The sequence below is a fragment of the Vibrio sp. SCSIO 43140 genome, from assembly GCF_023716585.1.
Lineage (GTDB): Bacteria > Pseudomonadota > Gammaproteobacteria > Enterobacterales > Vibrionaceae > Vibrio > Vibrio maritimus_B.
This window is the reverse complement of sequence record NZ_CP071850.1, coordinates 1-230686: the sequence shown is the minus strand read 5'-3', so window position 1 is coordinate 230686 and position 230686 is coordinate 1. Positions and strand designations below refer to the sequence as shown.

Here is a 230686-nt window from a genome sequence, read left to right as displayed (position 1 = left end):
ATCTCGAAAGACATAATGTCTTGTCATTCCGCTAGCCGCGCGCCTGTGCACACAGGAATCTACGTGAGGTTTGGTGCGCGCTTTGAGTAGATCCCCGCCTGCGCGGGGATGACGATAATTTTAGGTACGACGTACTCGAGAACGTCGTCATTCCGCTAGCCGCGCGCCTGCGCACACAGGAATCTACTTGAGGCTTGGTGCACGCTTTAGGTAGATCCCCGCCTCCGCGGGATGACGATAGCTTTTGAGGTCACGATAATTTTGAGGACGACGGCAGCCTTAAGGTGCACGATAGTCTTAGGGATGACGTTCTTTTTGCTCTTCGGGTATACTCATTCCATTATTTAGTATGAGTCGACACCCACTATGTTTGATATCGCCCTCTACGAGCCAGAAATTGCTCCTAATACCGGAAACATCATCCGACTTTGTGCCAACTGTGGTGCAAACCTACACCTTATCGAACCGCTTGGTTTTGATTTAGAAGAGAAAAAGGTCCGTCGTGCCGGTCTCGACTATCATGACCTTGCTCGTGTAAAGCGCCATAAAGACTACGCAGCGTTTCTTGCTTATCTTGAAGAGAACAATCCGAGCTACCGCTTATTTGCTTGTACAACAAAAACCACTGGCCATCACACGGATGCGAAGTACCAGCAAGGTGATGTATTGCTATTTGGACCAGAAACCCGCGGTCTGCCCGCAGAAGTGATTGAAAGCCTGCCAATGGAACAGCGTATTCGTATTCCTATGATGCCAGATGCGCGCAGCCTAAACCTATCCAATGCGGTAGCGATTATTGCCTATGAAGCGTGGCGACAGTTTGGTTTTGAAGGGGCGGTTTAAGCCCTTTTTAGCGACAGCGTTAACCGAGCCTGATTTTCAGGCAATAAAAAACCCAGCCGAGGCTGGGTTTTCAATACTTACAAGCAGATGCTTATCAATTACTTGATTTTAGCTTCTTTGTACATAACGTGTTGGCGAACAACTGGATCAAACTTTTTGATCTCAAATTTGCCTGGCATGTTACGCTTGTTCTTGTCAGTTGTGTAGAAGTGACCAGTACCTGCAGAAGATACTAGACGAATTTTCTCACGAATGCCTTTAGCCATTGCTTAATTCCTCTTATACGTTCTCGCCACGAGCGCGGATATCAACAAGAACAGCATCGATGCCTTTCTTATCAATAATACGCATACCCTTAGCGGTTAGACGTAGTTTAACAAAGCGTTTTTCGCTTTCTACCCAGAAACGATGAGTTTGTAGGTTCGGCAGAAAACGACGCTTGGTAGCATTTCGTGCGTGTGAACGGTTGTTACCCGTTACAGGACGCTTACCAGTTACTTGGCATACTCGGGACATGAATGTCTTCTCCAAATCGTTTCAGCTCGATATCAACCTTGGTGGCCGAACCTCAATTATAAGAGGCCATAACCATTATGGAGTACCCATACAAGGCTATCAAAGGTCGCGCATTATACTAACTTGACATGCATTGCTCAAGACCCGAACAGATCCTTTTTTAAGGATTTGCTGATCTTTTTCACTTTGAGCTGATGTTGGTTGATAATTTAGTGCGCGAATCATAGCAGAAAATCACCAAAACAAAAGCTCTGTCTCACAGTTATTACAATAAAAAACGCTTTCTACTGTTTCAAAAGCTAAATCCAGCCTCTTTCAGCGAAAGAGGTCACCTCTCCATCGCCAATAACAAAGTGGTCTAAGATACGAATATCGACCAATCCCAGTGCATCGCTGAGCCGTCTTGTGATCCTTCGGTCTGCTTGGCTAGGCTCTGAGATACCCGACGGATGATTATGAGCCAGTATCAATGCCGCTGCATTATGCTGCAGAGCGCGCTTAACCACCTCACGCGGATAGACCGATGCGGCATCAATGGTTCCCTCAAACATCACTTCATCTGAAATCACCCGATTTTGATTATCGAGAAACAGAACATAGAAGGCTTCTCGCTGACGGTCACGTAATATAGACATCAGATAAAGCTTGGTCTGTTCCGGACTGTTGAGGCTATCACCACGTTTAAGCGTTTCTGACAAATAGCGCTGACTCATCTCTAACACCGCTTGAAGCTGCACGAACTTCGCAAGCCCTAGCCCCTTGTGATGACAAAACTCCTCTTTCGATGCCGAGAATAGGGCTCGTAGTGAACCAAACTCCGTCAAAAGCCTGTCTGCGAGCTGAATGACGTTCAACCCCTTGGTTCCGGTTCGTAGAAATATCGCCAACAACTCGGCATCAGAAAGCGCCTGGCTGCCACGCATCAAAAGCTTCTCTCGTGGCATAGAGTCATTGGGAAGCTGTTTAATAGTCATATATAGAAGAAAACAGAAATAGGTGCCGTGTTATTGCCTAATACAGAAAGAGCGAAAAGTACCTAAAAGACAAGCTGGGAGTCTTCCCTCTTTATTATGTAATTGTGTTGTCTGATAGCGTTCGAGAAATCACGGCATGAATGGCAGCAGTAGCGAGGGAGCATGGCTTTTGCTATCTTAGCCGCAGAAAAATGTAAGGAGCAAGCTATGCAAACGTTAGCGGGTAAGAAAATACTACTTGGCATCAGTGGTGGCATCGCCGCCTACAAATGTGCGGAACTCACCAGGCGTCTCATCGAGCGCGGTGCTGAGGTACAAGTGGTGATGACCAAAGCTGCAAAGGAGTTTATCACGCCACTCACCATGCAGGCGGTGTCGGGCAGACCCGTCTCAGATAGCTTGCTCGATCCTGCCGCAGAAGCCTCCATGGGACACATTGAGCTGGCGAAATGGGCCGATCTTGTCTTGCTTGCTCCAGCGACCGCTGACCTTATTGGACGCATGAGCGCTGGCATGGGTAACGATTTGCTATCAACACTTGTCCTAGCCACCGACGCTCCGATTGCCGTCTCTCCGGCCATGAACCAACAGATGTACCGCAATGTCGCGACACAAGAAAACATCGCAACCCTTGCCCGTCGAGGCATGATGGTGTGGGGGCCAGCGGCAGGCGAACAGGCTTGTGGCGACGTCGGTCCTGGCCGAATGCTGGAGCCAATGCAACTTGTCGAGCGCTGTGAGCAGTTCTTTGGACCAAAACCATTGACGGGTATATCCGTTGTGATTACAGCAGGCCCAACTCGTGAAGCCATTGACCCAGTGCGCTACATCTCTAACCATAGCTCAGGAAAAATGGGCTTCGCACTTGCCGAGGCTGCGAGCCAACTTGGCGCAGAGGTCACGCTGATTGCAGGTCCGGTTTCACTATCCACACCTTCTAATGTGAAACGTATTGATGTCGTCAGTGCTGAGCAGATGCATAAAGCCGCACTTGAAGCGGCAACCAAGCACGACATCTTTATTGGCTGTGCGGCTGTTGCCGACTATCGCCCTGTCGATGTGGCTACTCAAAAAATCAAGAAAACGGCCGACAACAATGATATGCAGATCGTGATGGTGAAAAATCCAGATATCATTGCTGATGTGGCGTCCCTTACTCAGCATCGCCCTTTCACCGTCGGTTTTGCCGCAGAAACGCAAGATGTCGAGACTTACGCCTTAGGTAAGCTAACACGTAAGAATCTGGATATGATTTGCGCAAATGATGTCTCAGTGGAAGGTCAAGGCTTTAACAGTGACTCAAATGCGATTACCGTGTACTGGCAAGGCGGTCAGCAAGTCCTTGGTAGCGCGAAGAAAACCGATCTAGGTCGCGCTATTCTAGAGTGCATTTCAGCTAAGCTAGCCAGCGCTTAATCCCTATGGGTCCCGCGCGATGTCAAACGGACATCGTGCAAACCCCACCCTATGCTCGCCAGCCCTGCGAGATAGATTGTTACACACTTCAACCATTTAGCATGTTGAACTGTGTAGATAAAACGCGCTTGGGTACACTAACAGATTCACTAATGGGCGTTATCGTGCTGATTTAGGCATGCAGTAATCAAAAGGAATAGGATTTATGTCCGCTACGAGAAAGTCGAACCGAAAAGAGGAGATCCTTCAGGCTCTTGCTCAGATGCTAGAGTCCAACGAAGGCACATCTCGCATCACGACCGCAAAGCTTGCAAAGCAAGTGGGTGTGTCTGAAGCGGCACTCTATCGTCATTTTCCAAGCAAAGCACGAATGTTTGAAGGGCTCATCGAGTTTATCGAAGAATCGCTCATGTCTCGCATCAATCGTATCTTAGATGAAGAAAAAGACACCCTGACCCGCATTCGTATGGTGTTGCAACTAATTTTGGCGTTTTCTGAGCGTAATCCAGGTTTGAGTCGCATTCTCTCTGGCCATGCTCTAATGTTTGAGAATGAACGATTACGTGACCGAATTAATCAGCTTTATGAAAGAATTGAGACATCTTTGCGTCAAATCTTGCGCGAGCGCAAAATTCGTGAAGGCAAAAGTTTCCCTGTCGATGAAAAGATCCTTGCCGCACAATTACTGGGGCAGGTCGAAGGCAGTTTAAATCGCTTCGTACGTTCTGATTTTAAATACACTCCAACGTCCACCTTTGACGAGTACTGGTCGTTGCTAAAACTACAATTGCAATAACGCTAATGAAAATAGATAAAAAACCTGACTTCACACTCTCACTGCTGCATCCAAAGCACTGGGGAGTATGGATAGGCTTTGGTTTGCTGGCGCTTATCGTCAACCTTCTACCTTATGCTGTGCTTTACAAAATGGGGCGCGGCCTAGGTAAGTTCGGTATGCGCTTTGGTGGCAAACGCGCGCAAATCGCTCGCCGCAACTTAGAGCTGGCGTTTCCCGAGAAGACTGAGCAAGAGATTGACGCCTTCGTCGAAGAGAACTTCAAAAACTCTGGTATGGCCCTGATTGAAACGGGCATTACTTGGTTTTGGCCTACATGGCGCTTTAAGCGTATTCTTATTGCCAAAGACATCAGTGCCATAGAGCAACACGAAGCGAACGGTAAAGGCGTACTGCTTTGTTGTGTCCATGCGCTCAACCTAGAGATCACTGCGCGTGCGTTTGCTGTGCTTGGCCTTCCGGGTTACGGTGCTTATCGTCCTCACAGCAACCCCGCTTACGAGTTCATCCAGTATCGCGGTCGTACCCGTAATGGCAACAAGCTTATCTATCGCACCGATCTAAAATCTATGATCCGTGTCATGCGCCAGGGTCACCGACTCTTCTACTTACCCGATCAAGACTACGGTCATAACAAGTCAGTCTTCGTACCGTTTTTTGCTGTAGAAGAAGCTTGTACTACGACAGGGACCAGTATTTTGGCTTACACCAGTAAATGTGCCATTGTGCCTGGCTCTGGCTTTAGAAATGCCGACGGTAAATATGAGATCATGGCTGATATCTCTATCGAAGATGAATACCCAAAGAAAGATGAAGTAGCGGCTGCGGCGCTGATGAACTCATACGTAGAGAAAATCATTCTGCGCGCGCCAGAGCAATGGTTATGGATGCACAAGCGATTCAAATCTCTGCCTGATCACACCAAAACTAACTCTCGCTACCTGTAACGAGTAGGCATTATGAGCAACCAAGAACACATCGATAAGAACCTCTATGACCCTCGTTTCCAGTGGGCGTTTTTACACCCTAAGCATTGGGGAACCTGGCTAGGTATTCTCCTTGCGGTCTTTCTAGCTTTTGTTCCCGCTAAACCTAGAGACCGCTTTGCACGCTATATTTCTGGCATCATAGTCAACAAGAATGGTCGCGTGGTAAGGCGCACTCGACTTAACTTAGTTAAGTGCTTTCCAGAAAAGAGCGAGCAAGAGATTCAACACATTGTCGAAGAGACATTTGCCAAAGCGGGTCAATACCTGTTTGGCTATTCAGAGTTTTTGGTGCGCTCGACCAAGCACAACCAAAAGCGCGGTGTGATGATTGGCGAAGAAAACCTAATGCCACTGCTTGAGGCAGGTGAGAATGTCATCATCCTAGCGCCGCATGCTTGGGCCGTCGACTATCCGGCGGTTATGCTCGCTGCGCAAGGGCACAAAGTCGCGACTATCATGAAGCCGCAGAACAACCCTATCGGTGACTGGCTGATGCACGTCCAGCGTATGCAATATGGCGGTCGAATCTTTGCTCGCAGTGCTGGAGTCAAACCTTTTGTGCGCTCGATTAAAGATGGCTACATCGGCTACTGGCTTCCAGATGAAGACCACGGTCCACAAAACTCGGTATTTGTTCCCTTTTTTGCCGCCGAAAAGGCAACCTTAAAGGGGTTCGGTAAGATGTCGCGATTGTCGCGCGCTAAAGTGGTACCAGTGCTGCCCGCTTACAACGACCAAACCAGCAAATACGAGGTGCATATTCTTCCTGCCATCGACAATTTCCCAACCGGCGATGAAGAGCAAGATGCACGCGCAATGAACAAAGCGATTGAAGATTTGCTACGTGACAAACCAGAGCAGTACATGTGGAACTTGTATCTGTTTGAAACTCAAAGAGATGGTAAACGTATCTACGATAACCACTAGAGAGTTTAGCTTTCAGGTACTAAAAAAGCGCTTGCCGATACGACAAGCGCTTTTTTATCGTCATCACCCACCATTAACTCTGGCAAGCATCGCAGAAGAAAGTATTTCTCTGGCCAATCTTCATCTCTTTGATTTCATTACCACAAAGGCGACAAGGCTCGCCAGAGCGACCGTATACTTGAAGCTCCTGGGCGAAGTATCCTGGTTTTCCATCCGTCTGAGAGAAATCTTTCAGCGTCGTTCCGCCTTGCGCTATGGCCTGTTCAAGCACTAACTTAATTTCAGACACCAGTCGCTCCCATTGTTCAAGGCTAATCTTGTAGCTTGGTGTGGTTGGAAGAATTCCGGCGCTAAACAAGGACTCGCATGCGTAAATATTCCCGACGCCGACAACATTGGCATTATTCATAATGAAGGTTTTGATCGCAACACGCTTATTCTTAGCGCGCTCGCTCATCCACTCGGCATTAAATTCATCCGTCAAAGGTTCCGGGCCACAGTTGTCCAAAAGCTCATGAGACTCTCCTGGTGCACACCATAACCAAGCCCCAAAGCGACGCGGATCGTTATAGCGCATCACTTTGCCGTTGCTGAGCACCAGATCGACATGGTCATGCTTCTCCGGGGTTGGCGGGTTATCAAGCACGCGTAAACTCCCTGACATACCTAGATGAACAATGGCCGTCCCCTTCGGAGTATCAATGAGCAAGTATTTCGCGCGTCGGCGTATCGATATGATGGGCTGACCATGCAGTTCATGGATAGCCTCGGGGATCCACCAGCGAAGCTGACGCTGACGGACCACAATTTCTTTGATGGTCTCTTCGAGAAGATGGGGGCTGATGCCCAGACGAGAGACTTCTACTTCTGGTAACTCTGGCATAATTCACACGCTGTGTTGCCGATTCACTCTATGGATTACTGAGTGCGCTCAGGCAAAAGTTGATTATTGTCGAAGCTGACTGCCACCCATTGGCTATCAAAGGTGCTAAGTAGCCAAAATTTGTTGAGCGGGTAGGCGGTGACTCGCTGCGGCTCTTCAATATCTTGATACCATACTTCAATCGTCATCGACGCCTCAAACGCTGGTCGCAGCTTTTGGTAGGTCTCTGCATCCACCGGAGTACCTCGGATTCCACGCCAACGCTCTATAACATTCGAGGCCTGCGCATCCCACTTTTCAGGAATCGCTCGCCATACACCGTTTTGCAGATAAAACTGGATCCCTGCGTAATTAATTTCTATGGGATCCGCGGTAGGGTCTAATACATACCCTTGTCCCATATGAGCGCTAGGTTCCAGTAGGTACTGCTTAATCAAGGTCGGCGCCGACACCAACAACATAAAAAAGGTGATGGCGACGATAAGTACCGTGTTCCAGCGACGACGAGTTAGCCTGAGACGATTGAAAAACATTAGTTCAGCTTATTACGGTCGTCATCATCTTTGCGTTCAAACTCACCCTCAAAGGTATTGCCACCCTGCTGGTCACCACGGCGAGAATCAAAGGGGTCTTGCTGAAATGGGTCTTGATGAAAACCGCCTTGTTGGTGGAAACCACCCGACATGGTTTTCACCACCATTTTGCTCATTAGATATTTGGCAATCGCGGCTCTTGGAGCAGGAAGCAGCACCAGCATCCCCATTGCGTCAGTCATAAAGCCAGGAGTAAGCAAGAGCACGCCAGAGACGGCAAGCATCACGCCTTCAACAATCTGCTGCGCAGGCATTTCACCTTGCTGCAGACGGCTTTGCACTGACATCAGGGTTTGCAAGCCCTGACTGCGAACCAAAGACGCACCCACCACGGCAGTGAGCAACACTAGACCGATGGTCGTCCAAAGCCCTAAAAAGCCACCCACCTGAATAAACAGTCCGATTTCAATGATCGGTACAAAAATAAATAGTAATAACAGTATCGGAAACACGCTGTCCTCCTTGGTTTGCTGTCAGTTTACGCCTACCCTTATCTAAACCACAAATAAATTACTCAGATTCAACCGTTAATCGCACAAAATTAGTTTTTCAAACTATAAATAACCTCAGTAATTCCATTAATTTTTTTGAGGGAAATCGCATCTCACGATGACTTTGATAACTTGTGCAATAATTCGGTGAAAAAGGTGATCTGGCTACTATTTTTATGTGCCACTTTGAGTAATATGTACCCCATAAGTCAGGACGTAATAACTAGCCAATTATTCTGGCGAATGGATTCTTAAAACAGATTTGGCAAATAAACTGTAAATAACGCAGAACTATTCTCTAAGGATCCAAAATATGGCGACAACTACCCTTGAGCACAATGTTGCTTCTCAAGCCACTCGTATTGAAGAAGATCTATTAGGTCAACGTCATGTCCCGGCCGATGCTTACTACGGCATCCACACGCTTCGCGCTATCGAAAACTTTAATATCTCAAATGTGACCATTTCTGATGTGCCCGACTTTGTTCGTGGTATGGTCATGACCAAGAAAGCCGCGGCGTTAGCAAACAAAGAGTTAGGTGTAATCCCTAAAGATGTCGCACAATTTATCATCCAAGCCTGTGACGTTATTTTGGAAACGGGCAAGTGCATGGATCAATTCCCTTCAGATGTGTTCCAAGGCGGCGCGGGTACGTCGGTTAACATGAACACCAATGAAGTCATCGCCAACGTGGCACTAGAACTGATGGGCAAAGAGAAAGGCCAGTATGAGTTCATCAACCCAAATGACCACGTTAACAAGAGCCAATCAACAAACTGTGCTTACCCGACGGGTTTCCGTATCGCGGTTTACAACAGCGTACAAAAGCTTATCGATGCCATTGAATATCTAAAAGGCGCGTTCGAAGCGAAGAGCCAAGAGTTCTCTACTGTTCTAAAAATGGGTCGTACTCAGCTGCAAGATGCGGTACCTATGACCGTTGGCCAAGAGTTCCATGCTTGGGCAGTGACGCTAAACGAAGAAATTCGTGCACTCGAATACACATCAAAACTATTGCTAGAAGTGAACATCGGTGCGACAGCCATCGGCACGGGTCTAAACGCAGCTCACGGCTACCAAGAACTTGCGGTTAAACACCTATCTGAAGTGACGGGTCTTGAGTGCGTGCCAGCCGAAGACCTTATCGAAGCGACGTCTGACTGTGGCGCGTATGTAATGACTCACGGTGCACTTAAGCGCCTTGCGGTGAAACTGTCTAAGATCTGTAACGACCTGCGTCTGCTTTCTTCTGGTCCACGTGCGGGTCTTAACGAGCTTAACCTGCCTGAGCTGCAAGCGGGCTCGTCAATCATGCCAGCGAAAGTGAATCCAGTGGTTCCTGAGGTCGTCAACCAGGTGTGCTTTAAGGTGCTAGGTAACGACAATACGGTCTCGTTTGCCGCAGAAGGTGGTCAGCTTCAGCTCAACGTTATGGAGCCAGTGATTGCGCAAAGCATGTTCGAGTCGCTGGATATTCTTAAAAACGCCTGTATCAACCTAAGAGACAAGTGCATCGATGGCATCACCGTCAACAAAGAGGTGTGTGAAAGCTACGTGTACAACTCTATCGGTATCGTGACTTACCTAAACCCATACATCGGTCACCACGAGGGTGATATTGTTGGTAAGATCTGTGCTGAAACAGGTAAGAGCGTCAAAGAAGTGGTACTTGAGCGTGGGCTTCTATCAGAAGAAGAATTAGATGACATTTTCTCTGTAGACAATCTGATGAAACCTCAGTATAAAGCCAAGCGCTACGAGTAATGACATTCAAAGGCTTCCCTTTTAAGGGAAGCCTTTTTAGTAACTTATTCTCATTTATCGAAATTATACCCCTTATACATTTTACTAAGTCCCCCTGTGACACTCAGGACAGGGACAAACGCAAAAAGGATTGATTATGGTTGCTATAGAGCTTGCCGTCGTACTGCTGTTTATTTATTTAGGCGCACGTATTGGCGGTATCGGAATTGGTTTAGCCGGCGGTGCTGGTGTAATTGCCCTATCATTGGTACTCGGCGTACCGACCAGTCAAGCCTACATCCCTGTTGATGTAATCTTGATCATCATGTCAGTGATTACCGCGATTGCGGCAATGCAAGTTGCTGGCGGTATGGACTGGTTAGTACAAATTGCTGAAGACTTCCTTCGTAAACATCCAGAAAGAATTACCTTTTACGCACCCATCGTGACTTTCTTGATGACCCTGATGGCAGGTACCGGTCATACCGCGTTCTCTACCCTACCCGTCATTGCCGAAGTTGCGAAAGGTCAAGGCGTGCGCCCTTCTCGCCCGCTTTCTATCGCCGTTGTTGCCTCGCAAATCGCGATCACTGCATCACCTATATCAGCAGCCGTCGTGGCGTTTGCTGCGATGCTAGCACCAATGGGCGTTGACTACCTAACACTGCTCGCGGTGTGCATTCCAACCACATTCATTGCCTGTATGGTCGGTGCATTTGTTGCCAACTTTATGGGTAGCGAACTAAAAGACGACCCAGTCTATCAAGAACGTCTAGCGCAAGGTCTGATTAAGCTAAGCGACGCAAAAGAGCGTAACATCCTGCCGACAGCGAAAACGGCGACGTACATTTTCCTCGCGGCTATCGGTTTTGTTGTGTGCTACGCCGCGGCTATCTCTGGCTCAATCGGCCTTATCGAAGATCCTGCTCTGGGTCGAAACGAAGCCATTATGACCGTCATGCTTGCTGCAGCTGCGGCGATTACCCTGGTCACTAAGATTGATGCATCGAAAATCCCGTCAGCGGCGACATTCCGCTCTGGTATGACAGCGTGTGTTTGTGTGCTTGGTGTGGCATGGCTAGGCTCGACGTTTGTTAACGCTCACGTAGACGGTATTAAAGAGCTTGCTGGTGCGCTGCTTGAAGATTACCCATGGATGCTTGCTATGGTGCTATTCTTCGCGTCAATGCTGCTTTACTCGCAAGGTGCAACGACGGTTGCTCTTATGCCAGCGGCTCTAGCTATTGGTGTTGCGCCGCTAACCGCAGTGGCCTCTTTTGCTGCAGTAAGTGCCTTGTTTGTATTGCCAACCTACCCAACTCTGCTGGCTGCGGTTGAAATGGATGACACAGGTTCGACGCGAATCGGTAACTACGTGTTTAACCACCCATTCTTCATTCCGGGTGTAACGACTATTGCTACCGCAGTGGCGCTTGGATTCGCGTTTGGCGGTCTATTGATCGGCTAAACTCAGTTGCAACTCGCAATATCATTAAAGAGCAGCTTTTACGCTGCTCTTTTTTTATCTCAGATGAAACATTTGACGCTATCTTCCTGTCTTAACTTCATATAACCTCAATATATTGTTTTGGCTTGGTTGCGTTTTATGACTCGGATATTCACTCATCTATTACTGCTCTCTCTATTTACCTTCTCCCTACCAAGCTGGGCGTTATTTGGTAACAGTAGTTCAAGCTCCGCTTTTGCACCGAGCTCACCGAACACGTTCGTACCGGTAGATGAAGCCTTTCCGATGAACGCCTACCAACAAGGCGATCGTGTATTCATTGATTGGCAAGTAAAACAAGACTACTACCTCTATCAAGAGCGCCTGTCGTTCAGTGGCGAAAACGTCACATTGGGTGATATCACGATGGAGGATGGCGAGCCCTATAATGATGAGTTTTTCGGCGACGTAAACATCTATACTCAACCACTGTTCGTGGAAGTACCGCTAACGGCATATCAAGATGGCGCGAGATTGATTGTCCAATACCAAGGCTGTGCGAAAGCGGGGTTTTGCTATCCGCCTGAGACTCGCATCATCGATATCACACCATTTAGCTTTGATGCCGCTCAAGAGGTGCAAACGACATCACAATCTATTGCGCCTGCACCTCAAAACTCCAACGCTCAGTCAAAACAAAGTACCCCTGAATCTGGTTCAGCCGCCCCATCCAATGGTGACCTAACCGATAAACTGGCACAGAACTGGTGGACACCTGCGTTATTCTTGTTGCTTGGTATCGGACTGGCGTTTACACCTTGTGTGCTCCCTATGTACCCGATTTTGACCAGCATTGTGCTTGGCGGTGGTAAACGCAGTCACAAACAAGCGCTTATTCTTTCACTGGTGTACGTGCAAGGTATGGCGCTCACATATACCTTACTAGGTCTGGTGGTTGCGTCTGCGGGTATGCAGTTTCAAGCGGCAATGCAGCACCCTTATGTGTTGATCGGGTTGAGTGCACTCTTTGTTGCGCTGTCGCTCTCTATGTTTGGCCTATATACGCTTCAGCTACCAAGCGGGGTGCAGACTTGGCTCAATAATCTCAGCAACAAGCAACAGGGCGGTAACTTGCTCGGTGTCTTCGCCATGGGCGCAATATCGGGATTAGTGTGTTCACCTTGCACCACAGCGCCGCTATCGGGAGCACTGCTTTACGTCGCGCAAAGTGGTGATTTGTTGACGGGCGGTATTGCTCTGTATGCGCTTGCGTTGGGTATGGGCATTCCGCTTATCGCAGCGGCGGTGTTTGGTAATAAATTGCTACCGAAAGCGGGTAACTGGATGGAGCGTGTCAAAGTGTTGTTTGGCTTTGTTCTGCTCGCTGCCCCGATTTTCCTGCTTGAGCGCTTACTACCCGAATTTTGGAGCAGTGTACTGTGGTCTGGGCTAGGGATTGCTGCCTTTAGCTGGCTCTACCATCAAAAGAACGCATTGCCTTTTGGAGGCTGGAAACAGAGCTGCGTGGGAATTATTGCCATATTAGGCCTGTTTGCCTCAGCGCAGCCACTGCTCAATCACTGGCTTGGTAATCCTAGCGGTGCTGAAGCTTCAAAGGTCACGATTAGTTTTGTTCAAATCAACAACACGACCGAGCTACAAGCGGAGTTGGACAAAGCGAAGTTGGCGGGTAAGCCAGTGATGTTAGATTTCTATGCGGATTGGTGTGTAGCCTGCAAAGAGTTTGAGAAATACACCTTCCACGCTCCTAATGTTGAGCCTGTGTTGAGTGATTTTGTCCTGCTGCAAGCAGATGTGACTCGTAATCAGCCACAGGATATAGAGCTACTTAAGTCAATGGACGTGTTAGGTCTACCCACTATTGAGTTTTGGGATGCACAAGGTAATCCCATTCCTCATGCTCGCTTAACCGGTTTTGTTGGTGCCGATGATTTTCTGCAGCACTTAACTCAACATGCGCTCATCCAATAGTGAGCAGCTCGATTTGTAAAGCGGTTGTTTACAGAGTCATAGCTAAAAAGTCGATTCTGCTCAGAGTTTTGTATTGATTTAATTGTCCAAACATCAGACTGAATCAATAATAGCATTAACACTTTCGCAAAATAATTGAGACACTATGGAACCGAGCTATACCATCATTATCGCCGATGACCATCCACTGTTTAGAAATGCACTATTTCAGTCTGTCCATATGGCGATAAGTGGCGCGAACTTGCTGGAAGCTGACTCGCTGGAGTCGTTACTCAGCTTGCTCGAGAAAAGCGAAGAGCCCGATCTTATTTTGTTGGACCTCAAGATGCCGGGGGCCAACGGCATGTCTGGACTGATTCACCTACGTGCCGACTATCCTGATATTCCTATCGTCGTCATTTCTGCCAGCGAAGAGACCAGCATTGTCTCACAGGTCAAAATGCACGGTGCCTTTGGGTTTATCCCAAAATCAAGCGATATGCGCGCGTTGATCAGTGCACTAAACCAAGTGCTCGAAGGCGAACCCTACTTCCCTGCAGAACTTCTTGTCGACAGCAACGAAAGTAATGATCTTGCAGAGAAAATTGCCACCCTCACTCCGCAGCAATACAAAGTACTGGGCATGCTGTCGGACGGTCTCCTCAACAAGCAGATTGCTTACGATCTCAATGTCTCAGAGGCGACTATCAAAGCGCACATGACGGCGATTTTCCGCAAGCTAGGGGTTAAAAACCGCACTCAAGCGGTGATCTTGTTGCAGCAAACAGAGTCCGACAGTTGATCGAGCTGCTATTATGTAACTGAGTGTGAATGCATTCACAATTACGTTGATACCATCCACAATACGATAAATAATAGTGGCGCCTATTTCTGAGTCATTTCTTATGTTAATCAGATAGCTAGGCGTTTTATCCCTCTGTTTCATCAAACTCTGGGAGGTACCCTTGCTCAGTATTCTTGTTACGCAATTCGTCGTCCTTTGGGCTGTCATCGACCCGATTGGCTCTGTACCCGTTTACCTATCTCAAACTCAACACCTCGATACCAAACATCGTCGCATCGTCGCTTTAAAAGCGGTCGCCATTGCAACTGGTGTGTTGCTGTTCTTTTTAATCGCGGGGCAATTATTGCTAGAGGCGATGCAGATTCCCCTACCGGCTTTTCAAGCCGCCGGTGGTCTCGTATTACTGCTGTTTGCGTTAACCATGATTTTTGGAGAGAGCAAGCCAGAAGAAGAAACCAAACTGGGACAAGAGGTAAGTCGATCGCAGCTCTCTGATCTCGCCGTGTACCCACTCGCGATACCCTCCATCGCCTCACCAGGCGCGATGATGGCTATCGTATTACTCACTGACAACCATAGACATTCTTTTATGGATCAAGGTATTACCGCCTTAGTAATGCTTGCGGTATTGCTCATCACCCTGATGCTACTGCTCGGCGCTACTACGATTCAAAAGTGGATAGGCAATGTGGGCGCCGCTATCATCAGCCGAGTCATGGGGTTGATCCTTGCGGCTGTCGCAGTAAGTAACTTATTGCAGGGAATCAAAGACTTTTATATCTAGATTTATCGATAGATGTTAGACCTTTGGCTAATTTAACATCAGATTAACATCACACTTTTCCACCCAAACCACTTTAAGCGCCTGTATCTATGGCGCTTTCTTGTTTTCTACAGTCGACTAAAGTTGCACTGAGTTCTTGCCTTCACCCTGCTACCTTATAAAACGTAACAATACGTTAACACACACGATAAAGGAGAAGGCCATGGCGTTCGAATCATCAGAACAAGCTCAAGCCTATTGGAAGGAAAATCTAGGAATCATGGGTTCGCTACTCGCAATCTGGTTCCTTGTGTCTTACGGTGCAGGCATCCTATTTGTTGACGCACTTAATGCAATCCAGTTTGGTGGTTTCAAACTCGGCTTCTGGTTTGCACAGCAAGGGTCAATCTACACCTTTGTTGCTCTGATCTTTGTTTATGTTGCTCGCATGAATGCGCTCGACAAGAAATACAACGTACAGGAAGACTAAGAGGCATTTAAAATGGATATTCAAACTTGGACGTTTATTCTTGTCGGTATTACCTTTGCGCTCTACATCGGCATCGCGATCTGGGCTCGTGCTGGCTCAACCAGTGAGTTCTATGTTGCCGGTGGTGGTGTTCACCCTGTGGCAAACGGCATGGCAACAGCGGCTGACTGGATGTCGGCAGCATCTTTCATTTCAATGGCAGGTATCATCTCATTCATCGGTTACGATGGTGCGGTATACCTTATGGGTTGGACTGGCGGTTACGTACTTCTTGCACTTTGCTTAGCCCCTTATCTACGTAAGTTCGGTAAGTTCACCGTGCCAGATTTCATTGGCGATCGTTACTACTCAAAAACAGCGCGTATGGTAGCGGTATTCTGTGCCATCTTCGTTTCCTTTACCTATGTAGCAGGTCAAATGCGTGGTGTAGGTGTTGTATTCTCACGCTTCCTAGAGGTAGACATCAACCTTGGTATCGTTATCGGTATGGCCATCGTATTCTTCTACGCAGTAATGGGTGGAATGAAAGGGATTACCTATACTCAGGTTGCTCAATATTGCGTACTGATCTTCGCTTTCTTGGTACCAGCGGTATTTACATCACTAATGATGACAGACTCGGTACTGCCACAGGTTGGTTTTGGTTCGACGCTGACAGGGTCAGAAACCTACTTGCTCGATAAACTCGATGGACTGACCGAGGAGCTCGGCTTTACCGCCTATACCGACGGCTCTAAGAGTATGGTTGACGTCTTCTTCATCTGTGCGGCGCTAATGGTGGGTACAGCAGGTCTACCACACGTTATTATTCGCTTTTTCACTGTACCTCGCGTAAAAGATGCACGTATTTCAGCAGGTTGGGCACTCGTCTTTATCTCGCTTCTTTACACAACAGCACCAGCAGTCGCAGCGTTCGCGCGCGTTAACATGATCGACACCATCAATGGTCCAGACATGAAAGGCGTACAAGCAGAAGAGGCACCAAGCTGGTATAAGAACTGGGAAAGCACAGGCCTTGTTGGTTGGGAAGATAAGAACGGCGATGGTCGTATGTTCTACTCAGGCGATGAGCGCAACGAGATGAAGATCAACCGCGATATCATCGTATTGGCCTCTCCAGAGCTTGCTCAACTCCCTAACTGGGTTGTTGCACTGCTCGCAGCAGGTGGCTTAGCCGCAGCACTATCAACAGCAGCGGGTCTACTATTGGTTATCTCGACGGCGGTCTCTCATGATCTGCTCAAGAAAGGCTTTAAACCCGATATGACCGATAAGCAGGAGCTCATGTACGCTCGGATAGGTGCCGCCGCCGCGGTTATCGGTGCCGGTTACCTGGGCATCAACCCACCAGGCTTCGTGGCTCAGGTTGTTGCATTCGCCTTCGGCCTGGCAGCCGCATCCTTCTTCCCTGCTATTATTTTGGGTATCTTCTATAAGAAGATGAACAAAGAGGGTGCTATCGCAGGTATGCTTTCAGGTATCTTGTTTACTGCGGCTTACATCATCTACTTCAAGTTCATCAACCCTGCGGCAAGCACACCAGACAATTGGTTGTTTGGTATCAGCCCAGAGGGTATTGGTACGCTTGGTATGTGTCTAAACTTCACTGTATCCATTGTGGTTAACAAGTTTACGGCAGAAGTACCGAAAGATGTGCAAGATATGGTGGAATCGATTCGCTATCCGAAAGGCGCTGGCGCGGCTCACGACCACTAATCTACAAGCAATAACCTTATCCACACGTAATAACAAAGGCCGCTGCATATGCAGCGACCTTGCTTCGTGCTAGCGAAATCAAATATTAGTTATAACGTGAGAAACGATACTCCACGTCAACAACACCTTGGTACATGGTTGCGCCATCTGAACCAGGTGCCATATTTACAGATACGTCTTTTTCAACAATCTCTAAGCTGTTGCGGTCAAGATTGTTAATTGGCGTACGAAGTACAAATGCCAGTTCGTGTGACGGCTTGGCTGACAGCTGTTCAGAAATACGATTCGCTTCTGCCATCGCTTCCGCTTTAGTTTCGAAGAACTCAGTATGCACCCCGCCGTTTCCGTATAGATTATCCGAACTTGCAATAGCCAAAGCCGGAGCCATCGCAAAGATTGCTGCAATTGATAGTAGTTTTTTCATAATGACACCTCATAAAGTAGCACCGTTAAGTGCTCAACATTCGGTGAACGCACAACGACCTAACGCTCAACCAACTCCCCCTTTACTACGGAGGGATACCTAAAAAGTATTAAAATAAAATCAAATTTAAATGATACTAGTAACAATTAGCATTTTGTTTTGGTATCGCTTTTTGTTTTCATTTGATACTCATCTCTTACCCAATACGACCTAACACAGGTCACATTAATTTCAAAAAACTGCACTTTTTTTCAGCATTTTTCGAAAGAGTATTGATTCATAACGAATTAATTTCAGCGATGCGTTGACAGAAATCCCGCCAAGGCTGTGAGTGTTGCTATTCGTTAGTTGATGTCACAAAGAATAACTGGAACGACGTAAAGGGTCTGTCAAGCGAGGTAAAGGTCAGGTGATATTGAGTAAAGACATGGAAAGAACACTAACATCGAAATGACAAATGCTTTTCCATGCCTTATTGATCGCTAGGATTGATTGAGTATTGAACGCAGTTTAAGTGGTTTAACGGGTTTAGCTATAAAGGCAAAACCATTGGATTTAATGCCCTCAAGCATGGACTCTGTTCTATCGGCACTAATGATGACGCCTTTAAACGAGTCACCCACGCGTAAACGAAATTGCTGCAGTACTTCTAATCCCGTTCGCCCATTGTCGAGTCGATAGTCAGATAAGATGACGTCAGGCTCCCAGCCTTGATCCAGATGTTTAAGACTGCCCACTAGATCCAATGCTGTGCGTACGTCACACCCCCAACGCTCTAACAAGGTCTCCATTCCAACCAAAATATCAGGCTCATTATCAACGCAAAGTACTTTAAGATGCTTAAGTCCAGCATCACTCGATGCTGCGACTTTTTCTGCAACAGGCGCTATCTCGCTCGCCAAATCAAGCGTTATGGAGAACACGCTGCCGCGATCGGGCCACGAGCGCATAGAGATTTGATGGTTGAGCACTCTCGCAATACCTCGAGAAATGGCGAGCCCCAACCCTAGCCCCCTATCCGCTCGAGCTTGGTCTACACGGGTAAACTCATTGAAAATCTCTTTCTGCTTATCTTCTGGAATCCCGATCCCATCATCCCAAACATCAATTCGTACTCGACCATTGATCCTTCTCGCCCCGAGAAGCACCTTGCCTTCTGGGTTGTAGCGAAACGCGTTAGTGAGAAAGTTCTGTAGCACGCGACGCAGCAACTTGGGGTCAGACTTGACGATAAGTGAGCTTGAAACGACTGAAAAATCAATACTCTGCCCTTTTGATATGGCACTGAACTCGGCTTTTAAGTTGTTGAATACTTCTGATAGCTGAAAGCCACGTACGTTGGTCTGTAGCTTGCCAGACTCCAGTCTCGATATATCGAGCAAATCGCCGATCAACTCTTCTGCCGCGCCCAATGCACTCTCAATATGACCGGAGAGTTTACGGGTTTCATCATCCTTACTCTCCTCAGAAAGGGAGGATGCGAACAGTCGCGCTGCATTGAGTGGCTGCATGAGGTCGTGACTCACCGCAGCCAAAAAACGCATTTTAGACTGAGATTCAGATTCTGACTTTCGGGTAGCCAAGACTAAGCGCTGGTTAAGCTGTTCAAGCTCATGGGTTCGCTCAATGACTCGTTCTTCTAGACGTTCATTCGCATCTCGTAGCGCAGATTCGGCTTCTCTGAACACCGTAATATCGGTAAAGCTCATCACAAACCCTCCACCTGGCATGGGGTTGCCTTGCACCTCAATGACACTGCCATCCGATCTCACTCGCGACGAGGTATGTGGTGAGCCTTGTTCGAGATAATAGATACGCTTGCGTACATGCTCATTAGGATCGCCCGGGCCGCATAGCCCTTGCTCAGCATTGTGACGAATCACATCCGCAATGGGCCTACCAACTTGAATCAGCCCCGGAGGAAAGGTAAACAGCTCTAGATATCTCCTATTCCATGCGACCAAACGCAGTTGCTTATCGACAACCGCGATACCCTGCCCTATGTGCTCGATGGCGCCTTGCAATAACCCTCGGCTAAAGTGGTACAGCTCGGATGCTTCATCAACTATCGTCGCGACTTCCTCGAGCTGCATGTTACGCCCTTGCAGCGCGGAGGTAAGAACCAGTTTCGCCGACGATGCACCAAAAACCCCGGCCAACACACGCTCGGTATGTCGAATCAGCTCTGCGGTCGCTTGTTGGTTCGGCAGGGGCTGGCTTTCTTGCTGTTTCCAGTACTGACGAAATGCACTGCGAACCCGCGTTCGCCCGACAAATCGCGAGGCCAACATCTCAAGTTCCGCTACTGTGACTCGACTTTGGTAGAGACTCAGGTTCTCACTTTCAGGAAGAGGTGTACCGACAAAAGAGGCTGACTGTAAACGCTCAGTAAGACTCGAACGCGTCGCAAGAGAGATGACGACAAAGCAGATGGCGTTTAACACCACACTCATCAACATTCCCCAATCCGAGCTAGCAATGCCCCAGGAAGAAAGAAGATCTGGTGGCGTAATCATCCATATCAAAAGGTTACTGCTCGCATCACCAGCCAAAAGGCCGGTTTCACTCATCAGTGTGATAAGCCAAATGGCAAAACCAACAAACAGTCCGACATAAACCCCTTTACGGTTGCCAAGACGCCAGTACATTCCGCCTATCAGAGCGGGTGCAAACTGGGTAATTGCCGAAAATGACAAGAAGCCAATTGCTGAGAGTGAGTGGATCGTATCGAGCGCCTGATAAAATAGCCAAGCACCAAACAACAGCAAACAGATCAAGGCTCTACGGATAACCAATAACAAGCCCGAAAGATGGCGGTGCGAGCGATGTGCTAGCTTAATACGACGCAAAAGCAGTGGCATCACAAGATCATTCGACATCATAATGGCCAGCGCGATCGTAGATACAATTACCATACCGCTCGCAGCCGACGTGCCACCTAAAAATGCCAGCAAAGCAATGTTATTAGCCTCGGCAAACTTAGGGATACTGATAACAAACGTATCTGGCGATGTCCCCATTAACAGCCCTTGCCCGACCCAAGCAATAGGAAGCACAAATAGCCCCATCAGCACCAAGTAAACTGGGAACAACCATCGAGCTGTATGCAAATCTTGAGCACGTTCATTTTCAACCACCATGGTATGGAACTGCCTTGGCAGGCAGACGATCGCCATCATGGTGAGTCCTGTGTGTATCAACAAGGTTGGAACATTGGGGGATTGGTAGGTGCTTGACGCCAGCTCAGCCAGATGAATATCTGGTCGGTCCCACGCGAGGTAAAGTATAAACACACCGACGACCAAGAAGGCCACCAGCTTGACGATGGACTCAAACGCGACCGCCATCATCATACCGCGGTGATGCTCGGTATTATCGATGTGTCGAGTGCCAAACAGCATGGTAAAGATTGCCAAAGCACCAACGACAAACCATGAGATGTGTTTATCTTGATACCCAAGCTCGCTGGCAAGATCAGGGGCGACAACCTCGAGCCCCATGGTAATGCCGCGCAGCTGCAAGGCGATGTAAGGCAAGATCCCAGCCACGGCAATCAAGGTCACAACGACGGCGAGCCCTTGAGACTTGCCGTATCGCGCGGCTATAAAGTCAGCGATGGAGGTAATGTGCTCGCGCTTGGCGATAAGAATAAGGCGGGCAATGACGCGCCAGCCTAATGTAAAGACGATGATTGGGGCTAAGTAGATGGGCAAGAATGCCCAAGGGTTTGCGCTCGCTTGTCCGACCGTTCCGTAGAAAGTCCAGGATGTACAGTAAACAGCAATCGAAAGGCTGTAGACCCAAGGTCGCCAGTTGGAGAGCCATTTTTTCTGCCTATCGCCGTACCATGCTATTAAAAATAGTATGCCCAAATAGGCCAGTGACACGGGGACGACGATCCATCCTTGCATATGTGATATCCCTTTAAATTTGTTAACTATTATTTAAAGGGTTATCAGCATTTTTCTCAAATGTCGCCAATCAATTCTGTGGCTCAGGCTGAGGTTTTTCCGTGATATCTTGCGCGCCTTTTCGACTCGGCTCAACTTTGATAAACAGCGCCAGTAGCCCCATGACAGCCATACCCCAGAATACGTTGGCTCCCCAATTCTCGTAGCCCCAGCCGCTGACTGCCATCATCAGCGCAATAAACGCCCCCAACGGAATCGCATTGTAGAGCGCTTGCAGCGCCACCATCTTGTTCGACTCAGACTTCTGGATATATTGGATCGCGGCAATATGAGCGATAGCAAAGGTCACGCCATGCAGTAATTGAATCACAACCAGCGCTGCAACCGCGGTTGTCGATGCCGTCAGCCCCCAACGAACCATGACGCCCACAGAAGAAATGACAAACAAGGTGCGCAGTGACCAGCCAGCAAACCACTTCTTACTAAAGGCAAACAGCATGACTTCTGATACGACACCAAGACTCCAAAGATAACCGATTAAACTCTCTGGATGCCCCGCCTCTTTCCAATAGATAGAACTAAAGCTGTAGTACGCAGCATGGCTACCTTGGATAAGGGCTATCAATGCCAGAAAGCGAATCACTTCGGTATCTTTTAGCAGCGCACTCAACTTAGGTCTCACGGTATCTTCTTCGCTCTGCGAAACCGGCATAGTGGCTGGGTTTCTCATCACCAGGAGCATAGAAATCACGAAGCCAGCGATTGCCGTATAGACGATCATATTGGCACCAAACTGAGACGCTAAGTAGCCAACGGCTGACGAGCCCGCAATAAAGGCGACCGAGCCCCATAGCCTAGTGCGACCGTAATCAAGCATATTGCGGTTCGCATAGTGGTTCGCGGCGGCGTCCGATAGGGGAACAACAGGACCAAAGCTGAGGTTAAACAGCACAGTCACCAATGCCAGCATGGCAAAACTCGGACCCGCAGCTAGGTGCGCAGCAAGGAAAATTGTACAGGCTAACGTCGCCCAACGAAGCGCAGGCAGTAGGCTCTCTGCTTTGTGGATCCTAGGCGTGATGATCAGGTTGGCAACGCAGCGCGTAGCAAAGCCTAACCCCATCAAAAGGCCCACATCCGCTGCCGACACCCCCTGGTCTTCAAACCAAAGCGCCCAAAACGGTAAATAGACACCGTAAGAAAAGAAGAAACCAAATAAGTACTGGGAGACCCAAGCAAAAGGGGTTGGCGTTATCATGCAAATTAACCTAACTACAGCAGAACGGACAGAACAGAGGAAACGGCGCCATTATGCTACGAGTCTGCGCTCATAAAAAGGGAATTAATGAGTGAACGAATTTTCCCTTATTTGCTTGGCACCCGAATCTCGGTTGCTCTACGACTAAAGTCGTCTGGAGCTTAGCCACGAATTTGCCAGACTATTGCCATGATGTGGGAAAATGGAGCTTACTGGTATGCCTGATAAATTTAATATGTCGTCCCCCCCTTTCGACCGACTCAGTGAGCCTCAACAAAATCAGCTCCGCTCCGCTTTAGATGTGGCTTACTATCGAGATAAAGACACCATTGTTAAAGCGGGAGCCGAAGCTGACCAGCTCTACATCATCATCAAGGGCTCAGTTGAAGAGCGCGATACTGAGCGCAAAGAGGTCTACGCCCACTACACCTACGATGACATGTTTGATGTACGTGCGCTTCTGAGTGGCGCAGTAAAACATGACTATGTGGCGCTCGAAGACACCCTAGTGTATCTGCTCCCCAAAGATGTCTTTGTCACCCTTTACCACAGCAATGGGCAGTTTGCGGCCTACTTTGATACCAGCTTGGCAACACGCCAACAACTTATCGAAGAAGCGCAGAAGCAGCAAAATCTTGGTGAATTTATTCTGACTAAAGTCGATGAAGAGATCTACCATCCACCCTTAATCCTGCCAGCAAGCATGCCCATTACGGAGGTCACTCAAGCCTTATTAAATCAGGGTGTCGACGCTGCTTTGATTGAGCTCGATGAGAACGACCCGAGACTTGCCGCGCACACATCCCGTTATGGTATTGTCACTCGAACCAATATGCTGCATGCCGTGGTACTCGAACAGCTCGCTGCCAATACCGCTATTGGCGACATCGCCACTTACCCGGTTCACCAAGTCGAAAAGCATGAATTCCTCTTTAACGCCATGGTCACCATGACGCGTCAAAGAGTAAAACGTCTAATGGTCTGCGAGGGAAAAGAAGCAGTTGGGATGCTGGACATGACCCAGATATTGAGCGCGTTTTCTACCCACTCTCATGTGCTATCTCTTAGCATCGCGCGGGCAAATAGCATTGATGAGCTCGCCCTAGCCTCCAATCGCCAGCAGCAATTGGTCGACAGTCTCGTGACCAACGGCATCCGAACTCGCTTCATGATGGAACTGGTTTCCGCAGTGAATGAACAGATCATCGAGCGCGCCTTTGAGCTTGTTGTCCCGCCAGCCATGCATAATCACTGCTGTTTAATCGTGATGGGGTCTGAAGGTCGAGGCGAGCAGATCCTGAAAACCGACCAAGATAATGCGCTGATATTAGAGCAAGGATTAGAGTGGCCGAATCAGCAACGTGTCCTTGATGAACTCAACCATACTCTTGCCCGGCTCGGCTACCCACTTTGCCCCGGCAACGTCATGGTCAGCAACCCTCACTGGGTCCGAACAACAACTGAATGGCAGCAACATATCGAAAAGCTTGTCGCCAGTGCAAACAGTGAAAGTGTCATGGAAATCGCCATCCTTGCCGATGCTCGGGCTGTTGCAGGGAACCTCGAACTACTTGCACCTGTAAAACAGCACTTGCAGCAACAAATGGAAGGACAAGAGCTCATATTGACCGAGTTCACTCGCCCAGCGCTGAACTTTGCGGTACCCCTGACCCTGTTTGGTAATGTAAAAAGCTCCAAGCAAGGGGTAGATCTAAAACAAGGGGGGATCTTCCCTATTGTTCATGGTGTTCGAGCGCTAAGCATGGAATACGCCATCGATGCCACTAACACCTTTGATCGCATCGACCAATTGGTGACTAAACGAGTATTAGAGCAAGAAACCGCAGAGAACCTAGCGGAGGCACTGAAGCATTTTTTCAAGCTCAGATTACAACAACAGCTGTCGCATCACGATATTAGTAATGCCATTCAATTAGACGCGCTTGAACGGCCTGAACGCGACCTGTTACGTCATGGGCTGCACGTGGTGAAAAAGTTTAAGCAGTGGCTTGGCTACCACTACCAGATTCGTCATTGATAGTGATCTTGCTATGAATATTCTGACCAAAGCCTACTGGCGCTATCAAACCAAAGGGAGTGATTACCAAAGCCTCTTCACTCGCCCAGTGCCAAATGAGTTTGTTTCACTCGATTGTGAAACCACCAGCCTCGATCCGAATGTGGCGGACATTGTGACCATTGCCGCCACAAAGATTATTGATAACCGCATTATCACCAGCGCTCCGTTTGAGGTCAGACTCTCTGCGCCAAAGTCTTTGGATGAAGACTCTATCAAGATCCACCATATCAGACACGACGACCTCAAGCATGGCATCAGTGAAAAGCAAGCCATTCAAGCGCTGATAAAATTCATCGGTAACCGGCCACTGGTGGGCTACCACATTCGTTATGACAAAAAGATCCTCGACCGTGCCTGCAAAAAGCACCTCGGCTTTCCCCTACCTAATGCCTTGATTGAAGTGAGCCAAATCTATAACGACCAGCTGCTTAAGATGCTGCCCAATGGCTATTTTGATCTTAGTCTTGAAGCCATCTGTCGCCATTTACAAATACCTAATTACCACAAGCACGATGCGCTCGAAGATGCCAAAGCGGCAGCGATGGTTTACCTAAAGCTGACTCGCGGTTCACTGCCACCGTTTCGACCTCAGAGCTAATTTCACCTGAACTGCGACCCACATCTAATTACCAACCTTCGTTAACCCACTAATTTAGCTCAACTTTTCACCAGTACGCCTAAAGTCTAATTGCTCATTGCCTCGAACTAGCCGAGAGTTAATACACGATCTAGTTCAGCCCTAGCCCGCTAAGCTCAATTCAAAGGAGAGAAGCAATGAGTGAAGTTCATGTTTATCCGGTAAAAGAAAACATTAAAACCAACACACATGCGGATAACGACACTTATCTATCTATGTATCAACAGTCCGTCTCGGACCCTGAAGGATTCTGGGGAGAGCACGGCAAAATCGTTGATTGGATAAAGCCATTCACCAAAGTCAAACACACCTCTTTTGACACTGGCCATGTCGACATTCGCTGGTTTGAAGATGGTACACTGAACGTCTCAGCAAACTGTATTGACCGCCATCTCGCAGAGCGTGGTGATGACGTCGCAATCATTTGGGAAGGCGACGATCCTGCTGACGATAAAACCCTCACCTTCAATGAACTGTACAAAGAAGTGTGTAAGTTCTCTAACGCACTAAAAGCACAAGGCGTCAACAAGGGTGATGTGGTCTGTCTATACATGCCGATGGTTCCAGAAGCGGCAGTCGCAATGCTCGCTTGTACACGTATCGGTGCTGTCCATACCGTTGTCTTCGGTGGCTTCTCTCCTGAAGCACTGTCAGGTCGTATTATCGATTCAGACGCAAAAGTGGTGATTACTGCAGATGAAGGTGTACGTGGTGGCCGCGCAGTACCTTTGAAAAAGAACGTTGATGAGGCACTGACGAACCCAGAAGTGAAAACCATTTCCAAGGTTATGGTACTTAAGCGCACGGGTGGTGATGTGGCTTGGCATGAGCATCGTGATGTGTGGTGGCATGAAGCAACCGAAAATGCCTCTGAGGTATGCCCACCAGAAGAAATGAGCGCAGAAGACCCGCTATTCATCCTCTATACTTCTGGCTCAACAGGTAAACCAAAAGGCGTTCTGCACACCACGGGTGGATACCTCGTTTACGCAACCATGACCTTTAAATATGTCTTCGACTATCAGCCAGGCGAAACCTTCTGGTGTACCGCTGATGTAGGCTGGATTACCGGTCACACCTACCTAATCTATGGTCCACTCGCCAATGGTGCCAAAACTATTTTGTTTGAAGGCGTACCTAACTACCCAGATACCAGCCGTATGAGTGAAGTTGTCGACAAGCACCAAGTCAACATCCTCTATACTGCACCGACTGCGATTCGTGCACTAATGGCGAAGGGCGATGAAGCGGTCAAGGGCACCACTCGCGACAGCCTACGCATCATGGGCTCAGTTGGCGAACCAATTAACCCAGAAGCTTGGGAATGGTATTACAAAACTATCGGTAACGAGCAATCACCTATCGTCGACACCTGGTGGCAGACAGAAACAGGCGGTATCTTGATTACTCCACTACCGGGAGCCACAGAGCTCAAACCAGGTTCGGCAACTCGCCCATTCTTCGGCGTGCAACCTGCGCTAGTCGACAACATGGGGAATATTGTCGATGGCGCGACCGAAGGCAACTTAGTCATTCTGGACTCTTGGCCGGGCCAAATGCGTACCGTGTATGGAGACCACGACCGCTTTGAGCAAACCTACTTCTCGACCTTTAAAGGCATGTACTTTACGGGTGACGGTGCTCGCCGTGATGAAGATGGTTACTACTGGATTACAGGCCGTGTTGATGACGTACTTAACGTCTCCGGCCACCGCATGGGTACCGCAGAGATTGAATCGGCGTTGGTTGCTTTCGATAAAATTGCTGAAGCCGCAATCGTTGGTATTCCACACGACATTAAAGGTCAGGCTATCTACGCCTACATCACGCTAAATGATGGCGAATTCCCATCAGCTGAGCTGCATAAAGAGGTGAAAGATTGGGTTCGTAAAGAGATCGGTCCAATCGCCACGCCAGATGTCCTGCACTGGACGGACTCACTACCTAAGACTCGCTCTGGTAAAATCATGCGTCGAATTCTACGTAAGATCGCCACCGGCGACACCAGTAATTTAGGTGATACGTCAACGCTTGCCGATCCGAGCGTCGTCGATAAGTTGATTGCAGAGAAAGCCGAGCTGGTTTAGTGCATCTCTGTGACAATCTGATAACAAGCCGCCCCTTCTGGGGCGGCTTTTTTGTTTCAGCTTTTTTCAGCTGGCTGTCAAAATGTGCTCTGTGTTGCAATTTTTCTGACAGAGCACAGGAGATTAGACCAGTAAATTGCTGCTAAATGTTGTGAATTAGCTATAATCTTGGTCAATTTTTAAAAATATGAGCTCGGCGAGCTTCTCAGCCGCTCCTATTTTTATGTAAACTTGGGATAAACCCCGTTTATTTCACGTTAACCGAAGATGGCGACAATATGACAGCAAAGTCTCGAATTCTAGTTTTAAATGGCCCAAATCTTAATCTGTTAGGAGTAAGAGAGCCGGGACATTACGGCAGTGAAACACTCTCACAAATTGTTGATAACCTAGAAAAGCAGGCTGCTCAGGCAGATATCGAGTTGTCCCACCTTCAATCTAACCGTGAATATGAGCTCATTGAGGCGATACACGCAGCATTTGGGAATACCGATTTTATTATCATTAACCCTGCGGCGTTCACCCATACCAGTGTTGCACTGCGTGATGCATTACTAGGGGTCTCAATTCCGTTTATCGAAGTGCACTTATCAAACGTTCATGCCCGAGAACCATTCCGTCATCACTCTTATCTGTCCGATGTGGCACAAGGTGTGATTTGCGGATTGGGTTCACAAGGCTATGAATTTGCGCTTTCAGCCGCCATTAAGGCGCTAAAAGCAAAATAACCAAATACTCTACGGCTTAATGTAAAGCCGTCTTACTCACAAGACAAAGAGAAAGAAACATGGATATTCGTAAAATCAAAAAGCTAATTGAACTGGTTGAAGAGTCTGGCATCGCTGAGCTAGAGATCTCAGAAGGTGAAGAGTCAGTACGCATCAGCCGCAACGGCCCAGCAGCTGCACCAGCACCTGTTCATTACGCAGCAGCACCTGCTCCACTAGCAGCGCCGGCAGCAGCTCCAGCCGCGGCACCAGTTGCAGCTGAAGAAGCAGCACCTGCAGCACCAGCTGGTCACCAGGTTCTTTCTCCAATGGTTGGTAGCTTCTACCGTGCGCCAAGCCCAGATGCAAAACCATTTGTTGAAGTTGGTCAATCTGTTAGCGCTGGCGATACTATCTGTATCGTTGAAGCAATGAAGATGATGAACCAGATTGAAGCAGACAAGTCAGGCGTTATCACTGCAATCCTAGTAGAAGATGGTCAAGCTGTAGAATTCGATCAACCGCTAGTTATCATCGAATAAGCGGGGCTTTGACTATGTTAGATAAAGTCGTTATCGCAAACCGAGGTGAGATTGCACTTCGTATTTTGCGCGCTTGTAAAGAGCTAGGTATCAAGACGGTGGCTGTTCACTCAACAGCGGACCGCGACCTAAAGCACGTACTACTTGCTGATGAAGCCATTTGTATTGGTCCAGCACGTGGTATCGACAGCTACCTAAATATCCCACGTATCATTTCAGCCGCTGAAGTAACAGGCGCTGTGGCGATCCACCCGGGTTACGGTTTCTTGTCCGAGAATGCCGATTTTGCAGAGCAAGTTGAACGCTCTGGATTCATCTTCATCGGTCCTAAAGCAGACACGATTCGCATGATGGGTGATAAAGTATCAGCTATCACAGCAATGAAAAAAGCGGGCGTACCATGTGTACCTGGCTCTGATGGTCCACTGGACGATGACGAAGCGAAAAACAAGGCGCACGCGAAGCGCATTGGCTACCCAGTGATCATCAAAGCCTCTGGTGGCGGTGGCGGTCGCGGTATGCGTGTGGTTCGCAGTGAAGCTGAGTTGGTTGAATCCATTGCCATGACACGTGCAGAAGCAAAAGCTGCCTTCAACAACGACATCGTTTACATGGAGAAATTCCTAGAAAACCCTCGTCACGTTGAAGTTCAGGTTATCGCAGACGGTCAAGGCGGCGCTATCCACCTTGGCGAACGTGACTGTTCAATGCAGCGTCGTCACCAAAAGGTCGTTGAAGAAGCACCAGCACCAGGCATCACTGAAGAGATGCGTAAGTACATCGGTGAACGCTGTACACGTGCATGTATCGAAATAGGTTACCGCGGCGCAGGTACGTTTGAGTTCCTATACGAAAACGGTGAGTTCTACTTCATCGAAATGAACACGCGTATTCAGGTAGAGCATCCAGTAACAGAGATGGTGACTGGCGTTGACCTAATCAAAGAGCAGCTTCGCGTTGCAGCAGGTCAACCACTGTCATTCACTCAGGATGACATCAAGCTGCGTGGCCATGCGATTGAATGTCGTATCAACGCGGAAGACCCTGAGCGCTTCCTTCCATGTCCAGGTACCATCGAACGCTTCCACGCGCCGGGCGGTATGGGCGTTCGTTGGGAATCGCACATCTACACGGGTTACACAGTACCACCTCATTACGATTCAATGATCGGTAAGCTGATCACGTTCGGTGAGAACCGCGATGTAGCGATTGCTCGCATGAAGAATGCACTGGGCGAGATGTTCATTGAAGGCATCAAGACCAACATTCCTCTACAAGAATCAATCATGAATGATGAAAACTTCCAACACGGCGGTGCCAACATTCATTACCTAGAGAAGAAGCTTGGCATGAGCTAGTCACTTCTCTATTGATAAAAACCCGCCACGGCGGGTTTTTTTATGCCGAGCGTCAGTGAATCTGCTACACTCTGCGCAAAATTCATCTTGCTAGGACCCAACTTATGCCTTGGATTCAAATTAAACTCAACGCGACCAATGAAAATGCAGAGCAAATCGGCGATATGCTGATGGAAGAAACGGGCGCATTGTCTGTCACTTTCCTCGATGCGCATGATACGCCTGTATTTGAACCATTGCCTGGTGAGACGCGTTTGTGGGGCGATACTGATATCGTTGCGCTATACGACGCCGAAGCAGACACTCAGTGGGTGGTTGAGACAATCAAAGGCAGCAATATGCTACCGGAAGGCTTTGCCCACAAGGTCGAGCAGCTAGAAGACAAGGACTGGGAACGTGAGTGGATGGAAAACTTCCACCCAATGAAATTTGGTGAGCGCCTATGGATCTGCCCTAGCTGGCGTGATGTTCCAGAGCCCGATGCGGTGAATGTGATGCTTGATCCTGGTCTTGCATTCGGTACCGGAACACACCCAACCACGGCACTGTGTCTTGAGTGGCTAGAGTCATTAGATCTCGCTGGCAAGACAGTTATCGACTTTGGTTGTGGTTCAGGGATCCTAGCGATTGCCGCAATCAAACTTGGCGCAGCGAAAGTGATCGGGATCGACATTGATCCTCAAGCACTGATTGCGTCGAAAGACAACGCACAGCGCAATGGCGTTGCCGATCAACTAGAGCTTTTCCTACCTCAAGACCAACCAGAAGGTCTGATTGCCGACGTCGTGGTGGCGAACATCCTTGCCGGTCCTTTACGTGACCTTTCCGGCATCATTAAAGGTCTAGTAAAACCAGGTGGTGAGCTCGCTATGTCTGGCGTTTTGGATACTCAAGCTGAAGATGTCGCCAACTACTATCGCGATGAGATGAGCATTGACCCTATCGTTGAGCTCAACGAGTGGTGTCGTATCTCGGGCAAAAAATAACCATTCTCGTTTAAATCGCGGTGTTTTAGGGGGCTAAAATACCGCGATTTTTGCTCTAAAAAGAATAGTTTTAAGACTAAGCGCCTGAAAATGCGACAATTTGCAGAAACAAATTGTAAATGCTCAAATATTAGTCTTTTCACGCACCGAAAAAATGCGTAAAATGCGCGCCCTTGCTTGTGTAAACCTGTGGCGCTGTTTTGAAAATCGGACAATACCAACTTAAGAACAACCTGATTGTCGCACCTATGGCGGGTGTTACTGATAGGCCGTTCCGTGAGTTGTGCCTTCGTTACGGTGCGGGTATGGCCGTCAGTGAAATGATGTCGTCTAACCCAAAACTGTGGAAAACAGCCAAGTCACAGCAGCGCATGGTGCACGAGGGCGAATCCGGTATTCGTTCGGTGCAAATTGCAGGAGCCGATCCAACGCTTATGGCGGAAGCGGCACAGTTCAGTGTTGAAAACGGTGCGCAAATCATCGACATCAACATGGGCTGCCCTGCTAAGAAAGTGAATAAAAAGCTGGCGGGTTCAGCACTGCTTAAGTACCCAGATATCATCGAAGATATCCTGCGTACTGTAGTCAATGCCGTCGATGTCCCTGTGACATTAAAAACCCGTACAGGTTGGGATACAGACAATAAAAACTGTGTCCAAATTGCAAAACTAGCCGAAGACTGCGGCATACAGGCGCTCGCCCTTCATGGTCGAACGCGTACCTGCATGTACAAAGGCGAGGCAGAATACGACAGCATCAAAGCGGTAAAAGAAGCTGTCTCTATACCGGTTATCGCTAACGGTGATATCGATAGCCCAGAGAAAGCGAAATATGTACTGGATTACACCGGTGCAGACGCTTTGATGATTGGACGTCCGGCCCAAGGACGGCCATGGATTTTCGAGGAAATCCAACACTATTTGGAAAACGGCACACTGATGCCTGAGCGCCCGACTTCGGACGTGCAGGGTATCTTGCTTGGTCATGTTCAAGCGCTCCACCAATTTTATGGTGAGTTCTTAGGTCCACGCATCGCGCGTAAGCATGTTGGCTGGTACCTAAAAGAACATGAGCAGGCGGGTGAGTTCCGCCGTACCTTCAACGCGATTGATGCTGCTAATGAACAGCTCGACGCATTGCAAGGTTATTTTGACAACGTTGCATCATAATTACGAGAAGAGCTAAACCGATTATGTTCGAACAAAATTTGACTTCAGAACCATTGACAGTTACTACAGTAACATCTTCAGACCAAATCACTCAGAAGCCACTACGTGACTCTGTAAAAGCGTCTCTAAAGAACTACCTTGCTCAATTAAATGGTCAAGACGTCACTGAATTGTATGAACTAGTTCTAGCGGAAGTTGAACAGCCGCTACTAGACACCATCATGCAGTACACTCGCGGTAACCAAACTCGCGCAGCAACTATGATGGGTATCAACCGCGGTACTCTTCGTAAGAAGCTTAAGAAATACGGCATGAACTAATTCGCCTTTAGCGAACGTATTTGACATTAAAGGGCCTGAAGTACGCTTCAGGCCCTTTTCTTATTCTCTGTCCCAGCATTCAACCACTTTCCACCACCCAACTGACTTCATATTGCGCCTAGCAACTTTGTGATCTGACGTAAAATTAGACGATAGTGGAATAGAGTCCGTGATCAGCATGGCGTAAGGTATTGTTATAACAACAATATAAAACCTTTAATAAACGCTAGGTAATATCTGCCCTTTTAAGAAAAGGAGTTCTTAAGATGACTACCCCGTTGCTGCGCAATACCTCTATTCAACACCGCTTGTTTGTGCTTATCGCACTGGTTTCTGCTGCCCTGTTTGTGCCACTGGTGTTGGCACTGTTGGATTATCAGAACTCGCTGATGGAAAACAAGCAAAGTAAGACCCAACATCTGGTTCAAACTGCCTACACCCTCGTGGAGCACTACCACCAACAATATAGCTCTGGCCAACTGACGCTAGAGCAAGCTCAGTCTGAAGCTTCAAAGGCGGTTCAAAGCCTTCGCTATGATGCTAACGACTATTTTTGGATCAACGATCTAAAGCCTGCGATGGTTATGCACCCCATGAAACCCGCGCTCAATGGGCAAGATCTCAGCCAAGTTGCCGATCCAAATGGCAAAAGACTGTTTGTTGATATGGTGAATCTCGCGAAACAGCAACAGTCAGGGCTTGTGAACTACATGTGGCCTAAGCCAGGCTCAGACGCGCCGGTAGAGAAAGTGTCTTATATTAAGCTGTTTAAGCCATGGGGCTGGGTTATCGGCTCAGGTGTCTATGTCGATGACGTCGAGGCATTGACCTGGCAAGCCACCAAGAAAGTACTGATGAGTGTGGTCGCAGCACTCGCTGTGATGCTTGTGCTTGCTTACCTGATTGGTCGCAGCATCGTTCAACCTTGCCGTGACACACGCGACGCATTGAACGACATTGCCAACGGTGATGGCGATCTCTCCAGAACCCTTCCAGAAACAGGGACCGACGAGCTCAGCCAAATCGCATCCGCGTTTAACCGCTTTACTCATAAGCTAGAGAACACGATTAAAGAGATTAAGCCAGTCACCGAGAACATCACTCAAGCCGCCGTGTCATTGAATCAAGTCGCCCAAAATGGCGCTGCCCAGTCTGAGCAGCAGCAACAAGCCGTCGATACTGTCGCCTCGGCCATGAACCAGTTGCACGCCAGTAACCAAGAGATCGCTCATTCAGCGCAGCAAGCTGCGAGTGCCGCTAAGATGGCGAGTGAACAAGGCCAGCAAGGCAGTCGCGTGATTGAACTCGCGACGCAGCACATGCAATCGCTATCTGAGCTACTAACCACCACGGATAGCAGCATTCAGATCCTCGCCAACGACACGCAAGAAGTCAGCTCAGTGCTAGAGGTTATTCGTGGAGTGGCAGAGCAAACCAATCTACTTGCGCTGAACGCCGCAATCGAAGCCGCTCGCGCCGGTGAACAAGGACGTGGATTTGCTGTGGTAGCAGACGAGGTCAGAACCTTAGCCACCCGCACTCAAAGTAGCACCGATGAAATTGAACAGATCATTCAGAAGCTTCAAAGCCAAGCAGCGGAAGTCAGCCAATCGATGATTCACACTCAGCAGCAATCAGTTGAAACCTTATCTGAGGTAGCGAATGCCAAACTCGCATTGGATGAGATTGATGCCCAGGTCAATGAGATTGTGTCACTCAATGAGCAAATCGCAGAGGCAAGCGCTCAGCAGACTCAGGCGACCGATGAGATCAGTCAGAACGTGACGCAAATTGCCGACCACGGCAGTCAATCAGCGAAAGAAGCTCAGAATCTGGCGAAAGCCAGCGAGCAGTTGATGGAAAATGGTCACACGCTTAGCCAAGGCATTGGCGCATTCAAAGTATCTTAAACAGCGGGAATAAAATTGAGAGGAGTCGCTCAGGCTCCTCTTAGTCTTTGCTGGACTCCAAGGCTGCTAGTATCGAGCAGTGGCTCGCATCGTGTTCATGCCCGCAGCAGGCATCATTGATTTTTTTCAGCGCTTCGCGAATCCGTGTCAGCTCGGCAATTTTGTCATCAATCGTTGCCAGCTTAGCGCTAGTGATAGACTTAACCTCCGCACAGCTATGCTCAGTGGCTTCAAGCTTGATGCCAAGCAGCTCTTTAATCTCATCTAAGCTCAGCCCTAAGGATTTCGCCTTGAGGATAAAGCTCACCTGTTGCTGACTCTGCTCATTGTAGAGACGATACCCCGATTCGCTGCGCCCTGCTGGCTCAATAAGTTGGTTTTTCTCGTAAAAACGCAACGTATCCGCAGTGACTTTGCAGCGTTTTGCTAACTCACCTATTTGAAACATAACCGTTTAAATTAACCTCTTTGTTACAAAAGTGTTCTTTAATAGGCTTTTTTGCACTTTTTTTGCCTATGCCAAACGATTGCGCGAGCTTTTTTGTAATAGATTGGTTAGAATACGCGCCATCGCCACCCCGGTGGAAAAATTCCAAGGGTATTTACCCAACAGACGACTGGGTCGCCTCAATCATGAAAGACCTCGTCCTGTTTGGCAACTATCTTTAAATCCGCAGGCCAAACCAATCGTTTGCCCTGTACACAGCAACACAATCTGTGACTTTGAGGAAACAGAAGCATGAGTAACGCTCGTCCAATTCGCCGCGCTTTAATCAGCGTATCTGACAAAACTGGTATCGTTGAATTCGCACAAGCACTAGCACAACGCGGTGTTGATATCCTTTCTACTGGTGGTACTGCTCGCCTACTTGCTGAGCAAGGTATCGCGGTAACTGAAGTATCTGACTACACTGGCTTCCCAGAGATGATGGATGGTCGTGTTAAGACGCTACATCCGAAAGTACACGGTGGTGTGCTAGGTCGTCGCGGTCAAGACGACGAAGTGATGGCAACTCACGGCATCAACCCAATCGATATGGTTGTGGTTAACCTATACCCATTTGCTGCAACGGTAGCAAAAGAAGGCTGCACACTAGAAGACGCAGTAGAAAACATCGATATCGGTGGTCCAACTATGGTTCGCTCTGCAGCGAAAAACCACAAAGACGTGACTATCGTTGTAAACGCACACGACTACGACCGCGTTATTGCTGAAATGGACGCAAACGACAAATCTCTTACACTAGAGACGCGTTTCGACCTAGCTATTGCAGCGTTTGAACACACTGCATCTTACGACGGCATGATCGCAAATTACTTCGGCACTATGGTTCCATCTTACGGTGAGAACAAAGAAGGTGACGAGGAGTCTAAATTCCCACGCACGTTTAACCAGCAGTTCGTGAAGAAACAAGACATGCGCTACGGTGAGAACAGCCACCAAGACGCGGCATTCTACGTAGAAGCGAACCCAGAAGAAGCGTCAGTATCGACTGCTCGCCAGATCCAGGGTAAAGCTCTGTCTTACAACAACATCGCTGACACTGATGCAGCACTTGAGTGTGTGAAAGAGTTTGCCGAACCTGCTTGCGTTATCGTTAAGCACGCCAATCCATGTGGTGTTGCACTAGGTAAAGACATCCTTGAAGCGTATGACCGCGCTTACAAAACTGACCCAACGTCAGCGTTTGGCGGCATCATCGCATTCAACCAAGAGCTAGATGCAGAAACAGCGAAAGCGATTGTTGAGCGTCAGTTCGTTGAAGTGATTATCGCACCTTCTGTTTCTGCGGAAGCAGTAGAAGTGGTTGCGGCTAAGAAAAACGTTCGCCTACTAGAGTGTGGCGAGTGGACAACTAAGACGACTGGTTTTGACGTTAAGCGCGTTAACGGTGGCCTTCTGGTTCAAGACCGTGACCAAGGTATGGTATCGCTAGATGACCTTAAAGTGGTTTCTAAGCGTCAGCCTACAGAAGAAGAGCTGAAAGACGCACTATTCTGCTGGAAAGTGGCTAAGTATGTGAAATCAAACGCGATCGTTTACTCGAAAGGCGACATGACTATCGGTGTGGGCGCTGGTCAAATGAGCCGCGTGTACTCAGCGAAAATTGCTGGCATCAAGGCTGCTGACGAAGGTCTACAGGTTGAAGGCTGTGTAATGGCATCTGATGCGTTCTTCCCGTTCCGCGATGGCATTGACGCTGCAGCAGAAGCTGGCATCAAGTGCGTTATCCAACCAGGCGGCTCTATGCGCGATGACGAAGTTATCGCTGCGGCTGACGAGCATGGCATGGCGATGATCTTTACAGGCATGCGCCACTTCCGTCACTAATTCGTTTTTGGTTCTCCCCCTTAATAAGGGGGAGTTAGAGGGGGTCTGTTTGCGAGATCGCGATTTACCCCTCCCAGCCTCCCCTTATTAAGGGGAGGAGCAAAATCAAAGGATATATTATGAACGTTCTAATTATTGGTGCTGGTGGTCGTGAGCACGCTCTGGGTTGGAAAGTGGCTCAGAATCCAAATGTTGAAACGGTTTTCGTCGCACCTGGTAACGCAGGTTCTGCGCTTGAGCCTAAGCTAGAAAACGTTGCGATTGACGTTGAAGACATTCAAGGTCTGGTTGCGTTTGCAAAAGAGAAGAACATCGAGCTAACGATTGTGGGCCCTGAAGCACCGCTTGTGATTGGTGTGGTTGATGCATTCCAAGAAGCCGGTCTAGCTATCTTTGGTCCGACTCAAGCTGCCGCTCAGCTAGAAGGCTCAAAAGCATTCACCAAAGACTTCCTAGCTCGTCACGCTATCCCGACTGGCGCTTACGCGAACTTCACTGAAATCGAGCCAGCACTGGCTTACGTTCGCGAGCAAGGCGCTCCGATCGTGGTTAAGGCTGACGGTCTTGCGGCTGGTAAAGGTGTGATCGTTGCGATGACGCTAGAAGAAGCAGAAGACGCAATCAAAGACATGCTGGCTGGCAACGCATTTGGCGACGCGGGCAGCCGTGTAGTTATCGAAGAGTTCCTAGACGGCGAAGAAGCAAGCTTCATCGTGATGGTTGATGGCGAAAACGTATTGCCAATGGCAACCAGCCAAGACCATAAACGTGTTGGTGATAAGGACACAGGTCCTAACACTGGCGGCATGGGCGCTTACTCTCCTGCTCCAGTCGTGACGCAAGAAATCCATAACCGCATCATGGAAGAAGTTATCTATCCAACGGTTCGCGGCATGGCTTCTGAAGGTAACCCATACACAGGTTTCCTATATGCAGGTCTGATGATCGACAAAGACGGCACGCCTAAAGTTATCGAATACAACTGCCGTTTCGGTGACCCAGAAACACAACCTATCATGATGCGTATGCAATCAGACATGGTTGAGCTTTGCCAAGCTGCGATCGACAGGAAGCTAGACCAAGTTGAGTCTAAGTGGGACCCACGTGCGTCTATCGGTATCGTTCTAGCGGCTGGCGGTTACCCAGCGTCTTACAACAAGGGTGACGTTATCTCTGGTCTACCGACTACAGAAGTGGAAGGCGAGAAGGTATTCCACGCTGGTACGGCTGACAAAGACGGCAATGTTGTGACTAACGGTGGTCGTGTACTCTGTGCGACTGCACTGGGCAACACCGTATCTGAAGCTCAAGCGCGCGCGTATGAGCTGACTAAGAAGATCAGCTGGGACGGCATGTTCCACCGCAACGACATCGGTTACCGTGCAATTGCTCGCGAGCAAAAGTAACCGAGCCTAGTTCATATTGAAAAGGGTGCCGCTTGGCACCCTTTTTTTGTTCAACACTCGTTAGGTTAACTCTGGCTTCGGAATACAGTCTTTTGAGCCCTCGGCGAGCATCAGCAGTTGCTCGACTCTAGCGCCTGTTAGTCGTGTACTTCCCAGAAAAGCCACATAGCTTTCAACCTCAGCTAAGCGCTTGACCACAAAATTCGGTAAGCTCTCCTCAAACTTGATATCGCTAAACTCGATGCCATTGCAGGTTTCTAGAGTTTCACCGTCCCAATGCCCTTGAACGAGCTCTAGACCATCACTGTCTTGCTCTTTCACACGCTCAACGAGCAGTGAGGCTTCTCTTTGATAGTTCTCAAGCTGAGCTTTCTTGACCGGTAAAACCTTACCGTTGCGGCGATACTGCTGATAGATAGCTTCGCCATCTTTATTGAAACGCACATGAATGCGGTACGTCACCTCACCTGTCTCTATCTCGTTCTGCACCCCTTCGCGCACGAACTCACGCAATGTATCGCCTTCCCAGCGATAGTTGGATTGATACCAACCATAGTCGTTCATATTGACGTAATCAGCAGCACTGTATGGACGCGTCAGCTTTTCGGTGTACCAATAGAAACTCGTCGCATCACCAAGGGTTTGCCCGCCCGTATAGTTCGAGAATTGATTGAGACTAGGCGATGGCGTTGAGGAACAGCCAATCAAGGTGGCCGCGAGAAGTGAAACCAACAGTGTTTTTTTCATAATTTGTTAGACACCTCGTGTGAACGCAAGATATGGAAAATGACTCTCCTACAGAAGTAAGACAGTAAATAGCGAATCGCGTTCAGTCAATTGTAGCTCTTTAGTGAGGAGACAGATGGGTAATCGCGCTGGCGCTCAACACGCTTAACAATCCATCACAGGTAGGGAGTAGAGAGAACAGCACCGACGCAGGGCGTCGGTGCTGTAGAAATTATTTAACTGCGTCTTTTAGCGCTTTACCAGCTACGAATGCTGGAACGTTCGCTGCAGCGATTTGGATCTCATCACCAGTCTTTGGGTTACGACCAGTACGAGCTGCACGGTGGTTTACTTTGAACGTACCAAAACCAATTAGTTGAACTTGGTCACCTTCAGTTAGCGCTTCAGATACGCCTGAAAGCGTCGCTTCTAGCGCTGCTTTAGCTTGTGCTTTTGATAGGTCAGCTTTTTCAGCGATAAAGTCGATTAATTGGGTCTTGTTCATTAGGTTTCCCTTCTTCATGTTATCGAGTTAAAGCCCACTCTAAATCATAAAGCCCCCATCTGGCAAAGGTTTGTAGCCGTTCTTTGTCGCTTATGACGTAGATTTAACCGTTTTATGAGCATTAACTCACAATTTGTTACCCAAAGATTGAGTTTGAAACCTTGTAAATTATTGCATAAAGTCCCATAAATGCTCTGCGACTCAACCGATAAGCCTGATAAATCGGTCTGTCGCTACTGTTTTTAAGCACTCACCAACAATGCACAGGCTCATTTGCAGCAAAGTTAGGTTGATGTGTGCACTTACTAGGAAATGAATGTTTCTCTTATCGGTTTATATCGCTGTCGCCATTGGTGTGTCGTTTATCTGTTCGGTATTGGAGGCGGTACTGCTGAGTATTACTCCAAGCTATCTTGCTCAGCTAAGACAACAGGGCCACCCTGCGGCAGAAAAACTGTCCAAGCTAAAAGCAGAGCTTGATCGTCCGCTGGCGTCAATCCTGACCCTAAACACCATCGCCCATACTATTGGTGCAGCGAGTGCTGGTGCTCAAGCAGCGAAGGTTTTCGGTAGCCAATGGCTAGGTGTGTTCTCTGCCGTGCTTACCTTGGGTATCTTGGTGTTGTCAGAAATTGTCCCTAAAACCATTGGTGCGACCTACTGGCGCCAATTAGCGCCAGTGTCAGCAACTGTGCTGCGTTGGATGGTATGGGCATTGACGCCATTCGTATGGTTCTCGGAGCAAATCACTAAACGCCTAGCGCGTGGTCATGAAACGCCGAAGATGCGTGATGAGCTATCAGCGATGGCCATGCTAGCAAAAGAGAGTGGTGAGTTTGCTGAGGGTGAGTCGAACATCTTGAATAACATCCTCAACATTCAAGACATTCCAGTTACTCAGGTAATGACGCCTCGTCCGGTAGTTTTCCGCGTACCCGCTGAGATGACCATCAATGAGTTTTTGACTGAGCACAAAGATACGCCGTTCTCACGCCCATTGGTGTATAGCCAGCAGAAAGACAACATTCTCGGCTTTGTACACCGCTTAGAGCTGTTTAAGCTTCAACAGCAAGGCAGCGGTGAGAAGCAACTAGGATCGGTGATGCGCCCAATCCAGGTGTTGTTTAACACCATCATGTTGCCGAAAGCGTTTGAACAGATGATGGCGGCACGTCTTCAGATTGCCATGATTGTCGACGAGTACGGTACCATTCAAGGCATCATCACTCTGGAAGACATCTTCGAGCACTTATTAGGGCAAGAGATTGTCGATGAGGCGGACAAAACCACCGACATGCAAGAGTTGGCTTATCAGCGCTGGGAAAACTGGAAAGAAAAGCACAGCATCGTAGATAACTCTGACGATGATGACGAAGAAGCACCAGTAGAGAAGCCAGAGTCAACAATCGCCTCGGACGAGTCTGAAGAAGCAAAACAAGAGCAAGACACGAAAGACAAAAAAGAGTCTTAAACCCGCTTAATCAAATAATGCTCAAACAAAAATGGCTGCGAACTTCGCAGCCATTTTTTTATCAGTGACACTTTTTTCATCAGTGAGAGTTAGTGACTACCAATCTCATTGCCGAGCAAAAAGTTCTCATCACTGCTTACTACGACGCCATACTTAAGGAAATTCTTACCTAAGATCATGCTGTAGTGAAAGCGAGAGCGGTCTTGCAGATTGACACGAATGGTTTTCTCAACATCACCTAGCTTCACACGCATATTCACCACAGGGCGAACATTCGCTTTCTCACCCGCTTTCGCGCGGATGCGCATGACATCGACCACCTCACGGGTAAACTCTTGCTTCATGTCCATATCGTTGGTGTAGGTAAAGGTAACCATCTTCTTGCCGTCTTTTTCGAATTGCTTAATATTCGTCGCGTTCATTGAGCTGACATCCGCACCGGTATCAAGTTTAACTGGAAAGGTTAACCCCTCAACAGTGGCGTTCTCGATGTGACCCGCAGTAAACACCGGGTAGGCATCAAGCAGGTTTTCACTGCGTGAATTGACTAAAACGCCACCTTTGGTCGCTTTTTTACCAATGATGAAATATGGCTCGTCACCCTCATCACTGTCGAGCGCCTCCAAAGCAAACTCGACGGTCACATCGCGATCGCCGACGATAAACTCACCATCAACCACAGGTCTTACCGTATCGCCTACCTTGATACGACGTAGAATAGTTTTACGGATCTTTTCTTCATTACCCAGGTCACTCGACAGGTAATACTCCACTTTGTCTCGCCCTTTAGCTTCAATGATCTCAAAGCTGCTGACTTTGAGTAGTGGTGTACTGACCGCAAACGACGGCTCCGCATTAAGCTGGTAACCATCTAGAATCAAACTCTCAGTTGGAGAGACCACCAGCGGCTTATCTTTCATACGTTGAGCGAAGCTTTGCTTTTTCTTCTCAAGTTTGCCTTTAGCGCCGGTATCAACCACAAAATTCTTGTTGAGGGTATTCAAGCCCAAACGCAGCTGCGTACTCTGCTTAGAGCGATCTTTCAAATAGACCTGAATCGTACCCTCAAAATCTTCGCCACCCTTGAATGGTACAAAGATCATCGGATATTCATTGCCCGAGACTGACAACATCTTCACCAGTGGATAGGTCACACGCTTTTGCGCCGCTTCTTTGCCGACGAGATCGAAGCTGACTGTGTTGGCTTTCTTGTCTATCTCAATATTCTGCGCATTGAGGATACTGTAGTTATTTTTCAGCGAGATACTGACGTCAACTGGCACATCATCAATAGAGCCAGACTCGCGGCGACCAATCACTTGCGCGTCTTTTTGCTCTTGTAAGTAGTCATAACCCGCCATTACCCAAGCGTTGTTGGCCAAGAAGGTTTTACCAATCAGAATTGGCGCACTGAATCCGCTACGGTCAGTCAGATTGACCTCAGTTTCGACGGTTTTGCCAGCGATGGTCATTGGCAGGGTGATAACCGGACGATAGATAGGAGTTGAGCTCGTGCGGCTACGAATCACACTTGTGCGCGTTAAAGGGCGCTCCATTTCAATCTTCTCACCGGTGTAAGGGTGTCTAAGCGTGAACGTCACAACACCTTGGAAGTTACGCTCATCGTTATCAAACTCTTCAAGCCACCAGTCACTCGCTGAGCCACCGTACTCATCCACGATAGTCTGCATCAGCTTTTCACCACTTAGCCCTTGGTATTTAGGGTTATTACTGATGACTTTGATGTTTTCAGCGTGCATCGATGTGGTATCTGCACCCGTGTCGATTTTACCGACAAATGGAATGCCTTTTAGCGCTTCAATATCTTGGTAGTAAACACTTTCAACGCGCCCGAGGACGATTTTATCTTCAATAGATAAAACTGGCGCCTGTGTAGTAGAGAGATCTGGTGCAGCCATAGCCCACCCGCTTGTCATTGTGGCAAGAATTAACGCCAACTTAGTTGCTGTAGTTTTCATTTTAATACATCCATTCATCGACTGACTCTGAATAAGCATGAGTCCCTAAGACAACGGTCGACTCACATCGTTTACCGACTCCTTTAAACTTTACAGAAAACCAACGGAATATCCACGTGATTATCAATAAATTAGCAAACCCTCGCTAAATTTCACCTTCTAGTGAAACATAAAAATAACCCAGTAATTGCAAATCGGCGCTCACGCCCCTATATCCTATGGATATCAAGGAGTACAAAAGCACTCCCCAACACAACCACAAGAGAATACACGGATGAGCCAAGCTATCTGTCAACTGATTGCTAAAGAGCTGAATGTCAGCCATAAGCAAGTTGAAGCCGCTGTTACCCTGATTGATGACGGCAACACCGTCCCATTTATCGCTCGCTATCGAAAAGAGGTCACGGGAGGTCTTGATGATACCCAGTTGCGTACCCTCGACTCTCGCCTAAGCTATCTACGTGAACTTGACGATCGCCGTCAGACGATTCTTAAATCCATCGACGATCAAGGCAAACTGACCGACGAATTGCGTGCGGATATTGAAAGCGCTGACAACAAAACTCGCCTAGAAGATCTCTATCTACCCTACAAACCAAAGCGCCGCACCAAAGGCCAGATTGCGATTGAAGCAGGTCTCGAGCCGCTCGCTGATCTGCTTTGGACTGAACCAAGCAATGAGCCAGAGAGCGCTGCGTCTAACTATATCGATGCAGACAAAGGAGTTGCGGATAGTAAAGCTGCGCTAGATGGCGCTCGTGCCATCGTCATGGAGCGCATTGCTGAGGACGCCGACCTACTAGAGAAGGTCCGTCAGTACCTCAACCGACATGCAGAGCTGCGCGCTCGCGTGGTATCTGGAAAAGAAAACGAAGGCGAGAAGTTCAAAGACTACTTTGAACATGATGAGCCAATGAGCAAGGTTCCCTCACACCGAGCACTCGCCATGCTGCGTGGCCGTAACGAGGGCTATTTACAGCTTTCTGTCAACGCTGATCCTGCTAACGAAGAGGGAGCTCGCGAATCATATTGCGAAACCCTGATCGCTGAGCATTATAGCATTCATCTAAGTCAGGCGCCTGCCGATGCATGGCGCAAGCAAGTGATTAGCTGGGCATGGCGCATCAAGGTATCGATGCACATGGAAACCGAACTGATGGGCGCACTAAAAGAGCGTGCTGAAGTCGATGCCATCACGGTATTCGCCACTAACCTGAAAGATCTGTTGATGGCAGCACCAGCAGGTCCAAAAGCCACCTTAGGTCTCGACCCAGGTTTGCGCACTGGCTGTAAAGTGGCCGTTGTGGATGCCACAGGTAAAGTTCTCGCAACCGATACCATCTACCCGCACGCCCCGCAAAAACAGTACGACAAAGCGGCACACGTCGTGGAGCAGCTAGCACGTCGCTTCAACGTGGACTTGATCGCCATCGGTAACGGCACGGCTTCTCGCGAGACTGACAGCTTTGCCGCTGACGTCATCAAGCGCGGTAACCTCAGCGTGCAAAAGATCATTGTTAGCGAAGCGGGTGCCTCGGTGTATTCAGCGTCAGAACTCGCAGCAAAAGAGTTCCCGAATATGGATGTGTCGCTGCGCGGTGCCGTGTCTATCGCAAGACGCCTACAAGACCCACTGGCAGAGCTTGTGAAGATTGATCCTAAATCGATTGGTGTCGGTCAATACCAGCACGACGTCAGCCAAACTATGCTGGCGAAACGCCTTGATGCGGTCGTCGAAGACTGTGTAAATGCCGTTGGTGTGGATGTGAATACCGCGTCGGCTGCCCTGCTAACGCGCGTGGCGGGTTTGTCTTCAACGCTTGCTCAGAACATTGTCGACTACCGTGATGAGAACGGTCGCTTCGAAGCACGTACAACTCTTAAGAAGGTCGCACGTCTTGGCCCAAAAGCCTTCGAGCAGTGTGCTGGTTTCCTACGCATTATGGATGGCAAGAACCCGCTTGATGCTTCATCGGTGCACCCGGAAGCGTACCCTGTGGTTAAAACGATGGCAGAGAAGACAGGTCGCGCGCTCAAGTCGATCATTGGTGATACAGCATTTCTTCGAACCGTTAATGCGGTCGATTACACCGACGATACATTCGGTTTGCCAACGGTCACAGACATCATCCGCGAGCTTGATAAGCCTGGCCGTGACCCGCGCCCAGAGTTCAAAACGGCAACCTTCGCGGAAGGTGTCAATACGATCAATGATCTCGAACCTGGCATGGTACTGGAAGGGGTGGTTTCTAACGTCGCGAACTTCGGTGCCTTTGTCGATATTGGTGTTCACCAAGATGGTCTGGTCCACATTTCAGCGCTTACCGATAAGTTTGTTGCCGATCCACGCGAAGTGGTGAAAGCGGGCGATATCGTTAAGGTGAAAGTGATGGAAGTAGACGCCAATCGTAAGCGCATCGGTCTATCCATGCGCTTGTCCGATGAACCTGGTGCGGACAACCGTCCCGCTCGCGGAGGTAAAACCGCTCGCGACAACCATGGGTCTCAGCGTCAGCGCGCACCAAGACAAGAGTCGGGCAACAGTGCGATGGGTGGTGCATTTGCAGCAGCCTTCGCCAAAGCCAAGAAATAACGCTCTAGCTAATAACACAGACTGAAAACGCAAAAGAGCACCTATCTAGGTTGCTCTTTTGGTATTCATCAAAAGCTATCTCACTCACTGCTAAACACTACCCAACGGCAATGATGTCCGACGGCGTATTTGGGGCAACCGAGTGGCCATAATGATATCGGATCACGGTACGACGCTTCGCCATTCTCCCTTCCATCAACGCTGCCTGCATGATTTTAGGAGGTAAGCGAAATCGCATCGCATAGCCTTTTCCCTGCGACTCGCTATAGGTATTTAGTGATAGCAGATGAAACAAGCGCTCTATGGGGTCTTCGTTGTCAGACACGTCTTCTTCGGTGTCATACTCGGGATGCTCTGCGGGATCCCAAGCTGTGCGCTTGCGCCGTTTTTCCTCTTCGTTGATGCGACGCTCGGCATTGGTGCGCGCCAATTCCACGGTAGGGACTATCGGCTCTCGCACCTTGTTGTCACGCGCTGCTTGCTCCGTCTGGGGATTCACAGATGGAGCGATAACTGGAGCACTAACACTGTTGGGCGACACTATCATCGGTCACTCTCCTCTGCTGTGAGTGATTAACGCCAAAACCTCAACAACTAAACGGGATTGATTTTCAATCTTCTGATTACTTTATCGGAAAAACGGCTCCAAGCTTTACCGATTTGTGTAAAAAACATGCAAATTTAGACGCGTAACCCAATGACTCTTGTGACAAACTCATCTGTCTCAGTGATAAACGGTGCGTGAGAAGACTGGGCAAAAATATGACTCTGATGAGTCGACATTTGCGCATCTAACTGCTTTACAATTCGCACCGGAACCAGCCCATCCAAACGTCCATACCAACGATGGACTGGCATCGACAGTTGCGACAACTGCGGGCGATAGTCTAAGTTATCTAACCACTCTAGCCCCAACATAAGGGCGCTTGGGCAAGGCATAGGTCTGGAGAGTACCGCTTGCTTGAGCAACTTAATATCTTGACGCGCGCTCGGACTACCCATGGCTTGAAGCGCCATAAAGCGCTCGATCGTGAGCTCAAAGTCATTACTGAGCTGTGCCATGAACGCACTGAGCACGTCTTTCTTAATACCCCGCCACTGCTCTCCCTCCGAGAACTTAGGCGAGCTTGCCAGTGTCACCAACTGACTGACTCTCGATGGGTAAAAATGGGCGATATGGGTAGCAATCAAACCACCTAGCGACCAACCCAACCAGATAGCGTGCTCGGGCGCCTCTGCTAGTAACATGTCAGCAAGTTCTTGCATCGACTGATAGGACACTTGATGGCTGAGTCCATAACCAGGCAGGTCGACGGTATGCACCGTAAAGTGTTTGGCTAGTTCACGGCTGCAAGCTGACCAAACCGCACCGTTCATCCCCCAGCCATGCACTAGCACGAGATCCGGTCCTTGTCCTTCAGTCTGCCAATGGACTTTTGCTACTTCACTCACACGCTCTCCTACTCATTTAGCTCTTTTCCTGTTTCGATTTGCTCCATGCTAAAGGGAATCCCCTTCACGTCAACTCAGACCAATGCAATTTACCAATCAACTACCCAAATTGTGTCATCTATGCGGCCTCTCTATCGAGCGCTCTCTCGGTCATAACCTATGGTGTCACCACTGCCTGCCTTTGTTTAACTTTCATCAGCATCGATGCCAACAATGCGGACTCACATTTGAGGGCAGTGCAAGCATCTGTGGTGAATGTCTAAAGACACCGCCGCCATGGAACAAAATGGTATGCCTTGGTGACTACCAGCACCCTCTGTCGCACTTTATAAAGCGCATCAAAAACAACAAGCAGCCCAGCATGGTTAAGCCGCTGACCCAAATGCTGAGTAAAAAAATAGACCACCCTTCCCCGATACTGATATCTGTGCCCATGCTGTTTCACCATGAATTTTTACGAGGTTTTAATCTGAGTGAAATGATGGCAAACGACATCGCTAACCAGTTCTCTGGCTCAAAGTGTGCGCATCACATCTTTCGCAAGCACCGCCATACGCGAGTTCAAAAGGATCTCAATCGAGAGGAAAGGCTCCACAATGTGCGCCGAGCATTTTCGCTTAAGCGATCACCCAGTTTGAAACATGTGGCAATAATTGATGATGTGGTCACAACGGGTGCAACGGTTCGTCATTTAAGTGAATTATTACTTGAAGTAGGCGTAGAAAAAATTGATATTTACTGTTTATGCCGTACCCCAAAGTCATCCCACTGATGATTCGTTAGCCAGATTGCGCATAGGATATGCAAATTATTTTTTGGCATCTACTCGTGACAGGAGTAGAATGGGGGTAATAACCTACAAACTTACTCAGGTATTCGTCGTGTCAAATCCAATTACTATTACAGAAAGTGCGCAAAGTCACTTCGCCAAACTGCTGGCTCAACAGCCAGAGGGTACGAACATCCGTGTTTTTGTCGTTAACCCAGGCACTCAAAACGCAGAGTGTGGCGTGTCATACTGCCCACCTGAAGCGGTTGAGTCTAACGACACCGAATTCAAGTACGAAGCGCTATCTGCTTATGTTGACGAACTCTCTCTACCGTTTCTAGAAGACGCAGAGATCGACTTCGTGACGGATAAAATGGGCTCACAACTCACTCTCAAAGCACCAAACGCGAAGATGCGTAAAGTCTCTGATGATGCGCCACTCATGGAGCGTGTTGAGTACGCTATTCAAACACAGGTTAACCCACAACTTGCTGGTCACGGTGGTCACGTAAGCTTGATGGAAATTACCGATGAGGGCATCGCAATTGTCCAGTTCGGTGGTGGTTGTAACGGCTGTTCAATGGTGGATGTCACGCTAAAAGAAGGCATCGAGAAACAATTGCTTCAGGAGTTCTCTGGCGAGCTTACCGCTGTACGAGACATGACTGAGCACGATCGTGGCGAACATTCCTATTACTGATCGCTGCAACCGCTAATTGCAAACCAGTATTTGAATCAGAGCGCCGAGGTAATCCTTTGCGCTCTTTTTTTTAAGCGTTCCATTTGGCGCGCGACTATTTCCTATATATATTAATGACAAACAGACTATTCGTACCATAGGCTCACACGACTTCGTTATGGTACTAGCCAAGGAGAAAGCCCATGCCGTCCAAAAAAGGACCTGAGATCTTAGCCCAAAAGACCGTTGCCGAATCTAGGCTATTCAAAATTGAGGCATTAGACTTAGCGTTTTCCAATGGCACCAAGCGTACCTACGAGCGCATGAAACCGAGTGGTCGTAACGCCGTGATGATGGTGCCTATTACCGAGCATGGTGACATCTTATTGGTTCGTGAATATGCAGCGGGTACTGAGCGCTACGAGCTTGGCTTCCCGAAAGGGCTTATCGACCTTGGCGAAAGTCCAGAGCAAGCCGCAGTTCGTGAGCTGAAAGAAGAAATTGGCTTTGGTGCCAACACACTCACCCCTCTCAAAGAGGTCATTTTGGCTCCTTCTTATTTTTCGAGCCGCATGACGCTATTCGTTGCTCAAGATCTTTTCCCTGAGCAGCTCGAGGGTGATGAACCCGAACCTCTAGAAATCGTGAAATGGCCGTTAGCCCAAGCCGATGAGCTACTCACCCATCTCGACTTCTCTGAGGCTCGCAGTATAACCGCATTGTTATTGATGCTAAGAATGAAGTCAGAATTGGGGTTGTAACGTGACAACAAGACACTTAGATCTATCGCACCATCTTCCTGATGTCATCGACATCGCGCGTCAAGCCGGGCAGCTTATTCTCGATATCTATGAGAATAAAGAGTACGAGGCTTACACCAAAAACGATGACACTCCGGTAACCAGTGCGGACTTAGCGGCGCACAAGCTGATTGTCGAAAAGCTCTCGAACCTGACACCAGACATCCCAGTCCTTTCCGAAGAGGCCGCGGATATCAGCCTCGAGCAGCGTTCTCAATGGGATACGTATTGGCTCGTGGACCCACTTGATGGCACACAAGAGTTCATCGCACGTAGTGGCGATTTCGCCACCATTATCGCTCTGGTCAGCAACAATAAGCCGATAATGGGCGTGGTATACGCACCGGTATCAGGCGTGACCTATCACGCTTATGAAGGCAAAGGTGCGTGGAAAATACCAAGCCTGGGTGAGAGTTTGCGTATTAAGGTGCTCAAGCATGAACTGCCCAACCAATCTATCGCTATAGCAATAAGCCGTCGCCAGAATATCAACCGCATCACTCAGCGTATGAGCTCGGCATGGAATTATGACTTGGTTCCCCTCGGCTCCGCGGCCCTTAAAGCCTGCTTAGTTGCAGAGGGCGCTGTAGATTGCTATCTGCGCTTAGGACCAACGGGTGAGTGGGATACTGCCGCTACACAGTGCATCGTCGAAGAAGCCGGTGGCACCATTCTCGATACCGAACTTCAACCACTTTCTTACAATGAAAGAGAGACCTTGGAGAACCCAAACTTTATCGTGATAGGCGATCGAGACTTACCTTGGGACCAGATTCTCATTCAACAATAGGCAGCGTCAGTTGCTAAATGAACATTAAAAAAGGAGGCTATGCCTCCTTTTTTAATGTTCTACCTTCTATCACAGCACACTAGAAGCGGCCTTGATAGTTAAACGAGTAACGCCCCTGCCCATCTGGATTGCCTAGCCAGCTCAACTGCTGACGCATACCGTTTGGGAACTCATCTTCAGGTTTAAACCACGCCTCAGATTGATACTGACGATTGGGGGTCACACTGGCTGAAAACTCGCTCGACACTTGATTGCTGCTTTGACTACCTTTTGCCGACAGCACGCTCTCGCTACATGACAAATCAACAATAGTCGGACCGAGACCAAGACTGCCAATCGGTGATTCTATATACCCAGCATTCCACGATAAGCTGCCATCTCCGCTCGCACACCAGGGTGAGGCGTAGTTTAGCGATTTAATCGCCAACTCTAACTGGCCACCCGCTTTGATCGGGACTGGCACCGGCGCATATTGCACGACGGTATCTGCCGGAATCGACGCGAGGACATTCTCTAAATAAGCCCCAGACAGATCGACACCTAAGTTACCGCGCCCAGACAAACCTAAAGCACTGCCTCGACCAAAACGCACAGCGTATTCAGGAGAGAGTGTCATCAGGCTCGACCAACTGAACTGCCACGACACATCCCCAATAGAATAGTTTTGTACTCGCACATTTTGTGCGCTGCCCTGCCAAATAGTGCCCGTTGTACCATCGAGCGCCAGCTCTCGCGGCATTGGGGCGTAACTCAATACTATGCTGGCAGGAAGATGATAGATCGCACTCGCTACGAATACGGTGGTACCTAATAAACCGTACTTGATGACCTTCTTGATCACTTAGCCACCCCTCGTAAATTGCAGTCGGTTTACCTCTATGACACCGCTTTGATCTGCTTTATCGATATCTAGAATCTCAACCGTCACACCATGGTTGTCTTGCAAATAAAACAGCCAGTTGACGAAAAACTCGAATGGGATCGGTTTAATCCAAACCTGAAGCTGGTCATTACGAGGCTGCATACGAATCAGTTCAATACTGAAGCGGTTAGTCGATGAGGTAATCACTCGGTTGAGAGGCTCTTTTGATACCACGACGCCACCCGCTTGTCTTTGCTGGGAGATATCATCTGCCTTTTGCTTTACCCAACTGAGCAGTTGACGCTCCGACTGAATGCGTGACTGAGCCATCTCGGTGCGCTGTGCAAAGGGAGCCAGAATGCCCCAATAAATGATGCCGAGCACGGTGACCAGCGAACAAGCGATCACTAAGCGCTGCTCACGCTGGCTAATACTCAGCCACCAGCTTTGAAGATTAAGTAATAGTCCTTTCATCACGCCCTACTTCTTCTTAAGTACAAAGTTACCCATGACCACTTCGCCATTACGGTTGAGTGGACCTTGCGTTACTTCAAATTGCGTTTCTAGTTTCACTCGCGCGGCTTCAAAACTATCAAAATCGCGACTGGTCACATTCATGCGAACTTCATTGCGGTTACCGTCAAAGGTGAAGCTCTGGACTTGCATACCATTGACCTGTCCCACGGTATCGGGCAGTTTCGATAGCCACTCCAATACCGACTGGCTGGACAAATCACTTCCGCCTAGACGCTTAAGTTCATCATCCATCTGTCGCTTAAGGTAACTCACCGTTGGGATACGTTGCTTATCTGGCAGTACCGCTCTGAAAATGCGCTCACTTTCAGCTCGGTAGGCGGCCGCTTGAGATTCGTACTGATTCACCAGCACAACTTGCTGCGCAACGAGTGCTACAACAAGGATGGAGGCAGCAATAGCGACTTTTTGCCAAACCTTCCAATGTCTTAAAAAGGATGCCTTCGGTTTAAAGTCACCCGTCATTAGATTGGCACCACTCTCTACGGTACCTTTCGACAACAATGCCATTGCAGGCTCTGGCGGCATGCTGTGCCAGTCAATATGCTCAGAGCGCTCAACGAAGGATGTCGGGACGGGAGAGTAGCTCTCTATCGCGACTTTGCTCTCTTCCTCACTCTCCGACACCAGCAAATAATCGGAATCGATCACCGCGTCCATCCAGCCTTCATCAACGACTAGACCGCGCTGGTTCGCCGTACGAAACAGCCATTGACCATCAAGGTGGATAGCACTGACCTGCTCCGTTTGAGGCAAAGCGAGCACATCAGGGATAACCTTTTTGACTTCGATTCCCTGCTCAGCAAAACTTTGAATAACATGCGCCAGATATTGACGGTCTACCGCTGCAATAGACGCACTGCCACCCTGCTTGCTAAATATGGTGAAATGCAGCTCATCGACGTCCTGAGCAATATCGTCTTCGACAAGAAATGGCAGCATAGTCTCGAACTGACGTGCACCACCCTGCGGGATCTCGACATCAGCAAAGTGCACGTCCTGTCCACTTAGCATCAATAGCGTCACACGCTGCTGTGCATACTCTTTAATGTCAGCGAGCTGGTCGAGGTTGTTAAGCTCTCCGCTGGCTATCACTTCTTGCTGACTAGTTGACCATACAGCCCAATGTATTTGGCTATCTGGTTGGCTATTCAGGCGAACGGTTAAGAACTCGCTCACTAAATCCTCCAAATCGACGACGGACTACCGTCACTTCCTGTCTATCTTGACTAAAAAACAGGCTGCGCAGTCGCATTCGCGACTCTCCAACGACAACCTGTGTGTCCATTTCAAAATAGGCGCTGTCTACAGCAAGATACTGTTGGGCTTGCTGTTTGGTGTTACTGTCTACACTGGCCATTTGAGACTCGGCCATAAACTTATCGATACCTGACCAACCGTCAAAGGGGCGGTTTTCAATCAGCTGTCTCGCATTCTCTACCGATAGACTCGGCGCAAACAGCGCTGACAGCAGCTCCGCTTGCTCCACGACTATCGTGTTTACATTTAGGCGCCAATCTGCAGTAGGTAGCGCACATACAACGGGCGACATTTTCAGCATGGCGTCACCGCTCATCTGGTTAATCGCTCTCAGCTCTGTACTGTCAGCGACGAATCCATTAGGAGCCACATAGCTTGGTGACAAGGACTCATAGTAGCTATCCCCCACACCGGATACCGACCTCACGCTGGTCTCTTTATTGACGAACTCCCACGTCGAGTCTGCGACCTGTTCCGCTTGGTAATTTTCCACACCAGTTTCTTCAAGCAGCTCTTGGAAAAAACGCACCAGAAATGGCTTAGTGGCACTGTTTGTCGCGGGCTGAACCGTAGAGAGCGCATTGATATTAAAGCACGCCTGCATATCACGGATATAGCCAGTCGCCTCGCCGTAATCAAGTGGATACGTCCGCTCTTCAATCGCCCATGGCTGGTTGAGGTTAACGCTGTCCTTATTGTCTTTATAGCTCTCTTTTATGGCCACCGATGCCAAAGCTTCAACGCCAATCGCATACCAATACGCTTGCTGATAATTTACCTGATTCGACGCACGGGTAAATTGGCTAAATAGGCGCTCTGACATCGTTGCAGCGATTGAAACCATAATGGCAAGTAACAGCAGAATCACAATCAACGCGACCCCTTTTTGGGATTTAGCCATCACTCTTCTCATGAGTTACCGCCTTGAGCGCTGCCTTGATTATTGCCTTGGTTATTGCCACCCGAGTTACCGTTGTTATTACTTCCACCTGACGAAGCATTTAAGGTGCCCGCTGGGGTTAGGTAAATTCGGCTAATTTCGTCATAGTCTTCAAAGCGGATCTTTACCTCAATGGCAAGCGGCAGCGTTAACTCAGCCTGCCATTCGTTAGCCCAGGACTCACCGTTGTAGAAACGCATATCGAACGACTCGACCTTGGTAAATATCGGCAAGGCAACCGGCTCTTCACCCACCGTCGTATCTGGGTAGCGCCACCACAGTCGTTCAAGCTTACCTTCTTGCAATCGGTAGCCTATTTTCGCCACTTCTCCGCGAGGAAATTGGTTCTGCGGATTCAGCCAGCCCAAGCGAGCAAACAGCAATCCTCGTCCTTCTGATTCCAACAACCCCTCTTGCCAAAGCATCAAACGAGTGAGGGGCTCTTCCCCTTCATGGCGAAACTGCCTAAGCGCTAACTGCCTGAAGTCACTATCTAAATAGACAAAGCCACGCTGAATCTCTTGCAATCTGGCACTTCGTGCTTGCGACAGTTCATTGCTGCGCTGAACCTGGTTTACCACTTGGTAAGCCGCAACACTTAAACTGGCGAATATCGCGATGGCCACCAGCACCTCAATCAAGGTAAAGCCTTTAGCACGGTTACTTATCGACATAACTTCTCACCGTAACAATCGGGCTCGCTTTGGCATCCGTGGCGACACTGACATCAAAAGCGGATAACAAGTTATCCGCTGTCTCAATTGGCTGAACACTCCAATACCACTCACGACCAGCCAGCGTCTCTTTGCCTTTTTTCGCCTTGAGTTCTGAGGTATCCAACATGACCTTCGCCATTTGGTTATCAACCACCATGCTTGCGAACGCTTTCTCTTCCAAGTAGCTCAGCGTATTGATGTGTTGACTGACCGAACGAATAATAGAGATCGCAGCAGTAGCAAAAATGGCCATTGCTATCAGCACCTCTAGTAAAGTCATGCCTCTAACGCTCTTTTTCATTCCAATCTTTCACATCCATAAGCGCAAGGTGTCCGCTCTCTTCTACTTCAACATACCAAGTTTGATCTTGCCGAGCCCGATTAACGGGTGCTAAGACAAACACCCCTGCGGTAATCTCCCCACTGGAGAGAATGAATACTTGTGGCGGCTTTTCTTGTTTCTTCTCTTTTTCGACATCCGCAAACATATCTTCATCGAATAGTGAGCCAGGCTCAAAAAGTCGATCATCATTGCCCCAGATACCTGTGCTCAAATCGAGCTTAATCGACAACGCCTCAGGCAAGGTCGTTTCTTCAGGGATCTTACTCAACGAGACCCTTTGCCAACCGTCTTGTTTGAGCTCCAAGAACACATACTGCTTTTTGGCCTCATCAACACGTATACCAAAGTCTTTGCCAGCTAACATGGCTTCTTCATTAAAGAGTTGCAGTCTTTGGTATAGGCGCTGCGCTTGCTGTTTGGTTTCGTCACTCTGGCTTTGTGGCAGGGTTGAAATAACCGCCACGGCACTGACCGACAGCAGCACCAACACCAGCATAATTTCTAATAGGGTAAAACCACCTTGATGGCGCTTGCGAAATAACATGAGGGTTCACTTTGGATTAAAGAGGGGCAGATGCCCCTCAATACGAAATTACTGGAAGTCTTGAATGTTCCAGTTGCCGATATCAGCGGCAGGGCCTTCACCACCTTCTTGACCGTCCGCACCCAGCGTGAAGATATCGATCGTGCCTTTATCGCCTGGGCTTAGGTATTGATATTCGTTGCCCCATGGATCGGCAGGAAGACGACGAATATAGCCACCATCGCGGTAGTTACGTGGCTCAGGGTTGCTAGGCTTAGTTACCAATGCCTCTAGACCTTGGTCAGTCGTCGGGTAAACGCTGTTATCCAACTTGTACATGTCCAGCGCGTTTTCAAGAGCAACAATATCGGTTACGGCTTTTTGTTGGTCCGCTTTCTCTTTGTTGCCCAGCAAGTTAGGCACAACGAAGCTCGCCAAAATACCCAAAATAACAACCACTACCATTACCTCTAGCAGGGTAAAGCCGGATTGTTTTTTCATTCTTTTTTTCATCTCTAACTCCAAATAAAGCATCCTCAAAATTGAGGACAATAGTAACCGTCCGCCTGGTTAGATTAACCAGACATCAAATTGTTCATTTCCAATATTGGCATTAAGGTCGCCATCACAATAAACAGCACTAACCCAGCCATCACCGCGATCAACGCGGGAGTAAAAATACCAAGCGCGATGTTCACGGTAGACTCAAAGCTTTGGTCTTGGTTATCAGCGGCGCGAGTCAACATACTCTCTAACTCACCACTTTGCTCACCACTGGCAATCATATGCAGCATCATAGGTGGGAACAGCTTTGTTTGCTCAAGCGCTTTGCGAAGGCTGGCACCTTCTCGCACGTTATCAGCAGCGGTCGACACCTGCTTCTTAGCAAAGTGGTTGGTCATCACATCCACGGAGACCTTCATTCCCTCTAGGATAGGAATGGCACTGGAGGTACAAATTGCCAGAGTGCGAGCAAAGCGCGAGGTGTTAAGGCCTCGAGCGATCTTACCAATCAATGGGAAACCCAGAACCTTAGTATCCCAACTCATTCGAATTGAGGGCTTACTCAGCGCCACTTTAACCAGATAAAAAGTGACAACAAAGCCGCCTAATAACATCAGACCCCATTGCTGGATAAAGTCACTCGATGATAAGAGAAATTGCGTCGATGCGGGTAACTCTTGTCCCATCTGTACAAACTGACCGACAATCTTAGGCACCACGGCAGCAAGCAGAAATGCCACAATCGCGACCGCAAATACCACCAGCACAACAGGGTAGATCATCGCTTGCTGCAGTTTGGAGCGCATTTTTTGTCGATTCTCAGCATAATCCGCCAACCGCTCCAAGATAGAATCTAGGTGCCCTGACTTCTCCCCTGCCGCGACCATAGAGCGAAACAGTTCATCAAAAACGTGTGGGTAGTCAGCTAAGCTATCTGACAGGGTATAACCTTCAGTAACCTTAGAGCGGATTGCTGCCAACATGGTTCTAATGCGTGGCTTCTCCGATTGCTCAGACACCGCTTTTAGACATTCCTCAAGCGGCATGCCCGATTGAACTAAGGTCGATAGCTGTCTGGTTATGAGAGCCAAGTCAGGTGTGCTCAAACCTCGTTTGAACATCGGCTTGGCATTGCTATTGCCCGATGAGCCAGATTGAGCCTTGCCTTTCGCCTCAACAATATCAACCGGCATCAGGCCTTGCTCTTTTAGGCGTTGGCGTGCCTGACGAGCGTTATCGCCCTCAATGAGCCCTTTGACTTGTTTGCCCTTCGCATTGAGAGCTTTGTATTCAAACGCTGCCAAGTTACGCTTCCTTCGTCACACGCATGACTTCTTCTAGCGAGGTCACACCAAGTTTTACCTTGTGGAAGCCATCATCACGAATACTTGGCGTATGAGAGCGCACGGCTTTTTCAATCGCCTGCTCACCGGCTTCGTCATGGATAAGTGACTGCACGGTATCGTCAACCATCAACAGTTCGTGAATACCAGTACGCCCACGGTATCCTTTGTGGTTACAGTGCTCACAGCCCACCGCTTTATGTAGCGTAAGTGGCTGCGCTTCCGTTAGACCAAACAGTTGCTTGGTGGCCGAGTCAGCTTCGTAAGGCTCTTTACAATCATTACAAAGCGTTCGTACTAATCGCTGAGCAAGAACACCCAGCAAAGATGACGAGATAAGGAATGGTTCAATACCCATATCACGCATACGCGTAATCGCACCAACTGCAGTGTTAGTATGAAGCGTCGACATCACCAAGTGACCCGTTAAGGACGCTTGCACCGCAATCTGCGCCGTTTCTAAGTCACGGATCTCACCAACCATCACCACGTCCGGGTCCTGACGCAAAATCGCACGCAGCCCACGAGCGAACGTCATATCAACCTTTGGGTTCACCTGTGTCTGTCCAATACCATCGATATCAAATTCGATAGGATCTTCTACGGTCAGTATGTTGCGCTCGTTACTGTTGATCTCTTGCAAGCCCGCATACAGGGTGGTCGATTTACCTGACCCCGTAGGACCAGTGACTAGGATAATGCCGTGCGGACGTTGGATGAGGTGCCTGAACTTCTCATGATTCTCAGGCGTCATACCTAAACTATGCAAATCCAAGCGTGTAGCGTTTTTATCGAGAAGACGCATCACCACACGCTCACCGTGTGACGACGGCATAGTCGACACACGTACATCCACCGCTCGACCACCGATACGTAGCGAGATACGACCATCTTGAGGAACACGCTTTTCAGCGATATCCAGCTTCGCCATAACTTTAACGCGTGAGACCAAAAGCGGCGCTAGCTTGCGACTTGGCGCAAGAACATCACGCAATACGCCATCAATTCTAAAGCGAATCGACAGCACTTTTTCGAAGGTTTCGATGTGAATATCCGACGCACCCTCTTTAATCGCTTCACCAAGCATGGCGTTGATAAGCTTGATAATCGGTGCATCATCGTCAGACTCAAGTAGGTCTTCATCTTGAGGGAGCTCTTCCGCCAACGAGAAGAAGTCGTCGCTGTCTGCACCAATGTCTTCCATCAATTGGCGCGCTTCAGATGAGTCACGCTGGTAAGCCTGAGTCAGTTTGGCATCGAACTCACTTGATAGTAGAGAGTGCAGCTCGAAGGGTCTACGAAAGACCCTTTTCACTTCTTGCAATGCGTTGAGTGCAAGTGGCTCTACATAGTAGAGCACCGACTGCTCTTCATGTGCTTCAAACACCACTTTAAAGCGATTAGCAAAGCTAAACGGCAGGCGGTTTGCCAAAGGGCGATGCTCTAAGCTTTCCATAGTTAGTTCGCTTCTACTTGATCGATAAAGGCTTGAATCTCTGAAGGATAACGATCGGTTTCGTTAAACTCAGGCAGTACCGGAATAAAGCCATCGTCCATTAATTTCAGACCTTTGTCTGCCTTAAACAACTGCTCAGCACGAATGTAGTTGTACTTACGCTGAGTAATACCATCTGAGGTCATGCCATCACGAATAATGGTTGGCTTGATAAACACCATTAGGTTCTTTTTCTCAACGGTGGTCGACGTAGAGGTGAACAGGCGACCTAGGTAAGGAATGTCACCGAGGAACGGAACTTTGGATTCACTCTCTGCAGCACGCTCGTCAATCAAACCACCAAGCACAAGCATCTGACCATCTTGGATCATCACAGAGGTATTCAACTGACGCTTGGCAAAGCGCACGTCTACCGCACCATTGGCGCCCAGCACGTTCGACACTTCTTGCTCAATGTTGAGCTGTACCGAGTTACCTTCGTTGATCTGCGGCACAACCTTCAGCTTGATACCGACTTCTTTACGGTCAACGGTCTGGAACGGGTTGCTGTTGTTTGAACCAGCGGTTGAACCCGTCAAGACCGGCACCTCTTCACCCACAATAAACGAAGCTTCACCGTTATCCATCACGGTAATACTTGGCGATGACAGAATGTTTGAGTTGGATTGACTCGATACTGCGGTAATTAACGCGGTCCAGTCACCCAAGGCAATACCTACAGCGGCACCTTGAACGCCACCTAGCGCACTCGCCAATTTGCTGTAATCACCACTGGTTGTTGTTTCTACGTTATATGGGTTGCCATCAGAGTCGACACGCGTTTCTGTCGTTTTCTGATCTTTCGCTTCTTCCATACCAACCATAACACTGCCGATAGACGCGCCTGTATTACTAAACTGAACCACTCCACCGTTGGATAGCGAGCCCCATTGAACGCCTAGGTTGGCGCCATCGACATCCGCAAGTTCGACGATCAGCGCTTCAATCAACACCTGTGCACGGCGAATATCGAGCTGAGCAATAACCTCAAGCAGTGCTTTCATGATATCTGGCGGCGCAGTAAGTACTAACGCATTGGTATCTGGGTGCGCGGCAATCATGACTTCGGTGCGGTTCGCCGTGGAACCTGATTTCGAGCCCGATTGCTTTTCCTTTTGTAGGTTGTCTGATACGCCCTTCAGCACATCAACGAGGTCTTCAGCTTTCGCGTATTTTAGGTATTGAACGCGGTTATTACCCTTGGTCGCCATCTCAATATCAAGCTGACCAATCAAACGACGTAGACGTTGACGAACTTTTGGGTCACCTGAAATAAGAATAGAGTTGGTACGCTCATCCGCCACCAGCTTAGGTTGGAGCAACGCAGGGGTATTCTTTGCATCGGTGGTTTTGTTCAACGCATCGACGATACGCACCATTTCAGCCGCGGATGCGTTTTTAAGCTCAACGACTTCCACTTCTTTGTCGCCTGCTTGGTCAACGCGACGAATGATATCCGCCAGACGGTTAACAACTGCAGCACGACCTGTAATGAGGATGATGTTTGCAGGATCGTAGTGGACTACGTTACCTGCCCCAGCATTATCATTAAGCTGTCTTAGTAGTGGTGACAGTTCACGTACCGAAACGTTCTTTACCGCTACAACGCGCGTTACTACCGTATCACCGGCCGTAATGTCGGTATCGCCAACAACTGGGATTGCCGATGTCTTCGCGTCTTTTGCCTTAATCACTTTTAGAATGCCGTTGTCCATCTCAACAACGGCAAAGCCATATACCTCAAGTACATTTAGGAAAAAGCTGTAATACTGCTCTTCATTGAGGACGTCGTAGCTGCGTACGTCGACTTTGCCACGTACTGACGGATCAACGATAATGGTCTTGTCGAGGTTTCGCCCGACAATATTGATAAACTCATGAAGGTCAGTGCCTTTAAAACTGGCGCTAAATTCATTGGCTGATACCGCTGGGACAGCCAATAGGCTCCCCATCAATAACCAGGTACTTGTTTTAAGCCAACTTTTCACTTAATGCTCCCTTGTAATACTGTCCACATGACTAAAATTGGATAAAGATGTCATGTTGCTGTCCATCGCGCTCAACGGTGAGGTTTAATTCTGTCAGTTCAGTGATGGATTGATAAATCTGTCCCATAGCCGCAGGGTCGGTCAGGTCTGCACCGTTAAGTGCCACGGCAATATCGCCATTTTGTAGACCAACCGAGTTAAATAACTCAGGATCTCGTCCTGGGCTCACTCGATATCCCTTCACCTGGCCGTCACGCTTTACTTGAGAAAGCCTAACGTACTGAAATATTTGCTGTGGGTCTTGAGTAATTGTGTTACGAATCGCTGCTAGCTTTTCTTCTGCATCTACTGGGTTGTTACCAACCACATTAGATGCTTCTGCTTGAGGTCGTTGATTTAACTCAAGCTTTTTATATTCGAGTCCTTCAAGCATAACGGTCTCGTCACGACCTGCGTTGGAGATGATAATACGATCAATTAATACCGCATTGATGGTTGCTCGAGTGCCATCAATTTGCTCACCAATACCATAGGTGCCTTGTTTACCACGATTAGCCACTACTGCTAAGCTCAGGTCAGGATTAGAACTCACGACAGAACCCACCAGCACCACATTCAAACGACTTTTTGGCGCATCGGTCACGACAGGGGCTTGTACCACTTTTTGTTCTCGGCTGTAAGCACCGAAGATATTGGCGTTATTAATATCTGAAGATTGCAGCTTGGTGGTTTGTGATGAGTTCGCAGTGCTCACTGCCGCTGGCGGAGCCCAACGCGTCACAGAATGTGATTGGGGAAACAACTGCCATAACAACGCACCCGCGATCCAACAAGAGATCACAAGTAACACTAACGTCAGAAGTAAACTGATTTGAGGCTGATACTGCGTGCAACGTCTTAAGAGTGAGGTCAAAGAGGCAGCGGAGACACTGTTCGCCGATATAGATAATCCTTTCACTCTCTAACTTCCTGCTTGGTAATGAACTTTCCAGTTATTCACTATGTTATAAATCCAATGATATAAGCAACTTTTGCTTCCTGCCAACCGACAGAATATAGCATAACTAGTATTACAGTAATGCGAATACGTGTTTGGGGTTGAATTTTTTAGACCCAAGCACCATTTAGTACACCAATAGCAAGATAAAAGTATTACTAGTTCCGTACGGTAAGTCATGACTGACTTTTGCCGTCACTTACTTAGAAAGTAGGATTCACAATGAGTTCCGAGAATAATTCTGTTCGATTGGATAAATGGCTGTGGGCCGCTCGCTTCTATAAAACCAGAAGTATCGCGCGAAATATGGTCGATGGTGGCAAAGTCCACTACAATGGACAGCGCTCGAAGCCGAGTAAAATAGTGGAATTGGGAGCTGTCATCGCTCTACGCCAGGGTAACGAAGAGAAGACCGTGGTCATTGAGCGTATTTCAGATCAACGCAGAGGTGCACCGGAAGCCCAGACTCTCTATAGCGAAACCTCTGAGAGTATCGCAAAGCGAGAAGACAACGCGTTGAAGAGAAAACTGCACGCACACAACCCAAGTCCTGAACGTCGACCTGACAAAAAGCAGCGTCGCGATATCATTAAATTTAAACACCAATAAGCTGGAGCTTCCTCAATGGCTAACAACATACTTAACCGCTACCTTTTTGAAGAACTGTCTGTGCGCGGCGAACTCGTGCAAATGGATACAGCTTATCAAGAAATTCTATCAAGCAAGGAATACCCTGCGCCGCTACAAAAGCTGCTGGGTGACCTGCTGGTATCAACAAGTCTACTTACAGCGACACTGAAGTTTGAAGGTTCGATTACCATGCAACTTCAAGGTGATGGTCCAGTATCGCTAGCAGTTATCAATGGCGATCACAACCAGAAACTCCGTGGCGTTGCACGCTGGGAAGGTGACATTGCTGATGATGCAACTATCCACGACATGATGGGCAAGGGCTACCTTGTGATTACGATTACTCCGGACAAGGGTGAACGTTATCAAGGTGTCGTCGGCCTAGAAGGCGATAACCTATCTGAGGTACTAGAAGGCTACTTCGAGCGCTCTGAACAGCTTAAGACGCGCCTCTGGATCCGCACTGGTGAGTTTGAAGGCAAGCCTCACGCTGCAGGCATGATGTTGCAGGTAATGCCTGACGGCACTGGTACACCAGAAGACTTCGAGCACCTTGAGCAGCTAACAGACACCATCAAAGATGAAGAGCTATTCGGCCTAGATGCGAATACCTTATTGTACCGCCTATACAACCAAGACAAGGTTCAAGTGTTCGAGCCGAAAGAGGTTGAATTCTTCTGTGGCTGCTCGCGCGAGCGCAGTGCCAATGCGATTGTGACTGTTGCACAAGAAGAGATCTTCGAGATCATTGCTGAAGAAGGTCAAGTGGCGCTTCATTGCGACTACTGTGGCACGACTTACGCGTTCGATGAAGCCGAAGTCAAAGCGCTTTACGCGGAAGCAAATTCAGACGCAGGTGACAAGACGATCCATTAATCGTCACTGAGTTCCAGTTCATAAAGCCAGATCGCTAGCGATCTGGCTTTTTTTGTTCTTTTTATTTAACAGAATTGCAAAAAACATGAACAGAGCATCTAACCAAATACGTAAATGATGTGTTACATTTGATCTAGCGCAAAGGTTTGCTTCGAGGAGAAATTAGCCCAAATTCAATATGTGATAGAACACTTAAAACCATCAATAACTGATGACTAATTTTTGAACTACCTCCCTGTTTTATCGGATATCCGTTGCTAGCATGGAGTTCAAAATAAAAAACAAAATAACAAATAAACAATTACTACAATTTTAAAATCCCTACAAAAATCCAATAAGGAGCACCTATGACCGTTATGGACATTAACAAGGCTGCACAAATCGATCTTACCAAGTACGGAATCACTGGCGTAACTGACATCGTTCGCAACCCAAGCTACGAACAGTTATTTGAAGAGGAAACTCGCGAAGGTCTGGAAGGCTACGAAAAAGGCGTAGTCACTGAGCTTGGCGCCGTTGCTGTAGATACGGGAATCTTTACTGGACGCTCTCCTAAAGACAAATTTATCGTTAAAGACGCTACAACAGAAGAACACATGTGGTGGACAAACGATAAAGTCAAAAACGACAACAAACCTATGTCCCAAGAGGCATGGAATGACCTTAAAACGCTTGTCACTGGTCAACTATCCAATAAACGTCTATTCGTGATCGACGGATTCTGCGGTACCAACCCAGATACGCGTCTATGTATCCGAATCATCACAGAAGTCGCTTGGCAGGCTCACTTCGTGAAAAACATGTTCATTCGTCCAACCGAAGAAGAACTCGCAACTTTCGAGCCAGACTTCGTGGTTATGAATGGTGCGAAGTGCACTAACCAGAAATGGCAAGAGCACGGTTTGAATTCTGAAAACTTCACAGCATTTAACCTAACCGAAAGAATGCAGCTTATCGGCGGAACATGGTACGGCGGCGAGATGAAGAAAGGTATGTTCGCAATGATGAACTACTTCTTGCCACTGCGTGATATCGCATCGATGCACTGTTCTGCCAACATGGGTCAAGAAGGCGACGTTGCTATCTTCTTCGGCTTGTCAGGCACCGGTAAGACAACTCTTTCAACCGATCCTAAACGTGCACTTATCGGTGACGATGAGCACGGTTGGGATGACGATGGCGTATTTAACTTCGAAGGCGGTTGCTACGCGAAAACAATCAACCTATCTAAAGAAGCTGAGCCAGACATCTATAACGCTATCCGCCGCGATGCGTTGTTAGAGAACGTAACGGTTCGCAATGACGGCTCTATCGATTTTGATGACGGCTCGAAGACAGAGAACACTCGTGTTTCTTATCCACTTCACCACATCGAGAATATCGTTAAGCCGGTATCAAAAGGTGGTCACGCGAATAAAGTGATCTTCCTTTCTGCTGATGCATTCGGTGTACTACCTCCGGTTTCTAAACTGACGCCAGAGCAAACCAAGTACCACTTCCTATCAGGCTTCACTGCGAAACTAGCAGGTACTGAGCGTGGTATTACAGAGCCAACACCAACCTTCTCTGCGTGTTTCGGTGCGGCGTTCTTGACGCTTCACCCAACTAAGTACGCTGAAGTGTTAGTTAAACGCATGGAAGCTGCAGGTGCTGAAGCTTACTTGGTTAACACTGGCTGGAATGGCACAGGCAAACGTATCTCTATCCAAGATACACGTGGCATTATCGATGCGATCCTAGATGGCTCTATCGAGAAAGCAGAAACCAAGAACATCCCAGTGTTCAACCTAGAAGTTCCAACTTCACTTCCAGGTGTCGACCCTGCGATCCTAGATCCTCGTGAAACTTACGTTGACCCGCTTCAGTGGGAAAGCAAAGCGGCAGATCTTGCCCAGCGCTTTATCAACAACTTCGATAAGTACACGGATAACGACGAAGGTAAGTCATTGGTAGCAGCGGGCCCTCAGCTCGACTAATACTTGGATAGATATCCAACTTTTTAATACCAGCCCCTCAATTAGAGGGGCTTTTTTACGCTATACGCGCTAAATTATTGTTTATGTTGAAAGCTTGGACATACGTTTCGTGGTAAGAAAGATTGTTGCGCTGTTTGTCGCCGTATTGGCACTGGGTCTACTGACCATATTGATCGTGTTCGGTTTACTGCATACCCAATATGCAAAACCGATGGTTATCTATACCCTAGATAAAGGACTCGGCATTCACGTTAAAAGCGAATCGATTCAATACCATTATCCAAATCAGGTCACTTTCCAGAACGCTCGATTTGAGCTTCCTGATCAGCAGCCTGTGGAAGTCGCTGAGCTTTCCGTCTGGTTGTCTACTCAACTCTCTACCAAACAGCCAGTCACTATTTATGAGCTCTTGATCGACGGCGCATCAATATCTGCATCACAGACGCCATCAATAGCTCTGCTGAAACAATGGCAGATCGAGAATATCGCACTCGATCATATTGATTACAGCCATGGCGAGATGATCATCAACGATCTTCGACTGCAGCTAACCGGCATCGAGCTTGGCGATAGTGTCATAACAAGCAAAGGAAACGTGCAGCTTCAAGCCTCTCAGTTCTACTATCAAGGCTCTTCGCTGCGAAACCTATTAGTCGATGGGGAGTTGGATGGCGATAACAGCAAAATACTCGGAGCCTCGTTTACATGGAATAAATCCAGTATCTCGACACAAGCACAAATACAAAATGGACGTTGGTCACTGGTCAATACCACAATAGATCGATTGGACTTAGATGCCACAGCCCAAGATGATCCATTACTTTCAATTCTTAAGGAGCACGTGGGTCATATCAATAGCTTAGATATTCTCAACTCAACGCTAAGCAATAATGATATGACCGTCGACAACATCAGCGCTTCTATAGAGAACATTGATTTGGATAAATCGCTTTGGAAACAATCCGAAGCCTATATCTCTGTTGATGCAGACCAACTCATATGGCGCGGCTTTGAGTTCATCGAACCAACTCTAGAGGTTTACGCAAATGAAGAGCGAATAGAGGTTGCGGACCTCGACACCCAACTAGAACAGGGTCGCATCCAGCTTTCCGGCTACGTGAAGCCCAATGAAATAAAGCTCGATAAACTTGAAGTAGATGGCGTTAAATACATTCAAGAGGGAGACAAGCCTTCTCTATTAGACCTATTTGCAGATGTGAGTATTGATGATCTCAAATCCGTCGCCATTGATCGCGTTGCTATCAACCGCTCACAATGGATTCAGCTTTCGACAAAGCCATTTTGGCAAGTCACTGGATTTAATATGGAAGCTTCTGACTTACTGCTAAAAAGAGACTATCAATGGGGACTCTGGCAAGGCAAAGCAACAGCATCGGCTAATAGCGCTAGTATTGATAAGATACTTGCTAACCAGGTCATCATGGAGACAGAAAGCAAAGAAGGAAAATGGCAGTTAAACCGTCTCTTCATCCCATTCGAGCAAGGCTACTTTACCTCGACGGCAAGTTTAGATTTTGGTGCACCGAGTCAGCCTCTCGCACTTAATGCGAAAGCATTTTCCCTCCCTCTCGCATTGACGCAGTACTTGTTTGATTCTGATGACATTCAACTGACAGGTACCGCGGATTTAGACCTCGATATCAGCGCCCTTATCGCAGATAACCTCTCTCTTTCACAGACGCTGTCAGGTAGCCTAAGCAGTAGCTTTTACAACACTGAAATCCAAACCCGACATTCGGAGCAGCCTCAAGCACTGGAGGTTACGCCCCTCAAGATGACGGCTGACAGAGGGGTAATAGAGTTGGAGTCTCTAGAAATATCTGGGGGGGACATTGAGGGCTCTGCGGGCGATTCAATAGACCTTCATTCCCAGTCGATGCAAGCGGTCACCATTAAGTTAACCGAGACTTGCAAGGCCGAATACGAACTACACATTCTGACCGGAGAGGTGGTCTCCTCTCCTTTAGACGCCTGTCCTTAAACAAAACCCCTATCTATAAGATAGGGGTTTTTCTATTAGCTCGATAGCAGCTTGTCTTGGTAGTTGGGTAACAGCATATAGGTCCCAACGAACTCCACCGCGGGGCTATCACCACTATAGATGGTGACATTGATGACGATACGTGCCTTCTTACCTGCCGCAAGCCTATCCAAGTCACCACTAATCCCATCAAGAGACGTAACAGAAACCGGACTAGACTCCACTGGGTGTTTGTAGCGAATTCGACTGTCTGCCAGAACAATATCGGCAACCAATCCGCGCTCACGCATAAGCAGCCACGTCATTCCCCAGCCAGTTAAGGTCGCTAGAGTAAATGCCGAACCGGCAAACATAGTGTTATGAGGGTTCAGATTAGGGTTCAATTGGGCACTGCACTCAAAGCGATAGCCCGTGTATTGATTAATCTTAATGCCCATCTTGTCACTGATTGGGATCTGTTGTTCCCAGCGGTCTTGCAACTCGGCGCACCATTCCGGACGTCGTAACACTTTTGCAAGCGGGTCAAGTTGTTTGACCATCTGTTGGTGACGAACCGGGCCCTTCTGATCGTTGAGCTCTCCCTGACTACTAAACCCATTGGTTTCGTAAAAGGAGATAGCATCCTCTCGAGCGTTACAAACAAGTCTCTTAACGCCCTCTTGACGAGCAAAAGACTCTAGAGCAACGAGTACTAAAGACCCCATACCCTTGTTACGGCGGCTATTTTTAACCGCCATGTAACGGATCTGACCTTCGTTGTCTGGGGTAATGTACAAGCGACCGATTGCCATGGGTCTTCCTCGACCATCGACAATCATACGGTGATGACTCATTTCATCATACTCATCGCGCTCCGAACCCACAGGCAAACGCCACGGTTCTCGCAGCATTTGCCAACGGAAGTGGTAATACTTGGCGAGTTGATTCTCAGTCTTTGGAGTAATGAGTTTAAACATAGATATCCTTTCGCATGTAAACCTAAAGCGTTACTCGTTTATACCTGCAACCAAAAAGTTACGGGACCATCATTCACTAGAGACACCTTCATATCCGCGGCAAATTGACCACGCTCTGTAGGGAGTATCTCTAGGCAACGATCCGAAAAATAGTCGTAAAGGCGCTCCGCATCAGTTGGATGCGCACCTCTTGAGAAGCCCGCTCGAGTACCTTTCTTTGTATCGGCTGGAAGCGTAAATTGCGATACCACTAAGACGCTACCACCAACATCCTTCACACTCAGATTCATCTTACCGGCATCATCTTCAAAAACACGGTAAGTGGTGACACGCTCAACTAGGCGCTTCGCCTTAGCTTCGTCATCTTCCTTCTCTACGCCAAGTAACACTAATAAGCCCTTGCCGATCTCACCAACTACTTCGCCGTCTACTTTGACAGAGGACTCACTCACTCTCTGTATCAGTGCTATCACTTAGTCGTTCCTTATTGGTGAATTCTTTTTGATTGGCTGTCGATTGTAACATGGTGCACTTTGGTCGCCAGTGTTCTTTCTCTCCAAGTGCTGCGGTAAACTCCGCACCAATTAGCACGATGAACCAGCACAGATAGATCCACAAAAACAGGATTGGAATTGCCGCAATGGCCCCATAGATAAGCTGATATGACGGAAACTGAGTAATGTAATATGCGAAGCCCTTCTTACTGATTTCAAACAGCAGCGTGGCAATCACAGCACCTATTAAGGCATGACTTAGATAGACCTTTTTATTCGGTACCAACATGTAAAGCCCGGTAAATGCTAACATCGCTAGGAACGCAGGGAGCCAGTTAATGAAGAAGCTAAACGCTCCACTTAGGATTTGGTGTTCAAGTATCTTTAATGACGTAACATAGGAGGTGCCAACAATACTGGCACCCACCAAAATAGGCCCAAGAGTCAGAATCATCCAATACATCGAGAATGAAAATACCCGGCGACGTTTCTTTTTGACTCGCCAGATATAGTTAAGGTTGTTATCGATATTGGAGATAAGCGTCACTGCAGCGACAAACAAAAACGCACTACCAATCGCCGTCATCCTTCCGGTATTAGAGACGAATTCAGTTAATGCACCATAGACCGCATCCCCGGCTGCTGGTACAAAATGTTGAATAATGAAGTTCTGTAGTGTCTCGCCAACATTAGCAAAGATAGGAAAAGACGATAGTACCGACAGCAATACCGTCAACATAGGAACGATGGAAAGCAGGGTAATATAAGCAAGATAACCCGCATTCACATTGACCCTATCGTGAGCCATGCGCTGCACGAGATAGCGAACAAAGCTTACTAAGATAGAGATTGGCTGAATAAGTTGTGGGGGGATTTTGTCGCGCATGTTCAATCTAGCACTCCTTGCTAACTTGTGTTGCGATAACGTCAGTTGTGAGCTGATTCTTACACTGATTCAAAACAAACTCGACTCGCTTAGCTACTGACATTAAAGGGACATCAACAACTCTATATCCCAGGTTTTGATAAGTGTCGCAAAGTGATTCGTGAATACTCAGAGCTTCTTCGAAGGGATACGGGCGTACATCGTCTTGGATATAGGTCTCAGGAGTAGGCTTACAAAACAGGACGATCTTTTGATAACCGTTAGCTGCCTCGCTGCCAATAGTTTCTGACACCGGTAAGTCTCCAAATGATAGATAGGCGCAGACATCAGGGATGGCACGGTCAACAAAGCTTAGTTGTTGAGACAGCTGTCCTTTGTTTCGCTGAGCCAGCATTTGCTCAAAACACATATCCGCAAATAACCCAAGCTGCTGCCAAGGCAATACGCCACCGTCAAGCTTAGACTGCTCTTCTATGAGTATTCGCGGGATCTCTGGATATACATCGTAGCCTTCGTTTCCTAAAGCCTCTAGAAGCGTTGTTTTTCCTGACCCAGGACCGCCTGAGATAATAAAGGGTAAAGTCGCACTCATAATACATAGCTAATTCAGTAACATGATTAAAGTTTAACTTAAACCGTCAAGGTATTGTGAGTCAGAGTGGAAATAGTAGAGGAGTAATTGAATAAATAGGAAAATATGCGGATACAGAAACGCCCCAGCAATTTCTGAGGCGTGGAATTAAAGCTTGGCGATGTCCTACTCTCACGTGGGCGGTGCGGCGATCCGCAAGACACACTCTACCTTTTAAGCAAAACATTAATATGATTATACGCTAGATACGAAAACGCCCCAGCTTTTGCTGAGGCGTGGAAATAAAAGTCTGGTGATGTCCTACTCTCACGTGGGCGGTGCGGCGATCCGCAAGACACACTCTACCTTTTAAGCAAAACATTAGTATGATCATACGTTAGATACGAAAACGCCCCAGCTTTTGCTGAGGCGTGGAAATTAAAGTCTGGCGATGTCCTACTCTCACATGGGGAAGCCCCACACTACCATCGGCGCTATTGCGTTTCACTTCTGAGTTCGGCATGGAATCAGGTGGGTCCACAATGCTATGGTCGCCAAACAAAATCTTGCTTGGTGCACCTTGCTCTGCAAGATGACTCTAAATACTGGTGCTGATACCCAGACTCGAACTGGGGACCTCATCCTTACCAAGGATGCGCTCTACCACCTGAGCTATATCAGCATAGTGGTTGTCCTTCAGGACTAAAAAAGCCCGTCTTTTCAAACGGGCTCTTTAAAATTCAAAGCCTGGCGATGTCCTACTCTCACATGGGGAAGCCCCACACTACCATCGGCGCTATTGCGTTTCACTTCTGAGTTCGGCATGGAGTCAGGTGGGTCCACAACGCTATGGTCGCCAAGCAAATTCTGTTTTGCCTTCAGCTTTTCAAAAAAGCTAAAAGCCAAAATAATCTGGAAAGCTGTTATTGTGTTCTCATACACATTCAATTTGTTCTTGCTTTGAGTCCATCAAAACCCTTTGGGTGTTGTATGGTTAAGCCTCACGGGCAATTAGTACAGGTTAGCTCAACGCCTCACAACGCTTACACACCCTGCCTATCAACGTTCTAGTCTCGAACAACCCTTTAGGACACTTAAAGTGCCAGGGAAGACTCATCTCAGGGCTCGCTTCCCGCTTAGATGCTTTCAGCGGTTATCGATTCCGAACTTAGCTACCGGGCAATGCGTCTGGCGACACAACCCGAACACCAGAGGTTCGTCCACTCCGGTCCTCTCGTACTAGGAGCAGCCCCCTTCAATCTTCCAACGCCCACGGCAGATAGGGACCGAACTGTCTCACGACGTTCTAAACCCAGCTCGCGTACCACTTTAAATGGCGAACAGCCATACCCTTGGGACCGACTTCAGCCCCAGGATGTGATGAGCCGACATCGAGGTGCCAAACACCGCCGTCGATATGAACTCTTGGGCGGTATCAGCCTGTTATCCCCGGAGTACCTTTTATCCGTTGAGCGATGGCCCTTCCATTCAGAACCACCGGATCACTATGACCTGCTTTCGCACCTGCTCGAATTGTCATTCTCGCAGTCAAGCGGGCTTATGCCATTGCACTAACCTCACGATGTCCAACCGTGATTAGCCCACCTTCGTGCTCCTCCGTTACTCTTTGGGAGGAGACCGCCCCAGTCAAACTACCCACCAGGCACTGTCCGCAGCCCCGATAAGGGGCCGACGTTAGAACATCAACACTACAAGGGTGGTATTTCAAGGACGGCTCCACTAATACTGGCGTACTAGTTTCAAAGCCTCCCACCTATCCTACACATGTAGGGTCAATGTTCAGTGCCAAGCTGTAGTAAAGGTTCACGGGGTCTTTCCGTCTAGCCGCGGGTACACTGCATCTTCACAGCGATTTCAATTTCACTGAGTCTCGGGTGGAGACAGCGTGGCCATCATTACGCCATTCGTGCAGGTCGGAACTTACCCGACAAGGAATTTCGCTACCTTAGGACCGTTATAGTTACGGCCGCCGTTTACCGGGGCTTCGATCAAGAGCTTCGACCGAAGTCTAACCCCATCAATTAACCTTCCGGCACCGGGCAGGCGTCACACCGTATACGTCATCTTACGATTTTGCACAGTGCTGTGTTTTTAATAAACAGTTGCAGCCACCTGGTATCTGCGACTCCCCATAGCTCCATCCGCAAGGGACTTCACCGCGAGGAGCGTACCTTCTCCCGAAGTTACGGTACCATTTTGCCTAGTTCCTTCACCCGAGTTCTCTCAAGCGCCTTGGTATTCTCTACCCGACCACCTGTGTCGGTTTGGGGTACGATTCCTTACAATCTGAAGCTTAGAGGCTTTTCCTGGAAGCATGGCATCAATGACTTCACTACCGTAGTAGCTCGACGTCGTGTCTCAGCCTTAAAAAGAGCCGGATTTACCTAACTCTCAAGCCTACGCACTTGAACCTGGACAACCGTCGCCAGGCCCACCTAGCCTTCTCCGTCCCCCCATCGCAATTGTAAGAAGTACGGGAATATTAACCCGTTTCCCATCGACTACGCCTTTCGGCCTCGCCTTAGGGGTCGACTCACCCTGCCCCGATTAACGTTGGACAGGAACCCTTGGTCTTCCGGCGAGGAGGTTTTTCACCCCCTTTATCGTTACTCATGTCAGCATTCGCACTTCTGATACCTCCAGCAGACCTTACAGTCCACCTTCAACGGCTTACAGAACGCTCCCCTACCCAATATACAAAGTATATTGCCGCAGCTTCGGTTTATAGCTTAGCCCCGTTACATCTTCCGCGCAGGCCGACTCGACTAGTGAGCTATTACGCTTTCTTTAAATGATGGCTGCTTCTAAGCCAACATCCTAGCTGTCTAAGCCTTCCCACATCGTTTCCCACTTAGCTATAATTTGGGACCTTAGCTGGCGGTCTGGGTTGTTTCCCTCTCCACGACGGACGTTAGCACCCGCCGTGTGTCTCCCGGATAGTACTTACTGGTATTCGGAGTTTGCAAAGGGTTGGTAAGTCGGGATGACCCCCTAGCCTTAACAGTGCTCTACCCCCAGTAGTATTCGTCCGAGGCTCTACCTAAATAGATTTCGGGGAGAACCAGCTATCTCCAGGTTTGATTGGCCTTTCACCCCTAGCCACAAGTCATCCGCTAATTTTTCAACATTAGTCGGTTCGGTCCTCCAGTTGATGTTACTCAACCTTCAACCTGCCCATGGCTAGATCACCTGGTTTCGGGTCTATATCCAGAGACTGAACGCCCAGTTAAGACTCGGTTTCCCTACGGCTCCCCTAAACGGTTAACCTTGCCACTGAATATAAGTCGCTGACCCATTATACAAAAGGTACGCAGTCACACCACGAAGGTGCTCCTACTGCTTGTACGTACACGGTTTCAGGTTCTATTTCACTCCCCTCACAGGGGTTCTTTTCGCCTTTCCCTCACGGTACTGGTTCACTATCGGTCAGTCAGTAGTATTTAGCCTTGGAGGATGGTCCCCCCATATTCAGACAGGATATCACGTGTCCCGCCCTACTCGATTTCACTGATGATGAGATGTCGGTTACGGGGCTATCACCCTGTATCGCGGCACTTTCCAGAGCCTTCACCTGTCTCATTAAAAGCTTAAGGGCTAATCCAATTTCGCTCGCCGCTACTTTCGGAATCTCGGTTGATTTCTCTTCCTCGGGGTACTTAGATGTTTCAGTTCCCCCGGTTCGCCTCGCTGAGCTATGTATTCACTCAGCGATACCTACTTATGCAGGTGGGTTTCCCCATTCAGGAATCCCAGACTCAAAGGTTATTACTACCTAATCTGGGCTTATCGCAAGTTATTACGCCTTTCATCGCCTCTGACTGCCAAGGCATCCACCGTGTACGCTTAGTCACTTAACCATACAACCCCAAAGGGTCTTTCTATTTGTCTTCACTTTTGAAGAGTGAAAGCAAACGGTCAAACAACCAAAGTTGTCTGCATTTTTATACATGTGCAGACTCGATTTTGCCGGACTCAAATATGAATCACTTTCGTGATTCCCAAGAACACTTGAATGTGTGTTGGTACCTAATCTTTCGATTAGGATTTGAGAACTTTTAAATGAATAACATTAATCAAATGTTATTCGTCAGCTTTCCAAATTGTTAAAGAACTTGATTCATAAAGAACCATTTTTAAATATTCTCAAAGAGAAAACACTTAAAGATGGTGGAGCTAAGCAGGATCGAACTGCTGACCTCCTGCGTGCAAGGCAGGCGCTCTCCCAGCTGAGCTATAGCCCCATCAGTGTTGATGCTTACCGCCAATCATCTGGGAGGAAGATTGGTGGGTCTGAGTGGACTTGAACCACCGACCTCTCGCTTATCAGGCGAACGCTCTAACCACCTGAGCTACAGACCCAAGCATCGTCTTTAATTCATAAACCTAATCAATCTGTGTGAACACTCATCGCAATAATCTATTCGTATAAGGAGGTGATCCAGCCCCAGGTTCCCCTAGGGCTACCTTGTTACGACTTCACCCCAGTCATGAACCACAAAGTGGTGAGCGTCCTCCCGAAGGTTAAACTACCCACTTCTTTTGCAGCCCACTCCCATGGTGTGACGGGCGGTGTGTACAAGGCCCGGGAACGTATTCACCGTGGCATTCTGATCCACGATTACTAGCGATTCCGACTTCATGGAGTCGAGTTGCAGACTCCAATCCGGACTACGACGCACTTTTTGGGATTCGCTCACTTTCGCAAGTTGGCAGCCCTCTGTATGCGCCATTGTAGCACGTGTGTAGCCCTACTCGTAAGGGCCATGATGACTTGACGTCGTCCCCACCTTCCTCCGGTTTATCACCGGCAGTCTCCCTGGAGTTCCCACCCGAAGTGCTGGCAAACAAGGATAAGGGTTGCGCTCGTTGCGGGACTTAACCCAACATTTCACAACACGAGCTGACGACAGCCATGCAGCACCTGTCTCAGAGTTCCCGAAGGCACCAAAGCATCTCTGCTAAGTTCTCTGGATGTCAAGAGTAGGTAAGGTTCTTCGCGTTGCATCGAATTAAACCACATGCTCCACCGCTTGTGCGGGCCCCCGTCAATTCATTTGAGTTTTAATCTTGCGACCGTACTCCCCAGGCGGTCTACTTAACGCGTTAGCTCCGAAAGCCACGGCTCAAGGCCACAACCTCCAAGTAGACATCGTTTACGGCGTGGACTACCAGGGTATCTAATCCTGTTTGCTCCCCACGCTTTCGCATCTGAGTGTCAGTATCTGTCCAGGGGGCCGCCTTCGCCACCGGTATTCCTTCAGATCTCTACGCATTTCACCGCTACACCTGAAATTCTACCCCCCTCTACAGTACTCTAGTTAGCCAGTTTCAAATGCAGTTCCGAGGTTGAGCCCCGGGCTTTCACATCTGACTTAACTAACCACCTGCATGCGCTTTACGCCCAGTAATTCCGATTAACGCTCGCACCCTCCGTATTACCGCGGCTGCTGGCACGGAGTTAGCCGGTGCTTCTTCTGTCGCTAACGTCAAACGATGCAGCTATTAACTACACCGCCTTCCTCACGACTGAAAGTGCTTTACAACCCGAAGGCCTTCTTCACACACGCGGCATGGCTGCATCAGGCTTGCGCCCATTGTGCAATATTCCCCACTGCTGCCTCCCGTAGGAGTCTGGACCGTGTCTCAGTTCCAGTGTGGCTGATCATCCTCTCAGACCAGCTAGGGATCGTCGCCTTGGTGAGCCATTACCTCACCAACTAGCTAATCCCACCTGGGCATATCCTGACGCGAGAGGCCCGAAGGTCCCCCTCTTTGAGCCGAAGCTATTATGCGGTATTAGCCATCGTTTCCAATGGTTATCCCCCACATCAGGGCAATTTCCCAGGCATTACTCACCCGTCCGCCGCTCGACGCCGTTAACGTTCCCCGAAGGTTCAGTTAACTCGTTTCCGCTCGACTTGCATGTGTTAGGCCTGCCGCCAGCGTTCAATCTGAGCCATGATCAAACTCTTCAATTTAAGATTTTGTCGGCTCAATGAATACTGACTTCAAAACTACTTATGTAATTTTAAAGCTATTATCGTTCCAACAGAACGATAATGAATTGACTGTGCCAAGTCTTTCGACTTGATTGGTCACTCAGTTCATTGAAAACCTAATTTGAAACCGAAGTTTCTAATTTGATTATCATCAACGAGTGCCCACACAGATTGATAGGTTTATATTGTTAAAGAGCTTTGCTTTCAGTGCCTTAGCACTTAAGCAGGACGCGTATAATACGCTTTCTACTTTGAAAGTCAACATAAAACTCTAAGAAAATCTCTTAAAACTTTATGGTGACCCGTCTACTTAAAGACAAGTCGAAATTAAAGCCTGGCGATGTCCTACTCTCACATGGGGAAGCCCCACACTACCATCGGCGCTATTGCGTTTCACTTCTGAGTTCGGCATGGAGTCAGGTGGGTCCACAACGCTATGGTCGCCAAGCAAATTCTGTTTTGCCTTCAGCTTTTCAAAAAAGCTAAAAGCCAAAATAATCTGGAAAGCTGTTATTGTGTTCTCATACACATTCAATTCGTTCTTGCTTTGAGTCCATCAAAACCCTTTGGGTGTTGTATGGTTAAGCCTCACGGGCAATTAGTACAGGTTAGCTCAACGCCTCACAACGCTTACACACCCTGCCTATCAACGTTCTAGTCTCGAACAACCCTTTAGGACACTTAAAGTGCCAGGGAAGACTCATCTCAGGGCTCGCTTCCCGCTTAGATGCTTTCAGCGGTTATCGATTCCGAACTTAGCTACCGGGCAATGCGATTGGCATCACAACCCGAACACCAGAGGTTCGTCCACTCCGGTCCTCTCGTACTAGGAGCAGCCCCCTTCAATCTTCCAACGCCCACGGCAGATAGGGACCGAACTGTCTCACGACGTTCTAAACCCAGCTCGCGTACCACTTTAAATGGCGAACAGCCATACCCTTGGGACCGACTTCAGCCCCAGGATGTGATGAGCCGACATCGAGGTGCCAAACACCGCCGTCGATATGAACTCTTGGGCGGTATCAGCCTGTTATCCCCGGAGTACCTTTTATCCGTTGAGCGATGGCCCTTCCATTCAGAACCACCGGATCACTATGACCTGCTTTCGCACCTGCTCGAATTGTCATTCTCGCAGTCAAGCGGGCTTATGCCATTGCACTAACCTCACGATGTCCAACCGTGATTAGCCCACCTTCGTGCTCCTCCGTTACTCTTTGGGAGGAGACCGCCCCAGTCAAACTACCCACCAGGCACTGTCCGCAGCCCCGATAAGGGGCCGACGTTAGAACATCAACACTACAAGGGTGGTATTTCAAGGACGGCTCCACTAATACTGGCGTACTAGTTTCAAAGCCTCCCACCTATCCTACACATGTAGGGTCAATGTTCAGTGCCAAGCTGTAGTAAAGGTTCACGGGGTCTTTCCGTCTAGCCGCGGGTACACTGCATCTTCACAGCGATTTCAATTTCACTGAGTCTCGGGTGGAGACAGCGTGGCCATCATTACGCCATTCGTGCAGGTCGGAACTTACCCGACAAGGAATTTCGCTACCTTAGGACCGTTATAGTTACGGCCGCCGTTTACCGGGGCTTCGATCAAGAGCTTCGACCGAAGTCTAACCCCATCAATTAACCTTCCGGCACCGGGCAGGCGTCACACCGTATACGTCATCTTACGATTTTGCACAGTGCTGTGTTTTTAATAAACAGTTGCAGCCACCTGGTATCTGCGACTCCCCATAGCTCCATCCGCAAGGGACTTCACCGCGAGGAGCGTACCTTCTCCCGAAGTTACGGTACCATTTTGCCTAGTTCCTTCACCCGAGTTCTCTCAAGCGCCTTGGTATTCTCTACCCGACCACCTGTGTCGGTTTGGGGTACGATTCCTTACAATCTGAAGCTTAGAGGCTTTTCCTGGAAGCATGGCATCAATGACTTCACTACCGTAGTAGCTCGACGTCGTGTCTCAGCCTTAAAAAGAGCCGGATTTACCTAACTCTCAAGCCTACGCACTTGAACCTGGACAACCGTCGCCAGGCCCACCTAGCCTTCTCCGTCCCCCCATCGCAATTGTAAGAAGTACGGGAATATTAACCCGTTTCCCATCGACTACGCCTTTCGGCCTCGCCTTAGGGGTCGACTCACCCTGCCCCGATTAACGTTGGACAGGAACCCTTGGTCTTCCGGCGAGGAGGTTTTTCACCCCCTTTATCGTTACTCATGTCAGCATTCGCACTTCTGATACCTCCAGCAGACCTTACAGTCCACCTTCAACGGCTTACAGAACGCTCCCCTACCCAATATACAAAGTATATTGCCGCAGCTTCGGTTTATAGCTTAGCCCCGTTACATCTTCCGCGCAGGCCGACTCGACTAGTGAGCTATTACGCTTTCTTTAAATGATGGCTGCTTCTAAGCCAACATCCTAGCTGTCTAAGCCTTCCCACATCGTTTCCCACTTAGCTATAATTTGGGACCTTAGCTGGCGGTCTGGGTTGTTTCCCTCTCCACGACGGACGTTAGCACCCGCCGTGTGTCTCCCGGATAGTACTTACTGGTATTCGGAGTTTGCAAAGGGTTGGTAAGTCGGGATGACCCCCTAGCCTTAACAGTGCTCTACCCCCAGTAGTATTCGTCCGAGGCTCTACCTAAATAGATTTCGGGGAGAACCAGCTATCTCCAGGTTTGATTGGCCTTTCACCCCTAGCCACAAGTCATCCGCTAATTTTTCAACATTAGTCGGTTCGGTCCTCCAGTTGATGTTACTCAACCTTCAACCTGCCCATGGCTAGATCACCTGGTTTCGGGTCTATATCCAGAGACTGAACGCCCAGTTAAGACTCGGTTTCCCTACGGCTCCCCTAAACGGTTAACCTTGCCACTGAATATAAGTCGCTGACCCATTATACAAAAGGTACGCAGTCACACCACGAAGGTGCTCCTACTGCTTGTACGTACACGGTTTCAGGTTCTATTTCACTCCCCTCACAGGGGTTCTTTTCGCCTTTCCCTCACGGTACTGGTTCACTATCGGTCAGTCAGTAGTATTTAGCCTTGGAGGATGGTCCCCCCATATTCAGACAGGATATCACGTGTCCCGCCCTACTCGATTTCACTGATGATGAGATGTCGGTTACGGGGCTATCACCCTGTATCGCGGCACTTTCCAGAGCCTTCACCTGTCTCATTAAAAGCTTAAGGGCTAATCCAATTTCGCTCGCCGCTACTTTCGGAATCTCGGTTGATTTCTCTTCCTCGGGGTACTTAGATGTTTCAGTTCCCCCGGTTCGCCTCGCTGAGCTATGTATTCACTCAGCGATACCTGCTTATGCAGGTGGGTTTCCCCATTCAGGAATCCCAGACTCACAGGTTATTACTACCTAATCTGGGCTTATCGCAAGTTATTACGCCTTTCATCGCCTCTGACTGCCAAGGCATCCACCGTGTACGCTTAGTCACTTAACCATACAACCCCAAAGGGTCTTTCTATTTGTCTTCACTTTTGAAGAGTGAAAGCAAACGGTCAAACAACCAAAGTTGTCTGCATTTTTATACATGTGCAGACTCGATTTTGCCGGACTCAAATATGAATCACTTTCGTGATTCCCAAGAACACTTGAATGTGTGTTGGTACCTACATCTTTCGATATAGGATTTGAGAACTTTTAAATGAATAACATTAATCAAATGTTATTCGTCAGCTTTCCAAATTGTTAAAGAGCAATGCAAACTTAATGCATTTTCTAAAGAATCTCAGCGTCAAAAATCCCAACCACGTACGTTTTAATGAAGTGGTTTGGAAAATCTTAATCCAAAATTACTTAGAGAATGGTGGGCGATACCGGGCTCGAACCAGTGACCCCCTCCTTGTAAGGGAGGTGCTCTCCCAACTGAGCTAATCGCCCACATAAGTTTCCTATTGTTTTTACTTTATAAAAGTAAAACAAAGGCCATTCCTTCGTGGAAAAGAATGGTGGGTCGTGCAGGATTCGAACCTGCGACCAATTGATTAAAAGTCAACTGCTCTACCAACTGAGCTAACGACCCAATGGTATCCCGTAGGGGAGTCGAACCCCTGTTACCGCCGTGAAAGGGCGGTGTCCTAGGCCTCTAGACGAACGGGACACTAAGCAGTAAGTGTTGGGCACTTACTATTTTCTGCTTTCGCTTTTCAGCAAAAACAAAATCTCTTTATCTTTACAAACCTAATCAATCTGTGTGAACACTCATCGCAATAATCTATTCGTATAAGGAGGTGATCCAGCCCCAGGTTCCCCTAGGGCTACCTTGTTACGACTTCACCCCAGTCATGAACCACAAAGTGGTGAGCGTCCTCCCGAAGGTTAAACTACCCACTTCTTTTGCAGCCCACTCCCATGGTGTGACGGGCGGTGTGTACAAGGCCCGGGAACGTATTCACCGTGGCATTCTGATCCACGATTACTAGCGATTCCGACTTCATGGAGTCGAGTTGCAGACTCCAATCCGGACTACGACGCACTTTTTGGGATTCGCTCACTTTCGCAAGTTGGCAGCCCTCTGTATGCGCCATTGTAGCACGTGTGTAGCCCTACTCGTAAGGGCCATGATGACTTGACGTCGTCCCCACCTTCCTCCGGTTTATCACCGGCAGTCTCCCTGGAGTTCCCACCCGAAGTGCTGGCAAACAAGGATAAGGGTTGCGCTCGTTGCGGGACTTAACCCAACATTTCACAACACGAGCTGACGACAGCCATGCAGCACCTGTCTCAGAGTTCCCGAAGGCACCAAAGCATCTCTGCTAAGTTCTCTGGATGTCAAGAGTAGGTAAGGTTCTTCGCGTTGCATCGAATTAAACCACATGCTCCACCGCTTGTGCGGGCCCCCGTCAATTCATTTGAGTTTTAATCTTGCGACCGTACTCCCCAGGCGGTCTACTTAACGCGTTAGCTCCGAAAGCCACGGCTCAAGGCCACAACCTCCAAGTAGACATCGTTTACGGCGTGGACTACCAGGGTATCTAATCCTGTTTGCTCCCCACGCTTTCGCATCTGAGTGTCAGTATCTGTCCAGGGGGCCGCCTTCGCCACCGGTATTCCTTCAGATCTCTACGCATTTCACCGCTACACCTGAAATTCTACCCCCCTCTACAGTACTCTAGTCAGCCAGTTTCAAATGCAGTTCCGAGGTTGAGCCCCGGGCTTTCACATCTGACTTAACCAACCACCTGCATGCGCTTTACGCCCAGTAATTCCGATTAACGCTCGCACCCTCCGTATTACCGCGGCTGCTGGCACGGAGTTAGCCGGTGCTTCTTCTGCAGCTAACGTCAAATGATGCCGCTATTAACGACACCACCTTCCTCACTGCTGAAAGTGCTTTACAACCCGAAGGCCTTCTTCACACACGCGGCATGGCTGCATCAGGCTTGCGCCCATTGTGCAATATTCCCCACTGCTGCCTCCCGTAGGAGTCTGGACCGTGTCTCAGTTCCAGTGTGGCTGATCATCCTCTCAGACCAGCTAGGGATCGTCGCCTTGGTGAGCCATTACCTCACCAACTAGCTAATCCCACCTGGGCATATCCTGACGCGAGAGGCCCGAAGGTCCCCCTCTTTGAGCCGAAGCTATTATGCGGTATTAGCCATCGTTTCCAATGGTTATCCCCCACATCAGGGCAATTTCCCAGGCATTACTCACCCGTCCGCCGCTCGACGCCGTTAACGTTCCCCGAAGGTTCAGTTAACTCGTTTCCGCTCGACTTGCATGTGTTAGGCCTGCCGCCAGCGTTCAATCTGAGCCATGATCAAACTCTTCAATTTAAGATTTTGTCGGCTCAATGAATACTGACTTCAAAACTACTTATGTAATTTTAAAGCTATTATCGTTCCAACAGAACGATAATGAATTGACTGTGCCAAGTCTTTCGACTTGATTGGTCACTCAGTTCATTGAAAACCTAATTTGAAACCGAAGTTTCTAATTTGATTATCATCAACGAGTGCCCACACAGATTGATAGGTTTATATTGTTAAAGAGCTTTGCTTTCAGTGCCTTAGCACTTAAGCAGGACGCGTATAATACGCTTTCTACTTTGAAAGTCAACATAAAACTCTAAGAAAATCTCTTAAAACTTTATGGTGACCCGTCTACTTAAAGACAAGTCGAAATTAAAGCCTGGCGATGTCCTACTCTCACATGGGGAAGCCCCACACTACCATCGGCGCTATTGCGTTTCACTTCTGAGTTCGGCATGGAGTCAGGTGGGTCCACAACGCTATGGTCGCCAAGCAAATTCTTAATTCGGAAAGCTGTTAATGCGTTCTCATACACATTCAATTTGTTCTTGCTTTGAGTCCATCAAAACCCTTTGGGTGTTGTATGGTTAAGCCTCACGGGCAATTAGTACAGGTTAGCTCAACGCCTCACAACGCTTACACACCCTGCCTATCAACGTTCTAGTCTCGAACAACCCTTTAGGACACTTAAAGTGCCAGGGAAGACTCATCTCAGGGCTCGCTTCCCGCTTAGATGCTTTCAGCGGTTATCGATTCCGAACTTAGCTACCGGGCAATGCCATTGGCATGACAACCCGAACACCAGAGGTTCGTCCACTCCGGTCCTCTCGTACTAGGAGCAGCCCCCTTCAATCTTCCAACGCCCACGGCAGATAGGGACCGAACTGTCTCACGACGTTCTAAACCCAGCTCGCGTACCACTTTAAATGGCGAACAGCCATACCCTTGGGACCGACTTCAGCCCCAGGATGTGATGAGCCGACATCGAGGTGCCAAACACCGCCGTCGATATGAACTCTTGGGCGGTATCAGCCTGTTATCCCCGGAGTACCTTTTATCCGTTGAGCGATGGCCCTTCCATTCAGAACCACCGGATCACTATGACCTGCTTTCGCACCTGCTCGAATTGTCATTCTCGCAGTCAAGCGGGCTTATGCCATTGCACTAACCTCACGATGTCCAACCGTGATTAGCCCACCTTCGTGCTCCTCCGTTACTCTTTGGGAGGAGACCGCCCCAGTCAAACTACCCACCAGGCACTGTCCGCAGCCCCGATAAGGGGCCGACGTTAGAACATCAACACTACAAGGGTGGTATTTCAAGGACGGCTCCACTAATACTGGCGTACTAGTTTCAAAGCCTCCCACCTATCCTACACATGTAGGGTCAATGTTCAGTGCCAAGCTGTAGTAAAGGTTCACGGGGTCTTTCCGTCTAGCCGCGGGTACACTGCATCTTCACAGCGATTTCAATTTCACTGAGTCTCGGGTGGAGACAGCGTGGCCATCATTACGCCATTCGTGCAGGTCGGAACTTACCCGACAAGGAATTTCGCTACCTTAGGACCGTTATAGTTACGGCCGCCGTTTACCGGGGCTTCGATCAAGAGCTTCGACCTAAGTCTAACCCCATCAATTAACCTTCCGGCACCGGGCAGGCGTCACACCGTATACGTCATCTTACGATTTTGCACAGTGCTGTGTTTTTAATAAACAGTTGCAGCCACCTGGTATCTGCGACTCCCCATAGCTCCATCCGCAAGGGACTTCACCGCGAGGAGCGTACCTTCTCCCGAAGTTACGGTACCATTTTGCCTAGTTCCTTCACCCGAGTTCTCTCAAGCGCCTTGGTATTCTCTACCCGACCACCTGTGTCGGTTTGGGGTACGATTCCTTACAATCTGAAGCTTAGAGGCTTTTCCTGGAAGCATGGCATCAATGACTTCACTACCGTAGTAGCTCGACGTCGTGTCTCAGCCTTAAAAAGAGCCGGATTTACCTAACTCTTAAGCCTACGCACTTGAACCTGGACAACCGTCGCCAGGCCCACCTAGCCTTCTCCGTCCCCCCATCGCAATTGTAAGAAGTACGGGAATATTAACCCGTTTCCCATCGACTACGCCTTTCGGCCTCGCCTTAGGGGTCGACTCACCCTGCCCCGATTAACGTTGGACAGGAACCCTTGGTCTTCCGGCGAGGAGGTTTTTCACCCCCTTTATCGTTACTCATGTCAGCATTCGCACTTCTGATACCTCCAGCAGACCTTACAATCCACCTTCAACGGCTTACAGAACGCTCCCCTACCCAATATACAAAGTATATTGCCGCAGCTTCGGTTTATAGCTTAGCCCCGTTACATCTTCCGCGCAGGCCGACTCGACTAGTGAGCTATTACGCTTTCTTTAAATGATGGCTGCTTCTAAGCCAACATCCTAGCTGTCTAAGCCTTCCCACATCGTTTCCCACTTAGCTATAATTTGGGACCTTAGCTGGCGGTCTGGGTTGTTTCCCTCTCCACGACGGACGTTAGCACCCGCCGTGTGTCTCCCGGATAGTACTTACTGGTATTCGGAGTTTGCAAAGGGTTGGTAAGTCGGGATGACCCCCTAGCCTTAACAGTGCTCTACCCCCAGTAGTATTCGTCCGAGGCTCTACCTAAATAGATTTCGGGGAGAACCAGCTATCTCCAGGTTTGATTGGCCTTTCACCCCTAGCCACAAGTCATCCGCTAATTTTTCAACATTAGTCGGTTCGGTCCTCCAGTTGATGTTACTCAACCTTCAACCTGCCCATGGCTAGATCACCTGGTTTCGGGTCTATATCCAGAGACTGAACGCCCAGTTAAGACTCGGTTTCCCTACGGCTCCCCTAAACGGTTAACCTTGCCACTGAATATAAGTCGCTGACCCATTATACAAAAGGTACGCAGTCACACCACGAAGGTGCTCCTACTGCTTGTACGTACACGGTTTCAGGTTCTATTTCACTCCCCTCACAGGGGTTCTTTTCGCCTTTCCCTCACGGTACTGGTTCACTATCGGTCAGTCAGTAGTATTTAGCCTTGGAGGATGGTCCCCCCATATTCAGACAGGATATCACGTGTCCCGCCCTACTCGATTTCACTGATGATGAGATGTCGGTTACGGGGCTATCACCCTGTATCGCGGCACTTTCCAGAGCCTTCACCTGTCTCATTAAAAGCTTAAGGGCTAATCCAATTTCGCTCGCCGCTACTTTCGGAATCTCGGTTGATTTCTCTTCCTCGGGGTACTTAGATGTTTCAGTTCCCCCGGTTCGCCTCGCTGAGCTATGTATTCACTCAGCGATACCTGCTTATGCAGGTGGGTTTCCCCATTCAGGAATCTCAGACTCAAAGGTTATTACTACCTAATCTGAGCTTATCGCAAGTTATTACGCCTTTCATCGCCTCTGACTGCCAAGGCATCCACCGTGTACGCTTAGTCACTTAACCATACAACCCCAAAGGGTCTTTCTATTTGTCTTCACTTTTGAAAAGTGAAAGCAAACGGTCAAACAACCAAAGTTGTCTGCATTTTTATACATGTGCAGACTCGATTTTGCCGGACTCAAATTCCAAGAACACTTGAATGTGTGTTGGTACCTACATCTTTCGATATAGGATTTGAGAACTTTTAATTGAATAACATTAATCAAATGTTATTCGTCAGCTTTCCAAATTGTTAAAGAGCTAATCACTTCGTAATGAAGTAACCATTTTTAAGAATTCTCATCAGAGGCTTTTTACCTCAAGAATGCTTAAAGATGGTATCCCGTAGGGGAGTCGAACCCCTGTTACCGCCGTGAAAGGGCGGTGTCCTAGGCCTCTAGACGAACGGGACACGGTGTCTTAAATCTATAAACCAATCAATCTGTGTGAACACTCATCGCAATAATCTATTCGTATAAGGAGGTGATCCAGCCCCAGGTTCCCCTAGGGCTACCTTGTTACGACTTCACCCCAGTCATGAACCACAAAGTGGTGAGCGTCCTCCCGAAGGTTAAACTACCCACTTCTTTTGCAGCCCACTCCCATGGTGTGACGGGCGGTGTGTACAAGGCCCGGGAACGTATTCACCGTGGCATTCTGATCCACGATTACTAGCGATTCCGACTTCATGGAGTCGAGTTGCAGACTCCAATCCGGACTACGACGCACTTTTTGGGATTCGCTCACTTTCGCAAGTTGGCAGCCCTCTGTATGCGCCATTGTAGCACGTGTGTAGCCCTACTCGTAAGGGCCATGATGACTTGACGTCGTCCCCACCTTCCTCCGGTTTATCACCGGCAGTCTCCCTGGAGTTCCCACCCGAAGTGCTGGCAAACAAGGATAAGGGTTGCGCTCGTTGCGGGACTTAACCCAACATTTCACAACACGAGCTGACGACAGCCATGCAGCACCTGTCTCAGAGTTCCCGAAGGCACCAAAGCATCTCTGCTAAGTTCTCTGGATGTCAAGAGTAGGTAAGGTTCTTCGCGTTGCATCGAATTAAACCACATGCTCCACCGCTTGTGCGGGCCCCCGTCAATTCATTTGAGTTTTAATCTTGCGACCGTACTCCCCAGGCGGTCTACTTAACGCGTTAGCTCCGAAAGCCACGGCTCAAGGCCACAACCTCCAAGTAGACATCGTTTACGGCGTGGACTACCAGGGTATCTAATCCTGTTTGCTCCCCACGCTTTCGCATCTGAGTGTCAGTATCTGTCCAGGGGGCCGCCTTCGCCACCGGTATTCCTTCAGATCTCTACGCATTTCACCGCTACACCTGAAATTCTACCCCCCTCTACAGTACTCTAGTCAGCCAGTTTCAAATGCAGTTCCGAGGTTGAGCCCCGGGCTTTCACATCTGACTTAACTAACCACCTGCATGCGCTTTACGCCCAGTAATTCCGATTAACGCTCGCACCCTCCGTATTACCGCGGCTGCTGGCACGGAGTTAGCCGGTGCTTCTTCTGTCGCTAACGTCAAATAATGCAGCTATTAACTACACTACCTTCCTCACGACTGAAAGTGCTTTACAACCCGAAGGCCTTCTTCACACACGCGGCATGGCTGCATCAGGCTTGCGCCCATTGTGCAATATTCCCCACTGCTGCCTCCCGTAGGAGTCTGGACCGTGTCTCAGTTCCAGTGTGGCTGATCATCCTCTCAGACCAGCTAGGGATCGTCGCCTTGGTGAGCCATTACCTCACCAACTAGCTAATCCCACCTGGGCATATCCTGACGCGAGAGGCCCGAAGGTCCCCCTCTTTGAGCCGAAGCTATTATGCGGTATTAGCCATCGTTTCCAATGGTTATCCCCCACATCAGGGCAATTTCCCAGGCATTACTCACCCGTCCGCCGCTCGACGCCGTTAACGTTCCCCGAAGGTTCAGTTAACTCGTTTCCGCTCGACTTGCATGTGTTAGGCCTGCCGCCAGCGTTCAATCTGAGCCATGATCAAACTCTTCAATTTAAGATTTTGTCGGCTCAATGAATACTGACTTTAAACTACCTTAGTAATCTAAAGCTATTATCGTTCCAACAGAACGATAATGAATTGACTGTGCCAAGTCTTTCGACTTGATTGGTCACTCAGTTCATTGAAAACCTAATTTGATACCAAGGTATCTAATTTGATTATCATCAACGAGTGCCCACACAGATTGATAGGTCTATATTTTTAAAGAACATTTTCTAACTCTCGAGCCGCTTCGCGTCTCGTCGTTAGGGGTGCGTATCTTACGCTTCCCGCTTTAAGAGTCAAGCGTTTTTTCAAACTTTCTTTTCTCTCTCAACCGACGCCGCTTTGTGACTTTCGTCTCACTCCGTGTCGGTGAGGCGGCATTATAGAGATCACTCCATCGATGACAAGTGTTTTTTCCAAATTAATTTCCGTTCGTTCAAAAAGCCATCAAAGACCGCGTTTCTTGATAAAAATTCAACATTTGAAATACATCACACCAATTAATTGGAAAAATAACCCTCAACTACGTAATATTCTTGTATCTATTTGTTAACGATAGATGCCATTATTCGTCAATAAGATAAGTAGTACTTTAATATGGACTCCAATAAATCTCTTTTTCTGGTTATAGCTATCGCTATTTTGGGCGGTATTGTGTTTTCACAGTTCGCCGACATTCCACCAGCTGTTGCTTTTGTTCTTGGTGTAGTAGCCACATTTTTCGTTGTTAAGTTTTCCTCTGCTGCGCCTTCTACCTCAACAGACTCTTCTCAATCTACTAAAACGCTTTATGTGGGTAATCTTCCATACAAAGCGAATGAATCCCATGTGAAGGAGTTATTTGCTGAGCACGGTGAAGTTTTTGCTGTAAGGCTAATGAAGGATAAACGCACAGGTAAGCGCCGTGGGTTTGGTTTCGTTGTTATGGCAAGCTCCGATGCTGAGGGTGCGATCGAAGCGCTCAATGAAAAGGATTATATGCAGCGTACTTTGAAGGTTCGTATTGCTAACGATCCGAAACATCCAGAGTCATCAGTTGAACAGGACTAAAGCCAAGTTGCTTTAACGTAATATTTAGTGCTTCTTCTTGATAAGGGGAAGCACTACTAAACACCTCTCTTCTTCCATAACCTTTCTCTCGCTCTCTTATTTCAAGCAAGCTTTCTACTCTGCGTGCTATCGCTGAACCTGAATCCACCAACTCAACGTTACCACCGAGAACGATAGATATCTCTTGTTTGATTAATGGGAAGTGGGTACACCCTAAAACGGCAACGTCGATATTGCCAATCAAAGGACTTAGTATCTCTCTAAGTTGCTCAAGATCGATCGTTTGATTTCTTAATTTCTTTTCCGCCATATCGACAAGCTGGCTATTACCAAGCAGCTTAACATCTTTGTCGTCTGCAAAATCTCGAATTAAGTCGTGAGTATACTGGCGCGTGATTGTCGCTGGCGTAGCAATGAGCCCAACCGCTTTTTTCGATAGTAATGAAGCGGGTTTGATCGCCGGGACAACTCCGACAACTGGAATACTCAGTAACTCTCTCAAGTGCGGGAGCACTATCGTACTCGCGGTATTACAGGCGATAACCACGATATCGATGGATTCACGAACCATCATTTTTCTAACCAAGCGACACGTTCTGTCCACCAGCACATCTGGTGCCAACTCGCCATAAGGGTAGGCTTTGTTGTCAAAGAGATAAAAGTAGTTTTCGCTGGGTAATAGTGAGGCGATCTCTTGAAACACCGAGAGACCACCAACACCAGAATCGAACATTAGGATGTTTTTTCTATTCATCGTTATCGTATTAAGCTTATGTTGCCCGTTCGAACACATGATACTTCACTACTGAATAGACGGTAAACCTGTCATGAGCTCTAAGATGCGACTTCGTATCTAAGGTGGCTAAAGCGCTGTGCTGTTTCTACTGAGTGAGATTGAATCTCTATAGGGTGGCTAAAGTACTTCGAGTTACAAACTAGAGTGTGAAACTCACCATCCTCGCCACATGGGTCAACATCCGTTGGCAATCCATCAATCAGTTCACGTGAATATCGTTTTCCGCAAAGTGATTCTGAGAGTACATTTCTATCTACAGTGACCAGAACGGTTTCGATTCCCCTATCTAGAATTTCGTTTGCCAAATCATGGCTGTCTTCACCCACTAGTGGGAACACCGCTTCTAGTCCCGCAGGTTCGACATAGCTGCGCCGATACTCCACGATCCCGTTGCAGAACATATCGCCAAACGCAATGCCCTCTACGTTCAAGCCAGACGCCTTTACGCCCTCTATAACGAGTGACTGATACACGTCATTAGCGGGGAACACTTCCGGCAGTTCGATAGTCACCAAAGGCAGGCCTAATCTATCGGCTTGCATTTGGACTACGTCTAGAGGAGTTACCTGGAAAGGGACTTCGCCTTTGACATGGGTAGTGTATAAACCAACAACGTTATAGTCGGATGATTCCATTAGGCGTTCGAAGGTGAGTGTGGAGTCTTTGCCAGAGGACCAGCTGATGATGACGTTTTTCATGGATTCTCCCAAAAAGAAAAACCGCCTCGCGATTGGAGGCGGCGTTTTGGTTAAAATTCGTATATCGCGTTTACATAGTAGTTACGCTCTGGCGTTTTATAGCCGCTTGCTGTTTCGTACTCTTCATTTAGAAGGTTGCCAACTTTAGCGCCTAGGCTAAGCCCATTATCAAAATAATAAGTACCAGCAATATCTACTAAAGAGTATGGATCTAACACTCTGGTGTTTGAAGCATCATCGTAACGCTTCCCTTGATACAGGTAACTCAAGTCAAATCGCCACGCAGCGATGTTGTACGATGCGTTCCACTTGCCGCTGTGACGTGCTCGTCTCACAAGGTCTTTCCCGGTTGTATCGTCTTTTGCATCCAGATAGTCGTAGGAAACTTGATGATCAATAGGGCCAGTATGGAAGCTTGTCGCTACTTCAATACCTTTAATCTTTGCCTTATTGATGTTGACGTTCGTTGAGCCATTACTGGCGATCATTTTGTCTACGTCACTTTGATACGCCGCTAAACGGAAACCTGCAATATCGTAGTCGCCTTCAATTGCAATCTCTGACGTTTGCGACTCCTCAGGAACAAGGTTTGGATTACCCTCGTAACATCCCCAAGGTCCACACTCTTTTGGCCAGTATAGGTCATTAAATGTTGGCGCTTTGAAGGCTGTGCCATGCAACGCTACAAGCTTAATACTCTCTGTTACGTTGACGCCACCGCCAAGCTGATAAGTGGTGTAGTTACCATAAGCACTATTGTCATCGAATCGCACGTTACCTTCCAATGACACAATGCCTTGGGTATAAATAGCGCCAGCAAAGACTGCCCCATTATCTCTAGAGTCTTTAGTCATCGCTTTGGTGGTGTTATCCACTTTATCTTGATACCAATCAATACCACCTAGCACTTTCAGCTGCTCACTGACATGTAGATTGTTATTCCAGTTAACCGCGACTCTATTGGTTGAGATTGTACCCTCAGCAGCACCTTGGCCATAAGATTTAGCTTTATCTTGGTTCGTGGTCAACGCAAGCGAAGAATCAAAATTGTTGCGGGTATACTCTCCAGCAAAACTGAGACTGTATAAGTCGCTATCCGTTTTATCTACACCCGTCCAAGGGTTGTCGTATTCGACATTGTGCTTTTGATAGTAACCGTTCGCTTTTAGAAGCCACTGTTGATTCAGTCGCTTACCCGTATCTAGAACCAAATATTGACTTGTGTAACCATCATCGTCTGCATCAATTGGGTTACTACTCGTTGGTTGCACGTTGTAACCATTACTAGACTGGTGAGTGGCGGTCAGGTTCAACCAGCCTGTACGTGCATCACCCAAAGATAATGTTCCGCCTACGTTATAGCTTCCGAAGCTTCCAAACCCGGCTCTTACCTTACTTGGTGAACCATTTGGGTTAGTCGTGATTACGTTAACGACACCACTTACAGCATCTGAACCATACACTGCTGCTCGAGCGCCTCTAATCACTTCAATACGCTGAACACCATCAAGAGGGATTGCCGAAAGATTTGCAGCGCCGGTTGTTGCACTGCCGATACGCACACCATTAATGAGTACTAAGGTGTTTTTAGTTGAACGGCCTCGAACGTAAAGCTCGGTGTTTTGCCCAACGCCACCTTGGCTAGCAATCTGAATGCCCGGTAGTCGTCGTAATACCTCAGAGAGCGATTTTGCCTGAATAGCATCGATTTCTTGTCGAGTCACGACCTCCACGGGCGCGAGCACGTCTTTTAATTGTTGCTCAACGCGGTTCGCGGTTACCACCACGGTTTCATCCGCTTGTGGGGAGTTTGTACTTGGGCTCGATACTTCTGCCAGTGAAAAAGAAGTATAAGAAGAGAGCGATGCAGCCACTGCTATCGCCAAAAATGATTTGTTCATTCGTTATGTTGTCCTAAATCGCGTAAGTCCTTACGACTCGAGCATTCCTTTTATTACATCGAGTCGATTGCTGGCAGGTATTCGGACTTTAGAGCCTTGGGATAATGCCTATCCACGCCTACTACCTCGACTTCCCGTCTGATCAACAGTGTCTTCTTGAGGATTCGTTCTCTATTACCGCTGCGCGTCAGTTCTGGAGTTACACCAGATTCCCTTTTCAGTGAGAGTCGTTGTTGATTCTCACACCAGCTAGGGACGCATGTTATTAACTGATTGATTATTTGTCCATAACGGATTGAACTAAGCTATAAATGCGCGGTTAGAATGCGAGACAATTCGGGGAAACACTGGACAACGACGGGAGATTGAATAAAATCTGCCCTCCTTTTAGATAACTCATTACGACGATAGGCAATTACCATGGCAAATCTCGACTTCACACCAGAAGGCTATCAAGTTCAACTTGAAGAAAAATCTCAACGTTTGATCGATATGATGGCGCCGTATTCTGCTCCTGAACTCGAAGTATTTACTTCACCAGAAAAGCACTATCGCATGCGTGCCGAATTCCGCGTATGGCACGAGGGTGACGACATGTACTACATCATGTTTAACCAAGAGACTCGTGAGAAGTACCGTGTTGATCAGTTCCCAGCCGCTAGCCGTCTTATCAACGACCTAATGCCGCTACTGATGGATGCCATGAAAGGTAATGAGGTTCTGAGAAAGAAACTGTTCCAGGTTGATTTCCTGTCGACAATGAGCGGCGAAATCCTTGTATCTCTGCTTTACCATCGCCAACTTGATGATGCATGGAAAGAACAAGCGCAAGCGTTGAAGCAACGTCTGAATGATGAGGGCTTTAAGCTGAATCTTATCGGACGTGCGCGCAAGATGAAGATTGTGATGGACCAAGACTATGTCGTAGAGACGCTGCATGTAAATGGTCAGCCATACCACTATCAGCAAGTAGAGAACAGCTTCACTCAGCCAAACGGTCCGGTCGCACAAAAGATGCTGGAATGGGCCGTCGACTGTACTCAAGACAGCAAAGGTGATCTACTAGAGCTTTATTGCGGTAACGGTAACTTCTCATTGGCGCTGGCGCAAAACTTCGAACGAGTACTAGCGACTGAGTTAGCGAAACCATCGGTAGAGTCAGCACAATACAACATTGCAGCGAACAAGATTGATAACGTACAGATCATTCGTATGTCAGCAGAAGAGTTCACAGAAGCAATGGAAGGTAAGCGTGAGTTTCGACGTCTGCAACAACAAAACGTTGATCTGAAGAGTTATAACTGCAACACGATTTTTGTTGATCCACCACGCGCAGGCATGGATATCGATACCTGTAAGATGGTTCAAGGCTATGAGCGTATTTTATATATCTCTTGTAACCCAGAAACCCTAAAAGACAACCTAGATGTGTTAGGTGAAACTCACCACATTACACGCTTTGCACTGTTTGACCAGTTCCCGTTCACTCATCATATTGAAGCGGGTGTTTTACTAGAGCGTAAAGCCTAAGTATCAAGCCTCCGATACAAAAAAACGAGCCATTCGCGGCTCGTTTTTTATTACCCAAGAAGCACTCTTATGCTTCTTTGAGGATGTAACCCATCTTTTTGCCAATCCAAAATAGCAATACCAGCACCACCATGATGGCGAAGAAGTTGGAACCGGCATCTGGATACTGCGCCTTGGTAAAGGCAGAGTGGCCAAATGCGCCCACAAAGAAAGCCGCTAGACCCACTAGTGGGAAATCCTCTGGGATTGGGTTTTTAAGGTACTCTTGATAAAGAGCTTGCACTGACAGCACAAGAGCAATCAGTGGGAAAATTGAGAACGTCACTTCGCTGACTGTCAGCCAAGACAACATTGCATTACCACACATACCTGCAATAAGTGCGAGTACTAGGGTTTTCTTGCCGCTATCGCGGTTTTCGGAGGACACTTCATTGGACATTAGTTCGACCCTTCTTTTTGACGGTTTCTTTCACGTTCTTTGCGATACCAGTGTGCACCTTTGGCCACTATCCTAAGTTGGACAATTAACCTCTCCGCCAGTTCATATCTTTCTTTTTTGCTGAGGTCTAATGCCTCTGCTCCTGAACTGAACACGAGAACGACAGAAGCCTCTGCTTGTGCAAATGCCTCGTCGCGGTCCATACCTGTGCTAACTAGATACTCGGTTAACTCAGCCGAAAAGTGTTGGATCTCTCGGGCCACCGCGGCACGAAAATCGAAAGAGGTTCCAGAGCGTTCGCGTAGCAATAAGCGGAACACGTTGGGACTGCTTTCTATAAACTCCATAAACGTCTCGACCGAAGTACGGATCACACTGCCTTCTTTGACAATACGTTGGCGCGCTTGTCTCATTAACTGCCTGAGCAGCAGCCCCCCTTCATCTACCATGGTCAATCCAAGCTCATCCATATCTTTAAAGTGACGATAGAAAGAGGTTGGAGCGATACCGGCTTCGCGCGCGACTTCACGTAAGCTCAAGTTCGAAAAACTGCGATCAGCACTCAATTGGCTAAAAGCAGCATCGATCAATGAACGACGCGTTTTTTCTTTTTGTTGTGCACGAATACCCATTGATTTCATGTATAACCTAGATGCTCTTGTTGGTTACCATCGATGACGGCAAGTGAGGGAGTGCTTGTAATATAGCGCGAATAGTCACTTTGTATAAGTGTGTGAATAGCGATTTTTATCAAAAACGCTTACGCATCTCAATTCATTAACCTATGGCTCTACTCGAGTAAGTGTCACTACTTTACCTACATCAAACGTTTATCCGATGCTAAGTCTCAATAAAACTGCGTGATCTTTCACACTCTATTCATGCAGTAATATTTACCTAAGTTAATAATCCGTTAAAATTTCGCCATTGTTAGTGTAAGAACCCTAAGCATCGTTGGCATGGCTAGAAGCCTTGATGGTTTATCTAAGAGCCAAACGGTGTGGAAAACAACGAGGATACTATATGAGTCGCTCCAAACATTTTGATGCCATCGTGATAGGCAGTGGTCCGGGTGGTGAAGGTGCTGCTATGGGGCTGACTAAAGCTGGCCTAAACGTCGCGATCATCGAAAAAGAGAGCAGCGTTGGTGGTGGGTGTACACACTGGGGAACCATCCCTTCTAAAGCTTTGCGTCATGCAGTCAGCCGCATCATTGAGTTCAACAGCAACCCTCTATTTTGCGGCAATAACACCAGTCTGCATTCAACGTTTTCCAATATTCTAGGGCATGCTAAAACCGTCATCGATAAACAGACTAGATTGCGCCAAGGTTTCTACGACCGCAACGAATGTACCCTACTTTACGGCACTGCGCGCTTCGTTAGCGAGAATAGTCTAGAGGTGACCAAGTCAGATGGCACTGTCGATACGTATTCTGCAGACAAGTTTGTTATTGCAACAGGTTCAAGACCTTACCGCCCAGCAGATGTCGACTTTAACCATCCACGCATCTATGACAGCGACTCAATTTTGTCACTTGAGCACGATCCAAGACACATCATCATCTATGGGGCTGGTGTGATTGGTTGTGAATACGCGTCGATTTTCCGTGGTTTAGATGTGAAAACCGATCTTATCAACACGCGTGAACGTCTCTTAGCGTTTCTAGACAATGAGATGTCGGATTCTCTGTCCTATCACTTTTGGAATAGTGGCATGATGATTCGTAATGACGAAACTTACGCCAAGATTGAAGGCACTGAAGATGGCGTGATTATCCATCTGAACTCCGGCAAGAAGATGCGTGCCGACTGCCTACTGTATGCCAACGGTCGTACCGGTAATACCGATGCGCTTAACCTAGACGCTGTGGGTCTGGTTGCTGACTCTCGCGGGCAGCTTAAAGTCGACACAAACTACCAAACCGAAGTGTCTCATATCTACGCAGTAGGGGATGTGATTGGCTACCCTAGCCTAGCAAGCGCGGCGTATGACCAAGGTCGATTTGTAGCGCAGGCGATTACGCGTGGCGAGGCTGAAGGTAAATTGATTGAAGATATCCCAACAGGTATCTACACCATTCCAGAGATCAGCTCAGTCGGTAAAACCGAGCAAGAGTTAACGGAAGCCAAAATCCCTTATGAGGTAGGTCGCTCTTCGTTCAAACATCTTGCGCGCGCACAGATTGCAGGCAAAGATGTCGGAAGCTTGAAGATCCTATTCCATAGAGAGACGAAAGAAATCCTAGGTATTCACTGTTTTGGTGAGCGCGCCGCGGAAATCATTCACATCGGCCAAGCGATCATGGAGCAGAAAGGTGAAGCAAATACCATCGAGTATTTTGTGAATACCACCTTTAACTACCCAACCATGGCAGAGGCATATCGTGTTGCTGCGCTTAACGGCTTAAACCGATTGTTCTGAGTCCATTAGGGACTTGTACCAAAAACGATAAAGGCGACAGTAAGTCGCCTTTATTATTTGAGAATCCTAACTCACCAAAAACCGGTTGCCCTTCCATTGACGCCAAAATATCACGCCTAGCCCCACTCCGCGCATTCCCATAAAGGTCAGCATCGCCAGCCAAAGTGCATGATTGCCTAAACTGCTCGCGGCCAAGAAAACAGCAAAGAAGCAACACGTCGCGACAAACATACTGTTTCTCATATCCTTGCCCTTTGTGGCGCCAATAAAAATGCCATCAAATAGAAAGCACCACATCGACACTAGCGGCATAGCAATTAACCACGGCAAATAGTGCCCAGCCTCTATCTGAACACTCTCTATTGAGGTAATCATGGTAATAAGCCCTTGCCCTAACGCGCCAAAAACCAAGGTCAACACTAGGCAGATCACGACACTCCAGAAGAAGGTGGCCACGAGCGAGTCAACAAGCTCACTTCGGCTCTTCGCGCCAATCGCTTTTCCAACCATCGCTTCCATGGCGTAAGCAAAACCATCCATCCCATAGGAAATGATCATCAGAAAGCTCATGAGTACCGCATTGGCTGCCACGATATCGTCTCCAAATGCAGCACCCTGGAAGGTCATGAAACTAAATGTGGCTTGCAAACACAGTGAGCGTAGGAAAATGTCTCGATTGAGCTTTACGAAACGACCAATGCCTCGGCTGACTTCCGAAACCAAACTCAGTAGCTTAGGAAGATTTCGCTGACGCCAGGTTCGCATGACGCACCAAAGACCAAACGCACACCCGGAGTAATCGGCAATCACTGACGCGAGTGCCGCACCTTCTACTTTCCACCCCAACCCAATGACAAACAATACATCGAGGCCAATGTTGACCACATTAGTAATAATCACCATCCACATTGGAGCCTTCGCGTTTTGGGTACCAAGTAGCCAACCAAGCAGTACAAAATTCATCAGTGCTGCCGGTGCGCTCCATGCGCGAATGGCAAAGTACTGGTAGCCGTAATGCTTTACTTCTTCACTCGCCGAGCTCAGCGAGAAAATCAGATCAGCAATGAAGGTATGCAGGAGCAAAAATACCAGCGCGAATCCAAGCGCCATCACGCTACCCTGTAAAAAGACCAACCCTAAAGAGCGACTGTCCTCAGCGCCAAAACACTGAGCCGTGAGACCTGTTGTGGACATTCGCAAAAATCCGAGCAACCAAAATGTCACACTGATCATCGTACTGCCGAGCGCGACACCACCGAGGTACCACGAGTGTTCAAGGTGGCCAATTACTGCGGCATCAACAAGTCCAAGTAGAGGGACGGTGATATTTGATAGCACCATAGGTATCGCGAGCAAGAGAACTCGACGATGCAAGGGTAGATTGGAAAGTATGGCAATAGATTGTTGAAACACAGACACTCCAGCTTGGCACTGTTTCAACTGGTAAAGCCACAGCAGAAACAAAGGGTTGAGCCGCTATAGTATCGTTATTTAATGACAGGTTCTGCCTTTACCATTCGATATTAACAATGTTTGGCGTGAGACGATGTCGATACAAAGGCAATTTCGCCAGAATCCGCTGCCAGCGAGACCAGCGCTGACAGTGCTGGTCAATAGGAGACAATAGAGATGCCTTGTAGGTCCACGGCAACCAGTTGGTGAGCTTTTGAACGGGCTTTCGAAGTCCATGTTGGTAGGACTCGCATCCCATCTTCTTTCCTAGGTGACTGCCAGTAAGGTCACCGGCCAGTACGAGACAGGCCTGCGCATGCTGAAAGTGACAACCAATGGCTTGAATGAAGTGCGCGATACGATTTTCTCGTCGCTCCAATAGCGCTTGTTCACAAACGACTAGGATGGGTCTATCGGACGGAATAGAAAGTGAATTTAACCAACCCATATCATCGATGGAACCTATGGTCAGAGTGTAACGCTCGCTTTTGTGGAACAATCGCTGACGCCATACCAGGTGCTCATTGGTATCCACCTCTACCCAATGACATCTGCCATTATCAAGACGGTAAAAGCGAGTATCGAGACGAGCACCTACATTAATCACCCAACCCTCAGGGTTGGTTTCCAAAAAGCGCTTCACTTGTAAGTCACACAGCTGAGTCAAGGTAGCGTGCAAGAGCTGACTTTGATCAACATTACCGGTCAGGCAATCAGGCGCTAATTGGCAGCGACGACAGGCATGAGCAGCAATAGGGTCATAAATAATACCGTCATCGAGAAGGCTTTCTCTGCTTCGATACCACAGTGGTCGTAGTAACTTGGTTGGCACATCCAAGTGCTCCGTTTGACGACTCATACGATTATTCATGATCACCCCCATCCTCAGTGCCTAGATGATAATCGCTCGCAACAACTTTAGCAAGACAAATGCTATTGATTATCATTTAACGACAACCTCGAGACGTAAAAAAAGCGACAGGCTGACCTGTCGCTTTCCATCACCATAGGGGTGAAACTGTTGGCATTCGTTGAACGCCTCACAAATATCCATTTGTTATTTGTGCTTCCACTGCTAATTCTTGTTTGTCATCATCCTGATGCGTTTTCACGTTCCCTAGCAAAACCATTTGCTCGAGTTCTTCCTAAACCCTGTCCGTTTGTTTTCTCGTCCTGAGAATAGTTGACCATCCTTATCTGCCCACACTCCTAGTGCGAACGACATCCTTCTAATTTTATTGGCAACCCTTACCAAACTTCCTTGAAGACCATCTTGGTCTGAAATCCTTGTGTCGTCATCCTGTCGACAAGGAACAATTTACCCTAGCCTCGATTGAAAACAACCAAGGTTTAGACTTTTTCTAGTCACTTACAAATGGAAATAGTTAAAAATATTTATTTTCATATAGTTAGAGCTAGGTTAAGGGTAATTTGTGATCGCAAGTATGGCAAATGTCTCACAATGCGCTTAGGCAACTCGCCAATGTATCACCTTGCTTACTTGAAGAGCGATGAGAGCCAGATCACCAAAAACGACAATGCCCCTTCAGAAGAAGAGGCATCGCTTGCTCGGTTTGGCGTTAGAGAAACTATTTTGGGCTGCTAAGTTATGCAACGTGGATTGTTATTAGTGAAGGCCGCCGACGTATTTTGACAGTGTGTCGATGTCTTCATCGTTAAGTTTCTTAGCGATATCACGCATCATAGCGTTCATATCGTTCGCTCGGTCGCCACTGCGGAATTTTTCTAGCTGCGACTTCACGTATTCTGCGTGCTGCCCTGAAATTTTAGGGAAGCCAGACAGCTCTGTACCGTTACCACGCGGGCCGTGACATGCAATACACGCTGTAATACCACGTTCTGCGTCACCAGCCATGTACAGTACCTTGCCCTGATCTACAACGTTCTCAGGCGTGCTGTTTGGAGCGATTGGCATAGAAGCATAGTAGGCAGCCAAATCCGCCATATCTTGCTCAGATAGAGGCATAGCCATGCCACTCATCACAGGATCATAGCGACCTTGCTTGCCATTGCTTGTCATACCAAGCTTTAGATCTTTCAGTTGTTTTTCAATGTAGTTTGCGTGCTGTCCTGCGATGCTTGGGTACATCGTTAGCTGACTGTTACCGTCTGCTCCATGACACGCTACACACGTTTGGGATTTTGCTTTACCAGCTTCAATATCGCCTTGGGCCCATACTGAGCAGCTGACTACAAGACTCAAGATTAGCGCTAATTTTTTCATGACATTCCATTATAATTATCAAGCTTCCAGTACCACTATACGCCTCGCAAAACCCTACAGATTGGTGTCAAAGGGACAAAATCAGGTAACGCGGGCAATTAATACCGATCATGGTACAATGTGTGGCCATATGCCGAGCACGGTTATTTTACACAATTTCACAAAAAAGTAATCAATCGACTACACAAAGTCGAGATGGAGTTAACAGTGAGCGTAAAAATTCATTATCAAAACACGCATTTCATAACAAGTGCACCCGATATTCGTCACTTGCCAGAGGATGAAGGGATCGAAATTGCGTTTGCAGGACGCTCCAATGCTGGTAAATCCAGTTCACTGAACCGACTAACTAACCAAAGAGCCCTGGCAAAAACCAGTAAAACTCCAGGTCGTACGCAGCTTATTAACCTTTTCAAGGTTGATGAAGGCTGTCATATCGTCGATCTTCCTGGATACGGTTTTGCTCAAGTACCTCTTGAGATGAAAAAGAAGTGGCAGAAGTCACTAGGTGAATACCTACAGAAGCGCCAGTGCTTAAAGGGCGTGGTTGTTCTGATGGATATTCGTCACCCAATGAAAGATCTCGATCAACAATTGATCCAGTGGGCAGTTGAATCGGGTATCCCTGTACAAGTGCTACTAACTAAAGCTGACAAGCTAAAAAGTGGCGCACGTAAAGCACAAGTATTGAAGATTCGTGAAGCGTCTTTGGCGTTTGGTGGCGACGTGCAAGTTGATGCGTTTTCATCTTTGAAAGGCATTGGTGTTGACCAACTACGCAACAAACTGGACACATGGTTTGCACCTGCTTTTGCGCATTTAGAACAACTTGAAGAAGGTGATAGCGAGGAGTAACTCACTGCTAATTCAGCGTCTTAAAGAGCTGAGCAGAGGCCCTCCTTAGAAACAAAACGCCCCGCCATCCTGGCAGGGCAATGGGAGAGAGAAGATTTAGTATTATTGTTTGTCCAAAGCATCTACGAAGCCTGCAAACAATGCAATCGCCTACCACGCAAAGTGTGAGCTAGACTTCTCTCCACCAACGACCTCTTCCCACATAGAATTCAAACTATTTCTTATTTTTCATAGCATTAGTATTCATTACACCTAACCGCGGCTACGCTTGATTCAACCTGAGAATTATACAAAGTGTGAAGGTCGTTTAATTACAGAATGGTGTTGTGATATTTCGTAATGACGGGACGTCTTTGAGAGGAATTAAGGACGTTTGGAAATTTTCTTTGCCACAAGAAAAAACGCCCCAGTCAAATACTGACTGGGGCGGCTGAATCAGCCTAATCCAATAACGTGAAACAAAAGGTCTGAAAGATAGAACATCTTACCTCTGTACCCTACGCGTTCTAATGTACAACAACTGATCAGAAAATGAAACTATTTTTGTAGTTTTTTTTCATGACATTTTTGTTAACAGACATAAGTCTTTTAGATGCATAAACTTTTTTAACGGCAAAAAAAAGCCAGCGAGTGTGCGCTGGCTCATGTTAATTTGGTCATTTAGCTCAAATTATGACTAATGCGCCTCGTCCCAGTTCTCTCCGTGACCAGCTTCAGCAACAAGTGGTACGTCTAGTTCTGCTGCAGATTCCATCAATTTTTGTATTTTACTTTCAATTTCGCTTAAAGATGACGATTCGACTTCAAATACCAGTTCATCGTGAACCTGCATCAGAAGCTTAACCTTGCCGTCACCTTCTGCCTGAATCCACTCATCCACCAACAGCATCGCTTTTTTAATGATGTCTGCGGCCGTCCCTTGCATCGGTGCATTGATAGCAGCTCGCTCTGCCGCTTTACGACGCATACCATTTCGGGACTTAATCTCAGGTAGGTGTAGACGACGACCATAGATCGTTTCGACGTAGCCTTTCTCGGTCGCAAGTGCACGGGTATCTTCCATGTACTGCATCACACCCGGATAACGCTCAAAATACGTATCCATATACTGCTGAGCTTCACCACGAGAAATGCCTAACTGCTTAGACAGACCAAATGCGCTCATGCCGTAGATCAAACCAAAGTTCACCGCTTTCGCTCTGCGACGTTGCTCACTCGTTACTTGCTCAATGTCGACACCAATGATCTCAGCCGCCGTTGCAGCGTGAATGTCTTTGCCTTGCTGGAAGGCTTCGAGTAGCGCTTTATCACCTGACAGGTGAGCCATGATTCGAAGTTCAATCTGAGAGTAATCGACGGCCAAGATCTTCCAACCATGCGGAGCGATGAATGCCTGACGAATACGGCGCCCTTCTTCGTTACGGATTGGAATATTCTGCAGGTTTGGATCGGTAGATGACAGACGACCTGTCGCCGTTACCGCTTGGTGATACGACGTATGAACGCGACCCGTTTCTGGGTTGATCATCTTCGGTAGTTTATCTGTGTATGTCGACTTCAGCTTCGCCAGACCACGGTACTCAAGAATAAGCTTAGGTAGCGGGTAATCCAATGCGAGTTCTTGCAGCACTTCTTCGTTCGTCGACGGGGCACCCGATGGTGTTTTCTTCAATACAGGCAGACCCATTTTTTCGAAGAAGATGGCTTGCAGCTGCTTCGGAGAGCTCAGGTTGAATTCTTCGCCGGCAATCTCAAAGGCTTTTTGCTCAAGTTCATCAAGACGCGCTGCAATTTCTTGCGACTGAGCGCCTAGCAACATGTCATCGATCAGCACACCCGTTCTCTCAATGCGAGACAGTACAGGTACGAGTGGAACTTCAATCTCTTGATAAACGCGATTGAGTGCATCGTTCTTTTCCAACTCCGCATTAATGCGTTGATGTAGACGCAGAGTCACATCGGCATCTTCCGCTGCATAAGGAGACGCTTGGTCCATCTCGATTTGGTTGAAAGTGAGCTGTGATTTACCTTTACCAGCAATCTGCTCAAACGAGATGCAGCTGTGTTGCAAAAAGCGCAACGCTAAGCTGTCCATATCGTGTTTTCCACCAACACTGTTGTAAACGTAAGATGCCAACATGGTGTCGTACTTGATGCCTTTAAGCTCAATACCATAACGTGCAATCACACTGGCATCATATTTAAGGTTTTGTCCGACTTTCAGAATGTTTTCATCTTCAAGTAGTGGCTTTAGTTGCTCCAATACCCAAGCTCGATCAAGCTGCTCTGGCGCCCCCATATAGTCGTGAGCGACTGGCAAGTACGCCGCTACACCCTCTTCGGTAGCAAAAGACAAACCGATAAGGTTAGCGACCATGTAATCTAAGCTATCCGTCTCGGTATCAAATGCGATGACCTCTGCCGACTTTAGCTTTTCAAGCCAGGCATTAAAGCTTTCTTCTGTCAGAATAGTCTCGTATTGGCTACGATCAATCTTGACCGCTGACGTGTCCATCGCAGGGGCATCATCATTACCTGAGGTGCGTTTTGCTGCGCTCTCAATCGCTTGCACTTCACCAGTGCCGCCTTCAAGTAGCTCATTTAGCCAAGACTTGAACGTCAATTGACCATAAAGCTTAGTCAGCTCATCGACATTTGGTTTCTCTTTCACTAGCGAGTCATGAGTGCAATCAAGCTCAACATCCAGTTTGATGGTCGCTAAGTCATACGACAGCAAGGCGTTTTCTTTGTTCTCGGTAAGCTTCTTCGCCATGGTTTTTGAGCCACGGAAGCCAAGAGGGGCGATGTCATCGAGTCTATCGTAAAGGTCTTTAATGCCACCGATGCCCTGCAATAGTGCTGTTGCTGTTTTATCACCAACACCTGGTACACCAGGAATGTTATCGACTTTATCACCCATTAATGCCAGATAGTCGATGATAAGTTCCGGTGGAATCCCAAACTTCTCCACCACGCCTTCTCGGTCCATAACAACATTAGTCATGGTGTTAATCAGGGTGACATTATCGTCAACGAGCTGAGCCATATCTTTATCACCCGTACTAATTAGCACTGGCATGCCTGCTTTTGAGGCTTCATGTGCGAGCGTACCGATCACATCATCGGCTTCGACTCCAGGTACACAAATCAATGGCAGACCCATTGCACGAATCACGTTATGCAGAGGTTCAATCTGACAACGAAGGTCGTCGGGCATTGGTGGACGGTTTGCCTTGTACTCTGGGTACATATCGTCACGGAATGTTTTGCCCTTGGCATCAAACACAACCGCGATACGGTCGGAGGCAAACTGACGCATCATGCTTCGCAGCATGTTAACAACACCATATACCGCATTAGTTGGGATTTCGCCGTTACTCATCGTTTCTGGATAAGCATGAAAAGCTCGGTAAAGATAAGAAGAACCATCGATAAGAATCAGTGGGTTGTCTGGTATTTGCGCCATGTTTAGTCGTCCAAAATTTTGGGTAGTGATCCATAAGAATGCCACGACTAGCACAACGATGCTACGACCTTTCACTGTCTATATAGACAGTTGCACTTTGTCAGGCAATCGATTTCCAGCCCAGCCTGTGGATAAATCTGTTTATAGGTTTATTTTATTAAAAGATAAAGTTATACAGAAGCAACAAAAAATATCCGTAACATACTGTAAATAAACAAATAAATATTAGATCTACGCGCTTTTGCTTGATCCTTGCCGGATCATGCAATGTGGAAAACCTAATTTTGCGATTGAACTGAGCTTTAGGATTATATTCTAGTCAGAGTGACCATTTAATCCTCAAACTGTAGATAGAAAAAAAGCGACACCTAAGGTGTCGCCTAGCAATAATAGGAGGAGGTTATCTCGATTATCGAGTACAGCTAACCAACCAAAAAGCTATAAATACACTGGAAGCAATGTGAGCAATGTCGTGTCAAAAAGAATTGAGTTTCGCAAGAGGTCGACACCCAGTGGGTTCCGATTGCTTAACCTTTTTCCTTAGGACAAGTTAATAGTAATCATTCTCATTTGTTGCGTCAACCACTAATTGAGAATTTTTCTCATTTATTTTAGAAGACCAATTTCGCGCACAAAAAAGCCGACGATACGTCGGCTCTCTCAGCGTTTATTTGACTAGGCTTCATCGTCATCTTGCGACAACCACTCCGCTACGTCTTTCGCAAAGTAAGTCAAAATACCATCGGCGCCTGCTCGCTTGAAACACAGCAGAGACTCAAGCACAGTTTCACGCTCTTTCAGCCAACCATTTTGAATAGCGGCTTTGTGCATCGCGTACTCACCTGATACTTGGTAAGCAAACGTCGGTACCTGTAATTCACTCTTAACACGGCGAACGATATCAAGGTAAGGCATACCCGGCTTCACCATAACCATGTCGGCACCTTCATTGATGTCCATCGCCACTTCGTGTAGAGCTTCATCGCTGTTCGCAGGATCCATCTGGTAGTTCTTCTTGTTACCACCTTTTAGGTTCGATGCCGAACCGACTGCATCACGGAAAGGACCATAATAGTTTGACGCATACTTAGCTGAATACGCCATGATCTGAGTATGAACATGCCCGGCTGCTTCCAGAGCCTCACGGATACGGCCAATACGACCATCCATCATATCTGATGGCGCCACAACGTCTGCACCAGCCTCAGCATGAGATAAGGCTTGTTTGATCAAGACTTCGGTTGTCTCGTCATTTTGTACGTAACCATCTTCATCAATAATGCCATCTTGTCCGTGTGTCGTGAATGGGTCCAACGCCACATCGGTGATCACACCCATTTGCGGAACATTTTCCTTCAAAGAGCGTACCGCTCGTTGAACGAGACCCTCTGGGTTGTAGGCCTCTGCTGCACAGATGCTTTTCGCATCCTGATTCACCACTGGGAACAGCGCAATCGCAGGCACACCCAGCTTTGCTAGGTACTCGGCTTCCTCTAGCATCAAATCAATAGAAAGACGTTCAATACCAGGCATAGATTCCACCGTTTCACGACGGTTTTTACCCATGAGAATGAACATTGGATAGATCAAATCATCCACAGATACCTTGTTCTCTGCCATCAAACGTCGGCTGAAATCATGTTTGCGCATACGGCGCATACGGCGCGCTGGGAATTGACCTTGAATCGATACAGACACCTTTCTCTCCTTGTCTGGAAAAATGCGAAAATCAAGCATATCACTCTGGCTTGTTCATGCTAGTAGTAAAATTGGAAAATGCTAAACCACAAACGATATACTTAGCGTATTACTCAACGAATGTAGCTTGTCATGATAGATACACACGCCCATATTTACGCCACCGAATTCGACCAAGATCGCGACGATGTGATCAAGCGAGCAATAGCGGTTGGCATCGAGCACATATTGCTGCCAAACATCGATCTTGAATCAATAGAGCCAATGTTGGCAACAGAAGCGGCTTACCCAGAGATCTGCCGTTCAATGATGGGATTGCACCCGTGCTATGTCGATGCCAACGTCGATGCGACACTCAACACCATTCACTCTTGGTTCGATAAGCATAACTTTATCGCAGTGGGTGAAATTGGTATCGACTTGTACTGGGATAAAACCTATCGCAAAGAGCAAGAGCGTGCGTTTGTCACCCAGCTTAATTGGGCGAAAGAAATGGCGTTACCTGTCGTGATCCATACCCGTGACTCCATTGAAGAAACGCTAGCCTTACTCAAGACTGAACAAAATGGCGACCTACGCGGTGTTTTCCACTGTTTTGGAGGCAGTATCGAAGAGGCTAAAGCTATCAATGAGTTAGGTTTTCACCTTGGGCTTGGTGGTGTTTCGACCTTCAAGAACTCAGGCATGGACAAGGTGATTCCAGAGCTCGATATGACCAAGGTTATCCTTGAAACCGATTGCCCTTATCTCGCTCCAGTGCCCCATCGTGGAAAACGCAACGAGCCCGCTTACACTGAGTTAGTGCTAAACCGTATTGCTGACGTACGAGGCATCAGTACTAAAGAAGTGGCAGAGATAACAACAAACAATGCAAAATCACTGTTTTCATTGTGATTTTGCAGGTTTCGTTACCCATTATGTGAGTTAGATCTGATTTACTAGTCGCTTACCGGCCACCAGTTAACGTAGAATATGCACCAGATTTATATGCCACTAGTAGTAAATAATATGTGGCACAGTTCACGCATTTTCTATCACGGAGGTCCGGTATGTGCCAGCACGGAAATATGCTGCAACGCCAACATCGCACATTTTGGCAAAAGCTCATGGGTATTAAAGAAATCTATGTCTGCTCAGAATGCGGATACGTCCTCAAGATTCGATAACCTCCTATCTCTCAAGCACACATACAAAAATAGCGGCCAAAGCCGCTATTTTTTATCTCATCAAATTGATGACACTACTCTTCTTCCTCGTCGACTTCTTCTTTTCGTGTGTAGAAACGCGCAAAGAACAAGCCCACCTCAAACAGCAAGCACATCGGAATCGCTAGCAAGGTCTGAGAAATAAGATCAGGAGGGGTCAATAGCATACCCACAACAAACGCCCCCACGACAATGTAAGGACGCTTTTGCTTCAGGCTGTCGACATCTGTCGCACCTGTCCAGCACAGCAGGATAATGGCTACAGGTACCTCAAAGGCAATACCAAACGCTAAAAACAGCGCTAAAACAAAGTCTAGGTAACTGGATATATCCGTTGCAAACTCAACTCCGCCTAACGATATTGCCGTGAAAAAGCCAAACACCAGTGGGAATACCACAAAATACGCAAAGGCAACACCGCAATAAAAAAGCAAAGAGCTCGAGAACATCAGCGGCATGACCAACCTTTTCTCGTGCTTGTATAAGCCTGGCGCAACAAATGCCCACACCTGATACAAAATAAACGGTACCGCAACGAAGACTGAGGCGATCAACGTCAGTTTAAGAGGGGTAAAGAAAGGCGATGCTACGTCGGTTGCGATCATTGTCGCTCCCTCTGGTAGCCTCTCTACTAGCGGCTTGGAAACAAAATCATAAATATCGCCAGAGAAGTACACCAGAGCCAAAAATACCACTAACACCGCAACAATAGCGCGCAGGAGTCGGTTTCTTAGCTCTAGCAGATGACTAATCAAAGGCTGTGTCTGTTCGACGGACGGCATGAAAACCTCGAATAAAATAAGTGACCACCAGCGCGATCACTTTCGATATACAAATAGACAAGGGCTGATAATCAGCCCTTATTCAGATCTTTCTCTGGAGACTCACTCTCAGCAGGTTTCATCGTCTCTGAGCTCTCTGTCACTTGCGGACTCGGCTCAGAGTCAGTGGCTTTCGACTTATCGGTCGCGTAAGGACGCGTCACGTCTTGTGCAGCCTGCTTCAATTCTTCTACCGAACTTTTAAGCTCAGGCGAAAGGTCTTCCATGCCCATTTTCTCAGCTTTTCGCAGATTCTCTTGAAGCTCTTGGACTTTAAGTTCATGCGAAAGCTCATCTTTGACATTATTTGCCATCGCCTTCGCAGAGCTGATAAAACGAGAAACACTTCGGATAGCAGTCGGCAAGCGCTCTGGTCCCAGAACCACTAAGCCAACCACAGAGATGAGTACCAGTTCCCAAAAACCGATATCAAACACGAATTATGCCTGCTCTTTGTCTTTCTTTGTTTCAGTAGAAGCGTCTGTCTTTTGTTGCTCAATGTTCTTAGGTTCAAAATCTGCATCTTTTTTGTCAGATTTTGCCGTCGGCTCATCTTCGCTCATTGCTTTCTTAAAGCCCTTGACTGCCCCACCTAGGTCGCCGCCAATGCCACGCAGTTTTTTCGTTCCAAACAGCAGAATAACGATTACTGCAATGATAAGAAGTTGCCAAATACTAATACCGCCCATTCTTTCTACCTCGGGTCTTGATTAACAAATTTATGATTTAATGCGAGTTTATCGCTTAACGTCTGTAAGTACGCCAACTTAACAGCCAAAATGTGATACCACCAACGCCTGATGCAACAGACAACTGGTGATAAGGACTATCCAGCAGTATGGCGGAGCATACGATTAAAGTTGCGCCAACGCCAAACAAAAATTTACCTGTACCATGTTGCCGTTTTGTTTCACGGTATCCTTGATACAAACTATCCATGCGCTGATTCATAGCCTTACCTTGTTTGAGGCTATCGTACAGCAACTCTGGAAGCTCAGGCAATTTTTCTGCCCAAAACGGCGCGCGTTCTTTGATACCATTAATGACGGCTTGTGGTCCCACCTGATTCGCCATCCAGTTCTCGAGAAACGGTTTCGCTGTCTCCCATAAGTCTAGTTGCGGATAGAGCTGTCTGCCTAAACCCTCTACATACAGCAAGGTTTTCTGCAGCAGCACCAGCTGAGGCTGCACTTCCATATTAAATCGACGTGCCGTATTGAACAGGTTCAATAACACATGACCAAAGGAAATTTCGCACAAAGGTTTAGCGAAGATAGGCTCACACACCATGCGAATGGCGAACTCAAACTCATCGACATTGGTATCCATTGGCACCCAACCTGAGTCAACGTGCAGCTCGGCGACTTTGCGATAGTCTCGGTTGAAGAACGCCAAAAAGTTTTCTGCTAAATAGCGTTTATCTTCGCTGTTGAGCGTGCCGACGATCCCACAATCAAGACCAATCCATAACGGGTTTTCAGGATGCTCGTAGCTAACAAATACATTGCCAGGGTGCATATCCGCATGGAAGAAGCTATCGCGAAATACCTGGGTGAAGAAAACGCTCACACCACGCTCAGCTAACAGCTTCATGTTGGTGCCATTCGCTTCCAGAGTTGGAATATCCGATACCTGAATGCCATAGATGCGTTCCGACACCATCAGAGTCTCACTGCTAAAGTCAGGAAGCACTTCTGGAACGTACAGCTCTTCACTGCCTTCGAAGTTTCGGCGCAATTGAATCGCGTTTGCCGCTTCGCGCCTTAGATCTAGCTCATCTAATAGCGTTTTTTCGTACTCACGCACCACTTCGACGGGTTTGAGTCGGCGAGCATCAGGTAAGGCTTTAGAGACAATGCGAGCCATGCGATACATCAGCTTCAGATCGGCATCGATAACAGGACGGATATCAGGGCGTATCACCTTGAGTACCACCTCCTGCCCTGTCTCTTTGAGCTTGGCAGTATGAACCTGCGCGATGGATGCCGATGCTAATGGTTCAATGTCAAAATCATCAAACCAGTTTTCAATTGGACCACCGAGCGCCTTCTCCATTTGCGTCTTAGCCAACTCACCGTCAAACGGTGACACTTGGTCTTGCAGCAGCGCTAGTTGGTCAGCGATATGGGGAGGAAACAAGTCGCGGCGCGTTGACATCATCTGACCAAACTTGATCCATACCGGACCAAGTTCTTGCAATGCTAGACGAAGTCGCTCACCAAGCGGTTTGTCTGGATGTTGATTCTTCATCCAAAACAGTGAGCGCCTTGCTAATAGTGGCGCTTTGGTCAACTGATGAGTTGGCATCAACTCATCGAGGCCATACTCAAGTTGAACCTTAACGATGTGATAGAGGCGCTTTATTTCACTCGGGGTCATACACGCTCCGAGTCTTGTTGGTCATCGACCGACGCTAGCAAAGCGTCCAAACGGGCATTCAGTCGCTCAGTTTGGCTGCGCACATCATCCACATCGTCACAAAACGCTGCGATGGCAAGAGGTGGCGGTGCAATTTTCCACTCTTCTGTCAGCACTTGACCAAAGTGATCTTGATGCTTGGCAGCTTGCGAAGCAAAAAAGCCAAACAGGTTTTTGGCACCTTGTACTGCCGTATGAGCGACAACATCGCCCGTCACGCGCGACATCCACTCTTCAATGTCTGGCTTACAATCGGTAAGCAGCGCCGAAAACTTTTGCGCCAACTGAATATCACCCTCAAGCTCAAGCTTATCTTGCTTGATAAGTTTGGTGATATTGGCTTGCTCTTTGAGCTCAGGCAGAACCGACAAATTGAGCGACAGGTAACAATCGGGTTCACCCTCATAGTTAGCCAGCACATCAAGCTGATTGCTAAACACAAAGGTGAGCGATTTATTGAATTCACGCAGATGAATTTGAATCACCTGACCTTTTAGGCGGGCAACGCGGTTAACCAGCGCTTCATCGTCTTTAATCAGAGTATTGAGGGTGGTTTCCACCACGGCCGTCACTAATGGATCAAAAGGCATGGCTCAGTCCTTAGAATTTGTATCCACGGTGTAGGGCAACAATACCACCGGTCAGGTTGTAATATTTGGTTTGCTCAAAGCCAGCGTCTTGCATCATGCCTTCCAGCGTGTCTTGGTCTGGGTGCATACGGATAGATTCGGCTAGGTAGCGATAGCTCTCGGCATCATTAGCCACTAGCTCACCCATCTTAGGTAGCAGGTGGAAAGAGTACGCATCGTACACTTTAGAAAGAGGCTCAATGATTGGCTTCGAGAACTCCAGAACCAATAGGCGACCACCAGGCTTGAGTACGCGGAACATTGAGCGCAGTGCTTTGTCTTTGTCCGTCACATTACGAAGACAGAAACTGATTGTGATGCAGTCAAAGTAATCGTCTGGGAATGGCAGCTCTTCAGCGTTAGCTTGAACATAGTGAACGTTACCAACAATGCCAGTATCACGCAGCTTGTCGCGACCCACGTTGAGCATTGAGTTGTTGATGTCGGCAAGCACTACGTGCCCTTTATCGCCAACAATACGAGAAAACTTAGCGGTCAAATCACCAGTACCGCCACCTAGGTCTAGAATACGCTGACCTGGTCGTGCACCACTGCAATCAATAGTGAAACGCTTCCATAGGCGGTGAACACCACCTGACATCAAATCGTTCATGATGTCGTATTTTGCTGCCACCGAGTGAAACACTTCCGCTACGCGCGTTACTTTTTCTTGTTTCGCAACAGTTTCGAAGCCGAAGTGCGTGGTGTCGTCTTGTTGATTTACTTGATTCGATTGCACAGTACTTTCCGTCATTATTCTTCCTCTTGGGCAGCGCTACTTCTCCGTCGCCGCAGACGGTCAGTTTACTTTATCCATGTCTGGTTGTCTTTCCACCAAAGCATCATTTTGTGCAATTTCTGTGAGCGAGGGAGAAATCGAGCGCTTCACCTCAACCCCAAGCTGTTTAAAGCTTTCCGCCTGACGAATCGCATTACCGCGACCCGTCGCTAACTTGTTCATCGCCCCTTGGTAACTTTGGTTGGCTTTATCCAATGCGCCGCCCAAGCCTTCCATGTCATCCACGAAAAGGCGCAGTTTGTCGTAGAGCTTGCTGGCTTTGTCTGCGATCACCTGAGCATTTTGGTTTTGTCTATCGTTGCGCCAAAGGTTGTCGATGGTACGCAGCGCCACCAGCAGTGTGGTTGGGCTAACCAAAATAATGTTGCTCTCCATTGCCTCTTTCACCAGGCTCGGATCGGCTTGAATCGCCACTTGGAATGCAGGCTCAACGGGGATGAACATCAAGACGTAATCGAGGGAGCGAATGCCCTTGAGTTGATGGTAATCTTTTTGCGACAGCCCGCGAATGTGGTTACGAAGCGCCAATAAGTGATCACTCAGCGCGCGATCGCGCTCGGCATCGGTTTCAGCATTGAAATAGCGCTCGTAGGCAACCAACACCATCTTCGAATCGATCACCACCTGCTTCTCTTGTGGTAAATGAACGATCACATCGGGCTGATAACGCTTACCCGCTTCGTTTTGCAGACTCACCTGCGTTTGATACTCGTGTCCTTCGCGAAGCCCCGACTCTGCCAATACGCGCGCCAAGACCACCTCACCCCAGTTGCCTTGTTGTTTGTTGTCGCCTTTCAGAGCTTGCGTCAGGTTCATCGCTTCTTTAGTCATCTGATCATTAAGACGCTGGAGGTTTTTTAGCTCATGCACCAGCGTATGTCGCTCTTTTGCCTCTTGACTAAAACTATCGTTGACCTGCTTTTTAAAGCCCTCAAGCTGCTCTTTGAGTGGGGATAGAATCCCCTCGAGGCTTTGACGGTTTTGCGCATCAACTTTGGCGGTTTTCGCTTCAAACACTTGATTGGCAAGACGCTCAAACTGCTCTTTAAGGCGTAACTCAGATTGCTGCAGCAGCTCCAGCTTCTCTTGATCCGAGCGCTGTTGTTGCTGATACGTGGCGAGCTGCTCGCGTAACTGCGCCTCAGATTGCGCACGCTGCTGCTTAACCTGCTCAAGCTCGGTAGCGTACTGCTGACGCTCTTGCTTCACAGCCTCGAAATAGCGCAGCTTTTCCATTGCTGCCATCACCTTGCCGTGCGCTTGCTTGAGCTCAAATGCCGACTTGTCACGCTCATCATCCAGCTCATCGAGTTCTTGTTTGGCATCAGACAACTCTTGCTGCATGCGCGCGATTTGCTGCTCTAGTGCCGTCGTCTCGAGCTGTGCTTTGTGTTCCGCTAAGGCTTCTATTTGACGAGATTTAAAATGCAACACCGCAGCGGCAGAAAAGCCAACCACAGTGCTAAGTGAAGTGATTGAAAGTAGGAGGGTTTGATTATCAATAATCCATTGCATTGTTTACTTGCCATCAGCCTTAGTTATTAAGCTAATGGTAATTTATACTGGATAAATGTCCAGATATTTACAGGGAACGGCGCTTGAAGCGGGCGTTGATGATATCCTCTATTAGCTTTTGCTCGCGCTTTGCTTTTTCGTAGCTCTGCTTTTTATTCCAGCGCTCTAACACCTGCTCAAGTCCTTGAACGCGAGCCGCTTTTTGCTGTAGCTGCTTTTGTACCGACTGACACTGAGCCTCCATCACTGCTTGCTCTTGCTGATGGTGCACCAACATCTTTTGTAGCATCTGATCCGCCAAGTTAAGGTTCATCAGCCCCACACTGCAGGTTTTCGTTGCCCCTTGATAGTTGCGAGATTTCAGCTCTGAAAGTGCTTCTAGCTGAGCACAGAGATGCTCACTCTGATGGCGCATGGATTCCAACTGAGCGCCGATCTGATCGCGCCTTAGCTCCTCGACTTGGGTCATCTTACCGACTGCGCGGATCTTGCTTTCCATTGCACTGCTTCCTTATTCGCGACATACGTACTAACGACTCACATATCGCGCCATTGTTTATTGCGCTTGCTGAGCCTGAAACAGCTGAGCAAGCTCGGTTAAACTGCTGGTTAAGTTCACCGCCTCATTCGCGCCTTGCAACAAATACCCTTTAAGCTGCGGATGCATGGCAACCGCTCGGTCTAACTCTGGGTCTTGTCCCGGCTGGTAGCCACCTAGCGGTAGAAGCTCTTTAACCTGAAGGTAGCTCGAATAAAGCTGTCTAAATTGATTTGCGATTGTGGAGTGCGCCTCCGGCGTGCAGCCAGACATACAGCGACTGATAGAAGCATTGATATCAATGGCAGGATAGTGCCCTTGCTCTGCCAATTGACGAGACAGCACCACATGCCCATCTAAGATAGCCCGTGCCGAATCGACCACAGGGTCTTGTTGGTCATCCCCTTCTGCTAACACGGTGTAGATAGCGGTAAGACTGCCATCTGGATGTTCACTGTTACCCGCACGCTCCAAAAGCTGCGGCAACATACTAAACACGGAAGGCGGATAACCCCTTGAGGCAGGTGGCTCACCTAAAGCCAACGCAATCTCACGCTGCGCCATCGCATAGCGAGTGAGTGAATCCATCAGCAGCAGCACATCGTTACCCTTGTCGCGAAAATACTCGGCGACACGATGACACAGCAGTGTGGCACGCAGTCTCATCAGTGGTGACTCATCGGCAGGCGCCGCGATAATGATTGCCTTGCGGCGCATCTCTTCGGTCAGATTGCGCTCGATAAACTCTCGAACTTCTCGACCGCGCTCGCCAATCAAACCGACCACGATAACATCGGCTTCGGTGTTTTGGGTGATCATGCCCATGAGTACACTTTTACCTACACCACTGCCTGCCATCAAACCGATGCGCTGCCCTTTGCCTACGGTAAGTAATCCATTGATTGCACGTACCCCCACATCAAGTGGCGTATCCACTGGGCGTCTTTTTAAGGGGTTGATCGATTTAGGTTCTAGCGAGACACGCTCGCCACCTTTTAATCTCGGTCCATCATCCAGTGCTTCGCCTAGCCCGTTAACCACACGACCCAGCCAGTGATTGCCAAGATTCACTGAGCTGTCGCCATCCAGTGGCACTACCTTGGCACCGGCAAACAAACCACCAAGACGCCGCACGGGCATTAGGTAGGCAATGTTATGATCAAAGCCGACTACCTGAGCCTCAATCATGTCGCCCTCGTCGGTCTCTACTAAGCAACGCTGCTCAAGCTTAAATCGGCAACCGACCGCTTGTAGCATTAAGCCATTCACCTTGACCAAGCGTCCCGTCACTCGCGCCACGGGCACGGTATCAAGTGATGCTATCGCATCAAACAGTCGATCTTTAAGCAACCTATCTTTGAACACCCGATCTTTGAGCAGCGGCGACACATTAGACATTGCGTTCCTCGGATTCGTTAGCAATCACTTCATCGAGCAAGTGCTCTTTAACGGCGTCCATGCACGACTCCAATCGAGAGTCGCAGCTTGCGTCTGCTTCGGCGTCTTCAGTCACAAGCTGACAGCCACCCACAGGCAAATCAGTTTTCGCCACCAGCTTCCAGCCCGCGGCAAGCTCCGGATTAATATGCGTGATGCGCTCTAGGTCTTGAGGGTTTAGGAACACGGTGACCTTTTCCGTTTTACCCGGCATGGCTTCTATCGTTTCATCCACCAGCGCGAGAATTTGTTGCGGCATCAGAGTCAGTTCAGCTCGAATCACTTGTTGCGCCACTTTCTGCACTAACTCACAGATCACATGACGCTGTTGCTGTTCTTTTTCCTCTTGCCATCGCGACAATGCCACATAGATATCATTGACGGGTTTAACCGCATCGACAAACGTCTGCTTACCCGTTTGCTCACCAGAAATAAAACCCTGTTGAAAGCCCTCTTTTTGGCCCTCAGCAATGCCCTGCTGTTTGCCTTGTTCAATACCCTGATTAAAGCCTTCGCGGTGACCACGCTCCAATCCTTGTTGAAACCCTTCTTCTAAGCGCTCTTGGATATCCATTTGTGTTGGCGCATCGTCCCAATTGAGGTCTGCGGCCAGTTCGTCACTCGCAGAAGGCTGGGCTACCGGAGGAAAGCGGTGCTGGCGATAACCAGTTGCAGGTAAGGAAAATATCTTAGTGCGCGTCATGATTACTCCACCGTTTGCTCTTGGTATAGCGTGAGCTCAATCTCGCCCGCTTCTGACATCTCTTTGATAATTTGCATGATTTCATTACGTGCACGCTCGACAGTACTCAATGGCACCGCGCCGCGAAGCTGCATATCATCTTCTAGCGCTTTCACCATACGCTGCGGCATCGACGCCTTAATGGCTTGCTGTAAGGTGATTTCTGCGCCTTTGAGAGCCACAGACCAAAGCTCAACAGGCACCTGCTGTACCAAGGCATCCATGGTGTCTTCGCGCTGTCTACCTAGCACCATAAAGTCAAACATGTTCTCTTCAATCTCGCTGACCACGTTTTCATCGTGCAACTTCAGCATTTCCATCAACATAGCGCGGTCACCAGAGAAGCGGTTGATGATATCGGCGACCTGCTTCACCCCTGACATAGGTGCACTTTGACTCACCGATACCTGCTCAATGCAACGCTCAATCAATTCGTTCAGATCGCCCACGACTTGATGGTCGATGTCTTGCAGCGTCGCGATTCGATATAAAAGCTCATCGTGATAATCCGACGGCAGATGATTGAGTACTTCTGACGAGGTTTCTGGTGGCAAATAGGCCAAGAAAATTGCCTGCATCTGAGGATGCTCACCGGCAACAAATCGGGCTAGCACTTCAGCTTCTACCCATTGCAGCCTCTGCATGTTGTTGCGAATCTCATCCCCATACAGGTTGTTCAACAGCCCTTTCGCAAGGTCGTTGCCCAAAGCTTTGCGAAGTGTATTCGACAAGTACTCTTTTGAGGCCCCGCGGATGCCACTGTGCTGTCTAAAATCCTCAAAGAAGTGTTGAATAACATTCTTCGCGCTATCACTTTTAATGCCGCTAAGCTTGGCCATTGCTTTAGTGACGCGTTGAGTCTCATCACGAGAGAAGTGGCGTAATACTTGCGCAGCGGCGTCCTCACCCATACCGAGTAACACCAATGCCGTGCGTTCGACGTGACTAAGCGTTGCTGGCGTTGACTGTGCTGTTTTCATTGACGTTTACCCATTGTTTAAGGACTTCCGCGACGCGCTCTGGCTCTTCGGTCGCAATAAGCTGTAGATGTTTCAATTGCAGTTCTAGCGGCGAACCTGGTGGTGGCAACATGTCGCTGCTCGCATCCAGACCCGACGATGTCGACTCGATACCACGCTCAGTCAGTTTGCGGTTCAGGCGCTCTTCGCGCTCACGCTCTTCACGGGTTTGAATGTTTTCTTGGTACTCTTCTTCCTGAGGGTCCGCAAACTCTAGCTCTTGACCACGCTGGTCAGCGCCAGTTAAGTGCATGATGAGTGGACGCAATACGAAGAAGATCATCGCCATACCTAGCATGCCGCCTATGATGTAGCGCAGCGGCTGCTGAACCGTCGGGTCTTGCCACCAAGGCATCGCCGGTGGCGCTTCAATCTCGATTGGCGTGAAGTTAAAGCTCATTAGACTGAGGCTATCGCCGCGCGCCGCTGAGATACCCACAGCATCGGTGATCATCGTTGAGATCTGCGCGCGCTCTTCTGGTGTCCACGCCGTGCCATTAGGTGCTGCGGTCTCATTAAGTAGCACCGAGACACTTAGCTTATCGATTTGTCCCTGCTGATACTGAGTACGGCGAATACTACTGCCAACAGCATACTGACGATTAAGCTCACTGCGTGCATTGGTGTTTTGGCTGTCGTTGGTTGGCACTTCACCGGTAACCGGTGGCTGGTTGCTTAGTGAACCTGGGATACCAAGCGCAATCTTATCGACCGTATTGTTTTGGATGCTGTGCTCATTACGAACCACAGGGTTGGAGTCGAGGATCTCTTGCGTTTCTTCCACCTGACTAAAGTCCATGTCGGCGGCAACTTGCACTCGAAAGTTACTTGGACCCACAATCGGCGTCAGCATGTCGGCTGCACGCTGGATGATCTGCTTCTCTACATTCTTTTGATATTCCAGATATTTGGCATTCACTTTGCCTGTTGCTGCAGAAGCCACATCAGCACTCAGTAGACGCCCATATTGGTCTATCACGGAAACGAACTCTGACTTCATGCCAGTGACACTGCCGACAACCAGGTTGATGATCGCTTCGACCTGATCTGGCTTAAGGTCTTCGCCAGGTTTCAGTTCAATCATTACCGAAGCAGAAGGGTCTTCTCCCTGCTGGCGCACAAACAAGGTTTGTCTTGGAATCGCGAGGTGGACACGAGCATTTGAAATCGCATTTAATGAGATGATGGTGCGAACCAACTCACCCTCTAGGCCGTGTCGATAACGCGCATTTTCCATAAATTGGCTGGTGCCGAGTGAGCTGTCTTCTTTTAAGGAATCTAGCCCCGTTGGCAATTGTGCTTTGACGCCTTTCGCCGCCAGAAGCATACGAATTTTGGCGACTTGCCCCTCTGCCACCAGTACTTGGCCATTTTGCTCTTGCAGTCGGTAGGCAATACCTTCTGACTCCAACACAGACACAATTTCACCGATGTCAAAGCGCTCTTGCTGACTGTAGAGAGGGCGATAGCTTTGCGAAGAACTCCACAGCGCGACCACTATGATCGCCGCGACAATTGCTGCAAGAACCGCAGACAAGACCAAGTTGCGCTGTGAGCTAGACCAAAGCTGTTTAAGCTTCGCCTGAACATCGTTCATGTTATTAGGTGTCGACTTAGGTGCGACATCAATGGGACCTGGGGTCGCCGCTGTTTGAGGTGCTAATTCTGACATTTTTTACACCGGCATCTTCATTACATCTTCAAACGACGCAACAACCTTGTTACGCACCTGCATCAGCGCCGAGAACGACAAGCTGGCTTTCTGACTGGCAATCATGGCACCGACCAAGTCATCACTTTGACCCGTTTCTACCGCAGTCATTTTTTGTGATGCTGTAGATTGATGCTGGTTAACCATATCGAGCACGTTTTTCATCGCCCCAGAAAACGCCATTGGAGGGTTCACCTTATTCACATCCATCGGGTTGTTCGCCACTAAGAAGTCTGGTTGTACCTGCTGCTGCATGTTTTGCATTTTGGTGAGCATCAATTGCTCTGCTGATACCGCATTATTGATTGGTTGCATCGCCATCTAAATTCTCCTTTATGCAGCCGAGCCGATGGCTGACTGTAGATCAATTCCTTGCTCACGCATTGCGGCCAACTTGTAGCGTAGTGCGCGTGTGGTTACCCCTAGGGCATCCGCCGTTTTTGTTCGGTTACCGCCAAATTGGCGCAGTTTCTCGAGAATAAATTGGAACTCTGCCTGCTTTTTCACCTCAACATGCCCCATGCCTTGCGCTTTGTGTGTCACAACGTTAGTGGTAGGAAGCTCAACAGGAAGCATCAGGTCTTGAGCGGTAATGTAGTCGCCATGGCGCATTACAAGCGCGCGCTGAATAACGTTCTCAAGTTCACGAATATTGCCGGGCCAGTGGTAATGACACAGCGCCTGCTCTGCATCGGCAGAAAGATGACAGTTGCTGTGTTCTTTGTATTTGTTGATAAAGAATTGGCTGATTGGCAGGATGTCATCTTTACGATCGCGCAGTGGCGGCCAATGCAGCGGCAGCACATCGAGGCGGTAGTAGAGATCTTCACGGAATGTGCCTTTGCGAACTTCTTCGCGCAGATCTTTGTTGGTCGCGGCGATCACACGAATATCTAGGGCGATCGCCTTGTGACTTCCAACTCGCTCAACTTCGCGCTCTTGCAGTACTCGCAATAGCTTAGCTTGGACCGCTGGCGACATCTCACCAATCTCATCAAGTAAAATCGTGCCGCCATTCGCCTCTTCAAACTTACCGGACTGAGACCCTGTCGCGCCCGTGAACGCGCCTTTCACATGACCAAACAGCACAGCTTCAAGCATGGATTCTGGAATCGCGGCACAGTTCACGGCAACAAACGGCTGTGAGCCACGTGGGGATTGGTCGTGTACGTAGCGCGCCAACACTTCTTTACCCGTACCCGACTCCCCAGTGATCAATACACTTGCACTAGTGCATGCGGCTCGATGTGCCAATTGCAGAACCTGCTTGCTGCGCCAAGACTCTGCCACGATGTTCGCCATCGGCTTCTCAAGCGCTTCGACACGTTGAATAAGATTGATAAGCTGCGTCGCTTCAAAGGGACGTAATAGGTAATCGGTCGCACCCGCCTTCATGGCTTCGGCAGCAAGCACACCTTGGTCTTGCTCGACAATCGCGATAGCCACGCCCGGATTCGATTTACGTTGGTGACAAGCAACCCATTCACGCACGCTCATGTCAGGGAGTGCCGAGCTAATTAAGCTGATTGCCGCTTTATCATGCAGTAACGCAGCTCGACCTGTTTTTACGTGGGTGACCTGGAAACCTTGCTCTGTGAGCAGGTCGATGATGGGATTCGCATTATTCTCACACGGCTCGACGAAGAGAATGTCCTTATGCTTAAGCTGAGTTGGCATTTATTGCACCTCTGTCTTCGTATCCGTTGAAGACGCTGAATTTGAAGATGTGTGTCTCACCACTCTCACGGTGACACGACGGTTTTTCGCTTGACCAAATTCGGTTTCATTGCTGCTCACTGGGTAGCGAGCGCCATGGGCACGCACCTCAACCAGAGATTTTGGTGCACCTAACTCAATCAAGGTACTGGCAACATCATCTGCTCGAACGCGAGACATTTGCAGGTTGCTTGTGGTTGAACCTACGTTGTCGGTATGGCCATCGATTAGCACTCGAGATACCGCTTGATCTGCATTGATATAGCTCACCAAGGAAGCCAAGGTGCGCCTCTGATCGCCGGAGACCACACGCTGACCAAACTCAAAGTTCAGTACCACATCGCGTGCCTGTTGGTAGTTCATTTCAGGCAAGGCGACACGGCAGGCATTAAACGAGACAAAAGCCGATTCAATTCGTGTAGAAGGCAGAACGTAGGCGTCACTGTGCGTGTGCTCATCAGACATGGCACTGACTCTTACCCAAGCACCTTTGGTCACGGCTGCAAGCAATGATTCAATGCCGACATCAAAAATGGCGTAGCCTTTGGTGGTTTTAGCCGCTTCATCGACCACGCTGTGCTGCGCAGGAGAATGCCATGGTGCCGTTAATTGAAACAGCTGCGCATGTTGAATAGGTTGGTTGGGTAAATATAGAACGGCGGAAAGCGGATTATTTGGTTCCGCATGGAAGTAAAACTTCCCCATGTTATTTGGCAAATTATGTTCAAGACGACACTCAAATTCATCTTGCTTTGCCTGCCAATTAACTAAATCCATAGGAATATTAACTTCATTACCAAATGAGACTTTAGTCCCAAAAATAAAGGCAATAAAAACCAATATTGGAAACAGTTTATTAACAAACGTAATAGCGGACTGTATTTTACATTCTTCTGACCTACTTAAACTAGCCAATAATAAGTAAGTTCGATTTTTAACTGACGCAGAATTCATATTGCCATCCAATGAAAGCTCTTGTTACTGACATATGTAAACCTAGTTTCACATGAACACTAGTCAAAAAACCGCTAAACATAGTGTTTATAAAACATAAATTTAGGTAAATCACTCATTCTGATGTTGCTAGCCAACTAGATATATCGGCTATTTACCAGACGATATATTCGCCCGGATATAATAATTATTGAATTAAGCTACCTGCATTTATTTTATATTTAAAGATGGTTTATTAAGTGAAAACAAACATATGAACCAAGTTCACAAATTTACGTTCAAGAGCTAAAAACAACTAAAAAAACCAGAGTAGACTGACGAAAAATAACAATGTTAACCAATTAATTCTGCTTAACATCCAGCAGAACAGTCGCAGGCTATGAGATAGGTATGAGTGAACAAACTTTGAGTAAACGAGAATCTGTTCAAGCGCTAAATGTTGAATTATTAGGCAAGCCGATTCATATCATCAAAAATAAGCTTGAGTCGATTATTAATAGCTCCCAGCAATATTTATCGACGGAATTACAGGCGTGGCTCAAAACCCCTTCCCTTCATGTCGAACTGACCGATATCCAACTGGAAACACTGGGGAGCAACGTGCTGGATAGTCGCAACAGCGCTGCGCAAAAGCACAACGACAAGGGGGCTCTTTACGTAAGCATCGAGCCCGTGATGTTGATGCGACTGTCTGACGAGTTTTACGGCGCAGGGGTTGAGCGCAGTCAAACTGAACTCACCAATAGTGATATCCGCTTACTGCAGCGAATCACCAAACACATCGCAGGCTGGATAGCACCCGAGGATGCATGGCAGCCTCAAGAGATGGATGCATTGTCAGGCGTAGGGATCATCGCAACCCTTACCGTTCAAATGCACGACAAAGTGGCACCACTTTCTATTGTCCTCGACAGTGAACTGATTCAAACCTTAGTTAGCGAACTAGAGCTGACCGCAAATCCAGAGCTTGCTGGTGAGTTTTGCCAAGCACTACACACCACACCAGTCAAACTCGATGTTCAGCTTAGCAAGAATGTTATGCCACTCACTCAGGTGTTAACACTCAAGCCAGATGACATCCTACCTATCGAATTACTTAACCATGCCCCAGTAAAAATTGGTAAGCAAACACTGTTTACGGGTCGTGTGGCCGAGCAAGACGGCCAATTGGTATTGATTTTAAACGAAGATAAGGAAAACCACCGATGAGCGACTCGCAAGATCAGACGGCTTTCGACAGCAACGACTTACAGTTCGATGATTTTGAGCTAGAGGACTTCGATGCGGACGTACCTGCGGCTGCCACAACAGCGACGGCAACACGCAATCTGGATTTTTTCAAAAACATACCGGTTACCGTGACGCTGGAAGTCGCCAGCAAAGAAATTGCCCTGGGTGACTTAATGACCGCAGGTGAAGGCAGCATCATTGAGTTAGATAAGCTCAACGGCGAGCCATTGGATGTCAAAGTGAACGGCTCTCTCATGGGACATGCTGAAGTTGTCGTGGTCAACGACAAATATGGACTTCGCTTAATCGACGTCGTGGAATCCGCTCTCACGTCTATGGGACAGTAATCCATTATGTTGGCTTCAAGCACACTGCAAAGATGGCTCCCAAAAACATTGAGTCGTGGTACGTTAGTCATCATTTCTCTGGTGCTTTTGCTTGGTAGCCAAATGGCGTGGGCAGACAACGGATTAACGTTTCTTACCGTCAATGATGGGCATTCAGAGCAGGAGTACAGCGTCAAGCTGCAAATCTTGCTACTGATGACAGCGTTAAGCTTTTTACCCGCCTTCTTGCTGATGGCCACCAGCTTTACACGTATTATCGTCGTGTTGGCGATTCTACGTCAGGCACTGGGTCTGCAGCAAAGCCCACCGAACCGAGTGCTGATTGGTATCGCCTTGTGTTTAAGCATTCTTATCATGCGTCCCGTCTGGAGCGACGTCTATGAGAATGCATTCCTGCCTTACGACCAAGGTGAGATCACCTTGATGCAAGCCTTCTCAACCGCAGAAAAGCCGGTGAGAAACTTTATGTTGGCACAAACGCAGCAAAACTCCCTAGAGCAGATGCTGAGGATCGCCAATGAGCCGGTTGACTCCAACGTCGACGACATCTCATTTGCCATCGTGCTTCCAGCGTTTGTCATCAGTGAACTTAAGACCGCGTTTCAGATCGGCTTTATGCTGTTTATCCCGTTTCTGATCATCGACCTGGTAGTAGCAAGCGTGTTGATGGCTATGGGTATGATGATGCTATCGCCACTGATCGTCTCGCTGCCGTTTAAGTTGGTCGTCTTTGTGTTGGTCGATGGTTGGGCGATGACCGTTGGCACGCTTTCAGCCAGTTTTAGTACTGGATAAGGACACGCGATGACCCCTGAAATGACAGTGGCGCTGTTCTCCAATGCCGTCTGGCTGATCATCAATATCGTTATGGTACTCGTGGTGCCGGGCCTTCTAGTGGGCTTGGTCATTGCCGTATTTCAAGCCGCGACTCAAATCCAAGAGCAAACACTGAGTTTCTTACCCAAACTTTTGGCGACCCTGCTGATGGTGATCTTTGCTGGTCACTGGATGCTGAGAAAAATCATGGAGTTATTCGACTACTTGTTCCACAACATTCCAGGGATGATTGGTTGATGCAGATAACGTTCGCCGAGATTTCACAATGGTTAGGCCAATTATGGTGGCCCTTTTTCAGGATTGGGGCCGCCTTTTTGGCCATGCCATTTTTCGGTGACGCTTTGATTCCCGTGTGGGTTCGTGCACTGCTCGCTCTATCTATCGTGGTCATTACCGCGCCATTAATGCCAGCTATGCCTGCTGTTGACCTGTTTTCAATGACCTCTCTGTTTCTGGCTTTCGAGCAAGCGATGTGGGGGCTTTTCTTCGGTCTTATCCTGCACTTTTTCTTCAATATCTTTACCATGCTGGGGCAGATCGTTTCGCTGCAAATGGGTCTTGGCATGGCCATCATGAATGACCCAGTGAATGGACTGTCGGTCGCCATACTCGGTCGTATTTTCTTGTTGTTGTGTACCCTACTGTTCTTAGCTCTCGAAGGACACCTGCTGGTGATCGATATTCTGGTACAGAGCTTCGTAGTATGGCCTGTGGGCTCTGGGCTTTCGGTGCTCTCGCTGGACAACATCATCTCGCTGTTTGGTTGGATGTTTGCCTCAGCGCTTGCATTAGCCCTACCAGCCATCGTCTCTATGCTGCTTGCCAACATTAGCTTTGGTGTGATGAATCGCGCCGCACCCAGCTTGAACGTTTACGCACTGGGTTTTCCTATGACCATGCTACTCGGTCTGTTCAGTATCTTGATTACGGTTAGCGGCATACCTAGTCGCTACACCGCGTTGGTGCACGAGACACTCTCACACCTCAACCAGTTTATGGTGGGCGGCGCATGAGTGAACAGTCGAGTCAGGATAAAACCGAGAAAGCCTCGCCCCAGAAAATTAAAAAGGCCAGGCAAGAAGGTCAGATCCCGCGAGCAAAAGAGTTCACGACAGCGGTGCTATTTCTGATCGTGGCGATGTTTTTCTATAGCCAACTTCACTGGATTTGGCAGCACATCTCTGGGGTGTTCCACTTCAATATGTCACTCACTCGCCAAGACTTAGAGAATCCACAACAGATGCTGGAGCAACTCGGTCAAAGCCTCGCGATTATCATCGAGCTTTTACTGCCAATGTTTGCAGTCATCATCATAGCGTCGATTGGCAGTAGTCTGATCTTAGGGGGCTGGATGTTTCGCCCTGCTAACATACAACCTAAGCTCAGCAAGCTTAACCCCTTGTCAGGCATCAAGCGCATGTTCTCGACACGCTCCTTGGTTGAGCTGATCAAGTCGTCACTCAAGGTCGCCGTCATCTTTGCGCTACTTTATACCTATCTCGACAGCAACTTCTCACAGCTGTTAGGCATGCAGCAGTTGACCTTGAATCAGGGTATTACCATGGTCATGACCATACTGTTCGAAGGTCTTTTGTTAATGGGGGTGGCGCTGCTTATCTTTGGTGTGATTGATATCCCCTACCAGCGCTGGGAGCACCTAAAACAACTCAAGATGACCAAGCAAGAGCTTAAAGAAGAGTACAAAAACAACGAAGGTCGACCTGAGGTCAAACAGCGCATTCGCCAAATTCAGCAGCAGTTTGCTCGTCGCAAGATTGACCAAGCCGTTCCCAAAGCTGACGTGGTTATCACCAACCCAACCCATTATGCGGTGGCACTCAAGTACGACACCAGTTTGTCGGAGGCCCCCTTTGTGGTTGCCAAAGGCATAGATGAGACCGCAATGCACATTCAGCGCATTGCACGAGAAAACAATGTGGAAGTACTCAACTCACCACCGCTGACTCGTGCCATTTACCATACCACCGCCATCGAGCAGGCCGTACCGAGCCAGCTCTATATCGCGGTTGCGCACATTTTAACTTACGTCATGCAGCTCAAAGCGTTTCGACGTGGCAGTGGGGATAAGCCCATGCCGCTGCCAACATTTACCATCCCTAAGCATTTGCAGCATTGATTGGCTTAGGGCACTTGCAACAACGAAGGAACACATATGTTGAATCGTCTTACTCAACTTAGACGCTCAGGAAAAGGATACATTGGCATACCGATCGTGCTGCTGATGATTTTGGCGATGGTGATTTTGCCACTGCCACCTTTACTGCTTGATGCCTTGTTTACCTTTAACATCGTGCTGGCAATCTTGGTGTTATTGGTCAGTACCACGGCAAAGCGTCCACTCGATTTCTCGGTGTTCCCAACCATCTTGCTCATTGCAACTCTAATGCGCTTGACGCTCAACGTTGCCTCGACGCGTATCGTACTGCTAGAGGGTCACAATGGCGGAGATGCAGCCGGTAAGGTCATTCAAGCCTTCGGTGAGGTTGTGATTGGCGGCAACTATGTCGTGGGTATGGTGATTTTCGTCATCTTGATGATCATTAACTTCGTGGTGATCACCAAAGGTGGTGAGCGTATTTCCGAGGTGTCCGCCCGCTTTACCCTCGATGCGCTACCCGGCAAGCAAATGGCTATCGATGCGGATCTCAACGCTGGTCTTATCGACCAAGAAGCGGCACGAACCCGACGTAAAGAGGTTGCCAACGAAGCGGACTTCCACGGTTCGATGGATGGTGCCTCCAAGTTTGTCCGCGGCGACGCCATTGCAGGCTTAATGATCCTCTTTATCAACATCATTGGTGGCATCAGCATCGGTGTGTTTGAGCACGGTCTACCCGCTTCCGAAGCCTTTAAAACCTACGCCCTACTGACCATAGGTGACGGTCTGGTTGCTCAGATCCCATCGCTATTATTGGCGACCGCAGCAGCGATCATCGTGACGCGCATTAACGACAGCGATAGCGACATGGCTGACACCATGCAGAAACAGCTGTTAGCGACACCAGCGACCCTATTTACCGTTGCCGGCATCATGTTGATCATTGGCCTTGTACCTGGCATGCCGCATTTGGCGTTCTTTACCTTCTCTGCGGTGCTCGCCTTCGCGGGTTGGAAACAATCCAAAAAGCCCATCGAAGACCCTCAGCTCGATGAAGTGGAAGCCATCTCCAACGCAATGCAAAACGACAATGAGCAGCCACTGTCATGGGATGACATTCCTCATGTGCAAAGCCTCTCATTGGCTTTGGGTTACCGCTTGGTCCACCTAGTCAACAAAGAGCAAGGCGCTCCGGTTTTGCAGCGTATTCGTGGGGTTCGCAAAAACCTCTCGGAGCAAGTCGGATTTCTTCTGCCCGAGGTACGCATTCGTGACAACCTGAGTCTGAAACCAAACCAATATACGGTGTCGCTCAATGGAGAAGTGATTGAAGAGGGCTTTATTGAACCCGATCGCTTGATGGCCATCGCGGTAGGTGAAACCTACGGTGAAGTCGACGGTATTCTAGGGAGCGATCCTGCCTACCATCTTCCTGCGGTATGGATTGAACACAACGATAAGGCCAAGGCGCTGAACATGGGCTATCAGGTAGTCGATGACGCTACAGTGATTGCGACTCACATCAGTAAAGTGATGAAAACCCACCTTGCTGAGCTATTCACCCACGATGATGTGGATGCCATGAACCTGCGCTTGACCCAACAAGCGCCCAAACTCGCAGAAGCGCTTGGTGCAGCTTTAAACCCAGCACAGCAGTTAAAGGTGTACCGACAACTGCTTTTGGATCAGGTACCACTGAAAGACATTCGCACCATTGCCAACACTATGCTGGAATCAGCGGAAAACACCAAAGAGCCAATTCTGCTTGCCTCAGATGTACGCTGCGCGCTGCGCCGAACGCTGGTGAATTTGGTGGCAGGGCAGCGCAAAGAACTTAATGTCTACGCACTCTCCGACGAACTAGAGCAGATGCTGATGCAATCGCTGCATCAAGCTCAAGCGAATGGCAATGTGATACTCGATAGCTTCCCAATTGAGCCAAACATTTTGAGCCAGTTCCAACAGAACCTTCCGCTGATACAACAGCAGCTTAAGCAGCAAGGACTTGCACCGATTCTCTTGGTGATGCCGCAGCTGAGACCGTTGATCGCGCGCTATGCTCGCACCTTCTCGCAAGGGTTGGCGGTTCTGTCATACAACGAAATCCCCGAAAGCAAACAAATAAACGTGGTAGGAAACCTTGGATAATTTAAGTAGCTACAGGGCCCAGTTTCTCTATGTGCTGCGCATGATAGAGGACAATGCGGTCACCGAAGACGATGAAAAGCTCGCGCAATTGATGGCAGCGGACGAAGTGTGTCATGCCTGCCAACCGATTCGACACTGCAACAGCGATGAGATTCAGTACCAATACATCACGCTGCGCTATGGTGAGAAAAAGGACCACAGCGTGTTCGCGCTGGACATTTCCGACACCGTGCGCGCGGCTTTAGACCTATTTGCGCTCTACCTTGCGGTCAGGCAAACCCAATTTGAGCTGGAAACCTTCCATCCTGACTTGCTCAATAATCTGGTGTTCTCGATGAACGCTTGCACCTTATTGCGTCCAGAGGGAAAACACTTCATCGACCAGCTTGCTCAGCACTACAAACGACCGATGTCGATGTTGATCCCAAGCCTGCACCTAACTCAAGGCGAGGCGACCAACCCAGCAAGTAAGGCGCTGCTTGAGCATTTAGAAGACCGATTCCACAGCGTGTGTTTTGATGTGCATCTTCCCGTGAGTAATCTCGACTATCTCACGCCCTTTGCACCGCAGATCATCAAGATATCCAATTCATTGGATAGTCAGGATGAAAAGCGCACCCTACTTCCAGTGATCCGCTACATAAAACGATGCAAAGCGACGCTAATCGCCGGTCGAGTCACCAGTCAGAACACCTTATCGCAATATAAGATGCTCGGCGCTAAGTACTACTTTGGTTATGTCACCGATGTGCCCATCCCAGTGCACTTTAAAGGCTTTGAAGATCCCAAGGCAGAAATGCGTCAGAAGCAGCGCGAGCGCGCTAAAGAAGAGCAAGCCGCCGAGCAGCAAGCATTGGCGGAACAACAACTCGCTTTAGAACAAGCGGAGCGAGACAAGCAGCAAGCGCTGCTCGATGCCAGTATCGATAACATGTATCAGTCGGCCAAAACGGAATATGTCGACGAAGACATCGCCGCCATCGTCAAGCAGGTTGACGATAATCCGTAAGCATGAATGGGGCGTTAGCCCCATTTTCTTTGAAGCGGCATCACAGTTTTCTTCCTATTTTCAATAATTTCCAGTTTTTTTTCATTTCCAGTTAATTTTCAAAATCAACTTACCGCCTCTAGTTAGTGAGCGGGGCGATAGTCCCACATTGAGACAAATCTAGGAGAATTCACAATGGCTCTATCAATGCACACTAACTACGCTTCGCTAGTTACTCAAAATACTCTAAGCAACACTAACAACATGCTAAGCACTGCAATGGAACGCTTGAGCACGGGTTACCGTATTAACTCAGCAGCAGATGACGCAGCAGGTCTTCAAATTTCAACTCGTTTAGAGTCTCAAACTCGCGGCATGAACGTGGCGATGCGTAACGCACAAGACGGTATCTCAATGATGCAGACAGCCGAAGGTGCAATGGATGAGATGACAAATATCGTTTACCGCATGAACGACTTGGCAACTCAAGCTTCAAACGGTTCATCATCAGCTGCCGATAAAACAGCTCTAAACAAAGAATTCCAACAGCTAAACGAAGAACTAGTAAACATCATGGATTCGACCAACTTCGGTGGTCAGAAGCTGTTTAATACAACGGGCTTCGCTGCAGGTGCAGTAAACCTTCAAATTGGTACCAATGCTGGTGAGCAGCTTGCTGTTGACGTCTCTGCAGACATTACGGCACTGAATACTGCTATTGGTGCTGCTGGTGGCTTTGCTCTAGGTGACATCTCTACTGAAGCCGGTGCACAAACTGCACTAACAACACTGACAGGTGCTAATGGTGATGCAGGTGTTCTTGCTGACATCGGTACAACTCGTTCAAGCTTTGGTGCGAACATCAACCGTCTAGAGCACACGATTGTGAACCTTGGCAACATGGTTGAGAACACGTCTGCGGCTAAAGGTCGTATCACAGATGCAGACTTCGCAGTTGAGTCATCAAACATGACTAAGAACCAAATGCTGATGCAAGCGGGTACCACTGTACTATCGCAAACTAACCAGCTACCTGGCATGGCAATGTCTCTACTTCGCTAATTGATAGCAAGCATTTTCGATAGTTGGGGAAGTTTCTACCTGCCTACTCCAGCTATCGAAGATATGATGAATTATCCTTCGTTAACGATTCATCCGTCCTTTGAACCTCCTTCGGGAGGTTTTTCTTTTTAAGCCCAGTGATGGATTCGGAATGCAGATCTCAATTCTCTGCTCGATATACAACCGCCGTTAACTATCTCTCTAGAAATGTCGCCTTAACCCTCTGAGTAATAGACAGTTTTAAGGTGGAAAGGCGGAACCCAGACTGAGGAAACCTCACTTCCGCCATCAAACCAAAAATACCATAACCACTTGATATTTATAGCTTTAAATCATGGCATATATCTTGATTTGAACCACTAAAGATGATTTCGCGGCTCGCAGCCCAGACGCGGGAAGCAAGATTAAGGAGCGCTCCAATGAGTTCGTTAGACCCGATTACTATGGCCACCCAGCTTGCCACTTACGATGTGCAGCCATTTCAAATGCGCTACCAGATGCAAGCGGACAAATATCAGTCTCAGATCACGGCTTTGGGTAAGGTGGAAGCAGCGCTGAGAGAATTCCGCTCCGCTGTCACCAATATGAACAGCAGTAGCTCCAATATCATTAAGAACTCAGCCAGTGTGTCTCAAGACGGCTTCCTATCAGCGACAGCCAACGCCAGCGCACTCACAGGCAGCTATCAGATTTTCGTTGAACAGGTGGCCACGGCGCACCAGATGAAGACGGATATGCCCGCCGATCTGGACGCAACCACCGAAATCCCGGCGACAGGCACCTTAGATTTCACCATCAATGGTGAAACAGTCACGATTGACCTAGCGACAGTATCGGCAGACGCTGGTGGCACCGCGACTATGGCTGATCTGGTCTCAGCGATTAATAACGACCCCAACAACCCAGGCGCAAACGCGACGCTGGTTCGCTCTAACGGACAAACCCACTTTATGCTTTCCAGCACTGAAACTGGGGTTGAGAACACCATCAACGTATCAGCAACAGGCACTAATGCAGCCTGGTTCGAGGATGCGTTTACCAACAGCACAGATATCAGCACACCACAAGATGCGGTGATCTGGCTTGGTGGGCAAGGCGGCCTGAAACTCGAGAGTAGCAGCAATACTTTTACCGGAGTCATTGACGGCGTCGACATCACAGTGAGTAAAGCGCAAGCCGCAGGGGAGCAACCACTCACTCTCAATATTGGTCCAGACCAAGAAGCAACCAAAGAGCAGGTTAATGCGTTTATCGACGCCTACAACACCCTGATGTCGACCATGGACGAATACACCAGCATTGGTGGCGAAGATCAGGCACGTGGTGTGCTCGCCAGCGACCCTACTTTGCGATCCATCGAAAGCCAACTGACTAGTATAGTGCGCGGTGAGTACAACGGCATGCGTCTAAGCGAAGTGGGTATTGAGATCGACCGCAGCGGCAAAATGACTCTAGACGCCACTAAGTTCGAAGAAGCACAAAAGAATAACAGTGCCGCTCTAGAGGCCATGTTCAATGGCGACGGTAACCTGCTCGACTCCATTGACACTATGGTCGACCCATTCTTGAAATCAACCACTGGTCTTTTTAAGACCCGTAAAGACAGTCTGCAGCAGAACATCTCACGTATCGACGACAAGCAAGCCACGCTGGAGCGCAAATACGACATGGCGTATAGCCGCTATCTCTCGCAGTTCACCCAAATGAATACCTTAATGACACAAATGAACCAAACCATGAGCATGTTTGGTTAAGGCTAGGAGTACAAATTTATGCTAATGGATTCAGGTTACGACTCATATCAACAAGTAGATCTTGACGCGCAGGCAGCGGCAGCCAACCCACACCAACTCGTGGTGATGCTTATCGATGGACTTCTTAATGAAATCGAGCGCGTTCGCGGTCATATGACAGAAGGTCGCTTAGAACAAAAAGGACAAGGTATCAGCAAATGCATGAACATCCTTGTCGGTCTGGATAGCGCACTCGATGACGAAAATGGTGGCGAGATAGCCGCAAACCTTCACCAACTTTACGACTTTTGCCAAGCCGAGCTTTATCAAGCAAGCGTCAATAACGACGTTGAGAAGCTAGAGAATGTGGAAAAGGTCATGGCTCACATCAAAGAAGGGTGGCAGAACTTTGGCCAACACGCATAAGGTTTCCCCAGAGCGGTTTCGCCACCTTAGCCAGTGCATGAGGGTGGCAGCAAAAACTGAGGATTGGCAGTCACTTAAGCGATACGACGGGCAGCTTCGTGAGCTTTTGGACACCCATAGGCCTTTCCTTAAAGACCCGCGACTGGCACCCGAAATTGAACGTGCACGCAAGGCGCATCTTAGCGCTTATGAGGCGTTATCCGTTGCCACCAGCAAACTGAAAAAGAAGCTAGACAGCAACGACGCTGAGAAAGAGCGAGCGATGGCATACCAACTGGCGATGACCTTGGAGTAATGGAATGTTAGTGACCAACCAGACAGGCAATCTCTCTGCCGCAAAGCAAGGTGAAGGAAGTGGACCCGCCAGTATTAATCCCTCTCACGTCCCTAGCGAGGGAGGTGCTGCGCTGCAAACGACACGTGGGTTTGGTTCACTCATCCCATCGACTGAGCGCGAGCAGAGGTTAGGCCAACATGAACAAGACGGAGAGTCATTGGCTGAAATGTTATCTGACGCCCTCCAGCAGGAATCCTTATCAGGTGAGCTAGTGGGCTTTGTCAGAACACCCGATCAAGCGTTCGGTGCTGCTGGTGCAACAAATGCGGTTATTAGTGGCGAGCAATTGGGCGCCGCGACGAACCCTATGATGACGAGAGCGATAGATAGCGAGCGCATGTCGTTTAATCAGCTTGCTCAGCTCAATGCGAACTCGGCCACTTCGAACGCGACGAGAGAAGGCGCTGCTTCTGCACTTTTGCAAACAACAACATCGTTATCTTCAGAGACAACAAGCAAATCTTTAGCAAGCGACATTGCCAGTCTATTAAGTGCGAGTCAGTCTCAAAGCAGTTCCAATAGCGCTTTGGCAGGCGCACAGTCTACCGCGCCTCAAACGCAAGCGACCTCCACAACCATGACGAATGTCACGACAACTGAGTGGGCCCCCGTTCGTGTTGACCCACAAGCAGGCAAATGGGGTGAGCAGATGCTTCAGGTTCTGCACGACCGCGTGACCTTACAAGCTCAGCAGAACCTGCAAGAAGCGCGTATTCGCTTGGACCCACCCGATCTTGGCAAGCTAGACCTGATGGTGCGAGTGGAGGGAGACAAACTCAGCGTTCAATTGAATGCCAATGTGGCCGCAACGCGTGAGGCACTAATCCAGGTGTCAGAGCGACTGCGTGCAGAGCTACAAAACCAGAGCTTGATGCATGTGGATGTGCAGATTGGTAGTGGCGATAAACAAGAGTCTGACGCCCACCCATCGCATGACCAGAGCGCCACTATTTTTGCCAATCAACGTCATGATGCCGAGCACGATGCAGCCATGACCTTCTCAACGGATGAACACTGGCTTAACACCCAGGTGTAACGGCTTTAGGAAAACAGCATGAATAAAAAATACCTTGTTTCACTCTTCGCCGCCTGCATTACGACCAGTGCTTTGGTCTCGGCGGCGACGGTTTATGGCACCATGTGGTACTTCAACAATCAACCGACGGTAAGTGCTAGCGAGTTCTCACTATTTAACTCAGAGCCAAAACGCAGCGCTGATCCAACGTTTCATGCATTAGATAATGTGATTGTCAGCGTTCGCGGTAAAAAACAGACCCACTTTGTGATGCTAGAGCTGGCATTAGAAACGCGTCATCCAGAGCGTCTAGAGTTTGCCCGCGACTATATGCCCAAAGTTCGCCACGCGATGCTGAATCTGTTTAGCCAAAAGCGCTATGAAGATCTGCATGGCGCTGAAGCACTGGAGCAACTCCAACAAGAAGTGAAAGCATCGGTGCTAACCGCCTATGCAGATACCCAACTTAAGCGCGATATCGACGATGTTCTGCTGACGAAATTTGTTATTCAGTAGGAGCCGCCATGCTGGATATGAATCATTCTGAAAGCTACGGAGTGGTCGACGAAGTCTCGACGCCCACCAACCGTATCGATGAAAATCGCTTGCTTAGTCAACATCAAATCTTGGTTAAGCGGGTCGTCAACCAACTGCGTAATCACGCCACCACCCATTGCAGCATTGAAGACATGCAGCAAATCGGGCTGATTGGATTACTCGAAGCTGGTCGTCGCTATGGCAACATTGACGACCCTAACTTCCCCGCTTTTGCCGTGTGTCGTATTCGTGGCTCGATTTTAGACGAGCTGCGACGGCTCGATTGGCGCTCACGCAAAACCCGTCAGCAGGCGCACGAGCTTAACGATGTCACGCGCGATCTGACCAAGAGTCTGAAGCGAACACCGACCGAACAAGAGATCATACGCGCACTTGGTACCGATCAGCAGGATTATCACGCCAGACTCAACGCCACCATGGCGGCGGAAATGCAGAGCCTCGACCAATTAATTGAAAGTGGTCTCGAGGGGACGGTGGATTCTGACTACGACGGCATGAATCACGAACATATCCGCCGCAGCCTTGAAAAAGCGCTCGACAAACTCCCTAAACGTGAGCAGCTACTGCTCACTCTGTTTTATCAACACGACTTGAACTTACACGAGATTGCTTTAGTGCTCGAACTGACACCGCCGAGGATATGTCAGCTGCACAAACAAGCGCTCAAGCAGCTCAACCAACTACTGTCTTCTTAGGAGTCCACTATGCAAAAGTTTACTGGCGCAATCATCATATTGATGTGTGTCTTCGGCGGATACGTCTGGGCCGGAGGCAGTCTAATGGCCATTTGGCAGCCGGCAGAAATGCTGATCATTGTCGGCGCAACCCTGGGCTCATTGATCATAGGTAACCCGCCTCAAGTATTGAAAGAGATGCGCAGCCAACTGCGCGCTATCGTATCGCCTCCCAAAGATGAACGTGAGTTCTACATGGAACTTATGGCACTGCTGCAAGTGCTACTTGAGACCGTGCGCAGCGGCGGCTTCAAGGCGCTCGATAAGCACATTGAAAACCCAGAGCAGAGCGATATTTTTGCTCGCTACCCACGTGTTAGCCGTGACTACCGCCTTGTTTCTTTCATTACCGACAATTTACGTTTAATGGCAATGGGACAAATGTCGCCTCATGAGTTAGAGGGACTACTAGAGCAAGAGATTGAAGCCATCGAGGCTGATTACATGCAGCCGGCTCGCTCCATGCAGCGTACTGCAGAAGCCATGCCTGGCTTCGGTATCTTGGCCGCGGTTGGTGGCATCATCATCACGATGTCCGCGATTGATGGCTCGATCGCCATGATTGGCTATCACGTTGCCGCCGCTCTAGTAGGCACATTTATCGGTATTTTCGGTTGTTACTGCTGTTTAGACCCAGCGAGTAACGCCATGGCTCAACGTGTTAAACGCAACATGTCCGCCTTCGACTGCACCCGCGCCACCTTGGTTGCGTACGTAGCGAAGAAGCCGACATTGCTGGCGATTGACGCAGGCCGCAAGCATATTCAGCTAGACATTAAACCGACCTTTAACCAAATGGAGGTGTGGCTCGCTGAACAGGAGGGATAATGCAAAAACATGAGCAAGTAGTCTTCAAACGCGCCAGTCGCAGTCATCACCATGAATCTCATGGCGGTGCGTGGAAGGTGGCGTTTGCCGACTTTATGATTGCCTTGATGGCATTGTTCCTCGTACTTTGGGTCATGCAGGTTGTCGATAAAGAAGAGCGCAAAGCGATTGTTGCTCATCTGCAAATGGCGAGCGTGTTTGACCAGAGTACCGGTAATCTTTTCGATACCTCGCAAAGTATTTCTCCGATCGACCTAGCTACGGATTCGTCCGTGGCTAGTCGTCACGACTCAGTCCACACAGTGAGCTCTTTTTTTCAGGGCGATCGCGAAGGACCTGAGTCAGACTCTCTCATCGATGGCACCTTTGATACCCAAGAACGCTTGGCTGCGCTTGCGCAGGTGATCAATGACATGGTGCGCCAAATCAACGCCGAGGGAAATGTCGACGTCACCGTCACCCCACAAGGGCTGCGCATTGTGCTGCAAGATGACTACAAGCAAAACATGTTTCGTCGCGGCGGCTCAACCTTAACCCCGTTCTTTGAAGACCTATTGCTGGCACTTGCGCCCGTATTTGAGCGCGTTGAAAACCCGATGATCATCAGCGGGCACACAGATTCGACGCAGTATCGTCAAACCTTCTCAAGTAAGTCTAACTGGGAGCTTTCATCGTCGAGAGCCAATACGGCAAGGCACACCCTGGTGTCCGGAGGTATGCCTGAAAAGCGTGTTCTACAAGTCACAGGAATGTCGGACCGCGCCCTACTGAACCATTCAGAGCCGTCATCGAGTGAAAACCGTCGCATCGAGCTGTTTATCTTGACCACTCCAGCGGCTGAAGTGATCAGCACCCTGTTTGGTCAACAGCCAAATAACGAACTCGAAAAGGCGCGAGAAAAGGCGAAGTTCAACCAACCGGTATTCCGAACCGATACTATCCGCTTCGATACCGACACTGCGCCAAGCTCCACCACCGACGCCCAAGCGCTTTAACTTGCACCTCTCTTCGGGTGTTCTATCCTTGAAGTAGAACACCCTTGATATGTCGAAAGTTTCTTATTGAGCACCGAATCAGTAGAGTGTGTTATGCGACGAACTATTCCCCACATGCCAACGAAGGCAAACAAAGCTCCTGACGGACTACAGAAGGCATTTCTGTGGCTAATCATTGTTGATTATGCGCTACTTGCCCTGTTCCTGAGCCAACTCACCACACTGTCGCTCAGAGGCGGCACCTTCATCAGTTTGCTTCTGGTGGTATACAACATACTGCTGACGTTTATGTGCTTTCGCCGAACCCATCGTCAGGACGCTTATATTATCTATCCGACAATATCGGCTACGCTGTTGGCGTTCGTGTGCTTTTTGTACTTTTTCTTTTTGGTATAAAAAGAACCTTCAATTGTTAATCAAAGCAAGTAGAAAGGGAAAGGAAATACAATTGGAAAAGACAAAAAAAGGGCGACTAAGCCGCCCTATCTAATTCTATTTCTGATTCAGTTTTTGATGAATCCGTTTAACGTTGAGATCTCTTTTGACTGAAGCAGCCGATACTTTAGACATCTGACTAGCAGCCGAAGGTTCAAATTTGACCAATTTCATTGAATAGTCATACTCTCCCCACGCAATCAAACCTAGTCCTTTACACGCTATCTCACCATTGGTACCAACTAAACAATCTGTCACACTAGAGCCGTCATCCAAGTTGAACGTACTCAAACGAGCCCCATATTGATACTCGTTAGTATATGAGTACTTTTCACCAACTTCTCTGTCTTCATTAGTCGTTTCTAACAGCTCTTCTTCAAAGAATCTGACCATAAGGCTTCCGAGTAAGTAGCTTGTTTGCGGTACGGTTAGCTCTGTTTCTCGAAACGTTTCAACGGTCACTTTTTCTTCAGAAGTTTCATTTCCATCTGAATCAATCTGCACGAAATCATATGTAAGTGTTGAAGTATATGTACCATCACCGTTTTCTACCACCTGGTAGACAGAACTTTCGACCCAACTACCATCATCAACCTTCCAATAATTTCTATAAGTAACTACTTGTTCAGTTTCTTCAATTACAAGCTTTTGGTTTGCTTGATTAAGAAAAGTATATGTACCACTCTGACTAGAAAAGTAATCACTTATCTCAATTTGGTTTTTCTGGGCATACTCCAGACCTACAAGATTACCATTATTATCGATAACCGTCTGACCATTAATTTGAATTTCACCTTCCACATTCAAAATAGCATCGCCCGATGCAAAAGCCGATGTCGCACCTAACACTGACGACAGTGCCACTACTAGTAGTTTCTTATTCATTGTTACATCCATATATTATTATTTTATTGTTAGTTTTCCTGAGACAACCAATTTTTCCGCTATATCACCACTATCTTCATTACTTGAAGATAAAGAAAATACAGCCTTGTCTTGTTCGTTCTTCGCGACAGATATAATGACATCTTCTGTAGAAGACACCTCAATCTGACTGAACTGTGCACCATCACTGTCCTCGACAATAGATGCTCTTTTCTTAAACTCATCCCCGCTCTGACTGACAGAATCGACAGACGAACTATCGCCATCGCCTCCACAGCCCGAAAGAAGTAAGCTCAAACTTGCTAGAAGCAAATATCTCACGCACTCTCCTTATCCATATGGTTTAATGCAGTGATATTTATATCAGAGACTTACAACATCATTGCAACCAATTGATTACAAATGAGACTCACATCAACAACCGTTCAGGTTTTTATTTAAACTCATAAATAAAAACCTAAATATATGATTAGTTATAAAATTAAATGCTAGAAGAAAAATATCACTTGGCGAAAAATTAATTATTTCAATATATCAATAATACCCCATACATAAGTGACATTTATTTAATAACCGAAAGCTTATGGCATTGAAAATATATTATTTCATTGCTATTTAAGTAATGCCACTACTGTATGTCTGCGAACATTCGCTTGGGCATTAAGAGCTTGGAACGTGGTAGTAAAGTCTTGGGAGAGTTGATTAAAGCTTGAGAGCTGTTGATTGACCTGCTCGGTTGAAGGGAGGTTAGATTGGCTCTGGATTCGCGTCATTTGCGTATCCAGTTGGGATTGGAACTGTCTGGCTTCGTTTAAGCTCAGCTGAGCTTGTTTGAGGTGCTGATTGACCTTAGCGATGCACTGTTTGATACCGTCGCGTGAGCCAAGGTCGAATTTAAGCTCTGCCATACCGTCTGGCTCAGCTTGGATAGAGAAGGTGTTGGCTTGCCCGGCAGGGAAGCGGTGACCTTCACCCGTAACACGCACATGCTGCTGCATCGCTGCGTATGCCGACTCATGGACTTCAAATACGATGCTGCCATCGTTGGCAAGAGATGCGCGCATCCCCATAGGAATCACACTGCGGTCGAGCTGTTTCACCGTGCGCTGTCCATCGGATAAACCATCAAACTGCAACATGACGGAGCCGCCGCTCGGAAAATCCAGACGCACCTGTTCTGCACGTTCACTCATGCGGTGTACGTTCAAACCAGGAATAGAGAATCGTCTGACATCGGCAGTGTCGAGCTTCAGATGCAGCTCGTTGTCGACCACTCGTTTACCATCAAAGCGCGCTTGATTCAGCGTGGCTTCAATCATGTTCTTAGAACGGGCAAGCTTGTCAGTAGTTTGAGGCGATGCACCGTGTGATAGTGCTTGAGTTAACTGCTTTTTCACTTGAGTGAGCTCTTTACCCACACCTTGTAACGCCTTGGTCGCAATTTGAACCGAGGTCGCGTGCTGCTGACCTTGAGTCAGTAACACGCCAGAAAGTGAATACGCCGAAGCGATTTCCGCTTGTGGCTTAAGCAGATGTTTTGATAAGGAAGTGGTGGTATCAGAAGCCTGGGAGGGAGCAATACTCGTGGTGCCCTGCCCTGTGAGCTTAATACTATGCGGCCTAACTTCAACCGTACTTACTGCCATACCATCATTCCTTGAAACGTGTTACCTAAGACCTAAAGCGACCGCTAGATGCGGTCGAATAAAGAGAGCTCATTTATCTTCATATAACTGGCTTGCGTTGCCTGCAGCGCAGCCATGTAGTTGCTCAGCCGAACTGAGGCTTCACCATAGTCGAGGGCGGAGACATCACTGGTCACCTTGTCGACAAATAGCTTATTCTCCACATGCGCACCATCCATCAAATCGAGGTTGTTGTGGCGTCCACCGATTTGAGTCATCGCACCCAGAACGTTACCTAAGGTATCATCAATGGCGTTGAGGCTAGCTTCAACTTCATTTTGAAAATTTGGACTCGGGCTCTTAAATTCAGCAATCAAACGATCGATTTGATTCAATACGTTATCGCCGCCACCCAAGTCGAGAATTTCTTGAGCCGTGGTGTTGGACTCCATTGTCACCCCTTTTGCCACGGTCACAACACGCTTGTCGCTGTTGCCATCAAGGGAATAGACACCGCCACCCGCATCAGAAATAGCTGGCGTATCGGTTTTAGTACCCGAGAACAGATAATGCCCTTCTTCATCTTGCGCATTAAACGACGACTGCACCGATTCGCGTAAGCTCTCAAGCTCAGCAATCATGCCCAAGCGGTCTTCATCCGTTAAGGAGCCATTCGCCCCCCACAGCACCAACTCACGCATGCTTTTCAGACTCTCGTTAACCGAATCCAGATGCACCTCTTGGCTCGATAGCGTGGTTTTCACATTGGCGATATTGCGCTGATACTGAGAAATCGCCGCGCCTTCACGATCAAGGTTGAGCAGCTTAATGGACGCCATTGGGTCGTCAGACAACTTAGTGAGTCGATCACCTGTGGCCATTTGCTGCATCACTTTACCAAGCCCTGCATTATTGATTTGCAGGCTTTGCAGCATCATCTGGCTAAATTGAGTATCACTGATTCTCATGGTCTCTCCTTAAAATAGCTGCAATACAGAGTCAAACAGCTGATTCGCTGTGCTGATCACTTTCATATTGGCATTATGGGCGTTGGCAAAGGTCATTAGGTTTGCCGCCTCTTCGTCACTGTTTACGGCACTGACGTTGTCGCGCGCTGCAACCGCTTGATCCGACATTGCTTTTTTCGCCTGATAATCAGACTCCGCTTGTCGTGCTTTAATGGCTGTTTCACCGACCATCGCGGTAAACGCATCGTTTAGGGACAGCGAGCCAAGTCCTGAGATCGCCACTGGCTTATTGCTGATAGCAATCAAATCCTTGAGATTGTCACTGTTACCCGGATTACCGTCGGCAGAAAATGCCAGCTCATCGGCGGTAATATTGGTGATATCTAAGCTTGCTGCTGGGTTCGCTGGATCATAGGTAAATAGCGGCGCACCAGGGTTACCATTTAGATCCAACCCCGCAGCAAGCACGGCATTAAATTCATCGGCAACACTACGGGCCATGTCATCTATGGCTTGTTGATTCGGTACAAGCACATCGACTTGGTAGTCATGAAGTGCGCCTAACTTGCCGCCAATATCCCCTTTCGCTGCAAAGGTTTGATTACCAAATTCAATGTGCAGATCCGCAAGGTAAGGGTCACTTGGGTCTGGAATCGCCTTAATCACACTTGAATCCGAGCCCATCACAAGCGGCTGACCTGACGCCAATGACACTTGCACGCTACCATCCGGTTGGTCGGTGGTTTTCACCGCCATGATGGTCGACAACTCTCCGATGAGCGCATCACGAGTATCCATGAGCTGAGAGGCGTTGCCTCCGGTGCCTTGCATCTCAACGATCTGCTTGTTTACTTGAGCAATGTTCGCCATCAAACTGTTGGCATGAGACAGCGCAGCATTGCGCTGATCGTGTACATCTTTATGCTGATTATGCAGCGATTCGGTGAGCGTATTAAATCGGCGAGCTAAGGCTTCTGACTCGTTGATCACCTGCTGACGCAGCGGTGTCGATTCTGGTTTGGTGGTTGCATCATTGAGCGATGCAAACAGACTATCGAGTCCCGCCGACAAGCTAAAACCATCGGCACCCAGCATGTTTTCTAGTTGGCTCATGGCCGACAAGTATCCCGCCGAATAATTGGCTTCACTGGCTGTCGACCAGGTTTGTTTCACTAGGTATTGGTCTGTCACACGGCGTATGCTGGTAACTTCGACCCCCATACCGGGTGAGTTGAAATCGTATTTTCCGCCTGCCACTGAAGACATCAAAGCTTGCTGGCGGCTGTATCCTGGGGTATTCACGTTAGCAACGTTTTGCGCCGTGACATCCAGTGCCACGCGGTTGGCATTCATGCCTGAAAGCGCGATATTAATAAGGCTCATTGCAGTTAACGCTCCGTGATTTTCATTAGAGGCTGAGAGAAGGCCATGGTCATGGCAGCCTCACGAGGAGACTGAAGATTAAAGGCGGCGGAAGTGGGCTCGTCGTTAACTAACAAAGACGCGTTTGTATCACCCAATGCATGAGTTTGTGATTTGCCTTCCATGTCATTGGCTGAGCCCATGGCTTGCACGCGCGCGGCATCAAACTGTACCTCTTGGTTAGAGCTCGCACTTTGGGCCGGTCCCAATTGCTTAACCAACATATCGGCGATACCCGAGTTTTGTTTCTTCGCCAGCTCGATGGAGAGCTGACCATCGTGCATATCGCGAAATACCCCATGCTGCTGAGAAGAAAAAGGACTGTCTTCATCGGCAAGTACATCGCTACTGCTGCGCATCTGTCTGAGCACCATCTGCAAGAACATGGCTTCAAACTGACCTGCCACCTCTTTTAGCGCTTCTGGGCTGTCGTTGCTGTGTCTAATGTTGGTCAGCGCTGCGTTGTCGTGATAAAGCATACTGTTGACACGAGTCGTGTCGTTCATGGCATCTATTTTCATCATCGCCTCCTAGATCACTACCAACTCAGCATTCAGTGCGCCTGCTTCATGTAGGGCTTGCAGAATGGACATCAAATCGGTTGGTGTTGCGCCTAAGCTATTAACTGCGTTTACTATCGTGTTCAGCTCTGTCCCTTCAGGCCAGATCACCATTTGCGCTTGGTCTTCGTTGATGTCGATCTTGGTCTGGTCGACAACCACGGTATCGCCATCAGCGAACGCGTTTGGCTGACTAACCCGCTGTGACTCACTGATAGCTACAGTAAGATTACCGTGACTGACTGCCGCTTCGGTGACTTTGACGTTCTTACCGACCACAACGGTGCCAGTGCGCGAGTTGAACACGATACGAGCTGGCTTACGCCCCTCAACAACACTCATCTCTTCAAGCATCGACATCATGGTGACTCGCTGTTGACTGTCTTTCGGCGCGCGCATATCAACACGTACCTTGTTGACTGCAATCGCGACCTCAGGGCCAAAAGTGCTGTTGATCTCACGAGCAATATTCTTCGCAGTAGTGAAGCTTGCCTTGCGAAGATTAAGCGTGATTTGTGGCCGTGAGTTAAAGTCCGATGGGATTTCACGCTCCAGTGTTGCCCCATTGGGTACGCGACCCGCTGTTGGCGTATTTACTGCAATCTTAGAGCCGCTGCGTCCTTCAGCAGAAACGCCGCCTACAACCACATTGCCTTGTGCTACTGCATACACCTCGCCATCAACACCGCGCAGCGGTGTGAGCAGCAATGTACCGCCGCGTAAGCTCTTAGCATCACCAATCGATGACACCACGATATCCAACATCTGACCCGGGCCTGCCATTGGGTCAACAGAGGCCGTCACGCTCACCGATGCCACATTACGCAGCTTAGGGTTAGCGTCATCACCAATCTGCACACCGAACTGACGCAGCATGTTGGTAATGGATTGTGCCGTGAACTTCACCTGGTTTCGGTCACCCTGACCATCAAGACCCACGACCAAGCCATAACCCACCAATTGGTTAGTGCGCACACCTTGCACATCGACAAGGTCCATAATAGGAATTTCCACTTCAGCGTGAGCTGACGGCATCAAGATAATCGCTGAGGCGGTCATCAATGCCGTGAAAAAAGTATCAAGAAAACGACGAGTGTTAAGCATTAAAACGGCATCCATGGGCTAGTAAAGAACTGCGTTAACCAACCGGCTGAGTTGCTGTCGGCTAAGGCTCCGCGTCCTGAGTAGGTAATACGAGCATCACCAATTCGATGAGAGAAGACTTGGTTGTAGCGGTCGACGTCATCGGCTCTGACGATTCCTGTCACACGAATGAACTCATCCCCTTGATTAAGGCGAATCCACTTTTCGCCACTGACTTTCAGTACGCCGTTAGGCATGACTTCATGGACAGTAACCGTGATGGCCCCTTCAAGCTTATTGCCCTGAGAGCTCGCTGCGCTGCCATCAAAGGCTCGGCTTCCGCTGATACCAACGGCGGTTTCATTTAACGTTTTTCCGCCTACGGTCGCCGCGCCAAAGTCGACGTTGGAAGACTTACCAAACTTGGTGTCGGCTTTTTTGCTTGATTGGGTTTCTTCCACAAGAAGAATGGTTAGCACATCGCCAACGCGATAAGCGCGGCGATCTTGAAATAGCGTGAGGTTGTATTGGTGACGATACAAACTGCCATTGGTCGCCTCTGGCAACGCATAACTAAGCTCTGGCGGCGCGTACTTCTGCTCGTCTGGCTCTGGCGGCACAAACTCAGGTCTAGAGGCACACCCTGCCAATACCAGCAAGCTCAGCAGCGCTATTCTTCTCACAAGAGCAGTGCTTCGCGTCAAAAGGCTTCGAGAAAACCATTTCATGTCACAACTTCCTTTCACGTTATTTCCCGCTAACTTATCCGACCGAGTTACACGGCTTGAGCAACAAACTTAAGCATGTCATCGGCAGCCGACACGACCTTGGCGTTCATCTCGTAGGCACGTTGAGTGGTGATCATGTCCACCATCTCTTCCACGACTTGCACGTTGGAGCCCTCCAACGCGCCCTGTTTAATGCTGCCCGCACCTTCTTCACCAGCGATGAGTTCTTCCGCCTGACCGCTCGCTTCCGTTTCTTTAAACAGGTTGCCACCAATCGCCTCTAAACCAGCGGGATTGATAAACTTAGCCAACGTGATCTGACCAAGCTCTTGAGGAGCAGGACCATCTGCCGTTGTCGTGGTTACCGTGCCATCCACACCAACCGATAGCGTCAACGCGTTATCTGGGATCTGGATTTGTGGCTCAAGAGGCAAGCCCTGACTGTTCACCATCAAGCCCTCAGAGTTGACATGAAACTGGCCGTTGCGGGTATACATGATTTGACCGTCAGAGTTTTCAATCTGGAAGAAGCCTTGTCCCATAACCGCGAGATCCAGCTCTTGCCCTGTGTTCTGTGCACTGCCCTGAGTGAAGACTTTCTGTGTACCGACAACACGAACACCACTACCAAGCTGCACACCGGTTGGCAGCTGATTCACTTGGTCTACTTGTGCGCCCGGTTGGCGCTGAATGCTGTAGAACAGGTCTTCGAAGACCACTCGGTCACGCTTAAAACCGACCGTATTAACGTTGGCTAGGTTGTTTGAGATTGCCGTCATTTTCGTGTCTTGGGCGGCCATCCCTGTTTTACTGACCCATAATGCTGAATGCATGGTTTACTCCTTTAAACGCGACTAGCTCGCGCTCATTAATTTATTTCCTGATTGCGCTAGGGTTTCTGCGGTTTTCATCATGCGGATCTGCATTTCGAAGTTGCGCGTTAGCGACATCACACTGAGCAGTTCATCAATGGCAGACACGTTACTGCTTTCGATGTGCTCTGGGGCAAGATTAACGGTGGCATCAGCAGCAAAAGGCTGACCATCCAAGCTGTGCAGCAGGCTGTCGCTCTCTTTTTGCAGTTGGGTAATGTCCGGCTTCACCAGCTTTAATGTGCCAACTTCCACCTCTGCACCACCGCCAGGAGGGATCACCGAGACGCGTCCACGCTCACTGATTTCCACCTTCTGAAATTCCGGTAGCACCATAGGTCCGTTATCACCGACAACCGCAAAGCCGTTGATGGTCATGGCGCCGAGGTCATCGACCTTAATGTTACCGGCACGCGTGTATGCCTCGTTGCCTGCTGGCGTTTGCACACTGATGTAGCCCTCGCCCATGATGGCGATATCCAGTGGACGCCCCGTTTTAACGACGTCACCAGAATCAAAACGAGTTGCCGCTGAGTTGGTGACCACCATAGTGCGACCATCAAAACCAGAGCCTTGCAATGGAACGCTATTAACGCGTTCCATATCCGCGCGAAAGCCGGCGGTGTCGGCATTCGATAGGTTGTTGGAACGAACATGCTGAGCTTTAAGTACTCGGCTGGCCCCCGTTGTCGCAGTAAATAGCAAGCTATCCATAGGTTAGATCCTATACCGCGTTAAACAGAGCTTGAGTCAGCTTGTCAGACGTAGAGATTGTCTTCGCATTCGCCTGATAGTTGCGCTGAGCGGTCATCAGGTTCACAAGCTCAGAGGTCAAGTCCACATTTGAACCCTCTAGTGCACCTGGGGTGAGATCGCCCAAAACGCCGGTACCTGGTGTGCCGACTACGGGTGCGCCTGAGCTAAAGCTTTGAGTCCAAGCTGTGCCATTGGTTTTGGCAAGACCTTGAGGGTTGGCAAAATTAGCCAGTACGACCTGACCTTGAAGCTGAGATTGACCGTTGGTGTATGTTGCGAACACCATGCCGTTGTTCTCAACGCGAACACCCGCAAGTTCACCGGATGTGTAGCCATTTGGGCTATTGGTGCTCACACCAAACGAAGCGCCAAATTGGGTGCTGCCTGCTAGGCTAATATCGATGCTCATTGGGTTAGCACCGGCTGCAGGGAAGCTGATATTCGTCGTGCCTGTTGGCGAGTTTAGTGTGCCGTCTGGATTAAAGGTGACAGGAACCGTTGAAACAGGTGTGGTACCACCATCGACTTGAACGTTCACTTCCCAAGTGTTGTCCGCTGTTTTCGTGAAATACTGCGTTACTGTATGAGAGTTACCCAGCGAGTCGTACACCTTAGAGGTGTAAGATGAGTTGAATGAGTCTGGGTTATTTGGGTCAAATGGCGTGACCGTTTGATCGATGGCTGTCGCACTTGCATCAAAGTTGGCGATGAAATCCAGTTTGTCGGTGGCTTTTGCCGCCAACGAAGAGGTGCTGATCTTGATATCGCCAACCGCACCGTCAAGCAGATTGTTATTGCTATCGACACCGTAGCCCTGAAGCTTGGCGCCAGTATTACCCACAACAAAGTTATCTTTGTCAGTACCAAACACACCTGAGCGGGTGTAAAGCGTCTGCCCCATCAAGTCTTTCGTTACGAAGAAGCCATTGCCATTGATGGCAAGGTCCATCGCGCGACCCGTACCAGAGACTGAACCATTCTTATCGAAGTTTTGCGAGATAGATGCTACCTCAACACCGCCTGGCTGCATGCCGTTATAAACCGCAGAGAATTCGGTGCGCGCCTCTTTAAAACCGTAGGTCGACGCGTTAGCAATGTTATGGCTGATGGTGTTTAGCTGAGTATTAGTGGCGTCCAAGCCGCTTAAAGCAATATTAAAACTCATGATGTCCTCTTTATTCTGATAGTTTTGTTGGTTTTACACTCGGCGCTAAGCACCAAACTGACTGATTTGATAGAAAGGCACGTTACCGACACCCGCGACGTTGACCATAGCGGCGCCGCCACTACTTGGAATGCGAACCTGCTGGACTTCACCGGCCAACATCACTGATGGTGATGCTTGTCCTTCTTGTACCTCTACCGAAACGCTGTACTTACCAGGTTTGAGACCCAACTCTTCTGGGTCGATAGAAAAATCCACATCCCCAGCTGGATGAGCACCCAGTGGCACCTTGGTTTTTTGCCCAAACTCATCTTCGACGACTAAGGTCACTTGGCTTGATGAATGTGCAAGCTCTACACGACCTTTCTGAGCGCCATCACTGAGCTCAAATTCGTTACCATTGACGTAAACGGTTTGACCAACCAAGCCTGCCGTTGACAGTACCTGCATGTTGTCGAGTAGCACCATGCTGTTTTGCATCAGCATCGACATGTTCTCGGTACTTTGAACCTGAGAGAACTGTGCGAGCTGACTGACATACTCGGTACCATCCAGCGGGTTTAGTGGGTCTTGGTTTTGAATCTGCGCCACCATCAAGGTGATAAATTCATTTTGAAGTGAGTTAGCACTATTCGAATCTTGAGGATTTGCCGACACGCCTGCATTCGCTTGCTGGCTAACCGGAGTGTCCGTATCGAGTGCGTTGAACTGTGCAATACTCATTAGCTACCCTGCCCTAAACGAAGCAGGCCCTGCTGCATGCTTTTCACATTCGACAACACTTCCACATTGGTTTCGAAGCTGCGAGTGGCCGACATCATGTCCGCCATTTCAGAAACCACATCGACACCCGGGTAGTAGACATAACCCTCTTCGTTTGCCAACGGGTTATTCGGTTCAAAGCGCTGTTCAGCCTGAGCGCTGCCTTGTACCACATCGACAATGCGAACCTCGGCATTGGGATACACACCCTGCTGGCTCGTCAGTTGTGTTTGGCTATACACAGTGGCAAACACTGGTTTAAGGGGTTTATAGGCATCATCTGGATTGGCCGATACCGCATCAGCGTTAGCCAGGTTACTGGCGACCGTATTAAGCCGAACGGTCTGCGCGGTCATCGCAGAGCCAGCAATGGAATAGATATCAGTAAATGACATGATTAACGTCCCTCGATCGCTTTCGCCAACCCATTAAACTTCATGTTCATGAATGTCAGGCTGGTTTGAAAATCCATGTTGTTTTGAGTGAATTTGGCTTGCTCAACACCCAGCTCAACTGTATTGCCATCCTTGCTGTTCTGGTAAGGCACCGAATACTGGGTAGCGATATCCAATTTAGGCGTGGCGGTATGCACACCATTGGCGCTAGCTTGTTTCATCACTGTGGTAAAACTCAGGTCCTTAGCTAGGTACCCAGGCGTATCGACATTTGCTAAGTTACTTGCAAGCACCTTGGTTCTTTGGACTCGAAAATTCAGTGCTTCTGGATGTACACCTAATGCACTGTCAAAACTGATTGCCATGTCTCTGTCCTTAAATGGGCGATAGTCACAAAGAAAGAACAAGATACATGCCAACTTTTAAAACCAATAAAAACAATGAATTACACAAAACAAAGGAAGCGGAACTTCCGATTTACGGAAGCGAGAGACAGGATGGGGAAGTGGATTTTGGGCTCACTATTGAGCCTTTTACTCAGTAATCATGCCTTAGCGAACGAGCTCAAAATGACTCAAATGAGCATTGAGCAAGTTGTGCGACAAGCACTGAATTCCGAACTAGAACAGCTTGCTGCGACGCATCATTGGGATCACTACGAGGCAAGGCTAGTGATATTGGTTCCAGAGTCAGCAAAACATCTCAATCGCTGCCTTTCCCCTCTCATTACGAGCAGTCGCGATCACCAAACACTACCGGTTGGCAACCTTAAACGCAGCGTCAGCTGTGAGGATGGCAGTAATGACTGGCGCATCAACGTCAGCATCCGAGCCACGTTGTCGCTACCTGTGGCCGTTGCCAGCACCACGCTCAATCGGCATGACAGCATCGACTCTCGCTCGATACGTCTAGAAACTCGAACCCTATCGCGGGCGACCTCGTTTGTTACCGACCTCTCCACATTGCAGGGTAAGCAAGTCACGCGACGCATGCGCACTGGTCAAATCATCGATAGCAAATTTGTTAGTAGCCCTCCGTTAGTCGAAAAGGGAAATGAAGTGGTCATCATCGCCGAAAGAGATGGGTTCAATGCGACAACCAAAGGGATTGCGCTGGAAACCGGCGCTTCAGGAGAGCAAATAAAGGTGCAAAACAGCCAATCTAAAAAAGTCATTCGAGCGGTCGTGTCTGGTTTGAACCAGGTTCACACTCAATTTTAAATTTCTGACTCAAGGTAACATTTTTCAATCAATGCGCTCGAAATGTCATAGGGCATTGAGATAGAAAAAAAAGAGCAACAAATTTAGCTGGGCAGATTTAATACTGATGCTCGCTTTGTCGCCCTATACTGTTATCGACATATTGATAGGACAGCAACACAATGAAAATCGACAAAGTGGCCGGCGGACATGTCCCACAAACCAACTTCAATCAGTCTAAGACTCAAACGCCTGAAGCACCGGCACGTAAGACCGTTTCCCAAGCCGCATTCAATGCAAATACAGCAGCACTAGACAAGGCGCAAGCTGAGCTTGCTGCAATGCCAAACGTCGATATGGCGAAAGTGGAAGCGGTACGAAATGCACTCGCAAACGGTGAACTTGGACTGGATGTCAAAGCCCTTTCGCAAGCTGTGATGCGTTTCCATACCGGTCACGAGTCCTAAGCGAACCACCCATTTAGTGGAGTAACCAAGATGGCCACCTCGAAAACCGAGCTCGTGCAGAACTTTGTCGTTAGCATTTCTGAAGACATCAAACTGTATCGCAAGCTGCTCTCATTGCTGCAGCACCAAAAAGCCCTGTATCTAAAATTCGATGGTGAGTCACTAAGTCACAACATCAGCAAACAGCTGCCAGTACTTAAGCAGCTTGGCCACAATGCCAGCCAGCGTAGTCGGCTTCTTAGTCAGCTAAATTTGCCCTGCTCGGAACAAGGGGTTGAGCGTTTAGTCAGAGCGCTACCTATCAAGCTGTCTGACAATGTCCGCAAACAGTGGCAGATCCTTGAATCGCTCATTAAAGAGTGCCAAAAATACAATCAAGAGAATGGACAAAGCTCAGCGGCTTTTCATGAACTGCTTGGTGAGTTAACCGGGCGAGAGCAACACAGTTATGAGGAACATGCACGCTCGCTGTAGAGTCAGCTCGAGAGTCAGTCACTGGCTGCTTTGGTTAGTGATAGGCTTGCTGTGTATCTGGCACACCCAAAGTGATGCCAAACCTGCTCAATCTGATGTGGCACCACATATTGCCACGCTCAAGCCTTATCAAAGTCATATCATTAAGAAGTTTGAAGAGTTCAGCCCACTGGTGGATGAGATATTCAAGCAGCTTAAACAAAAATCGCTACCAGACAGTTTAGTCCTGGTCCCCATGCTCGAGTCCTCCTATAACCCCAAAGCCGTCTCTCCTGCCAAAGCCGCCGGGCTTTGGCAACTGATGCCAGCCACCGCCAAACGCTTTGGGTTAACCGTAGACCAAAACCTCGATCAGCGCTTTGAGATTGAGCCAAGCACACGTGCTGCGATGCAGTATCTGTCGTTTCTGTATCGTAAGTTTGATGGTGACATCAACCTCACGTTAGCCGCCTACAATGCGGGTGAAGGACGAGTTCAACGCGCCATCAACAGAGCAGGTAGCCGAGAGTTTACCAAGCTGACCTTACCCAATGAAACTGTCCATTATGTGCGCCGCTTTTATGCTCTCATGACGCTGGTTGATATCTCGTCTCTCAAGCACGATCGCGTCGACACCCTATGGCTGTTCGCCAGTGAGACATCATGGCAACAAGCACCGTTAATTGACCTGACGCCTCTACCACCACTTATCTCTCTCTAGTCTTGTGTGACCAGCAATCATAATCTGACATTTGTGGGTTTTCAGAATGCCATTCACTGGTAAGATGCTGGCATTGTTCACTCCATCCCAACGCTAACATCTCAATGCATAACGAACGCAAAGCCCTGCTATTTGGGTTATCCGCCGTCTTATTGTGGTCCACCGTCGCAACCGCATTTAAGCTCACACTGGCTGAATTCACGCCCGCTCAAATGGTCGCGGCTGCTTCTGTCGCCTCAACGATCGCTCTGGTTGTCGTGTGCGCGATGAAAGGGACACTTTCTCAGCTAAAGACAACTTTTATATCAAACCCTTGGTACTACTTGTTGCTTGGGCTGATCAACCCGTTCGCCTACTATCTGATCCTGTTCAAAGCCTACGATCTACTGCCTGCTTCCCAAGCGCAGCCCATCAACTACAGCTGGGCCATTACACTGACCTTAATGGCTGCCGTGTTCCTAAAGCAGAAAATCCGTCCGCAAGATTGGTTTGCGTGTGCCTTGGGGTATCTCGGTGTGGTGGTGATCGCCACTAAGGGCGATGTATTGGGACTTCAGTTTGATAGCCCTGCTGGTGTGGCACTCGCCCTGCTCTCCACACTATTGTGGGCAGGTTATTGGATCCTAAACACCAAAAACACGGCCGATCCAGTTGTTGGTGTACTACTTGGCTTTTTGGTTGCTCTGCCCTTTGCGTTTGGTGTTGCCATCTACGAGGGCGCCACATGGTCTAACATCACGCTGAAAGGATGGCTGGCGGTTAGTTACGTCGGACTGTTTGAGATGGGGATTACTTTTGTCCTTTGGCTTAGCGCACTAAAGCTAACTCAAAACACTGCGCGTATAAGCAATCTTATTTTTGCTTCGCCGTTCATCTCACTCATGCTACTCGCCACAATCATCGGTGAAGAGATCCATCCTTCTACATTGATAGGTTTAGTGCTTATTGTCATTGGCCTCATCGTTCAACAGCTAAAAAGAAAGCCTCAGCCACAGGAATAGCTGACAACATCGCAAAACCCAACACTTAGCGTCGCGAGAGCTCACTCTCGCGACACTTTCCGATATTTTTTCCTACTCTTTTTCCTTTGCCTTCAATGATGATGCTTTAATTACACCCACATTATCAGCATAAAACACTACCTTTTATCGACCATTCAGACATACCGACCAATCATTGATTAATTTCGTCGCTTCTTGCATTGCATCCTGCTGAAATTTCTGTAGAAATGGAGGGGTCGGAAATAATTTTCTATCGTTTCGTAAACTATTTTTTACAGCGACTTTATTACGGATAATAATCATAAAAGGACTCGTGTCATGGATACCTCTATCCCTTCTGAGCCAGCATCACGCCCTGGCCTTTCCCATTTAGTACGCTCTCTTGGCCCTGGCATTATGATGGCTGCCGCAGCAGTCGGTGGCTCTCATCTTGTCGCCTCAACAAAGGCGGGTGCCATCTATGGCTGGCAACTCGCTGCGCTGATCCTGCTCGTTAACCTGTTTAAATACCCATTCTTTAGAGCAGGAGTGCAATATACCGTTGGTACGGGTAATAGCCTGATTCAAGGTTATGAAGGATTGGGTCGCGGCTACCTATGGGTGTTTACGCTACTTACCGTCGTTTCCGCTGTCGTGAACACAGCAGCTCTACTGTTGTTTAGTGCCAGCTTGCTTGGTTACTTCCTACCGTTCGAACTCTCATCACTTGCGTTATGCGGCATCGTACTCGCCACATGCGTCGGTATTTTGTTTGCGGGTCACTATAAAGCGCTCGACGGGCTCTCGAAAGCCATTATGGCGACGCTGACCGTTGCCACCGTCACAGCCGTCATTATTGCGGCATCAAATGGCAGTGTTGCACCGGCAGATTACCAAGCGCCATCACCTTGGACCATCGCCGCTATCGGCTTCATCGTTGTGACCATGGGCTGGATGCCAGCGCCTATCGAGATCTCCAGCATCACATCCATGTGGCTTAAGAGTCAGTGTAAAAAGCAGAAAGTAACCGCTGAATCGGCGCTGTTCGATTTTAATGTCGGTTATATCGGTACGGCTTTATTAGCTTTGGTGTTCGTTGCACTAGGTGCACTGGTGATCCACGGTTCAGGGACAGAGCTGTCCGCATCGGGTGTAGGGTTCTCACATCAATTGGTGAGCATGTATGCGTCAACGATTGGTGAATGGTCGCGCTACCTCATTGCTGTCATCGCCTTTTTCTGTATCTTTGGTAGCACGATTACTGTAATTGATGGCTACTCGCGCGCAATTGCTGAGTCACAACGCCTGCTTCAGAACAAAACCGAAGAGAACCCGAAATCCTACCAAGCATGGGTCATTGTGGTGTCTATTGCGGCTATCTCGATTATCGCTTTCTTCGCTAAAGCACTGATGCCAATGCTCGACTTTGCGATGATCATGGCATTTGTTACCACGCCGGTGTTTGCACTGCTTAACTATATTCTGGTATCAAAAGCCACGCTGCCACCAGTGTTGCAAATGGGCAGCCGTCTAAAAGCGCTGTCGATTGTAGGTCTGATTTATCTATTTGGATTCTTAGCCGTATTCGTTTGGTGGAAGTGGTTGATGTAGCGACATCACTCGCTTTAAATAGAAAGGCCTAGGTATGATCACCTAGGCCTTTTAGTAGAGAGAGGAAAATATAGCCTTACTACGCCATGGCTTCTAAAAACTCATTCACTTCTTGGCGCACCGACGCCACGTGGCTTCCAAAAATGATTTGAATGTTTTGTCCCTTGTTCACCAAACCCATTGGGTTAGACTCTTGGATTTTCGCCTCATCCACTAATGATGGGTCACGAATTTCGACGCGTAATCGGGTGTAGCAGTTTTGCACATCGATGATGTTGTTTTTACCACCTAGGCCTTCAATGATAGCAACCGAGTTGAACTCACCGACTGCGCTATCAATCGCCGCCGTCTTGTTGCGATTCTTGTAGTCGTCTTTGGTTTGTAGCTTCATTTCAGCTTCACCGCGACCAATGGTTTTCAGGTTAAGGTGTGTGATCAGCGCGCGGAACACAAAGTAGTACACGGCGAGCTGAACCAGACCAATCGCCACGTACATCGGCCAATCGGTTTTATCGGTACCTAGTGGGATGTTGTAAACGATAAAGTCGATAAGGCCACCTTTACCTACCGCCACGACATCCAGCAGAGACAACACAGCCATGAATAGGCCAGTTAGGATAGCGTGCACAACAAATAGAATTGGCGCGACGAAAAGGAATGAGAATTCAATCGGCTCAGTAACACCCACCAAAATAGAAGACAGCACTGCAGGGAACACAATCGCTTTCACTTTTTCGCGCTTGTCTTGGTCAGCACAGTGGTACATGGCTAGACCCGCACCCGTCAAACCGAAGATTTTTACTAAGCTGCGTGAATCAAACACGATTGAGCTAGAAAGACGCGTCGTCTCTGGGTCACCAATTTCAGCAAGGAAGATGTTCTCGATGCCGCAGTAGTTTTGACCTGCCACCATGGCACAGCCACCGAGATCAGAGAAGTGCATTGGCACCCAAAGCAGGTGGTGAAGACCAGTTGGAATAAGGATACGCTCAAGGAAACCGTACACGCCAACGCCCATAGAACCTGCGCCGCGAATGCTCTCGCCAAAGCCGAAGATAGCATGCTGAACCGGTGGCCAGATGTGGGTAAACAGAATACCAAGGCCAATCGCGACTGGGATCATGATAATAAGTACCAGACGAGATTCACCGTATAGTGATAGCGCGCCTTTCAGTACCTTTTGGCTGTATTTATTGTGGAAGTAGGCGTTAACAATACCGATCAGCATACCAACAAAGATACCCGTATCGACCACTTGCAATCCAAGGATGCTCGCCTGACCGGTGCCCCCTAAGTCACCATCCAATAGCAGACCATTGAACTTCATATAGGTATGCATGGTGTACAGGTAAATGAAGTAGATGATCAGCGCGTTAAAGCCAGCGAGGTGCTTGTCTTTTTTCGCAAGCCCCATCGAAATACCGACAGCAAAGATGATATGCAGGTTAATAAGAACGCTTAGCGTTGACCAAACCAACACTTCCCCCATCCCTTTAAAGAAAGGGGCGTCTAAGAAAGGCAGTACTTCGACAATGCCTGGGTTGGTTGTTGCCGCTCCGATAGCAATCACAAAACCCACTAGTGGGAGGACATATATCGGTGCCAGCATGGCGCGCGATAAGTCACTCATATAAGTGGTTATAGCTTCTTTGTTCATTATTGATGTTCCTAAATACGCTATTAATTATTTTATTTCTGCAAATCACTTTATTCAGAAAAGAAGTCATAACAACTTTCTTGTACCTAGAATGTGATGAATGACCTAATATAGAACCAATTTATTATGTTATTGTGATGTTGATATAACCAATAATTTTTTGGGAAATGACATCGTGCTATACGTAAAAGTATTAGAGAGCTTAAAAGAGAAGATCAACGCGGATGTGTACTGCGTTGGCTCAGCATTACCAACAGAAAAGCAGTTAATTGAAGAGTACCAAGTCAGCCGCATCACCATTCGCAAGGCAGTGGATGAACTGGTTAAGCTCAAGCTGGTCGAAAAGCGCCGTGGTTCTGGTACCTATGTACTGGAAAAGCAATATTCGCATCAGCTTAATAGTTTGGCCGGTACCTCTGAAATCCTGACCCATAACAATAAGACCGTGAAGTATCAGGTGACGCAATTTTTGATGAGTAGTGATAATGCACCCGTCCATAAACTCCTAGGACTCAAACCTAATGAGCCCTTGTATTATATACGTCGAGTGAAGTTTATTGATGACCAGCCAAGGATTGTCGAAGACAGCTATATGCCTGTCGCACTGTTTCCCGACCTCAATATCTCTACGTTACAGAAGTCGAAGTTTGATTATGTCGAGCATGAGAAAGGGATGCTGATCCAAGGCAGTCGCCAAGAGTTCACCGCCGTCGACTCCGATGAGGAGATCATGGCCTTGCTTGGAATGGAGAAAAGCCACCCAATCATGAACCTGCGCTCAATATCCAACCTCGAAGATGGGCGTTATTTTGATTATACCGAGGCTTGGTTTCACCCGAACGCTCACAAGCTGGCTATCTACTTATCTCGTAAAAGAGGACATAGAAAACCCGTATTTCCATAACCAATACCAACTATTGTTTGAATACGATCACACATTAAAGGTATTTGATTTGTCACGTCACAACAAATCCCTAGGATAATACCTATTCAAGATAGGTTATAAATTACATGACCTTTTAAATATCCGAACAGCATTCAAAAACAAATTGGAGTTGGTTATGACCAAACAACCACAAATCATCGCAATCGCAGGCGGCGGCTCAACATACACTGCCGGTATCGTTAAAGCTCTTCTAATGAAAGGGGATGACTTCCCTATCGCGGAAATCCGCATGTACGATATCGATGCACAGCGCCAAGACAACGTTGCAGTATTGGTGGACTACGTGGTCAAAACTCATGCTCCACACGTGAAACTGAAAGTGACGACGGAGCCGGAAGTGGCTTTCTCTCACGCTGACTTTGTATTTGCTCAAATCCGCGTTGGTCAGTACAAGATGCGTGAAACCGACGAGAAGATCCCACTGCGTCACGGCTGTGTAGGACAAGAGACTTGTGGTGCAGGTGGTCTGGCTTACGGTATGCGTACTATCTTCCCAATGATTGAGCTTATCGACCACATGGAGCGCTTCGCTAAAGAGTCTTGCTGGATGCTGAACTACTCGAACCCAGCGGCGATTGTGGCTGATGCAGTTCACCGCCTACGTCCAAACGCTCGCGTGCTTAACATCTGTGACATGCCTGTGGCGATTGAGCGTAACCTATCGAATATCCTTGGTGTGAATCGTTATGATCTCGACGTCGAGTACTTCGGTCTGAACCACTACGGCTGGTTTACGTCTATTAAGGTTGATGGCGAAGAGAAGATCCCGTTCCTTCGTAACCACATCCAAAAATTCGGCATGTTGACTGAAGAAGAAGTGGAGAACGCGTGTCACTCTGAGCCTTCTTGGATCAAGACCTTCAAGAACACCCAGCCTTTGATGCAGATGTTCCCAGAATACGTGCCAAACACTTACCTTCAATACTACCTAATGGCTGACGATATCGTGGCTCAGTCCAACCCAGAGCACACTCGTGCTAACGAGGTTATGGAAGGTCGTGAGAAGAAGATGTTTGAAGCAATTGAGCAAATCAAAGCATCAGATGGCAACGTAGAAGGTAAGTTCCACGTTGGCGTGCACGGTGAGTTTATCGCAGATGTGGCGATGTCTATGGCTTATGACCTACGCCAGAAGTGGCTAGTGATCATTCCTAACAACGGCATCATCAAAGGCTTGCCAGATGACGCGATGGTGGAAGTGCCTGCGCTACTCGGCCGCGATAAAGTCTACCCAATCCAAGTGGGTGAAGTGCCACACTTCTACCAAGGCATGCTGCAGCAACAGCTAATGTCTGAGAAGTGCTTGGTTGATGCTGCAATTGAAGGCTCTTACGACAAAGCGCTACAAGCCTTTGCGCTTAACAAGACCATTCCATCAGCGAAAGTGGCGAAACTTATCCTTGATGACATGATCGAAGCGAACAAAGAGTACTGGCCGGAACTTAAGTAATTCAATCCCGACCCTTGAATGAGAAAACAAGAGAGCGAACGATGAAAAACAAACAAATCAAAGATCTTAATGCCTCAGCGGTGGGTTTTGGCTGCTGGGCTATCGGCGGGACTTGGAACAACGTCTCTGACAATGAATCCATCAACGCAATCAAAGCGGCAATCGACAATGGCATCAACTTTTTCGATGTTGCACCGGTTTACGGTAAAGGTCATGCGGAAACGGTACTCGGCCAAGCACTGAAAACCGAGTCTCGCGAAAACATCATCATTGCGACCAAATGTGGCCTGCCATGGTCTCAAGATGAGCGCAAAAAGACCCGTAAAGATCTGACAAAAGAGAGCATCTTCAAAGAGATTGATGACTCACTAACGCGCCTGCAAACTGAATATATCGACCTGTACCAAGTACACTGGCCAGATCCAAACACGCCAATCTCAGAAACCGCTGAGGCACTGGCTGAGCTTAAACGTCAAGGCAAAATTCGCCACGTCGGCGTGTCGAACTACTCGCTCGATATGACACGTGAAATGATGGCGGGTGTTGAAGTGGCGACCTTCCAAGGCCTCTACAACCTACTTGAGCAAAACCCAGAGCATTACCACAACATTCCGCTGCAATACCGTGCACGTGAAGAAGCTCTGCCGTTCTGTAAAGAGCACGACATGAAGTATCTGCCGTACTCGCCACTGATGCAGGGTCTGCTAACAGGTACGTTAAAGCGCTCAGGTAACTGGGATGAAAACGACGACCGTCGCAACAACCCAAAACTCAACGGCGAAGCGTTTGAACCTTACTTCAACTGTGTGGAAGAGCTTAAAGCGCTGGCTAAAGAAGCCAACATTCCGCTTTCGCACCTAGCTATCCACTGGCTTGTGGCGCAAGAAGAAGTTGGGCCTGTGATTGCCGGTGCGCACACGGTCGAGCAAGTACGTGATAACGCGGCGTTCATGCAATCAACATCGAGCACTGAGCTGCTGGCACGTGCCGAAGCGATTGTGGCGAAGTGGCAACTTAACTAACTCGCATGCAACATCAGTTGGCTTAAAACGACAAAAGCCGCATCCTAGGATGCGGCTTTTTGCATTTGATTCACGATTGCTGTGTTGGAACAATTATACGTGCTGACCCGCTACAAATCCTGATGACCAGCACCATTGGAAGTTATAGCCACCCAGCCAGCCCGTCACGTCCATCACCTCACCGATAAAGTACAAGCCCTCGATAGAATTACACTCCATGGTTTTAGAAGAAAGATGGTTAGTGTTGACGCCACCCAGCGTCACCTCTGCGGTGCGATAACCTTCGGTGCCATTGGGTACAATGGTCCAATTTTCTAGAGATTCGCGAATCGCCACCAGCTCTTTCGGGTTATATTGCTTAAGCGGTTTATCAGCGAAGACTTTGCGCTCAATCAGCACTTCGACCAAGCGCTTTGGCAGCACACGCGCCAAGGTATTTTTCAGGCTTTGATTGGGGTGTTTCTCTAGCGAGCGCGTCAACAGCTCTTCGATATCGGCCTCTGGCACTAGGTTTACAGACACGTTTTGCCCTGGTTTCCAGAAAGAGGAAATCTGCAATACCGATGGGCCGGATAGCCCACGGTGGGTAAACAACAACGCTTCTTTAAATAACGTACCATCATTAGCGGTGATTTCCGCTGGAACCGCGATACCAGAAAGCTCGGCAAAGTCTTCTTTGTCTTCTTTATGTAGCGTAAATGGCACCAGACCTGCGGTGGTTGGCACGACTTCCAAACCAAACTGCTCAGCAATCTTATAGCCAAATGGTGTCGCACCCAGTTTTGGCATAGACAGCCCCCCCGTTGCGACCACTAAGGACTCACATTCAATGAGGTCGGTATCGGCGTGCAAAGAGAAGCCTTGCTCGGTTTTCTCAATACCGTGCACATCGGTTTGGTAGCGGAACTGGATGTTTGGCGATTCACACTCAGAGAGCATCATTTTAACGATATCTTTCGCCGACTCTAAGCAAAACAGCTGACCATGGTCGCGCTCTTCAAACTCAGTGCCGTACTTACTCACCAACGAGATGAAATCCCAGTTGGTGTACTGCGACAGCGCCGACTTTACGAAGTGAGGGTTTTGACACAGGTAGTTGTTCGCGGACACATCGTAGTTGGTGAAGTTACACTTACCACCGCCTGAAATCAGAATTTTTCGACCCGGTTTTTTGGCGTGATCAAGCACCAGCACGCGACGACCTCGCTTGCCCGCTTCTGCTGCGCACATCAACCCCGCAGCGCCTGCACCAATAATTACCACATCAACTTTCTGATTCATCACGGTTTTCCGACAAAATTTGAATAAAAAAAGGATGTGCGTATTGCACATCCCTTCAACAATCTGGCGCTATTCTAGCGGCTTCATCGACTAAAGCCAACTCTTCCAACCTCGTACAGACCGTCGAAGTCGGAGACTGACACCAAGCGCGTCGTGACACTCTATGCCACAACGTTGGTTATGACTGCTTCACTCGCCTAAAGCAAGAAACCCGCAAACAGGGTGACGCCGATAAGCGCGACACAGAGCACAAACAGCTCACGAACGCGATCGCATTTGCCCGTAAACACCGGATCATGGTGGTGATGGTATTCTTTGCTTTTGAGATAGTGATACAGCCGCACTTGTTTAGACATGTTGCCGTGTGTGGTGAAAAAGCCACGTCCGTCGACTTGTTGATACAAGAGCGGATGTGCCTCACGCATGATGAATATAAGTGCGCGTAGTGCTGTCAGATACCTCGCCATATTGACTGAGGTAATGAGCATCAATGCTAGTAGAATAGTGTCTCCACTGATCATCTTTTCCTCCCTACATCTTCCAAGACACCCAAGAGAAAAAGACGATCAAACGGCTTTTAATCGCTGATGTTAACCAGCTGGGGTGTCCATAATGGAAGAAGAACCCTCTTTCGCTAATGTCGCTAAGTCCTTGTCGATGAAGAACAGCGCCTGTCCATTCTCACCTACGAGTTCTAGCTTATCTAAGATCCCTTTAAACAATTTTTCTTCTTCATGTTGCTCCGCAACATACCACTGAAGGAAGTTAAAGGTTGAGTAGTCTTGTGCTGTGAACGCGACATGAGCCAGTTTGTTGATTCTCTCAGTAATCATTTGCTCATGCTTATAGGTTTCACGGAACACATCGCCCAGACTTTCGAAGTCGTGTCGTGGCGCTTCAATGCTACCTAAAATTGGTAGAGCACCTGTCTCACTGACGTAAGTGAACAGTCTATGCATGTGTTGCATTTCTTCGTCCGCGTGCTTACGAAGAAATTCAGCCGCACCTTCGAATCCTCTATCTTCACACCAAGCACTCATTTGTAAGTATAGATTGGATGAAAAGAATTCGAGGTTAATTTGCTCGTTCAGGTGTTGAACCATCGATGGAGAAAGCATTTACGACTCCTAATTTCGTAACTGGAATTAACGCCACTATAACATAACTAATTGAGGAGTCTTCTGATCTCATACCCAAACTTGGTAACAACGGTGTACTCAACCTTTACTATGAGTCTAGAAAACTTTGGCGACTTTGCTCACAATTTATCGTCTTGTAGTTGAGAAAATTATTGAGAAACAAACCTTCGCACTGGGTCACGTTACGGCACAGTTTTATAGCCATGACGGCTGATTTGAGATCACATCAACATAATTTTCGGGCGCTAAATGCTATGTTTTTACTAGGACTAACGTCAGGAGGAGTGCGTTATGAGTTACAAACATATTATGGTCGCATTAGATCTCTCAGAAGAAAGCAAAATGCTCATAGACAAAGCGGTCTCACTCGCGAAACCACTGGATGCCGAGGTGTCTTTTATCCATATCGATGTCAACTATGCCGAGCTTTATACCGGCTTGATTGACCTCAATATGGCTGAGACGCAACATCAGGCCATGGAAGCCTCGATGACGCAATTACGAGATTTTGCCGAGTACGCCAACTACCCGATCAAACATTCGTTGGTCGGCAGCGGTGATTTAAGTAATGAGCTGCGCGATACCATCGGTGAATACAATGTCGATTTGGTGGTGTGTGGTCACCATCAGGACTTTTGGAGCAAAATCCTGTCGTCTACCAGACAGCTTATCAACACCTCACCCGTCGACATGTTGGTCGTGCCGATCAAAGACTAAAAATAGCAAAAGGCTTCTTCGGAAGCCTTTTTTGATCGGATCTCTCATCGTGACGAAAAGTGTTACACTGACTGCATCTGCTATTAAATGATAATTGTTAACTATGGGTTATCTCTATTCTGTTACCCTGCTTTGGGCTTTTTCTTTCAGCCTAATTGGGGTTTATCTCGCGGGTCAGGTTGATTCTTGGTTTTCGGTACTGATGCGCGTTGTCTTGGCGGCACTTGTCTTTTTACCGTTCACTAAGTTCAAGCAAGTTCCCAACAAGCTCAAAGCCAAACTGATGGCTATTGGTGGTATCCAGCTAGGACTGATGTACTGCTTCTACTATCAATCATTCTTGCTGCTTTCGGTACCAGAAGTACTGCTGTTCACCGTTTTCACACCAATCTACGTGACACTCTTTTACGACTTGCTTAAAGGTCGTTTTTCGCCGTGGTATTTGGTGACGGCGGCTATTGCGGTTGCGGGCGCAGCGTTTATTAAGTTTGCTGGCATTAACGATAACTTCTTGATGGGCTTCTTGGTCGTACAAGGCGCGAACCTCTGTTTTGCCATCGGTCAGGTGGGTTACAAATACGTGATGGAGCAAGAGCAAGTTGAATTGCCGCAGCATAGCGTATTCGGTTATTTCTACATTGGCGCGACTGTAGTTGCGACCATTGCATTCTCGATTTTTGGTAGCTTCGATAAGATGCCGACGACGGGTGTGCAGTGGGGCGTACTGATTTATCTAGGCACGATCGCTTCTGGGCTGGGTTACTTTATCTGGAACAAAGGCGCGACAATGGTCAACGCTGGCGCGCTGGCGGTGATGAACAACCTTCTGGTGCCAGCGGGGCTTATCGTTAACATTGTGATTTGGAATCGCGATGTGGACTTGGTGAAACTGTCGATTGGTGGTGGGATTATCTTGCTGTCACTGGTGGTGAACGAGCTTTGGGTCAAACCAAAAGCAGAAGCCCAACTGGCAAACAGCTAGGCTTCGCTCAATATAAAGATCTTATTAGTGCAGCTGTTCTGGCTGCACTTTCATTACCTGCTTTTCAACTGTGGCTGCCGCTAACTGGTACTTGTGCTCCAGCTTGCTCTGTTTGCGCAGTAGCTTCTGACTTTTCTTCAGTACCTTACGCAGTTTCTTCTGTGCCTTTTTCTGCGCTTTGAGTGCTTTTTTGGCACGCTTCAGCGACTTCTTGTCAATAGCATCCAGATTGAACGCATCACTCATTTCCACGTTGTTAGCCGGTTGAGACTCTGCTTTATTGGCAGCCTTAGAGAGTTTCGGCGTGGTTGTGATTGGCAACGCTTCAGCCAACACACCACATTGCTGCTGCTCACTCAGTGGTTTGCTCTGGCAAGATGCTGGCGGGATAGCGGCCGGTTTGCACAGGGTGGATTTATCAGCAGATGAACGTGAGCAAGAACGGCACAGGAACTTAGGTTCTGCGACCAAACTATGGATAGCACCAAGGTTGTCACTGATGTCGCGACGATTTAACTTGCACAAACGCTTCTTTCCAACAGATACGGTCATACCACTTAATCTCCAACTAACCACAACGAAAACAGGAATGATTCTTAGTTAGATATAACGTCAATTGGCAGCGGTTGCAAGTAACTTGCTCCAGTTACACCTGAGCAAGTTACTCAAAAAACATATAGGAAGGAATTAACTCATTGATGCGTTGACATAAACATCGAAGCGATTTTTTTTGGTCTCAATTGCCATTGTCGGCTTTTTCTCATCCAGCCATTCAGCATAGTCTGGACGTTTGACCACAACGCGTTTTGCCGCAAGCTTAAGAGCCGGCTCCAGCAGTCCGTCTGCATCGGTATCTGCGCCAACCAAAGATTGGAAAACACGCATCTCTTTTTTCACCAGCGCCGATTTCTTTTTGTTCTCTGGATGCGGATACATTGGGTCTAGGTAGACGACATCGGGCTTGGTAAACGCATTGTCATCGGCAAGTTCACCCAAAGCATCCAATTCACCTAAAGCAACTAAGCTCGACGCATGCAACAGTGACATACGCTCACTCACCCACTCGCCAATTTCAGAGTCTTGCTTGGCGCGCTCAAGGCCATCATCCAGCAATGCGGCGACCACAGGATGGCGCTCTACCATCTGCACCTTGCAGCCAAGTGAAGCCAGCACAAAGGCATCGCGACCTAAACCCGCCGTACCATCAAGTACCGTTGGTGTCGCCCCTTTGTTTAAGCCTGCTGCTTTGGCGATAGCTTGACCTTTGCCACCACCAAACTTGCGTCTGTGCGCCACCGCGCCACCAGCAAGGTCGACATAAATCGCGCCCAATTTCGGCTCATCCAGTTTTCGAAGCTCAAGTCTTTGTTCGGTCAGCACCAATGCAAATTCGGAATCGTCAGACGCCACCAAGCCCCAACGCTCAGCAAGTTGCTGAAGCTCTGGTTGACGTGGTTGATGTTCGCAAATGAGTTGAATGTGCAAAGTGAAGCTCCGATAAAAGGCAATGGGCGCCAGTGTACCTCAAGTCGATAGCGCGACCAATAAGCGTGATCGACACAAAGACGGCTGAGCAAAAATAGTGATAAGCTTGTGCACCAATGAAACGACCCGTGTTCCGCGATGTCGCCCACTCACTCAAACAAAGGATTCGATATGCACGGCACCAACAATCTCGACGATCTGGATAAAGCGATCCTAAAAACCTTGATGGAAGACGCTCGTCGCCCGTATGCCGAAATGGCAAAACAGTTTGATGTGAGCCCAGCGACAATTCACGTGCGTATCGAGAAGATGAAAGCGGCTGGGATCATCGAGGGTACTGAAGTGGTAGTGAATACCAAAAAGCTCGGCTATGACGTGTGCTGCTTTATCGGTATCAACCTATACGCCGCGCGCGACTATCACTCGGCGCTAGAAAAGCTCAATGCCTTGGATGAAGTGGTCGAAGCCTACTACACCACTGGTGCGTATAACATCTTCGTGAAATTGATGTGCCGCTCGATTGAAGAGCTACAGCACGTGCTGATCGATAAGCTGCAGGCGATCGAAGAGGTGCAGTCGACGGAGACGTTGATTTCATTGCAGAATCCGATTAGTCGGAATGTGAATCCGTAGGGTTGGTGTGCGCTCGGTCAATACCCGCTGTTGGTAGATTCCTGCCTGCGTAGGCGCGCGGCTAGCGGAATGACGGGACCTCTTGGGAAGCATTGCCTATAAAGGGATACCAACCCAAAAAAGGCGCTCATTAGAGCGCCTTTTTACTATCTTAAGTGAAGGATTAAACCCACTTAGTTTTAGTTGCTTCTTTCACTGCAGACATAACAAGCGTCGGTAGTGATGCGGCCATGATGACACCGAATAGGTGACCTGCTGCTAGTGCTTCAGTGTTGAAGATTAGCTGACCTAGACCTGTGTAGATAACCCCTAGCGATAGAATCGCTGACACCGATACCGCACCGAGTAGGTACTTGTTGGTGAATGGGTTTCTGCGGTATAGCGACGTAAATGTACGAGAGTCAAATAGGTGCCATAGCTGAGCAAAGACTAGCATAGCAAATGCCATTGTCTGTGCGTAGTTCGCAGAGAAGCCGTTAGTTAGTGCCCAGTTGAATGCCATGTAGCTCATGCCACCCAGTGCTAGACCACGAGTTAGGATACGAGTACCTAGGTGGTCGCTAAAGAAGCTCTCGTTACGTTTGCGAGGCTTACGCTCCATCAGATCTTTCTCTTCTGGCTCAACACCGAGCGCTAGCGCTGGTAGACCATCAGATACTAAGTTGATCCATAGAATCATCAGTGGAGTTAGCGGCAAGATAGCCTCTGGACCCATCATTAGGAACGCAAACAGGATAACCGATACTTCACCCACGTTCGCTGTCAGAGCCTGACGGATGAACTTACGAAGGTTATCGAAGATTTGACGACCTTGGCGTACCGCTTTCACGATAGTGCTGAAGTTGTCATCCAGTAGGATAAGGTCACCTGAGTCTTTCGCTACAGACGTACCAGTGATACCCATAGCAACACCGATATCAGCGCGGCGCAGTGCTGGTGCATCGTTCACACCGTCACCTGTCATCGCTGCAACTTCGTTGTTGAACTGCTGAGCCTGAACGATACGCAGCTTGTGCTCCGGCGTTACACGGGCAAATACTGCAACTTCCGGACAGATTTGACGAAGCTTGTCATCGTCCATCTCATCAAGCTCTGCACCCGTTACAACCAGATCTTTCTCGCTACGGATGATACCGATATCACGAGCAATCGCTGCCGCTGTTAGCGCGTGGTCACCGGTGATCATTACCGTTCTCACGCCTGCTTGGTAGCAGCTTTCAATCGCATCGCGTACTTCTGGACGCGGTGGATCCATGATGCCGTAAAGACCCAGTACCGTAATGTCCTTCTCTAGCTCTTCGAAGTCACGCTCTAGGTCTGCTTCTGTTAGCTCTTTGAAGCCAACCGCTAGGGTACGTAGTGCGTCTTGAGCAAAGTTTGCAATCGCCGCTTCGTAGTTTGCAACGATTTCTGCGCTTGGGCTAGTCGCTAGCGCAAGGTTGCCGTCCGATGCTGTTGGCGTGTGCTCAACAGATGTACCGTCAACCATGAAGCCTGCTGCGTTGCGAAGAATCACATCTGGCGCACCCTTGATAGCAAGGAAGTGGTTGCCTTCAGGGCCTTTCACAATAACCGATGCCATCTTACGAGAAGAGTCGAATGGGAATTTCTCAACGATAGAGTAGCCACCTGACGTTAGCATCTCAGACTGGTTCAGACCTGCCTTCGCTGCCGCCACAATTAGTGCCCCCTCTGTTGGGTTACCACGCACGGTCGACTTGTCGCCATCCATGATGTACTCAGAATCGTTACATAGCGTCGCAACAACTAAACCCTTCATCATCTCTGGGCTTTGCTTCGCATCTGTGCTGTGCGATAGCGGCTTGAATTGACCTTCAGGGCTGAAGCCTTTACCGCTTACTTCCCAGTAGCGACCGCTTGCATCGTACGCCTTCATTACCTGCATTTGGTTTTGAGTCAGCGTACCTGTCTTATCTGAACAGATAACCGTGGTCGAGCCTAGCGTCTCAATCGCAGCCAGCTGCTTAGCAAGTGCATTGTTCTTCACCATGCGAGTAGAGCCCATGGTTAGAACGATAGTAATCACCGTAGGAAGACCTTCAGGAATCGCGGCTACAGATAGTGAGATACCTGTGTTTAGGATCTCTAGCCATGGCATACCGTAGTAAAGACCGATAGCACACACAACCGCTACAACACCCAGTGCGACTAGCATTAGCGTCTTCGCGATGGTGTCCATGCGCTCTTGCATTGGCGTCTTGGTTTCTTCGGTGTTCGCCATTAGGTCTGCGATGTGACCTACTTCGGTCTGCATACCGGTTGCAACCACCACACCTAGACCTGTACCCGATGTCACCATCGTGGTCATAAAGCCCATGTTTAGCTGGTCGCCAAGACCCACGGTTTCGTCTTCGATAACCTTTGACGTCTTGTCTACTGGCTCAGACTCACCTGTTAACGCTGCTTCATCGATGGATAGACGGTTAGCCTCTAGAATACGTACATCAGCCGCTAGGATGTCACCTGTGCTGATTTTTAGGATATCACCCGGAACGATGTCGCTCGCAGGGATGTCAATCCACTCACCATCACGCTTAACCTGCGCCGACGGTGCCGCCATTTGACGTAACGCTTCCATGCCTTTCTGAGCTTTGAACTCTTGCCAGAAAGCAATCAACGCGTTGATAAAGATGATCGCCGTAATCGCGATCGCATCCACTAGGTGCCCGGTGAAATAGGATACAATGGCACCGACACCAAGAATGAAGATCAGTGGATTTTTAAATTGGTGGATAAACAGCTCAAGCGCAGATTTGCCTGCCTTCTCTTGCAGCTCGTTTTTTCCGTATTGTGATTGACGCTCGGCTACTTCCTTTGAAGTCAGGCCTTGCTCCGCCGACACACCCTGCATCTGCTGGGTATTCTCAACGGTTACAGTGAACCACTTTTTAGTCATGGGGTAACTCTCCAAGTAAATTCAGTCGACATCGGTAGAATGACAAACCGATAAAAAACAATCGCTGAATAAAATGATGAAAACGCCCCGCTCTTAATTTGCATTTTTATTAACAATTAATGCGTAAGCGGAAAGCCAAATTACGTTACCCGAAACCCAATATCCTTGTAATTAACTTTCGGAGTGCTTGCATGCACTCTAGGACGCTTCTTTGATTTAAAACAAACTTGATTTTTATTCGAACCCCAAATGGAATAAGGCTTTGTAAGCAATGGTTAATAACACCTAATTTTGGCTGAAATGATACTTCTGTTTTTTCGAAGAATGAAAGTGAGTGACATTATCGGGACGATGGTTGAGGGGGACATTTTGGTAGCGAAATGGGATTTGGAGGTTTTTATTCAATAGTTATTCAGTGGAAATATATCATTTGGATCGGAAGAATGACCACATCGCGATGCGACGATAGGAGCTAGCATAAGTTCTCCCCCTTTATAAGGGGGAGCTAGAGGGGGTAAATGCGGTGAAGCCTCTGCTTGTGAGCAATCTTAAGTTGGCGCCTGAGTTTTTCAGCCAATCTAGCTATGAGATCGCAGCTAGTACTGCGCATTCACCCCTCCCAACCTCCCCTTAGTAAGGGGAGGAGCCACTGGCTCGCTTGCGCATCGCCCTGTTTTTCGCAATAACACAAACTTGCGATGCGACGATAGGAGCTAGCATAAGTTCTCCCCCTTGCTAAGGGGGAGCTAGAGGGGGTAAATGCGGCGAACTTCTTATGCGTGAACAATCGGAAGTTTACACCTGAGTTTAGAAACCAATATAGAAGCGCGATCGCTGAAACTCCTGCGCATTCACCCCTCCCAGCCTCCCCTTAGTAAGGGGAGGAGCTAATGGCTCGCTAACGCGTCGCCCAGTTATTCGCAATAACACAGTTTTGCGATGCGACGCTAGGAGCAAAGGGCTAACTAAGCACTAATCCCAGAATGACGCAGCAACGCATCAATCTGCGGCTCACGGCCACGGAAGCGCTTAAACAGCTCCATCGGCTCTTCACTGCCACCCATTTCTAGAATGTTGTTCAGGAAGCTTTGACCGGTCTCTTTATTAAAGATGCCCTCTTCTTCAAAGCGCGAGTACGCATCGGAAGATAGCACTTCTGCCCATAAGTAGCTGTAGTAACCAGCACTGTAGCCACCAGCAAAGATGTGGCTAAAGCTATGCGAGAAGCGGTTCCACTCTAAGCTTGGCAATACAGCGACCTTGGATTTCACATCAGCAAGCGTCTCTAGTACACGTGCGCCGATGTCTGGATCGTATTCCGTGTGCAGCGTGAAGTCGAACAAACCGAACTCAAGCTGGCGCAGGATAAACATCGCCGACTGGAAGTTCTTCGCTGCCAACATCTTGTCTAGCATCGCTTTTGGCAATGGCTCACCGGTCTCGTAGTGACCTGAAATAAATGCCAGCGCCTCTTCTTCCCAGCACCAGTTCTCAAGGAACTGACTCGGTAGCTCGACCGCATCCCAAGGCACACCGTTAATACCAGACACGGCACCGGTGTCAATCTTGGTCAGCATGTGGTGAATGCCGTGGCCCGTTTCATGGAATAGCGTCACCACTTCATCGTGAGTGAACATAGCAGGCTTATTGCCCACTGGCTTGTTGAAGTTACACGTTAGGTAAGCCACTGGAGTTTGCAGTTCGCCGTCAGCATTGGTGCGGCGCACTCGGCATTCGTCCATCCATGCTCCGCCACGTTTGTGCTCACGAGCGTAGAGGTCTAGGTAGAAGCTGCCGCGCAGTGTGTCTTCACTATCGAAGATATCAAAGAAGCGTACCGACTCATGCCAAGTATCCACGCCTTCACGTTCAGTAATCTTCATACCGAAGACACGATTAAGCACTTCGAACAGGCCGCTAACCACTTTTGATTCTGGGAAGTATGGACGCAGTTCTTCGTCTGAGAACTGGAATAGGTGCTGCTTTTGCTTCTCACTGTAGTAAGCGATATCCCAAAGATTTAGCTCAGTCACACCGAACTCTTTCTCAGCAAACTGGCGTAGCTCTTCAACTTCACGCTCACCTTGAGGCTTGGCTTTCGTCGCAAGATCGTTCAAGAAACCAAGCACTTGTGCTGGGCTCTCAGCCATTTTGGTCGCCAGTGATTTCTCACTGAAGGTACCAAAACCAAGTAGGCGTGCAATCTCGTGACGCAGCTTTAGCTGCTCAGAAATGATTTCTGTGTTGTCCCATTTACCCGCATTCGGACCGCGATCCGAGGCGCGAGTCACGTACGCTTCGTACAGCTCTTTCCGCAGCGCTTGGTTATCACAGTATGTCAGAACCGGAAGGTAAGACGGAATATCCAGCGTTAATAGATAGCCCTCAAGCTCTTTCGCTTCCGCGGCGGCTTTCGCTGCGGCCAGCGCCGACTCTGGCATACCTGCTAGCTCTTTCTCATCGGTGATGTGCTTGGTCCAGCCCATAGTGGCATCGAGCACGTTGTTCGAAAACTGTGAACCGAGCTCTGACATGCGTTTGCTAATTTCGCCATAGCGATGCTGCTCGTCCGCTGGCAAACCAATGCCAGATAGCTCAAAGTCACGTAGGGAATCTTTGATGGTTTTTTGCTGAGCTTGGCTGAGCGCAGCAAACTCATCGCTGGCTTTGATCGCTTTGTATGCTTCATACAAACCTTTGTGCTGACCCACCCAAGTGCCATATTCAGACAGAATAGGTAGACAGCTCTCATACGCTTCGCGCAGCTCGTCGCTGTTCACGACAGAATTCATATGGCTCACTGGTGACCAAAGGCGGCTTAGCTTGTCATCAATCTCTTCGATTGGCGCAACAACATTGTCCCAGGTTGGGTTGGTATTGCCGTCAAGCACCGCATCAATCTTCGCGCGGCAGGCATCAATCGCTTGCTCGACTGCTGGTTTTACATGTTCTGGTTTGATCTGTGAAAAAGGAGGTAAGTCGGTAAACGTCAGTAATGGGTTTGACATGCAGCGTCCCTTTTTAGTTATTGGGTTCCTCACTCATTTGGTAGCAAGTGAGCGTAATTATTAAATAAATGTAGTCATTGGACTCGAATTTCAATCCTTACGACATGACGAAGTCGTAAGATCTCTGCCGCTCAGACAAAGAAGAGGTTATACTTCGTGCATTATTGTCTAACCGAGTCTTTATTTTGCTGAGCTATCGTCACAGTTTTCACGCGGGCAACCATGCCGATGTCGTGAAGCACATAGTACAAAGTCTTATCCTTAATTCTCTAAAAAACAAGGAAAAGCCATTCGTTTATCACGACACCCACTCAGGCGTTGGTCGCTACGATCTGACCCATGAATGGTCGGAGAAAACGGGAGAGTACAAGCAAGGTATTGGCAGACTTTGGGGCAACTCAGACATCCCAGAAGACATCGCCAGCTACATCGAGTCGATTGATACGCTAAATAACGGCGATGCGCTGCGTTACTACCCAGGTTCACCACGTGTGGCGCGCGCGCATCTGCGCCCGCAAGACCGTATGGTACTGACCGAGCTGCACCCTAGTGACTTCCCGCTACTAGAGCAAGAATTTCATCGCGACCGTCAGGTTAAGATCTTCAAAGAAGACGGTTTTAAACGCCTTAAGGCAAGCCTGCCACCAGCAGAGCGTCGCGGCCTAGTGTTGATTGACCCACCCTACGAGCTCGCCAGAGAGTATCGCGATGTGGTGACCGCGATTGCACAGAGCCATAAGCGTTGGGCAACGGGTATTTACGCGATTTGGTACCCAGTGGTGAATCGCTATGACATCGACGATATGATTGATGGTCTAGAAGGGCTCGGCATTCGCAAGATCCTTCAAATAGAGCTTGGGGTGTCTCCTGACACCAATGAACGCGGCATGACAGCTTCGGGCATGATTGTTATCAACCCGCCGTGGATGCTTGAGCAGCAGATGAAAGAGATTCTGCCATACCTTAAAGAGAAAATTGCCCCAGCAACAGGTCACTTTAAGGTGGAATGGATTGTTCCCGAATAGTCGGCTACTGAAAATAAGCTTATAGAACACTAAGCGCAAGCATCTGTTTTTCATAACAAGCTTGCGCTTTTTTATTGCCCAATCCCCCTCACTCAAAAAATATTTCGACTTTTTTGAAATTATTTTCGTCTTTCTCGACCTTCCCTCGTCTTACTAGTGAAAGTACTGAAGCAGTACACCTGAATAACATCCTAGTGAGGAAACCAACATGATTAAGATTGTTAGCTTTAAGATTTGTCCATTTGTTCAACGCGTGACAGCAGCACTGGAAGCTAAGCACATCCCTTACGAGATTGAGTACATCAGTCTAAGAGACAAACCGCAGTGGTTTTTAGATATCTCACCGAATGGCCAAGTACCTGTCATGGTGACCGAGTCCGGTACAGCGCTGTTTGAGTCTGATGCGATAATCGAGTACATCGAAGATGAGTATGGCTCACTAGAGCAAGGCGTCACCAATGAGCAGCGTGCTCTTGACCGCGCATGGAGCTACCTAGGCTCGAAGCACTACCTTGCTCAATGCGGCACCATGAGCAGCAAAGATAAGGCAACCTTTGAAGAGCGTGCAGAAAAGCTGATTAAAGCGTTCCAAAAAGCAGAGAACCAACTGTCTGGTGAGACAAAGTTCTTTAAATCGGATGCGCTCAGCAATGTGGATATGGCATGGTTACCCTTGCTGCATCGAGCTGCCATTGTGAAGGCGCACTCAGGGTATGACTTCTTCTGTGGTCTGCCAAAGATGCAAGCATGGCAGCAAAACATTCTCGATTCGGGTTTGGTTGAGAAAACCGTATCTGAAGACTTCGATACGCTGTTTAGCAACTTCTATCTCACCAACACCTATCTGGCTGAAGGTAAAGATATGGTGCCAACATCAGGCTGCGGCACGAGTAGCTGCTGTGGTTAATCATGACGCACTGAGGGCACTTGCCCTCAGATTCATCGACATTAATCGTTATTAGTCATAATCAACGCAACTTTTTCCCATTGGAGAAAGTTGCTAGACTCGATTTATCATACGGACAGAGATTGCGGCTAACATGTTGGGTTGTTGAGTTCTGACAACATCGCCCCAATATGCTTTAGTACAAGCAATCAAAATATTTATAAGCTCTTGGAGAACGTAATGGCAACGCATTTTGACTATATCTGTATTGGTGGCGGCAGCGGCGGTATCGCATCTGCAAACCGTGCGGCAATGTATGGCGCGAAGGTTGCGCTTATCGAAGCGAAAGACCTAGGCGGTACTTGTGTAAACGTTGGCTGTGTACCTAAGAAGGTGATGTGGCACGGTGCGCAAATTGCTGAAGCGATGAACCTATACGCGGAAGACTATGGTTTTGACGTTGACGTTAAAGGCTTCGACTGGAACAAACTCGTTGAGAGCCGCCAAGCGTACATTGGTCGTATCCACCAATCTTACGATCGCGTACTAGGTAACAACAAAGTAAACGTTATCAAGGGCTTTGCTAAATTTGTTGACGCGAAAACTGTTGAGGTTGACGGCGAGCTATATACAGCTGACCACATCCTTATCGCAGTCGGTGGTCGTCCAACGATTCCAAACATCCCTGGTGCTGAATACGGTATCGACTCAAACGGCTTCTTCGACCTAGACGCACAACCTAAGCGTGTTGCTGTTGTAGGTGCAGGTTACATTGCTGTTGAGATCGCAGGCGTACTAAGCGCACTGGGTACAGAGACACACCTATTTGTTCGTAAAGAATCGCCACTACGTAGCTTCGATCCAATGATCATCGACACACTAGTCGAAGTAATGGATGCAGAAGGCCCAACACTGCACACTCAATCTGTGCCAAAAGAAGTGGTTAAAGAAGCAGACGGCAGCCTGACTCTTCACCTAGAGAACGGCGAGAGCCAAAACGTTGACCAGCTTATCTGGGCAATTGGTCGTCATCCAGCAACAGACGCTATCAACCTTAGCGCAACAGGCGTTGAGACTAACGATCGCGGCTACATCAAGGTAGACGAGTACCAAACAACCAACGTTGAAGGTATCTACTGTGTGGGCGATATCATGGAAGGTGGTATCGAGCTAACACCAGTGGCAGTTAAAGCGGGCCGTCAGCTTTCTGAGCGCCTATTTAACAACAAGCCAAACGCGAAAATGGACTACGACCTTGTCCCTACCGTGGTATTTAGTCACCCACCTATCGGCACCATTGGTCTAACAACGCAAGAAGCCGAAGCTAAGTACGGCGAAGAGAACGTGAAAGTGTACACATCAGGCTTCACTGCGATGTACACCGCAGTCACTAAGCACCGTCAGCCTTGTAAGATGAAGCTGGTATGTGCTGGCGACGATGAGAAAGTCGTTGGTCTGCATGGTATCGGCTTTACCGTGGATGAGATGATTCAAGGCTTTGCGGTAGCGATGAAGATGGGCGCGACCAAAGCGGACTTTGATTCAGTGGTTGCTATCCACCCAACGGGCTCAGAAGAGTTCGTGACTATGCGTTGATAGCGTTGATGTCGTTAAGGTGACTAAGCGTTAATCGCGACAAACGTACATTACCTAAAAGCCCAGCCATTGCTGGGCTTTTCTACATCTAAAGTTTCGAACCACCACACATCTTTACGCAATCGAGTTATTACTCATTCCCTCCCGCCATGAATCGCCTCGCAGCAATCCAACAACAAGCGCAGAACTAATGGTTTTCACAGTAACCAGCACATAGCCTTTGTTTTAGTTTTTTCTGCTAGCTAATAGATCTCTCTTAGCATGAGTCTCTGCAAACTAGCCCAATGAAATATAAGGAACGTGAAATGAAACCCAGCCAATTGTTGGTTACGGCAGCACTTGTAGGTACAAGCCTGCCAGCACTTGCCGTCAACCCTCAGCCCGACCCTACTAATCCAACTGGCTATGTATTGTTGCGTAGTGAAGTGCAGGCCAGCGCTGCGGCGCAAACCAGTGACCCGATGTACGCGGTTTGGGCTAATGCGCTTTCGACAGCACCGAATACCATTGTTGACGCGATTGATGCGGGACTGGCCAGCAACCCTGACAACGTCAAGCGAGCAGAGCGCGTGTTCCCTCGCTCGGAGTGGGACTTTCTCACTCAAATGGCCGCCCCGGAATACACCTATCAGCGATTTTTACAGGCCATAGGTAAGTTTCCCGCATTTTGTGGCGACTACACCGATGGACGTGATGCCGACGCTATCTGTAAACGTTCTATCGTTACAGCATTTGCCCACTTTGCCCAAGAAACTGGCGGACACATCGCCATTGATAACACCTGGGATAACCCATTGGCTTTAGAAGAATGGCAACAAGCCTTAGTACATGTGCGTGAAATGGGCTGGTCCGAAGGACAAGAAGGCTACACCACAGGGTGCGGTCAAAATGATTGGCAAAACAAGCGCTGGCCTTGTTCACCGAACCAAGGATATTTCGGCCGCGGCGCCAAGCAGCTTTCCTACCATTTTAACTACGGCCCTTTCTCGGAAGTGATGTTTGATGGTGACGCGACCGTTCTTCTTGATAACCCAGCCTTGGTGGCGGATTCATGGCTCAATCTCGCCTCGGCCATCTGGTTTTTCTTAACCCCACAAGCACCAAAACCCGCTATGCTGCACGTGATTGACCGGACTTGGACACCCTCGCAGCGTGAGCTTGATGCCGGCATTGGTTATGGCTTTGGTACCACCATCAATATCATTAACGGCGGCATTGAGTGCGGTGAGCAAAACAAAACCAAAGGCCAACCGGTCAATCGCATTCGCTATTGGGAAGGACTCGCGGCGCATTACCAAATTCCGATTGAGGCCGATGAGGCGAATACCTGTTGGCAACAGACGCCTTACGGTAGCTTGAATCTCAATGGCGCTACCGACGTGTTATACACCAACTGGGAAGCAAGCTGGAAATATCATGCCGATCGCCCTGGCGGGGTCTCGTTTGAATGTAACCTGGTCGGGTATCAAACGGCATACTCTGCGCTTGTCCCTGGCGATTACGAGAAGTGTGTGACTAATTTTTATGGCTCACATGCCAACTGGCCTGAAGTTCGTATCGTCGATCAGCTACCCAATACAGGAGGAAGCAATGGTGGTGGAGATACCAGCACACCGTCTGGCGTCATCGTTTGGGAAGCGGGAGTGACCCAAGCCGACGTTGGCGATACCGTGACACACCAAGGCAAGTGCTTTACCGTGAAAAACAAACCTGGGGTTTGGGAAACGCCCACTCAAACCAATTGGTTCTGGGAACAGGTCACCTGCCCATAAACTAGCAAGAGCCGCAGCTCGGTTTTTAGCTGTGGCTCGAGTCCTCTTTTTGACTTACTTGCCTGAGTTCAGGGCAATTTTTACACAACTCTGATCCACTCTCCCTTTCCTAGGTCGGAAAACTTCCTTATAGTTTGTTAAGACTGTAAGGAGTTGTTAATGGACAAAAAACACGTTTATTTCTTTGACGCTATGCGCTGTGTCGCTGCATTGGCGGTGATCATCATTCATGCTCTTGGGCCTTACCGTCATGAATTAGGACAAATCCCAATGGGCGAATGGGTCACGGCGATCACCTTTAACGGCTTCAGTCGCTGGGCAGTGCCGGTATTCATACTGATCACAGGTGCATTGATGCTCAATGACACACGCCCATTTGATCTCAAATATTACCTATCGCGCCGACTCGGCAAGGTGTTGATCCCATTTTTGGTGTGGTCGCTGTTTTATGCGTATTTATCAGGCTGGACGATTGAGGGCTTTGATGGCGGCACGGTGAAAGAGGTACTGGCAGAGAGCTACCATCACCAGACCTATTACCACCTTGGGTTCTTTTACTACTTCATTCCTTTGTATGCGGCTATTCCGTTTCTGCAAATCTTTGTTCGCAAGTTTGATGATGCAGCGCTCTACGCCTTCACGGGTCTTTGGCTACTGACGACTCTGCTGTTTTTGATGCGCATCGACGGACCTTGGAGTGAGCAGTTCTGGCTATATATGGGATTATTGCCATTAGGCTATATTTTGTATCAGAAGCTGCCTGCCAGTCGCAGCGTGGTTATCGCCTCGGTGATTTTAGGTGTTGGGGCTATGGCTCTGAGCAGCTATATGGTGGTGCAAGGCAGTATCGAAGCCGAACGCTATTATGTGGGCCGCTGGTTCTCTTACAAGACGCTAAATACTGTATTGGCAGCAAGTATGATTTTCATTGTTTGTAAGGCGTACGCCGATAGCCTAGCGCCTAAGGTGAAAAAAGTAGTGAGCTTTATCAGTCAATACAGCCTCGGTATCTATATTCTGCACCCACTGTTCTTGTGGCCAATGAACGAGCTCGGACTGCATCATGGTCACCCTATTTACATGATCCCATTCTGGGTTGTTATCAGTGGCGGCTTAGCACTGGCAACTAGCTGGCTTTTGGCTCGCAGTGCCAAGACCCGCTGGTTACTACCTTAGGGACAAGTTCGTTTACTTGCCTACACACACCACATTTAGCAGGGTGTTGCCTTTTAACGGTGACACCTTGCCATTAGTGAATAGCCCCTTTTGACCATCTCCCCAATAAGGCATTTGCAGCGGCCATTGATTGTTGACCATGACCTTAGAGTCCACCAAGGCTTGCCATTCAGTGTTGCTCACCAAATGCATATCAAGATCACTGCACACCTTAATCGCGCTGTTGTAGCTTAGTCGATTCCACGCCTTGTCATGTTCCATATAAAACTGATGGTCACCGCCTGAGAGGTAGGGAACCGCATAGCGCTTACCATCAAGTTCTGCGGAAAGTCTGACTGAGAGTGGCGAGGATTTAGTGGTTGGTAGTTCAGGAATGGTAGCTGCCTTTTTAACGGACTTGCTCGTGGCCGGTGAAGAGGATTGAGAAGCGGCTGGCTTAGGAATGGCTTGCTTTGCGAGTTTTTGCTCTGAGACTTGAGGCTTAGCGAAGGCTGCTTTGACGCCTGTGGGGTTTGATTGAGACGAGGACGAAGCCTTTGCAGTCTTCTCGCCGCGCTCCACCACTCGGATAAAGGCATCACGGTAACCGCGGATTCCCTTCACCTCATTTAAGTCTTGCTTAGCTTTATTCACATTAGTATAGGGACCTATTAGGCAGCGGTAGCTGCTTTTTTGCGGCAACATCCAAACATCAGAAGATATCTCAGAGTACAGCGGCATGGCTTGTTCCAAAGGCATGGGCGCTTCGAGTATCCCACATTGAATCCAGTATACCGCGCCCTCAGACACGGGCACCTTGCTCCCCCACACACCATTTCCTATTGGGCAATTTTCCGCAAGAACAGGGAGTTGATTGATGGAGGCTTGGCTAGCATCACATAGCGCATCATCAGCCGACGCCCCTGACGATATGACCAATATTCCGAGCAGAACACTACTACGCAGCCAGCTTATTGATGCGCTCGCTAATCCCTTTACTCTGCTAAAAGAGCTCATATCTATCCCCTGAACACTTCTTGTGAAATTTGCGACACAAATAAAAAGAGCCGCAATGATTTGCGACTCTTAGTGTAGTGAGGATTGGGTTTAAAAATCAATCACTCTCGATCACCCTTTGTAGATTTTCGGGTTAAATACATCACGTAGCCAGTCACCTAATAGGTTGATTACTAGTACTAAAGTGATCAGAACTAGACCTGGGAACGCAGTGATCCACCAAGCGCCCGAGAAGATGTACTTAAAGCCGATACTGATAAGGGCACCCAATGACGGTTGGTCAACCGGTAGGCCAAGACCTAGGAACGACAGCGCCGCTTCCGACATGATCGCATTCGCTACCTGTACTGTTGAGATAACCAAGATTGGTGACAAACAGTTTGGAAGAATGTGGCGGAACATGATGCGTGGCGCTTTAAAGCCCATCACGCGTGCCGCTTCCACATACTCTTTCTTCTTCTCAGCCAGTACCGAAGCACGAATGGTACGTGCGTACTGCGGCCATTCGGCAATACCGATGATCACCACCAGCATCAGCACCGCATACTGACTGAAGAACTCGCTACCAAAACTCGCCTTAAAGATTGCCGAGACAATGATCGCTACCATCATGGTTGAGAACGACAGCTGAACATCCGCAAAACGCATTAGGAAGCTATCAACACGGCCACCGAAGTAACCCGCTGACAAACCAATAACGGTACCCAGAAATAACTGAAGACCTACTGCCGCAAAGCCAATCGTTAGCGATAGACGAGAGCCGTAAAGAATCGTCGACAGAATATCACGACCTTGCTCATCGGTACCCAGCGGGAAGGTTGCGTCGCCGTCTTCCATCCAAGATGGTGGCAGCTCGGCATCCATAATGTCGATGGTGCTGAGATCATACGGGTTATGCGGTGCAATCAACGGCGAAGCTAACGACATCACTAGAATCACCATAAAGACAGTGAAACTCGTCATCGCAACCTTGTCGCGTTTGAAGTAATACAGAAAATCCGATTGTTTGAAACGCTCCCAACGTGAAGGAACGACTTGTACTGCTTGTGTCATGGTTATGCTCCTTTACCAGTTAGGTTTACTGTTGGGTTAATCAAGCCGTATAGCAGGTCGACGATGGTGTTAGTCACAACGAAGATAAGACCTACAAAGATAACGTAAGCGGTGATAAGCGGCGTATCTACGCGGTTGATTGCCTCTAGGAAAAGGAAGCCTGTACCAGGCCACTGGAATACGGTTTCGGTTAGGATGGTGTACGCCACCATGGTACCGATTTGCACGCCACCTACCGTCAATACTGGTAGCATGGTGTTTTTAAGCGCATGTTGGTAGTAGATCTTATGCAGCGCTAGACCTTTCGCCTTACCAAACTTGATGTACTCAGAGCTCAGCACTTCTAGCATCTCTGCACGCACTAGACGAATAAACAGCGGCAACATAATGGAAGCCAGTGCGATACACGGCAGCACCAAGTGTGCCAGACCATCAAGCGTTAGGAAGCCAGAGTCCCAACCAAACCAGTTTGCGGTTTCACCTCGTCCGTAGGACGGGAACCAGCCCAGTTCAATAGAGAAGACATACATCAACATGATTGCCGTTAGGAAAACAGGGATCGAGATACCGATGCTGCTGCCAGCCATGACAACTTTTGTAAAGAAACTCTTCGGGTTAATTGCAGAGTAAACCCCAAGAGGGATAGATAAACAGATTATGATTAACGTGGCACCAAATACCAGCTCTAGCGTCGCCACTAGCTTGCTCGCAATCACTTCAACCGCTGGGCGCTTGAAGAAGTATGAGTTGCCTAAATCACCTTGTACCGCGTTACCAAGAAAACGCGCGTATTTCGTAATGAAGGGATCGTTGAGGCCCATTTCATCACGCATCGCTTGACGCTCTGCTTCTGAAACCGACTGACCTACAAGTTCACGCAACGGGTCGCCCAGGTTATCCTGAATGGCAAACGCCACCAAACTGATCACAAACATCACTATCAGTGCCTGAAACAGGCGCTTGACCAGAAACGAAAACATTCCTTGCCCCTTATGTATCCATTACATTAAAAATTCGTTCAGCCTAAAAAACGCGCTCTGCTCGCTGAACAAAGCAGAGCGCGATTATCTGTCGCTTACTCAGCGAGAGAGTGCCGCTTATTTAACGACTAGGTCACCAAAGTATGGGAAGTTCATGCCGTTGATGATTGGGCCAATCTCAACGTTAGACTTCGCTGCCCATGATGGATCTTGCCAGTGTAGAGGAACAAACGCCGCTTCATTGTAAAGCGTTGCTTCTACTTGCTTAAGCATCGCGCTACGCTTCGCTAGGTCTGTCTCAGAGTTAGATGCAGAAACGATCTTGTCCACTTCTGGGTTAGAGTAGTGACCACAGTTGTACTGACCACGACCAGTCGCTTCATCACGAGTCATTGTTAGGAACTCTGTGAAGTTCGCTGAATCTTCTGTATCTGGGTGCCAGCCGATCATCATCATGTCTGCTGCACACTTATCAAACTCTGGCCAGTATTGCGCTTTAGGCATTGTCTTCAGATCAACCTTGATGCCGATCTTAGATAGCATTGCTGCCGCAGCTTGTGCAATCTTGTCATCGTTCACGTAACGGTTGTTTGGCGCCATCATAGATAGCGTAAAGCCGTTCTCGTAGCCCGCTTCCTTCATTAGCTCTTTCGCTTTCTTCAGGTCGTAGCGTGGCTTAAGATCTTCGTTGTAACCCGCGTAACCAACTGGGCTTTGCTGACCAGCAGGTGTCGCAGCACCTTTCATGATCTTCTTAGCAATACCTTCGTTGTTGATTGCGTGAACGATAGCTTGACGAACGCGAACGTCTTTCAGCGCTTCGTTGCTGTTTTGGTTCATTTGGAACGTGATTACACGCGTACCAGGCATAGTGTATAGGTTGATATTGCTTGCGCTATCCACACGCTTGTAGTCGTTTGGTGCGACTGGAGCAATCATGTCTACATCGCCAGAAAGAAGTGCTGCTACACGCGTTGCCGCTTCTTTGATTGGTACAAGTGTTAGGTTATCAACGTTACCTTTTGATTCGGTATCCCAGTAGTTAGGGTTACGCTCAAACTCAACCTTGATGCCTTGCTCACGAGATTTAACCGTGAATGGGCCAGTACCAGAAACGTTAGTAGAAGCAAAAGAGTTACCGTGCTTAACGATTTCGCCTTTGTCTTTACCGTCTTCTGTTGTACCAGAGTAGAACTTGCTGTCCATTGGGAAGATGTACGTTGCCACGTTCTCAACTAGCGGGTAAGTACCGTCAGTCTTGATTTCGATGGTGTAGTCGTCAACTTTAGTCAGTGATACTAGCGGCGCAAAGATACCTTTGAAGTCAGCAGACTTCTTAAGACGCGCAAATGTCCATACTACGTCGTCAGCCGTTAGCTCGTTACCAGAATGGAACTTAACGCCTTTACGTAGGTTGAAACGCATAGTTTCGTTGTCGACACGTTCCCAAGACTCAGCCAAACGTGGCTCGAATTCCATGTCTTGGTTAAAACGTACTAGTGGGTCAAATACCATGTGTGAAAGCTGCATCACACCGCCAGATAGCTGCTCTTGTGGATCAAGCGTTACTGGGTCAGCGTCGTATGCTACGGTGATGTTTGCTGCTGCAGCGCTAAAGCTTAGGCCAGCTGCCATCAAAGCCACTGCTAATTTACTTTTCATGGTTTTCATTGTGCATAACTCCTTCATGCGGGGATCCGGATCCCTTTTTGTTGTGTTTGCTTCTGCTTATATTTCCGATTAGGAACTTATTTGGCTTACGCCGTTTTTACTACGTCTTCTCTTAAACCTGTAAACTCAGGCATCAAGGAAATCAGTTGCTTGCTGTATTCGTGTTGTGGGTCGGTAAACAATTGCTCAGTAGGCGCCACTTCCAGTAGCGTACCCATTTGCATGACGCCCACTCGGTCACACATCTGACGGATAACCGGCAGGTCGTGACTGATGAACAGCATGGTGAGATTCAGCTCTTGCTGAAGATCTTTAAGTAGGTTCAAAATCTGAGCCTGAACCGATACATCCAGTGCAGATGTTGGCTCATCACAAATCAATAGACGCGGACGCGTTGCCAGTGCACGCGCGATAGAAATACGCTGACGCTGACCACCGGAGAACTCATGCGGATACTTCACACCCGCCATCTTGCCAAGACCCACGTGCTCAAGCAGATCTTCAACAATCTGTTTGGTTTCTGACTCGTTAGCGGTCAGTTTGTGGAAACGAATTGGCTCAGCGATGATGTCGTAGATCTTCATGCGCGGGTTCATTGAGGTGTATGGGTTTTGGAACACCATCTGCATCTGACGACGCATTGGACGACGCTCTTTCTCCGACTTAAGCGAGGTTAAGTCGATACCCTCAAACGTCACTTTGCCTGAATTTGGTGCGTAAAGACCGGCGATAACACGCGCAATAGTAGATTTACCTGAACCCGACTCACCTACTAGGCCAAATGTCTCACCTTCGTGAACCTCAAAGCTCACGTTGTTCGACGCCTGAACGTACTCACGACGGCTTTCGAACAAAGAGTCTTTGGTCACAAAGCGTAGGTTTACATTCTCCACGTTAAGGAGTGGACCCGTGTAATCACGGTGATCTTGGCTTTGACCTAGCCAGTGGTTTTTCACATCAAGCGGCTCCATTTCGTGAGCTTCTTCGATGTAGCTAACCAGCGGGAAGCGATCCAGTTTCATGTCTGAACGAGGAACCGCAGAGATCAGGCTGCGTGTGTATGGGTGATCAGGATCGCCCAGTACTTTCTTAGTCGCACCAAACTCAACTAGGTCACCGCGATACATCACTGCCACGCGGTCAGTCACGTTAGAAACCACACCCATATCGTGCGTCACTAGCATACAACCCACGTTGTTCTTGATGCACAGGTCGCGAATCAAACCTAGGATTTGATCTTGAATTGATACATCGAGTGCCGTGGTTGGTTCATCTGCAATGATAAGGTCAGGCTCACCCGCTAGCGCGATAGCGATAACGACACGTTGGCGCATACCACCAGAGAACTGGTGTGGGTATTGCTTAAGACGGTTTTCAGGCTGTGGAATACCCACTTGCTTCATTAGGTTAAGCGAGCGCTCATAGGCTTGCTCATCCGTCACCTTCATATTGGCGTGGATGGTCTCTTTTAATTGTTGCTCAACCGTGAAGAGTGGATTAAGTGAGGTCATTGGGTCTTGGAAAATAAACCCTATTTTTGAGCCACGAACTTTTCGCATCTGTTCAGGAGATAAACCGGAGATTTTCTCTCCATCCAAGAACACTTCGCCACCAGCGATAGTCCCTGGAGGTGATAGCAAATCGATCACCGCATTACCTACGGTCGATTTACCTGCACCAGACTCACCCACAACACCAACTATTTCACCGCGTTCAATATTGAACGACAAATTTTTAACCGCGGCATGTACCCCATGGCGAGATGGGTATTCGATACGAAGATCTTTAACTTCTAATAATGACATTACCAGACCTCTACTGCTTTGGCAGTTTTCTGCCCCTGTCTGAAAAATTGAATCCATTCTTAGGCAGCATTTTCTGCTGACTAATTACAAGTGCATCAATTTGGCAAATCTTTCACAGAAAAGCAACAAAAATAGGATAAAAATTCGAAATTGAGCAAATCTAAAGCAGTATAAATAAATATTTATGCACATTAACTACATATAGTAATGAGACCACCCATCTAAAAACTTGATGTAGCACCAATAAAACGCACTATAAAACGATCATAAATCGCTATGCATCACGATATTAGCCATATTAATGACTAAAGCAGTGCGAATAGTTATTCCGTAATCATTTTAACACTATGGAAACATAAGTTTTGTAACAATGCCGTTTGCAGAACTAAAGTCTAGATCTTAATCACACTTCACAAGCGAAACGCTCAAAGATCGAGAGTAGGCAACATTTTCCGCTACATTAAATTGCAACATGATTGTGGCATGCAATATAGACAAAACTCTGGGATTCTGGAGTTAGCTAGACTGAAACACCATTTCTTATCAGACAAGAATCGTAGAAATGTTATTCAGCCAAGCTCCAATAAGACAACAGACCATTTATAAAGAAGGAAAACACGATTCAACGAAAAAATGCCGCTAATCGGACAACAGAATGATATGTGACTAGATACATGACCTAATGACAGATAATTTTGGAGATCATGTAGGATTTTCAATTTTGCGCTTTTCTAGCGTGTAGATGAGAGAACCTCGTATGACGAGGAAGCTTCGAATGATACTAGTGAAGAGGAATTCGATTGGTTCGACACTCGACGACTGGGCTTCCATGGGACTGGGCTTCCATCCCCCGACTCGCATGGGTTTTCCTTAAAACCTGCAAACCATATATACGAAAAAAGCCTCGTCTTTCGACGAGGCTTTCGAATGGTGGTCGGTGAAGAGGGATTCGAACCCCCGACCCTCTGGTCCCAAACCAGATGCGCTACCAAGCTGCGCTATTCACCGACAATGTTTTATTACGAGTCAACTCGTAAGGGGAAGCAAATGCTACCAAAATAAATGGGGTGGCTAACGAGATTCGAACTCGCGACCACCGGAATCACAATCCAGGGCTCTACCAACTGAGCTATAGCCACCACAAATTTTGTTTTGTTACCGTCATCAACAGTAACTGAAATAGTGGTCGGTGAAGAGGGATTCGAACCCCCGACCCTCTGGTCCCAAACCAGATGCGCTACCAAGCTGCGCTATTCACCGACGATGTTCTTTTCAGAACGCTTTCGTTTCGATTAAATCAAAACTGGAGACAAAAGTCACCGAAATAATGGGGTGGCTAACGAGATTCGAACTCGCGACCACCGGAATCACAATCCAGGGCTCTACCAACTGAGCTATAGCCACCACTATTTTTTGCCAATAATTATATCCGGATGGCACGCCCGAAAGGATTCGAACCTTCGACCTTTGGCTCCGGAGGCCAACGCTCTATCCAGCTGAGCTACGGGCGCATGCCCTATCGGCGGATGGGAATAATACGGATATCACACTATGCCGTAAAGTACTTTTTTAACTTTTTTTTTCGTTTGTTGGCTTTTTCAGCACTTTGGTACAGAAAATACTAGCTTTACGATGTGATTCACCCCGTGAAGCTGAAAAGTTGTGGTTTATTGCAACAAGTTAACAGGATATAATCACCCAATGTTTACATTGATTTAACAGCCGTTAGATCAGCAAGCAGAATAAAATCGTATAAATGAATAGCAAGCAGCGACTTGCTACCTTGTTGGATAGTAAAGTGAGTTTAATGGATATGTCTCGTCGAATCTTAACTGTGTTGTTCGCCGCACTAACTTTTTCTACTGCCTCTTTTGCAGCGGATGTGAGCCAAGAAGAATATGACGCTATCGCAGAGCGTATTAAACCCGTTGGTGGCGTTTACTTAGCAGGTAGCGAACCTGTTGTTGCAGAGCCAACTGGTCCACGTGATGGTGCCACTGTTTACAATACCTTCTGTACTGCTTGTCACTCTATTGGTGTCAGCGGTGCTCCTAAAACGGGTGACGCTGGTGACTGGGCACCACGTATCGCGCAAGGCAAAGACGTGTTGGCTGATCACGCCATCAACGGCTTTAACGCGATGCCAGCGAAAGGCTCTTGTATGGATTGTTCTGACCAAGAAATCATTGATGCTATCGAGCACATGATCGCGGGTCTGTAATCCAGCAATACGCACTGTATAAAAAGAAGGGGCTCACTAGATAGTGAGCCCCTTCTTTTTATACAGTGCAATCTCGCGTTATTTTTTATTAAACATCGCGCGAATATTGGCGATATGCGCCTGACCTTTTTGCATGCGCTCTTCCGCTGACACCGGCTTTTTCGCTTGCTCCCATTCAACATCATCAAACGGCAGCTCATCGAGAAATCGGCTGTGCTCAGGCTTGATTAGCTCACCAAACTGACGGCGCTCCTTACATATAGTAAAGGTCAGCTCCTTTTGCGCGCGAGTGATACCGACATACATCAAGCGGCGTTCTTCTTCGACATTGTCCTCATCAATGCTGGTTTGATGCGGCAAAATGCCCTCTTCTGACCCTATCAAATAGACATAAGGAAATTCCAACCCCTTTGAGGCATGCAGCGTCATCAATTGAACCGCATCGCTGTCATCATCTTCTTCACCCCGTTCCATCATGTCGCGCAGGGTTAGACGCTGAACCACTTCTTTGAGCGTCTTCTCTTCTTTGTCGTAGTTGTCACCCTCTAAATCAGCAACAATCCACGAATAAAGATCAGAGACGTTCTTCATGCGCATTTCAGCCGCTTTTGCGCTGGATGACGTTTCGTACAGCCAATCTTCATAGTTGATATCACGAACCAAAGCACGCACAGCCTCTACTGTGTTGCCACGCTCTGCATTATCGGCGATAGCGACGACCCATTGGGTAAAGCGGCGCAGGTTTTCAAGGCCGCGGCCGGTAAGGTGCTGCTCTAACCCAAGCTCGAAGCTTGCCTCAAACAAGCTTTTGCCTCGCATATTGGCATAACTGCCCAGCTTCTCTAGTGTTGCAGGACCAATCTCGCGACGCGGCGTGTTTACGATGCGCAAGAAAGCATTATCATCGTCTGGGTTCACGAGCACACGTAGATACGCCATGATGTCTTTGATCTCGGCGCGCGCAAAAAATGACGTGCCTCCTGAGATCTTGTAAGGCACACGGTTTTGCATCAATACCTTTTCAATCAGGCGCGACTGATGGTTGCCTCTATATAAGATGGCATAGTCACGATACTCAGTTCGATTCACAAATCGATGAGCAATAAGTTCGCCGGTGACGCGTTCTGCCTCATGCTCCTCGTTTTTGGCTTTAAGTACTTTAAGCTTTTCACCATCAGGGATCTCTGAGAACAGCGACTTCTCAAATACGTGCGGGTTATTGGCAATCAGAATATTTGCAGCGCGCAAAATTCGACTGGTTGAGCGATAGTTTTGCTCCAGCATCACCGCTTTTAGGTTTGGAAAATCTTTGTTGAGCAATACAAGGTTCTGCGGTTTCGCGCCACGCCATGAATAGATAGATTGGTCATCATCGCCTACAACGGTAAATCGAGCCCGTTCGCCAACCAACAGCTTAACAAGTTCGTACTGACTGGTATTGGTATCTTGATACTCATCCACCAGCAAATACTGAATACGTTTCTGCCAACGCTCACGGACTTCTTGATTGGTCTTAAGCAAAATAACCGGGAGTGCAATCAGGTCATCAAAGTCGAGCGCGTTATAGGCTTTCATCTGGATTTGGTACATCTCAAAGCAGTGCGCAAACAGTTGTTCTTGCTCTGAACGTGCACTGCCTTTGACCTGCTCTGGCGTGAGCATGTCGTTTTTCCAGTTCGAAATAGAGCTGAGCAGCGAACGGAGGAGGTCCTTATCACCATCAAGCTGTTTTTCAGTGAGCTCTTTGAGCAGTGCCATCTGGTCCTGATCATCAAACAAAGAGAAACCTGCTTTCAAGCCCAGCGCCTTATACTCGCGGCGAATAACGTTCAGCCCCATGGTGTGGAAGGTCGACACCATCAAGCCTTTAGATTCATTCTTACCAAGCGTTTGACCAACACGCTCTTTCATCTCCCGAGCGGCTTTGTTGGTGAACGTCACCGCAGCGATATTTCTCGCCTTATACCCGCAGTTTTGAACTAGGTAGGCTATCTTATTAGTAATCACGCGGGTTTTACCTGACCCTGCACCAGCGAGAACCAGGCATGGACCAGAGACGTATTTCACCGCCATATCTTGCTGCGGATTTAGCTTCATTAATGTGCTCACTACTCACGACTTGTAACGCGCACATAATAGACTGCTACCGATGACAATGCCACGCTCTGTAGGAGTTTTTAACTTTTATAGAATTCTGATTAAAAATAAGTTGCACAAATAGACGTCAATTGTTTTATAATGAATGAACGTTCATTCAGTTATTGGTTGGATGGCTCATGACAACTGTAAATACCAGCGACAAACGCCTACAAATACTTGAAGCGGCTCAAAAAATGGTAGCCGAAGTAGGCATTCAAGGTGTATCTATGCAGAAGCTAGCCAATGAGGCTGGCGTTGCTGCAGGCACCATCTATCGCTACTTTGACGACAAAGACCATTTGTTGGAAGAGTTGCGACAGTATGTGGTCGCGCGTATGGCGAAAGCCGTACAAGCGGGCGTGGATGCAGACAAGCCACTGAAGGAACAGTATAGGACCATGTGGCTAAATATTTGGCGAATGGCGGCATCGAATATCAATTCGTTAAAGACACGCGCCCAATATGATTCAATTCCTTCGAAAAATTGTTATAGCACTCGGGAACAAGAACGAAAAATGTTTGCCCAAGTCGATAACCTATTCAACGAAGGAAAGAAACAAGGGGTTTTCAAAAACCTCGATAATGAAATTCTTTCTGGACTAAGCTTAGAAGCGAGTGTTTCGCTTGCGCGTAAGCATGCTCTGGGTCTCTATCAACTGGATGACGATGCGCTGGAATCAGCTATCGAAGCCAGTTGGGATGCAATTATAAAACACTAATGTGGAGTTCTCGTTAGAATGAAAAAGTGGACATTTTTCATGCTACTTATCGCAATACTGCTATTCGGCAGTGTGATAGGTTTCAACCTGTTCAAGCAACAGAAGATTGCTGAGTATTTAGCAAATCGCCCTGAGCCTGAATTTCCAGTCACCGTGACCACGGTTCAACCTGTTGATTGGGTACCGGTTATCGAAGCCATCGGTTTTGTTGAGCCTAACCAAGGTGTCACACTGACTTCAGAAACCAGCGGCGTGATCAGCAATATCTCATTTGCTTCAGGCTCAATGGTTGAGAAAGACCAGCTTCTAGTATCTCTGGATTCAGACGTAGAAAAAGCGAACCTTAAGAGTTCACAAGCACGTCTGCCTGCAGCGAAAGCGAAATATGAACGCTACCAAGGTCTTTACAAGAAAGGCTCTATCTCGCGCGAAGCATACGATGATGCAGAAGCAAGCTACTTCTCTCTATCGGCTGACATCGAGAGCCTAAAAGCACAGATCGACCGTCGTGAAATCAAAGCACCATTCTCTGGTGTCGTTGGTATCCGTAACGTGTTCCTTGGTCAGTATCTGCAACCAAGTGACGATATCGTGCGCCTTGAAGACACTAGTCTAATGAAGCTGCGTTTTACTGTTCCTCAGACCGATTTCTCTCGCATTTCTATTGGACAAGATGTCGATATCTTCGTTGATGCGTATCCAAATCAGCCATTTAAAGGCTCTATCTCGGCTATTGAGCCTGCGGTAAGCATTCAAAGCGGCCTGATCCAAGTGCAAGCGGATATTCCAAATAACGATGGCAAGCTACGTAGCGGCATGTTCGCTCGCGCTAACATCATTCTGCCTAAGCTAGAGAACCAAGTGACGCTACCGCAAACGGCGATCACGTTTACGCTATATGGCGACAACGTGTATGTCGTGACTGATGTTGATGGTGAGAAACGCGTTAAGCAGCAAGTCGTTAAAGTTGGCGAGCGTACTGGCGATATCGCCCACATCCTAGAAGGTGTGAACCCAGATGACGTTATCGTTACCTCTGGTCAGGTACGTCTAAGTAACGACGTGAAAGTCAAAGTGGTGGAAAGCGATGCGACTGTCCCACCAGCTGAGACACCGATGCTGTAATTGGAGGCAAAATGCGTTTTACTGATATTTTCATAAAACGTCCTGTTCTTGCGGTATCGATCAGCTTCTTGATTGCCTTGCTTGGTTTGCAAGCGGTATTCAAGATGCAGGTACGTGAATACCCAGAAATGACGAATACGGTTGTCACGGTGACAACCAGTTACTACGGTGCAAGTGCCGACTTGATTCAGGGCTTTATTACCCAGCCTCTGGAGCAAGCCGTTGCGCAGGCCGACAACATTGATTACATGACGTCACAGTCTGTGCTTGGTCAATCGACCATCACGGTAAACATGAAGCTTAACACCGACCCGAACGCGGCGCTGTCAGACATTCTGGCAAAGACCAACTCGGTTCGCTCTCAGCTTCCTAAAGAAGCCGAAGACCCAACGGTAACTATGTCGACTGGTTCGACGACCGCGGTACTTTATATCGGTTTTACCAGTGATGAGTTGGCTTCGAGTCAGATCACCGACTACCTAGAGCGCGTAATCAACCCGCAGCTATTTACCGTTAATGGCGTATCTAAAGTAGATATGTACGGTGGTATGAAATACGCCCTGCGCGTATGGCTAGACCCACTGAAAATGGCCGCGCTAAAGATGACGGCATCGGACGTGATGAACGTTCTGAATGCCAATAACTATCAGTCAGCAACGGGTCAAGCAACGGGTGAGTTCGTTCTGTATAACGGCAGTGCCGATACTCAGGTATCGAACACCGAAGAACTGAAGAACCTAGTTGTAAGCTCAAGCGACGGTCAAGTGATTCGCTTAGGTGATATCGCGAAAGTGACGCTTGAGAAGAGTCACGATGTATACCGTGCAAGTGCTAACGGCCAAGAAGCCGTAGTAGCAGCGATCAACGCCGCACCGAGTGCTAACCCGATCAACATTGCAGCCGATGTGCTTGAACTTCTTCCTCAGCTTGAGAAGAACCTACCAAGTAACATCAAAATGAACGTGATGTATGACTCGACAGTTGCGATCAATGAATCGATTCAAGAGGTTATCAAAACCATCCTTGAAGCGGCATTAATCGTACTTGTGGTTATCACTCTGTTCTTGGGTTCATTCCGTGCAGTACTGATCCCTATCGTCACTATTCCGCTATCCCTGATTGGTGTAGCGATGGTGATGCAGGCGATTGGCTTCTCATGGAACCTGATGACACTACTGGCGATGGTACTAGCCATCGGTCTGGTAGTCGATGATGCGATCGTTGTACTTGAGAACGTCGACCGTCACATCAAGCTGGGTGAGTCACCGTTTCGTGCGGCCATCATTGGTACTCGCGAGATTGCGGTACCGGTTATCGCGATGACACTCACGCTGGGTGCGGTATACGCGCCGATCGCCTTGATGGGCGGTATCACGGGCTCGCTGTTTAAAGAGTTCGCTCTGACGCTGGCAGGTTCTGTATTTGTATCCGGTATCATCGCATTGACGTTATCGCCAATGATGTGTTCGAAGCTACTTAAAGCGAACGAGACACCAAACCGTTTCGAGCAGAAAGTACATGATGTACTTGATCGCATGACCGCTCGCTACGAGAAAATGCTCACAGCAGTAATGCAGCACCGTCCGGTTATTATCGGCTTTGCAGTTATCGTGTTCGCGTCACTTCCGATGCTGTTCAAGTTCATTCCAAGTGAACTGGCACCGTCAGAAGATAAAGGCGTAGTGATGTTGATGGGTACGGGTCCGTCGAATGCGAACCTAGACTATCTGCAAAACACCATGAACGATGTGAACAAAATTCTGAGCGACCAGCCTGAAGTGGCGTTTGCACAGGTGTTTACCGGTGTGCCTAACTCAAACCAAGCGTTTGGTATTGCGTCAATGGTGCCGTGGAGTCAACGAGAAGCAAGCCAAGCTGAAGTAGCAAACCGCGTAGGTGCTCTCGTCGCTGAAGTACCGGGTATGGCTGTGACTGCGTTCCAGATGCCAGAACTTCCTGGTGCAGGTTCAGGTCTGCCTATTCAGTTTGTTATCACGACACCAAACAGCTTTGAGAGTTTGTTTACTATCGCGACTGACATCTGGGGTGAAGTGCAGCAAAACCCACAGTTTGTGTATTCGACGCTGGATTTGAACTACGACTCAGCAACGATGAAGATCAATATCGACAAGGATATGGCTGGCGCATACGGCGTGACCATGCAAGATATCGGTATTACTCTTGGTACTATGATGGCTGATGGCTACGTGAACCGTATCGACCTAAATGGTCGTTCTTATGAGGTGATTCCTCAGGTTGAGCGTAAGTATCGTCTGAACCCAGAGTCGATGAACATGTACTTCGTGCGTTCTGACGACGGTCAAGCTATCCCACTAGGTAGCCTTATAAGTATCGATGTGGTTGCGGAGCCCCGCTCACTGCCTCACTTCAACCAGCTGAACTCAGCAACGGTGGGTGCAGTACCTTCACCTGGCGTGGCAATGGGTGATGCGATTGCATGGTTTGAATCGATTGCAGAAAGCAAACTGCCAAGCGGCTACAACCATGACTACATGGGTGAAGCACGTCAGTACGTAACCGAAGGTAGCGCACTGTACGCAACATTTGGTCTAGCCCTGGCGATCATCTTCTTGGTACTGGCTATTCAGTTCGAGTCGATCAAAGACCCATTCGTTATCATGGTCTCGGTACCACTAGCGATTTGTGGTGCCCTGATTGCTCTTGCTTGGGGCGCAGCGACCATGAACATCTACTCGCAGGTTGGTTTGATTACCCTAGTTGGTCTAATCACCAAGCACGGTATTCTAATCTGTGAGGTAGCCAAAGAAGAGCAGCTTCTGCATAAGAAGAGCAAGATGGAAGCGGTCATGGAAGCGGCGAAAGTACGTCTTCGCCCAATCCTAATGACCACGGCGGCGATGATCGCAGGTCTTATCCCACTGATGTACGCATCAGGTGCGGGTGCGGCTCAGCGCTTTAGTATCGGTATTGTAATCGTTGCTGGTCTTGCGATTGGTACACTGTTTACGCTATTTGTACTGCCAGTGATCTACACCTACTTGGCAGAGCGTCATAAGCCACTACCTGTGTTTGTTGAAGACAAAGACTTGGAGAAAATTGCTCGAGTTGACGAAGCTTCAGCTGCATGCAAAGAGAATCGCGTATAAACCGTTAATGTGATTCTACGTTGTTAGTTAAAAACAGCGTTAGTTAGAAAAAGGCCACATTGTGGCCTTTTTTATTACGCTAAATAACGACATTGCCCGGTGGATTACATAGAATAGTGGGATTACTTAAGGAGTTACCAGACATGTTTGACCCAAAGAAACTTGAACAGATTGCTAAGCAGATTCACGACTCTATGCCACAACCCGTGAAAGAGCTTGGTGCGGATGTTGATCAGAAAGTACGTCAAGTGATTCAAGGCCAATTGAATAAGCTCGATGTGGTTAGCCGTGAAGAGTTTGACGTGCAGACTCAAGTACTACTACGTACTCGCCAAAAGCTAACGGAAATGGAACAAAAGCTTGCCGAGCTAGAGCAAAAGCTAGCTGACAAGTAACCATTTGTTCGCTGCATTCCGAGCATTAGGCTCGAATGGCACAGACAAAAGAAAGGGGCTACCGATTGGTAGCCCCTTTTTTACTATGTTGTGTTTACTTTTTTATCTAATTCTTGGTCGGCTTAGCCGCCTACAGCGATGCGCTTCATGTCTGTCATGTAGCCACGTAGCTCTTCACCGATGTACTCAACTGGGTGGTTACGGATAACGTCGTTTACTTCGATTAGTTTGCCGTTATCTACTTGGTTAGATGTCTCACCTAGACCTTTACCGATTACGTCAGTACCCACTGATGGCATGAACTTCTCGCGAAGAAGTGGTGTTGCTACGTTCGCGAATAGGTAGTTACCGTATTCTGCTGTGTCAGAGATTACTACGTTCATTTCGTATAGACGCTTACGTGCAATCGTGTTTGCAATCAGTGGTAGCTCGTGTAGCGACTCGTAGTACGCAGACTCATCGATGATGCCTGATGCTGTCATTGCTTCGAATGCTAGCTCAACGCCCGCACGAACCATAGCGACCATTAGGATGCCGTTGTCGAAGTACTCTTGCTCAGAGATTTCTACATCTGATGCTGGGTAGTTTTCGAATGCTGTTTCAGCAGTCTCTGCACGCCAACCTAGAAGGTTCACGTCGTCATTTGCCCAGTCAGCCATCATAGTGCTAGAGAATTCGCCTTGGATGATGTCATCCATGTGCTTGTTGTAAAGCGGACGCATTAGGTCTTTTAGCTCTTCAGATAGGTCAAACGCTTTCACTTTCGCAGGGTTAGATAGACGATCCATCATGTGCGTGATGCCACCGAATTTTAGTGCTTCAGTGATGGTTTCCCAACCGAACTGAAGTAGCTTACCTGCGTAGCTTGGGTCGATGCTGTCAGCAATCATCTTCTCGTAACATACGATTGAACCTGCTTGTAGCATGCCACATAGGATAGTTTGCTCACCCATTAGGTCAGATTTAACTTCAGCAACGAATGAAGACTCTAGAACACCTGCACGGTGACCGCCGGTTGCTGCTGCCCATGCTTTCGCGATTTCAAGACCATCACCTTGAGGATCGTTTTCTGGGTGAACTGCGATAAGAGTCGGAACACCAAAGCCACGCTTGTATTCTTCACGAACCTCAGTACCTGGACACTTAGGCGCAACCATAACAACCGTTAGGTCTTTACGGATTTGCATACCTTCTTCAACGATGTTGAAGCCGTGAGAGTAGCCTAGAGATGCGCCTTCTTTCATTAGCGGCATTACCGTCTCAACCACGTTAGTGTGCTGCTTGTCTGGAGTTAGGTTAACAACTAGGTCAGCTTGAGGGATTAGGTCTTCGTAGCTACCCACAACGAAGCCGTTGTCTTTCGCGTTTTTGAACGATTGACGCTGCTCATCAATCGCTGCCTGACGAAGTGCGTACGACACGTCTAGGCCAGAATCGCGCATGTTCAAACCTTGGTTTAGGCCTTGAGCACCACAACCAACAATGACTACTTTCTTACCTTTTAGGTAATCCGCTTCTGAAGCAAATTCAGAACGATCCATAAAACGACAACGACCTAGTTGGTCCAATTGCTCACGCAAGTTAAGAGTATTGAAATAGTTAGCCATAGTGGGGCTCTCCTGTTGAATTCTGTCCGTAGTGTCGATGCTTATCATCGAATGACTTCATACTAAAACAGAGACTAAATTGCTTAAAGTGATATATTCACAATTTGTCATTGCAATTAATGCAACTACCGATATCTTTAGTGTTATGAATATTAAAAGTCTCCAAGCTTTCATCCATCTTTGTGAGAGTAAAAGCTTCAGTAAAACCGCGACAGCGATGCACGTCAGTGCCTCGGCGCTAAGTCGTCAGATTCAAAAACTTGAGCAGGATACTCATCAAAGCCTATTCCTGCGTGACAACCGATCTGTAGAGCTCACTCCAGCAGGTAAAAAGCTGCTACCGATTGCCATCAATATCGTCAGCGAATGGCAGCAGTTTCAATCTGAAAGCCAACATGGTGAGAACGAGCTCAGAGGCAAACTCCGGTTGTTTTGTTCAGTCACCGCCAGCTATAGCCATTTACCTGAACTACTTGCGGAGTTCAGGCTGCTCTATCCGTACATCGAATTCGAACTATCGACAGGCGATCCAGCCCAGGCGATAGACAAGGTCATGAACGATGAAACGGATATCGCTATCTCTGCACTGCCTGAATTGCTCCCCGCGCGTCTGGAGTTTGAGACGATTAGTGAGATCCCCTTATCTGTTATTGCACCAGCCGGGGTAAGCAGCTTTGGCTCTGAGCTAGTCGATGGTATGCCTGACTGGAGTAAAATCCCATTCATCGTGCCAGAAGCTGGCACCGCTCGCGAACGTGCAAATTACTGGTTCAAGAAAATGCGTATAAAGCCCAATATCTATGCACAAGTATCCGGTCATGAGGCGATTGTTAGCATGGTGGCATTAGGATGTGGTGTAGGTATTGCGCCAGAAGTCGTTATCGTCAACAGCCCAGTCAGAGACAAGATACAGCGCTTGAAGCTAGAGCCTATAAAGCCATTCAAACTCGGTGTGGTGTGCAAGCGCTCTAACTTGGATAACCAGCTACTCTCTGCATTTTGGAAAGTGGCGGAAAACGTTTATATCCAACCATAACTTGGCTCACTGACGGTTGTGACAGAGAGATGATACTTTATTACTCTGGTTATCGATATCATATTGCCGACTCTCTGCCCAAAAGGCTTTTACCCTTATGTTCGCATTCAAAAAAACGCTCCTTGCCTCTGCTTCAATTGCTTTGTTTGGCTGCTCGACTGCTCCCGATAGCGTACCAGTCTCGAATAAAGACTATTGCGCCGAACTCGTCGATAAAGAGCGCTTGCCTTTGTCTCACTATACTCTACCTTTTGAGACTGAGATGGAAAGCGGCACAGGCGTCTATGTTTTAGAGCAAGGGGCTGAAGCAATGATGTCCCGTGCTTGGTTAACAGAGCGCGCTGAAGCCTCTATCGATGTACAGTACTTTATCTTCTCAGTCGACAACGTAGGGTTGATTGCGACTGACTATCTCGTAAGAGCGGCTGAGCGAGGCATAAAGGTGAGAGTTCTTGTCGATGACATCATGCTCAATGCCAAGGGAGATGAACTTCTCATGCTAGCAGCGCATGAGAACTTTGACATCAAGATATATAACCCCAACGCCAACATCGGTAAGAATATAGTTCAAAAGATGACAACTGTTATTACCGACTTTCACGGCATCAACCAACGCATGCACAATAAAGTGTTTTTAGTCGACAACCAGGTAGCTATCACTGGAGGAAGAAATATTGCCGACGAATACTTCGGGTTTGATCATGAGTACAACTTTAGAGATCGCGATGTATTCCTAGCTGGCAAAGCAGTTAACGCGATCGATACCTCCTTCGAGCAATATTGGAATAGCGAGCTCAGTGTCCCAGTCGAAGATCTCTTCAAATCCAACCCATATAGCGGCAATCCTGATTTTTCACGATTGCATTCCTATGCGTGTAACCCTGAGCACTTTCATCCTGAAATCAGAGCAGAGATAGATAAGGTACCCGAGACCTTTCAGGCACTATCTGAAGAAGGAAAGTTCCTATTCGTTGACAACGTAGAGTATGTAGCGGATGAGCCGGGAAAAAACGATCAACAGACGTTCTTGGGTGGAAGTAGTATCACTCGAGATAAGTTGATCGAGCTGGCAGAGAGAGCTAAAGCTTCCATTCTGATCCAGACACCCTATCTGGTCACAACCAAAAAAGATCGAGTCTTTTTACGTAGTCTTGTAGAAAAAGGCATATCCATAAAGATCCTGACGAATAGCTTAGCCTCTAACGACAATCTAGCTGCCTTTAGCGGCTACCAAAGAAATAGGAAACAGCTGCTGGCCACTGGGGTTGAGGTTTATGAGTTTAAGCCCGATGCTAAAGTCAGGCAGCGTGTAATGACGGAGCACATGTATAAGAAGCTATCAACGACGCCTATTTTTGGTCTTCATGCGAAAACAATGACGATTGATGACAGCATTACCGTTGTTGGTACCTACAATCTTGACCCACGCAGCGCTCATTTGAACACAGAGAGCTTTGCCATCATCCATTCTCCAGAGATCAATGAGCATGTCTCAGCCGCTATGAAGGTGGAAATGGAGCCTGACAATGCATGGCGGATAACTACAGATTTCAATCCAGACAATGAAGTTAGCGTCACTAAAAGGGTGGGAGTGAAACTGCACCGAGTCGTGCCTAAGAATATCCTCTAACTACAGCACCGTTGTTTAGCGACAAACTGCAGATACGAAAAAGGCCCTGACCTAAGTCAGAGCCTTTGAATATGGCAGGGGTGGAGAGATTTGACCGGGCTGGCGACCCAACTCCCAACACATCGCTTTGGAAAAGCGAAAACAAAAAAGGCTCCGACCTAAGTCAGAGCCTTTGGATATGGCAGGGGTGGAGAGATTCGAACTCCCAACACGCGGATTTGGAATCCGCTGCTCTGCCAATTGGAGCTACACCCCTAAAGTGTTATCTAATCTATGCTATTTAATTTCTTAAATCAACACGTTAGATTCAAAAAAGCCTCGTCGTTAGACGAGGCTTCTTAATAAGTGGCGGAGTGGACGGGACTCGAACCCGCGACCCCCGGCGTGACAGGCCGGTATTCTAACCAACTGAACTACCACTCCGCAGTGGTCCATTTAAAGTCTTATCTAAATCGTGCTTTAAACAGATAATGTTCAAAGCCTGGCGATGTCCTACTCTCACATGGGGAAGCCCCACACTACCATCGGCGCTATTGCGTTTCACTTCTGAGTTCGGCATGGAGTCAGGTGGGTCCACAACGCTATGGTCGCCAAGCAAATTCTTAATTCGGAAAACTGATTTTAAAAGTCTAAATACACATTCAAAGTTCTTGCTTTGAGTCCATCAAAACCCTTTGGGTGTTGTATGGTTAAGCCTCACGGGCAATTAGTACAGGTTAGCTCAACGCCTCACAACGCTTACACACCCTGCCTATCAACGTTCTAGTCTCGAACAACCCTTTAGGACACTTAAAGTGCCAGGGAAGACTCATCTCAGGGCTCGCTTCCCGCTTAGATGCTTTCAGCGGTTATCGATTCCGAACTTAGCTACCGGGCAATGCGTCTGGCGACACAACCCGAACACCAGAGGTTCGTCCACTCCGGTCCTCTCGTACTAGGAGCAGCCCCCTTCAATCTTCCAACGCCCACGGCAGATAGGGACCGAACTGTCTCACGACGTTCTAAACCCAGCTCGCGTACCACTTTAAATGGCGAACAGCCATACCCTTGGGACCGACTTCAGCCCCAGGATGTGATGAGCCGACATCGAGGTGCCAAACACCGCCGTCGATATGAACTCTTGGGCGGTATCAGCCTGTTATCCCCGGAGTACCTTTTATCCGTTGAGCGATGGCCCTTCCATTCAGAACCACCGGATCACTATGACCTGCTTTCGCACCTGCTCGAATTGTCATTCTCGCAGTCAAGCGGGCTTATGCCATTGCACTAACCTCACGATGTCCAACCGTGATTAGCCCACCTTCGTGCTCCTCCGTTACTCTTTGGGAGGAGACCGCCCCAGTCAAACTACCCACCAGGCACTGTCCGCAGCCCCGATAAGGGGCCGACGTTAGAACATCAACACTACAAGGGTGGTATTTCAAGGACGGCTCCACTAATACTGGCGTACTAGTTTCAAAGCCTCCCACCTATCCTACACATGTAGGGTCAATGTTCAGTGCCAAGCTGTAGTAAAGGTTCACGGGGTCTTTCCGTCTAGCCGCGGGTACACTGCATCTTCACAGCGATTTCAATTTCACTGAGTCTCGGGTGGAGACAGCGTGGCCATCATTACGCCATTCGTGCAGGTCGGAACTTACCCGACAAGGAATTTCGCTACCTTAGGACCGTTATAGTTACGGCCGCCGTTTACCGGGGCTTCGATCAAGAGCTTCGACCGAAGTCTAACCCCATCAATTAACCTTCCGGCACCGGGCAGGCGTCACACCGTATACGTCATCTTACGATTTTGCACAGTGCTGTGTTTTTAATAAACAGTTGCAGCCACCTGGTATCTGCGACTCCCCATAGCTCCATCCGCAAGGGACTTCACCGCGAGGAGCGTACCTTCTCCCGAAGTTACGGTACCATTTTGCCTAGTTCCTTCACCCGAGTTCTCTCAAGCGCCTTGGTATTCTCTACCCGACCACCTGTGTCGGTTTGGGGTACGATTCCTTACAATCTGAAGCTTAGAGGCTTTTCCTGGAAGCATGGCATCAATGACTTCACTACCGTAGTAGCTCGACGTCGTGTCTCAGCCTTAAAAAGAGCCGGATTTACCTAACTCTCAAGCCTACGCACTTGAACCTGGACAACCGTCGCCAGGCCCACCTAGCCTTCTCCGTCCCCCCATCGCAATTGTAAGAAGTACGGGAATATTAACCCGTTTCCCATCGACTACGCCTTTCGGCCTCGCCTTAGGGGTCGACTCACCCTGCCCCGATTAACGTTGGACAGGAACCCTTGGTCTTCCGGCGAGGAGGTTTTTCACCCCCTTTATCGTTACTCATGTCAGCATTCGCACTTCTGATACCTCCAGCAGACCTTACAGTCCACCTTCAACGGCTTACAGAACGCTCCCCTACCCAATATACAAAGTATATTGCCGCAGCTTCGGTTTATAGCTTAGCCCCGTTACATCTTCCGCGCAGGCCGACTCGACTAGTGAGCTATTACGCTTTCTTTAAATGATGGCTGCTTCTAAGCCAACATCCTAGCTGTCTAAGCCTTCCCACATCGTTTCCCACTTAGCTATAATTTGGGACCTTAGCTGGCGGTCTGGGTTGTTTCCCTCTCCACGACGGACGTTAGCACCCGCCGTGTGTCTCCCGGATAGTACTTACTGGTATTCGGAGTTTGCAAAGGGTTGGTAAGTCGGGATGACCCCCTAGCCTTAACAGTGCTCTACCCCCAGTAGTATTCGTCCGAGGCTCTACCTAAATAGATTTCGGGGAGAACCAGCTATCTCCAGGTTTGATTGGCCTTTCACCCCTAGCCACAAGTCATCCGCTAATTTTTCAACATTAGTCGGTTCGGTCCTCCAGTTGATGTTACTCAACCTTCAACCTGCCCATGGCTAGATCACCTGGTTTCGGGTCTATATCCAGAGACTGAACGCCCAGTTAAGACTCGGTTTCCCTACGGCTCCCCTAAACGGTTAACCTTGCCACTGAATATAAGTCGCTGACCCATTATACAAAAGGTACGCAGTCACACCACGAAGGTGCTCCTACTGCTTGTACGTACACGGTTTCAGGTTCTATTTCACTCCCCTCACAGGGGTTCTTTTCGCCTTTCCCTCACGGTACTGGTTCACTATCGGTCAGTCAGTAGTATTTAGCCTTGGAGGATGGTCCCCCCATATTCAGACAGGATATCACGTGTCCCGCCCTACTCGATTTCACTGATGATGAGATGTCGGTTACGGGGCTATCACCCTGTATCGCGGCACTTTCCAGAGCCTTCACCTGTCTCATTAAAAGCTTAAGGGCTAATCCAATTTCGCTCGCCGCTACTTTCGGAATCTCGGTTGATTTCTCTTCCTCGGGGTACTTAGATGTTTCAGTTCCCCCGGTTCGCCTCGCTGAGCTATGTATTCACTCAGCGATACCTGCTTATGCAGGTGGGTTTCCCCATTCAGGAATCCCAGACTCAAAGGTTATTACTACCTAATCTGGGCTTATCGCAAGTTATTACGCCTTTCATCGCCTCTGACTGCCAAGGCATCCACCGTGTACGCTTAGTCACTTAACCATACAACCCCAAAGGGTCTTTGTTACGTAACCAAAGTTGTCTGCATTTTTATACATGTGCAGACTCGATTTTGCCGGACTCAAATTCCAAGAACACTTGAATGTGTGTTGGTACCTAATCAAAAGATTAGGATTTGAGAACTTTTAATTGAATAAGAATAATTAATTCTTATTCGTCAGCTTTCCAAATTGTTAAAGAGCAATGCAAACTTAATGCATTTTCTAAAGATTCTCAGTGCCTTGCGGCGTCAAAAATTCCAACCACGTACGCTTTACTGAAGTGGTTTGGAAAATCTTAATCCAAAAATTCTTAGAGAATGGTGGGCGATACCGGGCTCGAACCAGTGACCCCCTCCTTGTAAGGGAGGTGCTCTCCCAACTGAGCTAATCGCCCACATAAGTTTTAATTCTTCGTGGAGAAGAATGGTGGGTCGTGCAGGATTCGAACCTGCGACCAATTGATTAAAAGTCAACTGCTCTACCAACTGAGCTAACGACCCAATGGTATCCCGTAGGGGAGTCGAACCCCTGTTACCGCCGTGAAAGGGCGGTGTCCTAGGCCTCTAGACGAACGGGACACTGCTTGTTTATTTCCGCTTTAAAAAGCGAAAGCAAACCTGTAAGTGTTGGGCACTTACATTTCTCTTTACATCATAAACCATCAATCTGTGTGAACACTCATCGCAATAATCTTTCGTATAAGGAGGTGATCCAGCCCCAGGTTCCCCTAGGGCTACCTTGTTACGACTTCACCCCAGTCATGAACCACAAAGTGGTGAGCGTCCTCCCGAAGGTTAAACTACCCACTTCTTTTGCAGCCCACTCCCATGGTGTGACGGGCGGTGTGTACAAGGCCCGGGAACGTATTCACCGTGGCATTCTGATCCACGATTACTAGCGATTCCGACTTCATGGAGTCGAGTTGCAGACTCCAATCCGGACTACGACGCACTTTTTGGGATTCGCTCACTTTCGCAAGTTGGCAGCCCTCTGTATGCGCCATTGTAGCACGTGTGTAGCCCTACTCGTAAGGGCCATGATGACTTGACGTCGTCCCCACCTTCCTCCGGTTTATCACCGGCAGTCTCCCTGGAGTTCCCACCCGAAGTGCTGGCAAACAAGGATAAGGGTTGCGCTCGTTGCGGGACTTAACCCAACATTTCACAACACGAGCTGACGACAGCCATGCAGCACCTGTCTCAGAGTTCCCGAAGGCACCAAAGCATCTCTGCTAAGTTCTCTGGATGTCAAGAGTAGGTAAGGTTCTTCGCGTTGCATCGAATTAAACCACATGCTCCACCGCTTGTGCGGGCCCCCGTCAATTCATTTGAGTTTTAATCTTGCGACCGTACTCCCCAGGCGGTCTACTTAACGCGTTAGCTCCGAAAGCCACGGCTCAAGGCCACAACCTCCAAGTAGACATCGTTTACGGCGTGGACTACCAGGGTATCTAATCCTGTTTGCTCCCCACGCTTTCGCATCTGAGTGTCAGTATCTGTCCAGGGGGCCGCCTTCGCCACCGGTATTCCTTCAGATCTCTACGCATTTCACCGCTACACCTGAAATTCTACCCCCCTCTACAGTACTCTAGTCAGCCAGTTTCAAATGCAGTTCCGAGGTTGAGCCCCGGGCTTTCACATCTGACTTAACTAACCACCTGCATGCGCTTTACGCCCAGTAATTCCGATTAACGCTCGCACCCTCCGTATTACCGCGGCTGCTGGCACGGAGTTAGCCGGTGCTTCTTCTGTCGCTAACGTCAAATAATGCAGCTATTAACTACACTACCTTCCTCACGACTGAAAGTGCTTTACAACCCGAAGGCCTTCTTCACACACGCGGCATGGCTGCATCAGGCTTGCGCCCATTGTGCAATATTCCCCACTGCTGCCTCCCGTAGGAGTCTGGACCGTGTCTCAGTTCCAGTGTGGCTGATCATCCTCTCAGACCAGCTAGGGATCGTCGCCTTGGTGAGCCATTACCTCACCAACTAGCTAATCCCACCTGGGCATATCCTGACGCGAGAGGCCCGAAGGTCCCCCTCTTTGAGCCGAAGCTATTATGCGGTATTAGCCATCGTTTCCAATGGTTATCCCCCACATCAGGGCAATTTCCCAGGCATTACTCACCCGTCCGCCGCTCGACGCCGTTAACGTTCCCCGAAGGTTCAGTTAACTCGTTTCCGCTCGACTTGCATGTGTTAGGCCTGCCGCCAGCGTTCAATCTGAGCCATGATCAAACTCTTCAATTTAAGATTTTGTTCGGCTCAATGAATACTGACTTTAAACTACTTAAGTAATCTAAAGCTATTATCGTTCCAACAGAACGATAATGAATTGACTGTGCCAAGTCTTTCGACTTGATTGGTCACTCAGTTCATTGAAAACCTAATTTGATACCGAGGTATCTAATTTGATTATCATCAACGAGTGCCCACACAGATTGATAGGTTTATATTGTTAAAGAGCTTGTTTCAAAGCTTCCCTTGAAACGGACGGCCATTTTAGCGAGATAAGTTTTCGTGTCAACCACTTTTTTCAACTTATTTTGCTAAGCTTCTTAGAAGCTTGTGACCTTCTGACTCGTTGGGGATTTCGTTGTCCTTTCCCGTGTCAGCGAGGGGGCATTATAGAGATCGGATTAAAGTTGGCAACCCTTTTTTTTAAGTTTTTCGGTTTTTTTTATCGTTCGCTTAAAAACGAGTCAAAACGGCGTAAAAACCAACATTTCCTCTCTATAGCTGCGCAAATTTCTCGGCAAACAGCCCCACTTTCTCCCAATTGGTATACTCAACTTCCTTAGTGGTATCCGTTTCGCCGCCAGTCATGGTCATAATTAGCTTAATCATAAAGCGATCAAACGAATTATAACGAGGGTAATAGAGGGCTCCGGCAAAAACACCGATCAGAGTCGGCTGCCAAGGTGACTTTTTAAGAAACGTCTTTATATAGGCGCTACCTTCCGGCGTATCTTTACCTTGGTCTTCTTTTCTCGCTGTCAGGTTTACGCAGAAGAACGCCGCCTTCATCTCACCCAGTTGTTGTTGGTTAGCTTCAATAAACTGATACAGCTTCTTATTAAGATGGCCATATCGAATAGAGGCACCAATCAGTACTTTGTCATAGTCACTCAGATTTACATCTGGGTTTTCATGAAGGTTAATAGTGGCAGCATCATTATGACCAAGCTGCTCAGCGATACGTCCAATGATTTTCTTTGTTTGTCCTTCGCGAGAAGAATAGAGATAGAGAACTTTTTCCACGATGATTTCCTTCGCTGCCATCTATTAGTAAATTGGTATTGATGAATTAGCTTCGCCAGAATGCTGGCGTTAATAGTATAAGAAGAGTGAACACTTCTAATCGCCCAAATAGCATCGACACAATCAGTACCCATTTCGCCTTGTCGTTCACATCCCCAAAGTGAAGAGCCACTTCACCAAGACCTGGACCAAGGTTATTCAGTGTCGCCGCTACGGCAGAGAAAGCACTGAGCTCATCCATACCCGTTGCGATAAGTGCCAACATACACACCACAAACACCAATGCATAAGCGGAGAAGAACCCCCACACTGCATCGACAACGCGCTGTGATAGAGCTGTTCCGCCAACTTTGATGGTATAGACCGCTCTTGGGTGAACCAAACGCTTCATTTCACGGGCACCTTGCAGTGTCAGTAGAAGAATACGAATAACCTTCATGCCGCCACCCGTTGAACCTGCGCAGCCACCAATAAATGATGAGAACAGCAGGAGTACCGGCAAGAACAGTGGCCACTCAGAGAAACCCGTTGTCGTAAAGCCGGCCGTCGTTGATATCGAGACTGACTGGAACAGAGCCTGATCGAACGCATCGTACATGGAATTGTAGGAGTGATGCTCAAGTAAGATAAGGAAGCACACCAAAAACAGAACCACCTGAATAAAGATGAAGGCTCTAAACTCTGGATCTTTCCAATAATATTTAGGATGCACACCGCCAGAGGCAAAGGCCGCAAAGTGCAAAGAATAGTTACACGCAGAAATCAGCAAGAAAACGACAGTAATCATGTTGATAGCCGGACTGTTGAAATAACCCATACTCGCATCGTGGGTCGAGAAGCCGCCAATCGCAATCGTCGAGAAACTATGGGCGATGGCATCAAATGGCGTCATACCTGCCACCCAAAATGCCGCTGCACAGGCGATCGTCAAACTTAAATAGATGTACCAAAGGGCTTTTGCAGTCTCTGCAATACGTGGCGTCATCTTACTGTCTTTAACTGGTCCCGGGATCTCTGCTCGATAGAGCTGCATCCCACCGATGCCAAGTACTGGCAAAATGGCCACAGCAAGTACGATGATACCCATACCACCAAACCACTGGAGTAGCTGACGATAGAACAAAATCGCTTTAGGAAGCTCATCCAAACCAACGATCACTGTTGCCCCTGTCGTCGTTAGTGCCGAGAAGGACTCAAAGAAGGCATCCGTGACGGAAACATTGGGATAATCAGAAATCAAAAATGGCAGTGCACCCGCACTACCGATTACGGTCCAAAACAGTACAACAATAAGGAAGCCATCTCTGGCTTTGAGCTCGTGTTTATGACGACGGTTTGGAAACCAGAAAAACCCGCCGCAAACAAGTAGGACGAAAAAGGTGGTAACAAAAGGCACACCCGCACCGTCTCGATAGATCAGTGCGACTAAAGCGGGTGCGAGCATTGACACGCTAAACAGAGCGAGTAGCAGTCCTACAATGCGAATTATGGATCGAAATTGCATATGAGTTGATGAAGCGGTGCTTCGTTACGTCCTAGTTGTTTTCTACTGGGGAGACCATTGCCTTGGCTCCGCTTTTATTAATGATACTCTGCGTCAGTGCATCAACATGGTTCACTTCTAACTCAACAATAAGAATGACCTTGTCGGTGTAGTGCGACTCGACCTCAACCGCTTCGAAACGACTCAGCTCGGCTTGAGCTATAGACACGAATGCATAGTCTAACTCTAGACGTAATTGTGTGGTGATTTTTTTTTCGATTGTTTGAATCAGCTTAAGTGCTTGTTGCACGCCGCCACCGTAAGCCTTCACCAAGCCGCCCGTGCCAAGCTTGATACCACCAGAATAACGCGTAACCACGGCGGTAAGCTCTCCAATACCAGAACCACTGAGCTGCGCCAAAATTGGCTTACCTGCTGTACCAGACGGCTCACCGTCGTCACTAAAGCCCCACATCATCGAATTTTCAGGACGTCCCGCCACAAAGCCCCAACAATTATGTCGAGCACTGCTGTGCTGTTTTTTCACTTGATCGACGAATGCTTTCGCCAACTCAATACTCGGCGTATGAGCGATTTGCGTGATGAACACGCTCTTTTTGATCTCTTCTTCAAAAAGAACTGGGTGCTCAGGTATCAAGTATGCAGTTGAGTTCATTGGGTTTTACGAGGTTTGTCGCCTAAAAGGGGTATTCTAGCACGAGCAATAGCAATTGACTCCAAGATTGGACACTGGTCATAATGTTAAACAGTTGTTTAAAAAATGTATTGAAATTAAATTCGATGCGGTACACACTTAAATAACTGGTCTAACCAGAAGTAAAACTATAACAACCGCTTTCACACAATCACGGATTGTCTGTCACGGAGAATGACAATGATTTACCAATCTGAAACTCTACAGGTAAAGGAAGTACGCAGCGGCATCGCCGAGCTGTGCTTTAGCTCTCCCCAGTCGGTCAATAAACTTGACTTGGCTACTCTCGAATCCTTAGACAAAGCCCTTGATGCGCTTGCTGCATGGAGCGGTCTCAAGGGTCTTATTCTAACAACTGACAAAAGCGCCTTTATTGTGGGTGCTGACATCACAGAATTCCTTGGACTGTTTGCCAAGCCAAAAGCTGAGCTCAAGGAATGGTTAGGGTTCGCCAACAACATTTTCAACAAGCTGGAAGATTTGCCAGTACCAACGCTATCTGCACTTAAAGGCCACACGCTAGGCGGCGGTTGTGAGTGCGTATTGGCGACAGACTTTAGAATTGGTGACAAGACCACCAGCATCGGCCTGCCGGAAACCAAACTAGGTATCATGCCTGGTTTTGGTGGTACTGTTCGCTTGCCAAGACTAATTGGCGCAGACAGTGCCATGGAGATCATCACGCAAGGTAAAGCATGCCGAGCAAATGAGGCGCTAAAGGTCGGTCTACTCGATGCTATCGTGGAAACGGAAGCATTGTATGACTCAGCATTGAACACGATTGAACTTGCCATCAACGAAAAAATTGACTGGAAAGCGCGCCGCCAAGCAAAAGTATCACCACTGACTCTTAGCAAACTTGAATCTATGATGAGCTTCACCATGGCGAAAGGTTTAGTGGCACAAAAAGCTGGTCCTCACTACCCTGCGCCAATGGCTGCAGTCAAAACGATTGAAGAGGCAGCACGATTTGGTCGTGATGAGGCGCTTGATATCGAAGCAAACTACTTCATCAACCTTGCAGGCTCTGACGTGGCCAACGCATTGGTTGGCATCTTCCTGAATGATCAGTACATCAAAGGTCTTGCTAAGAAAGCCGCTAAGTCAGGTAAAGAGACTGAGCGCGCAGCAGTACTTGGCGCCGGTATCATGGGTGGTGGTATTGCCTTCCAGTCTGCACTAAAAGGTGTACCAGTCATCATGAAAGACATCGCTCAAGCCTCCCTTGAACTAGGCATGACCGAAGCTTCTAAGCTACTCAACAAGCGTTTGCAACGTGGACGTATCGACGGGTTTAAGATGGCTGGCGTGCTGGCTTCTATTACCCCTAGCCTACATTACGCCGGTATTGAGCAAAGCGATGTGATTGTGGAAGCTGTTGTAGAGAATCCAAAAATCAAAGCGGCTGTACTGAGTGAAGTCGAAGAGATGGTGGGCGAAAACACCGTCATCGCCTCGAACACCTCAACTATTCCTATCAATGTTCTTGCGAAGTCACTAAAACGCCCAGAAAACTTCTGTGGTATGCACTTCTTTAACCCAGTACACCGCATGCCATTGGTCGAGATCATTCGCGGTGAGCACACCTCGGAAGAAACCATCAACCGCGTTGTTGCTTACGCAGCGAAAATGGGGAAATCCCCTATCGTTGTCAACGACTGCCCAGGGTTCTTCGTTAACCGTGTTCTATTCCCATACTTTGGCGGCTTTAGTCAGCTACTGGCGGATGGTGCAGACTTCATTCAGATCGATAAAATCATGGAGCGCAAGTTTGGCTGGCCAATGGGTCCTGCTTACCTACTTGATGTGGTGGGTATCGATACCGCGCACCATGCACAAGCAGTGATGGCAGAAGGCTTCCCTGAGCGCATGGCAAAAGATCAACGTGATTCTATTGATGTACTATTTGAAAACACCCGCTATGGTCAAAAGAATGGCTCGGGGTTCTATGCGTACACCACTGACAAGCGCGGCCGCCCCAAGAAAGCCCCAAGCGAAGACATCAGCTCTCTGCTCGAGTCAGTCAGCAAGCCAGCACAATCATTCGATGATGACACCATTATTCAACGCATGATGATTCCAATGATCAACGAAGTCGCACTGTGTTTGGAAGAAGGCATCATTGCGACACCACAAGAAGCAGATATGGCGCTGGTTTATGGTCTAGGCTTCCCTCCATTTAGAGGTGGTGTGTTCCGCTATCTAGACAGTATCGGTATCGATAACTACGTTGTGATGGCGAAGCAATATGAATCGCTAGGTGCAATGTACAAGGTGCCTCAGTCGCTGGTCGATATGGCAAGCTCTGGCAAGCGCTTCTATGACGTGCAGCAAGCTAGCTCACTGTAACCACCGATTGGATGAGGAATATCAAAATGAAAAATGTTGTCGTTGTTGATTGTCTTCGTACACCTATGGGTCGTTCCAAGGGTGGTGCATTTAGACATCAGCGTGCTGAAGACTTATCGGCACATCTAATGAAAGGTATCTTGGCTCGCAACCCACAAGTGAAGCCAGAAGAGATTGAAGATATCTACTGGGGCTGTGTACAGCAAACCCTAGAGCAAGGTTTTAACGTTGCTCGTAATGCCGCGCTGCTGGCAGGGCTACCGATTGAAATCGGTGCGGTCACGGTAAACCGTCTGTGTGGCTCATCTATGCAGGCATTGCATGACGCGGCGCGCTCAATCATGGTTGGCGATGCTGAAATCTGCCTGATTGGTGGTGTTGAGCACATGGGGCACGTTCCTATGACGCACGGTGTGGACTTCCACCCTCAGCTTTCTAAAAACGTCGCGAAAGCAGCGGGCATGATGGGTCTCACCGCCGAAATGCTGGGTAAATTGCATGGCATCAGCCGTGAGCAACAAGATGAGTTTGCAGCGCGAAGCCACCAGCGAGCGCAAGCAGCAACGCTTGAAGGTCGATTCAAGAACGAGATCTTGCCAACCGAAGGTCATGCTGAAGATGGTTCACTGTTTACCCTCGATTACGATGAAGTGATTCGTCCAGAAACCAATGTTGAAGGGCTGTCCAAGCTTCGTCCAGTCTTTGACCCTGCAAATGGCACGGTAACCGCAGGTACGTCATCGGCACTGTCTGATGGTGCGTCTGCCATGCTTATCATGAGCGAAGAGAAAGCTAACGAGCTTGGTTTAACCATTCGCGCGAAGATCCGCTCTATGGCCATTGCTGGCTGCGATCCGTCGATTATGGGTTACGGCCCGGTACCTGCCACGCAAAAAGCACTGGAGCGTGCAGGTCTAACGATGGACGACATCGATATTGTTGAGCTAAACGAAGCATTTGCGGCTCAATCTCTGCCATGTGCTAAAGATCTTGGTCTACTGGATGTGGTCGATGAAAAGGTTAACCTGAATGGCGGCGCCATTGCATTGGGTCACCCATTGGGTTGCTCGGGCTCTCGTATCTCAACCACGCTTATCAATATCATGGAAAACAAAGACGCTAAGATCGGTCTTGCCACTATGTGTATTGGTTTAGGTCAAGGTATCGCAACCATCTTTGAAAGACCGTAGTCCTCTCATTACGGCTCTTCAACGCAAACAGCTCCGTTTTCGGGGCTGTTTTTATTTATGCATGTAATGCATACATCTAATGTTGAAGTTTCATTGTTTTTTTTCGAATTTCTCACCTACACTTTGCAGCAGATAACACGTCAACTCATTGGAGAACATCATGTTCAAAGCACTGTTACTTAACCAAGAAGATAAAAAAACAATCGCTACTATTTCTCAAGTAGACGAGTCACAGCTTCCAGAAGGTAATGTAAAAATAGATGTAAAATATTCATCTTTGAACTACAAAGATGGGTTGGCTATTACCGGTAAAGGTAAAATCATCCGCAATTTCCCAATGGTACCGGGTATCGATCTTTCTGGCGTAGTGTCGCAATCAGACGACCCTCGTTACAAGGAAGGCGACGAAGTGGTTCTCACTGGCTGGGGGGTCGGTGAGAATCACTGGGGTGGCATGGCTGAAAAAGCGAGTCTAAACGGTGATTGGCTAGTGCCAATGCCAGCAGGTCTCGATGCAGAAAAAGTGATGGCTATCGGTACTGCAGGCTTTACTGCGATGCTATGTGTACAAGCCATTGTTGATGCTGGCGTAAAACCAGAAGACGGCGAAGTACTGGTCACAGGCGCAAGTGGTGGTGTGGGTAGTGTCTCTGTCACACTACTTAGCCAGCTAGGTTACAAAGTAGCAGCAGTGACAGGTCGCGCTTCAGCGAATGGCGAACTACTAAAATCACTCGGTGCATCACGCATTGTTAAACGTAGCGAACTTGAAGAGCCAGCAAAACCGCTTGAGCGTCAATTCTGGGCTGCAGCTGTTGATACTGTGGGCAGCAACATGCTTGCTAAAGTGCTTGCGCAAGTGAACTACAACGGTGTTGTCGCTGCATGTGGCCTAGCGGGTGGCTTTGACCTACCTACGACAGTGATGCCATTTATCCTGCGTAACGTGCGTCTACAAGGTGTTGACTCTGTAATGTGCCCACGCGAAAAACGTATCAAAGCTTGGGAACAGCTAGCCACGCTACTTCCTGAGTCATACTACGCACAGGCTAGCAAAACCGTAGCACTAGAAGATGCAATTCAAGCGGCTGAAGACATCACTAACGGTGCCGTAACGGGTCGCGTGACTATCAAAATCTAATTAGCGATAACCTACTTATAGAAAAGGCTCTCATTGCGAGAGCCTTTTTTCGTTTTAAACATATCAACCAGTAACACTAAAGGTTAGTAAGCCTTTGTACCAAGTAGGTGCTCATCGACAGGACTCGGCTCACCATATTGGCTATTGTCACCATGATAGCTTTTTTGGGTTTGACTGATATCCCCATCATATCTTGGATCCTGAGGTCTTTCGTGGCTGTCCATAAACAGCGCAATGTCCCATGCCTGCTGATCGGAGAGTGACCCTCCTTGCCCAAGCGGCATATTATGTTTGATAAAAGCAGCAGCGGTGTTTACCTTGTGCATGCCCGCTCCCCAGTTAAAGCTATCGGGTCCCCATAACGGAGGAAATACGTAGCGCTCTGCGACTTTTCTGCCTTGCCCATCCTCACTGTGGCACACTGCACAGTTCTCCTGATATGCCTGCTGCCCTCGTTCATAGTCGGGTGCAAGCTCTGGCTCAGCGATATGTCCAAAACCTCGTCCCGGCAGATTATTGTCAACGGTCACTCCAAACGACAACCAATAAGAATAAGCATTCAAATCGAAGATTTCTTGACTAGTCACCTCAGGTGGTTTTCCACCTTCTGCATTCATAGAATAAAGGAAACACCCTTGCAGCCGATCTTGAAAGGTATTCACGCGCTTGTTCTTAGATCGATAAGCAGGATAAGAGACAAACGCCGCCCACATGGGCGCCGCATCTGCGACGCTACCACCGCCTAGGTGACAGTTAGTGCAGTTCATTCCATTATTTACTTTCCCTGAGGCTCGCATCTGCTGGGTGTTCATGAATAATGAGTAACCACGCTTTACTGACTCTCCCATCTCACCCTCAGGTAGCGTATCCCAATGAGTCACCTGATGGTGCTGTTCCCCTTCAGCAAGGACGCGCCCGGGTTCTACGGGTTCCCTATCTAGATATGCATCTGCGAAAACAGCGGGGCTGGCACACAATACTAAACTCAATATGGCTATCCTGTTCATTGCGCGCCTCCTTGTGATGCAAAGTAGCTTGCAACCGCCTCTATTTCTTCATCAGTTAAACCCTTGGCAATCGTCACCATCGAACCCAACACGCCTGGGGGGCGCTGATCGCTTTTCCATGCTTTGAGCTGATTAACCAGATAATCTTTGTTTTGCCCCATTAACATCGGAAAACTGGGAGCAACGCCAACGCCGTTGGGACCATGACATGATACACAAGCGGGAACCTTGTCATTCCACTTCCCACTGTAAGCAATACGCTCTCCTAACGGCATATCAGCGGGCCACTTGTCACCTCGCCACTGAAGTGTCTCTGGTGTTGGCACCGCTATAGAAGCGTAAAAGTCAGCCGCTTTGATCAACTCTTCATCGGCTACATTATGAACGACGGGATCCATAAACGTACTGTGTCGCTGACCTGATTTAAAGGCGAGGACTTGTGCTTCCAAGTAAGCTTTGGGTTGACCTCGAAGGTTAGGAATGGTGTTTTCACGTCCGATGCCATCGGCACCGTGACAGTCAATGCAAGCTTCCATTGCATTGGTCTCTGCGAATACACGGCAGGGAAGGGTTAAAACCACAAAGACAAGGGCTTTCCGTGTCACGTTCATTGCTCAATCCTTTGCTATTGTTTCTAGTAACACTAGAACAGAGCGTGACTAAGGCAAGGAATTCTCTGTTTTAACTCTGAGACGACTAGCCGAGGCCGACGTCTTCAATGCGTTTGGCAATCAATTTCCCACACTCTTCTTTTACTACCGAGCGAAGCCATTTCTGAGACTCCGAGGTATCGCATCGCGCGTGCCAAATCAGAGAATAATCAAACGGAGTAAAAGCAAAAGGCAGCGGTTTAATTACTAGATCGTAGCGATCTGCGACTAAATAGGCGAGATCAGCAGGTACGGTAATGATCAATGGCATGCTATCGACAATCGCCAATGCCGCTTCAAGATGATAGGCACGCAGCACCATTTTTCTTGGATTTTGGTTGATAAGTGCGGCGTCCAGCAGAGCTTTAACACCGTCACTGATGGCAATCATGGCATGAGGTGCATTGATGTAATCTTCAAGTGATAAAGGTTTATCCGCTAACGGATGTTGCTTAGAAACTAAACAAGAGACGCCGACCGGGCCCAAGACTTCTTGATGCAAAGGCGTAACCGAACCCGTGGGACGGCAGATTGCCATATCGACCTTATCGGTGCTGAGCTGTTTAAAAAGGCTCTCGTGTTGCAGCGGAGCGAACTCCAAAGAGATGTTAGGCGCGAGCTGATAAATCTTCGGTAGTGCATAAGGAAGGATGGTTTGCATCGCATAGTCAGTCGTCGCAATGAGAAAGCGCTCATTACAATAGTAGGGATTGAACTCACTGGGTGTCAGCAACTGACGGAAGGACTCTAACGGTTGGTCAATTTGCTTACATATCTCGAGCGCTTTACTGGTAGGAATGATTCGCTGTCCTTGACGGGTGAAAAGCGGATCCCCTAATAAGTCTCTCAATCGACCTAACACTCGACTCGTTGCAGATTGGCTTAGGTTGAGTCGCACGGCCGCTTGACTAACACTGCCCTCTTCCACCAGCACCTTCAATGCCACCAATAAATTGAGGTCGCGACGATAGATTTCTTCGAGTTCCATAAGCTCTTCCTACGTAATTCTTCCCCTAGTGTACACTTGGTTTTCTTTTCTTCAGATAAAAAAAATCCCGCCTTTCAGCGGGGAAGCCCAAGAAAATGGGGATAGTGTCGGAATGTCGTAAAATGTATTGGAAGTTCTAATTTGCAAGAATGTTTACTAAATGTTAATTCTCTTGTTCTTCTGAAACATCTTGCCAGCGTCTTACCTCTAACCAGAGACCCATTATAGAGACACTTAAACCTATTAACGGAGCCCACCCGGCTTGTTGGGAAGGCTGTAATACCAAGGCACAGAATGCTATCAAGCAAAGCACCGAGTAAATTGTAATCCTGTCTAGTACGGTTAACATAGTTACGTCCCTGCTCCTTTGTTACCAACTTGTTAATAAAGTTAAAACAAAAAATTCCTTTTGCCAAGGGGTTATTGCATATTTTTTCTTCATAAGTAGAATTTGAGCTGTTTTTTAGTAAGAAAGAGTTCCCGATGACAATCAATACAGACCTAGCGACGCAAACACTCGAAGCCGAAGGACTGCGCTGCCCAGAGCCAGTGATGATGGTCAGGAAGACAATTCGTAAGATGGAAGAAGGTGAAGTGTTGTTAGTGAAAGCTGACGACCCTTCGACGACGCGCGATATTCCAAGTTTCTGTCGCTTTATGGATCACCAATTGCTGAGTGCTCAGACAGAAACCGTTCCTTACCTTTATTTGATTAAAAAAGGGTTAGCATAACGCACTAAAAAAGGCTGCCAGTGGCAGCCTTTTGACTATTCGTCATATTCGAGCGTTCTGATCTCAGATTGCAGTTTTTTTATCTGCTTTTGCATCGAACGGATCTCGTTGTGCATTGGGATCAAATGCTGAACCCTAATCCAAGATTCGACGGCCAATCCTGCCATGACGATGGCACCGACGACCATAGGTATCCACATATCGGTGAGTACCATCCCAAGCAATGTTAATACCAAACCGAAGGTGAATAAACGGCTTTGGCTTTCCGCGGTCATTCCTGTGTAACGTGTAAGCATAATCGTTGCCCTCTCGCTAGGATCCACATGATTAAAGTACCATGACAATTATGACACTAATATGTCATTCATCACGAATTTCATCAGATTCGAGCGAGAGTTTGATCCCGATTAAAGTTTGATATTTAGTTGATATTGTTATTAAAAAACAGCAGCGCCGATAGCGAGTCCTACGAACAAAATGGCGGTAATACGACGAATCCAATCAAGCGGAAGCTTGTCCGCTGATAGCTTACCAATCAAGACGACGGGCACATTGGCAAGTAGCATACCCACCGTAGTACCAATCACCACCCAGGTCAGTGCATCCGCGTATTGTGCGCCGAGAATAGAGGTCGCTATCTGGGTTTTATCACCTATTTCAGCAATGAAGAATGCGATAAAACTGGCGATAAACGGGCCGCGGCTTGAAATACTCTCATCATCATCCAGTTTATCCGGCACCAAGATCCACGCCGCCATGGCAAGGAAGCTGACCACTAGCACCCACTTAAGAACGTCCGGAGATAAGTAATCGGCTACCACAACACCTAGCCAGGCTGCTAACGCATGATTGGCAATGGTTGCTAGAAATATAGCGGCAATGATGGGAATGGGTTTACGGTAACGGCTGGCCAGCAGTAACGACAAAAGCTGGGTCTTATCGCCAATTTCGGCGAGTGCCACGGTAGTAATTGATATAGCTAAAACGCTCACGACATGCTCTAAGGGGCAGGGTTTATAGTTTTTAACCTATAGACAAACCTCGCGCCCCACCCCGGTTCACGATGTTTATCTATGGTCTTGCTAAACTTGCGGGCACAAGTCTCGAGCGCCATGGTGATTTTGCACCAATTATGTTGACGAACGAATCCAAACGCTTGTGAGTGTATGGATAAGCTACTCCCCAAAGATGGCGGCATTGTAATCACTCAATGAATCAATTTCAACAATATTGGAGCTTACGCCCCTTCACACAGCGAATAACTCCGAAAAACCGCATTTTTTTACCTTTATGATGATTAAATCAGCACTTTTACCCCTACTCCCCTTACCGATTAGTCGGTATACTTATTTGTTATTTTCTGAATATCAGAAACACCTTTTCACTTAGAGAATTGCGCGAATTACTATGCAAAAATACGATATCAAAACCTTCCAGGGAATGATCCTCGCGCTGCAGGATTACTGGGCACAGAACGGTTGTACTATTGTTCAACCACTAGATATGGAAGTAGGTGCAGGCACCTCTCACCCAATGACATGTCTACGTGCACTTGGCCCAGAGCCAATGTCTACGGCATACGTTCAACCTTCACGTCGTCCGACCGATGGTCGTTACGGCGAGAACCCGAACCGTCTGCAGCACTATTATCAGTTCCAAGTTGCGCTTAAGCCATCTCCTGACAACATTCAGGAGTTGTACCTAGGCTCACTTGAAGTGCTTGGTATCGACCCGCTAGTTCACGACATTCGTTTCGTAGAAGACAACTGGGAAAACCCAACGCTAGGCGCATGGGGTCTTGGTTGGGAAGTCTGGCTAAACGGCATGGAAGTAACTCAGTTTACTTACTTCCAGCAGGTTGGTGGTCTTGAGTGTAAGCCAGTAACTGGCGAGATCACTTATGGTATCGAGCGTCTAGCGATGTACATTCAAGAAGTAGATTCTGTTTACGACCTAGTGTGGAACGTCGCACCAGACGGCAGCAAGGTCACTTACGGTGATATCTTCCACCAAAACGAAGTTGAGCAATCAACCTACAACTTTGAGCACGCTGACGTAGATTTCCTATTCACTTACTTTGACCAGTGTGAAAAAGAAACCAAAGAGCTGCTAGAGCTAGAGAAACCTCTTCCTCTTCCAGCGTATGAGCGCATTCTTAAAGCGGCTCACGCATTCAACATCCTTGATGCACGCAAAGCTATTTCTGTAACAGAGCGCCAACGTTACATCCTTCGTATCCGCAACCTGACTAAAGCGGTTGCAGAAGCATATTACGCATCACGTGAAGCTTTAGGCTTCCCAATGCTTAAAAAAGACGAGGAGAAGTAATCATGGCAAAAGAATTTCTAATTGAACTCGGTACTGAAGAGCTACCACCAACGCAGCTTCGTACCCTTGCAGAAGCTTTTGCAGCGAACTTCGAAGCAGAGCTTAAAGGTGCAGACCTAACACACGAAGGTGTGAAATGGTACGCGGCTCCTCGTCGTCTAGCACTTAAGGTAGCTGGTCTTGCTGAAGGTCAGGCGGATAAAGTGGTAGAAAAGCGTGGACCTGCAGTTTCTGTAGCATTCGATGCTGACGGTAATGCAACCAAAGCAGCTCAAGGCTGGGCTCGTGGTAACGGCATCACTGTTGAGCAAGCGGATCGTCTAGTGACAGACAAAGGCGAGTGGCTTCTTTTCAAACAAGAAGTTAAAGGCCAAGCAACAACTGAAATCGTTGTTGAGCTAGCAGCAAAAGCACTGGCTAACCTACCAATCGCGAAGCCAATGCGTTGGGGTAACAAGACGACTCAGTTCATCCGTCCTGTTAAAACACTGACTATGCTAATGGGCTCTGACCTTATCGAAGGCGAGATCCTAGGCGTAGCCTCTGACCGTACTATCCGTGGTCACCGCTTTATGGGTGAGCAAGAGTTCACTATCGATTCTGCTGAGCAATACCCTGCGATCCTAGAAGAGCGCGGTAAAGTGATGGCAGATTACGAAGCGCGTAAGGCAATCATCCTAGCTGATTCGCAAAAAGCGGCAGCAGCAGTTGGCGGTGTCGCTGATCTAGAGGATGACCTAGTTGAAGAAGTAACATCACTCGTTGAGTGGCCAGTAGTACTAACGGCGAAGTTCGAAGAAGAGTTCCTCAAGGTGCCTTCTGAAGCACTGGTTTACACCATGAAAGGTGACCAGAAGTACTTCCCAGTGTACGACGAAAACAAGAAGCTACTACCAAACTTCATCTTCGTCTCTAACATCGAATCGAAAGAGCCTCGCTACGTAATCGAAGGTAACGAGAAGGTTGTACGTCCACGTCTAGCGGATGCGGAATTCTTCTTTAACACTGACCGTAAGCGCCCTCTTATCGACCGTCTGCCTGAGCTAGAGCAAGCTATCTTCCAGAAGCAGCTTGGTACTATCAAAGACAAGACAGACCGCATCACTGAACTTGCTGGCTACATCGCTGAGCAAATCGATGCTGACGTAGAGAAATCTAAGCGTGCTGGCCTTCTAGCGAAATGTGACCTAATGACCTCTATGGTATTCGAGTTTACCGATACTCAAGGTGTCATGGGCATGCACTACGCCACTCACGATGGTGAAGATGAGCAAGTAGCACTGGCGCTTTACGAGCAGTACATGCCGCGTTTCGCCGGTGACGAGCTACCAAGCACAGGTATCTCTTCAGCCGTCGCAATGGCAGATAAGCTAGATACGATTGTCGGTATCTTTGGTATTGGCCAAGCACCTAAGGGCTCTGACCCATTCGCACTTCGTCGTGCGTCTCTAGGTGTACTTCGTATCATCGTCGAAAACGGCTACAACCTAGACCTAACGGACCTAATTGCGAAAGCTCAGTCTCTGTTTGCCCTAGAAGACGGTACTAGCAAGCTAACCAACGCAAACGTTGCAAACGACGTCATCGACTTCATGCTTGGTCGTTTCAATGCATGGTACAAAGATGAAGGCTTCAGCGTCGATATCATCCAAGCAGTACTGGCTAACCGTCCAACCAAACCAGCAGACTTCGATCAGCGCGTTAAAGCGGTATCTCACTTCCGTGAGCTAGAGGCAGCAGAAGCACTGGCGGCAGCGAACAAGCGTGTAGGTAACATCCTAGCGAAATTCGACGGCGAACTGGCAGCTGAAATCGACCTTGCTCTTCTACAAGAAGATGCAGAGAAGACACTAGCAGAGAACGTTGAAGTGATGACTGAAGCCCTTGAGCCAGCATTCGCGACCGGTAACTATCAAGAAGCATTAAGCAAGCTTGCTGACCTACGTGAGCCTGTGGATGCGTTCTTCGATAATGTGATGGTCATGGCCGATGACGAAGCCCTTAAGAAGAACCGTCTAACGCTACTAAACAACCTGCGTAACCTGTTCCTACAAATCGCCGACATTTCACTTCTTCAGAAATAGTCGTCAGTTTTAGGCAATATTGGTTAATGAAAGGGAAGCATCAGCTTCCCTTTTTTGTACCTGACAATCAGCAACAAGTTATTGTTAGTTCTGTGAACTAGTATGAAAATTGTAGGGAGTTTGCCTACAAACTAGCGGTTATAGCACTCAGAATGTAGAGGTCGATATTTGATATAAACGTGGGATAACTTCAAGGAAGAGAACCCATGAAAAAGACCCTACTTTCACTCTCAGTGTCGATGCTCAGCGCCTGCAGCCAATTGCCAGATGACGCGTTACTACTTAGCTTAGATGACCAACAAGTGGCTTTTGCTGCCAATGGACAAGGTTTGCTGGTTGCAGAAAAGAAGCTTGATAAAGGCAGCTATACCTTTTCTATCGGTGATAATGCACAAACCTGTGGCAGCAACTTTGCTTTGGCTGAAGATGCGCGCATTAAGTTCAACCGCCCATTAAAGCTCGATGATTGTGCCGGGGAATCGGCCATTCCGATGCGAGTATTCAAGGCGAATACCTACCAGTTTACGCTCAATCCAACCAACAACGAGCTCACCGTAAAGGTGAAATCGAAACAGAGTAACGACTTTACCTCTACCTGCCCTGTTGCCACTGACAGCCCCAAAGTTATCGATGTCAGTGCCACCTTTGCCGATGGTACTGTGCTTAGAGATGCGCTGAGCGGGCAACAAGCGACGGTCAGCAGCGGCAAGATTGCGCTGCAGCCTGGCGCAAACAGCCAAGGCCTATTGCTGCTAGAACCCGCAGAGCAAGCACCGAAGGCGGAATTCGACTGGGACAACGCGACGGTCTACTTCGTCATGACCGATCGCTTCTACAACGGCAACCCAGATAACGATAACAGCTATGGACGAAGCAAAGACGGTAAACATGAGATCGGTACCTTTCATGGTGGCGATCTGGCAGGCTTGACTAAAAAGCTCGACTACATTGAATCGCTTGGCGTCAATGCCATCTGGATCACCTCACCACTGGAGCAAATTCATGGCTGGGTTGGTGGCGGTGATAGAGGTGACTTCAAGCACTATGGCTATCACGGCTATTACCATCAAGATTGGACCAAGCTCGATGCCAACATGGGCACAGAGGCGGAGTTGCGTCAGTTTATCGATACTGCCCATGAGAAAGGTATCCGAGTCGTTTGGGATGTGGTCATGAACCATACCGGCTACGCCACGTTAGCGGACATGCAAGAATTTGGCTTTGGAAAACTGTACCTCTCTGATGAAGAGGCGAAACAAGAACTCGGTGAAAATTGGACCGATTGGCAACCAAAATCCGGGCAAAGCTGGCACAGCTTTAATGATTACATCAAGTACAGTGATGACGACGCATGGGATAAGTGGTGGGGTAAAGATTGGATCCGTACCGACATCGGCGACTACGACGCACCTGGATACAACGACAGAACCATGTCACTTAACTTCTTGCCAGATCTAAAAACCGAATCGACGCAGAAGACAGGCCTACCGAACTTCTATCGTAATAAAGAGACCAATGCCAAAGATATTCAAGCCACGCCAAGTGAGCATTTGATCACCTGGCTTACGGATTGGGTTCGCGAGTATGGCATCGATGGTTTCCGTGTCGATACCGCTAAACACGTCGAAATGGAAAGCTGGGCCAAGCTCAAGCAAGCCAGTAATGAAGCACTGGCAGAGTGGAAACAAAACAACCCAGACAAGGCACTGGATGATAAACCGTTCTGGATGACCGGCGAGGTTTGGGCGCACAGCGTGGTGAAGAGTCCGTATTTCGATAACGGCTTTGATTCTATCATCAACTTCGAGTTCCAAGGGGATGTTGCCCCTAAAGCACTGAAATGTTTTGCCAACCTAGACAGTGACTATCGTCGCTATGCAGAGCGTATTAACAGCGACAGTGAGTTTAATGTGCTGAGCTACCTCTCTTCGCACGACACCTCACTGTTCTGGGCATCTCGAAGCCGAAGCATTGATGATCAGATGCGTGCCGCCAATGCACTGATGTTAAGTCCGGGTGCGGTGCAGATCTACTATGGTGATGAGATAGCAAGAGACCTAGGTGTCAGTGGCTCTGACTCACACCAAGGTACGCGCTCAGACATGCCTTGGGATAAGATAACGGGTCAGCGCGAAACCCTATTGAAGCACTGGCAAACATTAGGCGATTTCCGCCTACGTCACCCAGCAGTTGCTAAGGGAGAGCATATTACCCACCAGCAAAGCGGGTACTATGCGTTTGAACGTCGTTACCAAGATGACAAGGTACTCATCGTTTACACTGGCGAATAATCAATAGATTAAAGCCTACTCAATCACATCAAAAGGGAGCGCTACTGCGCTCCTTTCTTATTGCTCATTTTCTTTGCACTCAAATAGTGCTTTGCCTCTAGTTATCATTGCTGTATGTTCAAAGGTTCATCTTGCCACCAGCAGGATAAACCCCCTTAAAAACACAACAAGTGAACACGATGAACTAGGTACAGCAATGCAATTTTCGAAGTTTGGTGAAAAATTTAATCGTTACTCAGGTATTACCCAATTAATGGATGATCTTAATGATGGCCTTCGCACTCCAGGCGCCATCATGCTCGGAGGGGGTAACCCAGCCGCCATTCCTGCCATGCTCGAGTATTTTCACCAAGCCAGTAGTGACCTCCTCGCCAGTGGTGAGCTGGTGGCCGCCATGGCCAACTACGACGGTCCACAAGGAAAAGATGCGTTTGTTAAATCGCTCGCTAAACTGCTGCGCGATACCTACGACTGGAACATTACCGAAAAGAACATCAGCCTAACCAATGGCAGCCAAAGCGGTTTTTTCTATCTATTTAACCTACTCGCAGGTAAGCAAAGCGATGGCAGCCACAAGAAAATCTTGTTGCCAATTGCACCCGAGTACATTGGTTACGGTGACGCCGGCATAGACGAAGACATCTTTGTCTCCTATCACCCAGAAATAGAGCTGCTTGATAATGGCCTGTTCAAATACCATGTGGATTTCGAACACTTAGAGATCGATGATTCTGTTGCGGCGATTTGTGCCTCTCGCCCAACCAACCCAACGGGTAACGTACTCACCGACGAAGAAATCCATAAACTGGATAAACTGGCTCGAGAGAATAACATCCCACTCATCATCGATAACGCCTACGGTTTGCCATTCCCAAACATCATCTTTGAAGATGTGGAGCCGTTTTGGAATGAGAACACCATTCTTTGCATGAGCTTATCCAAGCTAGGTCTGCCAGGGTTGCGCTGCGGTATCGTGATTGCCAGTGAAGAAGTCACGCAAGCGATGACCAATATGAATGGCATTATTAGCCTGGCGCCGGGCAGCTTTGGTCCTGCACTTGCCAATCACATGATTGAGAAAGGTGACATTCTAGAGCTCAGTTCCAATGTGATTAAGCCGTTCTACCAGCAAAAATCCCAGCGCGCGGTTGAGTTATTGCAATCGGCGATTACCGATCCCCGTTTTCGAATCCATAAGCCAGAAGGCGCGATTTTCCTATGGCTATGGTTTGATGAGCTACCCATTACCACTATGGAGCTTTACCAACGTTTGAAAGATCGCGGCGTGTTGATTGTCCCAGGGGAATACTTCTTTATTGGTCAGGAAGATGAATGGGATCATGCCCATCAATGTCTGCGCATGAACTATGTGCAAGATGACGACAAGATGCAGCAAGGTATCGCAATTATCGCGGAAGAAGTGGCTAAAGCATACTCGCAAGGCACTAACGCTTAAGGCTGTTGATAAAATAGAATAGATACAAAAAGAGCGCCTTCTGGCGCTCTTTCACTCTTTATATCAGGGCTTTCATTTCAGCGAAATGATTAGCCTTCGATCAGTTTGTTACCACCAATCTCAATTTTACGTGGCTGCATTGCTTCTGGGATTTCACGCTCTAGGTCAATATGTAGTAAACCATTCTCCATGCTTGCACCTACTACTTTTACGTAGTCAGCAAGTTGGAATTTACGCTCGAAATCACGCTCTGCAATACCTTGGTACACGTACTTCTTCTCTTCTTCAGCTTTACGCTCACCCTTAACAATCAACATGTTCTCTTTTTGAGTCAGATCGAGTTGGTCTTCAGCAAAGCCAGCCACAGCCATAGTAATACGGAAGTGGTTCTCGTCTTGTTGCTCGATGTTGTATGGAGGGTAACCGCCAGAAGAGTTTTTCGCTGAGTTCGCTTCCATCATGTTGAATAGACGATCGAAGCCAATTGCGTTGCGGTATAAAGGAGTGAAATCTACAGTTCTCATAATGCTATCCTCATAGTAAGCAATAGTCTTAGCCGTGAGTTTTCACCTACACCCAGCCTATAAACGGATGTAGTGACGACTAAGGGACTTATCCACCACTCCGCTGACAGCCTTGCTGTTCGGGGACGTAGCAATAAATCAGTTTTTAAAGTGTGCCGTTAAAGCTATCCTCCATTGAGCGATACTCTGCAGGCGTTTAAAAGGTCTGTTTCTTCTCTTTTGAGCAAGACAGCTCCCTCTTCACAAATAGATATAGGGATGACGAAATTCGCTTTCAAGCCATTTTCTTAAATTATTTTTATAACGTTTATTTTTCATAGAGTTAAAAACAAAAAAGACCGCCTCGTAAGGCAGTCTTTTCTGTATTTAGATTGATTTGTCGAAGCTGGGTGAGCTGAGTTCAAGGAGAAGGCGCGCAATTTATAAGTATAAATGAGCACCTTCGACGCAGAAATCAGTTCAGCCAGCGAAGAGAAACCAATCTAAACGTCTAGGTTAGCTACTTTCAATGCGTTCTCTTCGATGAAGTTACGACGCGGCTCTACTTGGTCGCCCATTAGCGTCGTGAACAGCTGGTCTGCGCCAACCGCATCTTCAATCGTGACTTGCATCATACGACGTGTTTCAGGATCCATTGTGGTTTCCCAAAGCTGATCTGGGTTCATCTCACCTAGACCTTTGTAGCGTTGTAGGCTCAGACCACGACGCGACTCTTTGATTAGCCAGTTTAGGGCATCTTCAAAGTGGCTCACTGGTTGAGTACGCTCACCACGTTTCACGTAAGCACCCTCTTCGATCAAACCTTCTAGTGCTTCAGATAGAGACGCTAGCTTACCGTACTCTTTCGAGTTCAGTAGGTCGATACTCAGCACATGTTCATGAGTCACACCATGAGTACGCACGATAATTTTCGGTAGGTTCAAACCTAACTCAGCGTGCTGTTCAACCTCGAAGCTGTATTGACTTGCGCCCACTTCTTTGGCATTTAGCTGCTCAACAAGCTGCTTAGACCATGCTTCAACCGCCACCGCATCGTGACACTGCTCAGCCGTTAGGCGTGGCGTGTACATGAACTCACTCACTAGTGCGTGCGGGTAACGACGAGCCATACGCTCGGCAATTTTCACTGCACCGTTGAACTGCTGCACCAGTTTCTCTAGTGATTCACCGGCTAGTGCTGGTGCTTCAGGGTTCACGTGCAGAGCAGCGTTATCTAGTGCCAAAGACACTTGGTACTGGTTCATTGCATCTTCATCTTTGATGTACTGCTCTTGCTTACCTTTCTTCACTTTGTAAAGCGGTGGCTGAGCGATGTACACGTAACCACGCTCGATAAGCTCTGGCATTTGACGGTAGAAGAAAGTCAAAAGTAGCGTACGGATGTGAGAACCATCGACGTCCGCATCGGTCATGATGATGATGTTGTGGTAACGCAGTTTATCTGGGTTGTACTCGTCGCGACCGATACCACAGCCTAGAGCTGTAATTAGCGTTGCCACTTCTTGTGAAGAAAGCATCTTATCGAAACGTGCTTTCTCAACGTTTAGGATCTTACCTTTCAGTGGAAGAATCGCTTGGTTCTTACGGTTACGACCCTGCTTAGCACTACCGCCCGCAGAGTCACCCTCCACTATGTACAGTTCAGAAAGCGCTGGGTCTTTCTCTTGACAGTCAGCCAGTTTGCCTGGCAGACCCGCTAGGTCTAGAGCGCCTTTACGACGTGTCATTTCACGCGCTTTACGCGCTGCATCACGTGCACGAGCAGCGTCAATGATCTTAGTACAAACAATCTTCGCTTCACCTGGGTTCTCTACTAGGAACTCAGACAGCTTCTCACCCATCGCAGACTCAACCGCGGATTTCACTTCTGATGAAACCAGCTTGTCTTTGGTTTGGCTTGAGAACTTCGGATCTGGCACTTTCACCGATACGATAGCGGTTAGACCTTCACGAGCATCATCACCTGACGTCGCCGTCTTGGCTTTCTTAGAGAAGCCCTCTTTATCCATGAACGAGTTCAGCGTACGCGTTAGTGCAGCACGGAAGCCCGCAAGGTGAGTACCACCATCACGTTGAGGGATGTTGTTGGTAAAACAGTAAATGTTTTCTTGGTAGCCATCATTCCACTGCATCGCCACTTCAACCGTGATGCCGTCATCACGCTCGTTATCAAAGTGGAAGATTTTCTGGATGATTGGTGTCTTGTTGGTGTTTAGGTGCTCAACAAACGCTTGGATGCCACCTTCAAACATGAAGTGATCCATTTTGTCTTCTTCGCGCTTATCGATGAGCTTGATTGAGACACCTGAGTTTAGGAACGACAGTTCACGTAGACGCTTGGCAAGAATATCGTAATGGAACTCGACGTTTGAGAAGGTTTCTTCGCTTGGCCAGAAACGAATCTCTGTACCTGTCTTATCGGTATCACCAATCACAGTCAGTGGCGCTTCTGGCTCACCGTGATGATAGGTTTGAGTATGGATTTGGCCGCCGCGATGGATAGTCAGCGTCACTTGTTTAGACAGCGCGTTTACTACCGATACACCTACACCGTGCAGACCACCCGATACCTTGTACGAGTTGTCATCGAACTTACCACCCGCGTGAAGTACCGTCATGATAACTTCTGCCGCAGAGACTTGCTCTTCTGGGTGCATTTCCGTTGGGATACCGCGACCATCATCGCTTACAGAAACAGAGTTGTCCTCATGAATAGTCACGATAATGTCGTTACAGTGACCTGCTAACGCTTCATCAATTGAGTTATCAACCACCTCAAAAACCATGTGGTGTAGACCGGTTCCATCGTCCGTGTCGCCGATGTACATTCCTGGACGCTTACGTACCGCATCCAGACCCTTTAGTACCTTAATACTCGATGAATCGTAATTTTCTGACATGAGTTTCTCTCACTATTTACCTTGCTCTATTGTGCCATGTTCCACATGAAACATCTTGCCATTTTCGTCAATCATGTCGGCAACTTGGCTTTCAGTAATAGAGCTTACAAAAACTTGAGCCTGAGTCTGTTTTAAGTAATCCGCTAAGCGTTTACGACGCAGGCTATCTAATTCTGAAGCAAAGTCATCTATCAAATAGATACATTGCTTTCCGGTCAACTCTGCAAGATGCTGCCCTTGCGCAAGGCGCAGCGCGCACATCATCAGTTTTAGCTGACCACGAGACAACACATCCTCTACAGGAGTGTTGTTCACTTTAATTCTTAAATCGGCTTTATTTGGGCCACTAAAGGTGTACCCCAAACTCTGGTCACGCTCAAAGTTACGTTCCAAGAGCTCGCCATACGGCGTGTCTTTTTCCCAGCCACGGTAATAACCAAGCTTAATTTCAAACTCTGGCAGAAAAGACTGACACATTTCTTCGGCCAAGGTTTTCATTTGCTCGACATAGGTGCGGCGCCAACCGTCAATCTGCTCAGCAAGCTGGGCTAAATCTCTATCCCAGTAGCTTAACTCTCGGTAGCTAGTGGCAGTCTTAAGTAACGCATTGCGCTGCTTACTGAGACGCTTAAAACGACCCCAAGCCTCAAAAAAACCGGGCTCAGAGTGAAACACACCCCAATCGATAAATGCCCGACGAAACTTAGGGCCATCAGTGAGCAGTTCAAAGCCTTCAGGATGGATAAGTTGCAGCGGCAATACCTTGGCAAGCTGAGCTAACTTTTGCCCAGATTGACCGCCTATTTTAACCTCAGTTGAGCCATCGCGCTGCTTATTAATGCCAATGGGTATCTCAAATTGATCCGAGTTCAAAAAACGGCCATGTACAAACAGCTCTTGGCAGTCATTTTGTATCACTCGACCAGTGAGCGAACTCTTAAAAGAGCGACCATGACCAAGCAAATAGATCGCCTCCAACAAGCTGGTTTTGCCACTGCCGTTGGGGCCAATAATAAAGTTAAAGCCTGTAGATAGTTCAATATCACAGGCTTTAATATTTCGAAATTGCTGTACGATTAAACGCGTAAGCGGCATAGCGTCATGCTCGCCTTAGAGACGAATCGGCATCACCACGTACATGGCACTGTCATCTTCGCTATTTTCAATCAACGCACTGGCGTTGGCATTGGACATCGACATGCGTACCTGGTCGCAGCGAAGCGTATTAAGTACATCGAGAACGTAAGATACGTTGAAACCAATCTCGAGCGCGTCACCTTGGAAGTTCACGTCGAGCATCTCTTCCGCTTCTTCTTGCTCTGGGTTATTAGCCGTAATGCGCATCTCGTTGTCCGCTAGGTTGACACGAACACCGCGGAATTTCTCATTCGATAGAATCGCGGCACGGGAGAACGCCTGACGCAACTCATCACAGTTTGTTTCGAGTGTCTTGTCGGTATTTTGCGGCATTACGCGGCGATAATCGGGGAAACGACCATCAACAAGCTTAGAAGTGAAGACATAGTTGTTCACTTCAGCACGGATGTTAGAACTGCCAATTTGCAGCGTGACTGGCTGCTCTGGCGCATCGAGAAGCTTAGAAAGCTCCTGTACACCTTTTCGCGGCACAATGATCTGTTTGTTGTCAAAGCTGCCTTCTAGCGCCACCGTTGCCACCGCCATACGGTGACCATCAGTCGCCACTGAGCGCAATGTGGTTTGGTCTAACTCAAACAACATACCGTTTAGGTAGTAACGCACATCTTGGTTAGCCATTGAGAACTGAGTTTTGTCGATCAGCGACTTAAGCTCAGCTTGAGTCACCGTCACCGCCACTTCTTGCTGCCAATCTTCAATGTTTGGGAAATCGCTCGCTGGCAATGTGGATAGGGAGAAACGGCTACGACCAGAGCGCACTTGTACGCGATCGCCTTCTAGTACGATGGTGATTGTCGAGTCATCGGGTAGCCCACGACAGATATCGAGGAACTTACGTGAAGGCACCGTTACGCTGCCTGCTTCGAACTCACTCTCTAGCGTTACTTTACTTACCAGCTCAACCTCTAGGTCTGTCGCAGTAAGAGAAAGTACCCCTTCTTCTACCTTAAGTAGCAAGTTGCCCAAAATAGGTAATGTAGGACGACCGCCCAGTGCGCCAGAGACTTGCTGTAGCGGCTTTAGTAGGTGGTGACGTTCGATAGTAAATTTCATAGATAACTCTTCGTAAAGATGGCAATCCATGCCACTTATATGCGAAATACAATAACTTGAATGCTAATTATAGTGATTATGCCACTATTATGAAGAAAGCGTGCGAATTAAGTTGGAATAGTCTTCCTTAATGTCGTGACTTTCCTCACGCAGCTGAGCGATTTTTCGACACGCGTGCAGCACAGTAGTATGGTCGCGACCACCAAACGCATCACCAATCTCTGGTAGGCTGTGGTTGGTCAGCTCTTTGGCTAGCGCCATCGCCAACTGACGCGGGCGAGCAACAGAGCGAGAACGTCGCTTAGAAAGCAGATCCGCCACTTTAATCTTGTAGTATTCAGCAACCGTCTTTTGAATGTTATCAATTGTCACCAACTTCTCTTGCAACGCCAGCAAGTCACGCAGTGCTTCACGAACAAAGTCGATAGTAATAGGGCGACCGGTAAAGTTCGCATTGGCGATAACTCGGTTTAGTGCCCCTTCCAGCTCACGAACGTTTGAACGTAGGCGTTTAGCAATAAAGAAGGCCACTTCATCGGCCAAGTGAATTTGATGGTCTTCGGCTTTTTTCATCAAGATCGCGACACGGGTTTCCAGCTCAGGCGGCTCGATAGCCACGGTTAAGCCCCAACCAAAACGAGATTTCAAGCGATCTTCTACGCCGTTGATCTCTTTTGGATAGCGATCTGATGTCAGGATGATCTGTTGATTGCCTTCAAGCAACGCATTAAAGGTATGGAAGAACTCTTCTTGTGAGCGCTCTTTATTGGCGAAGAATTGAATATCATCGATAAGCAGCGCATCAACACTGCGGTAGTAGCGCTTAAATTCTTCAATCGCGTTATTTTGTAGCGCCTTAACCATGTCCTGAACAAAACGCTCAGAGTGCATGTACACCACTTTCGCGTTGGGTTTGTTATCTACGATGGCATTGCCCACAGCGTGTAATAGGTGGGTTTTGCCTAGACCTGTACCGCCATATAAGAATAGTGGGTTATAAGCTGCACCAGGGTTATCCGCCACCTGACGCGCCGCAGCAAGACCAAGTTGGTTCGACTTACCTTCAACGAAGTTGTTGAACTTGTGCTTGATGTTGACGTTCGAACGATGGTTGATGTCAGAGACCTCTGATTCATCATCCCAGGTTTTATGCACAGGTTGGCGCGCTTGTAGCTGCGCAGGTGCAGAAGACTCAGCCGCAACATCCGCTGCGGTCTTAACTGGCTTAGGTGCTGGTGGCGCAGAAACCGGCTTGCTACCGACTTCGAAACGCAGATTTGGAACATCATTACCGCAGTACTCTTTTAGTAGGCGGTTAATGCTGTTGAGGTATCTATCGCGCACCCAGTCGAGTACAAAGCGGTTAGGCGCAAATAGAGTTAGGGTGTTGTCATTAAGCTCAGCTTGTAAGGGTCTGACCCACATGCTGAATTCGGTAGCGGGTAGCTCTTCTTGTAGACGTTGCGAACATTGCAACCAAAGCGAAGATGACACGGTGCTCTCACTCTATTTATTGGAATTGGAAAAGATTGGTAATTTTACCTGTTGATAACCAAGATCGCCAGTAAATGATCGGCGATCCAGTGAATAAGATCTAAGTTATTCACAATTTTTTCGGTTGATTTGGCTTGATCCGCACAAATTGCCCTGATTTTACTCACAAACGCATGCACAAAACACAGATCTACCCA

Annotated in this window: 190 protein-coding genes, 17 tRNA genes, 13 rRNA genes and 1 riboswitch (1 of these 221 cut by a window edge); of the genes, 91 read left to right on the top strand and 129 right to left on the bottom strand. The window is 48.2% G+C overall.

Going from position 1 to position 230686, the window contains the following annotated elements:
• Position 1: a 1-nt sliver of a M14 family metallopeptidase gene (locus J4N45_RS01100; RefSeq protein WP_252013129.1), read on the top strand. The gene continues 1124 nt to the left of window position 1, outside the view; just 1 of its 1125 coding nucleotides falls inside the window; the start codon falls outside the window, past its left edge; the stop codon is cut by the window's left edge — 1 of its three bases falls inside, at position 1.
• A gap of 365 nt (positions 2–366) precedes the next feature.
• Positions 367–843 carry a tRNA (uridine(34)/cytosine(34)/5-carboxymethylaminomethyluridine(34)-2'-O)-methyltransferase TrmL gene (gene trmL / locus J4N45_RS01095; protein ID WP_128648823.1) on the top strand — a complete coding sequence of 159 codons (477 nt, stop codon included), beginning with the start codon at positions 367–369 and terminating at the stop codon, positions 841–843.
• Positions 844–941: 98 nt separating this feature from the next.
• Here trmL and rpmG read toward each other — a convergent pair whose 3' ends face one another.
• The 3 genes from rpmG to radC form a co-directional block, all read right to left on the bottom strand.
• Positions 942–1109 (bottom strand): 50S ribosomal protein L33, encoded by a 168-nt coding sequence (gene rpmG, locus J4N45_RS01090; RefSeq protein WP_002535344.1) that lies wholly within the window; start codon positions 1107–1109, stop codon positions 942–944.
• Between the two features lie 13 nt (positions 1110–1122).
• Positions 1123–1359 (bottom strand): 50S ribosomal protein L28, encoded by a 237-nt coding sequence (gene rpmB, locus J4N45_RS01085; RefSeq protein ID WP_004728407.1) that lies wholly within the window; start codon positions 1357–1359, stop codon positions 1123–1125.
• Positions 1360–1658: 299 nt separating this feature from the next.
• Complete coding sequence (gene radC, locus J4N45_RS01080) at positions 1659–2333, bottom strand: RadC family protein (RefSeq protein ID WP_128648822.1); 675 nt, start codon at positions 2331–2333, stop codon at positions 1659–1661.
• A 207-nt stretch (positions 2334–2540) separates the two neighbouring features.
• On the opposite strand from radC, the gene coaBC reads away from it, so the two are divergent.
• From coaBC to lpxM, 4 genes are all read left to right on the top strand, one after another.
• The gene (gene coaBC, locus J4N45_RS01075) at positions 2541–3749 is read left to right on the top strand and encodes a bifunctional phosphopantothenoylcysteine decarboxylase/phosphopantothenate--cysteine ligase CoaBC (RefSeq protein ID WP_252013128.1); all 1209 of its coding nucleotides are present in this window, start codon (positions 2541–2543) and stop codon (positions 3747–3749) included.
• A 205-nt stretch (positions 3750–3954) separates the two neighbouring features.
• Entirely contained in the window at positions 3955–4545 is a 591-nt protein-coding gene (gene slmA / locus J4N45_RS01070; protein ID WP_042478631.1) for a nucleoid occlusion factor SlmA, read from the top strand.
• A 5-nt stretch (positions 4546–4550) separates the two neighbouring features.
• Positions 4551–5492: a Kdo(2)-lipid IV(A) acyltransferase gene (locus J4N45_RS01065; RefSeq protein WP_252013127.1), complete on the top strand. Its 942-nt coding sequence runs from the start codon at positions 4551–4553 to the stop codon at positions 5490–5492.
• Between the two features lie 12 nt (positions 5493–5504).
• A complete protein-coding gene (lpxM, locus tag J4N45_RS01060; RefSeq protein ID WP_128648820.1) occupies positions 5505–6461 on the top strand; it encodes a lauroyl-Kdo(2)-lipid IV(A) myristoyltransferase in 957 nt (318 codons plus the stop codon).
• A 73-nt stretch (positions 6462–6534) separates the two neighbouring features.
• Here lpxM and mutM read toward each other — a convergent pair whose 3' ends face one another.
• The 3 genes from mutM to J4N45_RS01045 are packed head-to-tail and all read right to left on the bottom strand — an operon-like array spanning position 6535 to position 8389.
• Entirely contained in the window at positions 6535–7344 is an 810-nt protein-coding gene (mutM, locus tag J4N45_RS01055) for a bifunctional DNA-formamidopyrimidine glycosylase/DNA-(apurinic or apyrimidinic site) lyase (RefSeq protein WP_252013126.1), read from the bottom strand.
• Between the two features lie 35 nt (positions 7345–7379).
• Positions 7380–7877 carry a hypothetical protein gene (locus J4N45_RS01050; RefSeq protein WP_252013125.1) on the bottom strand — a complete coding sequence of 166 codons (498 nt, stop codon included), beginning with the start codon at positions 7875–7877 and terminating at the stop codon, positions 7380–7382.
• The gene (locus J4N45_RS01045) at positions 7877–8389 is read right to left on the bottom strand and encodes an FxsA family protein (RefSeq protein WP_252013124.1); all 513 of its coding nucleotides are present in this window, start codon (positions 8387–8389) and stop codon (positions 7877–7879) included. The genes J4N45_RS01050 and J4N45_RS01045 overlap by 1 nt, the downstream gene beginning before the upstream one ends.
• A gap of 352 nt (positions 8390–8741) precedes the next feature.
• Here J4N45_RS01045 and aspA point away from each other — a divergent pair, with 352 nt between their 5' ends.
• The 7 genes from aspA (at position 8742) to J4N45_RS01010 (ending at position 17364) form a co-directional block, all read left to right on the top strand.
• Entirely contained in the window at positions 8742–10193 is a 1452-nt protein-coding gene (gene aspA / locus J4N45_RS01040; protein ID WP_252013122.1) for an aspartate ammonia-lyase, read from the top strand.
• Between the two features lie 136 nt (positions 10194–10329).
• A complete protein-coding gene (locus tag J4N45_RS01035; protein WP_234494695.1) occupies positions 10330–11640 on the top strand; it encodes an anaerobic C4-dicarboxylate transporter in 1311 nt (436 codons plus the stop codon).
• A gap of 138 nt (positions 11641–11778) precedes the next feature.
• Positions 11779–13611 (top strand): protein-disulfide reductase DsbD, encoded by a 1833-nt coding sequence (locus J4N45_RS01030; protein ID WP_252013119.1) that lies wholly within the window; start codon positions 11779–11781, stop codon positions 13609–13611.
• Positions 13612–13756: 145 nt separating this feature from the next.
• Positions 13757–14392 (top strand): response regulator transcription factor, encoded by a 636-nt coding sequence (locus J4N45_RS01025; RefSeq protein WP_252013118.1) that lies wholly within the window; start codon positions 13757–13759, stop codon positions 14390–14392.
• Between the two features lie 163 nt (positions 14393–14555).
• Complete coding sequence (locus J4N45_RS01020) at positions 14556–15179, top strand: MarC family protein (protein ID WP_042478620.1); 624 nt, start codon at positions 14556–14558, stop codon at positions 15177–15179.
• 202 nt (positions 15180–15381) lie between these two features.
• On the top strand, positions 15382–15648 hold the full coding sequence (locus J4N45_RS01015) for a DUF4212 domain-containing protein (protein WP_042478618.1): 267 nt from the start codon (positions 15382–15384) through the stop codon (positions 15646–15648).
• Between the two features lie 12 nt (positions 15649–15660).
• A complete protein-coding gene (locus tag J4N45_RS01010; protein WP_252013116.1) occupies positions 15661–17364 on the top strand; it encodes a sodium:solute symporter family protein in 1704 nt (567 codons plus the stop codon).
• A gap of 85 nt (positions 17365–17449) precedes the next feature.
• On the opposite strand, the gene J4N45_RS01005 is transcribed toward J4N45_RS01010, so the two are convergent.
• The 3 genes from J4N45_RS01005 to J4N45_RS00995 form a co-directional block, all read right to left on the bottom strand.
• On the bottom strand, positions 17450–17788 hold the full coding sequence (locus J4N45_RS01005; protein ID WP_252013113.1) for a DUF3316 domain-containing protein: 339 nt from the start codon (positions 17786–17788) through the stop codon (positions 17450–17452).
• A gap of 482 nt (positions 17789–18270) precedes the next feature.
• Complete coding sequence (locus tag J4N45_RS01000; protein WP_252013111.1) at positions 18271–21699, bottom strand: hybrid sensor histidine kinase/response regulator; 3429 nt, start codon at positions 21697–21699, stop codon at positions 18271–18273.
• Between the two features lie 70 nt (positions 21700–21769).
• Positions 21770–22957, bottom strand: a complete 1188-nt coding sequence (locus J4N45_RS00995; protein ID WP_252013109.1) for a 3-phenylpropionate MFS transporter — start codon at positions 22955–22957, stop codon at positions 21770–21772.
• Positions 22958–23174: 217 nt separating this feature from the next.
• Here J4N45_RS00995 and J4N45_RS00990 point away from each other — a divergent pair, with 217 nt between their 5' ends.
• The 10 genes from J4N45_RS00990 to J4N45_RS00945 all read left to right on the top strand — a co-directional run bounded on the left by J4N45_RS00990 (position 23175) and on the right by J4N45_RS00945 (position 34753).
• Complete coding sequence (locus J4N45_RS00990) at positions 23175–24995, top strand: DUF294 nucleotidyltransferase-like domain-containing protein (protein WP_252013107.1); 1821 nt, start codon at positions 23175–23177, stop codon at positions 24993–24995.
• 13 nt (positions 24996–25008) lie between these two features.
• Complete coding sequence (locus J4N45_RS00985; protein ID WP_042478645.1) at positions 25009–25635, top strand: 3'-5' exonuclease; 627 nt, start codon at positions 25009–25011, stop codon at positions 25633–25635.
• Between the two features lie 176 nt (positions 25636–25811).
• Positions 25812–27761, top strand: coding sequence for an acetate--CoA ligase (gene acs / locus J4N45_RS00980; RefSeq protein WP_252013105.1), 1950 nt, complete (start codon positions 25812–25814; stop codon positions 27759–27761).
• A gap of 278 nt (positions 27762–28039) precedes the next feature.
• On the top strand, positions 28040–28489 hold the full coding sequence (gene aroQ, locus J4N45_RS00975; RefSeq protein WP_042478614.1) for a type II 3-dehydroquinate dehydratase: 450 nt from the start codon (positions 28040–28042) through the stop codon (positions 28487–28489).
• A 59-nt stretch (positions 28490–28548) separates the two neighbouring features.
• Entirely contained in the window at positions 28549–29010 is a 462-nt protein-coding gene (gene accB / locus J4N45_RS00970; RefSeq protein ID WP_252013102.1) for an acetyl-CoA carboxylase biotin carboxyl carrier protein, read from the top strand.
• Between the two features lie 14 nt (positions 29011–29024).
• A complete protein-coding gene (gene accC / locus J4N45_RS00965) occupies positions 29025–30368 on the top strand; it encodes an acetyl-CoA carboxylase biotin carboxylase subunit (protein ID WP_234494709.1) in 1344 nt (447 codons plus the stop codon).
• A gap of 104 nt (positions 30369–30472) precedes the next feature.
• On the top strand, positions 30473–31354 hold the full coding sequence (prmA, locus tag J4N45_RS00960; RefSeq protein WP_234494710.1) for a 50S ribosomal protein L11 methyltransferase: 882 nt from the start codon (positions 30473–30475) through the stop codon (positions 31352–31354).
• Positions 31355–31554: 200 nt separating this feature from the next.
• Positions 31555–32523: a tRNA dihydrouridine synthase DusB gene (gene dusB / locus J4N45_RS00955; protein ID WP_252013100.1), complete on the top strand. Its 969-nt coding sequence runs from the start codon at positions 31555–31557 to the stop codon at positions 32521–32523.
• Between the two features lie 23 nt (positions 32524–32546).
• Positions 32547–32843 (top strand): DNA-binding transcriptional regulator Fis, encoded by a 297-nt coding sequence (fis, locus tag J4N45_RS00950; protein ID WP_042478607.1) that lies wholly within the window; start codon positions 32547–32549, stop codon positions 32841–32843.
• 266 nt (positions 32844–33109) lie between these two features.
• Entirely contained in the window at positions 33110–34753 is a 1644-nt protein-coding gene (locus tag J4N45_RS00945) for a methyl-accepting chemotaxis protein (protein WP_252013098.1), read from the top strand.
• Between the two features lie 40 nt (positions 34754–34793).
• On the opposite strand, the gene zntR is transcribed toward J4N45_RS00945, so the two are convergent.
• Positions 34794–35201 (bottom strand): Zn(2+)-responsive transcriptional regulator, encoded by a 408-nt coding sequence (zntR, locus tag J4N45_RS00940; protein WP_252013096.1) that lies wholly within the window; start codon positions 35199–35201, stop codon positions 34794–34796.
• A gap of 291 nt (positions 35202–35492) precedes the next feature.
• Here zntR and purH point away from each other — a divergent pair, with 291 nt between their 5' ends.
• Complete coding sequence (gene purH / locus J4N45_RS00935; RefSeq protein WP_252013093.1) at positions 35493–37085, top strand: bifunctional phosphoribosylaminoimidazolecarboxamide formyltransferase/IMP cyclohydrolase; 1593 nt, start codon at positions 35493–35495, stop codon at positions 37083–37085.
• A gap of 119 nt (positions 37086–37204) precedes the next feature.
• The gene (gene purD / locus J4N45_RS00930; protein ID WP_252013091.1) at positions 37205–38491 is read left to right on the top strand and encodes a phosphoribosylamine--glycine ligase; all 1287 of its coding nucleotides are present in this window, start codon (positions 37205–37207) and stop codon (positions 38489–38491) included.
• 60 nt (positions 38492–38551) lie between these two features.
• Here the strand turns inward: purD and J4N45_RS00925 are convergent, their stop codons facing one another.
• Together J4N45_RS00925 and hupA are read right to left on the bottom strand one after the other, a co-directional pair.
• Positions 38552–39238: a DUF1481 domain-containing protein gene (locus tag J4N45_RS00925; RefSeq protein ID WP_252013089.1), complete on the bottom strand. Its 687-nt coding sequence runs from the start codon at positions 39236–39238 to the stop codon at positions 38552–38554.
• Positions 39239–39449: 211 nt separating this feature from the next.
• Positions 39450–39722, bottom strand: coding sequence for a nucleoid-associated protein HU-alpha (gene hupA / locus J4N45_RS00920; RefSeq protein WP_042478600.1), 273 nt, complete (start codon positions 39720–39722; stop codon positions 39450–39452).
• A 316-nt stretch (positions 39723–40038) separates the two neighbouring features.
• On the opposite strand from hupA, the gene J4N45_RS00915 reads away from it, so the two are divergent.
• Positions 40039–41193: a CNNM domain-containing protein gene (locus J4N45_RS00915; protein ID WP_234494719.1), complete on the top strand. Its 1155-nt coding sequence runs from the start codon at positions 40039–40041 to the stop codon at positions 41191–41193.
• A gap of 89 nt (positions 41194–41282) precedes the next feature.
• Here J4N45_RS00915 and J4N45_RS00910 read toward each other — a convergent pair whose 3' ends face one another.
• Entirely contained in the window at positions 41283–43172 is a 1890-nt protein-coding gene (locus J4N45_RS00910) for an ATP-dependent zinc protease family protein (RefSeq protein ID WP_252013087.1), read from the bottom strand.
• Between the two features lie 274 nt (positions 43173–43446).
• Here J4N45_RS00910 and J4N45_RS00905 point away from each other — a divergent pair, with 274 nt between their 5' ends.
• Positions 43447–45765, top strand: a complete 2319-nt coding sequence (locus J4N45_RS00905) for a Tex family protein (protein WP_252013085.1) — start codon at positions 43447–43449, stop codon at positions 45763–45765.
• A gap of 97 nt (positions 45766–45862) precedes the next feature.
• Here J4N45_RS00905 and J4N45_RS00900 read toward each other — a convergent pair whose 3' ends face one another.
• Together J4N45_RS00900 and bioH are read right to left on the bottom strand one after the other, a co-directional pair.
• On the bottom strand, positions 45863–46312 hold the full coding sequence (locus tag J4N45_RS00900; protein WP_234494722.1) for an ATP-dependent Lon protease: 450 nt from the start codon (positions 46310–46312) through the stop codon (positions 45863–45865).
• Between the two features lie 134 nt (positions 46313–46446).
• Entirely contained in the window at positions 46447–47217 is a 771-nt protein-coding gene (bioH, locus tag J4N45_RS00895; protein ID WP_252013083.1) for a pimeloyl-ACP methyl ester esterase BioH, read from the bottom strand.
• Positions 47218–47578: 361 nt separating this feature from the next.
• On the opposite strand from bioH, the gene J4N45_RS00890 reads away from it, so the two are divergent.
• The 4 genes from J4N45_RS00890 (at position 47579) to cysQ (ending at position 50255) form a co-directional block, all read left to right on the top strand.
• Complete coding sequence (locus J4N45_RS00890; RefSeq protein WP_252013081.1) at positions 47579–47989, top strand: ComF family protein; 411 nt, start codon at positions 47579–47581, stop codon at positions 47987–47989.
• 70 nt (positions 47990–48059) lie between these two features.
• On the top strand, positions 48060–48686 hold the full coding sequence (nfuA, locus tag J4N45_RS00885; RefSeq protein ID WP_156111134.1) for a Fe-S biogenesis protein NfuA: 627 nt from the start codon (positions 48060–48062) through the stop codon (positions 48684–48686).
• A 182-nt stretch (positions 48687–48868) separates the two neighbouring features.
• On the top strand, positions 48869–49426 hold the full coding sequence (gene nudE / locus J4N45_RS00880; RefSeq protein ID WP_234494725.1) for an ADP compounds hydrolase NudE: 558 nt from the start codon (positions 48869–48871) through the stop codon (positions 49424–49426).
• Position 49427: 1 nt separating this feature from the next.
• Positions 49428–50255: a 3'(2'),5'-bisphosphate nucleotidase CysQ gene (cysQ, locus tag J4N45_RS00875; protein WP_042478598.1), complete on the top strand. Its 828-nt coding sequence runs from the start codon at positions 49428–49430 to the stop codon at positions 50253–50255.
• A gap of 79 nt (positions 50256–50334) precedes the next feature.
• Here cysQ and J4N45_RS00870 read toward each other — a convergent pair whose 3' ends face one another.
• From J4N45_RS00870 to gspC, 12 genes are all read right to left on the bottom strand, one after another.
• Entirely contained in the window at positions 50335–51093 is a 759-nt protein-coding gene (locus J4N45_RS00870; RefSeq protein ID WP_503056830.1) for a type II secretion system protein N, read from the bottom strand.
• A 3-nt stretch (positions 51094–51096) separates the two neighbouring features.
• Positions 51097–51591: a type II secretion system protein M gene (locus J4N45_RS00865; RefSeq protein ID WP_128648810.1), complete on the bottom strand. Its 495-nt coding sequence runs from the start codon at positions 51589–51591 to the stop codon at positions 51097–51099.
• A 6-nt stretch (positions 51592–51597) separates the two neighbouring features.
• Positions 51598–52830, bottom strand: coding sequence for a type II secretion system protein GspL (gspL, locus tag J4N45_RS00860; protein ID WP_252013075.1), 1233 nt, complete (start codon positions 52828–52830; stop codon positions 51598–51600).
• Positions 52799–53812 carry a type II secretion system minor pseudopilin GspK gene (gene gspK, locus J4N45_RS00855; RefSeq protein ID WP_234496139.1) on the bottom strand — a complete coding sequence of 338 codons (1014 nt, stop codon included), beginning with the start codon at positions 53810–53812 and terminating at the stop codon, positions 52799–52801. The genes gspL and gspK overlap by 32 nt, the downstream gene beginning before the upstream one ends.
• A gap of 8 nt (positions 53813–53820) precedes the next feature.
• Positions 53821–54525: a type II secretion system minor pseudopilin GspJ gene (gene gspJ / locus J4N45_RS00850; protein WP_252013073.1), complete on the bottom strand. Its 705-nt coding sequence runs from the start codon at positions 54523–54525 to the stop codon at positions 53821–53823.
• A complete protein-coding gene (gspI, locus tag J4N45_RS00845; RefSeq protein ID WP_081936222.1) occupies positions 54512–54868 on the bottom strand; it encodes a type II secretion system minor pseudopilin GspI in 357 nt (118 codons plus the stop codon). Before gspI ends, gspJ begins: the two co-directional genes overlap by 14 nt.
• On the bottom strand, positions 54852–55454 hold the full coding sequence (gene gspH, locus J4N45_RS00840; RefSeq protein ID WP_252013071.1) for a type II secretion system minor pseudopilin GspH: 603 nt from the start codon (positions 55452–55454) through the stop codon (positions 54852–54854). The genes gspI and gspH overlap by 17 nt, the downstream gene beginning before the upstream one ends.
• 48 nt (positions 55455–55502) lie before the next feature.
• Positions 55503–55946, bottom strand: a complete 444-nt coding sequence (gene gspG / locus J4N45_RS00835) for a type II secretion system major pseudopilin GspG (protein WP_128648806.1) — start codon at positions 55944–55946, stop codon at positions 55503–55505.
• Between the two features lie 62 nt (positions 55947–56008).
• Complete coding sequence (gspF, locus tag J4N45_RS00830) at positions 56009–57241, bottom strand: type II secretion system inner membrane protein GspF (protein WP_252013067.1); 1233 nt, start codon at positions 57239–57241, stop codon at positions 56009–56011.
• A gap of 1 nt (position 57242) precedes the next feature.
• On the bottom strand, positions 57243–58736 hold the full coding sequence (gene gspE / locus J4N45_RS00825; RefSeq protein ID WP_252013065.1) for a type II secretion system ATPase GspE: 1494 nt from the start codon (positions 58734–58736) through the stop codon (positions 57243–57245).
• Positions 58737–58738: 2 nt separating this feature from the next.
• Positions 58739–60763: a type II secretion system secretin GspD gene (gene gspD / locus J4N45_RS00820; protein WP_252013062.1), complete on the bottom strand. Its 2025-nt coding sequence runs from the start codon at positions 60761–60763 to the stop codon at positions 58739–58741.
• 31 nt (positions 60764–60794) lie between these two features.
• Positions 60795–61721: a type II secretion system protein GspC gene (gene gspC, locus J4N45_RS00815; RefSeq protein ID WP_503055637.1), complete on the bottom strand. Its 927-nt coding sequence runs from the start codon at positions 61719–61721 to the stop codon at positions 60795–60797.
• Between the two features lie 261 nt (positions 61722–61982).
• Between gspC and hslR the strand changes: the two genes are divergently transcribed.
• The 4 genes from hslR to J4N45_RS00795 all read left to right on the top strand — a co-directional run bounded on the left by hslR (position 61983) and on the right by J4N45_RS00795 (position 67244).
• Positions 61983–62369 (top strand): ribosome-associated heat shock protein Hsp15, encoded by a 387-nt coding sequence (gene hslR, locus J4N45_RS00810; protein ID WP_042478583.1) that lies wholly within the window; start codon positions 61983–61985, stop codon positions 62367–62369.
• Between the two features lie 15 nt (positions 62370–62384).
• On the top strand, positions 62385–63266 hold the full coding sequence (hslO, locus tag J4N45_RS00805) for an Hsp33 family molecular chaperone HslO (protein ID WP_252013060.1): 882 nt from the start codon (positions 62385–62387) through the stop codon (positions 63264–63266).
• A gap of 347 nt (positions 63267–63613) precedes the next feature.
• Positions 63614–65242 carry a phosphoenolpyruvate carboxykinase (ATP) gene (gene pckA / locus J4N45_RS00800; RefSeq protein ID WP_042478579.1) on the top strand — a complete coding sequence of 543 codons (1629 nt, stop codon included), beginning with the start codon at positions 63614–63616 and terminating at the stop codon, positions 65240–65242.
• A 109-nt stretch (positions 65243–65351) separates the two neighbouring features.
• Positions 65352–67244: an AsmA family protein gene (locus tag J4N45_RS00795; RefSeq protein ID WP_252013058.1), complete on the top strand. Its 1893-nt coding sequence runs from the start codon at positions 65352–65354 to the stop codon at positions 67242–67244.
• 35 nt (positions 67245–67279) lie between these two features.
• Here the strand turns inward: J4N45_RS00795 and J4N45_RS00790 are convergent, their stop codons facing one another.
• The 21 genes from J4N45_RS00790 to J4N45_RS00690 form a co-directional block, all read right to left on the bottom strand.
• Positions 67280–68200: a bifunctional GNAT family N-acetyltransferase/hotdog fold thioesterase gene (locus J4N45_RS00790; RefSeq protein WP_234494736.1), complete on the bottom strand. Its 921-nt coding sequence runs from the start codon at positions 68198–68200 to the stop codon at positions 67280–67282.
• 38 nt (positions 68201–68238) lie between these two features.
• Positions 68239–68673, bottom strand: a complete 435-nt coding sequence (gene dtd / locus J4N45_RS00785; protein ID WP_234494737.1) for a D-aminoacyl-tRNA deacylase — start codon at positions 68671–68673, stop codon at positions 68239–68241.
• Positions 68645–69580, bottom strand: a complete 936-nt coding sequence (locus J4N45_RS00780) for a virulence factor BrkB family protein (RefSeq protein WP_252013057.1) — start codon at positions 69578–69580, stop codon at positions 68645–68647. The genes dtd and J4N45_RS00780 overlap by 29 nt, the downstream gene beginning before the upstream one ends.
• A gap of 7 nt (positions 69581–69587) precedes the next feature.
• Positions 69588–70172 carry an AAA family ATPase gene (locus J4N45_RS00775; RefSeq protein ID WP_252013056.1) on the bottom strand — a complete coding sequence of 195 codons (585 nt, stop codon included), beginning with the start codon at positions 70170–70172 and terminating at the stop codon, positions 69588–69590.
• Positions 70173–70594: 422 nt separating this feature from the next.
• Positions 70595–70710, bottom strand: a 5S ribosomal RNA gene (rrf, locus tag J4N45_RS00770).
• Positions 70711–70757: 47 nt separating this feature from the next.
• Positions 70758–70833, bottom strand: a tRNA-Thr gene (locus tag J4N45_RS00765).
• Between the two features lie 63 nt (positions 70834–70896).
• Positions 70897–71012, bottom strand: a 5S ribosomal RNA gene (rrf, locus tag J4N45_RS00760).
• A gap of 129 nt (positions 71013–71141) precedes the next feature.
• Positions 71142–74029: ribosomal RNA gene (locus J4N45_RS00755) — 23S ribosomal RNA — on the bottom strand.
• Between the two features lie 308 nt (positions 74030–74337).
• Positions 74338–74413 (bottom strand) — tRNA-Ala (locus J4N45_RS00750).
• 41 nt (positions 74414–74454) lie between these two features.
• Positions 74455–74531: transfer RNA gene (locus J4N45_RS00745), tRNA-Ile, on the bottom strand.
• Between the two features lie 67 nt (positions 74532–74598).
• Positions 74599–76150, bottom strand: a 16S ribosomal RNA gene (locus tag J4N45_RS00740).
• A gap of 353 nt (positions 76151–76503) precedes the next feature.
• A 5S ribosomal RNA gene (rrf, locus tag J4N45_RS00735) occupies positions 76504–76619 on the bottom strand.
• A 129-nt stretch (positions 76620–76748) separates the two neighbouring features.
• A 23S ribosomal RNA gene (locus tag J4N45_RS00730) occupies positions 76749–79636 on the bottom strand.
• Positions 79637–80000: 364 nt separating this feature from the next.
• Positions 80001–80076: transfer RNA gene (locus J4N45_RS00725), tRNA-Val, on the bottom strand.
• 66 nt (positions 80077–80142) lie between these two features.
• Positions 80143–80218, bottom strand: a tRNA-Lys gene (locus J4N45_RS00720).
• Positions 80219–80220: 2 nt separating this feature from the next.
• Positions 80221–80296: transfer RNA gene (locus J4N45_RS00715), tRNA-Glu, on the bottom strand.
• A gap of 123 nt (positions 80297–80419) precedes the next feature.
• Positions 80420–81971 (bottom strand): 16S ribosomal RNA (locus tag J4N45_RS00710).
• A 353-nt stretch (positions 81972–82324) separates the two neighbouring features.
• Positions 82325–82440, bottom strand: a 5S ribosomal RNA gene (rrf, locus tag J4N45_RS00705).
• Between the two features lie 90 nt (positions 82441–82530).
• Positions 82531–85418: ribosomal RNA gene (locus tag J4N45_RS00700) — 23S ribosomal RNA — on the bottom strand.
• A 312-nt stretch (positions 85419–85730) separates the two neighbouring features.
• A tRNA-Glu gene (locus J4N45_RS00695) sits at positions 85731–85806 on the bottom strand.
• A gap of 64 nt (positions 85807–85870) precedes the next feature.
• A 16S ribosomal RNA gene (locus J4N45_RS00690) occupies positions 85871–87422 on the bottom strand.
• Together the 16S, 23S and 5S rRNA genes with 7 tRNA genes alongside form the textbook arrangement of a ribosomal RNA operon.
• A gap of 588 nt (positions 87423–88010) precedes the next feature.
• Between J4N45_RS00690 and J4N45_RS00685 the strand changes: the two genes are divergently transcribed.
• Positions 88011–88463: an RNA recognition motif domain-containing protein gene (locus J4N45_RS00685; RefSeq protein WP_128648374.1), complete on the top strand. Its 453-nt coding sequence runs from the start codon at positions 88011–88013 to the stop codon at positions 88461–88463.
• Here the strand turns inward: J4N45_RS00685 and murI are convergent.
• From murI to J4N45_RS00670, 3 genes are all read right to left on the bottom strand, one after another.
• Complete coding sequence (gene murI, locus J4N45_RS00680; protein ID WP_252013055.1) at positions 88420–89217, bottom strand: glutamate racemase; 798 nt, start codon at positions 89215–89217, stop codon at positions 88420–88422. The genes J4N45_RS00685 and murI overlap by 44 nt on opposite strands.
• An 80-nt stretch (positions 89218–89297) precedes the next feature.
• The gene (locus tag J4N45_RS00675) at positions 89298–89957 is read right to left on the bottom strand and encodes a Dph6-related ATP pyrophosphatase (protein ID WP_252013054.1); all 660 of its coding nucleotides are present in this window, start codon (positions 89955–89957) and stop codon (positions 89298–89300) included.
• Positions 89958–90007: 50 nt separating this feature from the next.
• Complete coding sequence (locus J4N45_RS00670) at positions 90008–91858, bottom strand: TonB-dependent receptor domain-containing protein (protein WP_252013053.1); 1851 nt, start codon at positions 91856–91858, stop codon at positions 90008–90010.
• Positions 91859–91913: 55 nt separating this feature from the next.
• A riboswitch (cobalamin riboswitch) is annotated at positions 91914–92123 on the bottom strand.
• Positions 92124–92278: 155 nt separating this feature from the next.
• Here J4N45_RS00670 and trmA point away from each other — a divergent pair.
• Positions 92279–93388, top strand: a complete 1110-nt coding sequence (gene trmA, locus J4N45_RS00665; RefSeq protein WP_128648371.1) for a tRNA (uridine(54)-C5)-methyltransferase TrmA — start codon at positions 92279–92281, stop codon at positions 93386–93388.
• Between the two features lie 67 nt (positions 93389–93455).
• Here the strand turns inward: trmA and J4N45_RS00660 are convergent, their stop codons facing one another.
• Positions 93456–93827 carry a YijD family membrane protein gene (locus J4N45_RS00660; RefSeq protein ID WP_042477902.1) on the bottom strand — a complete coding sequence of 124 codons (372 nt, stop codon included), beginning with the start codon at positions 93825–93827 and terminating at the stop codon, positions 93456–93458.
• Complete coding sequence (fabR, locus tag J4N45_RS00655; protein WP_252013052.1) at positions 93827–94468, bottom strand: HTH-type transcriptional repressor FabR; 642 nt, start codon at positions 94466–94468, stop codon at positions 93827–93829. Before fabR ends, J4N45_RS00660 begins: the two co-directional genes overlap by 1 nt.
• 382 nt (positions 94469–94850) lie before the next feature.
• Between fabR and sthA the strand changes: the two genes are divergently transcribed.
• The gene (gene sthA / locus J4N45_RS00650) at positions 94851–96251 is read left to right on the top strand and encodes a Si-specific NAD(P)(+) transhydrogenase (protein WP_252013051.1); all 1401 of its coding nucleotides are present in this window, start codon (positions 94851–94853) and stop codon (positions 96249–96251) included.
• Positions 96252–96317: 66 nt separating this feature from the next.
• Here sthA and dinF read toward each other — a convergent pair whose 3' ends face one another.
• Positions 96318–97664: an MATE family efflux transporter DinF gene (gene dinF / locus J4N45_RS00645; protein ID WP_252013050.1), complete on the bottom strand. Its 1347-nt coding sequence runs from the start codon at positions 97662–97664 to the stop codon at positions 96318–96320.
• 97 nt (positions 97665–97761) lie between these two features.
• Positions 97762–98574: a class I SAM-dependent methyltransferase gene (locus J4N45_RS00640; RefSeq protein ID WP_252013049.1), complete on the bottom strand. Its 813-nt coding sequence runs from the start codon at positions 98572–98574 to the stop codon at positions 97762–97764.
• 591 nt (positions 98575–99165) lie between these two features.
• On the opposite strand from J4N45_RS00640, the gene J4N45_RS00635 reads away from it, so the two are divergent.
• A complete protein-coding gene (locus J4N45_RS00635) occupies positions 99166–99309 on the top strand; it encodes a hypothetical protein (protein ID WP_252013048.1) in 144 nt (47 codons plus the stop codon).
• Between the two features lie 21 nt (positions 99310–99330).
• Here J4N45_RS00635 and J4N45_RS00630 read toward each other — a convergent pair whose 3' ends face one another.
• On the bottom strand, positions 99331–99948 hold the full coding sequence (locus J4N45_RS00630; RefSeq protein ID WP_252013047.1) for a c-type cytochrome: 618 nt from the start codon (positions 99946–99948) through the stop codon (positions 99331–99333).
• A 195-nt stretch (positions 99949–100143) separates the two neighbouring features.
• Here J4N45_RS00630 and yihA point away from each other — a divergent pair, with 195 nt between their 5' ends.
• Positions 100144–100803 carry a ribosome biogenesis GTP-binding protein YihA/YsxC gene (gene yihA, locus J4N45_RS00625; RefSeq protein ID WP_197058828.1) on the top strand — a complete coding sequence of 220 codons (660 nt, stop codon included), beginning with the start codon at positions 100144–100146 and terminating at the stop codon, positions 100801–100803.
• A 435-nt stretch (positions 100804–101238) separates the two neighbouring features.
• On the opposite strand, the gene spfP is transcribed toward yihA, so the two are convergent.
• From spfP to hemB, 3 genes are all read right to left on the bottom strand, one after another.
• Positions 101239–101286 carry a small protein SpfP gene (spfP, locus tag J4N45_RS27320; RefSeq protein WP_438356636.1) on the bottom strand — a complete coding sequence of 16 codons (48 nt, stop codon included), beginning with the start codon at positions 101284–101286 and terminating at the stop codon, positions 101239–101241.
• A gap of 193 nt (positions 101287–101479) precedes the next feature.
• Positions 101480–104269: a DNA polymerase I gene (polA, locus tag J4N45_RS00620; RefSeq protein ID WP_252013046.1), complete on the bottom strand. Its 2790-nt coding sequence runs from the start codon at positions 104267–104269 to the stop codon at positions 101480–101482.
• Between the two features lie 675 nt (positions 104270–104944).
• The gene (hemB, locus tag J4N45_RS00615) at positions 104945–105967 is read right to left on the bottom strand and encodes a porphobilinogen synthase (RefSeq protein ID WP_234494753.1); all 1023 of its coding nucleotides are present in this window, start codon (positions 105965–105967) and stop codon (positions 104945–104947) included.
• A gap of 132 nt (positions 105968–106099) precedes the next feature.
• On the opposite strand from hemB, the gene J4N45_RS00610 reads away from it, so the two are divergent.
• Entirely contained in the window at positions 106100–106861 is a 762-nt protein-coding gene (locus J4N45_RS00610; protein ID WP_252013045.1) for a TatD family hydrolase, read from the top strand.
• Positions 106862–107207: 346 nt separating this feature from the next.
• On the opposite strand, the gene tatC is transcribed toward J4N45_RS00610, so the two are convergent.
• From tatC to J4N45_RS00535, 15 genes are all read right to left on the bottom strand, one after another.
• A complete protein-coding gene (gene tatC / locus J4N45_RS00605; protein ID WP_252013044.1) occupies positions 107208–107954 on the bottom strand; it encodes a twin-arginine translocase subunit TatC in 747 nt (248 codons plus the stop codon).
• 71 nt (positions 107955–108025) lie between these two features.
• On the bottom strand, positions 108026–108430 hold the full coding sequence (gene tatB, locus J4N45_RS00600) for a Sec-independent protein translocase protein TatB (RefSeq protein WP_252013043.1): 405 nt from the start codon (positions 108428–108430) through the stop codon (positions 108026–108028).
• A 3-nt stretch (positions 108431–108433) separates the two neighbouring features.
• Complete coding sequence (tatA, locus tag J4N45_RS00595; RefSeq protein ID WP_042477892.1) at positions 108434–108682, bottom strand: Sec-independent protein translocase subunit TatA; 249 nt, start codon at positions 108680–108682, stop codon at positions 108434–108436.
• Positions 108683–108737: 55 nt separating this feature from the next.
• On the bottom strand, positions 108738–110372 hold the full coding sequence (ubiB, locus tag J4N45_RS00590; protein WP_252013042.1) for a ubiquinone biosynthesis regulatory protein kinase UbiB: 1635 nt from the start codon (positions 110370–110372) through the stop codon (positions 108738–108740).
• Positions 110369–111001: a ubiquinone biosynthesis accessory factor UbiJ gene (locus J4N45_RS00585; RefSeq protein ID WP_252013041.1), complete on the bottom strand. Its 633-nt coding sequence runs from the start codon at positions 110999–111001 to the stop codon at positions 110369–110371. The genes ubiB and J4N45_RS00585 overlap by 4 nt, the downstream gene beginning before the upstream one ends.
• A gap of 10 nt (positions 111002–111011) precedes the next feature.
• Positions 111012–111794, bottom strand: coding sequence for a bifunctional demethylmenaquinone methyltransferase/2-methoxy-6-polyprenyl-1,4-benzoquinol methylase UbiE (gene ubiE / locus J4N45_RS00580; RefSeq protein WP_042477886.1), 783 nt, complete (start codon positions 111792–111794; stop codon positions 111012–111014).
• A 45-nt stretch (positions 111795–111839) separates the two neighbouring features.
• Positions 111840–113354 (bottom strand): DNA recombination protein RmuC, encoded by a 1515-nt coding sequence (gene rmuC, locus J4N45_RS00575; protein WP_252013040.1) that lies wholly within the window; start codon positions 113352–113354, stop codon positions 111840–111842.
• A gap of 67 nt (positions 113355–113421) precedes the next feature.
• The gene (gene fliJ, locus J4N45_RS00570) at positions 113422–113853 is read right to left on the bottom strand and encodes a flagellar export protein FliJ (RefSeq protein WP_252013039.1); all 432 of its coding nucleotides are present in this window, start codon (positions 113851–113853) and stop codon (positions 113422–113424) included.
• A 57-nt stretch (positions 113854–113910) separates the two neighbouring features.
• On the bottom strand, positions 113911–115290 hold the full coding sequence (fliI, locus tag J4N45_RS00565) for a flagellar protein export ATPase FliI (protein ID WP_252013038.1): 1380 nt from the start codon (positions 115288–115290) through the stop codon (positions 113911–113913).
• Positions 115283–116032, bottom strand: a complete 750-nt coding sequence (gene fliH, locus J4N45_RS00560) for a flagellar assembly protein FliH (protein WP_252013037.1) — start codon at positions 116030–116032, stop codon at positions 115283–115285. The genes fliI and fliH overlap by 8 nt, the downstream gene beginning before the upstream one ends.
• A 2-nt stretch (positions 116033–116034) precedes the next feature.
• Positions 116035–117051 (bottom strand): flagellar motor switch protein FliG, encoded by a 1017-nt coding sequence (locus J4N45_RS00555; protein WP_252013036.1) that lies wholly within the window; start codon positions 117049–117051, stop codon positions 116035–116037.
• Positions 117017–118762 carry a flagellar basal-body MS-ring/collar protein FliF gene (gene fliF, locus J4N45_RS00550; RefSeq protein ID WP_234494770.1) on the bottom strand — a complete coding sequence of 582 codons (1746 nt, stop codon included), beginning with the start codon at positions 118760–118762 and terminating at the stop codon, positions 117017–117019. Before fliF ends, J4N45_RS00555 begins: the two co-directional genes overlap by 35 nt.
• A gap of 3 nt (positions 118763–118765) precedes the next feature.
• Complete coding sequence (gene fliE / locus J4N45_RS00545; protein ID WP_128648365.1) at positions 118766–119122, bottom strand: flagellar hook-basal body complex protein FliE; 357 nt, start codon at positions 119120–119122, stop codon at positions 118766–118768.
• Between the two features lie 12 nt (positions 119123–119134).
• Positions 119135–120478: a sigma-54-dependent transcriptional regulator gene (locus J4N45_RS00540; protein ID WP_252013035.1), complete on the bottom strand. Its 1344-nt coding sequence runs from the start codon at positions 120476–120478 to the stop codon at positions 119135–119137.
• On the bottom strand, positions 120479–121294 hold the full coding sequence (locus J4N45_RS00535) for a MotY family protein (protein WP_252013034.1): 816 nt from the start codon (positions 121292–121294) through the stop codon (positions 120479–120481).
• Between the two features lie 567 nt (positions 121295–121861).
• Here J4N45_RS00535 and J4N45_RS00530 point away from each other — a divergent pair.
• The 18 genes from J4N45_RS00530 to J4N45_RS00445 all read left to right on the top strand — a co-directional run bounded on the left by J4N45_RS00530 (position 121862) and on the right by J4N45_RS00445 (position 137224).
• Complete coding sequence (locus J4N45_RS00530) at positions 121862–122680, top strand: FliM/FliN family flagellar motor switch protein (protein WP_252013033.1); 819 nt, start codon at positions 121862–121864, stop codon at positions 122678–122680.
• A complete protein-coding gene (gene fliN, locus J4N45_RS00525) occupies positions 122677–123048 on the top strand; it encodes a flagellar motor switch protein FliN (protein WP_042477867.1) in 372 nt (123 codons plus the stop codon). The genes J4N45_RS00530 and fliN overlap by 4 nt, the downstream gene beginning before the upstream one ends.
• 6 nt (positions 123049–123054) lie before the next feature.
• Complete coding sequence (gene fliP / locus J4N45_RS00520) at positions 123055–123843, top strand: flagellar type III secretion system pore protein FliP (protein WP_503055614.1); 789 nt, start codon at positions 123055–123057, stop codon at positions 123841–123843.
• A gap of 9 nt (positions 123844–123852) precedes the next feature.
• The gene (gene fliQ / locus J4N45_RS00515) at positions 123853–124122 is read left to right on the top strand and encodes a flagellar biosynthesis protein FliQ (RefSeq protein ID WP_234494777.1); all 270 of its coding nucleotides are present in this window, start codon (positions 123853–123855) and stop codon (positions 124120–124122) included.
• Complete coding sequence (fliR, locus tag J4N45_RS00510) at positions 124122–124898, top strand: flagellar biosynthetic protein FliR (RefSeq protein ID WP_234494778.1); 777 nt, start codon at positions 124122–124124, stop codon at positions 124896–124898. The genes fliQ and fliR overlap by 1 nt, the downstream gene beginning before the upstream one ends.
• Positions 124895–126022 carry a flagellar biosynthesis protein FlhB gene (flhB, locus tag J4N45_RS00505; RefSeq protein ID WP_234494780.1) on the top strand — a complete coding sequence of 376 codons (1128 nt, stop codon included), beginning with the start codon at positions 124895–124897 and terminating at the stop codon, positions 126020–126022. The genes fliR and flhB overlap by 4 nt, the downstream gene beginning before the upstream one ends.
• A 36-nt stretch (positions 126023–126058) precedes the next feature.
• Positions 126059–128152: a flagellar biosynthesis protein FlhA gene (gene flhA, locus J4N45_RS00500; protein ID WP_234494782.1), complete on the top strand. Its 2094-nt coding sequence runs from the start codon at positions 126059–126061 to the stop codon at positions 128150–128152.
• 40 nt (positions 128153–128192) lie between these two features.
• Entirely contained in the window at positions 128193–129161 is a 969-nt protein-coding gene (locus J4N45_RS00495) for a diguanylate phosphodiesterase (protein WP_252013032.1), read from the top strand.
• 174 nt (positions 129162–129335) lie between these two features.
• Positions 129336–130202 carry a lateral flagellin LafA gene (lafA, locus tag J4N45_RS00490; protein WP_252013031.1) on the top strand — a complete coding sequence of 289 codons (867 nt, stop codon included), beginning with the start codon at positions 129336–129338 and terminating at the stop codon, positions 130200–130202.
• Positions 130203–130621: 419 nt separating this feature from the next.
• Positions 130622–131956: a flagellar filament capping protein FliD gene (gene fliD / locus J4N45_RS00485; RefSeq protein ID WP_252013030.1), complete on the top strand. Its 1335-nt coding sequence runs from the start codon at positions 130622–130624 to the stop codon at positions 131954–131956.
• An 18-nt stretch (positions 131957–131974) separates the two neighbouring features.
• A complete protein-coding gene (gene fliS / locus J4N45_RS00480; RefSeq protein ID WP_234494787.1) occupies positions 131975–132361 on the top strand; it encodes a flagellar export chaperone FliS in 387 nt (128 codons plus the stop codon).
• Complete coding sequence (locus J4N45_RS00475; protein ID WP_234494788.1) at positions 132345–132656, top strand: LafD; 312 nt, start codon at positions 132345–132347, stop codon at positions 132654–132656. Before fliS ends, J4N45_RS00475 begins: the two co-directional genes overlap by 17 nt.
• A gap of 4 nt (positions 132657–132660) precedes the next feature.
• A complete protein-coding gene (locus J4N45_RS00470) occupies positions 132661–133734 on the top strand; it encodes a flagellar hook-length control protein FliK (protein WP_252013029.1) in 1074 nt (357 codons plus the stop codon).
• Between the two features lie 18 nt (positions 133735–133752).
• A complete protein-coding gene (locus J4N45_RS00465; RefSeq protein ID WP_042477852.1) occupies positions 133753–134229 on the top strand; it encodes a flagellar basal body-associated FliL family protein in 477 nt (158 codons plus the stop codon).
• 8 nt (positions 134230–134237) lie between these two features.
• On the top strand, positions 134238–134966 hold the full coding sequence (locus J4N45_RS00460; protein ID WP_042477850.1) for a FliA/WhiG family RNA polymerase sigma factor: 729 nt from the start codon (positions 134238–134240) through the stop codon (positions 134964–134966).
• Positions 134967–134975: 9 nt separating this feature from the next.
• Positions 134976–135833, top strand: coding sequence for a flagellar motor stator protein MotA (gene motA, locus J4N45_RS00455; protein ID WP_042477846.1), 858 nt, complete (start codon positions 134976–134978; stop codon positions 135831–135833).
• Positions 135833–136828 carry a flagellar motor protein MotB gene (locus J4N45_RS00450; RefSeq protein WP_252013028.1) on the top strand — a complete coding sequence of 332 codons (996 nt, stop codon included), beginning with the start codon at positions 135833–135835 and terminating at the stop codon, positions 136826–136828. Before motA ends, J4N45_RS00450 begins: the two co-directional genes overlap by 1 nt.
• Positions 136829–136921: 93 nt before the next feature.
• Positions 136922–137224, top strand: a complete 303-nt coding sequence (locus J4N45_RS00445; RefSeq protein ID WP_128648354.1) for a hypothetical protein — start codon at positions 136922–136924, stop codon at positions 137222–137224.
• Between the two features lie 96 nt (positions 137225–137320).
• On the opposite strand, the gene J4N45_RS00440 is transcribed toward J4N45_RS00445, so the two are convergent.
• From J4N45_RS00440 to flgB, 14 genes are all read right to left on the bottom strand, one after another.
• Positions 137321–138148, bottom strand: a complete 828-nt coding sequence (locus tag J4N45_RS00440; RefSeq protein ID WP_252013027.1) for a hypothetical protein — start codon at positions 138146–138148, stop codon at positions 137321–137323.
• A gap of 18 nt (positions 138149–138166) precedes the next feature.
• Positions 138167–138469 (bottom strand): hypothetical protein, encoded by a 303-nt coding sequence (locus J4N45_RS00435; RefSeq protein ID WP_234494793.1) that lies wholly within the window; start codon positions 138467–138469, stop codon positions 138167–138169.
• Between the two features lie 290 nt (positions 138470–138759).
• Positions 138760–139794 (bottom strand): flagellin, encoded by a 1035-nt coding sequence (locus J4N45_RS00430; RefSeq protein WP_252013026.1) that lies wholly within the window; start codon positions 139792–139794, stop codon positions 138760–138762.
• A 44-nt stretch (positions 139795–139838) separates the two neighbouring features.
• Positions 139839–140741: a flagellar hook-associated protein FlgL gene (flgL, locus tag J4N45_RS00425; RefSeq protein WP_252013025.1), complete on the bottom strand. Its 903-nt coding sequence runs from the start codon at positions 140739–140741 to the stop codon at positions 139839–139841.
• Between the two features lie 9 nt (positions 140742–140750).
• On the bottom strand, positions 140751–142124 hold the full coding sequence (gene flgK / locus J4N45_RS00420) for a flagellar hook-associated protein FlgK (RefSeq protein WP_234494796.1): 1374 nt from the start codon (positions 142122–142124) through the stop codon (positions 140751–140753).
• 5 nt (positions 142125–142129) lie between these two features.
• A complete protein-coding gene (locus J4N45_RS00415; RefSeq protein WP_252013024.1) occupies positions 142130–142684 on the bottom strand; it encodes a rod-binding protein in 555 nt (184 codons plus the stop codon).
• A gap of 9 nt (positions 142685–142693) precedes the next feature.
• A complete protein-coding gene (locus tag J4N45_RS00410) occupies positions 142694–143782 on the bottom strand; it encodes a flagellar basal body P-ring protein FlgI (RefSeq protein WP_234496144.1) in 1089 nt (362 codons plus the stop codon).
• Positions 143783–143826: 44 nt separating this feature from the next.
• Entirely contained in the window at positions 143827–144534 is a 708-nt protein-coding gene (gene flgH, locus J4N45_RS00405; RefSeq protein WP_252013023.1) for a flagellar basal body L-ring protein FlgH, read from the bottom strand.
• Between the two features lie 47 nt (positions 144535–144581).
• The gene (gene flgG, locus J4N45_RS00400) at positions 144582–145367 is read right to left on the bottom strand and encodes a flagellar basal-body rod protein FlgG (protein ID WP_252013022.1); all 786 of its coding nucleotides are present in this window, start codon (positions 145365–145367) and stop codon (positions 144582–144584) included.
• A gap of 21 nt (positions 145368–145388) precedes the next feature.
• The gene (locus J4N45_RS00395) at positions 145389–146120 is read right to left on the bottom strand and encodes a flagellar basal body rod protein FlgF (RefSeq protein ID WP_042477831.1); all 732 of its coding nucleotides are present in this window, start codon (positions 146118–146120) and stop codon (positions 145389–145391) included.
• A gap of 10 nt (positions 146121–146130) precedes the next feature.
• Positions 146131–147327, bottom strand: coding sequence for a flagellar hook protein FlgE (flgE, locus tag J4N45_RS00390; protein WP_252013021.1), 1197 nt, complete (start codon positions 147325–147327; stop codon positions 146131–146133).
• 45 nt (positions 147328–147372) lie between these two features.
• Positions 147373–148050 (bottom strand): flagellar hook assembly protein FlgD, encoded by a 678-nt coding sequence (flgD, locus tag J4N45_RS00385; RefSeq protein WP_252013020.1) that lies wholly within the window; start codon positions 148048–148050, stop codon positions 147373–147375.
• Positions 148050–148484, bottom strand: coding sequence for a flagellar basal body rod protein FlgC (gene flgC / locus J4N45_RS00380; RefSeq protein WP_252013019.1), 435 nt, complete (start codon positions 148482–148484; stop codon positions 148050–148052). Before flgC ends, flgD begins: the two co-directional genes overlap by 1 nt.
• A gap of 2 nt (positions 148485–148486) precedes the next feature.
• Complete coding sequence (flgB, locus tag J4N45_RS00375) at positions 148487–148849, bottom strand: flagellar basal body rod protein FlgB (RefSeq protein WP_128648347.1); 363 nt, start codon at positions 148847–148849, stop codon at positions 148487–148489.
• 204 nt (positions 148850–149053) lie between these two features.
• On the opposite strand from flgB, the gene flgA reads away from it, so the two are divergent.
• From flgA to J4N45_RS00345, 6 genes are all read left to right on the top strand, one after another.
• Positions 149054–149704 (top strand): flagellar basal body P-ring formation chaperone FlgA, encoded by a 651-nt coding sequence (gene flgA, locus J4N45_RS00370; RefSeq protein ID WP_252013018.1) that lies wholly within the window; start codon positions 149054–149056, stop codon positions 149702–149704.
• A gap of 161 nt (positions 149705–149865) precedes the next feature.
• Positions 149866–150150: a flagellar biosynthesis anti-sigma factor FlgM gene (gene flgM / locus J4N45_RS00365; RefSeq protein ID WP_042477817.1), complete on the top strand. Its 285-nt coding sequence runs from the start codon at positions 149866–149868 to the stop codon at positions 150148–150150.
• Between the two features lie 30 nt (positions 150151–150180).
• Complete coding sequence (locus tag J4N45_RS00360) at positions 150181–150624, top strand: flagellar protein FlgN (protein WP_042477816.1); 444 nt, start codon at positions 150181–150183, stop codon at positions 150622–150624.
• Positions 150608–151324, top strand: a complete 717-nt coding sequence (locus J4N45_RS00355) for a lytic transglycosylase domain-containing protein (RefSeq protein ID WP_503056824.1) — start codon at positions 150608–150610, stop codon at positions 151322–151324. Before J4N45_RS00360 ends, J4N45_RS00355 begins: the two co-directional genes overlap by 17 nt.
• Positions 151325–151428: 104 nt before the next feature.
• Entirely contained in the window at positions 151429–152325 is an 897-nt protein-coding gene (locus J4N45_RS00350; RefSeq protein ID WP_252013016.1) for a DMT family transporter, read from the top strand.
• A gap of 318 nt (positions 152326–152643) precedes the next feature.
• Entirely contained in the window at positions 152644–153915 is a 1272-nt protein-coding gene (locus tag J4N45_RS00345) for an NRAMP family divalent metal transporter (protein WP_252013015.1), read from the top strand.
• A 79-nt stretch (positions 153916–153994) separates the two neighbouring features.
• Here J4N45_RS00345 and J4N45_RS00340 read toward each other — a convergent pair whose 3' ends face one another.
• The gene (locus tag J4N45_RS00340) at positions 153995–155572 is read right to left on the bottom strand and encodes a PTS transporter subunit EIIC (protein ID WP_252013014.1); all 1578 of its coding nucleotides are present in this window, start codon (positions 155570–155572) and stop codon (positions 153995–153997) included.
• A 175-nt stretch (positions 155573–155747) separates the two neighbouring features.
• Between J4N45_RS00340 and J4N45_RS00335 the strand changes: the two genes are divergently transcribed.
• From J4N45_RS00335 to J4N45_RS00325, 3 genes are all read left to right on the top strand, one after another.
• A complete protein-coding gene (locus J4N45_RS00335; RefSeq protein ID WP_052413449.1) occupies positions 155748–156476 on the top strand; it encodes a GntR family transcriptional regulator in 729 nt (242 codons plus the stop codon).
• Positions 156477–156633: 157 nt separating this feature from the next.
• Positions 156634–157968: a 6-phospho-alpha-glucosidase gene (locus J4N45_RS00330; protein ID WP_252013013.1), complete on the top strand. Its 1335-nt coding sequence runs from the start codon at positions 156634–156636 to the stop codon at positions 157966–157968.
• A 41-nt stretch (positions 157969–158009) separates the two neighbouring features.
• Complete coding sequence (locus J4N45_RS00325; protein WP_252013012.1) at positions 158010–158990, top strand: aldo/keto reductase; 981 nt, start codon at positions 158010–158012, stop codon at positions 158988–158990.
• Positions 158991–159083: 93 nt separating this feature from the next.
• Here the strand turns inward: J4N45_RS00325 and J4N45_RS00320 are convergent, their stop codons facing one another.
• The 3 genes from J4N45_RS00320 to ftnA all read right to left on the bottom strand — a co-directional run bounded on the left by J4N45_RS00320 (position 159084) and on the right by ftnA (position 161389).
• Entirely contained in the window at positions 159084–160271 is a 1188-nt protein-coding gene (locus J4N45_RS00320; RefSeq protein ID WP_252013011.1) for a BaiN/RdsA family NAD(P)/FAD-dependent oxidoreductase, read from the bottom strand.
• A 197-nt stretch (positions 160272–160468) separates the two neighbouring features.
• Positions 160469–160792 carry a universal stress protein UspB gene (gene uspB, locus J4N45_RS00315; RefSeq protein ID WP_042477798.1) on the bottom strand — a complete coding sequence of 108 codons (324 nt, stop codon included), beginning with the start codon at positions 160790–160792 and terminating at the stop codon, positions 160469–160471.
• Positions 160793–160861: 69 nt separating this feature from the next.
• Positions 160862–161389 (bottom strand): non-heme ferritin, encoded by a 528-nt coding sequence (gene ftnA / locus J4N45_RS00310; RefSeq protein ID WP_252013010.1) that lies wholly within the window; start codon positions 161387–161389, stop codon positions 160862–160864.
• 312 nt (positions 161390–161701) lie between these two features.
• Here ftnA and J4N45_RS00305 point away from each other — a divergent pair, with 312 nt between their 5' ends.
• Both J4N45_RS00305 and J4N45_RS00300 read left to right on the top strand, forming a co-directional pair.
• On the top strand, positions 161702–162127 hold the full coding sequence (locus tag J4N45_RS00305) for a universal stress protein (protein ID WP_042477795.1): 426 nt from the start codon (positions 161702–161704) through the stop codon (positions 162125–162127).
• A 103-nt stretch (positions 162128–162230) separates the two neighbouring features.
• Positions 162231–163109: a carboxylate/amino acid/amine transporter gene (locus J4N45_RS00300; RefSeq protein ID WP_042477792.1), complete on the top strand. Its 879-nt coding sequence runs from the start codon at positions 162231–162233 to the stop codon at positions 163107–163109.
• A 24-nt stretch (positions 163110–163133) separates the two neighbouring features.
• On the opposite strand, the gene J4N45_RS00295 is transcribed toward J4N45_RS00300, so the two are convergent.
• Together J4N45_RS00295 and J4N45_RS00290 are read right to left on the bottom strand one after the other, a co-directional pair.
• Positions 163134–163661 (bottom strand): hypothetical protein, encoded by a 528-nt coding sequence (locus J4N45_RS00295; protein ID WP_252013009.1) that lies wholly within the window; start codon positions 163659–163661, stop codon positions 163134–163136.
• A gap of 135 nt (positions 163662–163796) precedes the next feature.
• Entirely contained in the window at positions 163797–164594 is a 798-nt protein-coding gene (locus tag J4N45_RS00290) for a class I SAM-dependent methyltransferase (RefSeq protein ID WP_252013008.1), read from the bottom strand.
• Positions 164595–164765: 171 nt separating this feature from the next.
• On the opposite strand from J4N45_RS00290, the gene asnC reads away from it, so the two are divergent.
• Positions 164766–165227, top strand: a complete 462-nt coding sequence (gene asnC / locus J4N45_RS00285; protein WP_042502002.1) for a transcriptional regulator AsnC — start codon at positions 164766–164768, stop codon at positions 165225–165227.
• 163 nt (positions 165228–165390) lie between these two features.
• Here asnC and J4N45_RS00280 read toward each other — a convergent pair whose 3' ends face one another.
• Both J4N45_RS00280 and prlC read right to left on the bottom strand, forming a co-directional pair.
• Positions 165391–168144 carry a cation-translocating P-type ATPase gene (locus J4N45_RS00280; RefSeq protein ID WP_252013007.1) on the bottom strand — a complete coding sequence of 918 codons (2754 nt, stop codon included), beginning with the start codon at positions 168142–168144 and terminating at the stop codon, positions 165391–165393.
• Positions 168145–169109: 965 nt separating this feature from the next.
• Entirely contained in the window at positions 169110–171152 is a 2043-nt protein-coding gene (gene prlC, locus J4N45_RS00275) for an oligopeptidase A (protein ID WP_252013006.1), read from the bottom strand.
• Positions 171153–171337: 185 nt separating this feature from the next.
• Here prlC and J4N45_RS00270 point away from each other — a divergent pair, with 185 nt between their 5' ends.
• The 5 genes from J4N45_RS00270 (at position 171338) to J4N45_RS00250 (ending at position 177607) form a co-directional block, all read left to right on the top strand.
• The gene (locus J4N45_RS00270) at positions 171338–172177 is read left to right on the top strand and encodes a 23S rRNA (adenine(2030)-N(6))-methyltransferase RlmJ (protein ID WP_234494818.1); all 840 of its coding nucleotides are present in this window, start codon (positions 171338–171340) and stop codon (positions 172175–172177) included.
• Between the two features lie 208 nt (positions 172178–172385).
• A complete protein-coding gene (locus tag J4N45_RS00265) occupies positions 172386–173084 on the top strand; it encodes a glutathione S-transferase family protein (protein WP_252013005.1) in 699 nt (232 codons plus the stop codon).
• Between the two features lie 219 nt (positions 173085–173303).
• On the top strand, positions 173304–174659 hold the full coding sequence (gene gorA, locus J4N45_RS00260) for a glutathione-disulfide reductase (RefSeq protein ID WP_252013004.1): 1356 nt from the start codon (positions 173304–173306) through the stop codon (positions 174657–174659).
• 305 nt (positions 174660–174964) lie between these two features.
• Complete coding sequence (locus tag J4N45_RS00255) at positions 174965–176431, top strand: chitinase (RefSeq protein ID WP_252013003.1); 1467 nt, start codon at positions 174965–174967, stop codon at positions 176429–176431.
• Between the two features lie 159 nt (positions 176432–176590).
• Entirely contained in the window at positions 176591–177607 is a 1017-nt protein-coding gene (locus J4N45_RS00250) for an acyltransferase (protein ID WP_128648340.1), read from the top strand.
• Between the two features lie 12 nt (positions 177608–177619).
• On the opposite strand, the gene J4N45_RS00245 is transcribed toward J4N45_RS00250, so the two are convergent.
• From J4N45_RS00245 to J4N45_RS00200, 10 genes are all read right to left on the bottom strand, one after another.
• On the bottom strand, positions 177620–178603 hold the full coding sequence (locus J4N45_RS00245) for an SPOR domain-containing protein (protein ID WP_252013002.1): 984 nt from the start codon (positions 178601–178603) through the stop codon (positions 177620–177622).
• 111 nt (positions 178604–178714) lie between these two features.
• Positions 178715–179656, bottom strand: coding sequence for an ABC transporter permease (locus J4N45_RS00240; RefSeq protein ID WP_042501990.1), 942 nt, complete (start codon positions 179654–179656; stop codon positions 178715–178717).
• A 2-nt stretch (positions 179657–179658) separates the two neighbouring features.
• Positions 179659–180636: an ABC transporter permease gene (locus tag J4N45_RS00235; RefSeq protein ID WP_042477785.1), complete on the bottom strand. Its 978-nt coding sequence runs from the start codon at positions 180634–180636 to the stop codon at positions 179659–179661.
• A 117-nt stretch (positions 180637–180753) separates the two neighbouring features.
• Positions 180754–182307 (bottom strand): ABC transporter substrate-binding protein, encoded by a 1554-nt coding sequence (locus J4N45_RS00230; protein WP_252013001.1) that lies wholly within the window; start codon positions 182305–182307, stop codon positions 180754–180756.
• 86 nt (positions 182308–182393) lie between these two features.
• On the bottom strand, positions 182394–184112 hold the full coding sequence (locus tag J4N45_RS00225; RefSeq protein ID WP_112461466.1) for a dipeptide ABC transporter ATP-binding protein: 1719 nt from the start codon (positions 184110–184112) through the stop codon (positions 182394–182396).
• A 931-nt stretch (positions 184113–185043) separates the two neighbouring features.
• Positions 185044–185120: transfer RNA gene (locus J4N45_RS00220), tRNA-Pro, on the bottom strand.
• A gap of 55 nt (positions 185121–185175) precedes the next feature.
• Positions 185176–185251, bottom strand: a tRNA-His gene (locus tag J4N45_RS00215).
• A gap of 44 nt (positions 185252–185295) precedes the next feature.
• Positions 185296–185372: transfer RNA gene (locus J4N45_RS00210), tRNA-Pro, on the bottom strand.
• A 68-nt stretch (positions 185373–185440) separates the two neighbouring features.
• A tRNA-His gene (locus J4N45_RS00205) sits at positions 185441–185516 on the bottom strand.
• A gap of 30 nt (positions 185517–185546) precedes the next feature.
• A tRNA-Arg gene (locus tag J4N45_RS00200) sits at positions 185547–185623 on the bottom strand.
• Positions 185624–185919: 296 nt separating this feature from the next.
• Between J4N45_RS00200 and J4N45_RS00195 the strand changes: the two genes are divergently transcribed.
• Positions 185920–186333, top strand: coding sequence for a c-type cytochrome (locus J4N45_RS00195; RefSeq protein WP_042477783.1), 414 nt, complete (start codon positions 185920–185922; stop codon positions 186331–186333).
• A 78-nt stretch (positions 186334–186411) separates the two neighbouring features.
• Here the strand turns inward: J4N45_RS00195 and rep are convergent, their stop codons facing one another.
• Positions 186412–188430 carry a DNA helicase Rep gene (gene rep, locus J4N45_RS00190; protein WP_252013000.1) on the bottom strand — a complete coding sequence of 673 codons (2019 nt, stop codon included), beginning with the start codon at positions 188428–188430 and terminating at the stop codon, positions 186412–186414.
• Positions 188431–188609: 179 nt separating this feature from the next.
• Between rep and J4N45_RS00185 the strand changes: the two genes are divergently transcribed.
• The 4 genes from J4N45_RS00185 to ubiK all read left to right on the top strand — a co-directional run bounded on the left by J4N45_RS00185 (position 188610) and on the right by ubiK (position 193839).
• On the top strand, positions 188610–189191 hold the full coding sequence (locus J4N45_RS00185) for a TetR/AcrR family transcriptional regulator (RefSeq protein ID WP_042477781.1): 582 nt from the start codon (positions 188610–188612) through the stop codon (positions 189189–189191).
• A gap of 18 nt (positions 189192–189209) precedes the next feature.
• Positions 189210–190316 carry an efflux RND transporter periplasmic adaptor subunit gene (locus J4N45_RS00180; protein ID WP_128648336.1) on the top strand — a complete coding sequence of 369 codons (1107 nt, stop codon included), beginning with the start codon at positions 189210–189212 and terminating at the stop codon, positions 190314–190316.
• Between the two features lie 11 nt (positions 190317–190327).
• The gene (locus J4N45_RS00175; RefSeq protein WP_252012999.1) at positions 190328–193444 is read left to right on the top strand and encodes a multidrug efflux RND transporter permease subunit; all 3117 of its coding nucleotides are present in this window, start codon (positions 190328–190330) and stop codon (positions 193442–193444) included.
• 143 nt (positions 193445–193587) lie between these two features.
• The gene (ubiK, locus tag J4N45_RS00170; protein ID WP_042477776.1) at positions 193588–193839 is read left to right on the top strand and encodes a ubiquinone biosynthesis accessory factor UbiK; all 252 of its coding nucleotides are present in this window, start codon (positions 193588–193590) and stop codon (positions 193837–193839) included.
• 122 nt (positions 193840–193961) lie between these two features.
• On the opposite strand, the gene ilvC is transcribed toward ubiK, so the two are convergent.
• Positions 193962–195446, bottom strand: coding sequence for a ketol-acid reductoisomerase (gene ilvC / locus J4N45_RS00165; protein WP_252012998.1), 1485 nt, complete (start codon positions 195444–195446; stop codon positions 193962–193964).
• A 145-nt stretch (positions 195447–195591) separates the two neighbouring features.
• Between ilvC and ilvY the strand changes: the two genes are divergently transcribed.
• Together ilvY and J4N45_RS00155 are read left to right on the top strand one after the other, a co-directional pair.
• Positions 195592–196482 (top strand): HTH-type transcriptional activator IlvY, encoded by an 891-nt coding sequence (gene ilvY / locus J4N45_RS00160; RefSeq protein ID WP_252012997.1) that lies wholly within the window; start codon positions 195592–195594, stop codon positions 196480–196482.
• A gap of 97 nt (positions 196483–196579) precedes the next feature.
• Entirely contained in the window at positions 196580–198112 is a 1533-nt protein-coding gene (locus J4N45_RS00155) for a phospholipase D family protein (protein ID WP_252012996.1), read from the top strand.
• Positions 198113–198291: 179 nt separating this feature from the next.
• Here J4N45_RS00155 and J4N45_RS00150 read toward each other — a convergent pair.
• The 11 genes from J4N45_RS00150 to J4N45_RS00100 all read right to left on the bottom strand — a co-directional run bounded on the left by J4N45_RS00150 (position 198292) and on the right by J4N45_RS00100 (position 207105).
• Positions 198292–198368: transfer RNA gene (locus tag J4N45_RS00150), tRNA-Trp, on the bottom strand.
• Positions 198369–198458: 90 nt separating this feature from the next.
• Positions 198459–198535: transfer RNA gene (locus J4N45_RS00145), tRNA-Asp, on the bottom strand.
• A 56-nt stretch (positions 198536–198591) separates the two neighbouring features.
• Positions 198592–198707, bottom strand: a 5S ribosomal RNA gene (gene rrf, locus J4N45_RS00140).
• A 90-nt stretch (positions 198708–198797) separates the two neighbouring features.
• Positions 198798–201685: ribosomal RNA gene (locus tag J4N45_RS00135) — 23S ribosomal RNA — on the bottom strand.
• Positions 201686–202002: 317 nt separating this feature from the next.
• Positions 202003–202078: transfer RNA gene (locus tag J4N45_RS00130), tRNA-Val, on the bottom strand.
• Positions 202079–202108: 30 nt separating this feature from the next.
• Positions 202109–202184 (bottom strand) — tRNA-Lys (locus J4N45_RS00125).
• A 2-nt stretch (positions 202185–202186) separates the two neighbouring features.
• Positions 202187–202262 (bottom strand) — tRNA-Glu (locus J4N45_RS00120).
• Positions 202263–202383: 121 nt separating this feature from the next.
• Positions 202384–203935: ribosomal RNA gene (locus tag J4N45_RS00115) — 16S ribosomal RNA — on the bottom strand.
• A gap of 483 nt (positions 203936–204418) precedes the next feature.
• The gene (gene hemG, locus J4N45_RS00110) at positions 204419–204946 is read right to left on the bottom strand and encodes a menaquinone-dependent protoporphyrinogen IX dehydrogenase (protein ID WP_252012995.1); all 528 of its coding nucleotides are present in this window, start codon (positions 204944–204946) and stop codon (positions 204419–204421) included.
• A gap of 46 nt (positions 204947–204992) precedes the next feature.
• The gene (locus J4N45_RS00105; RefSeq protein WP_112460744.1) at positions 204993–206450 is read right to left on the bottom strand and encodes a TrkH family potassium uptake protein; all 1458 of its coding nucleotides are present in this window, start codon (positions 206448–206450) and stop codon (positions 204993–204995) included.
• A gap of 31 nt (positions 206451–206481) precedes the next feature.
• Positions 206482–207105, bottom strand: a complete 624-nt coding sequence (locus J4N45_RS00100; RefSeq protein ID WP_234494908.1) for a YigZ family protein — start codon at positions 207103–207105, stop codon at positions 206482–206484.
• Positions 207106–207324: 219 nt separating this feature from the next.
• Here J4N45_RS00100 and fadB point away from each other — a divergent pair, with 219 nt between their 5' ends.
• From fadB to acuI, 3 genes are all read left to right on the top strand, one after another.
• Positions 207325–209493, top strand: a complete 2169-nt coding sequence (fadB, locus tag J4N45_RS00095; RefSeq protein WP_252012994.1) for a fatty acid oxidation complex subunit alpha FadB — start codon at positions 207325–207327, stop codon at positions 209491–209493.
• A 26-nt stretch (positions 209494–209519) separates the two neighbouring features.
• Positions 209520–210683 carry an acetyl-CoA C-acyltransferase FadA gene (gene fadA, locus J4N45_RS00090; protein ID WP_252012993.1) on the top strand — a complete coding sequence of 388 codons (1164 nt, stop codon included), beginning with the start codon at positions 209520–209522 and terminating at the stop codon, positions 210681–210683.
• Between the two features lie 160 nt (positions 210684–210843).
• On the top strand, positions 210844–211824 hold the full coding sequence (gene acuI, locus J4N45_RS00085; RefSeq protein WP_252012992.1) for an acrylyl-CoA reductase (NADPH): 981 nt from the start codon (positions 210844–210846) through the stop codon (positions 211822–211824).
• Between the two features lie 83 nt (positions 211825–211907).
• Here the strand turns inward: acuI and J4N45_RS00080 are convergent, their stop codons facing one another.
• The 3 genes from J4N45_RS00080 to J4N45_RS00070 all read right to left on the bottom strand — a co-directional run bounded on the left by J4N45_RS00080 (position 211908) and on the right by J4N45_RS00070 (position 214469).
• A complete protein-coding gene (locus J4N45_RS00080) occupies positions 211908–212831 on the bottom strand; it encodes a c-type cytochrome (protein WP_252012991.1) in 924 nt (307 codons plus the stop codon).
• Complete coding sequence (locus tag J4N45_RS00075; protein ID WP_252012990.1) at positions 212828–213442, bottom strand: c-type cytochrome; 615 nt, start codon at positions 213440–213442, stop codon at positions 212828–212830. The genes J4N45_RS00080 and J4N45_RS00075 overlap by 4 nt, the downstream gene beginning before the upstream one ends.
• A gap of 85 nt (positions 213443–213527) precedes the next feature.
• Positions 213528–214469, bottom strand: a complete 942-nt coding sequence (locus J4N45_RS00070) for a LysR family transcriptional regulator (protein WP_252012989.1) — start codon at positions 214467–214469, stop codon at positions 213528–213530.
• A gap of 483 nt (positions 214470–214952) precedes the next feature.
• Between J4N45_RS00070 and tusA the strand changes: the two genes are divergently transcribed.
• Positions 214953–215201, top strand: a complete 249-nt coding sequence (gene tusA, locus J4N45_RS00060; RefSeq protein ID WP_042478150.1) for a sulfurtransferase TusA — start codon at positions 214953–214955, stop codon at positions 215199–215201.
• 35 nt (positions 215202–215236) lie between these two features.
• On the opposite strand, the gene J4N45_RS00055 is transcribed toward tusA, so the two are convergent.
• Positions 215237–215497, bottom strand: a complete 261-nt coding sequence (locus tag J4N45_RS00055) for a hypothetical protein (RefSeq protein WP_042478170.1) — start codon at positions 215495–215497, stop codon at positions 215237–215239.
• Positions 215498–215638: 141 nt separating this feature from the next.
• The gene (locus tag J4N45_RS00050) at positions 215639–216193 is read right to left on the bottom strand and encodes a TMEM165/GDT1 family protein (protein ID WP_252012987.1); all 555 of its coding nucleotides are present in this window, start codon (positions 216191–216193) and stop codon (positions 215639–215641) included.
• A gap of 415 nt (positions 216194–216608) precedes the next feature.
• Here J4N45_RS00050 and glyQ point away from each other — a divergent pair, with 415 nt between their 5' ends.
• From glyQ to J4N45_RS00030, 4 genes are all read left to right on the top strand, one after another.
• The gene (gene glyQ / locus J4N45_RS00045) at positions 216609–217529 is read left to right on the top strand and encodes a glycine--tRNA ligase subunit alpha (protein WP_042478144.1); all 921 of its coding nucleotides are present in this window, start codon (positions 216609–216611) and stop codon (positions 217527–217529) included.
• Between the two features lie 2 nt (positions 217530–217531).
• The gene (glyS, locus tag J4N45_RS00040) at positions 217532–219613 is read left to right on the top strand and encodes a glycine--tRNA ligase subunit beta (RefSeq protein WP_252012986.1); all 2082 of its coding nucleotides are present in this window, start codon (positions 217532–217534) and stop codon (positions 219611–219613) included.
• A 206-nt stretch (positions 219614–219819) separates the two neighbouring features.
• Entirely contained in the window at positions 219820–221904 is a 2085-nt protein-coding gene (locus J4N45_RS00035) for an alpha-amylase (RefSeq protein ID WP_252012985.1), read from the top strand.
• 196 nt (positions 221905–222100) lie between these two features.
• A complete protein-coding gene (locus J4N45_RS00030) occupies positions 222101–223360 on the top strand; it encodes a valine--pyruvate transaminase (protein ID WP_252012984.1) in 1260 nt (419 codons plus the stop codon).
• A gap of 89 nt (positions 223361–223449) precedes the next feature.
• Here the strand turns inward: J4N45_RS00030 and J4N45_RS00025 are convergent, their stop codons facing one another.
• The 5 genes from J4N45_RS00025 to dnaA all read right to left on the bottom strand — a co-directional run bounded on the left by J4N45_RS00025 (position 223450) and on the right by dnaA (position 230489).
• The gene (locus J4N45_RS00025) at positions 223450–223884 is read right to left on the bottom strand and encodes an Hsp20 family protein (RefSeq protein ID WP_042502456.1); all 435 of its coding nucleotides are present in this window, start codon (positions 223882–223884) and stop codon (positions 223450–223452) included.
• A gap of 482 nt (positions 223885–224366) precedes the next feature.
• The gene (gene gyrB, locus J4N45_RS00020; protein ID WP_252012983.1) at positions 224367–226784 is read right to left on the bottom strand and encodes a DNA topoisomerase (ATP-hydrolyzing) subunit B; all 2418 of its coding nucleotides are present in this window, start codon (positions 226782–226784) and stop codon (positions 224367–224369) included.
• Positions 226785–226796: 12 nt separating this feature from the next.
• A complete protein-coding gene (gene recF / locus J4N45_RS00015) occupies positions 226797–227879 on the bottom strand; it encodes a DNA replication/repair protein RecF (protein ID WP_042478135.1) in 1083 nt (360 codons plus the stop codon).
• 15 nt (positions 227880–227894) lie between these two features.
• Positions 227895–228995 (bottom strand): DNA polymerase III subunit beta, encoded by a 1101-nt coding sequence (gene dnaN, locus J4N45_RS00010; protein WP_042502452.1) that lies wholly within the window; start codon positions 228993–228995, stop codon positions 227895–227897.
• A gap of 87 nt (positions 228996–229082) precedes the next feature.
• On the bottom strand, positions 229083–230489 hold the full coding sequence (dnaA, locus tag J4N45_RS00005; RefSeq protein WP_252012982.1) for a chromosomal replication initiator protein DnaA: 1407 nt from the start codon (positions 230487–230489) through the stop codon (positions 229083–229085).
• Positions 230490–230686: the final 197 nt, after the last annotated feature.

Coding starts and splice junctions, on each gene's coding strand:
- purD (WP_252013091.1), top strand. CDS start 37,205: ATGAACGTTCTAATTATTGGTGCTGGTGGTCGTGAGCACGCTCTGGGT.
- J4N45_RS00230 (WP_252013001.1), bottom strand. CDS start 182,307: ATGAAAACCATGAAAAGTAAATTAGCAGTGGCTTTGATGGCAGCTGGC.
- ftnA (WP_252013010.1), bottom strand. CDS start 161,389: ATGCTTTCTCCATCGATGGTTCAACACCTGAACGAGCAAATTAACCTC.
- J4N45_RS00025 (WP_042502456.1), bottom strand. CDS start 223,884: ATGAGAACTGTAGATTTCACTCCTTTATACCGCAACGCAATTGGCTTC.
- J4N45_RS00890 (WP_252013081.1), top strand. CDS start 47,579: ATGGTTAAGCCGCTGACCCAAATGCTGAGTAAAAAAATAGACCACCCT.
- J4N45_RS00660 (WP_042477902.1), bottom strand. CDS start 93,827: ATGTCCAATGAAGTGTCCTCCGAAAACCGCGATAGCGGCAAGAAAACC.
- yihA (WP_197058828.1), top strand. CDS start 100,144: ATGGAGTTAACAGTGAGCGTAAAAATTCATTATCAAAACACGCATTTC.
- J4N45_RS00175 (WP_252012999.1), top strand. CDS start 190,328: ATGCGTTTTACTGATATTTTCATAAAACGTCCTGTTCTTGCGGTATCG.
- fliR (WP_234494778.1), top strand. CDS start 124,122: ATGCAGATAACGTTCGCCGAGATTTCACAATGGTTAGGCCAATTATGG.
- J4N45_RS01010 (WP_252013116.1), top strand. CDS start 15,661: ATGGATATTCAAACTTGGACGTTTATTCTTGTCGGTATTACCTTTGCG.
- murI (WP_252013055.1), bottom strand. CDS start 89,217: ATGAATAGAAAAAACATCCTAATGTTCGATTCTGGTGTTGGTGGTCTC.
- fliN (WP_042477867.1), top strand. CDS start 122,677: ATGAGCGACTCGCAAGATCAGACGGCTTTCGACAGCAACGACTTACAG.
- J4N45_RS00100 (WP_234494908.1), bottom strand. CDS start 207,105: ATGAACTCAACTGCATACTTGATACCTGAGCACCCAGTTCTTTTTGAA.
- J4N45_RS00915 (WP_234494719.1), top strand. CDS start 40,039: ATGTTTCTCTTATCGGTTTATATCGCTGTCGCCATTGGTGTGTCGTTT.
- J4N45_RS00530 (WP_252013033.1), top strand. CDS start 121,862: ATGAGTGAACAAACTTTGAGTAAACGAGAATCTGTTCAAGCGCTAAAT.
- acuI (WP_252012992.1), top strand. CDS start 210,844: ATGTTCAAAGCACTGTTACTTAACCAAGAAGATAAAAAAACAATCGCT.
- J4N45_RS00995 (WP_252013109.1), bottom strand. CDS start 22,957: ATGATAACGCCAACCCCTTTTGCTTGGGTCTCCCAGTACTTATTTGGT.
- flhB (WP_234494780.1), top strand. CDS start 124,895: ATGAGTGAACAGTCGAGTCAGGATAAAACCGAGAAAGCCTCGCCCCAG.
- pckA (WP_042478579.1), top strand. CDS start 63,614: ATGACCGTTATGGACATTAACAAGGCTGCACAAATCGATCTTACCAAG.
- fliJ (WP_252013039.1), bottom strand. CDS start 113,853: ATGGAAAGCAAGATCCGCGCAGTCGGTAAGATGACCCAAGTCGAGGAG.
- J4N45_RS00345 (WP_252013015.1), top strand. CDS start 152,644: ATGGATACCTCTATCCCTTCTGAGCCAGCATCACGCCCTGGCCTTTCC.
- rmuC (WP_252013040.1), bottom strand. CDS start 113,354: ATGCAATGGATTATTGATAATCAAACCCTCCTACTTTCAATCACTTCA.
- recF (WP_042478135.1), bottom strand. CDS start 227,879: ATGCCGCTTACGCGTTTAATCGTACAGCAATTTCGAAATATTAAAGCC.
- gspI (WP_081936222.1), bottom strand. CDS start 54,868: ATGAAAAAGAGCGTTAGAGGCATGACTTTACTAGAGGTGCTGATAGCA.
- flgG (WP_252013022.1), bottom strand. CDS start 145,367: ATGCATTCAGCATTATGGGTCAGTAAAACAGGGATGGCCGCCCAAGAC.
- J4N45_RS00255 (WP_252013003.1), top strand. CDS start 174,965: ATGAAACCCAGCCAATTGTTGGTTACGGCAGCACTTGTAGGTACAAGC.
- mutM (WP_252013126.1), bottom strand. CDS start 7,344: ATGCCAGAGTTACCAGAAGTAGAAGTCTCTCGTCTGGGCATCAGCCCC.
- prmA (WP_234494710.1), top strand. CDS start 30,473: ATGCCTTGGATTCAAATTAAACTCAACGCGACCAATGAAAATGCAGAG.
- J4N45_RS00265 (WP_252013005.1), top strand. CDS start 172,386: ATGATTAAGATTGTTAGCTTTAAGATTTGTCCATTTGTTCAACGCGTG.
- J4N45_RS00905 (WP_252013085.1), top strand. CDS start 43,447: ATGAGCCAAGCTATCTGTCAACTGATTGCTAAAGAGCTGAATGTCAGC.
- J4N45_RS01030 (WP_252013119.1), top strand. CDS start 11,779: ATGACTCGGATATTCACTCATCTATTACTGCTCTCTCTATTTACCTTC.
- J4N45_RS00535 (WP_252013034.1), bottom strand. CDS start 121,294: ATGGATTTAGTTAATTGGCAGGCAAAGCAAGATGAATTTGAGTGTCGT.
- J4N45_RS00320 (WP_252013011.1), bottom strand. CDS start 160,271: ATGAATCAGAAAGTTGATGTGGTAATTATTGGTGCAGGCGCTGCGGGG.
- dnaN (WP_042502452.1), bottom strand. CDS start 228,995: ATGAAATTTACTATCGAACGTCACCACCTACTAAAGCCGCTACAGCAA.
- J4N45_RS00240 (WP_042501990.1), bottom strand. CDS start 179,656: ATGACACAAGCAGTACAAGTCGTTCCTTCACGTTGGGAGCGTTTCAAA.
- J4N45_RS00440 (WP_252013027.1), bottom strand. CDS start 138,148: ATGAATAAGAAACTACTAGTAGTGGCACTGTCGTCAGTGTTAGGTGCG.
- J4N45_RS00670 (WP_252013053.1), bottom strand. CDS start 91,858: ATGAACAAATCATTTTTGGCGATAGCAGTGGCTGCATCGCTCTCTTCT.
- nudE (WP_234494725.1), top strand. CDS start 48,869: ATGCCGTCCAAAAAAGGACCTGAGATCTTAGCCCAAAAGACCGTTGCC.
- polA (WP_252013046.1), bottom strand. CDS start 104,269: ATGGCGCAAATACCAGACAACCCACTGATTCTTATCGATGGTTCTTCT.
- fadB (WP_252012994.1), top strand. CDS start 207,325: ATGATTTACCAATCTGAAACTCTACAGGTAAAGGAAGTACGCAGCGGC.
- J4N45_RS00540 (WP_252013035.1), bottom strand. CDS start 120,478: ATGCCAACTCAGCTTAAGCATAAGGACATTCTCTTCGTCGAGCCGTGT.
- flgM (WP_042477817.1), top strand. CDS start 149,866: ATGAAAATCGACAAAGTGGCCGGCGGACATGTCCCACAAACCAACTTC.
- rpmB (WP_004728407.1), bottom strand. CDS start 1,359: ATGTCCCGAGTATGCCAAGTAACTGGTAAGCGTCCTGTAACGGGTAAC.
- fis (WP_042478607.1), top strand. CDS start 32,547: ATGTTCGAACAAAATTTGACTTCAGAACCATTGACAGTTACTACAGTA.
- J4N45_RS00330 (WP_252013013.1), top strand. CDS start 156,634: ATGACCAAACAACCACAAATCATCGCAATCGCAGGCGGCGGCTCAACA.
- flgA (WP_252013018.1), top strand. CDS start 149,054: ATGACTCAAATGAGCATTGAGCAAGTTGTGCGACAAGCACTGAATTCC.
- J4N45_RS00180 (WP_128648336.1), top strand. CDS start 189,210: ATGAAAAAGTGGACATTTTTCATGCTACTTATCGCAATACTGCTATTC.
- gyrB (WP_252012983.1), bottom strand. CDS start 226,784: ATGTCAGAAAATTACGATTCATCGAGTATTAAGGTACTAAAGGGTCTG.
- J4N45_RS00470 (WP_252013029.1), top strand. CDS start 132,661: ATGTTAGTGACCAACCAGACAGGCAATCTCTCTGCCGCAAAGCAAGGT.
- fliI (WP_252013038.1), bottom strand. CDS start 115,290: ATGTCTAATGTGTCGCCGCTGCTCAAAGATCGGGTGTTCAAAGATAGG.
- J4N45_RS00340 (WP_252013014.1), bottom strand. CDS start 155,572: ATGAACAAAGAAGCTATAACCACTTATATGAGTGACTTATCGCGCGCC.
- J4N45_RS00350 (WP_252013016.1), top strand. CDS start 151,429: ATGCATAACGAACGCAAAGCCCTGCTATTTGGGTTATCCGCCGTCTTA.
- J4N45_RS00075 (WP_252012990.1), bottom strand. CDS start 213,442: ATGAACGTGACACGGAAAGCCCTTGTCTTTGTGGTTTTAACCCTTCCC.
- radC (WP_128648822.1), bottom strand. CDS start 2,333: ATGACTATTAAACAGCTTCCCAATGACTCTATGCCACGAGAGAAGCTT.
- prlC (WP_252013006.1), bottom strand. CDS start 171,152: ATGTCAAACCCATTACTGACGTTTACCGACTTACCTCCTTTTTCACAG.
- ilvY (WP_252012997.1), top strand. CDS start 195,592: ATGAATATTAAAAGTCTCCAAGCTTTCATCCATCTTTGTGAGAGTAAA.
- gspE (WP_252013065.1), bottom strand. CDS start 58,736: ATGGAAAGCTTAGAGCATCGCCCTTTGGCAAACCGCCTGCCGTTTAGC.
- tatC (WP_252013044.1), bottom strand. CDS start 107,954: ATGCCGTCCGTCGAACAGACACAGCCTTTGATTAGTCATCTGCTAGAG.
- rep (WP_252013000.1), bottom strand. CDS start 188,430: ATGAAGCTAAATCCGCAGCAAGATATGGCGGTGAAATACGTCTCTGGT.
- accC (WP_234494709.1), top strand. CDS start 29,025: ATGTTAGATAAAGTCGTTATCGCAAACCGAGGTGAGATTGCACTTCGT.
- J4N45_RS00355 (WP_503056824.1), top strand. CDS start 150,608: ATGCACGCTCGCTGTAGAGTCAGCTCGAGAGTCAGTCACTGGCTGCTT.
- J4N45_RS00185 (WP_042477781.1), top strand. CDS start 188,610: ATGACAACTGTAAATACCAGCGACAAACGCCTACAAATACTTGAAGCG.
- J4N45_RS00945 (WP_252013098.1), top strand. CDS start 33,110: ATGACTACCCCGTTGCTGCGCAATACCTCTATTCAACACCGCTTGTTT.
- J4N45_RS01065 (WP_252013127.1), top strand. CDS start 4,551: ATGAAAATAGATAAAAAACCTGACTTCACACTCTCACTGCTGCATCCA.
- J4N45_RS00295 (WP_252013009.1), bottom strand. CDS start 163,661: ATGACCGTATCTGTTGGAAAGAAGCGTTTGTGCAAGTTAAATCGTCGC.
- glyQ (WP_042478144.1), top strand. CDS start 216,609: ATGCAAAAATACGATATCAAAACCTTCCAGGGAATGATCCTCGCGCTG.
- motA (WP_042477846.1), top strand. CDS start 134,976: ATGCAAAAGTTTACTGGCGCAATCATCATATTGATGTGTGTCTTCGGC.
- J4N45_RS00685 (WP_128648374.1), top strand. CDS start 88,011: ATGGACTCCAATAAATCTCTTTTTCTGGTTATAGCTATCGCTATTTTG.
- fliH (WP_252013037.1), bottom strand. CDS start 116,032: ATGACGCGCACTAAGATATTTTCCTTACCTGCAACTGGTTATCGCCAG.
- tusA (WP_042478150.1), top strand. CDS start 214,953: ATGACAATCAATACAGACCTAGCGACGCAAACACTCGAAGCCGAAGGA.
- gorA (WP_252013004.1), top strand. CDS start 173,304: ATGGCAACGCATTTTGACTATATCTGTATTGGTGGCGGCAGCGGCGGT.
- J4N45_RS00080 (WP_252012991.1), bottom strand. CDS start 212,831: ATGAACAGGATAGCCATATTGAGTTTAGTATTGTGTGCCAGCCCCGCT.
- gspG (WP_128648806.1), bottom strand. CDS start 55,946: ATGAAAAAAAGAATGAAAAAACAATCCGGCTTTACCCTGCTAGAGGTA.
- ilvC (WP_252012998.1), bottom strand. CDS start 195,446: ATGGCTAACTATTTCAATACTCTTAACTTGCGTGAGCAATTGGACCAA.
- J4N45_RS00635 (WP_252013048.1), top strand. CDS start 99,166: ATGCGCTTAGGCAACTCGCCAATGTATCACCTTGCTTACTTGAAGAGC.
- lpxM (WP_128648820.1), top strand. CDS start 5,505: ATGAGCAACCAAGAACACATCGATAAGAACCTCTATGACCCTCGTTTC.
- J4N45_RS00300 (WP_042477792.1), top strand. CDS start 162,231: ATGGGTTATCTCTATTCTGTTACCCTGCTTTGGGCTTTTTCTTTCAGC.
- flgE (WP_252013021.1), bottom strand. CDS start 147,327: ATGAGTTTTAATATTGCTTTAAGCGGCTTGGACGCCACTAATACTCAG.
- flgC (WP_252013019.1), bottom strand. CDS start 148,484: ATGTCATTTACTGATATCTATTCCATTGCTGGCTCTGCGATGACCGCG.
- J4N45_RS00325 (WP_252013012.1), top strand. CDS start 158,010: ATGAAAAACAAACAAATCAAAGATCTTAATGCCTCAGCGGTGGGTTTT.
- aspA (WP_252013122.1), top strand. CDS start 8,742: ATGGCGACAACTACCCTTGAGCACAATGTTGCTTCTCAAGCCACTCGT.
- J4N45_RS00910 (WP_252013087.1), bottom strand. CDS start 43,172: ATGAAAACTACAGCAACTAAGTTGGCGTTAATTCTTGCCACAATGACA.
- J4N45_RS00630 (WP_252013047.1), bottom strand. CDS start 99,948: ATGAAAAAATTAGCGCTAATCTTGAGTCTTGTAGTCAGCTGCTCAGTA.
- flgL (WP_252013025.1), bottom strand. CDS start 140,741: ATGAGAATCAGTGATACTCAATTTAGCCAGATGATGCTGCAAAGCCTG.
- fliD (WP_252013030.1), top strand. CDS start 130,622: ATGAGTTCGTTAGACCCGATTACTATGGCCACCCAGCTTGCCACTTAC.
- J4N45_RS00225 (WP_112461466.1), bottom strand. CDS start 184,112: ATGTCATTATTAGAAGTTAAAGATCTTCGTATCGAATACCCATCTCGC.
- J4N45_RS00990 (WP_252013107.1), top strand. CDS start 23,175: ATGCCTGATAAATTTAATATGTCGTCCCCCCCTTTCGACCGACTCAGT.
- J4N45_RS01035 (WP_234494695.1), top strand. CDS start 10,330: ATGGTTGCTATAGAGCTTGCCGTCGTACTGCTGTTTATTTATTTAGGC.
- tatA (WP_042477892.1), bottom strand. CDS start 108,682: ATGGGCGGTATTAGTATTTGGCAACTTCTTATCATTGCAGTAATCGTT.
- J4N45_RS00925 (WP_252013089.1), bottom strand. CDS start 39,238: ATGAAAAAAACACTGTTGGTTTCACTTCTCGCGGCCACCTTGATTGGC.
- J4N45_RS00640 (WP_252013049.1), bottom strand. CDS start 98,574: ATGAATAATCGTATGAGTCGTCAAACGGAGCACTTGGATGTGCCAACC.
- hslO (WP_252013060.1), top strand. CDS start 62,385: ATGGCTAACAACATACTTAACCGCTACCTTTTTGAAGAACTGTCTGTG.
- J4N45_RS00035 (WP_252012985.1), top strand. CDS start 219,820: ATGAAAAAGACCCTACTTTCACTCTCAGTGTCGATGCTCAGCGCCTGC.
- fabR (WP_252013052.1), bottom strand. CDS start 94,468: ATGAAATCAATGGGTATTCGTGCACAACAAAAAGAAAAAACGCGTCGT.
- flgB (WP_128648347.1), bottom strand. CDS start 148,849: ATGGCAATCAGTTTTGACAGTGCATTAGGTGTACATCCAGAAGCACTG.
- J4N45_RS00495 (WP_252013032.1), top strand. CDS start 128,193: ATGATAGAGGACAATGCGGTCACCGAAGACGATGAAAAGCTCGCGCAA.
- gspK (WP_234496139.1), bottom strand. CDS start 53,812: ATGGCTAAATCCCAAAAAGGGGTCGCGTTGATTGTGATTCTGCTGTTA.
- rpmG (WP_002535344.1), bottom strand. CDS start 1,109: ATGGCTAAAGGCATTCGTGAGAAAATTCGTCTAGTATCTTCTGCAGGT.
- J4N45_RS01000 (WP_252013111.1), bottom strand. CDS start 21,699: ATGCAAGGATGGATCGTCGTCCCCGTGTCACTGGCCTATTTGGGCATA.
- J4N45_RS00555 (WP_252013036.1), bottom strand. CDS start 117,051: ATGAAAACAGCACAGTCAACGCCAGCAACGCTTAGTCACGTCGAACGC.
- flhA (WP_234494782.1), top strand. CDS start 126,059: ATGTTGAATCGTCTTACTCAACTTAGACGCTCAGGAAAAGGATACATT.
- J4N45_RS00395 (WP_042477831.1), bottom strand. CDS start 146,120: ATGGATAGCTTGCTATTTACTGCGACAACGGGGGCCAGCCGAGTACTT.
- gspJ (WP_252013073.1), bottom strand. CDS start 54,525: ATGTCGATAAGTAACCGTGCTAAAGGCTTTACCTTGATTGAGGTGCTG.
- trmA (WP_128648371.1), top strand. CDS start 92,279: ATGGCAAATCTCGACTTCACACCAGAAGGCTATCAAGTTCAACTTGAA.
- J4N45_RS00900 (WP_234494722.1), bottom strand. CDS start 46,312: ATGATAGTGTCGCCCAACAGTGTTAGTGCTCCAGTTATCGCTCCATCT.
- flgH (WP_252013023.1), bottom strand. CDS start 144,534: ATGAAATGGTTTTCTCGAAGCCTTTTGACGCGAAGCACTGCTCTTGTG.
- J4N45_RS00360 (WP_042477816.1), top strand. CDS start 150,181: ATGGCCACCTCGAAAACCGAGCTCGTGCAGAACTTTGTCGTTAGCATT.
- fliS (WP_234494787.1), top strand. CDS start 131,975: ATGCTAATGGATTCAGGTTACGACTCATATCAACAAGTAGATCTTGAC.
- J4N45_RS01025 (WP_252013118.1), top strand. CDS start 13,757: ATGGAACCGAGCTATACCATCATTATCGCCGATGACCATCCACTGTTT.
- J4N45_RS00250 (WP_128648340.1), top strand. CDS start 176,591: ATGGACAAAAAACACGTTTATTTCTTTGACGCTATGCGCTGTGTCGCT.
- J4N45_RS01005 (WP_252013113.1), bottom strand. CDS start 17,788: ATGAAAAAACTACTATCAATTGCAGCAATCTTTGCGATGGCTCCGGCT.
- ubiK (WP_042477776.1), top strand. CDS start 193,588: ATGTTTGACCCAAAGAAACTTGAACAGATTGCTAAGCAGATTCACGAC.
- J4N45_RS00195 (WP_042477783.1), top strand. CDS start 185,920: ATGGATATGTCTCGTCGAATCTTAACTGTGTTGTTCGCCGCACTAACT.
- J4N45_RS00410 (WP_234496144.1), bottom strand. CDS start 143,782: ATGACCGCCTCAGCGATTATCTTGATGCCGTCAGCTCACGCTGAAGTG.
- J4N45_RS01015 (WP_042478618.1), top strand. CDS start 15,382: ATGGCGTTCGAATCATCAGAACAAGCTCAAGCCTATTGGAAGGAAAAT.
- J4N45_RS00235 (WP_042477785.1), bottom strand. CDS start 180,636: ATGTTTTCGTTTCTGGTCAAGCGCCTGTTTCAGGCACTGATAGTGATG.
- slmA (WP_042478631.1), top strand. CDS start 3,955: ATGTCCGCTACGAGAAAGTCGAACCGAAAAGAGGAGATCCTTCAGGCT.
- lafA (WP_252013031.1), top strand. CDS start 129,336: ATGGCTCTATCAATGCACACTAACTACGCTTCGCTAGTTACTCAAAAT.
- J4N45_RS00280 (WP_252013007.1), bottom strand. CDS start 168,144: ATGACTAAAAAGTGGTTCACTGTAACCGTTGAGAATACCCAGCAGATG.
- acs (WP_252013105.1), top strand. CDS start 25,812: ATGAGTGAAGTTCATGTTTATCCGGTAAAAGAAAACATTAAAACCAAC.
- J4N45_RS00445 (WP_128648354.1), top strand. CDS start 136,922: ATGCGACGAACTATTCCCCACATGCCAACGAAGGCAAACAAAGCTCCT.
- J4N45_RS00450 (WP_252013028.1), top strand. CDS start 135,833: ATGCAAAAACATGAGCAAGTAGTCTTCAAACGCGCCAGTCGCAGTCAT.
- J4N45_RS00865 (WP_128648810.1), bottom strand. CDS start 51,591: ATGAAAGGACTATTACTTAATCTTCAAAGCTGGTGGCTGAGTATTAGC.
- J4N45_RS00030 (WP_252012984.1), top strand. CDS start 222,101: ATGCAATTTTCGAAGTTTGGTGAAAAATTTAATCGTTACTCAGGTATT.
- J4N45_RS00780 (WP_252013057.1), bottom strand. CDS start 69,580: ATGCGCGACAAAATCCCCCCACAACTTATTCAGCCAATCTCTATCTTA.
- J4N45_RS00070 (WP_252012989.1), bottom strand. CDS start 214,469: ATGGAACTCGAAGAAATCTATCGTCGCGACCTCAATTTATTGGTGGCA.
- glyS (WP_252012986.1), top strand. CDS start 217,532: ATGGCAAAAGAATTTCTAATTGAACTCGGTACTGAAGAGCTACCACCA.
- J4N45_RS00055 (WP_042478170.1), bottom strand. CDS start 215,497: ATGCTTACACGTTACACAGGAATGACCGCGGAAAGCCAAAGCCGTTTA.
- hupA (WP_042478600.1), bottom strand. CDS start 39,722: ATGAACAAGACCCAATTAATCGACTTTATCGCTGAAAAAGCTGACCTA.
- J4N45_RS00985 (WP_042478645.1), top strand. CDS start 25,009: ATGAATATTCTGACCAAAGCCTACTGGCGCTATCAAACCAAAGGGAGT.
- coaBC (WP_252013128.1), top strand. CDS start 2,541: ATGCAAACGTTAGCGGGTAAGAAAATACTACTTGGCATCAGTGGTGGC.
- nfuA (WP_156111134.1), top strand. CDS start 48,060: ATGGGGGTAATAACCTACAAACTTACTCAGGTATTCGTCGTGTCAAAT.
- flgD (WP_252013020.1), bottom strand. CDS start 148,050: ATGAGTATTGCACAGTTCAACGCACTCGATACGGACACTCCGGTTAGC.
- trmL (WP_128648823.1), top strand. CDS start 367: ATGTTTGATATCGCCCTCTACGAGCCAGAAATTGCTCCTAATACCGGA.
- J4N45_RS00775 (WP_252013056.1), bottom strand. CDS start 70,172: ATGAGTGCGACTTTACCCTTTATTATCTCAGGCGGTCCTGGGTCAGGA.
- J4N45_RS00585 (WP_252013041.1), bottom strand. CDS start 111,001: ATGCCTTTTGATCCATTAGTGACGGCCGTGGTGGAAACCACCCTCAAT.
- J4N45_RS01050 (WP_252013125.1), bottom strand. CDS start 7,877: ATGTTTTTCAATCGTCTCAGGCTAACTCGTCGTCGCTGGAACACGGTA.
- aroQ (WP_042478614.1), top strand. CDS start 28,040: ATGACAGCAAAGTCTCGAATTCTAGTTTTAAATGGCCCAAATCTTAAT.
- sthA (WP_252013051.1), top strand. CDS start 94,851: ATGAGTCGCTCCAAACATTTTGATGCCATCGTGATAGGCAGTGGTCCG.
- asnC (WP_042502002.1), top strand. CDS start 164,766: ATGCACGGCACCAACAATCTCGACGATCTGGATAAAGCGATCCTAAAA.
- fadA (WP_252012993.1), top strand. CDS start 209,520: ATGAAAAATGTTGTCGTTGTTGATTGTCTTCGTACACCTATGGGTCGT.
- fliQ (WP_234494777.1), top strand. CDS start 123,853: ATGACCCCTGAAATGACAGTGGCGCTGTTCTCCAATGCCGTCTGGCTG.
- J4N45_RS00245 (WP_252013002.1), bottom strand. CDS start 178,603: ATGAGCTCTTTTAGCAGAGTAAAGGGATTAGCGAGCGCATCAATAAGC.
- J4N45_RS00610 (WP_252013045.1), top strand. CDS start 106,100: ATGATAGATACACACGCCCATATTTACGCCACCGAATTCGACCAAGAT.
- zntR (WP_252013096.1), bottom strand. CDS start 35,201: ATGTTTCAAATAGGTGAGTTAGCAAAACGCTGCAAAGTCACTGCGGAT.
- ubiE (WP_042477886.1), bottom strand. CDS start 111,794: ATGACGGAAAGTACTGTGCAATCGAATCAAGTAAATCAACAAGACGAC.
- J4N45_RS00305 (WP_042477795.1), top strand. CDS start 161,702: ATGAGTTACAAACATATTATGGTCGCATTAGATCTCTCAGAAGAAAGC.
- gspH (WP_252013071.1), bottom strand. CDS start 55,454: ATGTTATTTCGCAAGCGCCATCAAGGTGGTTTTACCCTATTAGAAATT.
- J4N45_RS00460 (WP_042477850.1), top strand. CDS start 134,238: ATGCTGGATATGAATCATTCTGAAAGCTACGGAGTGGTCGACGAAGTC.
- J4N45_RS00675 (WP_252013054.1), bottom strand. CDS start 89,957: ATGAAAAACGTCATCATCAGCTGGTCCTCTGGCAAAGACTCCACACTC.
- J4N45_RS00790 (WP_234494736.1), bottom strand. CDS start 68,200: ATGTTTAAACTCATTACTCCAAAGACTGAGAATCAACTCGCCAAGTAT.
- J4N45_RS00465 (WP_042477852.1), top strand. CDS start 133,753: ATGAATAAAAAATACCTTGTTTCACTCTTCGCCGCCTGCATTACGACC.
- flgK (WP_234494796.1), bottom strand. CDS start 142,124: ATGAGCCTTATTAATATCGCGCTTTCAGGCATGAATGCCAACCGCGTG.
- J4N45_RS00155 (WP_252012996.1), top strand. CDS start 196,580: ATGTTCGCATTCAAAAAAACGCTCCTTGCCTCTGCTTCAATTGCTTTG.
- fliE (WP_128648365.1), bottom strand. CDS start 119,122: ATGGCGATGCAACCAATCAATAATGCGGTATCAGCAGAGCAATTGATG.
- fliF (WP_234494770.1), bottom strand. CDS start 118,762: ATGTCAGAATTAGCACCTCAAACAGCGGCGACCCCAGGTCCCATTGAT.
- J4N45_RS00415 (WP_252013024.1), bottom strand. CDS start 142,684: ATGAAAATAGATGCCATGAACGACACGACTCGTGTCAACAGTATGCTT.
- accB (WP_252013102.1), top strand. CDS start 28,549: ATGGATATTCGTAAAATCAAAAAGCTAATTGAACTGGTTGAAGAGTCT.
- uspB (WP_042477798.1), bottom strand. CDS start 160,792: ATGATCAGTGGAGACACTATTCTACTAGCATTGATGCTCATTACCTCA.
- J4N45_RS00105 (WP_112460744.1), bottom strand. CDS start 206,450: ATGCAATTTCGATCCATAATTCGCATTGTAGGACTGCTACTCGCTCTG.
- J4N45_RS00430 (WP_252013026.1), bottom strand. CDS start 139,794: ATGGCAGTAAGTACGGTTGAAGTTAGGCCGCATAGTATTAAGCTCACA.
- fliP (WP_503055614.1), top strand. CDS start 123,055: ATGTTGGCTTCAAGCACACTGCAAAGATGGCTCCCAAAAACATTGAGT.
- ubiB (WP_252013042.1), bottom strand. CDS start 110,372: ATGACCCCGAGTGAAATAAAGCGCCTCTATCACATCGTTAAGGTTCAA.
- purH (WP_252013093.1), top strand. CDS start 35,493: ATGAGTAACGCTCGTCCAATTCGCCGCGCTTTAATCAGCGTATCTGAC.
- hslR (WP_042478583.1), top strand. CDS start 61,983: ATGAGTTCCGAGAATAATTCTGTTCGATTGGATAAATGGCTGTGGGCC.